The 230686-nt window shown below is 52.2% G+C and carries 191 protein-coding genes and 1 tRNA gene; 111 read left to right on the top strand and 81 right to left on the bottom strand.

Going from position 1 to position 230686, the window contains the following annotated elements:
* Positions 1-151: 151 nt before the first annotated feature.
* Complete coding sequence (locus H8K43_RS12985; RefSeq protein WP_222611038.1) at positions 152-565, bottom strand: type II restriction endonuclease; 414 nt, start codon at positions 563-565, stop codon at positions 152-154.
* Here H8K43_RS12985 and H8K43_RS18865 point away from each other — a divergent pair.
* Positions 564-833 carry a hypothetical protein gene (locus H8K43_RS18865; RefSeq protein WP_222611037.1) on the top strand — a complete coding sequence of 90 codons (270 nt, stop codon included), beginning with the start codon at positions 564-566 and terminating at the stop codon, positions 831-833. The two genes, H8K43_RS12985 and H8K43_RS18865, sit on opposite strands and share 2 nt — an antisense overlap.
* A gap of 257 nt (positions 834-1090) precedes the next feature.
* Complete coding sequence (locus tag H8K43_RS12980) at positions 1091-1711, top strand: glutathione S-transferase (RefSeq protein WP_186904229.1); 621 nt, start codon at positions 1091-1093, stop codon at positions 1709-1711.
* Between the two features lie 233 nt (positions 1712-1944).
* Here H8K43_RS12980 and H8K43_RS12975 read toward each other — a convergent pair whose 3' ends face one another.
* Positions 1945-2145, bottom strand: coding sequence for a hypothetical protein (locus H8K43_RS12975; RefSeq protein ID WP_186904228.1), 201 nt, complete (start codon positions 2143-2145; stop codon positions 1945-1947).
* A gap of 334 nt (positions 2146-2479) precedes the next feature.
* Here H8K43_RS12975 and H8K43_RS12970 point away from each other — a divergent pair, with 334 nt between their 5' ends.
* From H8K43_RS12970 to H8K43_RS12950, 5 genes are all read left to right on the top strand, one after another.
* Positions 2480-3295, top strand: coding sequence for a tRNA-uridine aminocarboxypropyltransferase (locus H8K43_RS12970; protein ID WP_230403931.1), 816 nt, complete (start codon positions 2480-2482; stop codon positions 3293-3295).
* A gap of 159 nt (positions 3296-3454) precedes the next feature.
* Positions 3455-3703, top strand: coding sequence for a DUF3297 family protein (locus H8K43_RS12965; protein WP_162019641.1), 249 nt, complete (start codon positions 3455-3457; stop codon positions 3701-3703).
* Between the two features lie 155 nt (positions 3704-3858).
* Entirely contained in the window at positions 3859-4920 is a 1062-nt protein-coding gene (locus H8K43_RS12960; RefSeq protein ID WP_186904226.1) for a DUF481 domain-containing protein, read from the top strand.
* 36 nt (positions 4921-4956) lie between these two features.
* Positions 4957-5604: a hypothetical protein gene (locus H8K43_RS12955; RefSeq protein WP_186904225.1), complete on the top strand. Its 648-nt coding sequence runs from the start codon at positions 4957-4959 to the stop codon at positions 5602-5604.
* Between the two features lie 17 nt (positions 5605-5621).
* A complete protein-coding gene (locus tag H8K43_RS12950) occupies positions 5622-5879 on the top strand; it encodes a hypothetical protein (RefSeq protein WP_186904224.1) in 258 nt (85 codons plus the stop codon).
* Positions 5880-5904: 25 nt separating this feature from the next.
* Here the strand turns inward: H8K43_RS12950 and H8K43_RS12945 are convergent, their stop codons facing one another.
* From H8K43_RS12945 to H8K43_RS12925, 5 genes are all read right to left on the bottom strand, one after another.
* Positions 5905-6657, bottom strand: coding sequence for a substrate-binding periplasmic protein (locus tag H8K43_RS12945; protein ID WP_186904223.1), 753 nt, complete (start codon positions 6655-6657; stop codon positions 5905-5907).
* 127 nt (positions 6658-6784) lie between these two features.
* Positions 6785-7174: a hypothetical protein gene (locus H8K43_RS12940; protein ID WP_230403930.1), complete on the bottom strand. Its 390-nt coding sequence runs from the start codon at positions 7172-7174 to the stop codon at positions 6785-6787.
* Positions 7175-7467: 293 nt separating this feature from the next.
* The gene (locus tag H8K43_RS12935) at positions 7468-7827 is read right to left on the bottom strand and encodes a hypothetical protein (RefSeq protein ID WP_186904222.1); all 360 of its coding nucleotides are present in this window, start codon (positions 7825-7827) and stop codon (positions 7468-7470) included.
* 275 nt (positions 7828-8102) lie between these two features.
* Positions 8103-8468 (bottom strand): hypothetical protein, encoded by a 366-nt coding sequence (locus tag H8K43_RS12930; RefSeq protein ID WP_186904221.1) that lies wholly within the window; start codon positions 8466-8468, stop codon positions 8103-8105.
* A 232-nt stretch (positions 8469-8700) separates the two neighbouring features.
* Positions 8701-9021, bottom strand: coding sequence for a hypothetical protein (locus tag H8K43_RS12925; protein WP_186904220.1), 321 nt, complete (start codon positions 9019-9021; stop codon positions 8701-8703).
* Between the two features lie 191 nt (positions 9022-9212).
* On the opposite strand from H8K43_RS12925, the gene H8K43_RS12920 reads away from it, so the two are divergent.
* From H8K43_RS12920 to H8K43_RS12905, 4 genes are all read left to right on the top strand, one after another.
* Positions 9213-9605: an MAPEG family protein gene (locus tag H8K43_RS12920; RefSeq protein WP_186904219.1), complete on the top strand. Its 393-nt coding sequence runs from the start codon at positions 9213-9215 to the stop codon at positions 9603-9605.
* A gap of 385 nt (positions 9606-9990) precedes the next feature.
* Positions 9991-10485, top strand: coding sequence for a low molecular weight protein-tyrosine-phosphatase (locus H8K43_RS12915; protein WP_186904218.1), 495 nt, complete (start codon positions 9991-9993; stop codon positions 10483-10485).
* 226 nt (positions 10486-10711) lie between these two features.
* Entirely contained in the window at positions 10712-11929 is a 1218-nt protein-coding gene (locus tag H8K43_RS12910; protein WP_186904217.1) for an efflux RND transporter periplasmic adaptor subunit, read from the top strand.
* A 2-nt stretch (positions 11930-11931) separates the two neighbouring features.
* A complete protein-coding gene (locus H8K43_RS12905; protein ID WP_186904216.1) occupies positions 11932-15141 on the top strand; it encodes an efflux RND transporter permease subunit in 3210 nt (1069 codons plus the stop codon).
* Positions 15142-15298: 157 nt separating this feature from the next.
* Here H8K43_RS12905 and H8K43_RS12900 read toward each other — a convergent pair whose 3' ends face one another.
* Positions 15299-16951, bottom strand: coding sequence for a M28 family peptidase (locus H8K43_RS12900; protein WP_186904215.1), 1653 nt, complete (start codon positions 16949-16951; stop codon positions 15299-15301).
* 137 nt (positions 16952-17088) lie between these two features.
* On the opposite strand from H8K43_RS12900, the gene H8K43_RS12895 reads away from it, so the two are divergent.
* Positions 17089-17583, top strand: coding sequence for an arsinothricin resistance N-acetyltransferase ArsN1 family B (locus H8K43_RS12895; RefSeq protein WP_222611036.1), 495 nt, complete (start codon positions 17089-17091; stop codon positions 17581-17583).
* On the opposite strand, the gene H8K43_RS12890 is transcribed toward H8K43_RS12895, so the two are convergent.
* The 7 genes from H8K43_RS12890 to H8K43_RS12860 all read right to left on the bottom strand — a co-directional run bounded on the left by H8K43_RS12890 (position 17566) and on the right by H8K43_RS12860 (position 27035).
* Positions 17566-18429, bottom strand: a complete 864-nt coding sequence (locus H8K43_RS12890; protein WP_186904213.1) for a DMT family transporter — start codon at positions 18427-18429, stop codon at positions 17566-17568. The two genes, H8K43_RS12895 and H8K43_RS12890, sit on opposite strands and share 18 nt — an antisense overlap.
* A gap of 281 nt (positions 18430-18710) precedes the next feature.
* Positions 18711-19466: a LytR/AlgR family response regulator transcription factor gene (locus H8K43_RS12885; protein ID WP_186904212.1), complete on the bottom strand. Its 756-nt coding sequence runs from the start codon at positions 19464-19466 to the stop codon at positions 18711-18713.
* Between the two features lie 78 nt (positions 19467-19544).
* On the bottom strand, positions 19545-20876 hold the full coding sequence (locus H8K43_RS12880; protein ID WP_186904211.1) for a sensor histidine kinase: 1332 nt from the start codon (positions 20874-20876) through the stop codon (positions 19545-19547).
* 114 nt (positions 20877-20990) lie between these two features.
* Entirely contained in the window at positions 20991-21443 is a 453-nt protein-coding gene (locus tag H8K43_RS12875; RefSeq protein ID WP_186904210.1) for an ANTAR domain-containing response regulator, read from the bottom strand.
* A gap of 207 nt (positions 21444-21650) precedes the next feature.
* Positions 21651-24146 carry a S9 family peptidase gene (locus H8K43_RS12870; RefSeq protein ID WP_230403929.1) on the bottom strand — a complete coding sequence of 832 codons (2496 nt, stop codon included), beginning with the start codon at positions 24144-24146 and terminating at the stop codon, positions 21651-21653.
* A 135-nt stretch (positions 24147-24281) separates the two neighbouring features.
* Positions 24282-25709, bottom strand: a complete 1428-nt coding sequence (locus H8K43_RS12865) for a M16 family metallopeptidase (RefSeq protein ID WP_186904208.1) — start codon at positions 25707-25709, stop codon at positions 24282-24284.
* Positions 25710-25712: 3 nt separating this feature from the next.
* Positions 25713-27035 carry a M16 family metallopeptidase gene (locus H8K43_RS12860; protein ID WP_230403928.1) on the bottom strand — a complete coding sequence of 441 codons (1323 nt, stop codon included), beginning with the start codon at positions 27033-27035 and terminating at the stop codon, positions 25713-25715.
* 351 nt (positions 27036-27386) lie between these two features.
* Between H8K43_RS12860 and H8K43_RS12855 the strand changes: the two genes are divergently transcribed.
* Entirely contained in the window at positions 27387-29396 is a 2010-nt protein-coding gene (locus H8K43_RS12855) for a methyl-accepting chemotaxis protein (RefSeq protein WP_186904207.1), read from the top strand.
* Between the two features lie 348 nt (positions 29397-29744).
* Positions 29745-31277: a peptide MFS transporter gene (locus H8K43_RS12850; RefSeq protein ID WP_222611035.1), complete on the top strand. Its 1533-nt coding sequence runs from the start codon at positions 29745-29747 to the stop codon at positions 31275-31277.
* Between the two features lie 96 nt (positions 31278-31373).
* On the opposite strand, the gene H8K43_RS12845 is transcribed toward H8K43_RS12850, so the two are convergent.
* The 4 genes from H8K43_RS12845 to H8K43_RS12830 all read right to left on the bottom strand — a co-directional run bounded on the left by H8K43_RS12845 (position 31374) and on the right by H8K43_RS12830 (position 35586).
* On the bottom strand, positions 31374-32552 hold the full coding sequence (locus H8K43_RS12845) for an acetyl-CoA C-acetyltransferase (RefSeq protein ID WP_186904206.1): 1179 nt from the start codon (positions 32550-32552) through the stop codon (positions 31374-31376).
* Between the two features lie 221 nt (positions 32553-32773).
* Positions 32774-33334, bottom strand: a complete 561-nt coding sequence (locus tag H8K43_RS12840; protein ID WP_186904205.1) for a phasin family protein — start codon at positions 33332-33334, stop codon at positions 32774-32776.
* Between the two features lie 197 nt (positions 33335-33531).
* Positions 33532-34047, bottom strand: coding sequence for a methylated-DNA--[protein]-cysteine S-methyltransferase (locus H8K43_RS12835; protein WP_186904204.1), 516 nt, complete (start codon positions 34045-34047; stop codon positions 33532-33534).
* A 42-nt stretch (positions 34048-34089) separates the two neighbouring features.
* Positions 34090-35586: a DNA-3-methyladenine glycosylase 2 gene (locus H8K43_RS12830; RefSeq protein WP_186904203.1), complete on the bottom strand. Its 1497-nt coding sequence runs from the start codon at positions 35584-35586 to the stop codon at positions 34090-34092.
* A gap of 247 nt (positions 35587-35833) precedes the next feature.
* Between H8K43_RS12830 and H8K43_RS12825 the strand changes: the two genes are divergently transcribed.
* The 4 genes from H8K43_RS12825 to H8K43_RS12810 all read left to right on the top strand — a co-directional run bounded on the left by H8K43_RS12825 (position 35834) and on the right by H8K43_RS12810 (position 41772).
* Positions 35834-37723: a GAF domain-containing sensor histidine kinase gene (locus H8K43_RS12825; protein ID WP_186904202.1), complete on the top strand. Its 1890-nt coding sequence runs from the start codon at positions 35834-35836 to the stop codon at positions 37721-37723.
* 74 nt (positions 37724-37797) lie between these two features.
* The gene (locus H8K43_RS12820) at positions 37798-39012 is read left to right on the top strand and encodes an MFS transporter (RefSeq protein WP_186904201.1); all 1215 of its coding nucleotides are present in this window, start codon (positions 37798-37800) and stop codon (positions 39010-39012) included.
* Positions 39013-39179: 167 nt separating this feature from the next.
* Positions 39180-39428: a hypothetical protein gene (locus H8K43_RS12815; RefSeq protein ID WP_186904200.1), complete on the top strand. Its 249-nt coding sequence runs from the start codon at positions 39180-39182 to the stop codon at positions 39426-39428.
* A 190-nt stretch (positions 39429-39618) separates the two neighbouring features.
* Positions 39619-41772 (top strand): M3 family metallopeptidase, encoded by a 2154-nt coding sequence (locus tag H8K43_RS12810; RefSeq protein ID WP_186904199.1) that lies wholly within the window; start codon positions 39619-39621, stop codon positions 41770-41772.
* Between the two features lie 79 nt (positions 41773-41851).
* Here the strand turns inward: H8K43_RS12810 and H8K43_RS12805 are convergent, their stop codons facing one another.
* Positions 41852-42199, bottom strand: coding sequence for an energy transducer TonB (locus tag H8K43_RS12805; RefSeq protein WP_408058533.1), 348 nt, complete (start codon positions 42197-42199; stop codon positions 41852-41854).
* 82 nt (positions 42200-42281) lie between these two features.
* Positions 42282-44027, bottom strand: a complete 1746-nt coding sequence (locus H8K43_RS12800; protein ID WP_230403927.1) for a methyl-accepting chemotaxis protein — start codon at positions 44025-44027, stop codon at positions 42282-42284.
* A gap of 510 nt (positions 44028-44537) precedes the next feature.
* Between H8K43_RS12800 and xdhA the strand changes: the two genes are divergently transcribed.
* Genes xdhA through guaD form a run of 3 tightly spaced genes read left to right on the top strand, consistent with a single transcriptional unit; the run spans position 44538 to position 49653 of the window.
* Positions 44538-46034: a xanthine dehydrogenase small subunit gene (gene xdhA, locus H8K43_RS12795; protein ID WP_186904198.1), complete on the top strand. Its 1497-nt coding sequence runs from the start codon at positions 44538-44540 to the stop codon at positions 46032-46034.
* Complete coding sequence (xdhB, locus tag H8K43_RS12790; RefSeq protein ID WP_186904197.1) at positions 46031-48358, top strand: xanthine dehydrogenase molybdopterin binding subunit; 2328 nt, start codon at positions 46031-46033, stop codon at positions 48356-48358. Before xdhA ends, xdhB begins: the two co-directional genes overlap by 4 nt.
* The gene (gene guaD, locus H8K43_RS12785; RefSeq protein WP_186904196.1) at positions 48355-49653 is read left to right on the top strand and encodes a guanine deaminase; all 1299 of its coding nucleotides are present in this window, start codon (positions 48355-48357) and stop codon (positions 49651-49653) included. Before xdhB ends, guaD begins: the two co-directional genes overlap by 4 nt.
* Positions 49654-49813: 160 nt before the next feature.
* Here the strand turns inward: guaD and H8K43_RS12780 are convergent, their stop codons facing one another.
* The 3 genes from H8K43_RS12780 to H8K43_RS12770 form a co-directional block, all read right to left on the bottom strand.
* The gene (locus H8K43_RS12780; RefSeq protein WP_186904195.1) at positions 49814-52651 is read right to left on the bottom strand and encodes a TonB-dependent receptor domain-containing protein; all 2838 of its coding nucleotides are present in this window, start codon (positions 52649-52651) and stop codon (positions 49814-49816) included.
* A 535-nt stretch (positions 52652-53186) separates the two neighbouring features.
* A complete protein-coding gene (locus H8K43_RS12775) occupies positions 53187-56258 on the bottom strand; it encodes a TonB-dependent receptor (protein ID WP_222611034.1) in 3072 nt (1023 codons plus the stop codon).
* A gap of 818 nt (positions 56259-57076) precedes the next feature.
* Complete coding sequence (locus H8K43_RS12770) at positions 57077-57619, bottom strand: c-type cytochrome (protein WP_162019605.1); 543 nt, start codon at positions 57617-57619, stop codon at positions 57077-57079.
* Positions 57620-57845: 226 nt separating this feature from the next.
* On the opposite strand from H8K43_RS12770, the gene H8K43_RS12765 reads away from it, so the two are divergent.
* The 3 genes from H8K43_RS12765 to H8K43_RS12755 all read left to right on the top strand — a co-directional run bounded on the left by H8K43_RS12765 (position 57846) and on the right by H8K43_RS12755 (position 59654).
* Positions 57846-57922, top strand: a tRNA-Arg gene (locus tag H8K43_RS12765).
* Between the two features lie 104 nt (positions 57923-58026).
* On the top strand, positions 58027-58809 hold the full coding sequence (locus H8K43_RS12760; protein WP_186904194.1) for a substrate-binding periplasmic protein: 783 nt from the start codon (positions 58027-58029) through the stop codon (positions 58807-58809).
* A 29-nt stretch (positions 58810-58838) separates the two neighbouring features.
* A complete protein-coding gene (locus tag H8K43_RS12755) occupies positions 58839-59654 on the top strand; it encodes a substrate-binding periplasmic protein (RefSeq protein WP_186904193.1) in 816 nt (271 codons plus the stop codon).
* Here H8K43_RS12755 and dinB read toward each other — a convergent pair.
* Positions 59637-60692 carry a DNA polymerase IV gene (gene dinB / locus H8K43_RS12750; protein WP_186904192.1) on the bottom strand — a complete coding sequence of 352 codons (1056 nt, stop codon included), beginning with the start codon at positions 60690-60692 and terminating at the stop codon, positions 59637-59639. The genes H8K43_RS12755 and dinB overlap by 18 nt on opposite strands.
* 261 nt (positions 60693-60953) lie before the next feature.
* Between dinB and H8K43_RS12745 the strand changes: the two genes are divergently transcribed.
* Positions 60954-61421 carry a thioredoxin family protein gene (locus tag H8K43_RS12745; RefSeq protein ID WP_186904191.1) on the top strand — a complete coding sequence of 156 codons (468 nt, stop codon included), beginning with the start codon at positions 60954-60956 and terminating at the stop codon, positions 61419-61421.
* Positions 61422-61499: 78 nt separating this feature from the next.
* Positions 61500-63839, top strand: coding sequence for a PAS domain-containing sensor histidine kinase (locus tag H8K43_RS12740; protein ID WP_186904190.1), 2340 nt, complete (start codon positions 61500-61502; stop codon positions 63837-63839).
* Here the strand turns inward: H8K43_RS12740 and H8K43_RS12735 are convergent.
* The gene (locus tag H8K43_RS12735; RefSeq protein WP_186904189.1) at positions 63822-64844 is read right to left on the bottom strand and encodes a helix-turn-helix transcriptional regulator; all 1023 of its coding nucleotides are present in this window, start codon (positions 64842-64844) and stop codon (positions 63822-63824) included. The genes H8K43_RS12740 and H8K43_RS12735 overlap by 18 nt on opposite strands.
* 142 nt (positions 64845-64986) lie before the next feature.
* Between H8K43_RS12735 and H8K43_RS12730 the strand changes: the two genes are divergently transcribed.
* Positions 64987-66594 (top strand): GMC family oxidoreductase, encoded by a 1608-nt coding sequence (locus H8K43_RS12730; protein WP_186904188.1) that lies wholly within the window; start codon positions 64987-64989, stop codon positions 66592-66594.
* 78 nt (positions 66595-66672) lie between these two features.
* Here H8K43_RS12730 and H8K43_RS12725 read toward each other — a convergent pair whose 3' ends face one another.
* A complete protein-coding gene (locus H8K43_RS12725) occupies positions 66673-68196 on the bottom strand; it encodes an amidase (RefSeq protein WP_222611033.1) in 1524 nt (507 codons plus the stop codon).
* A gap of 266 nt (positions 68197-68462) precedes the next feature.
* On the opposite strand from H8K43_RS12725, the gene H8K43_RS12720 reads away from it, so the two are divergent.
* The 3 genes from H8K43_RS12720 to H8K43_RS12710 all read left to right on the top strand — a co-directional run bounded on the left by H8K43_RS12720 (position 68463) and on the right by H8K43_RS12710 (position 75026).
* A complete protein-coding gene (locus H8K43_RS12720) occupies positions 68463-69281 on the top strand; it encodes a D-hexose-6-phosphate mutarotase (protein ID WP_186904187.1) in 819 nt (272 codons plus the stop codon).
* Between the two features lie 101 nt (positions 69282-69382).
* Positions 69383-72145: a M16 family metallopeptidase gene (locus H8K43_RS12715; protein ID WP_186904186.1), complete on the top strand. Its 2763-nt coding sequence runs from the start codon at positions 69383-69385 to the stop codon at positions 72143-72145.
* A 175-nt stretch (positions 72146-72320) separates the two neighbouring features.
* On the top strand, positions 72321-75026 hold the full coding sequence (locus H8K43_RS12710) for a M16 family metallopeptidase (protein WP_186904185.1): 2706 nt from the start codon (positions 72321-72323) through the stop codon (positions 75024-75026).
* A 106-nt stretch (positions 75027-75132) separates the two neighbouring features.
* Here the strand turns inward: H8K43_RS12710 and H8K43_RS12705 are convergent, their stop codons facing one another.
* On the bottom strand, positions 75133-75927 hold the full coding sequence (locus H8K43_RS12705; RefSeq protein ID WP_186904184.1) for a substrate-binding periplasmic protein: 795 nt from the start codon (positions 75925-75927) through the stop codon (positions 75133-75135).
* A 134-nt stretch (positions 75928-76061) separates the two neighbouring features.
* Positions 76062-76697: a YcbK family protein gene (locus tag H8K43_RS12700; protein ID WP_186904183.1), complete on the bottom strand. Its 636-nt coding sequence runs from the start codon at positions 76695-76697 to the stop codon at positions 76062-76064.
* 202 nt (positions 76698-76899) lie between these two features.
* Between H8K43_RS12700 and H8K43_RS12695 the strand changes: the two genes are divergently transcribed.
* Together H8K43_RS12695 and H8K43_RS12690 are read left to right on the top strand one after the other, a co-directional pair.
* The gene (locus tag H8K43_RS12695; protein ID WP_186904182.1) at positions 76900-78099 is read left to right on the top strand and encodes a GIN domain-containing protein; all 1200 of its coding nucleotides are present in this window, start codon (positions 76900-76902) and stop codon (positions 78097-78099) included.
* Positions 78100-78298: 199 nt separating this feature from the next.
* Positions 78299-79105 (top strand): substrate-binding periplasmic protein, encoded by an 807-nt coding sequence (locus H8K43_RS12690; protein ID WP_186904181.1) that lies wholly within the window; start codon positions 78299-78301, stop codon positions 79103-79105.
* 48 nt (positions 79106-79153) lie between these two features.
* On the opposite strand, the gene H8K43_RS12685 is transcribed toward H8K43_RS12690, so the two are convergent.
* Positions 79154-79552 (bottom strand): hypothetical protein, encoded by a 399-nt coding sequence (locus H8K43_RS12685; protein ID WP_186904180.1) that lies wholly within the window; start codon positions 79550-79552, stop codon positions 79154-79156.
* Positions 79553-79871: 319 nt separating this feature from the next.
* Between H8K43_RS12685 and sodC the strand changes: the two genes are divergently transcribed.
* The 4 genes from sodC to H8K43_RS12665 all read left to right on the top strand — a co-directional run bounded on the left by sodC (position 79872) and on the right by H8K43_RS12665 (position 83198).
* The gene (gene sodC / locus H8K43_RS12680) at positions 79872-80390 is read left to right on the top strand and encodes a superoxide dismutase family protein (RefSeq protein WP_186904179.1); all 519 of its coding nucleotides are present in this window, start codon (positions 79872-79874) and stop codon (positions 80388-80390) included.
* A gap of 159 nt (positions 80391-80549) precedes the next feature.
* Entirely contained in the window at positions 80550-80930 is a 381-nt protein-coding gene (locus H8K43_RS12675; protein WP_186904178.1) for a hypothetical protein, read from the top strand.
* Positions 80931-81225: 295 nt separating this feature from the next.
* Complete coding sequence (locus tag H8K43_RS12670) at positions 81226-81474, top strand: hypothetical protein (RefSeq protein ID WP_186904177.1); 249 nt, start codon at positions 81226-81228, stop codon at positions 81472-81474.
* Positions 81475-82136: 662 nt separating this feature from the next.
* Positions 82137-83198 carry a hypothetical protein gene (locus tag H8K43_RS12665; protein ID WP_186904176.1) on the top strand — a complete coding sequence of 354 codons (1062 nt, stop codon included), beginning with the start codon at positions 82137-82139 and terminating at the stop codon, positions 83196-83198.
* A 193-nt stretch (positions 83199-83391) separates the two neighbouring features.
* Here the strand turns inward: H8K43_RS12665 and H8K43_RS12660 are convergent, their stop codons facing one another.
* Positions 83392-84315, bottom strand: coding sequence for a TraB/GumN family protein (locus tag H8K43_RS12660; RefSeq protein ID WP_186904175.1), 924 nt, complete (start codon positions 84313-84315; stop codon positions 83392-83394).
* 39 nt (positions 84316-84354) lie between these two features.
* Positions 84355-86397: a UvrD-helicase domain-containing protein gene (locus tag H8K43_RS12655; protein ID WP_186904174.1), complete on the bottom strand. Its 2043-nt coding sequence runs from the start codon at positions 86395-86397 to the stop codon at positions 84355-84357.
* Between the two features lie 146 nt (positions 86398-86543).
* On the opposite strand from H8K43_RS12655, the gene H8K43_RS12650 reads away from it, so the two are divergent.
* The 7 genes from H8K43_RS12650 (at position 86544) to H8K43_RS12620 (ending at position 95740) form a co-directional block, all read left to right on the top strand.
* The gene (locus H8K43_RS12650; RefSeq protein WP_222611032.1) at positions 86544-88019 is read left to right on the top strand and encodes a M20/M25/M40 family metallo-hydrolase; all 1476 of its coding nucleotides are present in this window, start codon (positions 86544-86546) and stop codon (positions 88017-88019) included.
* 136 nt (positions 88020-88155) lie between these two features.
* Positions 88156-88638, top strand: coding sequence for an SRPBCC family protein (locus H8K43_RS12645; protein WP_186904173.1), 483 nt, complete (start codon positions 88156-88158; stop codon positions 88636-88638).
* 236 nt (positions 88639-88874) lie between these two features.
* Positions 88875-89729 (top strand): hypothetical protein, encoded by an 855-nt coding sequence (locus tag H8K43_RS12640; RefSeq protein ID WP_186904172.1) that lies wholly within the window; start codon positions 88875-88877, stop codon positions 89727-89729.
* A gap of 163 nt (positions 89730-89892) precedes the next feature.
* Positions 89893-90582, top strand: a complete 690-nt coding sequence (gene aqpZ / locus H8K43_RS12635) for an aquaporin Z (protein ID WP_186904171.1) — start codon at positions 89893-89895, stop codon at positions 90580-90582.
* Between the two features lie 212 nt (positions 90583-90794).
* Positions 90795-91814 carry a transporter gene (locus tag H8K43_RS12630; RefSeq protein WP_186904170.1) on the top strand — a complete coding sequence of 340 codons (1020 nt, stop codon included), beginning with the start codon at positions 90795-90797 and terminating at the stop codon, positions 91812-91814.
* 219 nt (positions 91815-92033) lie between these two features.
* Positions 92034-93311, top strand: coding sequence for an HD-GYP domain-containing protein (locus tag H8K43_RS12625; RefSeq protein WP_186904169.1), 1278 nt, complete (start codon positions 92034-92036; stop codon positions 93309-93311).
* Positions 93308-95740: a sensor domain-containing protein gene (locus tag H8K43_RS12620; protein ID WP_186904168.1), complete on the top strand. Its 2433-nt coding sequence runs from the start codon at positions 93308-93310 to the stop codon at positions 95738-95740. The genes H8K43_RS12625 and H8K43_RS12620 overlap by 4 nt, the downstream gene beginning before the upstream one ends.
* Here the strand turns inward: H8K43_RS12620 and H8K43_RS12615 are convergent.
* Positions 95704-96459 (bottom strand): tetratricopeptide repeat protein, encoded by a 756-nt coding sequence (locus H8K43_RS12615; protein WP_186904167.1) that lies wholly within the window; start codon positions 96457-96459, stop codon positions 95704-95706. The two genes, H8K43_RS12620 and H8K43_RS12615, sit on opposite strands and share 37 nt — an antisense overlap.
* Before the next feature lie 175 nt (positions 96460-96634).
* On the opposite strand from H8K43_RS12615, the gene H8K43_RS12610 reads away from it, so the two are divergent.
* A complete protein-coding gene (locus H8K43_RS12610) occupies positions 96635-97543 on the top strand; it encodes a methylglyoxal synthase (protein ID WP_329604518.1) in 909 nt (302 codons plus the stop codon).
* Positions 97544-97548: 5 nt separating this feature from the next.
* Here H8K43_RS12610 and H8K43_RS12605 read toward each other — a convergent pair whose 3' ends face one another.
* The 3 genes from H8K43_RS12605 to H8K43_RS12595 all read right to left on the bottom strand — a co-directional run bounded on the left by H8K43_RS12605 (position 97549) and on the right by H8K43_RS12595 (position 100152).
* Positions 97549-98322 (bottom strand): coiled-coil domain-containing protein, encoded by a 774-nt coding sequence (locus H8K43_RS12605; protein WP_186904165.1) that lies wholly within the window; start codon positions 98320-98322, stop codon positions 97549-97551.
* 90 nt (positions 98323-98412) lie between these two features.
* On the bottom strand, positions 98413-99225 hold the full coding sequence (locus tag H8K43_RS12600; RefSeq protein ID WP_230403914.1) for a hypothetical protein: 813 nt from the start codon (positions 99223-99225) through the stop codon (positions 98413-98415).
* Positions 99226-99228: 3 nt separating this feature from the next.
* Positions 99229-100152, bottom strand: coding sequence for a hypothetical protein (locus H8K43_RS12595; RefSeq protein ID WP_186904164.1), 924 nt, complete (start codon positions 100150-100152; stop codon positions 99229-99231).
* Between the two features lie 117 nt (positions 100153-100269).
* On the opposite strand from H8K43_RS12595, the gene H8K43_RS12590 reads away from it, so the two are divergent.
* Genes H8K43_RS12590 through H8K43_RS12580 form a run of 3 tightly spaced genes read left to right on the top strand, consistent with a single transcriptional unit; the run spans position 100270 to position 101979 of the window.
* Entirely contained in the window at positions 100270-100770 is a 501-nt protein-coding gene (locus H8K43_RS12590) for a phage regulatory CII family protein (protein WP_186904163.1), read from the top strand.
* Between the two features lie 37 nt (positions 100771-100807).
* Positions 100808-101389, top strand: coding sequence for a chromate transporter (locus H8K43_RS12585; RefSeq protein WP_186904162.1), 582 nt, complete (start codon positions 100808-100810; stop codon positions 101387-101389).
* A complete protein-coding gene (locus tag H8K43_RS12580) occupies positions 101386-101979 on the top strand; it encodes a chromate transporter (protein WP_186904161.1) in 594 nt (197 codons plus the stop codon). The genes H8K43_RS12585 and H8K43_RS12580 overlap by 4 nt, the downstream gene beginning before the upstream one ends.
* A 45-nt stretch (positions 101980-102024) precedes the next feature.
* Here H8K43_RS12580 and H8K43_RS12575 read toward each other — a convergent pair whose 3' ends face one another.
* Both H8K43_RS12575 and H8K43_RS12570 read right to left on the bottom strand, forming a co-directional pair.
* Complete coding sequence (locus tag H8K43_RS12575; protein WP_186904160.1) at positions 102025-103425, bottom strand: DUF1501 domain-containing protein; 1401 nt, start codon at positions 103423-103425, stop codon at positions 102025-102027.
* Positions 103426-103536: 111 nt separating this feature from the next.
* Positions 103537-105303 (bottom strand): DUF1800 domain-containing protein, encoded by a 1767-nt coding sequence (locus H8K43_RS12570; protein ID WP_230403912.1) that lies wholly within the window; start codon positions 105301-105303, stop codon positions 103537-103539.
* A gap of 367 nt (positions 105304-105670) precedes the next feature.
* On the opposite strand from H8K43_RS12570, the gene H8K43_RS12565 reads away from it, so the two are divergent.
* Entirely contained in the window at positions 105671-106522 is an 852-nt protein-coding gene (locus H8K43_RS12565) for a hypothetical protein (protein WP_186904159.1), read from the top strand.
* Here the strand turns inward: H8K43_RS12565 and H8K43_RS12560 are convergent.
* Positions 106452-106817 (bottom strand): hypothetical protein, encoded by a 366-nt coding sequence (locus H8K43_RS12560; RefSeq protein WP_186904158.1) that lies wholly within the window; start codon positions 106815-106817, stop codon positions 106452-106454. The genes H8K43_RS12565 and H8K43_RS12560 overlap by 71 nt on opposite strands.
* Before the next feature lie 254 nt (positions 106818-107071).
* Between H8K43_RS12560 and H8K43_RS12555 the strand changes: the two genes are divergently transcribed.
* Positions 107072-108523, top strand: a complete 1452-nt coding sequence (locus tag H8K43_RS12555; RefSeq protein WP_186904157.1) for an aminotransferase-like domain-containing protein — start codon at positions 107072-107074, stop codon at positions 108521-108523.
* Between the two features lie 205 nt (positions 108524-108728).
* On the top strand, positions 108729-110051 hold the full coding sequence (locus tag H8K43_RS12550; protein WP_186904156.1) for a dicarboxylate/amino acid:cation symporter: 1323 nt from the start codon (positions 108729-108731) through the stop codon (positions 110049-110051).
* Positions 110052-110135: 84 nt separating this feature from the next.
* Here the strand turns inward: H8K43_RS12550 and H8K43_RS12545 are convergent, their stop codons facing one another.
* Both H8K43_RS12545 and H8K43_RS12540 read right to left on the bottom strand, forming a co-directional pair.
* Positions 110136-110756, bottom strand: a complete 621-nt coding sequence (locus tag H8K43_RS12545; protein ID WP_186904155.1) for a hypothetical protein — start codon at positions 110754-110756, stop codon at positions 110136-110138.
* Positions 110757-110881: 125 nt separating this feature from the next.
* Positions 110882-112126, bottom strand: coding sequence for a TCR/Tet family MFS transporter (locus tag H8K43_RS12540; protein ID WP_186904154.1), 1245 nt, complete (start codon positions 112124-112126; stop codon positions 110882-110884).
* A gap of 238 nt (positions 112127-112364) precedes the next feature.
* Here H8K43_RS12540 and paeA point away from each other — a divergent pair, with 238 nt between their 5' ends.
* The 3 genes from paeA to H8K43_RS12525 all read left to right on the top strand — a co-directional run bounded on the left by paeA (position 112365) and on the right by H8K43_RS12525 (position 117398).
* Positions 112365-113678, top strand: coding sequence for a polyamine export protein PaeA (gene paeA, locus H8K43_RS12535; protein ID WP_186904153.1), 1314 nt, complete (start codon positions 112365-112367; stop codon positions 113676-113678).
* Between the two features lie 58 nt (positions 113679-113736).
* On the top strand, positions 113737-115011 hold the full coding sequence (locus H8K43_RS12530; RefSeq protein ID WP_186904152.1) for an Hsp70 family protein: 1275 nt from the start codon (positions 113737-113739) through the stop codon (positions 115009-115011).
* 155 nt (positions 115012-115166) lie between these two features.
* A complete protein-coding gene (locus tag H8K43_RS12525) occupies positions 115167-117398 on the top strand; it encodes a GGDEF/EAL domain-containing response regulator (protein WP_186904151.1) in 2232 nt (743 codons plus the stop codon).
* An 86-nt stretch (positions 117399-117484) separates the two neighbouring features.
* Here H8K43_RS12525 and H8K43_RS12520 read toward each other — a convergent pair whose 3' ends face one another.
* Positions 117485-118036: a Spy/CpxP family protein refolding chaperone gene (locus H8K43_RS12520; RefSeq protein WP_186904150.1), complete on the bottom strand. Its 552-nt coding sequence runs from the start codon at positions 118034-118036 to the stop codon at positions 117485-117487.
* A gap of 298 nt (positions 118037-118334) precedes the next feature.
* Between H8K43_RS12520 and H8K43_RS12515 the strand changes: the two genes are divergently transcribed.
* Together H8K43_RS12515 and H8K43_RS12510 are read left to right on the top strand one after the other, a co-directional pair.
* Positions 118335-119057: a response regulator gene (locus H8K43_RS12515; protein ID WP_186904149.1), complete on the top strand. Its 723-nt coding sequence runs from the start codon at positions 118335-118337 to the stop codon at positions 119055-119057.
* Positions 119054-120397 carry an ATP-binding protein gene (locus tag H8K43_RS12510; protein ID WP_230403910.1) on the top strand — a complete coding sequence of 448 codons (1344 nt, stop codon included), beginning with the start codon at positions 119054-119056 and terminating at the stop codon, positions 120395-120397. Before H8K43_RS12515 ends, H8K43_RS12510 begins: the two co-directional genes overlap by 4 nt.
* Here the strand turns inward: H8K43_RS12510 and ygiD are convergent.
* The gene (ygiD, locus tag H8K43_RS12505) at positions 120378-121181 is read right to left on the bottom strand and encodes a 4,5-DOPA-extradiol-dioxygenase (RefSeq protein ID WP_186904148.1); all 804 of its coding nucleotides are present in this window, start codon (positions 121179-121181) and stop codon (positions 120378-120380) included. The genes H8K43_RS12510 and ygiD overlap by 20 nt on opposite strands.
* Positions 121182-121326: 145 nt before the next feature.
* Between ygiD and H8K43_RS12500 the strand changes: the two genes are divergently transcribed.
* Positions 121327-121791, top strand: a complete 465-nt coding sequence (locus tag H8K43_RS12500) for a DUF2721 domain-containing protein (protein WP_186904323.1) — start codon at positions 121327-121329, stop codon at positions 121789-121791.
* A 180-nt stretch (positions 121792-121971) separates the two neighbouring features.
* On the opposite strand, the gene H8K43_RS12495 is transcribed toward H8K43_RS12500, so the two are convergent.
* Both H8K43_RS12495 and H8K43_RS12490 read right to left on the bottom strand, forming a co-directional pair.
* A complete protein-coding gene (locus H8K43_RS12495; protein WP_186904147.1) occupies positions 121972-123372 on the bottom strand; it encodes a hypothetical protein in 1401 nt (466 codons plus the stop codon).
* A 245-nt stretch (positions 123373-123617) separates the two neighbouring features.
* Positions 123618-124043, bottom strand: a complete 426-nt coding sequence (locus H8K43_RS12490; protein WP_186904146.1) for a PaaI family thioesterase — start codon at positions 124041-124043, stop codon at positions 123618-123620.
* Between the two features lie 131 nt (positions 124044-124174).
* Between H8K43_RS12490 and H8K43_RS12485 the strand changes: the two genes are divergently transcribed.
* The 4 genes from H8K43_RS12485 (at position 124175) to H8K43_RS12470 (ending at position 129089) form a co-directional block, all read left to right on the top strand.
* Entirely contained in the window at positions 124175-125185 is a 1011-nt protein-coding gene (locus tag H8K43_RS12485; RefSeq protein ID WP_186904145.1) for a GlxA family transcriptional regulator, read from the top strand.
* 165 nt (positions 125186-125350) lie between these two features.
* Positions 125351-127030, top strand: coding sequence for a methyl-accepting chemotaxis protein (locus H8K43_RS12480; RefSeq protein WP_186904144.1), 1680 nt, complete (start codon positions 125351-125353; stop codon positions 127028-127030).
* A 116-nt stretch (positions 127031-127146) separates the two neighbouring features.
* Positions 127147-127995 carry an HDOD domain-containing protein gene (locus tag H8K43_RS12475; RefSeq protein ID WP_186904143.1) on the top strand — a complete coding sequence of 283 codons (849 nt, stop codon included), beginning with the start codon at positions 127147-127149 and terminating at the stop codon, positions 127993-127995.
* 128 nt (positions 127996-128123) lie between these two features.
* Complete coding sequence (locus tag H8K43_RS12470) at positions 128124-129089, top strand: MBL fold metallo-hydrolase (RefSeq protein ID WP_186904142.1); 966 nt, start codon at positions 128124-128126, stop codon at positions 129087-129089.
* A 17-nt stretch (positions 129090-129106) separates the two neighbouring features.
* Here the strand turns inward: H8K43_RS12470 and H8K43_RS19195 are convergent, their stop codons facing one another.
* Positions 129107-129460 carry a SlyX family protein gene (locus tag H8K43_RS19195; RefSeq protein ID WP_329604517.1) on the bottom strand — a complete coding sequence of 118 codons (354 nt, stop codon included), beginning with the start codon at positions 129458-129460 and terminating at the stop codon, positions 129107-129109.
* Here H8K43_RS19195 and H8K43_RS12460 point away from each other — a divergent pair.
* Both H8K43_RS12460 and H8K43_RS12455 read left to right on the top strand, forming a co-directional pair.
* Positions 129459-130970, top strand: a complete 1512-nt coding sequence (locus tag H8K43_RS12460) for a glycoside hydrolase family 18 protein (protein WP_186904141.1) — start codon at positions 129459-129461, stop codon at positions 130968-130970. The two genes, H8K43_RS19195 and H8K43_RS12460, sit on opposite strands and share 2 nt — an antisense overlap.
* 110 nt (positions 130971-131080) lie before the next feature.
* The gene (locus H8K43_RS12455; RefSeq protein ID WP_186904140.1) at positions 131081-132115 is read left to right on the top strand and encodes an HDOD domain-containing protein; all 1035 of its coding nucleotides are present in this window, start codon (positions 131081-131083) and stop codon (positions 132113-132115) included.
* Between the two features lie 242 nt (positions 132116-132357).
* Here H8K43_RS12455 and H8K43_RS12450 read toward each other — a convergent pair whose 3' ends face one another.
* Entirely contained in the window at positions 132358-132660 is a 303-nt protein-coding gene (locus tag H8K43_RS12450) for a hypothetical protein (protein WP_186904139.1), read from the bottom strand.
* Positions 132661-132994: 334 nt separating this feature from the next.
* On the opposite strand from H8K43_RS12450, the gene H8K43_RS12445 reads away from it, so the two are divergent.
* The 3 genes from H8K43_RS12445 (at position 132995) to H8K43_RS12435 (ending at position 137420) form a co-directional block, all read left to right on the top strand.
* On the top strand, positions 132995-133498 hold the full coding sequence (locus tag H8K43_RS12445) for a chemotaxis protein CheW (protein ID WP_186904321.1): 504 nt from the start codon (positions 132995-132997) through the stop codon (positions 133496-133498).
* 34 nt (positions 133499-133532) lie between these two features.
* The gene (locus H8K43_RS12440; RefSeq protein ID WP_186904138.1) at positions 133533-135230 is read left to right on the top strand and encodes a methyl-accepting chemotaxis protein; all 1698 of its coding nucleotides are present in this window, start codon (positions 133533-133535) and stop codon (positions 135228-135230) included.
* 666 nt (positions 135231-135896) lie between these two features.
* Entirely contained in the window at positions 135897-137420 is a 1524-nt protein-coding gene (locus H8K43_RS12435) for a B12-binding domain-containing radical SAM protein (protein ID WP_186904137.1), read from the top strand.
* A 620-nt stretch (positions 137421-138040) separates the two neighbouring features.
* Here the strand turns inward: H8K43_RS12435 and H8K43_RS12430 are convergent.
* The 3 genes from H8K43_RS12430 to H8K43_RS12420 all read right to left on the bottom strand — a co-directional run bounded on the left by H8K43_RS12430 (position 138041) and on the right by H8K43_RS12420 (position 141079).
* Positions 138041-138853, bottom strand: coding sequence for a substrate-binding periplasmic protein (locus H8K43_RS12430; protein ID WP_186904136.1), 813 nt, complete (start codon positions 138851-138853; stop codon positions 138041-138043).
* A gap of 109 nt (positions 138854-138962) precedes the next feature.
* The gene (locus H8K43_RS12425) at positions 138963-140405 is read right to left on the bottom strand and encodes a sensor histidine kinase (RefSeq protein ID WP_186904135.1); all 1443 of its coding nucleotides are present in this window, start codon (positions 140403-140405) and stop codon (positions 138963-138965) included.
* On the bottom strand, positions 140405-141079 hold the full coding sequence (locus H8K43_RS12420; protein ID WP_186904134.1) for a response regulator: 675 nt from the start codon (positions 141077-141079) through the stop codon (positions 140405-140407). Before H8K43_RS12420 ends, H8K43_RS12425 begins: the two co-directional genes overlap by 1 nt.
* Before the next feature lie 421 nt (positions 141080-141500).
* Between H8K43_RS12420 and H8K43_RS12415 the strand changes: the two genes are divergently transcribed.
* The 5 genes from H8K43_RS12415 to H8K43_RS12395 all read left to right on the top strand — a co-directional run bounded on the left by H8K43_RS12415 (position 141501) and on the right by H8K43_RS12395 (position 149827).
* Positions 141501-142472 (top strand): tripartite tricarboxylate transporter substrate binding protein, encoded by a 972-nt coding sequence (locus H8K43_RS12415; protein WP_408058528.1) that lies wholly within the window; start codon positions 141501-141503, stop codon positions 142470-142472.
* Positions 142473-142585: 113 nt separating this feature from the next.
* Positions 142586-143677, top strand: coding sequence for an ABC transporter substrate-binding protein (locus H8K43_RS12410; RefSeq protein WP_186904133.1), 1092 nt, complete (start codon positions 142586-142588; stop codon positions 143675-143677).
* Between the two features lie 103 nt (positions 143678-143780).
* A complete protein-coding gene (locus H8K43_RS12405) occupies positions 143781-145559 on the top strand; it encodes an ABC transporter permease (protein ID WP_186904132.1) in 1779 nt (592 codons plus the stop codon).
* Between the two features lie 66 nt (positions 145560-145625).
* Positions 145626-146690, top strand: coding sequence for an ABC transporter ATP-binding protein (locus H8K43_RS12400; RefSeq protein ID WP_186904131.1), 1065 nt, complete (start codon positions 145626-145628; stop codon positions 146688-146690).
* Between the two features lie 152 nt (positions 146691-146842).
* Positions 146843-149827: a bifunctional diguanylate cyclase/phosphodiesterase gene (locus H8K43_RS12395; RefSeq protein WP_186904130.1), complete on the top strand. Its 2985-nt coding sequence runs from the start codon at positions 146843-146845 to the stop codon at positions 149825-149827.
* Positions 149828-149860: 33 nt separating this feature from the next.
* Here H8K43_RS12395 and H8K43_RS12390 read toward each other — a convergent pair whose 3' ends face one another.
* From H8K43_RS12390 to H8K43_RS12370, 5 genes are all read right to left on the bottom strand, one after another.
* On the bottom strand, positions 149861-150730 hold the full coding sequence (locus tag H8K43_RS12390; protein WP_186904129.1) for a Dyp-type peroxidase: 870 nt from the start codon (positions 150728-150730) through the stop codon (positions 149861-149863).
* A gap of 269 nt (positions 150731-150999) precedes the next feature.
* Positions 151000-153024 carry a sensor domain-containing diguanylate cyclase gene (locus H8K43_RS12385; protein ID WP_186904128.1) on the bottom strand — a complete coding sequence of 675 codons (2025 nt, stop codon included), beginning with the start codon at positions 153022-153024 and terminating at the stop codon, positions 151000-151002.
* Between the two features lie 454 nt (positions 153025-153478).
* The gene (locus H8K43_RS12380) at positions 153479-154333 is read right to left on the bottom strand and encodes a substrate-binding periplasmic protein (RefSeq protein WP_222611030.1); all 855 of its coding nucleotides are present in this window, start codon (positions 154331-154333) and stop codon (positions 153479-153481) included.
* Positions 154334-154688: 355 nt separating this feature from the next.
* Positions 154689-155192 (bottom strand): hypothetical protein, encoded by a 504-nt coding sequence (locus tag H8K43_RS12375; RefSeq protein ID WP_186904127.1) that lies wholly within the window; start codon positions 155190-155192, stop codon positions 154689-154691.
* 57 nt (positions 155193-155249) lie between these two features.
* The gene (locus H8K43_RS12370) at positions 155250-155735 is read right to left on the bottom strand and encodes an asparaginase domain-containing protein (protein WP_186904126.1); all 486 of its coding nucleotides are present in this window, start codon (positions 155733-155735) and stop codon (positions 155250-155252) included.
* Between the two features lie 101 nt (positions 155736-155836).
* Between H8K43_RS12370 and H8K43_RS12365 the strand changes: the two genes are divergently transcribed.
* Positions 155837-156610: an L-asparaginase gene (locus H8K43_RS12365; protein WP_230403901.1), complete on the top strand. Its 774-nt coding sequence runs from the start codon at positions 155837-155839 to the stop codon at positions 156608-156610.
* Positions 156611-156629: 19 nt separating this feature from the next.
* Here the strand turns inward: H8K43_RS12365 and H8K43_RS12360 are convergent, their stop codons facing one another.
* The 4 genes from H8K43_RS12360 to putA form a co-directional block, all read right to left on the bottom strand.
* Positions 156630-157157, bottom strand: coding sequence for a TlpA family protein disulfide reductase (locus H8K43_RS12360; protein ID WP_186904125.1), 528 nt, complete (start codon positions 157155-157157; stop codon positions 156630-156632).
* 63 nt (positions 157158-157220) lie between these two features.
* Positions 157221-158099 carry a patatin-like phospholipase family protein gene (locus H8K43_RS12355; RefSeq protein WP_186904124.1) on the bottom strand — a complete coding sequence of 293 codons (879 nt, stop codon included), beginning with the start codon at positions 158097-158099 and terminating at the stop codon, positions 157221-157223.
* 10 nt (positions 158100-158109) lie between these two features.
* Positions 158110-158694 carry an OmpA family protein gene (locus H8K43_RS12350; RefSeq protein ID WP_186904123.1) on the bottom strand — a complete coding sequence of 195 codons (585 nt, stop codon included), beginning with the start codon at positions 158692-158694 and terminating at the stop codon, positions 158110-158112.
* A 218-nt stretch (positions 158695-158912) separates the two neighbouring features.
* Positions 158913-162569, bottom strand: coding sequence for a trifunctional transcriptional regulator/proline dehydrogenase/L-glutamate gamma-semialdehyde dehydrogenase (gene putA, locus H8K43_RS12345; RefSeq protein ID WP_186904122.1), 3657 nt, complete (start codon positions 162567-162569; stop codon positions 158913-158915).
* A 142-nt stretch (positions 162570-162711) separates the two neighbouring features.
* On the opposite strand from putA, the gene H8K43_RS12340 reads away from it, so the two are divergent.
* Positions 162712-163170 carry an Lrp/AsnC ligand binding domain-containing protein gene (locus tag H8K43_RS12340; RefSeq protein ID WP_162019528.1) on the top strand — a complete coding sequence of 153 codons (459 nt, stop codon included), beginning with the start codon at positions 162712-162714 and terminating at the stop codon, positions 163168-163170.
* 11 nt (positions 163171-163181) lie between these two features.
* Positions 163182-165128, top strand: coding sequence for a sensor histidine kinase (locus H8K43_RS12335; protein ID WP_186904121.1), 1947 nt, complete (start codon positions 163182-163184; stop codon positions 165126-165128).
* Positions 165129-165158: 30 nt separating this feature from the next.
* Here H8K43_RS12335 and H8K43_RS12330 read toward each other — a convergent pair whose 3' ends face one another.
* Complete coding sequence (locus H8K43_RS12330; RefSeq protein WP_186904318.1) at positions 165159-166670, bottom strand: response regulator; 1512 nt, start codon at positions 166668-166670, stop codon at positions 165159-165161.
* A 297-nt stretch (positions 166671-166967) separates the two neighbouring features.
* Here H8K43_RS12330 and H8K43_RS12325 point away from each other — a divergent pair, with 297 nt between their 5' ends.
* Positions 166968-167354 carry a carboxymuconolactone decarboxylase family protein gene (locus H8K43_RS12325; protein WP_186904120.1) on the top strand — a complete coding sequence of 129 codons (387 nt, stop codon included), beginning with the start codon at positions 166968-166970 and terminating at the stop codon, positions 167352-167354.
* Positions 167355-167385: 31 nt separating this feature from the next.
* On the opposite strand, the gene H8K43_RS12320 is transcribed toward H8K43_RS12325, so the two are convergent.
* On the bottom strand, positions 167386-168078 hold the full coding sequence (locus H8K43_RS12320; RefSeq protein ID WP_186904119.1) for a riboflavin synthase subunit alpha: 693 nt from the start codon (positions 168076-168078) through the stop codon (positions 167386-167388).
* Between the two features lie 301 nt (positions 168079-168379).
* A complete protein-coding gene (locus tag H8K43_RS12315; RefSeq protein ID WP_186904118.1) occupies positions 168380-169351 on the bottom strand; it encodes a LysR family transcriptional regulator in 972 nt (323 codons plus the stop codon).
* A gap of 142 nt (positions 169352-169493) precedes the next feature.
* On the opposite strand from H8K43_RS12315, the gene H8K43_RS12310 reads away from it, so the two are divergent.
* Both H8K43_RS12310 and H8K43_RS12305 read left to right on the top strand, forming a co-directional pair.
* A complete protein-coding gene (locus H8K43_RS12310) occupies positions 169494-169811 on the top strand; it encodes a hypothetical protein (protein ID WP_186904117.1) in 318 nt (105 codons plus the stop codon).
* A gap of 24 nt (positions 169812-169835) precedes the next feature.
* The gene (locus tag H8K43_RS12305) at positions 169836-170165 is read left to right on the top strand and encodes a DUF2798 domain-containing protein (RefSeq protein ID WP_186904116.1); all 330 of its coding nucleotides are present in this window, start codon (positions 169836-169838) and stop codon (positions 170163-170165) included.
* Between the two features lie 178 nt (positions 170166-170343).
* On the opposite strand, the gene H8K43_RS12300 is transcribed toward H8K43_RS12305, so the two are convergent.
* On the bottom strand, positions 170344-172194 hold the full coding sequence (locus H8K43_RS12300; RefSeq protein ID WP_186904115.1) for a phosphoenolpyruvate carboxykinase (GTP): 1851 nt from the start codon (positions 172192-172194) through the stop codon (positions 170344-170346).
* Between the two features lie 470 nt (positions 172195-172664).
* Between H8K43_RS12300 and H8K43_RS12295 the strand changes: the two genes are divergently transcribed.
* Both H8K43_RS12295 and H8K43_RS12290 read left to right on the top strand, forming a co-directional pair.
* Positions 172665-173627: a D-2-hydroxyacid dehydrogenase family protein gene (locus H8K43_RS12295; protein ID WP_186904114.1), complete on the top strand. Its 963-nt coding sequence runs from the start codon at positions 172665-172667 to the stop codon at positions 173625-173627.
* A gap of 160 nt (positions 173628-173787) precedes the next feature.
* Positions 173788-176736: a VIT domain-containing protein gene (locus H8K43_RS12290; RefSeq protein WP_186904113.1), complete on the top strand. Its 2949-nt coding sequence runs from the start codon at positions 173788-173790 to the stop codon at positions 176734-176736.
* A 60-nt stretch (positions 176737-176796) separates the two neighbouring features.
* Here H8K43_RS12290 and H8K43_RS12285 read toward each other — a convergent pair whose 3' ends face one another.
* The 7 genes from H8K43_RS12285 to H8K43_RS12255 all read right to left on the bottom strand — a co-directional run bounded on the left by H8K43_RS12285 (position 176797) and on the right by H8K43_RS12255 (position 183887).
* Complete coding sequence (locus H8K43_RS12285; protein WP_186904112.1) at positions 176797-177219, bottom strand: hypothetical protein; 423 nt, start codon at positions 177217-177219, stop codon at positions 176797-176799.
* Positions 177220-177282: 63 nt separating this feature from the next.
* Positions 177283-178368: a zinc ribbon domain-containing protein gene (locus H8K43_RS12280; protein WP_186904111.1), complete on the bottom strand. Its 1086-nt coding sequence runs from the start codon at positions 178366-178368 to the stop codon at positions 177283-177285.
* Positions 178369-178796: 428 nt separating this feature from the next.
* Positions 178797-179309, bottom strand: a complete 513-nt coding sequence (locus H8K43_RS12275; RefSeq protein ID WP_186904110.1) for a DUF2059 domain-containing protein — start codon at positions 179307-179309, stop codon at positions 178797-178799.
* Between the two features lie 1116 nt (positions 179310-180425).
* Positions 180426-181559: a hypothetical protein gene (locus H8K43_RS12270; RefSeq protein ID WP_186904109.1), complete on the bottom strand. Its 1134-nt coding sequence runs from the start codon at positions 181557-181559 to the stop codon at positions 180426-180428.
* Positions 181560-181575: 16 nt separating this feature from the next.
* Positions 181576-182790: a BtaA family protein gene (locus H8K43_RS12265; protein ID WP_186904108.1), complete on the bottom strand. Its 1215-nt coding sequence runs from the start codon at positions 182788-182790 to the stop codon at positions 181576-181578.
* A 101-nt stretch (positions 182791-182891) separates the two neighbouring features.
* The gene (locus H8K43_RS12260) at positions 182892-183263 is read right to left on the bottom strand and encodes a hypothetical protein (protein ID WP_186904107.1); all 372 of its coding nucleotides are present in this window, start codon (positions 183261-183263) and stop codon (positions 182892-182894) included.
* A gap of 93 nt (positions 183264-183356) precedes the next feature.
* Positions 183357-183887 carry an SRPBCC family protein gene (locus tag H8K43_RS12255; protein WP_186904106.1) on the bottom strand — a complete coding sequence of 177 codons (531 nt, stop codon included), beginning with the start codon at positions 183885-183887 and terminating at the stop codon, positions 183357-183359.
* Between the two features lie 437 nt (positions 183888-184324).
* Here H8K43_RS12255 and H8K43_RS12250 point away from each other — a divergent pair, with 437 nt between their 5' ends.
* Together H8K43_RS12250 and H8K43_RS12245 are read left to right on the top strand one after the other, a co-directional pair.
* Positions 184325-184588 (top strand): hypothetical protein, encoded by a 264-nt coding sequence (locus H8K43_RS12250; RefSeq protein WP_186904105.1) that lies wholly within the window; start codon positions 184325-184327, stop codon positions 184586-184588.
* A 295-nt stretch (positions 184589-184883) separates the two neighbouring features.
* On the top strand, positions 184884-186245 hold the full coding sequence (locus H8K43_RS12245; protein ID WP_186904104.1) for an NHL repeat-containing protein: 1362 nt from the start codon (positions 184884-184886) through the stop codon (positions 186243-186245).
* A 74-nt stretch (positions 186246-186319) separates the two neighbouring features.
* On the opposite strand, the gene H8K43_RS12240 is transcribed toward H8K43_RS12245, so the two are convergent.
* The 4 genes from H8K43_RS12240 to H8K43_RS12225 form a co-directional block, all read right to left on the bottom strand.
* Positions 186320-186766 carry an FKBP-type peptidyl-prolyl cis-trans isomerase gene (locus tag H8K43_RS12240; RefSeq protein WP_186904103.1) on the bottom strand — a complete coding sequence of 149 codons (447 nt, stop codon included), beginning with the start codon at positions 186764-186766 and terminating at the stop codon, positions 186320-186322.
* A 49-nt stretch (positions 186767-186815) separates the two neighbouring features.
* Entirely contained in the window at positions 186816-187079 is a 264-nt protein-coding gene (locus H8K43_RS12235) for a hypothetical protein (RefSeq protein WP_162019510.1), read from the bottom strand.
* On the bottom strand, positions 187079-187819 hold the full coding sequence (locus H8K43_RS12230) for a substrate-binding periplasmic protein (protein WP_186904102.1): 741 nt from the start codon (positions 187817-187819) through the stop codon (positions 187079-187081). The genes H8K43_RS12235 and H8K43_RS12230 overlap by 1 nt, the downstream gene beginning before the upstream one ends.
* Positions 187820-188022: 203 nt before the next feature.
* Positions 188023-188916 (bottom strand): LysR family transcriptional regulator, encoded by an 894-nt coding sequence (locus tag H8K43_RS12225; protein WP_186904101.1) that lies wholly within the window; start codon positions 188914-188916, stop codon positions 188023-188025.
* A 230-nt stretch (positions 188917-189146) separates the two neighbouring features.
* Between H8K43_RS12225 and H8K43_RS12220 the strand changes: the two genes are divergently transcribed.
* The 9 genes from H8K43_RS12220 (at position 189147) to H8K43_RS12180 (ending at position 198960) form a co-directional block, all read left to right on the top strand.
* On the top strand, positions 189147-190643 hold the full coding sequence (locus H8K43_RS12220) for a CoA-acylating methylmalonate-semialdehyde dehydrogenase (protein ID WP_186904100.1): 1497 nt from the start codon (positions 189147-189149) through the stop codon (positions 190641-190643).
* Between the two features lie 142 nt (positions 190644-190785).
* Positions 190786-191829 (top strand): NAD(P)H-dependent flavin oxidoreductase, encoded by a 1044-nt coding sequence (locus H8K43_RS12215; RefSeq protein ID WP_186904099.1) that lies wholly within the window; start codon positions 190786-190788, stop codon positions 191827-191829.
* A gap of 13 nt (positions 191830-191842) precedes the next feature.
* The gene (locus tag H8K43_RS12210; protein WP_186904098.1) at positions 191843-193477 is read left to right on the top strand and encodes a GMC family oxidoreductase; all 1635 of its coding nucleotides are present in this window, start codon (positions 191843-191845) and stop codon (positions 193475-193477) included.
* Positions 193478-193837: 360 nt separating this feature from the next.
* The gene (locus H8K43_RS12205; protein ID WP_186904097.1) at positions 193838-194611 is read left to right on the top strand and encodes an ABC transporter ATP-binding protein; all 774 of its coding nucleotides are present in this window, start codon (positions 193838-193840) and stop codon (positions 194609-194611) included.
* Positions 194608-195327 (top strand): ABC transporter ATP-binding protein, encoded by a 720-nt coding sequence (locus H8K43_RS12200; RefSeq protein WP_186904096.1) that lies wholly within the window; start codon positions 194608-194610, stop codon positions 195325-195327. The genes H8K43_RS12205 and H8K43_RS12200 overlap by 4 nt, the downstream gene beginning before the upstream one ends.
* A gap of 89 nt (positions 195328-195416) precedes the next feature.
* Positions 195417-196628: an ABC transporter substrate-binding protein gene (locus H8K43_RS12195; protein WP_186904095.1), complete on the top strand. Its 1212-nt coding sequence runs from the start codon at positions 195417-195419 to the stop codon at positions 196626-196628.
* A 114-nt stretch (positions 196629-196742) separates the two neighbouring features.
* Positions 196743-197624, top strand: coding sequence for a branched-chain amino acid ABC transporter permease (locus tag H8K43_RS12190; protein ID WP_162019502.1), 882 nt, complete (start codon positions 196743-196745; stop codon positions 197622-197624).
* An 86-nt stretch (positions 197625-197710) separates the two neighbouring features.
* Positions 197711-198685 carry a branched-chain amino acid ABC transporter permease gene (locus H8K43_RS12185; protein ID WP_186904094.1) on the top strand — a complete coding sequence of 325 codons (975 nt, stop codon included), beginning with the start codon at positions 197711-197713 and terminating at the stop codon, positions 198683-198685.
* Positions 198686-198735: 50 nt separating this feature from the next.
* A complete protein-coding gene (locus H8K43_RS12180; protein ID WP_186904093.1) occupies positions 198736-198960 on the top strand; it encodes a DUF4287 domain-containing protein in 225 nt (74 codons plus the stop codon).
* A 257-nt stretch (positions 198961-199217) separates the two neighbouring features.
* Here H8K43_RS12180 and H8K43_RS12175 read toward each other — a convergent pair whose 3' ends face one another.
* Complete coding sequence (locus H8K43_RS12175) at positions 199218-200375, bottom strand: iron-containing alcohol dehydrogenase (RefSeq protein ID WP_186904092.1); 1158 nt, start codon at positions 200373-200375, stop codon at positions 199218-199220.
* A 145-nt stretch (positions 200376-200520) separates the two neighbouring features.
* On the opposite strand from H8K43_RS12175, the gene H8K43_RS12170 reads away from it, so the two are divergent.
* The 21 genes from H8K43_RS12170 (at position 200521) to H8K43_RS12070 (ending at position 220471) form a co-directional block, all read left to right on the top strand.
* A complete protein-coding gene (locus H8K43_RS12170) occupies positions 200521-201282 on the top strand; it encodes a sulfite exporter TauE/SafE family protein (RefSeq protein WP_186904091.1) in 762 nt (253 codons plus the stop codon).
* Between the two features lie 233 nt (positions 201283-201515).
* The gene (gene mnmG, locus H8K43_RS12165; protein ID WP_162019497.1) at positions 201516-203483 is read left to right on the top strand and encodes a tRNA uridine-5-carboxymethylaminomethyl(34) synthesis enzyme MnmG; all 1968 of its coding nucleotides are present in this window, start codon (positions 201516-201518) and stop codon (positions 203481-203483) included.
* On the top strand, positions 203483-204136 hold the full coding sequence (rsmG, locus tag H8K43_RS12160) for a 16S rRNA (guanine(527)-N(7))-methyltransferase RsmG (RefSeq protein WP_186904090.1): 654 nt from the start codon (positions 203483-203485) through the stop codon (positions 204134-204136). The genes mnmG and rsmG overlap by 1 nt, the downstream gene beginning before the upstream one ends.
* A gap of 60 nt (positions 204137-204196) precedes the next feature.
* A complete protein-coding gene (locus tag H8K43_RS12155) occupies positions 204197-204973 on the top strand; it encodes a ParA family protein (RefSeq protein WP_186904089.1) in 777 nt (258 codons plus the stop codon).
* Positions 204974-204976: 3 nt separating this feature from the next.
* Positions 204977-205867 carry a ParB/RepB/Spo0J family partition protein gene (locus tag H8K43_RS12150; protein ID WP_186904088.1) on the top strand — a complete coding sequence of 297 codons (891 nt, stop codon included), beginning with the start codon at positions 204977-204979 and terminating at the stop codon, positions 205865-205867.
* 186 nt (positions 205868-206053) lie between these two features.
* Entirely contained in the window at positions 206054-206299 is a 246-nt protein-coding gene (locus H8K43_RS12145) for a hypothetical protein (RefSeq protein ID WP_186904087.1), read from the top strand.
* A 242-nt stretch (positions 206300-206541) separates the two neighbouring features.
* Positions 206542-207204, top strand: a complete 663-nt coding sequence (locus H8K43_RS19265) for an ATP synthase subunit I (protein WP_408058526.1) — start codon at positions 206542-206544, stop codon at positions 207202-207204.
* Positions 207201-208022: a F0F1 ATP synthase subunit A gene (gene atpB / locus H8K43_RS12135; RefSeq protein WP_186904086.1), complete on the top strand. Its 822-nt coding sequence runs from the start codon at positions 207201-207203 to the stop codon at positions 208020-208022. The genes H8K43_RS19265 and atpB overlap by 4 nt, the downstream gene beginning before the upstream one ends.
* Before the next feature lie 113 nt (positions 208023-208135).
* On the top strand, positions 208136-208375 hold the full coding sequence (gene atpE, locus H8K43_RS12130) for a F0F1 ATP synthase subunit C (protein WP_162019491.1): 240 nt from the start codon (positions 208136-208138) through the stop codon (positions 208373-208375).
* 66 nt (positions 208376-208441) lie between these two features.
* Positions 208442-208912, top strand: coding sequence for a F0F1 ATP synthase subunit B (locus tag H8K43_RS12125; protein WP_186904085.1), 471 nt, complete (start codon positions 208442-208444; stop codon positions 208910-208912).
* Positions 208913-208914: 2 nt separating this feature from the next.
* Positions 208915-209448 carry a F0F1 ATP synthase subunit delta gene (locus tag H8K43_RS12120; RefSeq protein WP_162019489.1) on the top strand — a complete coding sequence of 178 codons (534 nt, stop codon included), beginning with the start codon at positions 208915-208917 and terminating at the stop codon, positions 209446-209448.
* A 26-nt stretch (positions 209449-209474) separates the two neighbouring features.
* Complete coding sequence (gene atpA / locus H8K43_RS12115; RefSeq protein ID WP_162019488.1) at positions 209475-211016, top strand: F0F1 ATP synthase subunit alpha; 1542 nt, start codon at positions 209475-209477, stop codon at positions 211014-211016.
* 29 nt (positions 211017-211045) lie between these two features.
* The gene (gene atpG, locus H8K43_RS12110) at positions 211046-211915 is read left to right on the top strand and encodes a F0F1 ATP synthase subunit gamma (protein WP_162019487.1); all 870 of its coding nucleotides are present in this window, start codon (positions 211046-211048) and stop codon (positions 211913-211915) included.
* Between the two features lie 30 nt (positions 211916-211945).
* Positions 211946-213349 carry a F0F1 ATP synthase subunit beta gene (gene atpD, locus H8K43_RS12105; RefSeq protein ID WP_162019486.1) on the top strand — a complete coding sequence of 468 codons (1404 nt, stop codon included), beginning with the start codon at positions 211946-211948 and terminating at the stop codon, positions 213347-213349.
* Between the two features lie 71 nt (positions 213350-213420).
* Positions 213421-213843 carry a F0F1 ATP synthase subunit epsilon gene (locus H8K43_RS12100; protein WP_186904084.1) on the top strand — a complete coding sequence of 141 codons (423 nt, stop codon included), beginning with the start codon at positions 213421-213423 and terminating at the stop codon, positions 213841-213843.
* An 82-nt stretch (positions 213844-213925) separates the two neighbouring features.
* Complete coding sequence (locus tag H8K43_RS12095) at positions 213926-214360, top strand: CoA-binding protein (RefSeq protein ID WP_186904083.1); 435 nt, start codon at positions 213926-213928, stop codon at positions 214358-214360.
* Positions 214361-214384: 24 nt separating this feature from the next.
* Positions 214385-215209 carry a PPK2 family polyphosphate kinase gene (locus tag H8K43_RS12090; protein ID WP_186904082.1) on the top strand — a complete coding sequence of 275 codons (825 nt, stop codon included), beginning with the start codon at positions 214385-214387 and terminating at the stop codon, positions 215207-215209.
* Positions 215210-215212: 3 nt separating this feature from the next.
* Positions 215213-215968, top strand: a complete 756-nt coding sequence (locus tag H8K43_RS12085) for an SGNH/GDSL hydrolase family protein (protein WP_230403899.1) — start codon at positions 215213-215215, stop codon at positions 215966-215968.
* A 301-nt stretch (positions 215969-216269) separates the two neighbouring features.
* The gene (gene hemE / locus H8K43_RS12080) at positions 216270-217358 is read left to right on the top strand and encodes a uroporphyrinogen decarboxylase (RefSeq protein ID WP_186904081.1); all 1089 of its coding nucleotides are present in this window, start codon (positions 216270-216272) and stop codon (positions 217356-217358) included.
* A 464-nt stretch (positions 217359-217822) separates the two neighbouring features.
* Positions 217823-219874: a primosomal protein N' gene (locus tag H8K43_RS12075; RefSeq protein WP_186904080.1), complete on the top strand. Its 2052-nt coding sequence runs from the start codon at positions 217823-217825 to the stop codon at positions 219872-219874.
* 249 nt (positions 219875-220123) lie between these two features.
* Entirely contained in the window at positions 220124-220471 is a 348-nt protein-coding gene (locus H8K43_RS12070) for a YkvA family protein (protein WP_186904079.1), read from the top strand.
* A gap of 53 nt (positions 220472-220524) precedes the next feature.
* Here H8K43_RS12070 and H8K43_RS12065 read toward each other — a convergent pair whose 3' ends face one another.
* From H8K43_RS12065 to H8K43_RS12040, 6 genes are all read right to left on the bottom strand, one after another.
* On the bottom strand, positions 220525-221199 hold the full coding sequence (locus H8K43_RS12065) for a Bax inhibitor-1/YccA family protein (protein WP_186904078.1): 675 nt from the start codon (positions 221197-221199) through the stop codon (positions 220525-220527).
* A gap of 142 nt (positions 221200-221341) precedes the next feature.
* Positions 221342-221839: a GNAT family N-acetyltransferase gene (locus tag H8K43_RS12060; protein WP_186904077.1), complete on the bottom strand. Its 498-nt coding sequence runs from the start codon at positions 221837-221839 to the stop codon at positions 221342-221344.
* Between the two features lie 3 nt (positions 221840-221842).
* Positions 221843-222139: a DUF6916 family protein gene (locus H8K43_RS12055; RefSeq protein WP_186904076.1), complete on the bottom strand. Its 297-nt coding sequence runs from the start codon at positions 222137-222139 to the stop codon at positions 221843-221845.
* Positions 222140-222189: 50 nt separating this feature from the next.
* Positions 222190-222699, bottom strand: coding sequence for a phage tail protein (locus tag H8K43_RS12050; protein ID WP_186904075.1), 510 nt, complete (start codon positions 222697-222699; stop codon positions 222190-222192).
* Positions 222700-222717: 18 nt separating this feature from the next.
* The gene (locus H8K43_RS12045) at positions 222718-223254 is read right to left on the bottom strand and encodes a phage tail protein (protein ID WP_186904074.1); all 537 of its coding nucleotides are present in this window, start codon (positions 223252-223254) and stop codon (positions 222718-222720) included.
* Positions 223255-223264: 10 nt separating this feature from the next.
* A complete protein-coding gene (locus tag H8K43_RS12040; protein ID WP_222611029.1) occupies positions 223265-223801 on the bottom strand; it encodes a phage tail protein in 537 nt (178 codons plus the stop codon).
* 460 nt (positions 223802-224261) lie between these two features.
* Here H8K43_RS12040 and H8K43_RS12035 point away from each other — a divergent pair.
* A partial coding sequence (locus H8K43_RS12035; protein ID WP_186904072.1) for a fibronectin type III domain-containing protein occupies positions 224262-230686 on the top strand: 6425 nt, incomplete at its 3' end.

The raw sequence follows: 230686 nt of genomic DNA, 5'->3' as shown, positions 1-230686 counted from the left end.
CTGGGGCCGCTTGGGAAGCCTTGCATTGGCCTGCAAGAATAATACCTCTAAGGGCTAATTAAACCTGCAAGGACAAGCTGCTTGGCGACCATCTGGCAGGATTGATCGCCAAACGCGGTACGGAAACTGTCAACTTAGATATACGGCACCGTTAGCCGCCTCGCCAGATGCCCATCCTTTTTGATCGGAGCTCTGACTCGAAAAAAGATTTGAACGAGATCACATTGGGCTGGGACTTATATACTGTTGTATCGGACTTCTTTAGTGATTCCGGCACCACTAGAATGATGCCCTGCTGCGCCATATCTTTTATCGCATTTTCCGCGATGCTCTCGTCAACAGTTGCAAGAAAAAGGTCGCAGTTCCTCATTTCTCCATGAACCTGCTTCCACCGCTCGCGAAGCGTCGTTTTCGCACTAAGGACTAAGGCACCATCTCTGTCACGTAACGGATCCATGTATGCAGCGAAGGATGGCAGCACAAAATCTGGTCGTTTCTTTGCGTCGGAAACAACTTGCACTTCATGAGGGATACCGCCATCTGCAAGTAGCTTTGTCGATGGCATGCTGGAAGCACTACAACAGCAATTGCGCCACACAACGGCAGAGAATGCGACGATGTTGAAGATGATTGCTGCAGATCGCGCCGATTTCATGTTCCTTTCCGAAGAAGAAGCCATACATCTTTTGAAAGAAACTGAGGAATATGCAAAAGATGTCCATATCATTCAACTCTCAGACATCCCCTTAGGCGAAAAGCGCTACCTAATGTGCAATAAACTCGTCGCTGATGAGACCATAGAGCGTTTAAATATGGCGATGAGTGTTAAGTAAAGCAACGGGTGAGGCTGAATTAGCTGAATTGGCTGAATTGACCGAAGTAGCTGTCATGTCGTGTTACAGCCATTGGCGGCCAGCCACAGCAAAGCGTCGTCTGCTGCCCGGGAGCTGCGTCTTTCCAATGCGTGGCGGGTGCAACCCGTGTTTTTGGCGCGTGCTATGATGGCCGCGCGCTTAGCCGCATGACACTTTTTTCAGACGCTGCCGGTCGATACTGACCGTCGATGTTTAGCAATCATTCAGGAGACAACATGCCTCAACTTAAACTGACCTATTTCGATTTTCATGGTGGCCGTGGCGAGCCGGTACGACTCGCATTAGCGCTGGGCGAAGTGGCGTTTGAAGATCACCGTTTCAGCTATCCGGAATTTGCCGATGTACGCAAAGCGACGCCGTTCGGGCAGGTACCGGTGCTGGAGGTGGATGGTGTACAGATCACGCAATGTGATGCGATGCTGCGTTACGCGGGCAAGCTGGCTGGCCTTTATCCGCAAGACGCTTTGCAGGCTTTGTACTGCGACGAGGTGAGCTTTGTGGTGGAAGAAGCTGGCATCAAGATAGGCCCGACTTTCCGCATGACGGGTGAAGAGCAAAAGGCGGCGCGTCTGGCCTTGGTCAACGGTTCTATTCCGGTTTATCTGCGCTGGCTGGAGCAGCGTTTACTGGCACAAGGCGGCGAATACTTTGCCGATGGCCGCCTGACAGTGGCGGATCTGAAGGTGTTTGTGGATATCCGTGGTTTGAATTCCGGTCGTCTGGATCATGTGCCGACCGATCTGGTGGCGCAAGTCGCACCGGCGCTGAATGCACACAATCAGCGCATCGCCGCTCTGCCTGCGGTGCAGGCATATTACGCGAAGTTTGCGAAATAAAGCGGATGTGATGGACCGAAGCCGGAGGCTCAATCATCGATTTGAATCAATGAGTTGAATCAGCCAGACTGAGTGTTGATGCGGCCTGCAGGCTGAAATGCTGCCAGCAGCCGCGCAGGGATTCAGACTTTGGTTTCGGACTTTGATTTCGGACTTTGCTTCCTGAGTTTGAAGTCAGTGCAAAAAAACAGCCGGTGTTATGACCGGCTGTTTTTTTTGGCTGCGCTGTTTGCTTAGCGGCTGGTGTTTTGCTTGCAAGTGAAACTGCTGGTGCTGACTTTATCGACATTGCCCTGACCGCAGGTGGCTGTCGCTTGCGCTGCCATGACAGAGATTTGCTTGCTGGCTTCGACGTTTTGTTCGCTGACGGAGATACAGGCGCTTAAGCTGGCAGTGATGGCAACCAGGCTCAGGATGTGCAGAATTTTTTTCATGGTCTCGCTCTCAGTTGGATTAAAGTTTTGATATTACACGGGGTAGACTGACTTTGGCTGTCTTTTACTTCCTTATTTTATTGCCTTGTTTTGCTGCCTTGTTTTGCTGCCTTAGTGCTTTGCCAGCCGGATATGACAGTCAGTGTCTGTACCTAACGTGCAACAGACGACAATGGCTGACCGGAATGCACAGGCAGCGACAAAGATGCGGCAGCTGCGCCCGGTGGTGGCAGGCAGCGCGCCGCAGCGGTTTGCAAACTGGCGCAGACAATGCCAAGATACGCGCCCTGTAGACTGTTTCCGGCGGCTCTGGCTGCCCTGAATGACCACCATCATGACGAATCCTGCACTGCCACCTCATGCTGTTTCCCGCTTACGCACTGCCCGGCTGGCACGCAGCACGCGGCCGTTTCTGGCGCGCGGCGGGCCGCATGGCGAGCGCTGTGGCGGCTGCCGCCTGATCCTCAGCCATTGTATGTGTGCGTGGCGCACGGTGCTGCCTACCCGTGCCGGATTTTGTTTGCTGATGGCGGAGCACGAGACTTTAAAACCCAGTAATACCGGCTGGCTGATCGCTGATCTGGTGCCCGATACGCTGGCCTTTGGCTGGGCGCGCACCGAAGTTGACCCTGCCTTACTGGCCTTGCTGGCTGATCCGCAATGGCAGCCGTATGTGGTTTTTCCGGGCGAATTTGTCGCGCCCGAGCGCGTGATCACGCAATTGCTGCCTGCTGAGCAAACGGCGGCTGACGATGTGAATAGGACTGGCACTGGCATTGCCGGCAAGCGCCCGCTGTTCATCCTGCTCGATGCAACCTGGTCGGAAGCGCGCAAAATCTTTAAGAAAAGCCCGTATCTGCTGCCTTTTCCGGTGCTGAGTCTGGAGCCGGAACAGGTATCGCGCTACCAGTTGCGCCGTTCGCGCCGCGACGATCATCTGTGTACTTCAGAAGTCGCCGCGCTGTGTCTGGCACTGGCCGGTGAAACCCTGGCGGCGCAAACGCTGGAAGCCTATCTGGACGTGTTTACCGAACACTATCTGTGCGCCAAACAGCAGTGGAAACTGGACCTGGACGACGAACCACACCAGCGCCTGCGCAGCCTGCGCGCCGAGGCCGGCGCCAGTCACAACGTACTTAACCAGGACTGACGCAAAATTGTCCCAACAAGGCATGGCGACGCAGGCAGTACGCAGTGTACAAGGTTCACTACCTGGAGCCATAACGCCGCTGGGGCGGTTTTGCGTAAGTCCTATTAACGAATAATCAGGCATTGAACGCAGCGCGCATCTGATAGATAATTCTGCCCTATGACTACGACTACACAACTCCCCCCATTACCGGATCGTTTATCCATCAATCCGCGCAGCCCCTTTTACAATGCTGACGTGTTTCAGCACGACATAGGGATCAAAATCAACGGCAAAGAACGCAACGACGTCGAAGAGTATTGCATCAGCGAAGGCTGGATCAGCGTACAGGCTGGCAAAACCCGCGACCGCAAAGGCAATCCTATGCTGATCAAAGTGAAGGGTGTGGTTGAAGCGTTTTACCGCTAATCCCAACACCGCAATACGGATTTTTTTAAGCATCACAACGGGCGCTGGTCGCCCGTTGTGCTTTTGTGCGCGCCACGAAAATCTGTAGCAGACCATAGTCATTTTCATCACTTCCAGCCACAATACGGCTTGCCCTAACTTCTGTCGCTGCACCGATGCACACTACCACCCGTTTTTTTCAATTACTGCCTTTGCCTAAGCTGCTGGCACCATTGGGGCTGGGCAGCATGCTGCTGTGCTATGCCGCGCCCGGCCTGGCGCAGACTGCTGCAGATGCCAGCCAGCCACGCACAGAAATCTGGCTCAAGAATGGCGACAAACTGACTGGCCGTCTGTTGAAAATCGGGGTCGATAAGCTGATATTGAAAACGGATTATGCGGGCGAGATTGAAATCGACGCGGAAGCGGTGATGACGATGTCGAGCAAAGAAAGCCTGCCGCTGACACTGCCACATGGTGATACCCTGCGCACGACCATCGCGCCGCGCTCACAAAGCGGCATGGTGGAAGTGGCGCAGCAACTGGTACCGCTGCGTGAAGTGTCCTTCGATCAGGAGGCGCTGGAAAAAGCAGTCTCCAGTTTTGAGGGGAATATCGAGACTTCGGTGGAACTGGGCCGCAATTCGAACCGAACGCAAAGACTGGAGCTGGAAACCGAGGGTATCTGGAATATCCGCCCATGGCGGCATGAATATCATGTGGAACTGAACCGTTTGCGGGCTGATCGCCAGGAAAAAGAAAATGACAGCAAGGGCAGTTATGCGCTCGATTATTATCTGACACCAAAATGGTATGTACGCAATAATGCTTACTACCAGAACGACAAGGTCGCCGATAACAGCAGCTATTACTATTATGGTGTGGGTTTTGGTCGCCATATTTGGGAATCTGAAGTCAGCAACCTGGAAAGTCTGCTGAGTTTCAACCGTTTGAATTTTTCGACCAGCGCCTCAGAATTTCATGTAAATGCCTGGTTGTGGACAGTCAAATTTAAACGCAAATTCCCCAACCGCAATATCGAAATTTTTGCCAAGACCGAAAATATTTTCCCCGTAGGTTTTCCGGTCGATCTGCTGTCAGATTCTGAACTGGGCTTACGTTATCAGCTCAATCGCCGCATCTATTTATCGACGAAATACGGGATCAAGGCAAACCGTGCTGCGTCGCTCTGGTTTAAGAATCACCAGCTCAGATTCAGCATAGGAGCAAACTGGTGATGTGCACGGCAGCTCAGTTCAGTACAGGAGATTAATATGCGGCAAAGTCAGCAAAGCGCTTCCTGGCTTAAACGGCAGCGCTTGTATAAAACGTCTGCTCTGGCTGTGGTGATTGTGGCCATGCTGGTCGCGACTACGTTTCCAGCCAGCGCAGCGCAGGATGGCACCTTCAGTGTCGCACTAAGTCGCCAGGACAGACTGCAGATAGAACAACTGGCTTGCGGCGCTCAGTATGGTCTGGCATTGGCAGATGCGGACGGGCGCGCCTTTGATGCGCGCAGCCCGGCACAGTTCGCCGAAGTACGCTGTCGTCCGCACAAGCAACTTAGTGGCCAGCCACTATATTATGTCGCCCAATGCGCCCGGGATGGCCAACGCTGGCAATGCAGTCCGGCTGAAATGGAAACCGTGGTGCGCTTGGCGCAACGCGATGTGGTAATACGGCCAGGCAGCGTCGACCCGCAAAAGGCAGTGGATACGCTGCGTAAAGTGGCGGGCTATGGGTATTTTCAGGGTATGTCGGTGGATAAGGCACTGCAATCTGTCTGCAACATGGGAATGGGCGACCGGCCCGAGCTGATCGAACTGTCATGCCAACGCTGGTCGGTGACGGTCTCTTACTGGTGCCCGAAACCATCTGCCAATCATCCCTGTCCGCGCGTCATCTACATGTATGAACGTTGAATTTTGAAGGAAAGCCGATGGACACAAGCCAGATAGATAAGCAACGCATTACCCGCATCCGTACAGCCATACTCCATTATGTAACAACACATGCGGACGCTTGCGATTCGACAGAAGGCATATACAGCTGGTGGATAGACTGGCAGGGCGAAGTGGAGAGTATGCTCCTGACCCGGCAAGCGCTGGAACAATTGGAAGCAGAGGGTGTTATGCAGCGTCTGAAAGCAGGCGGGCGGGACTTATGGCGTTTGAGCAGGAACGATACCAGAGGCTGATCCCAGCTGAAATCATTACGCTGATTTATTCCAGCCCGTATTGCCGTACTATACGCGCCAGTTCACCGGATCGCATCAGACGGTTAAACACGGTATCAAGCTGAATGAGCACGTCCTTACTCAGCATTTTTCCAGCGGCGATGTAAGCGGGGCTGGGGTCAAACACGGTCGGCAACAAGCGGACTTTAGGATGGTCTTTGGGGTTAAAGCTGCTGGATTTGAAAAATATATCGCGATGGTAGAAAAACCGCGCGCGCCCGGCTTCGAGTTTGATCAGATTCTGCTCCGCCGAAGGCGTTCCGCTATCAAGCTGTACACCTAACTGCTGCAAACGTTCAATCTCGCCATGTCCCTGCATAATCAATACGACGCCCTGATTGCCCAGCTTTTTCACGTCGTCCCAACTGCTGACCTGCACATCGTCATCACTGCGCACTGCCAGCCGATAGCCACTGGTATAAAAACCAGTTTTCAGAAACTGCATACCGCCCGCTTCACGTGCCGGCGTCTTACGTGCGCCACATATCAGATCGCGCCGGCCAGCCTGCAGTTCATATTCAATCCGACGCAAAGGCATGGGCTCTTCATCGATCACAAAGCGCAGCTGGGGATCAAGCGTCTCCATCGCTTTATAAATATCGACACAAATCCCACGCCAGCCCTGCTCCGTCTTAATCATAAATGGCGCAGCACCATCCCATACTGCGACGCGCAGATCTAAGGCATGGGAGGACATAGAAAAAATCAGACCAACTAAGCTGAGCAGGACTCTTTTCATAGATCAGATTGACGTCAAGGATGGTTACACCGGAAGTGTCACATTTAACCACAACTTGCTCTGCTAATTTCGGTCTGCCCATAAAAAAACGGCGCACCGGGCGCCGTTTTTTTATTGCGGAGTCTGCTTATTTCGCAGAGGCAGCCTTCGCAGCTTCTGCTTTCACTTCAGGTTTAACTTCAGTTTTAACGTCTGTTTTTGCATCTGTCTTAGCGTGTTCTTTTTTAACGTGCTCTTTTTTCATATGTTCAGTCTTGGCATGCTCGGTTTTTGCATGTTCAGCTTTTGGTGCTGCTTCGGTCACTGGTTTGGTTTCTGCAGCAACGGAAGCACTGGCCTTGATGTCAGCAACTGGCGCTTTTACTTTGCTGGCAGGTGCAGCTACCGATGCAGCGGCTGCAGCAGAAGCTGGTGCACTGGCTTTCGCGGAGGCGGAAGCAGGCGCTGCCGGTGTCTGGGCGAACGCTGTACCCATTGCGAAAGTTGTAGCGATCAGAGCGGCGATTAACTTAGTCATGATGAGTCCTTGTTCAAAAATTGTCAGGTTAATTTGTTTTGCGTAGTGTTGCTACGTAAGCTAAAAACGTGATCAGCACAGTATGCGTTGACAGGATTTTTGAAAATATTTTTATTTTTTTGAATTCATAGTGTTAATTCATTTTTCGGAAATGATGTTTCCTAATTATTTTATTTTTTAAAAATAAATCGTCGATTTTTTTACCCTGCAAAGCAAAAAAGCACAGAAATAATCTGTGCTTTTTTGCTTTTCCTGGCTAGTTAAGCGCTACCTAGCTACTGCGCTGAGGCGCCTTATTTCATGGTTGAAGCTGGTTTTGCATCAGTGCCTGCAGCTTCGGTTTTCGCTTTCTTTGCATGCTTACGATGTTTGGTTTTCTTCTCTTCAGCTGGCTTGCTTTCAGCGGCAGGCGCTGCGGCCGGTTTCGCTTCTGTCTTTACTTCTGCTTTCGGTGCCGCTGCGGCCGCAGGTGTCACGGCAGCTTTCACCGTACTTGCTGCCGCAGCTGTCTGAGTATTTGCAGCACCTGCTGCATTGGTTGCGGTATTTGCGACTGCAGTTTTTGCGGCTTCAACTGATTTTGCAGGCGTCTGGGCAAACGCAGTACCCATTGCGAAACTGGAAGCGATGATAGCGGCGATAAATTTGTTCATGGTCTGCTCCTAAGCGTGTTATCCGGTGTTGCGTTGATTTGTTTTGCGTAGTGTTGCTACGTAAGCTAATAACGTGGAAAAGTAACGATGCGTTGACAATAATTTAGGAAATATTTTTATTTTCCCGTTTTTCCGTTTTTTAATCCATTTAACGGAAACTGTATTTCCAATTAATTTCCGACTTATCGGATTTTTAAAAACAAAAAAAGCACAGAAATAATCTGTGCTTTTTTTCTAGCTAGTTAAACGGTACCTGGCCGCTCTGCTGCAACGCCTTATTTCATGGCAGAAGCTGGTTTTGCTTCAGCGCCTGCAGCTTCAGTTTTCGCTTTCTTAGCATGTTTACGATGCTTAGCTTTTTTCTCAACCGCTGGCTTGGCTTCAGCTACTGGTGCAGCAGCGGCTGCCGGTTTCGCTTCAGTTTTCATTTCTACTTTAGGTGCAGGCGCAGGTGCTGGTGTGACTGCAGCCTTCACTGTACTGGCTGCAGCTGCTGCCTGAGCGCTCGCAACATTTGTCGCATTCGTCGCGGTCGTGGCGACTGCTGCTTTAGCTGCCTCTACTGGTTTTGCAGGTGTCTGTGCAAATGCAGTACCCATTGCGAAACTGGAAGCGATGATAGCGGCGATAAATTTGTTCATGATCTGTTCCTATGAGTGTTGTACAGCGTTGAGTTGTTTGTCAGCGTAGTGTGTCTACGTAAGCTAATAACGCAGCCTGTTTGCAGTCTGTTGACACAAAATTTGTGTACGAATGTAAAAAAACAAAAATAATTTTTTCTTCTCTCAATTTTTTTAATTCGACGAAAAAATAGAAAATAAAAATAAAAAACGGCGTCATAAAGACGCCGTTTTTTATCGTATCAATGATTCCTTATTTTTTTAAATCTTCTTTCACTTCTTCCGCTTTTTTTGGCTTTACCGGATCAACTTTTTTGACCGGATCAGCTTCAATTTTATTGGTCTTGACTGCTGATGCGGCTGATGCAGAGGCACTGGATTTTTCCGACTTCACTGCTTTAGTTGGCACTGCAGCGGACGGGCTTGTAACCGAAGCCGGGGCAGCTGCGACGCTCGCTGCCGGTGCGCTGGATTTGACCGATGCCGCAGCAGCGGCTGGTTTCTGAGCAAACGCTGTACCGGCTGTTAACGCAGTAGCGATCAGAGCGAGTGTCAACTTATTGAGCATATTCATAGTGCGTCCTTGTTCAGAATTCAGTGTTGGGTTTCGTAGCCCTCGCTACGTGCTGATACAACGGCACTTAGTGAAGTATGGTTGACAGCCATGTACTTCAATAATTTTTTTGCTCAGCTGCGTCTGTGCGCTGCATGGTTTGCGAAGTGCGATGATCGCTATATGATTGAGGCTTCAATTAAGGAGAAATCATGACACTTGCGAACTGGTGCATACTGGCTGCCTGTCTGTTACCGATAGCCACTATTGGTCTGGCAAAGGGCGCTTCTGCACGCACAGATCAACGCGAACTGCGTTACAACAACCGCCATCCGCGCGCCTGGACCGAACGCCTGCAAGGCTGGCAGCAACGAGCGAATGCGGCCCAACAAAATGGCTGGGAAGCGCTGCCACTGTTTATCGCCGCCGTGGTATTAGCTCAGCAGGCACATGCGGACCAGGCACAGATAGATATGCTCGCGGGCGGTTTCATCTTATGCCGCATACTGTATATCGCGGCCTATCTTGCCAATCAGGCGACTTTGCGTTCACTGATCTGGTTTGCAGCCAGCGCATGCAGTGTGGCGATCTTGCTGCAGTCTTAAGCAGCCATTTCAAGCAGTCCCCGCTATACGGTGGGGCTGTCCCCAGATGAAGGCCGTCCGCTCAATTTCGCTCAGCGCAGACTGAGTGCACTATTCAGCTATCCGTCTCGAGACCGCTTACCTGGTCAGCTTACTTCTCAGGTCATTTTGCGTAAGCCCTACATTTTAGGACTTACGCAAAACCGCCCCAGCGGCGTCATGGCTCCTTGTCGTACACTGCGTACTGCCTGCGTCGCCATGCCTTGTTGGGACAATTTTGCGTAAGCCCTATATTTATATATTGTTGACAATTTATCTCGTCTTAATCGAAAGAATTTCCCAGCTTCAAGCGTAAAATTACCCCACGCCATTAAATTGCCACTCTGAAAGTTGCCTGGATTTAATAATGAATCAAGCACCTGTCCGCGCCATCTTGTTTATCTGCATGGGAAATATCTGCCGCTCCCCGACGGCAGAAGCCGTATTCCGTGCCAAAGCGGAGCAAGCTGGCATGGCGCCTCAGTTGCATATCGATTCCGCTGGCACCCATGCGTATCATTCAGGCGAAGCACCGGACCCGCGCGCGCGCGATTACGCGATGAAGCGGGGTTTTGATTTATCGCGGCAACGTGCGCGTCAGGTCAAAGCCGAAGATTTTGAAAAATTTGACCTGCTACTTGCAATGGATCAGCACAATATGTCCTTATTGCAAGCCGCTTGCCCGGCGCGTTACCAGCATAAGCTGGAATTGCTGATGAAATTTGCCGAGCATGTCGCAGCCCAGGAAGTTCCAGACCCCTATTACGGCGGCGCTCAGGGTTTTGAAACTGTACTCGACTATATCGACGATGCCTGCGCCGGACTGCTGGCTTATGTCATGAAATCCCGGCAGCCTGCCTGAGCCTGGGTCAGCTCCCGCCATGATTTAACACTCTCCACGTAGCCAGGTAACAAACCCTGCAAGCTGCCTGCATCAACTCAAACGCCCCTCGCTGCAACTCATTCCTTATTTCTTGCATTTCATCCTATTGAAACTGCAACTTAAACCTTTTCGTCTTGTCTTAGCGCTACCCTTTCGGAATACTGCAGCATCCCGGTTTTCCCGATTCCCCTACCTGCGAGCGATCATGTTACGTCAAACCCTTCTAGTTATTGCCATCGCCTCTGCGCTGGCAGCCTGTAGCAGCCAAAAAGAAAACGAAAAAGGCTCTGCCTCTGCATCGGCCTCAACGACAGCAAGCGCAGCAAGTGCCTCGTCCTCCGCCAGTGCTAAGAATGAAAAACCGGCTCCCAAGCTGACCATCGCGCCGGAAGATGTATTGAAAGTCGAAAGCAATGCGCTCGCCTCAGGGCCAGTCATCACTGGCTCTATCCAGCCTGAACGCAAAGCAGACTTACGCGCCGAAGTGCAGGCCATCGTACTGCAGGTATTGAAAGAAAACGGCGACATCGTCAAGCGTGGCGACGTGCTGGTTAAACTGGATGAAACCTCTATCCGTGACAATCTGAATTCAGCCGAAGACTCGGCCCGCAGTGCCTCGCTGGCACTCGATCAGTCAGAGCGCGCTTTGCAGCGGCTGAAAACTTTGCGCGCTTCCGGCATGACCTCATTGCAGGCATTGGATGATGCAGAAGTACGTGTGAATGCGGCACGCAGCGAATTATCCGCAGCCAAGGCCAGAGCAGCCAGCGCACGTCAGCAATTGCAGCGCACCGTGGTACGCGCGCCGTTCGATGGCGTCGTCAGCGAACGTAAAGTCTCCGCAGGCGATACCGCGACACCGGGTAAGGAATTAGTCAAAGTCATCGACCCGACCAGTATGCGTTTTGCCGGCAAAGTGTCGACCGATAAAATCGCTCAGGTGCAGACCGGACAGACAGTCAGCTTCCGCATCAATGGCTATCAGCAGGAATTCCGCGGCAAAGTCACGCGCCTGGATCCCGCCGCCAATGACGTGACACGTCAGGTTGAGGTGCTGGTCGCATTCGCTGACAAAAACCAGCCTAAGGTATCCGGGCTGTATGCAGAAGGCAATATCGAAGCCACCACCATCAATGCGCTGACGCTGCCGGAATCTGCGGTGGTGAAAGCGGGTGATACGGCTTATGCCTGGCGCGTCTCCGGTAAAAATCTGAGCAAGGTGAATCTGGCCATGGGCAAACGCGACCAGCGTACCGGCAATATCGAAATCCGCAATGGCTTAGCTGTCGGCGATGTCGTCATGCGTAACCCGAGCTCAGCACTCAAAGACGGACAGGCAGTCGAGCTGGCGGCAGCAACGCCTGCAGGTAACACAGGCACTACTGCAGCCACAGCGAACACAACTGCAGCCGGGAGCCACTGATCATGTTTTTATCTGACTTCAGTATTAAACGCCCCATCGCGACTATCGTGATGATCATTGCGCTGATGGCTTTGGGCTTGCTGGCCTTGAGCAAGCTGCGCGTCAATCAGAATCCCGATGTGGAAGTGCCAGGTCTGTCGGTGGTGATGCCTTATCCGGGCGCCTCACCGGACACGGTAGAGCGTGAAATCGTCAATCGTCTGGAAAAGTCGATGATGAGTATTTCCGGCGTCAAGGAAGTGTATTCCAGCTCAAATGAAGGTATGGCCCGTTTTGACATCATGTTTGAATTCAAAAAGAACATGATCGAAGCCACCGATGAAGTCCGCAATGTGATTTCCAATGTGCGCTTCAAAATGCCGACCGAAATGCGTGAGCCCATCATCCAGCGCTGGGACCCGTCGGCGCAACCGATAGTGAATATCGCGCTTTCGTCCACCAGGCTCAGCCATGCCGAGATTTCACGCCTGGCGGAAGACAGCCTGGCAGATAAACTGCGTGGCTTGCCCGGCGTGTCGACCGTCACTGTAAGCGGCTCCTTGAAACGCGAACTGTCGGTCTTGCTGCGCGCAGAAAAACTGCGTGAATACAATGTCTCAGTCGGTGAAGTGGTCAACGCACTGCGCATGCAAAACACCAATGCGCCAGTCGGTAAAATCCGTGGCAAACTGGATGAAGAAAGCATACGTCTGGTCGGCCGTATTGAAACACCGGAAGAGTTTCAGCAAGTTGTCATTAAACGCAATGGTGAGCAGGTAGTACGCCTGGCGCAGGTGGCCACGATAGAAGATAACTTCGCTGATCTGAACAGCCTGAGCATACGCAGCGGCAAACCGAATGTCGGTATCCAGGTCAGTAAATCACGTGAAGCCAGTACAGTCAGCGTTGCGAAAGCGGTGCGTGAATTTCTGGAAAAAACTAATAAGGAATACGAAACCACGCATCCGGGCACCAAGCTCGACATCACGCGTGACGGCGGCAAAGATGCGCAACGCAGCCTGAATAATGTGATCGAATCGCTGGTTCTGGGTGCAGGGCTGACTATCTTTGTCGTGTATGCCTTTCTGAATTCCTGGCGCTCTACCCTGATCACAGCATTGAGTCTGCCAACCTCGGTGATTGCTGCGTTTATCGCGGTCTGGCTGTGCGGTTTTACGCTGAACTTCATGACGCTGCTGGGTCTGTCACTGGCGATTGGTGTCTTGATTGATGATGCGATTGTGGTGCGGGAAAACATCGTGCGCCATATGCAAATGGGATCAGACCGCAGAACCGCCGCCTTGCAGGGTACGGCAGAAATCGGCCTGGCAGTGGCAGCGACTACCTTCTCTATCATCGCGGTGTTTATTCCGGTCGCTTTCATGCCGGGTATGCCTGGCGAATGGTTCCGCCCGTTTGCGCTGACTGTGACATGCTCGGTGCTGGTCAGTCTGGGGATATCCTTTACGCTGGACCCGATGTTGTCCGCCTACTGGGGTGATCCGGCCGACCATCATACTGCGCCGAAAAAAGGCTTAAGCAAGCTGCTGGCCCGCTTCAATGACTGGTTTGACCATCAATCCGACCGCTATGGTCATGTGATTGCCTGGGCGCTGCATCATCGTCGTTCTATGGCAGCCATTGCCGTATTGAGCCTGGTGGCGGCGATGGCATTGCAGGCAAAATTCGGTGGCACCAGCTTTTTACCGGCGACCGATTCCGGCAATCTGATGATCTCGGTGCGCACGCCAGCCTCGTCTTCGCTGGAATATGCGAAGCTGAAAATGGAAAGAGCCGCAGCCATCGCGCGCAGCTTACCTGAGACCAAAGACACCAACAGCAACATCACACCGGCAGGTGGCCGGATTTATGTAGACATAGGCAAAAGTACCGAACGCAAACGCAGCGCTAAGGAAATCGCCACCGAATTACGTGAGAAAATCCGCACGCTGGTCGGTGCTGAATATACGGTGCAGGATGATCTGAACAATGGCGCGCAAAAGCCGGTACAAATGGAATTTACCGGCCCGGATTCACGCAAGCTGTTGGAAATCACCAGTCTGTATATGGAAAAACTGCGCGATGTGCCAGGTGCGGTCGATATCGGTTTGTCTGAGCAAGATCCGAAGAAAGAACTGAAAATTGAACTCAACCGTGGCCTGGCAAATTCTATGGGCATTTCGTCCAATGATGCCGCCCAGACCTTGCGCGTCGCCTTTGCCGGTATCGAAGTCGGTGACTGGGTCGATCCGACCGGAGAAACACGTGACGTCGCGGTACGTTTGCATCCGGATGACCGCGTCAGTAAAGAAAATATCGAACGTCTGCCTATCGCGGTAGCAGGCAGCAGCCAGATGGTACCGCTCGATCAGATCGCCACCATCACCATGGGTAAGGGACCTTCCAGCATAGAACATGCGAATGGCAAACGCACTATCACGGTATCAGCCAATGCGCAGGGCCGCTCGAATGGTGAAGTGATTGCCGACGCCAAGAAACTGGCTGAGTCCATGAACTTCCCGGCTGGCTATGGCTTGTCGGTCGGTGGTGCCGGTCAGGATCAGGAAGAAGTGTTCGGTGCCATGGGTATCGCGGTCTTGTCCGGCATCGGCCTGATGTACCTGATCCTGGTGATGCAGTTCGGCTCTTTCAGTGCACCTTTGGGTGTCATGTTATCGCTGCCACTGTCGCTGATCGGCGTGGTGCTGGCCTTGCTGATCACGCGTAGCACCATCAATCTGATGAGTCTGATCGGCGTCATTATGCTCATGGGTCTGGTCGCTAAAAACGCGATTCTGTTGCTGGATGCCGCACGCAAATTTGAATCCGAAGGCATGGAACGTGAAGCAGCGCTGATGCAAGCCGGACGGGTACGTCTGCGTCCTATTCTGATGACGACCTTTGCGCTGATCGCTGGCATGCTGCCAGTGGCGCTGGGCTTAGGTGAGGGTGGTGAATTCTACCGCCCGCTGGCGATTGCGATTATCGGCGGCACCATCACGTCCACCTTGCTCACTCTGTTAGTCGTTCCTACCTTCTACGACAGTATAGAAATTGCGAAAGATGGCATGAGCCGGAAAATCCGTCAGCGTAGCGAACGCTTCCATTCCTCAGTAGCGATCGCCATGACCATGGTGGAAGCAGTGCTGACTTTGTTTGGTGTGCGCATGATTTGGCGCGGTTTGCTAAAATTGACGCAACTTTTTAGAAGCAAGGCGGTCAAATCGGCCTGATATGAATTAGTCAGCAGAAGGTCAATCACTTCTGCTGACTTAAGCTGTTGTTGTAGGTACCTGTTCACCTCATGCTGGGGTCTATTCCTAAGTATCCTCCAGCATTTTTATAAGCTGCGGACCAGAAGTCCGCAGCTTTTTTTTTGCTTATTCCGCTTCAGGGAGCAGGCTCGATTTGACGTGGCTGGGCAAATGGGTCACCGGCTTTCCAGGCTGGCATTTTGGCGCTGTTCGCGATTTCATAACCCAGTTGCAGGGTGAATTGCGCCTGTTGCACCATGCCCGACAAATCCCAGGCCGGATCATATTTATCCGTGCTCTGGTGATAGCGCTTGCCATAGGCGCGGGCCTTCTCAGAAGATTCTTGCGGATGGTGGATAAAGTCACGGCCACGACTGACTGAAAACGCAGGAACACCGGCTTTTGCAAAGCTGAAATGATCGCTGCGGAAATAGCCACCGGCAGTATCCGGCGCTTCCGGACTGGCCTGTAACTGCATATCGCGCGCAACCTTGAGTGCATGCTGTTGCAGTTCACTGCGTTCACTGCCAGCCAGCCCCATGTCACGTGTGACACCGACAAAATTCATCACATCGATATTCAAGGCAGCTGCGGTTTTACGCAAAGGCCATAATGGCTGTGCCGCATAAGCAGAGCTGCCGAGCAAGCCCTGTTCTTCCGCTGCGACCCATAAGAACATCTGGCTGCGCCGCGCCGGTTGCGCCACCGCCGCTTTGGCCATCGCCAGCAAACCCGCGGTGCCTGAGCCATTGTCAATTGCGCCGTTATAGATCACATCGCCGTTTCCGTCTTGCTTAGTTTCCTGCTTACCGAGGTGATCCCAGTGTGCACTGTAAATCACCACTTCCTGCTTCAGGCGTGGATCGGTGCCGGGCACAATACCGGCGACATTGTATTGTTCCAGCTGACGCAAAGCAGAACGCGCTTCGCCTTTCAGTTTGGCGGCGGGCAGACGCACTGGCCGGAAATCCGTTTTTTCGGCAGCCTCACGCAACTTATCAAGATTCAGTCCGGCACCGGTAAATAACTGCTGGGCCAGCGCATCGGTAATCCAGGCTTGCAGTCCGACGCCAGTATCAGCGCCCTGCAACTGAAAATGTTCGGCACTGCCACCATTTTTGACCACCGACCAGCCATAACTGGCACTGGCATCGGTATGGATCAGGAGCACACCTGCCGCACCATGTCGTCTGGCCTCCTCAAACTTGTAATTCCAGCGACCGTAATAGGTGAGTGCAGCTCCACCAAAGCGCTTAGGCTCAGCTTCGGTAGGACGCGGCTCATTGACCAGCATCACCAGAATTTTGCCGCGACAATCGACACCTTTGTAATCATCCCATTGCTCTTCGGGTGCGCTGATACCGTAGCCGACAAACAGCAATTCATGATCAAAGCTTTGCTGGGTCTGGGCATTACCCGTCCACCAGACCCAGTCATCGGCAAATTGCATAGGCAGGCTTTTTCCAGCCAGTTCCAGATGGACTGTGCTTTTCGCAGGCAGCGCTTTGACGCCGCTGATGCGTACCGGCTGGCGGTAAGACGTTCCATTCGCAGGCAATAAGCCCAGCGCCTGTGCCTGTGCTTCCAGATACGCGACGGTCAGATCACCGCCACGCTGGCCCGTGCCCCGGCCTTCAAACAGGTCAGACGATAACAAGGCCAGATGGGCGCGCAGAGGGGCTTCCTGCACTTGTGGCAGCTGCTGCGCCTGCGCAGCAAGACTGAACAGTGACAGACAAAACAGGCTGCCGTATCTGGCAGCCTGCAGGGTGGTGATGAGTTTGGACATGGATGAAGGTCAGCGACTGTTTGATGGTTGAGCCACTTGGATGGACAGACTTACAATTGGTTCCATTCTGCCCATTACTGCTCAGCTGGCCTGATCCTTGCAGGGTCTGAGCAGGTCAACCCTGAATGGAGTATGCAATGCTACGTCCCGCTCTGGCTGCTGATGCGGCCGCAATCTGTGCAATCTATAACCCGTATGTACTGGAAAGCTGCATCAGTTTTGAAGAAACTGCAGTCAGCCATGAACAAATGGCACTGCGCATACAGACGGTGCTGGATGCCGGACTGCCCTGGCTGGTGTGGGAACAACAAGGCAAACTCAGCGCCTATGCTTATGCCACGCCCTGGCGCACCAGGCCAGCTTACCGTCATTCAGTCGAAATATCCGTCTATGCGGCACGCGAGTCAGCAGGTCAAGGTCTGGGCTCGGCCTTATATCAGGCCTTATTCGCCCAGTTGCAGCAGTTGGGCATACACAATGTGATCGCAGGGATCGCTTTACCCAATCCGGCCAGCATCGCATTGCATGAAAAAATGGGCATGCACCAGGTTGCCCGTTTTTCTGAAGTCGGTCAGAAATTCGGGCAATGGCATGATGTAGGCTACTGGGAAAAACTACTTACGCGGTCCTGATACCACCAGCCAGGTCGCCAGCACCACGCCAGCGCAACCTGCGGCCATGCTCCAGGTCAGGTGCTCACCCAGGAAAATCGCACCCCATAACAGTGCAAACAAGGGAATCAGAAAGGTGACGGTGAGTGCCTTAGTCGGGCCGATATCCTGTATCAGGCGGAAGTAGAGCAGATAGGCAACCGCACTGCACAGCAGCGCCAAGGCCACTGCCAGCGCCATCACGGTCGTGGTGATCTCGCCCTGCACTGGTACCAGTGGCAGAAAAGGCAGCAGCACGAAAGCCGCACCCAGTTGGGAAGCGGTCGCCATCAGCAAGGGATTCACATTCACCGATAATTTTTTGGTGTAGACGCCAGCCAGTGCATAACACACCGTCGAGCCTGAACAGGCCAGCAGCGCCAGCATCAGCTCTGTGCTCCAGACTACCGGTCCCAGTTTCACCAGCAAGGCCACACCCAGCACACCGACCAGCAAGCCAGCCAGCTTACGCAAGGTGAAGGCTTCGCTCAGGAATAATGCGCCCATCACTGCGCCCCATAAGGGTGTGGTGGCATTCATGATGGCGGAGTATCCGGCCGGCATATGCTGGGCCGCATACGCATACATGGCAAACGGCAACGCAGAATTGATCGCACCCAGCACCAGAAACGATTTCCAGTTCTGACGCCAGTTCTGCGGCTTCCCTGTCAGCAGCATCCAGCCACTCAGCGCCAGTCCTGCGATTGCGACCCGTAATTCCGCGGTCCAAAGTGCACCCAGTACCGGTGCAATCACACGCATAAACAGAAAAGAGGCCCCCCAGATGGCGGCCAGGGTCAAAAGTCGGATCAGGTCACTGCTACGCATGCAAACTCCTCAGAATTCAGGCCGGGCGCCTGACAAAGCGTAGCAGCTTAACAAATCTGGCCGGTTTATGCTGGCTAAATCCGGACTGGATATTGGCCATACACCACAACTCAGCGGGGAAGTTTTTACCTGGACTGACGCTAAGCCGTCCCGGCAAGGCGTGGCGCCGCAGACAGTACTTTAGGGCCTGTTAGCATTTAAATTGCGTGTGCAATTTAAAGGTTAACAGGCCCTGGCAAGGCGCCAACAACGCAGCCGGGGCGGTTTTTCGTCAGTCCGGACTACATGGGTTTGAAACGCCAGGCATACGCCTGACTCACCTTCAACTTCTCCGCACTGCCATGTAGCTCCACGGAATAGCGTCCCATTTCATCTCTGTGGGCGCGTGCAATTGCATCAGCGCGGACCACTGTGCCGCGATGGATTTGCCAGAACACGTCTGGATCTAAGCCTTCCATCAATTCTTTGAGCGGCTTGCGCACATGCGCCTCATCCTGCTGACTCACCACGCGGGTGTATTTTTCATCGGAAGTAAAAAACAGAATTTTATCGACCGCGAACATTTTTATGGTATCGCCCACACTGGCACTGATCCAGCGTATGCGCTCGGGCTGGTTGCCGCGGATGCGCTTATCCAGTTCTGACATCAGCTGGGTCAGATCAGGTGCTGGCTGGGCTGCTTTCATGCGTTCTTTGAGCCGGGTGATGGCCTCGTTCAGACGCTGTGCAGCGATAGGTTTGAGCAGATAATCAATCGCACCCGCTGCAAACGCATCGAGCGCATATTGATCATAGGCGGTGGTGAACACTGCGTGGCATTGACCTTTGGTCGCATGCGCGACATCCAGTCCGGTCATGCCTGGCATGCGGATGTCGAGAAATGCGATATCAGGATGATGGGTATGAATCGCTTCCAGTGCATCGGCACCATGCTCACACTCGGCCACGATGCTGAGCTCGGGCCAGTGTTCCTGCAGCATGCGTCTGAGGTCTTTACGGGGTAAGTCTTCGTCGTCGGCGATAATAGCTGTGATCATGTTGTCTCTAGTCTTTAGTATTTTTATGCAGAATCAATTCAGGAAAATTCAGAAAAACATACCTCCATCGTGTCGTGCTTATGGCTCATAAGGCAGCGTGATCACTGCCAGTACACCGCCCTCAGCACGTGCTTTCAGTTCCAGGCTGGCAGCAGCGCCATACATGGAATGCAGGCGTTGATGGATATTGGTCAGACCAATGCCGGAGCCGGAACTGCTGCCGCCAAAACCGACCCCGTCATCGGCCACCCGTATCTGCAAAAAGGATTGCTCATGTTGTTCGATACGACCTGCAGTGATGGCAATATGGGCCGGGCCGATCTTAGGCTCGACGCCGTGTTTGATCGCGTTTTCTACCAAAGAAATCAGCAATAGCGGCGGCAGCGCAGCGTCCTCCACTTCAGAATACACACTGAAACTCAGGCGCGGGATGCGGGCTTGCATCAGGCTCAGATAAGCGCGGGCTGCATCAAATTGTTTTTTCAAGCGTCCCTGTACCGAGGCGCCATCATCGCGCATTTGTGGGATAGTAGCGCGCAAATAATCGACCAGGTGATCAACGATGCTGACGGCGCGCGCCGGTTCGGTGTTGATGGCGGAACGCACACCGGCCAGGGTGTTGAACAGAAAATGCGGTTCGACCTGTGCCACCAGTACCGACAGGCGTAATTCGGCTTCGCGCCTGGCTTCCTGCGCACGCTGCAATTCACGCTGCTGTTGAACTTCTTTCAAACGTTTCTTCTGGCGGAAGTAAAGCCACAGATCAAAGCCACCAGCCAAATACAACAAGCCGATGACTACAAAGCCATAGGCCAGGCCTTCTATGACTTGTTCGCTGACTTTATCGATTTCAGGACCAACCTTATCTTCTGCAATGTCAGACTGGGAGGCACTGCTGGCCTGAGGCTCACTATGCACGGTTGCCGTACCCGCTGCTTTTTTAGCTTTGTCGTCCATCGCTTTTTTGCTTACATGATGCGGGTCGCCATACACAGCCAGCTTGACGCTGTATTTACTACCGTACAAAGCCCCCCAACTGATCAAGGCACCGGTCAGCAGCGCCAGCACAATCAAGACCGACTCTTTGCGCGAAGTAAAATGACGCTGCCGTATCAGCACAGCGAGGCCTGGTCCCAGCAAATGCAGCATCGTAAAAGTCAGCGTGGCCGGGATTGCTTTGGCGACGATATCCGCCAGGCTGACGCCAGACAAATACGCAATGACGCAACTGAACAGAGCAATAATCCCGACCGGTACCGACCAGGCCAGACTGCGGTAATAAAACCAGGTGCGCGAAAACACCGGATAGTTACGTGCCCGGTTAAGCCAGGTATCGGTTCTGACCGCGACCTCTGCGGGTAAAGGGGAATCCGCCTCAACAGGGCGCTTGAGATGGGCTTGGCTAGACATGGGGACTCCGGCTACGGCATATAAGAACGAGGCTCAGTGTACAAGCTGGCCAGAGTGCCGCGTCAGCCTGCGACGAAATACAGACCAGCCGGATGAAATTCCGGTTTGCGGGGATTAAACCGCATCCGGTGCAGAGGAATTATCCAATGCTGCGGTGTCCTGCGTATCGGCGGGTGGCTGCGCTGCCGCTCTTTGCTGTTTGGCGATACGCAAAATGATATTGCGGATAGAAGTCAGTACCGCCACCGAGTTAAATGGTTTGACGATGAAGCCATGTACCCCGCGTTGTTGTGCGGCCTGCAGAATAGTCGCATCAATTTTGGCCGAGACCAGGAATAACAGCGCCTTAGGCAAGTCGCGGCGCAACTGGTCGATGATCGCCAGCCCTTCTTCATTGGTTTCACCGATATCGATACAAACGATTTGCGGTTTCAGACGGATCACGCGTGCCAGACTGGCAGGTGCCAGATTGGCGTCGCCCACCACTTCATGCCCGCCATTATTGAGTACGGAAGTCAGTAAATTACGGGCAACCGCATTGGCATCTAAAATGACGGCTTTGAGCATAGCGTGGCCTTATTGGTGAAATCGGTGTCAGGATGAGGCGGGCTGCAGCACACCTAAGTGGTGCAAAAGTAATGCAAGCCAGTAGGCATCTTAATGCAAAACTTTACATGGGTGCAAAAAAACAAGGGGAGGCCTGAGCCTCCCCGTTGACTTGTTAATGAGGTGCTGAGCTGCGTGGATGAAGTATCTGTCCGGCTCAGTTGTATCTCAGTCTTTGCCGCCAGCTTCGCCTTTGGCATTTTTCACATACATGTCCAGCCAGCGATCCTGCTCCCACAGCATATGCAGTATCGACTCGCGCGCGCGGTAGCTGTGACTTTCATTGGGCAGCATCACCAGCCGCGAGGCGATACCCAAGCCCTGTAAGGCCTGGAACATACGCTCACTCTGCATAGGGAAGGTGCCGCTATTATTGTCCTGCTCGCCATGAATGAACAGGATAGGGTCCTTGACCTGGTTCGCAAAATTAAATGGCGACATCTCCAGATAGGTTTTCTTCGCAGTCCAGAAATTCCTGTCTTCCGACTGGAAACCAAATGGCGTCAGCGTGCGGTTGTACGCACCGGAACGCGCAATCCCGGCGCGGAACAAGCGGGTATGCGCGAGCAGATTGGCAGTCATGAAAGCGCCATAACTGTGGCCGCCAATCGCGATGCGGTTGCGGTCAGTCACGCCCAGCTTAACCACTTCATCGATGACCGCTTCGGCATTCATCTTCAGCTGCTCCAGATAACTGTCATTCGGCTCTTTTTTTCCTTCACCGATAATCGGCATGCCGGGACCATCGACCACCACATAACCACGGGCCAGCATCACATGCGGGCCGTTATAGGAAATCCGGTTGAAACGATGCGGCGAACCGGTGACCTGACTCGCTGCTTCTGCGGTTTTGAATTCACGCGGATAGGCCCAGATCAGGGTGGGACGCGGTCCATCGCGTTTAGGCTCATAACCCGGTGGCAGATACAGATTGGCCGTCAGTTCCACACCATCTTCGCGTTCATAACGAATCTGCTGCTTTTTCACGCCCTTGAGTTGCGGGTAAGGATGGGCGAAGCTGGTCAGCGCGCGGCGCGGCACATGATCACCCAGGTCATCGGCATAATAGTTGGGCCGCTCTTCATTCGACTCGCGGCTCAGGATGATCTGACTGCCCTTGTCATTGAGTATGCCGACCACTTCTTCGTAAAACGGCGGATGTGAACGGAATAAACGCGTGGTCTGGCGGCTGACCAGATCCAGCCGGTCCAGGAAAGGGCGGTCGCCTTCCGTACTGGCACCGGTACCGGTCAGGAATATGGACCTGCCATCGGCCGTGATGCGCAATACCTGACGCCCCATCTCATTGGTCGTCATCACAGGATTACCCGGATTGGCATACTGATCTTCGGTCTTGCGGCTGAACACCAGCTCAGGTTTGCTGTCCGCGACACCGGGACGGATGCGCCAGGTACGGGTATCTCGCGTCTTGCTCCAGTTTTCTGTGACCAGCGCCAGATTGTCATTGCCCCACTGAACGCTGGAAAAACGCCAGCCCAGTTCCATCAGCTTTTGTGGCGGATGATCAAATGGTGCGGCTTGCTGCATGAAGACATCATGTACCTTGGTATGGGATTCAGGGTCGCCACCACCTTGTGCTTCCAGCCAGGTCAGGCTGGCCGGTTTATCGGTGCGCCAGGAAAAATCACGTGGCCCGGCCTGCACCGCATCATTACCGGAAGGGATGCGCTCACGCATAGGCCGCTCGGCCACGGTACGCACCTTGCGTCCCTCGTCATCCCACAATTCGATCAGCTGACCAAATCTGTCCATAGGTAACATGGTGGAATACGGGCGGCGCAACTGCGTGGTCAGAATCAGGCTGCCATCGGGTGAGACATTGGCCTTAGACAGCGTCATGACCGGACCGATGCGCCTGACTTCGCCTTTAATGCTGACAAAACCGAGCTGGGTCTGTAACTGCCAGTCCAGCATGTCTGAATCCGCTGGCGTTTTCAACATGTCGGGATAAGTGCGGTTCTGTGCCCCTTTACCGGCGCGGCTTTCCACCATATTTGGGCCCGCAGGCACGATGGATGGCGGGGGTAGCGGCTTTTGATTTTGCGGTACTAATCTGACAAACAATTCATCTGAACCCGTCCAGGAAAAACCGGCACTGGTAACAGCATTGAGCTTATCCGCCATCAGACGCCGTGCCTGCGCTCTGCGCACATCGAGCAGCCACAATTCCACGCCATCATCGACCCAGCGGCTGAAAGCGACCCATTGTTCATCCGGTGACCACAGGGTTTCTGCGATGCGTACTTTGGCTGGCAGGCCACTGACTTCGCGGCTTTTACCGGTGGCGACATCGAGCAGGCTTAAACTGGTGCCAAAATCAAAATGGCTGGCAGCACGGGTGCGCGGATTGATGCGCAGGCCAGCCAGCTTGAGCTCAGGCTGCGCCACATCGGCGATGCCAGGCAGACCCGGCAAATGCACCATCAAGGCAGTTTTGCGCTGCGGTCCCAGCTTGAACAGCGGCCCGCGTGGCGCATCCACAATCGCCTGTAATTCCGGGGCCGGTAAGTGGTAGCCATTCTCGTTCTGACTGGTGCGCGCAGCGCCATTGGCATTGGCGGCTTGTACCATTGACGCTGGCTGCGTCAGGCAGAGCAGCAAAGCCAGTGCGCTCATCACGGGGCGCAGTGGCGCTGAATTCATGTTTTTCAAATGCATAAGCTCACAAAAAGACGGTTCACATCCGGTCTGACAGATGAAACAAAACCGCCCTGCAAGTCAATAACAGAGCGGTTTTGTCAGGCCGGAGCCCGGTGAAACCGGGCTGAGTGCTGAGAATTACCTGGCGGCTGGCTTAAATCCATCCGCTTTGATGTCCAGTTCAGTCACCTCACCATATTGCGCGGCGACAGGACGAATTGCCTCGGCTTTGCCGATTAACAGCATTTGCAGTTTATCGCGTGGAAAATGTTTGTCCACCAATTGTTTCGCTTTTTCCGGCGTCAATCCATCGACATCGCGCATAAAGTGATCAATCTGACTACGATTAATCTGTGACACATACATATCGCTCAAAAAACCCGCCAGTTGCTGATTGGTTTCATAGCGCGGCGGGAACTGGCCTTTGACATAGGCTTTGGCCGATTCCAGCGTGGCCGCATCGATGCCCTTATCCCACAAACGCTGATACGTTTTGTGGGCCAGTGCCAGCGCTGCCTCGGTTTTGGCCGTCGCCGTGAAGCTGGAAACACCGAATACACCGGCCTGCGCCAAGGTCTGGAAGCTGCTGTTCGCACCATAGGTCAGGCCGGAATTGACGCGCAATTCATCATTCAGCCAAGACGTGAAACGCCCGCCCAGGATGGTGTTGATGACTTGCAGCGGCACATAATCCGCATCATTTCTCGCGATACCGGCACCGCCAAACATGAAGGTGGTTTCGGCTGCATCGGCTTTATTCACCAGCCAGACGCGTGACTTATCGGCGCTGACTTTGCCAGTGTCCACACGGGCTGGCATGGGTCCGGCTGATTTCCAGTTACCAAACAGTTTTTCCAGCTGGGCGCGCATGACGCTGGGTTTGAAGTCACCGACCACGACCAGTGCGGCATTATCCGGACGGAAGTAACGCTGATGAAAACCCTGTACATCTTTGGTTTCCAGCGCACTCACGCTGCTGACGGTACCGGAGACCGGATTGGCATAGGCACCCTGGCCAAACAACATGCTGTAGAAATAGGGCTGCACAACATTACGCGGACTTTCCTTGGCCTGCTTCAGACCATCCACGGTACGGGCGCGCAGTTTGCCAAATTCGTCCGCGTCAAACAGCGGGTTTTGCAAGGCGTCTGCCATGATGGGCAGCAAGGTCTGGATATCGTCTTTCGAAAAATCTGCATACAGCACCGTGCCATCGGCAGACGTACCGCTGGATAAACGCGCACCACGGAAATCGAAACTCTGATCGATCTGTTGTTTGCTGTAAGCGCGCGAACCCAGCAGCAAAGCGTCACCAGTCAGGTTAGCCAGACCAGCGGCTGGACCGTCCACAGTGGCACCAGCCCGCACTACGGCGCGCACCGCGACCAGCGGCACTTCATGCCTTTCCATCATATAGATGCTTAAGCCATTCGATAAACGGACTGTTTCAAAAGCCGGTAACTGAAATTCTGCGGCCTGCGCGGAAGCCGCCAGGGTGGTGACGGTGGCCGCGACTAAGGCGCTTTGTTGTATCAGACGGAATGCTTGGTTTATGGCTTGATTCATGGCTTACTCCTCGCTGGCGGCCAGCACACCAACGGTGCGTTGAGATTTTTTAAAATAAGTGGCAGCGACTCTTTGTATATCCGCTGCGCGCAGGCGACGATAGGCCTCAGGCGCATCGAACAGTTTTTTATAGTCACCGAAATACACTTCATAGTCACCGATCTGGGCCGCTTTGCCGTTGATGGTTTCCTGCGCACGGTAAAAATTCAGCAGCTTCTGGTTTTTCACCTTCTGCACTTCTTCTTCGCTCACGCCTTCACGTATCAGTTTGTCGATTTCTGCCAGCAGGGCGGCTTCTACTTTGGCGGCTGGCACCTGATTGGCGGCGACCGCAAAGAAGTTAAACAAACCAGGATCAAAAGCCTTACCGTAATCGGCACCGACCTGAGTCGCGAGCCGCTTATCGACCAGCGCCTGATACAAACGTGAGGTTTTGCCCTCGGTCAGTATGCTGTTCAGCACTTGCAAGGCGTAGTAATCGGGATTATTGGCAGGCGGTACTTTGTACGACACCATCAGATTCGGCGTGGTCGCGGATTCCTTGCGTACAAACACCCGGCGCTCGCCTTTTTGCTCAGGCTCCACGGTGCGTACCACCGGTGGCAAGGCGCGTTGCGGTGCTTTGGCAAAATACTGTTCGGCCAGACGTTTGACTTCATCGGCCTTGACTGCACCGACGATCACGGCAACCGCATTATTCGGTGAGTAATAGGTTTTGAAGTAGTTTTCCAGATCGGTCTGGGTCCAGGCCTTGATATCGGATTCATGGCCTATGGTCGGTATCGCATAGGGATGCGCATGGAAAGCCGTCGCATATACCGCGCCCCAGAGCGAACGCAGATTCGAGTTTTCCAGACCGGTGCTGCGTTCCGACAGCACCACGCCGCGCTCGCTTTCTACCATTTTCGGATCGATGGACAAATTCGCGATACGGTCGCTTTCCAAATCAAAAATCACTGGCAACGCGGTCGCCGGAAACCAGTCCTGGTACACCGTCAGATCGTTATTGGTATACGCATTGTTAGCACCGCCCGCAGCTTCCATGGTGCGGTCGAATTGCTTAGGGCCGAATTTTTTCGAGCCATTGAACATCATGTGTTCAAAAAAGTGGGATAAACCGGTAATGCCGGGCACCTCATTGCGAGAACCGACTTTCCAGTAGGTGTACATATTCGCATTCGGTATCGTATGGCTTTCCAGTACCAGGAATTTCATGCCATTCGGTAAAGTAAAGCTTTTCACCTGATCTGCTGTCAGCGCCTGACTATGGCTGACCAGGCCGCATAGCAGACTGGCCGCCAGGGCGAGGTTTTTCCACTTCATCATATGTCTCCAAAATTTTAAAAAAAACTCAGCCTGTGCATTGTCAGGACCGGTAAGGGTGGAGTTGTGCAATTTTTTAGCATTACTTTTGCACAGTTTTTGCAAGGTCTGAGTATGTGGCCCAGGGCCTGTTAGAGCACGTACAGGGAAAAGGGTTCCGTTTGGATAAGAATTTGTGCCTGCTACACCACACTGAGTTTTAAATTTCCTTAAATAAATTGTTACCAATCAGCAAAAATTGCCTTTAAGCTCCCCATTCCCCGCTTATCTCTGGCAAGCTGCCAACATTCAAATATAAAAAACACGCAGGTGCCACTACACGCACCCAGATCGGGCAACCAGGACTTGTAGAGTATGAAAAAACAAAACTTATTTTCAGCCAGTTCACTCGGCTTACGCGCAAGAATGCTACTGGCCGTGCTGGCCATGGTCATTATCGGCTTTACCGTCACCATCAGCCTGCTTAGCTATCAGGCCAGCCAGATGCAATCGCAGGCTTCTGCTGCATATGCACGCCAGCTCGCGATTTCGAATGCCAATCTGGTGGCAGAAAAAATCAATGTGGCGCTGTACGCAGCCAGAAACCTGGCAGCCGGACTCAGCAGCATGAAAGCGGCGGGCAATCCCAGCCGCGAGGCGGCCGATCAGTTGCTCAAGAGTGTATTAGCGGCCAATCCTGAATTTACCGGCGTCGGCACGATCTGGGAGCCGAATGCGTTTGATGGCAAGGATGCTGAATTCGCCGGCAAGCCCGGCCATGACCAGACTGGCCGTTATCTGCCTTACTGGAACCGTGGCAGCGGCAGCATACAGGTGGAAGCCCTGACCGATTACGAGAAAGAAGGCGCGGGTGACTACTATCTGCTGGCCAAAAAATCCGGCACCGAAGTGCTGCTCGAACCCTATATGTATAAGATCGCCGGTAAAGATGTGTTCATGACGACCGTGACGGTCCCTGTAATGAGCAATGGCAAACTGGCCGGTGCCGTGACCGTGGATTTGCCGGTCGCGGGCTTCCAGGACAGCATCAGTAAAATCCGTCCTTATGAAACCGGACAAGCCAGCCTGCTGTCGAATAAGGCGGTGTACATAGGCGATGCCAATCCTGCGCTGCTTGGTAAGACTATGGACAGCAAAGTTGCTCCGTCCGGGCTGATCGCTGCCGTGCAGGCAGGTAAATCCTGGGAAGACACGCTGTATGATGCGGCGCTGGACACCAGCATGACACGCATTTTCGTGCCGGTCCGTATCGGTGCCAGCAACACGCCGTGGTCATTTGCGATCAGCGTGCCGGAAGATAAAATCCTGGCCGAAGTCAGAAAGCTGCGCAATCTGTCCATCCTGATTGGCCTGATCAGCGTGGCCGTGGTGTCGGCGATGTTGCTGTATGTGGTGAATAAGCTCATCATCCGCCCGCTCGGTGGCGAGCCGGACACTGCAGTTGAAATTGCACGCCGGGTGGCCGAAGGGGATCTGACTACCCAGGTCAGCTTACAACGCGGCGATCAGCACAGCATGCTGTACGCGCTGCATCAGATGCAAGAGCAATTGCGCGGCATCGTGACCGAGATCCGGGTCAGCAGCGAATTTGTGTCGGATGCCTCGGGTGAAATCGCCAAAGGCAATCTGGATTTGTCCCAACGCACAGAAAGCCAGGCCGCATCGCTGGCAGAGACGGCCAGCAGCGTCGAGCACATGCACGAAACCGTACAAAACAATGCCGCTCATGCAGAACGCGCCCGCCAGCTCAGTGTGGAAGCAGCGGGTACCGCGCAACGCGGCAGTGCCGAGGTCGACAAAGTGGTCATCAGCATGAACGACATCGCGGCCGAATCCAAAAAAATGGCGGACATCATCACCACCATCGAGGCTATTGCATTCCAGACCAATATTCTGGCACTGAATGCAGCGGTAGAAGCAGCCCGCGCCGGTGAACAGGGCCGTGGCTTTGCCGTGGTGGCGACCGAGGTCAGAAACCTAGCACAGCGCAGCGCGCAGGCTTCACGCGAAATCAAGACCCTGATTGAAAACTCCATGACCAAGGTGGATCACGGCACCGAGGCGGTCGACCAGGCCGGAGCCACCATGCGCACCATGCTGACGGCGGTAGAGGGGCTGACTTCCATCATGCGTGAAATCTCCACCGCCTCGTCTGAGCAAAGTGCTGGCATTGCGCGCATTAACGGCGAAATAAATCTGATGGACCAGTCTACCCAGCAAAATGCGGCGTTAGTGGAAGAATCCGCAGCAGCCGCAGATTCGCTCAAGGACGAAGCGCATAAGTTATGGCAAGCGCTGACGGTGTTCAAAACCGAGGCAGGCCACACAAAAACTGTGCATCCGGCGCAAAAAATTCTGCGTTAAGGGCGGTTTTCGCATCCACGCCACAAACTTTGCAGCACACTTGCAACAGCCAGAAAACAGCCTGAAATGTCAACAGAGATTTCAGGCTGTTTTTTTAATCACCAATCTATAAAACAAATATATCGATAGTAAATACTTACATTGCATCCATGCAAGCTTGCTTGCAAACTTGTTTCAGGCCGGGTTGGCACTGTTTTTGCTGCGTTGCAACATATGTCTTTCTTTATGAGTTTTTCATCGTGGTAAGCTACGCGCCGAATTGACTCAATTCACATCATTCTGATATCAGTAATGAAAAAAATTTTGCTGATGAACTTGTCTAACAAAAAACCAAAACCGGAGAGCAGTTTGAACACAATTCAAAACCCTGGGGCGCACACCATCTTAGGGCACCCCGACAGCTTATTTGTCCTGTTTTTCACAGAGATGTGGGAACGTTTCTCTTACTACGGCATGCGTGCGCTGCTGGTGCTGTTTCTGGTCACGGAAACCGCAAAAGGCGGCTGGGGCTGGACCCGCGCAGATGCGACCGCGCTATACGGCTGGTACACCGGTCTGGTCTACCTGACACCGATACTGGGTGGCTATATCGCCGATAAATTCCTCGGCAGCCGTCGTGCCGTAGTACTGGGTGGTTTTATCATCGCGGCAGGTCATGCTTCGCTGTTATTTGATACGCCGACTATGTTCTATCTGGGCTTATCGCTGGTGGTGGCTGGTACCGGTTTGTTTAAACCGAATATTTCCGCGATTGTTGGTCAGCTCTATAACAAGGACAATGAAAGCGGCCGTGATGGTGGTTATACCCTGTTTTACATGGGTGTGAATGCCGGTGCATTCTTTGGTATTTCCCTGTGCGGTTATATCGGTGAAAAAATCTCCTGGTCATACGGCTTCGGTCTGGCTGGCGCCTTCATGATATTGGGTGCGATACAGTTCTATCTGGGTCAGGGCATCTTTGGCGATATCGGTCTGTCTAAAGCACAGAAAGCTGAAAAAGAAGTCGTGCCTCAGGAAGAGCCGCCTACCCATGTGGTGGTTGACCGCATCAAAGCGATCTGCGTGTTCTCTTTCTTCACGATTTTCTTCTGGTTTGCGTTTGAGCAGGCTGGTGGTTCCATGACGATTTTTGCGGCTGACTATACCGACCGTGAACTGGTTGGCACCAGTGGCATGATCTTCAAGATCGTCAACAGTCTGATGACGGTGATCCCAACCGCGATCCTGAGCTGGTTGCTGATCAAATTATTCGCTGGCACGGCAAAACGCTATCTGTGGTCTAACATCCTGCTGGTAATCTGTATCAGCGCGATCTGGGCACTGGTGATCTGGATGCTGGGCCGTGAGTTCTCTATGGATAAATCGAATATCCCTGCCACCTGGTTCGGTGTGTTGAACTCTTTCTTCCTGGTGATACTGGCACCGATGTTCACTAAGATGTGGGAAAAACACTGGAATCCTAGCGGTCCGATTAAATTCGGTACTGGCCTGATTTTGCTGGGCCTGGGCTTTGCTGCTTTGTCCTATGGTGCATCCAGCATTCCGGTTGGCGCGAAGACCGCGTCGGTCAGCATGATTTTCCTGATCGCTGCTTACTTCTTCCATACTATGGGTGAATTATGCATTTCGCCGGTTGGCCTGTCCTACATCAGTAAGCTGGCACCACAACGTCTGCTGGGTCTGATGTTCGGTATCTGGTTCCTCAACACTGCGATCGCGAATAAGATAGCCGGCTCTACTGGTAGCTACATCGATGAAATCTCGAATACCTATTCGATGTCGACCTTCTTCCTGATCTTCACGATCATCCCGATTGCTGCAGGTATCGTGCTGATGCTGCTGAATAAATGGATGGCGAAGAAAATGCACGGCATTCATTAATACACAGGCTGATGGCCAGGCCGGCCATCAGCCCTGGTGAAAAAAAACCGCTGTAACATACAGCGGTTTTTTTATGTACAGACAGATGACAGCGTATCAGTCACGCTCGATCGCGAGTGCCACACCCATACCACCACCGATACACAGGCTGGCCAGACCCTTCTTGGCATCACGGCGTATCATTTCGTGGATCAGGCTGACCAGGATACGGCAACCGGAAGCGCCGATAGGATGGCCGATCGCGATTGCGCCGCCGTTCACATTGATCTTGCTGGTGTCCCAGCCCATTTCCTTATTCACACCAATCGCCTGCGCCGCAAAGGCTTCATTGATTTCCATCAGGTCGACTTCTTCATGCGTCCAGCCAGCTTTTTGCAGACACAGTTTGGCCGCTGGTACCGGGCCCATGCCCATGATAGTCGGATCAATACCGGCGGATGAATAGGCTTTGATACGTGCCAGTACCGGCAAGCCCAGTTCTGCAGCTTTGCTGGCCGACATCATGATCACTGCAGCCGCACCATCATTCAGACCCGATGCATTACCGGCTGTGACACTGCCGTTTTTATCGAAGGCTGGACGCAGTGCCGATAAAGATTCGATTGTGGTACCGTGTTTGATGAATTCATCGGTATCGAACACCACCGTGCCTTTTTTGCTCACGATTTCAACCGGGATGATTTCGTCGACGAATTTGCCCGCCTTTTGCGCGGCTTCTGCCTTGTTTTGTGAAGCCAGCGCGAACTGATCCTGTTCTTCGCGGCTGATTTCATATTTCTTCGCCACGTTTTCTGCAGTCACACCCATGTGGTACTGATTGTAGACATCCCACAAACCATCAACGATCATGGTATCGACCAGCTTGGCATCACCCATACGGAAACCATCGCGCGAACCGGCCAGCACATGCGGCGAAGCACTCATGTTTTCCTGGCCGCCAGCGATGATGATGTCGGCATCACCAGCTTTAATCGCCTGCGCCGCCAGGTGAGTGGCTTTCAGACCACTGCCACAAACTTTGTTGATCGTCATGGCTGGCACCGCATCCGGCAAACCCGCTTTGATCACGGCCTGACGTGCTGCATTCTGACCTACGCCTGCCGTCAGTACCTGGCCTAGTAAAACTTCATTGACCAGCGCGCCGTTCAGACCAGTTTTCGCCAGCAAGCCTTTGATCACGATAGCACCAAGTTCGGCAGCAGGAATTTTTGCCAGCGTACCGCCAAACTTACCAACAGCGGTACGGCCAGCAGCCACAATAACGACGTCTTGCATAAAGATCTCCTATCAATGGGAAGAAAGAAATGATGTAAGGATCACACCTGGTCAGGCTCAGAATGCGGCTTGAGTACCTGATTTTTTGCATTGCAAAAAGAACTATTTGCTAGCTTACACCTATCAGCGGATATTTGTCACAGCGGCGTGTGCATTCGACAGGCGTAAAAAAAGCTCCCGGGGGAGACGGGAGCTTTTTGAAACAAACCAGCAAAGAATAATTACTTCTTCTTAGCGGTTGCTTTTTCTGCAGCTTGTGTAAATTGCTGCGTTGCTTTGTTCAGATTTTCTTCCAAAGTCTGTACAGCATGCTTGGTTGTTTTAGTCAACTGCTCGTAGCCTGCATTGATGTTACCGACCACAGATTTCAGGGCTGTCACAGCTTGCTCGGAGCCAGCTGGTGCATTCTTAGTCACTTCATCGATCAGTGTGATCACTTTAGTGTTAGTTTCAGCGATGTGCGCTTCCACTGCCTTAGTGAATTCTTGCTGAGTTGCTGTAGTGATGCTGGCCAGGTGACGACCGTAAGCCAGTGCTTTTTCTGCGGATGGCTGTACTTGCGCGCTGCTCAGTGTGAAAAATTCTTGTGGATCTTTGGCAGAGATCAGTTGTTTTGCTGTCGCTGTGCCTTCTTCCAGGCTGGCTTTCGCTGCATTGACGTTCAATGCGACTAATTGCTCCAGACCTTCGAAAGCTTTTTTGTTCAATGCAGTCAAAGACGCGAATTGCGCTTCGAGGTTAGCTTTAGTTGCAGCGATGAATTGTTCAGGTGTAGTTGTCATGGTTTTCTCCAGGAAAGGATATCAAAATTGGCAGCGCCGTCCATGAAAATCAAATTGAATGGTGCACCGCAACAACTGCAATTCTACACCTGCTGTTTCACAGGTCAAGCATTTTTTGTGCATCGCACCAAAATGAGTTAAATGATATTATTTTCCACAATAACAACATCTAATTTTCATGCGGGTTTCCAGCCATTTCAGGCTTGAAAACCACCAAAAACACTGGGTTTAAGCTGTCGCATATTTGCCTCAAAATTCAGCAAATACTGCTTATTTTTTAAGCCACCGGCATATCCGGTCAAGGCGCCATTGCCAGCGATCACGCGATGGCAGGGCAGGATGATGGACAAGGGATTTTTGCCATTCGCCGCCCCTACCGCGCGCACCGCAGCGGGATTCCCCAATTGCTGCGCCAGCTGGCCATAACTCAGGGTCTGACCATACGGAATCCGGGCTAACTGACGCCAGACTGCCTGTTGAAATACGGTACCTGCACTCAAATCCAAAGGCAGATCGAAGTGCTGACGCTGGCCTGAAAAATATCCAGCGAGCTGCTCTGCCGCTGCCAGCAATAGCGGATGCTCAGGCGCTGCTTGCCATCCTGCGATGCCTTTGAAGTGCCGGTGCTCAGGAAAATACACGCCACTCAGGCCTTGCGCGCTGGCCGCCAGTAACAGCGTGCCGGTTGGGCTGTCGGTGTACAAATAGTGCATGCGCTGTGACTCCGTTCTGTATTGGAAAAATAGGGACAAATGCTAAGTCTGCGACAAGGAATGCCACAGTAACAGCGCTCCATAAGCACGCCAGGGTGACCAGGCTGCGGCTTGCTGCAGCAATTGCGCTTCGGTGTAACGCCCATCCGGCTGACCGGCGAGGCGGGCAGCGGCTTTTTGCAAGCCCAGATCCCCGGCCGGAAACGCATCCGGAAAACGCATGGCACGCATCGCGATATAGTGCGCAGTCCAGGCACCGATGCCGGGTAAAGCGGTGATCGCAGCGACGAATCCAGCCAGACTGTCTGCTGGTTTTTTGTGCAGCCCTTGCGCCAGCGCAAAGCCTGCGATTTCTTGCAAAGTCGCGGCGCGTTTAGCGGGCATACCCAGGCTGGCCAGCTCGGAAACACTGGCTTGCAGCACGCGCTGCGGGGTAGGGAAATGATGCGTCACCGCGCTGAATGGCGTGTCTGCCGGCTCTCCCAAAGCGCGTACCAACCGACCGGAAATAGTGGTGGCTCCAGCCACGCTGACTTGTTGCCCCAATACGGCCCTTAGGGCCAGTTCAAACGCATCAAAACAACCCGGCACCCGTAATCCCGGAACGGCCTGTAATACCGGTTTCAGCGCAAGATCAGCCTCAAGATGGGCCTGAATACTGAGTGGACTCGCATCGAGATCAAATTGTTCGCGAACGCGGCTGATCAGGGTCAGCAATACCGGACTCAGCGCCGGTGCAATTTCCAGCTGCAGCTGCGCTTTGTGCGGCTGGCAGCTGACTTTCAGCCACCCGCTATGGCCATCCAGCCTGATGCTGCGCACATAGACTTGCTGATCACCTACAGTCTGCACCGCTTCCAGCCCGGGCATGGCGCGGCCCGCCAGATAACGTATCATGGCCGGCCAGGCATAGGGTGGACGGTAAGCCAGCCTGAGCGTAATCGCGGCCTGTGGCGGTAAATGGCTGCGCCGGATCGCGCCGGGTGCGAGTTGATAGCGTTCCGAGAATAAGGCATTGAAGCGTCTGACACTGCCAAAGCCTGCCGCATAGGCGATTTCTGCCATAGGCAGCTGGGTCTCCTGTAACAGCTTTTTGGCAAACAGCAGACGCTGGGTCTGGGCCAGCTCGACCGGCGTTACGCCAAACTGCTGTAATAACAAACGGCGGATCTGGCGCGAGGACAAACCCACCTCTGCCGCAAATGCGTCCAGCGTCTGATCATTGAGCGCGCCATCGGCAATTTTTTGCCAGATCGCATACGCCAGATTCTGCTGTATCGCATACGGGGCCAGTTCAGGCCGACAGCGCAGGCAAGGTCGGAAACCAGCGGCCTCGGCCGCAGCGGCGCTGTGATAAAACTGGCAGGAGCTGGCCTTGGGTGGTTTCACACTGCAGATGGGGCGACAGTAAATCCCGGTACTGGTGACACCGGTAAAAAACACGCCGTCAAAACGGCTGTCCTTAGCCAATACCGCCTGGTAGCACTGCCCCTGATCAATGCTGCTCAGGCCAGGGAATTCATGTTGTACAGTGTTCATGGTTTTCTTATCTGTGAATTAACAGCTCAGTATGCAGAGCACGAGCAACGGGCAGGCACAGATCTCTGCTTAGAATGCGACAATTTGCGCTTTCTGCACTAAGATGAGTATCCAGAGCTGCTCAGTAATCAGGATCAGGCTTGCCCTCTTCAGTCACTTCTGCTGAGCGTTGATATTGCATTTATACGCGCCATGGCGGCTTTGTACTCGCCATTTTCGGACAAGTAAATACGAATGGGTTAACAGGATGAGCAGTCTCATGCAAAGTCTGGGCCGCATCATGCAAAGCGAAGCCGGACTCTCCAGCGCCATGCAACAATTGCTGGCGATGGCAACTGACTTGCTAGACACCGGCTATTGCGCAGCATGGATACAAGACAATGCGAGTGGCCATTTTATATGCCGCGCCCGACAACATGCTGAGGCAGAACGATGCCCCGTTATCGAAGCAGCTGACTTTCCTGAACTCACTCATCTGCTGTCACTAGCAAACGGCACGCTGCAATTAGACCAGGCGGACAACGCGCGTCTTACTTCGGAATGGAGCGCGATTTGCGCTGACTTAGCCACCCCCATGCTGCTGGTGGTGCCACTGACTGCGCATGGAAATCGCATAGGTGCCGCCTTGTTTGCGCGTGCGGAAGGATGCGATTGGGATAGCGCTGAACAGCAACTGGCAAGTCAACTGTGCGGTCTGATGCAACAAAAAATCGTCGAAGATGATTTTCAAAAATTGCAGCGGGAATTGAATCAGCATGTGATGCACCGCACTTATGAATTGCGACTGCAAACTGAAGAGCTGCGCCAGGCCCAGCAATTGGTGCAAAAGCTCAGTGAAATCGGACGTGAGATTACCTCCAGCCTCGATCACAACACCATTATGAGCGTGGTCTACCAACATCTGCATTCCCTGATCGGCGCTGAGGTATTTGCGATCGGCATTTATCATGCAGATAAACAGCTCATCGAATTTCCAGGAAATATACTGCGCGGCGAAGCTATGCGCGCTTATTTCCGTGATGTGAATGATCCTGATTTGCTGGCGTCTTACTGCGTACGGGAACGTAAAGAAATTTTCATCAATAATATTTTTGAAGAGTATCCAGCCTATATAGGCGCCGCCGGGCTGGAACGTCTGACCGATAAAAAGTCTTACGCTGAGGGACAACCTTTATTCGTGCCAGCCTCGCATATCTATGTGCCACTGATTTTAAAAGGAAAGATCAGCGGCGTCATTGCGATACAGAGCACCCAGACCCATGCATTTCAACCCATCCATCTGGATATGGCGAAAACCCTGAGCGCCTATACCGCGATTGCCATCGACAATGCCGACACCTACCAGCAACTGGCCCAGGCCCAGAAAATCCTGGTGTCTCAGGATAAGCTGGCGGCACTGGGTTCACTGGTGGCCGGGGTCGCCCATGAACTCAATACGCCTATCGGCAACAGCATGCTGACGGCCAGTACCTTGCAGGAAGAAACCCAGCGCTTTCAAGTGCAGTTAGAGTCCAGCCATCTGAAGCGTTCAGATCTTCAGCATTTCACGCAAGGACTCAGCGAGGCCTGCGAATTATTGATGCGCAATCTGCACAATGCGAGTGAACTGGTCACCAGTTTTAAGCAAGTCAGCGCCGATCAGACCAGCCAGCAAAGACGACAATTCCATCTGGCGCAGACCGCACAGGAAGTCGCCCGTACTCTGCAAAATTCGATACTCAAACAAGGCCATCATCTGACGCTGGAAATACCCAAAGACATCGTGCTGGACAGCTATCCCGGTCCTTTGGGTCAGATATTGACCAATCTGATCAACAATGCGATGTTGCATGGATTTAGCGGTCGCAGCGCCGGGCAAATGACTATCTGCGCCAGGATGCTCAGTCTCAGTCAGGTTGAACTGCTGTTCACCGACGATGGTGCGGGTATTCCAGCCGCAGATCTGCGCCGCATCTTTGATCCTTTTTTCACCACCAAACTTGGGCAAGGCGGCAGCGGGCTGGGACTCAGTATCGTACACAATCTGGTCACCACCATCATGGGCGGCAGCATAGAAGTCAGCAGTACGCCTGGACATGGGACCCGTTTCTGCCTGCGTCTGCCCTTGCAGGCGCCGACGCCGGTTCCGTCACGGTAAAGCTGCCAGTCCACCGCCAGCCTGACTTTACGTTAGACTCCGGACTTTCTAAGCGCATTTTCAGAAAGCAGCGTATGGCTCAGCAACAGGCTCCCGATCTCAAAACTATCCTCATCGCTTCCGGCGTCGTACTGACCCTGGCGATGGGTATCCGCCATGGCTTTGGTTTCTGGCTACAACCGATTTCGCAGGCGCATGGCTGGACCCGCGAGACCTATTCCATGGCACTGGCGGTACAAAACCTGCTGTGGGGCGCTTTTGGGCCACTGGCGGGCATCGCGATTGACAAGTTTGGCACGCATCGGGTCGTGATTTTCGGCGCACTCTGTTATGCGGCCGGGCTACTCTGGATGGCGACCATAGATCAGGCCTGGCTGTTTATTGCAGGCTCCGGCGTCTTGCTTGGCTTAGCGCTGGCCTGTACCGCATTCGGTGCGGTCAGTGGCATCATAGGACGTACCGCACCGCTGGAAAAACGTTCCTGGGCCTTCGGCATCTCTTCCGCGGCCAGCTCCTTCGGTCAGTTCGCCATGATGCCGGTCGAGCAGCAGCTGATCCACCACACCAGCTGGCAAAGCGCCTTTTTTATCCTGTCTGCTGTATTGCTGTTGCTGATGATTCCTATGGCCTGGCGTTTACGCGATCCGGCGCCAGTAGCCAGTGAAGGGCCGCAACAAAGCATACGGCAAGCGATACGCGAAGCGCTGTATTACCGCCCTTTCCAGTTGTTGGTGGCGGGCTATTTTGTGTGCGGTTTTCAAGTCGTCTTTATCGGTGTGCATATGCCGGCCTATCTGAAGGACCGTGGCATCATGGACCCGAATGTAGCGGTATCGGCACTGGCATTAATCGGCTTATTTAATATTTTCGGCTCTTACTATGCGGGCAAACTGGGTGGCTTATTTCCTAAGCGCTATTTGCTGTCCTCGATTTATCTGAGCCGCAGCATCGTGATTGCCTTGTTTTTACTGGCGCCGCTGTCGACCTATTCTGTGTATATCTTTGCCGCCGCCATGGGTTTCTTGTGGCTGTCCACCGTGCCGCTGACGAATGGCGTAGTCGCCAGTATTTTCGGCGTCAAATATTTGTCTATGCTGTCCGGCTTTGTCTTTTTTTCGCATCAGGTCGGCAGCTTCCTGGGGGTCTGGCTGGGTGGCTATCTGTACACACTGAACGGCAATTACAACATCGTCTGGGGGATCGCGCTGATGCTGGGCATCTTTGCTGCGCTGGTCAACCTGCCTATCAATGAAGCTGCACTCAAACGCGAAAGTCTGGCCCATGCCTGAATGGTCCAAAATTCGCCGTCTGCTGTTGCTCCTGCTGCTAGCACTGGTGCTGGGACTATGTCTGCTCGGCTACTGGCAAACCTCCTTTGTTTTCGAGCTGGCGAACCGCTTTGTGCTATGCTGAATTGCTATCCTATTCACTTTAAATAAGCTTTACAGCTGAGGCGATGAAAACAAAAGATAACAACTACTGGTTTCCGGCGAAGACCTACGGCTGGGGCTGGAGCATCCCCAACAGCTGGCACGGCTGGGCGGTACTGGCGTTCTACCTGCTTGCAATACTGCTCAATACCATTCTGGTGCAACCGGTCTATGGCCAGCTGGTATCGCTGCTTGGCATCGCCGCAGCCAGCCTGGTACTGATCGCGGTTTGCTGGCTGAAAGGTGAGCCACCGCGCTGGCGCTGGGGCCGCTAAGCACACACTGCGTCACCGTTCACCGCTGCCCGTAGACGTGGCAGCAGGTTTGATCTGAACTACCTCTTCCGGTTTCCCGCGCTGACCGCGCAAACATCACAGCCAGTATCCACCAACGCGGAATTTTTTTCCGTAGCTGCGGTCTGATGCTATGCTCTGATCCCTTATTCTTTTTTCCTCATATCCAGTCATGAACAAAACCCTGCTCATGCTGTTGTGCTCTGCGCTGACTATCCAGACCAGCTATGCAGATGAAACAGCGCCTACCCAGACCGCCAGCAACAAACCAGCATCGATAGCCCGTGCCGCGTACAATCCTTTGTTAGCCGCCAGTACCCTGGCATATGAATTACCGGCATTTAATAAAATCCGCAATGAACACTTTGCACCGGCCTTTGCCAGCGCTATCCGTGCACACGAAAAAGAAATCGCGGCGATTGCGAACAACCGCGCCAAACCCAGCTTTGAAAACACCATCGTGGCACTGGAGCGCTCAGGCCAAACCCTGAACCGCGTCAGCACGATCTTCTTCAATCTGACCGCAACCCATACCAATCCGGTGCTGGAAGCCTTATCCAGCGAGATGGCGCCGAAATTATCTGCGCATCAGGATTTGATTTCGCTGAATGACAAGCTGTTTGCACGTATCGAGCAAATCGTTAAAGTACGTGATCAATTGAAACTCGATGCCGAATCCTCACGCTTGCTGGACCGTTACTACACCGATTTTGTACGTGCCGGCGCGAAACTGGATGCAACTCAAAAAGAAAAGCTGAAAGCCCTGAATGCACAACTGGCGACGCTGGGTAATCAATTCAGCCAGAACGTCTTAAAGGAAACCAATTCCTCGGCGCTGGTACTGGAACATAAAGAAGATCTGGCCGGTTTATCGGATGCGGAAATCCAGATCGCTGCTGCCGCCGCCAAAGCCAAGGGCATGGATGGTAAATTCCTGATTCCTTTGATGAACACCACTGGACAACCAGCAATTGCCAGCCTGGAAAAACGCGAAATCCGTCAACGCCTGCATGAAGCCTCAGTCAATCGCGGCAGCCATGGCGGTGAGAGTGACAATCGCAAGATCGCCATCGAACTGGCACGTCTGCGTGCAGAACGCGCGCAATTGCTGGGCTATACGCACTATGCTGATTATGGACTGGAAGACGAAACCGCCAAGACCAGCACAGCAGTCAACAAGATGCTGAGCGGCCTGGCACCGGCAGCTGTGGCGAATGCCAAGGCAGAAGCCGCAGAATTACAGAAGCTGATCGATGCCAAGCAAGGTGGCTTTCAACTCGCAGCCTGGGACTGGGCCTATTACACCGAACAATTGCGTAAAGAAAAATACGCATTTGATGACGGTCAGTTACGTCCTTATTTTGAGCTGAATCAGGTATTGGAAAAAGGCGTATTCTTTGCGGCGACCAAGCTGTATGGCATTACTTTCAAAGAACGCAAAGACTTACCGGTCTACCATCCTAGCGTACGCGTTTATGAAATTTTTGATGCCGATGGTAAGCCGATGGCGCTGTTCCTTGCCGATATGTATGCGCGTGACAGTAAACGCGGCGGTGCCTGGATGAATTCCTATGTCGAACAATCGCATTTGTTCGGCAAGAAGCCAGTGATCGCAAATCATCTGAATATTCCTCAGCCGCCAGCGGGCGAACCAACACTGCTGACTGTGGATGAAGTTAAGACCGCCTTCCATGAATTCGGCCACGCGCTGCATGGCTTGTTCTCTAACGTAAAGTATCCACGCTTCTCCGGTACCAATGTGCCGCGCGACTTTGTGGAATATCCATCCCAGGTCAATGAAATGTGGGCGACCTGGCCTGAAGTGCTGAAAAATTATGCAAAACACTACCAGACTGGCGCGCCGATTCCTCAGACTTTGCTGGACAAAGTCGCGGCCAGTAAAAAATTCAATCAGGGTTACACCACAACGGAGTACATCGCCGCTTCTTTACTGGATCAACGCTGGCATCAGCTGACGCCGGCGCAAATCCCTGCTGATGCAATCGCGTTTGAGCAGGCTGCCTTAAAAGACATGGGTGTCGATTTTGCACCGGTACCACCGCGTTACCGCACCACGTATTTCTCGCATATTTTCGGTGGTGGCTATTCGGCTGGCTACTACGCCTATCTGTGGAGTGAAGTGCTGGATGCGGACACGGTGGAATGGTTCCACGAACAGGGTGGTCTGAACCGTAAAAACGGCGACTGGTTCCGTCAGCAATTGCTGTCACGCGGTGGCAGTATTGATCCTATGGAGTCTTTCCGTCAGTTCCGCGGACGTGATCCCAAGATAGAACCGCTGCTGTTACGCCGTGGTTTGAAATAAGACATAACCGGGGCAGAAGTTTGCCCCGTCAATAAAAAAGAGCGCCGAGGCGCTCTTTTTTATTGAACTACTTAATCACTTATTCCAGCTTCCAGACGAAATCCACCTTAGCCCAGGCCTGATCCGCTTTACCATCCTTAGTACCAGGTTTGAATTTGCACTGAGCCAATGCCGTCAGCGCTGCTTTATCCAGGCTCTTAGAGCCGCTGGATTTTTCGACTTTGGAATCGACCACTTTACCATCTGTACCAACCAGAAAACCCATGGTAACCGTGCCGGTTTCCTCGTTGATCAGAGCAGCCTTAGGATATTTTGGTGGCTCGCAGGATTTGCTGTCCATCACAGGTGCAGTGTCTGCAGCCATCGCATGGGATGCTGCCACCAGCAACATGGCAGGAAAGAGGGAGGAGCGCAGAGATTTCATCATATCGTTTCTTTTCATTTCTGGTAAAAATAAACAGGAATTGTTGTGACTGTCCCGCCAACAGCGCCAGCGGGCGCTAACTCAGTTAAAACTCTTCCCAATCATCATCAGCAGCTGCTTTCTTAGATACAGGTTTCGCCGCCGGCAGCGACCGCACAGTAGCTGGCTTTGCCTTAGGTTTCACGCTGACTGGCTCTACACGACGGGCTTGCGGTGTATGAACCGGCGCCGCTGCTGTCTGATAGGACGAATAGCCTTCATTAGCATCCAGTTTAAATACACTGACCACTTTCGCCAGTTCTGCCGCCTGATCCTGCAGACTCTGGGCCGCCGCCGCCGCTTGTTCTACCAACGCAGCATTTTGCTGGGTCACGCCGTCCATCTCGATGATGGCATGATTGACCTGCTCAATACCCACGCTTTGTTCCTGACTTGCCGCCGTAATTTCGGCAATGATGTCGGTCACATGTTTAACACTGCTGACCACCTGATCGATCGTCACACCGGCTTGTCCTACCAGTTTAGTACCGACTTCAACTTTCTCAACCGAGGTATCGATCAGGGTTTTGATTTCCTTGGCCGCTGCCGCACTGCGTTGTGCCAGGTTACGGACCTCGGCAGCAACTACCGCAAAGCCACGACCCTGTTCACCCGCACGTGCCGCTTCTACCGCTGCATTCAAGGCCAGAATATTGGTCTGGAACGCAATACCATCAATCACACTGATGATGTCGACGATTTTCTTGGACGACTCATTAATGGAGCCCATGGTGTCAACCACTTGTGCCACCACGACACCACCCTGACGCGCAACTTCCGAAGCAGAAGCTGCAAGCTGATTTGCCTCACGAGCATTGTCTGCATTCTGTTTCACTGTCGAGGTCAGTTCACGCATAGAAGACGTAGTTTTTTCCAGCGAACTGGCTTGCTGCTCAGTACGGGAAGACAGATCCAGATTACCGGTTGCGATTTCGCTGGATGCTGTGGCGATAGTATCTGTACCTGAACGTACCTGAGCCACGATATGCACCAGACTGTCACGCATTTTTTTCATTTCAACCACCAGGCTGTCGTCATCACCCTGGCTGATGTCTATCGGCGCTGTCAGTTCACCGGCTGCAATCTGACCAGCGATCTGCGCTGCATAATCAGGCTCACCGCCAAGTTGTTTGAGCAGGCTGCGGCTGATGAAAATGGCAGCCGCAATACCACCTACCGTGGCAAGTGCACCCAATAACAGCATCCAGCGCGTTGCAGAACTAAATGCGGACTTGGCTTCATCTGCCACTTCATTATTGATCTTATCTTCCAATGTGACCAATTCATCGAGGGAATCTAACCAGGCTTGCTGTACCGGACGTACTTTTTTGATCAGCGTAATGGTTGCAACTTCAGGATTATTTGCCAGGCCTAATTCCTGTGCCTTGGCAGGTAAGGAAGCAGCCGCTGCTTCTTTTTCTTTTAATTTGTCGAGCAGTGTTTTTTTCTCTGGGGTAGAGCTGCCTTCGGTTTCTATCAGCTTGAACAGCTTGTCATTGGCATCTGCGTATTTCTTAGTCTGTTCAGCGATTTTTGACAGATCTTTTTCCATATCTGCAGCATCGTTTAACAGCGTCAGATTCCGCAAAGACACCATGCGATCATACACAATCGCACGCATATCTAAGGCCAGACGGGTTTCTACATTGCTGACATTGACGATTTTTTCCAGTCGGCCCTGAATTCTGGACATCTGGGTAATGCCGACGATAGTAACGGCAATAAGGAAAGCTAATACCAGAGCGAAACCTAACCCCAGACGCTTGCTAACGGTCATATTTGAAAAATTCATGTACGTAACTGGTATGAAAAAGTTAAAACAAGAACAAAATCCCGCCATGAAAACTGAAATACTGCACAGCAGGACCAGGAAGCAAAACCACTGATTTTTTTCGTTCACACTGGCTTAGACCACTGCAAACTTCCGACAAAAAAACACTATTCAGGGAATATGTAACAAATATACTTTAATTTTGCCATGTGGCAATCGCTTTTTTGGAGTTTTATCAAAGTAAATCAGCGCTTTTTATGCAGCACTGACAATAGAAAATCTGATTTCATACTCGCCTGGCGATTGCACTATTTTTGTGCAAATGATTTATATGCTGCCATCTGCAAAAAGCCTGAATTTTCTTTGCTTTAGGTACAGCTTAGATGGCAAATTACCTGCAAGCATTTGGCTTCTGATAACGCGCATCATCTAATTGATATGAATCCAGGTTGATGAAAATGCTAACCTGTACTTCATATAAAAAGTCTGACACTAAGCAGCACTTTCACAACAATTTTCCATGGAGACAGCATGTCTGCGCCGATTCGTTATCTGTTTCAACAACAAGTCCGTGAAGTGACGCAGGTGTCACCAACCCGCACTCTGTTACAGCACCTGCGCGAAGATCTGCATTGCACAGGAACAAAAGAAGGATGCGCGGAAGGCGATTGTGGTGCCTGTACCGTTGTAGTAGGGGAGTTACTTGATGGCAAGGTTGAAATGAAGTCTGTTAACGCTTGTTTGCAATTCCTGCCAGCGATTGATGGCAAAGCGGTGTTCACCGTTGAAGATGTTCAGCAAGCGCAGCAACTGCACCCGGTACAGCAGGCACTGGTCGAATGTCACGCTTCTCAATGCGGATTTTGCACGCCAGGCTTTGTGATGTCCTTATGGGATTTGTATCTGCAACGTGAGGAAAGTCATACGCCACTGAACCGCAACACCATCAACATCGCGCTGTCTGGCAATTTGTGCCGCTGCACCGGCTACCGGCCCATCATAGCTGCTGCCCACCGCATGGAGCAGCTGCCGCGCGTCAAATTCAATAGTCAGGCGCTGGCACAACAACTGGGTTTGCTAAAGCGAGAAGATAGTCTGCGCGTAGAACATGCGGATCAGCGTTTTGATGCACCTCAGACCTTACAAGAATTATTGGAATTAAGAGCAGCACATCCTGGTGCCGTGTTGCTTGCTGGCGGTACGGATATTGGCCTTTGGGTGACCAAACAATTCCGCGCTTTACCGCATCTGATCTCGCTCGGAAAAGTCCGGGAGTTACAATCCATCAGTGAGCAAAGCGAAATACTGGAAATCGGTGCCGCTGTGACGCTGGATCGGGCTTATCAACACCTTTGCAAGTATTACCCCAATGAACTTGGCGAATTGGCGCAGCGCTTTGCTTCACTGCCGATACGGCATGCGGGTACGCTGGGCGGCAATGTGGCCAATGGCTCGCCGATAGGAGACTCTATGCCTTGGCTGATTGCATTGGGTGCGCAAATCGTTTTGAGCAGCCTGTCCGGTCAGCGGCACCTGGCACTGGAAGACTTTTATCTGGCATATCAGAAAAAAGACCTGCGTGCCGATGAGATCGTCAGTGCGATCCGGATACCTTTGCCTGAGTTGCCGCCACAATCGCCAAGACTGTTCCGTACCTATAAACTGGCTAAACGCTATGACCAGGACATCTCTGCGGTATGTGCCGCATTTTCCACACGCTTAGTGGACAACAAACTACAGCAAGTCCGCATCGCCTACGGTGGCATGGCTGCCACACCTAAGCGCGCGACGCAGGCTGAACTGGCGCTGGAAGGACAGCCCTGGGATGAAGCCCATTTGCAGGCTGCAATAACGGCGCTGGCGAACGACTATCAACCCTTATCAGATATGCGTGCGAGTGCTGAATACCGTTTGCTGACCGCACAGAATCTGCTGAAACGCTTTTGGCTGGAAACCCGCGCCGGACTGGCGTCACCGGCTACTCCTACGAATGTTTTTGCGGTCGCTGACCAGACGGAGCAAGTATGAAATCCAGCGCGCTCAATTGGACTGAAGTTGGCATCTCTCATCCACATGAATCGGCTCATCTGCATGTATGCGGGCAGGCCAGCTATACCGACGATATACCGGAATTGCACGGTACCCTGCATGCTGCACTGGGCTTGTCACCGTATGCGCATGCCAGACTGCTGGAACTGAATCTGGAGGCAGTACGTGCGGCACCGGGTGTGGTGGCGGTATTCACCGCCAGCGATTTTCCGGGAGATAACCAGTGTGGCCCTATCCTCAAAGACGACCCTATACTGGCACAGGATGTAGTCGAATATCTGGGACAACCGGTGTTTGTGGTGGTCGCCAACAGCCATCAGCAGGCGCGCAGCGCAGCGCGCTTAGCCCAATTCAAAGTAGAAGCTTTGCCTGCAGTCCTCGATCCGCGTGCAGCACACGCAGCTGGCAGCTATGTGTTGCCACCTATGGCATTGCAACGCGGCGATGCGGAACAGGCTTTGCTGCAAGCTAAGCATCGCTTACAAGGTCAGTGGCAGGTCGGCGGTCAGGAACAGTTTTACCTTGAAGGCCAAATTGCCTACGCCATTCCTAAAGAAGCGCAGGGCATGCATGTGTATTGCTCTACCCAGCATCCAAGTGAAATGCAACATGTCGTCGCGCATGCACTGCATATTCCTTCACACAGTGTGCAGGTGGAATGCCGTCGCATGGGTGGCGGCTTCGGCGGCAAAGAATCCCAGTCTGCCTTGTGGGCAGGCGCAGCAGCACTAAGTGCCTGGCTGCTGCAACGTCCGGTCAAGCTGCGTGCCGACCGTGATGATGACATGATGGTGACCGGTAAGCGACACGAGTTCCACTACGACTATGAAGCTGGTTTCGACGACAACGGACGTTTAACGGGAATCCGTGTTGCCATGATTTCGCGTGCTGGCTTTTCAGCTGATTTGTCAGGTCCGGTAGCCACCCGTGCGGTCTGCCATCTGGATAATGCTTATTATTTATCCGATGTCGATATCCGCGCCATGTGCGCAAAAACCAATACCCAGTCAAATACTGCTTTCCGTGGTTTTGGCGGACCACAAGGCGCTATCCTGATTGAATACATCATGGATGATATCGCGCGCTATCTGTGTAAAGATGCGCTGGAAGTCAGACGCCAGAATTTCTACGACCGTCCTGACAGTGGCGAGCGCAATATCACGCATTACGGTCAAACCGTGGCTGACAATGTGATCCACGAATTAGTCGCAGAGTTAGAACTTAGCAGTGAATACCAACAGCGCCGCCGTGCGATTGCCGCCTACAATGCCAGCAGTCCTGTCTTGAAAAAAGGACTCGCGCTGACACCGCATAAGTTCGGTATCGCATTTAATGTCACGCATCTGAATCAGGCCGGGGCGCTGGTTCACGTGTATCTGGATGGTTCAGTATTGGTGAATCATGGTGGTACCGAGATGGGACAAGGGGTTAACACTAAGGTCGCGCAAGTGGTAGCCCATGAGCTGGGTATTCCGCTGGCACAGGTGCGCGTGAGTGCTACCGACACCTCTAAAATCGCTAACACCTCAGCTACCGCAGCCTCTACCGGCGCGGATCTGAACGGTAAGGCGGCGCAACATGCAGCCAGCCAGATACGTGATCGGCTGGCCGCATTTGCCGCTGGCTTATCTGGCCTCAATGCGGAACACGCAAGTTTTGCCGCAGGCCAGGTGAGCATAGGTTCATGGAATATGGCTTTCAGCGAGCTGGTACAAAAAGCCTATCTGGCGCGGGTGCAGCTATGGTCTGACGGCTTTTATGCGACGCCGGGCTTACACTGGGATGGCAAGGCCATGAAAGGCAGCCCTTTCCAGTATTTCGCCTATGGCGCAGCGGTGTCCGAAGTGCTGGTCGACACCCTGAGCGGTGAGTGGAAGCTGTTACGTGCCGATGCCTTATATGATGCAGGTAACTCACTGAATCCGGCGCTGGATATAGGTCAGGTAGAAGGCGCCTTCATACAGGGCATGGGTTGGCTGACCAGCGAAGAACTGGTGTGGAATGCGCAAGGTAAGCTGACCACACATGCACCATCGACCTATAAAATTCCGGCCATCTCGGATTGCCCTGAAGATTTCCGCGTAAAATTATTCAATCAAGCTAACCGTGCTGACAGCATCCATCGCTCCAAAGCCGTCGGTGAACCGCCCTTGTTACTGGCGTTTTCCGTGTTCTTTGCGCTGCGCGATGCGATCGCCAGCCTGAATCCGGATACAAAAATCAGCGTAGCGCTGACCGCACCCGCCACACCGGAAGCGATACTGCGCGCGGTGCAATCCATCAACTCACAGAAAACATCATGACAGCCACACTCGCCCTGCGCGCCAGTATCCTGCACTTCAGCGCCGATCCCCAGTACCACCCGGATGCCTTGCAATGGCATACCGATGGCCTGCTGCTGATCAGTGAAGGACGGGTGGTCGTTGCGGGTGATTACACCCAGTTGCAAGCACAGATACCGGCCGGTGTTGAAGTTCAGCATCTGCCTGGCCGCATTATCATGCCTGGCTTTATCGACAGCCATGTGCATTATCCGCAAACGGATATGATTGCCTCACCGGCACCGGGCTTACTACCGTGGCTGGAACAATATACCTTTCCAACCGAACGACAATTTCAGGATGGTGAACATGCCAGTGAAGTAGCACGATTTTTCCTGGATCAGCTCAGCGCCTGCGGCACCACGACCGCCATGGTGTACAGCACCGTGCATAAGGAATCGGTAGACGCATTCTTTACCGAAAGCGCTGCGCGTAATATGCGCATGGTGACTGGTAAAGTCCTGATGGACAGACATTGCCCGGAATTTTTACGCGATACCGCAGAAAGCGGCGCACGGGATACGGAAACGCTAATACAACGCTGGCATGGCAAGGGCCGCCAGCTGTATGCGATCACACCGCGTTTTGCACCTACCTCTACCACCCAGCAACTCGGATTAGCCGGGGAGTTAGCCCAACAATACCGCGACACTTTCATCCAGACCCATGTCGCTGAAAACAAAGATGAATGTGCCTGGGCCAGATCGCTATTTCCCAATGCGCGCAGCTACCTGGATATCTACGATCAGTTCGGCCTGATGCGTGAACGCGCCATGTATGCACACTGTATCTGGCTCGATGATACCGACCGTGCGCGTATGGCAGAAACCGGTTCAGCCATCTCTTTATGCCCGACTTCGAATCTGTTCCTGGGTAGCGGCTTATTTGATTTTGATGCGGCCAATGCCGCCAAAGTCCAGCTGTCGGTCGCGACCGACGTTGGCGGCGGCACTTCGTTTTCTATGCTGCAAACGATGAATGAGTTATACAAAGTCGCGCGCATGGGCGGACGCTATCTGCCAGCCAGCCAAATGTTTTATCTGGCTACTTTAGGTGGTGCAAAAGCCATGCAACTGGATCATCTGATCGGTAATTTTGCAGCTGGCAAAGAGGCTGATTTCATCGTGCTGAATCCGCAAGCGACTCCATTGCTGGCACGCCGCAGCGCGCATCTGAACTCGCTCGAAGAACAATTATTTGTACTTGCCATGCTGGGAGATGACCGCGTTGTGGAGCGGACTTATATTGCGGGGGAACTGGCATCAGCAGTGCCTTAACTTGTCGGTGCCGTTTTCATTCCAGTTTGCCAAAGAAAAACCCCGGTTAATAGCCGGGGTTTTTCTTTGTTTACACAATATTGGGGTAAGAATTTCCCACCCCAATATTGCTGCCACCGATACGTTTATCCCGGCACTGTCAAACGACAGTGCCGACGCATCAGAAGCGGTAATTACCAGTTACATAGATCTGACGACCCAATGGGCTGGCATAACGTCCATCAAAGCCTATCTGGTTACCACCACCAGCAGTACGTACTGAGAATGGCGGATCTACGTTAAACAGGTTTTTGATACCGACAGTTACTGCCAGTGCCTTGTTAACCTGAGCACGTGTTTGCCAGTCAAACGTCATGTACGAGCTGACGTCACGTTTCATATCAACATAGTCACCGAGTGTACCATCTGCATTCACAGCTTTCACTGTACCGTCGTCAGTAGTCACTACTTGATCGTGGTAGCCAGAACGATAGTTCATCGCAACTGTGTGGGTGAACATATCAGACTGTTTCAGACTTGCAGCAACACGGGTAATCACGCGGAATACCACATTGTTTCTGGAGTCAAAACGACCAACTGAATTCTCTACTTCGGTGCCTGGCACCTGGAAGTCAGCATTCAGCATATAAGTACCTGTCCAGTTAATGGTCAGAGCGCCCAGTGGTGTTGCTGTCTTGAAGGAGTTATCCCAGTCGATACCGCGATAATTCGCATCAGCCAGATTGTAGTAAGGCAGCAAAGTGGCCAGTTTATTTTGGCCCTGACCCGCGTCAAATACAGTAGAGAACAAGTTGTTGTACTTAGCAGGATTCGCAAACGGGTATGTTTCTGGCAGTTTATCAATCTGGTTTTTGATCTGTACATTCCACAGATCCAAACCAACGGACAAGGAAGCAGTTGGCTCCAGACGGAAACCCAGTGTCCATTGTTTAGACTCTTCCGGCTTCAGACCATTGTCGCCTTTCAAAGCGTTACCACCAGCCAGCAAGTCATACTGGGTGTTACCTTTACAGTCAGCAGCACGTGGATCAGGTGCTTTTACCGGGCAGTTGTATTTACCGGAAGTCACACCAAAGTCTGACACTGGCTTAGTGATTTGCTCCATATCAGCAACTTTGAAACCAGTGCCATAGGAACCACGCAACAGTATTTTGTCAGTTGGACGAAGAACAGCGGAGAGTTTGTAGGTTGCCTTGGCATTTTCATTACCTTGAGTTTCAGCACCGATTAATTTGCTGTTCAGGTCAAATACTTTGCCATTTTTTACTGCATCATAGCTGTCATAACGAACCGCTGCAGTGACATCCAGATTTTTAAAAACCGGAACCAGCAACTCTGCGAAAGTACCCCAGTTCTTACGGGATGCATCTACTGGCAAGGCACCTGGTGCACTGCCGAATGGTGTATCTGTGAAGTTAGGTTGCTGTGGATTAGGTCCTTGAGCAATCGCACTTGGATCAAATGCATAGCTTTGTTTGGACAAATCAGCACCAACACCCAGTTGTGCCATACCGCCTGGTGCATTAAAAATTTCACCGGAACCACGTACGCTCAGCACATCCAGCTTGACTGTCGTTTTATCCTGATTTTCATGCAGAATTGCTGGAGCCAGTGCCGCCTGGGCAGAACCAGCAGGTGCAAACGGATCAAAGCCACCGGCGTTTTTGATCGCCAGGTACTTATTGCGACTCATAAAACCGCCAGCATATTCGGTTGACTGCTTGTTTTCAGAGTGTACATACGACACTGTGTAGTCATAGCCTTTAAGCACGCCATTGACACCCATGGCGATATGCTTGGCATCAGTTTTATACTCATTGGCACGACCGCCGGCATCAACCAGACGCAAATTCATCTGTGCTTTTGCTACGTCTGCCGGATTGACACCCAAGGTCGCCAGGTAAGGTGCCACATTTTTTAAATAGGCCGGGTCAGTTAAAGACAAACCGATAACCTGAGCTGGTGGAGCGAAGCGGCCAGTCAATGAGAAGCGTGATGCGACAGCCTCGGCGAAGAAGCTTGTATCATCATTGATCTTGTAATTTAAGGAACCAAACAGACTGTCACGTTTGGACTCAGGCAACAACATCACCGTCGCAGCGTAGTCAAACCAGCAGGATTTATCAGTCGCAGTACCGATATACGATGTATTCGGCGCACATTTACCATCACGCAAATAGTTAGGTGAGAAAGTCAGGGTAGTCTGATCTTTTTTCGACAAGGTCACTGACGCAGGCGAGGTGTTCACAGCCAGTTGATACAGGGAATAACGCTTGCCGCCTTCGGTGAACTGCTGCAGGCCGGATTTTGCAAATTCACGCTGACTGGCGTTCAATTCTTTTTGCTCATCGTGCGCATACGAAACCAGGACATTAAAACGGTCCGATTCCAAATTACCAAAACCTTTGGAAATCGAGAAGTTGCTGCTGGAGCCACCATTTTGTTGTGGCTTATTGAAAGTCGCTTCGATGATTGCATCAGTCTGATTTTTCTTCAGAATAAAGTTAACCACGCCGGCGATCGCATCGGAGCCATACAGCGCGGAAGCACCGTCTGTCAAAACTTCAACGCGTTCAACAGCAGTAATTGGGATGCTGGACAAATTCACAGCACTGCCAGAACCATAAGAAGCGATGCGACGACCATTCAGCAGAACGAGTGTGTAACCTGCACCAATACTGTGAATAGATGCATTTTGTACACCGCCACCGCCACCGTTAACTGACTCGGAAGATGCGGTAAAACCTTGCATAGCAGGCAGACCCTGAACCAGGTCTTCCACGTTTTTTGCACCGGTTTTTTGAATTTCAGCATTGCTCAGTGTTTGCACCGGCAACGCACCTTCTTTGGCTATACGTTTAATCGACGAACCAGTGATTTCAACACGCTGAACAGCATCGTCAGCGTACGCAGCCTGAGCCATCAGACCTGCGCCCATCACCAGACCACTTGCACATATCACCCTGACTGCACGGGATATTTTTTTCTCAACTAACATGGGATTCCTCCATTAAGACACTTACAAGGTTTAGCTCACCACTCAGAAAGACTGGCGATCAAATGTTCTTTTATTATGTTTCTGAGTATTGCCATGGACTGACAACACTAAATTAAATTCCTATTGGCAACATTTATATATTGCTATGGGAAGTAAATCAGAGTCGCAATAAGAACATCTTGCATTAGTGGGTGTCAATGCTGCATTAGGAGAATTTTCGCAAAAAAACAACGCTCTGGCTCATACTGAATGAGCGGATATCTTTAACTTTTAGCTATATATCTGGGGTGTAATTGTATTTATTTTTAATAAATACTTGACCAATATTAGATACGCCAAATTTTGTTAATGAAGAGTACCAGAATTCAATACTATCTAAATTAGTCCCTTGCATACAAGTTTATCCATCCAAATCAATTTTCATCTAAATTTTAAATATTTTTTTCAAAAAAAAACCCACCATGCTAAGCATGGTGGGTTCAAAAACATCATTATTTTTATTTGGCCTGTAGCTATTTCTACAGATTAATAAAAATTAAAACTTGTGGTTGTACTCAACTGACAGTTTAACGCTACGTGGTGCAGTGTAACTAATTACACGGCCATAAGTAGGGTTGACATCATTGCCAGAATTATAAGTTTCTTCAATGGTTTGTATGGTTTGTTTATTGAGGAAGTTGAAAACATCGACCTTAAACGCCAAACCTTTGATCTGCTGTGGTTTGTAAGCCAGGTTCATATCCAGGCGTATATCCCATGGCAAGTTACCGTTTGTACCACGCGGTGCTGGTTTACCATTGCAGTAGAAATAGACGGAACCATAGTCATAGTTTGGATCAATTGTAGGATGATTACCAAAGCAGTTTTTCGGACGGCCAGATGCTGCAAGGAAGTTTGCACCAACGGTCCACTCAGGCGTCAGATCATAGAAACCATATGCCTTCAAAGAGTGGGTACGATCATTCGGTAACAATCCGTTCGCGTATTGCATCAGCTCAGGTGTATCCCAGGTAGACGTTGCGGCCACATCTGTCTGCGCATTATCAGATTTGGTCTGACCTTCGGTATTACCCTTACTACGAGACCATGTATATGCAACCTTACCGTACCAACCGTTGCGGTATGGGTGTTCAACAAACAAGTCCAGTGCTGTATAGGTGCGGGCAGCCTTTTCAAAACCTAATTCATCAGCTCTTAAGTGAACTTTAGTATAGTTTTTGCCTGTTCCGGAGAAATCAACCATAAAGTCATTGTCTTCACCAGGATTAAAGGACGCACAACCAAATCCACCCCAGTTATCTGTGTTGACTTTGTTACGTGTCGCCCAGGCATCGAATGGTCGTTGATCGCACAAGTCATCAATCGTAGCGCGCAGTATACGGTAAGTTGCCTTCGCACCGAAATTCAAGCTTGGGGAATAAGCACGCTCAAAACCCAGAGTAATTTCATCCTGATAAGTAGGCTTCATATTTAATGCGGATACCACATTAACGTCTTTTGCCTGGCCATATTCATTGTTGGATGAGAATGCATCTGTCAATGGCGTTAAGCCGGTTGGTGCACCGTTTTTATCAACGCCTGTGTATGTAAATGCCTGGCGAGTATATGTAGAACGGCTGGCCCCACGAACTGCCAGATGTGTTGGGATTTGCAAATGATAACGTCCTAAGCTACCAAATACCTTCATAGAAGCATCACCGTTGACATCCCACGCAGCAGCAAGGCGCGGAGCAATCTGATTCTTCATTTCAAGGAAGGTTTGATTATCACCATTTTTATTATTGAATTGCTCATTACGCAAACCAGCGGTAATCAACAAATCCTTAGTAATTTGATAGCGATCTTCAATATACTGTGCAGACTGATCGGAATACGCATTTGTCGCTGTGTTGAAAATTTGCTGGCGTACATAGTAGCCGTTGACACCGAAGCCACCACCGGACGCAACTGCAACTTTCTTACCTGGCAAACTGATTGGTGTATTTGGTGTACTTGTTTTAAAGTAACGCCACAAGGTACCACCAGCCGTGATATCACCCGCATTGGTTGAAGATAATTTGTTATCGTCCAAACCAGCACGCAAGGTGTGTTGTCCCAGTTTGTACTCAACGTCGAAACGGAATGATTTGACTGTATCCTCAGCACCTTTTGCCAGAATAGTCCCATCGAGCGCCTGATTATTCGTACACGCCAGTCCAAGATTACATGGGCTGGCAGAAGGGCTGGCATATTGAATCTGAGGAACGGTATTTTTCAGATCGTAAACATCATAGCCATCAAAGGTGTTTGCATGTTTCGCCTTGCTCTGACCGTACATTGCAGTCACAGTCAGATCATTGGTGATATTGCCGGTATATTTGAATATCTGAACATTTGCGCCGCCAGGTGTCACATTTGGTACGTTTGTATAATGTTCAGAAGAATTCAGTGTGCTGCCAATTGCACGGGTTTTATAGTCATAGCCATAGAGTTTCTGATCGCTCTTAGACTCATCACCGAGCAAAGTCAGCTCTAAGCGGTGATCATCTGTCAGATTCCAGTCAAATTTAGCCAGATAGCGCTGTGTCGTGTCTGCCATGTCACCCCAGCCCCATTTACCAGTCGCAGCAGGATCTGCAGCAGTTGTACGGGTGACTAATCCACGGTCTGTTTTTATTTGCTCAGCGGCAACAAACATAAACAATTTGTCTTGGATGATAGGACCACCAACATAAGCACCAAGGGTTTTCTCTGTGGAAGTATTATCTTCACGACGAATATACAAGATTCCATCAGTACCGCTATTGACCGCTGCACCTGTCTTTTCGTAATAAATATCTAAGGGCTTAGAACGGAGTGCGTTAGGAGTAATACTTGTACTTACGCCTGCTTCCCAGTTATTGGTACCACTTTTAGTCGTAATATTGACGACACCGCCAATTGAACGGCCAAACTCTGCACCAAAACCACCGGTCAATACTTGTGCCTGACCAATTGCACCAAATGGCAGCTCAGAAGCGCCTAACTGGGTCAAAGGATTCGTTACTGGGAAGCCATTGACGTAGTAGGCGTTCTCAGACGCACCACCACCACCAAAGCTGGCGCCACCCGCATAACGGGAATCCGCACGTGTTGTGTTTGGAGCCAATTGAATAATCGCATCAACATTTGTCGCGACTGGCAGCTTAGCCAGTTCTTTCGCTGTAAATGTTGCGCCATTCGTAGAGCTCGATACATCAATACGGGTACGGCGTGCAGACACTTCGACGGACTGAACTTCAGCGAAAACCGCTTCTGTACCCTGTCCTGCCAATGCGTCAAGCTGAACGCTACGGACTTTTGCAGTCCCATTCATCAGATCAGCACTGTATTTACCTGCTGGCAATGCGGTTGCCTGAAAACGTCCAGTTGCATCAACATTCGCTGTACGGGTTAAACCAGTCTCCAGATTACGCAAAACTACTGAGGTAGCGGATCCAGCCTTGACCACACCGTAGATTGTTGCTGTTGCATTCGACTGCGCCATAACGTCTGGCGTATAGGCGAATGAGACGACACCAACACCAAAAGCCAGTGTCAGAGCGCGCGCTACCAGTGTTTTTTTCAACACAAGATTTTTCTTTGACATATGAGTTCCTAAGTATCCAATTCAACAAAATGCAACATCGAAACAATTTTGAAACTGGTTCTATGCAGCTTGTTTAGTTGCGTGTTCTGCATGCCCCGATTAATTTTTGTAGTCATTGCTACGGTTCGTGGTCATACAGAGGCATGCAGCTGTTCAACACCTCACAATACTTCTGACAAATCTGTTTTTCACCCTGGGGGTTTGATTTTTGTATTCACATGCAAATCAGGTTTTCGTAGAAAACTCATCGATGTAAATTAATTTGCCAAAAAATATTATGTGCCATAGAACCATTTTGTCTGAGTGAGTGTCAATTGCTCCTTGGACAGCTTTCCCTTAAAAACAACATTGAAAAGAACAGCATATGTTCATAGCAAAAAAGTATGAGCTTTTTTTGTGCGTCGCAATATTTAATTTCCCCAAAGCTATGTTTTTTGAGAAAACTGTACTTAATTCTATAAAAAACCAGAAAATTCAAAATAATGTTTTCCCTAACTTCGGATAGTCACTAAAAATCAAGGGACTTATTTCTACATAGGTTTTTTGTTTTCACCAATTCCGTGCAGACTTCGCACCTCAATGTCAAAAATCTCACTTTTTCTGGGCAAGAAAAAATTTTTATTGGCTTAAAGAAAATTTGGCGTGTTGACAAAATTTTGTCTCATTTCCGCACTTGATTTCGACTAGGGAGAAGATCTTAGTAGCTCGCGCTATTTCCAGGTATTGAACACAGATTACATGCGACAGTTACAAGCGGTCGCAAAAAAAAACCTCCGCAAGCGGAGGTTTTTTGTTTCGCTGAATCAGCAATTAATCGCTCATTTAGCACTCGCCTCAGCCGATGCGGCAGCAGCTTTGACTTCTGGCTCTTTAAACTTGGCACCACCCGCATTGGCAAGATGCACAACAGCGCGTGCGACTTCAACATCATCGAGGTCGGGATTACCGCCTTTTGCCGGCATGGCGCGCAGACCGCCTATAGCGTGCTCTATGACCTTGTCATATCCTTGTGCAATACGCGGGCCCCATGCGCCGGCATCGCCAAATTTTGGAGCACCTGCCGCGCCGCTATCGTGGCAGGCAGCACACACCATTTTGTAGACGGCTTCGCCAGATTGCAATTGCTTAGGACCACTCACATCTTTAAAGGTGTAGCCTTCATCAGCCACTGGATGAATCCGGGTAGCAATAGCTTCCGGACTTTGTGCATTCGAGCCTGCGCCGGTTTGTTTGTCACTCGATACAAATTTTACCAACAGGACAATCACAATAATCGGCACCAGGAATCCGGCCAGCACAGCAAGGATCAGTTGTTTAGGTGTTTTAATCGCTGATTCGTGTTCGTCGTGCGCGTCGCTCATGATTTCCTCGTTGCAAAATGGGTGTAGGGAAGCTTGCCAGCAAGACCAGACCGGCAGCCTGAAAGCGAACGATTATAGAGCCAAAGATTAGGGTTGGGAACGCACACCATCTGAGCAGAAACAAGAAACGTGTCAATTTTATGTGCTAATCGACAATTTATTCCTTGCGGTCCTTGGACTGTGGGTAAATTAGGGTAAAATACCGCGCTTGCAGTAAATTATCCCCGCGCCAGTAGCTCAGTTGGATAGAGTACAGCCCTCCGAAGGCTGGGGTCGCACGTTCGATTCGTGTCTGGCGCGCCATCATTCCTCCCGCCTGGCAGTCCCTAATCAATGCGTCCGCTCTGAATTGCACGGGCAGTGTTGTAATACCTTGCAATTGTTTGTAAAGCTGTCACGCCAGTTTCATGTCCAGCATTTACAATCAGCCCATGGGTATTTTTTTCACTACATCGCTGATATCTCGTTTCTTGCTTATTGCGCTGCTTGGCGTGTCTTGTCATGCACAAACTGCTGAATTGACTATCGTCACCGAGCATCTGCCCCCGCTAAGTTATGAAGAGCATGGAGTTGTCACGGGTTACAGCACGGAAATCGTCAATGCAATTCTGCGTAACGCCAATCTGCAAGCCCCGATACAGGTTTTGCCCTGGGCCCGCGCCTATCAACTTGCTCAGACCCAGGCAAATACGCTGATATTTTCCATGACCCGTACAAAAGAGAGAGAACAAGAGTTTGTATGGATAGGTCCGGTCAGTCCGCGACAAATACATTTGTATAAATTAAAAAGTCGCAAAGACATTCAGATCCGGAATCCTGACGATATGCGGACCTATAAGTTAGGCCTGGTCAGAGAAATGGCATCCAGCAAAGAGCTGATCAAGAATTATGCGATTGAGGACAAGCATATCGATTACGCCCCAACAGTCGACTCAAATATGAAAAAGCTGTTGCTCGGCCGGGTCGATCTGATCGTCTCTCAGGACTGGAGCGCAGCCTATCTGATGAAAAGCTTAGGCCGACATCCGGATGAACTGGAGAGTGTGCTGTTACTGGACAATAAGCACCAGTATTACCTCGCCATGCAAAAGGACTCTGATCCGGTATTAGTGCAAAGAATCAGACAGTCATTTGAAAAAGTGCAACAATCTGGCCTGATGGAAAGACTCAGAATCAAATACATGCGCTAAACTGCCCTGCATTCTCTTGCGAGGCAGAAATGTTTACACGAATCATCCCTCCTCTTCTAAGTCTGTATTGTGCTGCGTTACTTAGCAGCCCACCAGCCTGTGCGCAGCAGGATGCATTGCGCCTGACCTCGCTGGAATGGTCGCCGTATGTGACGAAAACACTGCCTGGCGATGGCATGACCGCCAGTATCGTCAGAACAGCCGCACAAACTGCGGGATTGCGCACAGAAATCAGCTATTTCCCCTGGAGCCGCGCTGTACAGGATGGACTCAATAGTGAGCAATTCGATGGCTATTTTCCGGCTTTCTATCTCAAAGAAAGAGAAAAAGACTGCTACTTTTCAGGCAGTCTGGGTAATAGCATTATAGGATTTGCCAGTCTGAGCGACACACATTTCGACTGGGAAAATTTAAAAGATCTGAAGAAATATAAAATCGGTACCGTCCATGAATATGCCAACGGCGAAGTATTCGACGCTATGGTCAGACAGAAACAACTATTGGTTGATAGCGCACCATCTGATATCAGCAACCTGCGTAAGTTACTGGCAAAACGGGTAGATGTGATCGTGATTGATAAGTGGGTCTATAAGAGTCTGCTGATCAGTGATCACAGCCTTGGGCCAGAAAAGCAAAATATCGTGTTTCACCCTAAGGAACTGACCCAGTTTTCTATGCATATCTGTTTTCAGCGCAATGCCAAAGGACAGGCAAAGCAGAAGGCTTTTAATGCCGGGCTGGAAAAACTTCAGGTCAAAAAGATGGAAACTCAATATTTTCAGCAGCTACAGCTATCGGCCAGTGAATCGGTATGGGAAATCAGTAAGTCACAAGCAAAGTTCTAACTGTACTGATTCGTGTGACTGTTGCTCATGTAAACGCACACCGACACCCAGCAAACGTACAGGCAACTGGCGGCGTTGAAAACCGGTCTGTAGCAGTTGCCGGAACAAGTCGGCATCCAACTCGCGGGCCACACACTCTACCGTGGTGATGCGGAAATCAGAGAAGCGCAATTTGACGTAGAGTTTGTGAATGTGCGGCAAAGCATTGCATGCACTGGCGCGCCGCTGCAAATCACCGAGCAAAGCGGGTAACTCAGCAAGACAAGCTTCCGCACTGGGTAAATCCTGCACATAGGTTTCTTCCACACTCACGGACTTGCGTTCGCTGCTGACGATAACCTCTCTTTCGTCCACGCCACGTGCCAGAAAATACAGGCTACGACCCAATTTGCCGAAATGCTGCAACAAATCAGGCAAAGACCAGCTCAGTAAATCAGCGCAAGTCTGTATGCCTAGCTGGTGCAACCTGGCAGACGTCACCTTGCCAACCCCGAATAAGCGTGCTACAGGCAAAGCTGCCACAAAATCCGGCACCTGATGCGGCAAAATCACGAACAAACCATCGGGTTTATTCCAGTCGCTGGCAATTTTGGCCAGGAACTTATTTGGGGCCACGCCTGCCGACGCGATGATGCCGACTTCGCTTGCGACCCGGGCCCGGATCGCCATCGCTATCCTTGTTGCGCTGCCCTGATGATGAGAGGAAGCACTCACATCCAGATAGGCTTCATCCAATGAAAGTGGTTCAACCAGATCGGTATAGTCACGGTAAATGGCAAGTATCTGGCGTGATGCAATCCGGTATTTTTCCATTGCAGGCGGCAGGATCACCAGCTCAGGACAGCGTCGTACTGCCTGCGACATGGGCATGGCTGAGCGCACACCGTAACGCCTTGCCTCGTAATTACAAGTCGCCACCACACCACGCTGATCGGGACGCCCGCCCACAGCAAGCGGCTTTCCGCGCAAGGAACTGTCATCACGCATTTCGATGGCAGCGTAAAAGCAATCACAATCGCAATGAATAATTTTCTTCAACACAACACCAACTGTTTGATCGTGGAGATAAGCAAGCTGTCTATTGTAGCTGCCAAGCACAATTAAACTGTATATATATCCAGCATTATTTTGTAAAAATAAGCTTTTTTCGCAGAAAATGTTTATCGCCCATGCAACTATTTCTATTTTGCGGCATAGTTTTACATCTCAGTTTGAAATACCACATTCCTGCTGCCCAGGAACGCGCTATTCTTCTGCTGTCATTTAGCTGGTACCGCCAGCATTACAGGAATCCAATTTATGAAAAAAATCCTCACACTCATTTCTGCGCTGATACTTGGTATGTCACTGCACAGCGCTCAGGCAACTGGCAATGCTCCTTATGATGAGACTGCTGATGCACCAGCTGCAGTAGGCGCCGCACTGAAGCAGGCGCAAGCCAGTAAAAAAAATGTGCTTGTTATTTTTGGTGCAAACTGGTGTAAAGACTGTCTGGAACTGGACAAGTCCATGCATGGCCAAAGCGCAGATCTGATTGCTAAGAAATTCGTGGTAGTCAAAGTGAATGTGGGTCAGTTCGACAAAAATAAGGAACTGATAGAAACCTATGGCAATCCGACCAAAAAAGGCATTCCGGCAGCCGTCGTATTAAAGCCAGACAACACCGTATTGTTTGCCTCTAAAGGTGGTGAATTATCAAATGCACGCCGTATGAGTGAACAAGGCGTGTATGATTTCTTCAATCAAATCGTTACGCAGCACCAGTAATTCAGCCTGAACAGGCGAGTCTCACAGCGTCAGGATCCGCCTGACGCTGCTTCCAGATGACGTTTCGCGAGCGTAGGTATGACCGGTAGCCAACCCATCATCAATGCAACGCCAGCCGAACCAGATGCCGTCAGCACGGCACATCTGCAGCGCAGTCATACTTTACTCAACAATTTCTCGCGCTGTCTGCCTGGTATGTTTTTCCAGTTTCAGCGCTGCTCAGAAAGTCGCTTCTTTTTTCCTTATGTCAGCGCCTCGGTCGAGACCCTGTTCGGCGTCAACGCTAAGCAGCTCAGCGTTGATGGTGCCATCCTGTTTTCCAAAGTACATCCAGACGATTTGCCTGCCTTGATACTGGGCATACGTGAGTCAGCAGCCAGGCTGACGGTATGGAAACATGAGTATCGTATTACCACGCCGGAAGGCAGGGAATGCTGGGTGGTGGGTGATGCCACCCCGGAACGCCTGCCAGATGGCAGCGTACTCTGGCATGGCTTTGTCAGCGATCAGACTGAGCGTAAGCAAACCGAGCAAAAACTGCAGGCGGCGGAGCAGCAGCGTAGGCTGGTCATGAAATCTTCAAATCAGGGTTTGTACGATATCAATCTGCAAACCGGCCTGGGCAGCTTTAGTCCTGAATATCTGCAAATGTTGGGCTACACCAATGAAGACTTCCCCGATCCTGACAGTTTTTGGGAATATTTCTGGACCGAAGGCATCCATCCCGACGATGTCGCCGGGCTCAAGCAAGCTTATCAGCGCCATTTTTCGCAGCAGGCTGAAGGCGATTACCATGCTGAATTCCGGCAAAAAAACAAGGCAGGACAATGGCGCTGGATGATGTCTGTCGGCGCCGTTGTTGAATGGGATAGCAATCATCGTGCGGTGCGCATCGTGGGCACACATATCGACATCACGGACCGCAAGCAGACCGAAGAGCAAATCAAACTGAATCAGGATTTGCTCAACGCCAGCAAAAATCGCTACAAAGAGTTAGCGCGTGAGCTGGAAATTCTGATTGCGAACGCGCCGGTTGGCATCATGTTTGTCAGCAATGATCTGATCGTCAGAGCCAATCATGTGTTAGCTGCGCTGTGCCGCTTCCCGAATGCACAAGCGATGATAGGCGCACTGACCAGTTTTTTATTCCTGACTCCTGAAGATTATCTGGCCTTCAAAGAAACCGTGAAAGCGCCTTTACTCGCGGATGAACCGGTAGAGCTGGAATGGAAGATGCGGCGCATGGATGGAAAGCCATTTATCGCCCGGCTGGCCGGGCGTGCTCTGCCAACTGAAAATTACCAGAAAGGCGCGGTCTGGATGATAGAAGACATCACCGGACAGCGCGAGACCCTGAATGCCTTGCGTGACAGTGAGAGCCGTCTGAAACGTTTGATGAATTCCAGTCTGATCGGCATCGTACAGGGCAATCAAAGCCGTTACCTGATCGACGTGAATCACGTTTTTTGCCAGCTATGTGGTTATCAGCGGGATCATTTACTGGGTGAGCCTTATATTTGGAAACAATTACTGTCTGAAAGTGACCAGTATTTGTGTAAACTGGCTTACAACGAATTGAGTGAAACTGGCACCACAGCGCCATTTGAGATCATGCTCAGACATGCAGACGGCCATACTGTACCGGTATTAGTCGGGATTAATCATCTGGAAAACTCCAAGCGCGAGTGGGTCGGTTTTGCAATGGACATCAGCGACCGTCTACGCATCAATCAACTTAAAACCGAATTTATTTCTGTGGTCAGCCATGAGCTGCGCACGCCACTGACTTCTATCCGTGGCTCGCTGAGTCTGCTGGAATCCGGCGTAGCAGGTGAACTCAGCGATCCGGCGCGGCAACTGGTGAGAATCGCACACAACAATAGCAAGCGCCTCATCAAGCTGGTCAATGACATCCTCGACATGGACAAACTCAGCAATGGGAAAATGCCGATCAAATCTGAGCCTGTCGATTTAATGGCCTTGCTGCACAGCGCAATTGAGTCAAATGCGGCCTATACCAGCTCGCTGCAGGTGGGTCTGATTCTTGAGCAGGAAGTACTGTGTGCCACCAGTCTGGGCGACTACGACAGGCTAATGCAAGTGATGGCGAATCTGATTTCGAATGCAGCGAAGTTCTCGCCCGAAGGCGAGAGCGTGGTGGTCAGAATCTCCAGACAAGAACGGGATTACCATATTGCTGTCAGTGACCGTGGCCCCGGTATCCCAACCGAATTTCAGGCACATTTGTTTGAGCCTTTCACACAGGCAGATGGCACCAATACCCGTCAACAGGGCGGTACCGGTCTGGGATTAGCCATTACCAAAGCGCTGGTGGAAGGCATGGGTGGTCAAATTCATTTCAGCAGCCAGGCTGGCAGCGGTACTACATTCTGGTTTAATTTACCGGTGTTTCCCTGAACGATAGGCGGCCGGGCTCAGACCGGTATGCCTTTGAAATGCGCGGCGCAGGCTGCGACTGTCTGAATAATCAAGCTGGGCCGCAATGTCTTCCAGATCCATGCCTTGCTGCAGCAGGCTCTTGGCACGCGTAATACGCTGCCTGTCGCTTTGTGCGGAATACGAAATACCCTCTCTGGCCAGCAAGCGGTGCAAGCTGCGCGGACTCAGTTGCAAAGCCTGCGCCGCCTGCGCAATACCATGATTCGCACAGGGCAGCGCCAGTAATTTTTGCAGCAGGCTTTGTTGTCCCAGCACACCCAGCGCCTGTAATTCCTGCTCACAGGCTGAACGGGCCAGTGCAACCTGCAACGGGTCAGACCTGAATAATTCCTGTTGTAACTGGTGCACGTCAAAAATCACCTGATTACTGTCTGCACCAAAGCGCACAGGGCACTGAAAAAATGCCTCATACACGGAGCGGTTGCCATCGTCACTAAGGCGGAATTCTGCACTGTTTAATTCAAACGGCCGCGGACACAGCTGACGTGCGGCATTGACTGCAGTGGCCAGATGATCGATGGCCAGCACGTCTTCCAGTTCCGCATCCTCGAATAAGGCGCAGGCGACTAAGGCAATATCTTCGGAGCGCTGCTCCAGAGTCAGATGCACCATTGCGCCAGCGATCAGCTGGAAATCGAGACCAAATTGCAAGGCATCAGCCAGACTGTCTTGTGCCGCCATGCCTGCCGCCAGATAACTCAGTTGCGGCAAGGCTTTGCGCGCCCCCGACAAGACACCGAGCTGATTGCCCAACTGATGCTTAGCGAGCAGCAAAGCTTCGCGCGCCTGCACATAGCTGAGTCTGGGTTGGACCTGACTTCCTGACTGCGATTCCAGCGCCAGCAAAGGTGCTGACCACTGCCATTGCTGTTCCCGTGCCAGGCTCAGCACGCCGCTGAGCGGATGCAGCGGAAACACAGCATCATTCACAGAGAGCAGTGGTGGCGCAACAACAGATGGCATAGAAATACGGTGCGGATGAGGGGTTGGCAGGATTTGTCCTTACCGGAAACGAACGTGCGTTCTACTATGCCACAACGTACACCGCTTGCCAGTTTTCGGCAACGCCGGGCGGCGAAAAAACAAAAAAACGACAGGAGACCGTATGCAAACTGAAACTGATTACATCGTAGTCGGCGGCGGATCGGGCGGCTGCGCCGTGGCCGGACGGCTGAGCGAAGACCCGCAGCTGCAAGTAACCGTGCTGGAAGCGGGTGGCGCCGGTGACAGCTGGGTCGTCAATACCCCGGCCGGGGTGGTGGCGATGCTGCCGACGCGGCTCAATAACTGGGCCTTCGAAACCGTGCCACAACCTGGCCTGAATGGCAGACGTGGCTATCAGCCGCGCGGCAAGATGCTGGGTGGCTCATCCGGGCTCAATGCCATGGTCTATATCCGTGGTCATCAGCAGGATTACGATCATTGGGCGTCACTTGGTAATACCGGCTGGTCATATCAGGATGTACTGCCGTATTTTATGCATTCAGAATGCAATGAAACCCATGGTCTGCCGCTGCATGGTCAGTCCGGTCCCTTGCGGGTCAGCGAATTACGCAGTGATAATCCGTTTCAGCAGCATTTTCTGCAGGCGGGACAACAGGCTGGTTTCCGTCTGAATCCCGACTTCAACGGCAGCGAACAGGAAGGGGTAGGCATTTATCAGGTCACTCAGGGTGATGGGGAGCGCTGGACCGCGGCACGTGCCTATCTGCGTCCACATCAGGACAAACGCGCGAATCTGCAGGTAGAAACTGGCTGTCAGGTGACCCGCATCCTGTTCGAGGGTAAGCGTGCCTGTGCTATTGAATATCTGCAGGGCGGGATCCGCAAAACCCTGCGCGCCAGACGCGAAATCCTGCTGGCGGCCGGTGCTTTCCAGACCCCGCAATTGCTGATGCTGTCCGGCATCGGCGATGCAGCGCAGTTACAAGCGATGGGCATTCCCGTGCTTCAGCACTTACCAGGGGTAGGCCAGAATCTGCAGGATCATCCGGACTTTGTGTTCAAATACCGCGCCAAGAGCCTGGATCTGCTTGGCATTTCTGCGGCTGGCACGCTGCGCATGGGCAAAGAACTGCTGCGCTATCAGCGTGAGCGGCGCGGCATCCTGTCCTCCAATGGCGCCGAGGGCGGCGCCTTCCTTAAAACCGAGCCCACACTCAGCATGCCGGACATCCAATTGCATTTTGTGATCGCCATGCTGGACGACCATGCACGTAAGCTACATCTGGGACATGGCTATTCCTGCCATATGTGCCTGCTCAGGCCTAAGAGTATCGGCGATGTCAGGCTCGCGAGTCCGGACCCGCTGGCGGCACCGCTGATTAATCCGCGTTTCCTGGAACATCCTGAGGACATGGACAACATGGTCAAAGGCTTTCGCCTGACCCGGCGCATCATGGATGCACCGGCTCTGGCCAGCCTGCGCGACAGCGACTTCCAGACTGCCGGGGTGCACAGCGATGATGAAATTCGCGCCGTCATACGCCAAACCGCCGATACCGTGTATCACCCGGTCGGCACCTGCAAGATGGGCGTCGATGCGATGGCGGTGGTGAATCCGCAATTGCAAGTCATCGGTTTGCAAGGCTTGCGGGTGGTGGACGCATCCATCATGCCGACTCTGATCGGTGGCAATACCAATGCGCCAGCGATGATGATAGGGGAAAAAGCCGCTGCGATGATACGCGATGGTTTGAAAAACATAGCCTGATTCTGAGCGGCAGCACCAGCGCTCAGCACACCGGGCGCGGCCATCTTGCGCCCGGTGCTGCTGGTCAGCGTTTTGAGCTCAGCGCGCTAACTGCGGCGCAGGCAAGGCAGGACGTGCTTTTTCAAATGCATAGCCTAACTGCAGCAATCTGGCTTCGCCCCAGGCATGCCCGAAAAACGAGAGGCCGACTGGCAAGCCACGTACCAGCCCCATTGGTACCGTCAGATGCGGATAACCCGCAACCGCTGCCGGTGTACTGGCACTGCCCTCAATCACATCACCCGCTTTGTAATCGATAGGCCAGGCGGTGCCAGTCGTCGGTGCGATCAGTGCATCCAGACCATGCCGTCTCATGGTCGCATCGATACCTTGTATTCCTGCCTTTTGCCGGACACGCGCAGCCGCCGCCAGGTAAACCGGGTCTTGCAAACCGCTGGTAGCCTGGGCTTGTTCCATCAAATCCTGAGCAAAATAAGGCATCACCCGTTCGGCCTGCGCCTGATTGAACGCGATCACATCCGCCATCTGCCTGTGCTTCACCGTGGCCGGGGTCGCTGCCAGATAGTGATTCAGATCCGCTTTAAAGTCATACAGCAATACGGTGAGCTCATCTTTATCGAGCTCTTCCAGCCCCGGCAAGTCAACTTCCACCACGGTCGCGCCTGCGGCTTTTAAGATAGCCAGTGAACGTTGAAATAAGGCTTTGGTTTCGGCATCGTAGCCGTCGGCCAGTTGCCTGACCAGGCCCAGCCTGCGCCCCTGCAGCCCATTGCGGCTCAGGCCTTTGGCATAATCCTTACTGCGCCGTTTATCGGCTTCCAGCGTGGCCGGATCGGCCGGATCGCTGCCCGCCATCACATTCAGCAACAGCGCCGCATCTTTGACACTGAGTGTCATCGGCCCCGCCGTGTCCTGGGTATGACTGATAGGCACAATACCGGTGCGGCTGACCAGCCCGACGGTAGGCTTCAAACCGACCAGGCCATTCACAGAAGCGGGGCAGACGATGGAACCATCGGTCTCGGTACCGATCGCAGCCGGTATCATGCGTGCCGCCACCGCTGCGCCTGAACCTGAGCTGGAACCACAAGGGCTGCGACTCAGGTCATACGGATTACGCACCTGCGCACCGGCGCTGCTCCAGCCGCTGGTGGATTTGGACGAACGCAGATTGGCCCATTCGCTCAGGTTCGTTTTACCGACGATCACCGCACCGGCAGCGCGTAATCTGGCTACCAGCGGTGCATCTTTCTGCACCAGATTTTCAGCCAGTGCGATTGAGCCGGCTGTGGTGATCATGCCTTGCGCATCGATATTGTCTTTCAACAGCAAAGGCAGGCCGGTCAGTGCACCTTTGTATTTTTTTTGCTGATCGATACGTGCTGCAACTTGCTTAGCCTGCGGATCCAGCGCTTGCACCGCGCCGGTCGCCGGATTGCGCGCTGCAATCTGCTGCTCGTAATACTGCAGCAGTTCGGTCGCACTCAGCTTGCCACTGCGCAGCGCACTTTGCTGCTGCTCCAGGGTGGCCGGTATCTCAGCAAAACTGCTGTGGGTCGCCAGCAAAGTGGCCAACATCAGGCTTAGTCGGGAAAGTCTCATCGTTTCAACTCTTTCTTTACCAGGTTGCGGAATGATGCAGAGCGATGCCTGCAATACTGAAGAAGGCGGATAGCGCCGCCAGCAAAGCCAGGCTGATATGCAGATGTTTTAAGCACAGGATGTTGAATCCTCAGCTCCAAACACCATCACTTGCTGGCGATACTACCCGAAATTGTTGTGTGGACCGTAATCGTTCATGCAGGATGTGGTAAAGCTGACATAGAATATAAAATTATTATTAATTCTCTTTGCTGAAATCTTCACGTATGGAATTCATTCATCTCCGCGCAGCCGATGGTGCAACGGCGAAAATCAGTCCCCTCGGTGCCCATGTCTGTTCGTGGATACCGGCACAAGGCAGCGAGCAGCTATTCCTGAGTCAGAAAACGGAATTCAAAGAAGGCGTGGCGATCCGCGGTGGCATTCCTGTGATCTTTCCCCAGTTTGCCAGTCTGGGCAGTCTGCCCAAACATGGCTTTGCGCGTACCGCACTGTGGCAGGCGGATACGCCATTTCTGCAAGAAGATGGTGCCGCAGTGGTGGAATTCCACCTGAAGGAAAACATCGCCCGTCTGACAATCTGGCCTTATGTATTTCAAGCCACTCTGCGGGTGCAGGTACTGGCCCGGCAATTGCAGGTGACACTGACTGTGCACAATAGCGGTGACACAGCTTTTCACTTTACCTCGGCACTGCATACCTATCTGGCTGTCAGTGATGTGAGTCAGGCGCGCCTGCTTGGTTTGCAGAATTGCAGCTATCGTGACAGCGTGTTGGCTCAGGATAATTGCTTAGAGCAGGATGCGTATGTGCAGATCAATGGCGAAACCGACCGTATTTACCGTGATGTGCCAGAATTACTGCACCTGGAACAGCCCCATCAGCGGCTGGAAATCCGGCAGCAGGGATTTAGCGATGCCGTCGTATGGAACCCGGGACCCGATGCCGCGGTCAAACTGCCGGACTTTGAATTCGGAGGCGAACAAAAAATGGTATGCGTCGAAGCGGCTGCCATCAGCCAGCCTATACACCTTGCACCCGGCGCGCATTGGAGCGGCAGCCAGCTGTTGCAATGCGAATACTGACCGGATGAAAACACATCTGCGGTGCTGAAAGCACGGCGGAACCCACCATGATCCACAGCGAAATCCGCTGCGGGCGTTATCCTGAAATGATAGGAAAAATTATGTCAAATACCGCGACAACTCTGTCACTCAAACCCGTATTGCGTTCATTGGTACTGGGTGGCGCTTTGCTGTTCACTGCGCCGTTATTGCTGGCTGATAGCCTGCCTAAGGGCGTCAGTCAGGTCACCAGCGTAGAGGGCATCACAGAATACCGTTTACCGAATGGTTTGCGCGTGTTGCTGATGCCGGATGCCAGCAAACCTACTGTCACCGTCAATATGACTTACCTGGTTGGTTCACGCCATGAAAACTATGGTGAAACCGGTATGGCGCATTTGCTCGAACATCTGTTATTCAAAGGCACGCCGGGCAATCCTAAAATCCCCGAAGAGTTCAATAAGCGCGGCATGCGCATGAATGGCACCACCTCACTCGACCGCACCAATTACTACGAGTTATTCCAGGCCAATGACGACAATCTGAAATGGGCGCTGGACATGGAAGCCGACCGTATGGTCAATTCCTTCATTGCGAAAAAAGACCTCGATACTGAAATGACAGTCGTGCGCAATGAATATGAACGCGGTGAAAACTCTCCGGGCAGCGTACTGATGAAGCGCATGCAAAGCGTGGCCTATGACTGGCACAACTATGGCAACTCCACCATCGGCAACCGCAGCGATATAGAAAACGTCAAAATTGAAAACCTGCAGGCTTTTTATCGTCAGTACTACCAGCCAGATAACGCAGTCTTGCTGGTCGCAGGTAAATTCGACACCGCAAAAGTCTTGCAATGGATAGATGGCGCCTTCAGCAAAATCCCTAAACCTAAACGCAGCCTACCACAACTGTGGACCGTAGAGCCAACCCAGGATGGCGAACGCAATGTGATCGTACGCCGCAAAGGCGATGTGCAGTTTGTCATGATAGGCTACAAAGTACCGTCCGGCCTGCATCCTGACCGCGATGCGCTGAGCTTTGCCGGTAGCGTGCTGACCAGCGCACCGCATGGCCGTTTGCATAAGCAACTGGTGGAAACCGGCAAAGTGGTGCAGGTATTTTCGAATGCAGTCGGTCAGGTTGATCCTGGTTTGTCCATCATCGGCGCAGTAGTGAAAAAGGGCGAATCGGTGGATGCCGCGCGCGATGCCTTGTTAGCTGCAATAGAAGACTTCAAAAAGACGCCACCCACCAAGGAAGAAATCGACCGCATCAAACGCGATACGCATAATTTTTTCGAGAAGATGCTGAACAATCACGAGTCCATCGGTATCAGCATGTCAGAATATATTGCGATGGGTGACTGGCGTTACTTATTCAAAGACCGCGATGAGGTCGATGCCATCACACCGGAACAGGTGAATGAAGTCGCCAAACGCTACCTGGTGCGTGACAACCGTACAGTCGGTATGTTCATTCCGGAAGATACGCCACAACGCGCTGATATCCCGGCTGCGCCCAGCATGGCGGAGGTGATGAAAGACTTCAAACCCAAAGCCTCGGTGCTGAGTGGTGAAGCCTTCGATCCGGCACCGGCGAATATCGATAAGCGCACAGAAATCACCCAGATCGGTAATCTGCAAGTCGCTTTACTGCCTAAGAAAAACCGTGGTGAAGCCGTCAATGTCTCGCTGAATCTGCACTGGGGTGATGAAAAGAGCCTGTTCGGTAAGAGCACCGTCTCCAGTCTGGCTGGCAGCCTGCTGATGACCGGCACCAGCAAATACAGCCGCGCCCAGCTGGCAGATGAAATGTCTAAGTTGAAAATGAGCGGCGGCCTGTACTCCTTCCAGACCACGAAAGAACATCTGCCAGCCGCATTAGAACTGGTCTCGCACGTGTTACGAGAAGCGAATTTCCCAGAAAGTGAATTTATCCAGTTGCGGGACCGCGCCATCGTCGGACTGGAAGCCTCACGCAATGAACCCGGTTCTATCGTGAACCGCGAATTAAGCCAGCATTTCAACAGTTATCCGAAAGGTGACTTCCGTGCCGCGAAAACACTGGATGAAAGTCTGGCTGACATCCGCGCCGTCAAACTGGCAGATATCAAAGCCTATCACGCAGACTTTTACGGTGCATCTAAAGGCGAGATCGCAATTGTCGGTGACATGGATGTAGCGGCAGCCAAAGCCGCAATTGCCAAAGCCTTCAATGGCTGGAACAGCAAAGCGCCCTACACCCGCATGGTCAGCAAGCGGAATGATCCGGCTGTCGTTCGCAAAACCTTCCATACACCGGATAAAGAAAACGGGGTTTACTCGAGCGCCATGACGATAGCTATGCGCGAAGATGACGCCGATTATCCAGCCCTGCGCGTAGCGAACTACATCTTCGGAGGCGCCGGTATGAATTCACGCATCATGGAGCGCATCCGTCAGAAAGATGGTCTGTCCTATGGTGGTGGTTCCAGCTTATCGGTCGGTGAAATCGACCCGGTTGGCAGTTTCGCGATCTCTGCTACAGCAGCGCCACAGAATCTGGAGAAGCTGGAAATAGCGATACAAGAGGAACTGAAGCGTGCCCTGAAAGATGGTTTCACTGCCGAAGAACTGGCGAAAGCGAAATCCGGCATGCTGCAGCAACGCGCACAAGGCCGCACCACAGACGGCGCATTGACAGCAGGGTGGACCAATCACCTTGAACTCAAACGCAACTGGGCATGGTCGCAGGCGATGGATGACAAAATCAAAAATTTGACGCTGGAACAAGTCAATGCAGCCTTCCGTCAATACGTCAACCCAGCCCGCATGAGCACCTTTATCGCGGCTGATGAAGTAAAGGCAAAAGCTGCGCAGGCTGCTGCCGTACCAGCCAAGTGATGAAGTCAATTCGCTTGCCTGGTTTTACTTAGGTATGCGCAACTGTCAGGCACCAGCTGCAAGCGGTGCCTGATTTTTTATTGCCCGGATAAAGCTGCTAAAGCTGCTAAAGCTGCATGTTGGTACCGGCAACAGCCATCTTATCTTACTTGTGTTTTACCTCTGTCCTCAAACCATGATGCGCACACTCCTGATTGCACTGTTCACATGCTACACCCTGGCCGCGCCAGTCACACCAGCGCAGGCTGCCAGCAACCCGCCGCTGATCGCCAGCGCAGAAGGTATTTCCGAATACCGCCTGCCGAATGGCTTACGGGTATTGCTGATGCCGGACAGTAGTAAAAATACCGTCACGATCAATATGACTTATCTGGTCGGCTCCCGCCACGAGAACGCGGGGCAATCGGGTTATGCACATTTGCTCGAACATATGCTGTACAAAAGCAGCCAGCAATTCCCAAAAATCGCTGAGGAAATCAGCCGGCGCGGTGGCCGCTGGAATGGAACTACCACCGATGACCGTACCAATTTTTTTGAAATCATTCCTGCTTCAGAGACAGAGCTGGACTGGATGCTGGCAATGGAAGCCGACCGTATGCGCAATGTGCGCTTTAGCGCAGATGAACTGCGGCGCGAAGTCACGATAGTCAAAAACGAGCTGGAACTACGCGAAGGAAATCCGTATAACAGCCTGATGCATCAGGTGAAGTCGGTCGCATTTGACTGGCATGGCTATGGCCATATCGCGATCGGCGAACGCAGTGATCTGAATGCGGCGCGAACCGGTGAGCTGGAACAGTTTTACCAGCGTTACTACCGCCCGGACAATGCAGTCTTGCTGGTGGCAGGACAATTCCAACCTGAGCAGGTATTAAGCAGTGTTCAAAAATACTTTGGCAACATACCGAAACCGACGCAGTCACTGCCGCTGATCGCAACGGTAGAGCCGGGTTCGCTGGGCGAACGTAGCGTCATCGTGCGTAAGCCTGCGAATTTCAGCGCGGCAATCGAGGCTTACCATGTTCCTTCCGCGCTGCACCCGGATTTTGCGGCAATTAAATTTGCGGCGACCGTACTGTCGTCTGAACGCGAACAGCGCGATGCCGATCAATCGGTACACCGCTTATCGCACAGTATGTACAGCCTGAGTCCGGGTATGCGTGACAGTGGTCTGATTTATTTCATGACACGCCAACAATCAGCGAAGCAAATTGAAGATCAAAGCAAACTGATGCAAAAAGCCATAGATCAGTTTCCGCAACGCCTGATGAGTGAGCAGGATCTGCGTTTCTTCAAAGCGCAATTTGCCGCTACCTATACCCATACACTGGATGATCCGGAAGCGCTGGCGATACGTCTGTCCGAATATATTGCACTGGGTGACTGGCGCATGTTTTTTGTTGAGAAAGCCAGAATCGCTGCGCTGACAGCCGAACAGGTGCAGGCGGCTGCCAAAAAATATCTGAAAAAAAATAACCGCATTTCCGGCCTGCTGTACGCTGAGCCAAACCAGCCGGTGGAGATACCCGCAGCGCCAGATGTGAATGACATCCTGAAGCAATTCAAACATGTGGATGAATACGCACCGGTCAGCGGCTTTGATGCGTCTTACGATAATCTGATGGCGCAATCTCAGCGCATCAAGATAGGGAATATCGAGGTCGTGCTACTGCCCAAACCCAGCCGTGGGCAAGTCGTGACAGTAGATTTACGTCTGCACTGGGGCACGCTGCAATCCATGCATGAAAAAAAATGGCTGGAATATTTTACCGATCAGGCTTTGCTTAACGGCGCTGGTCAATACGGTAAAGAAAGCCTGGAAGCAGAACGTGCGCGTTTGCATATGCAAGGCAGCGTCAGGCATTTTTCCACCACCAGAAGCGATTTGCGCGAAGCACTGAGTCTGATGATGCTGAATCTGAAGCAACCCAGCTTTGGACAAGCCATGGACATCGTTTCCAGACATCGCGTCTCGCTGGATCTCGAACGGAAAACACCCCTACGCAAAATAGAAGACCGCTATGCCCAGCACTTCAACACTTACCCGACCAGTGATCCGCGCCGGCTGGAAACCAGCCAGCAGAGTATCTCTGAAATGAATGCGATCAGGATGTCTGACTTCTTTGAATTTCATAAAAATTTTTACGGCGCCAGCAGCGGTCATCTGGTGATCGTCGGCGATTTTGAACCGCAAGATGTGCTGGCCAGCCTGACGCCGGAATTCAGTGGATGGGAAAGTAAATCGCCTTATGCCGAAATTCATCAGCAAGCGCCGGAGCGCCCTGCGATGACAGCCAACATCGATACGCCGGGTGAGAGCAGTGCCTATTTTTATGGTCGCCGCTATCTGCCGGTCGGAAAAGCACATCCGGATTTCCCGGCACTGGTGGTGATCAACTATTTACTCGGGCAAGCCGGACTGGAATCCCGTCTGATGCAAAGACTGCGTCAGCAGGAGGGCTGGAGTTACAGCGTGCAGTCACAATTTTCTGCAGACCAGACTGATCCCTATGCACGCTGGGATATAGTCGCCAGCAGTGCACCGGAAAACTTGCTGAAACTGCGGCAGGCAGTCACTGAAGTGCTGCAGAATGTCCAGCAAAAAGGTTTTCTGGAAGCGGAGCTGAAAAAGGCGAAGCTGAATATCGCACGCGCTGATGCACAGCACCGGCAAAATAATCAGCAACTGGCTGATATGTGGAATGCAGCCCTGCATGAAGGCCAGGATCTGCGCATATTTCAGCGTTTGGAAGCGTCAATACAGGCACTGACACTGGAACACATCAACCAGATAGCAAAAAAATATGTGCAGCCTGAGAGCTGGAGCGTAGTGATGACGGCCGATGCGGCAAAAGCCGGCAACACGGCTGCCACCAAATAAGTGGCTGGCTTCTGGATTGAGTGCGTGACTGAATCAGTGACAGTCAGGCCTCAGCTTCGGTGCGGCACCGCGATTGCATCATTCCGGGACTGGTTAAGACAGCGTTCTATTTATATTTTTTCTCTATCGTCGCATTGCTGCCGTCGCGGTCCATTTCTTTCAGTATCTGATTGAAATGATCTACCTTTTCCTGCGCCATGCCAGGATGGCAGGCCAGATACATCTCGGTCTGATTAAACTGGAATAAGGGGACGATTTGCTGAAGCAGTCCCTGCTGTTTCAGAATAGATAGTCCCACCAACTCACCGGTAGCCCAGTAATCAAAGCGCCGGTACAGTAATTTACGCGGATTATCGGTGTCATAACTGGCCAGATCAACTTTGTAAGAGCGGGTGGCCAGATATTCAGCTACCGCATCATTGCGATAACCACCCAGCGTATAAGTACGCAGTTCTTCCAGCGTCTTTGGATGGCGGGTATCGTCAGCGCGCGCGAAAATCGTCCAGTTATTTTTGACCAGCGGGCCTACCCATTTAAACAAGGCTTCGCGTTCAGCGGTGCGGGTGGTAGAGAATACGCAAGTATCAGGATCACGCTGTCCCATCTGATAAGCACGCGACCAGGGCAATAAACGTAAACTGTATTTTTCTCCGGCACGTTGCATCAGTTGCCGCACTTTGTCCGTTGCAATTCCTGAAATATCCGTGCTGCCACTCTGCTGCATGTTGAAGGGCGGGTAATCCTCAGTCACCAGCGTGAGCTGCGTCATGGCCGGGACAGGGGACTGTGCCTGTGCCTGTGCCTGTGCCTGTGCCTGTGCCTGCGTCTGTGCTTGCACCTGAACCATCGTCATGACAGACATGGCCCATGTCGCGATCAGGCACAGACAGGGTTTGCGCACGTTTTCACCTTTCGATTAGTCAGCGTGTATGTACAAAGCTTACTAAATTTCAATTTAGAAACAAGTGCTGCGTAGAAAATATTAACAATGTTCACATTGTGACGGATAACAGCAACAAAATCCGCCGCGGCTGTTCAGCCTTTCCAGGTACGCTGCAAGCCGGTATCTGCATGTATCCAGCCACCATTGGCGCTGGCCCGGTAATAGAAACCGACACCGCCCTGACGGAAGCTTTTGACCAGACCGCCCAATACCTCTTCATGCAAATTGCCAATCCGGATATCGGCGGCCTTACCGTCCATATGTAAGGATTTACGTGCGGCCGGCACACCTTGTTCGATCAGGTGCTTATTCGATTCCGGGGTGCGGTAGCCGGACAGGATTTCCAGCGGCCGGGTCAGGCCAAACCGGGCGACATAAGCCTGGGTAGCCCACAGGGTTTCCAGCAGTTTCGGATCGATAGGTGCAGTTTTTTTTCCGTGAACATCACGCAGGATATGGCACAACTCCTGATAAGCGGAATCCAGCATTTCGCCATCTTTCCAGTACAGCAGACGACTGCGTTCGCCCGATGCAGGCCGGATAAAGTCTATCGTACGTGGTTTAACCCAGAAATCCAGGTCCAGGGTCTGAGCATCAAACAGATCTGGCGGAGGTTCCAGAGCACTGCTTTTTTCAATGGGGGCATCGGCAGCAAAGACACGGTTCACGGTCAGGCCGGCAGCTGTCAGGATCAGGCTTTGTTTGAGCAGTTGGCGTCTGGTCGGCATAGAAAATCAGGGTAGGAAAATGTGAGCACAGTATACACATTATGGCGCCAGATTTCAGAATACCCAAGCTGGGTCCGAATAAAGATGACCATACCATTTTGCCGCTGACACTGCGATTTACGCAATCTGTCGCAAAGCCACTGCGAAAATCTGGCGAACCCGACTACACTGGCGACTCATTGATCATTTCTCAATATCTATCATGCTCAAAACCCTGACCCTGAGTAGTCTGTTCGTTCTGGCGCTGAGCGCCTGCGAAGTCAAAGTGAATGGCGTTGACATCAAAGCGAATGGAAAAACCACCACGCAACGCGTAGAAGTCGCCGATTTCGACAGCGTAGAAAACGAGAGTTTTTTTGATGTTGTGATCACTCAGGGTCAGAAGAGCCCAGTCGAGATCACGGGCGATGAAAAACTGGTACCTGAAATTATCGCGGTCGTGGAAAATAAGCGTCTGATCATCCGCACCAAGAGCAAGTCTTACCGCATGAGCTGGACCAACCGGCCAGGAACCGTTTCAGTCAGTACCCCGGTATTGCTGAGTCTGCTGCAATCCGGTTCGGGCGACATCGAAGTACGTTCACTCAATAACGAGCAATTCACGCTGGAACACCATGGCTCGGGCGATGTGAAGGTGTCCGGTAAAACCGGCAAGCTGAAAATCACTTCAGCCGGCAGCGGCGATCTGCAGCTGGAAATGCTACGCGCCGGGGCGACTGAACTCGATCTGAATGGCTCGGGTTCGGTCAGTCTGGCAACCGTCGCGGGTGAATTCAATGCGCGCCATAGCAGCAGCGGCGATCTGCACGTCAGCGACTTGCAAAGCGTGCCGGTCAAGCTCAGCCATTCGGGTTCAGGCAACGTCGAATTACGTGGCCCAGTCAACGGGCTGCAACTGGAGCACTCCGGCTCCGGCGATGTCGAAATCTCTGGTTTACGCAGTAAAAATGCCGAGTTGCAATTACACGGCTCAGGCGAATTGCGTCTGCGTGGCGAAGTCGATGACTTAAAAATGGTACTCAAAGGCTCTGGTGACGTGGATATCGACCAGCTGAAAACCGGCAGTATGCATCTGATCAATCAAGGCCCGGCCAATATCCGTGTGGGTGGCGTGCAACAAACATTACAAGCAGAGCTCAGCGGCTCCGGCGACCTCGAAGCGGATTTTTCGTCTGACGCCCAGATCGATCTGACCATGCGCGGTGCCGGCAAAGTCAATCTGCAGGGCAAAGCCAAATCCCTGCGCGCACAAATCAGTGGCTCCGGTGACCTCGAGGCGGAAGCGTTGCTGCTGGAAACCGCACGTGTGCAAGTGACCGGTCCCAGCCAGGCTGTGGTCAACGTGAAGAAAGCCGGTGGCTCGCGTCAGGTCAAAATTGACAGAAGCGGCGTGCTGGACTGAGCAAAGCTTACAGCGACAAATGTGATGCCATACAGACACGCTTAGTGAGCGGTCTGGCATCGGTGATATGCAACATACTGTCAAAAGTAGAGTAAGAAATCTGAATTCACAGAAAAAAGTCAGCTAAGATGCAAAAAGCTGACTTTTTCCATACTGGTAGCCGGCCTGGTGTGGACAGTCAAACTCTTGCCTACTGTTGATGATGTCTATTTTCAGAAATATTCCGGCATTGCGCCGCCTCTTGTACTGGAGCCTGGTCTGCAGCCTTGCTCTGACATCCCAGATCAGCCGGGCCGGAAGTCCTGCGGAATTTCTGACTTTGCTGGTCAGCGAAGAAACCGACGCGTATGGCAAAGTTATTCCGCTTTCCGAGCAAAATATCCAGCTGTTTCGCAGTCTGAGTAAGGAAATGCAGGTACAGCTGATCGTGCAACGCTATCCCTGGAAACGCGCGCTGGAGAAAGCTTATCAGGGCGAAGGTATGATATTTGGAATTTCTCCGACGGCCGAAAGGCGTAGCAAACTGGACTTTTCCCAGGTGGTCTACACCGAGCGGGTATACCTGATCACTCGCTGTCAAAGTAACTTTCGCTACGAAAAACTGCCGGATTTAGAAAATAAGCGCATCGGTGTAGTACGCGGCACCAGCTATGGTGAAGCGGTGGACCAACAAATGGGCAAACTGTTTCAGGTCGAGCAGGATACCAGCCGTCTCTCAGGGCGTATGACGAAATTGCTACAAGGCCGGATGGATGGTTTTTTTCACTACAGTTACCTGAATCCTTCTCCATTGGAACTGACTATCAATCAGCAGTATTTCTCAGAAATTCAAGGTCAGGCCAGCCAGTCAGGCAAATTGTTCTGCGTCCAGCCCAAAGCCATCTCCAGTGTGGATATCCATTTTGCGATACGCAATGACATCAATCAGGGCCGCTTACACAAACTGGATGCAGCCCTGATCAAACTCAAACAAAGCGAAGCATTCCAGAAAATGTTCAGCCAGTGAGGCGTGTTCAGCCGAGGTTCAGCTGTGCTCAAGCTTAGTCAGTCCTGCTCAGGCCTGACGGCGGATGCCAAAATCATGCTGTAATACCAGACGGGTGCTTGCTATCAGACTATTCAAGCCCAGCACTAAAGGCAGCAGATGTTCCGCTGCAATCAGCCAGACCTGTCCGCGTGGCGGCTGCACGCCAGTGATCGCACTCAGTACCGGCACCGCCCAGGCCGCTTCAGGCAACACATCGAGCAGGATATCGCCATCGCTATTGGTATGCAAATACAGCTCACCACCATGCAGTAAAGTAAAACATACTCCCTGCCCCTGCGAATGCTGTTGCGCTGGTATCAGCTGCTGCAGCTCACGGTTATACAAATCCAGCCAGGCTTCCGCCTCATGGATATCTTCCAGCACGACCCAGGGCAGGTCAGGATAGCGCTTCACTTCCGTTTTCATTCCATCTACTTTGCAAGTATGACCGGCGCGCGGTCGTTGAGAGACTAAGCATACCCGGCGGACTCAGATGTGCCACCGGGACGCAGATTGTAATGGATGGCGGCATGCTTGGGGTAAGGCTGAACTGGCGCTGCTAACCGTGGCACCATCTCTTGGGCCAGGATCAGACAGGTTTCCCGTTGTTGCAGGTGTACACTGCACAGTTTCAACTACTTCACTATCATACATGCTGCCGCCAGATTTCATGATACTCAGGATAGTGTCCATGACGTCTGGCTTCCCCCAGATTTTTTTGTAGTGACATCAACGGAGACTCAACATGAAATTACAACTGTCGCTGATCGCCTTACTTTCAGTCGCTGCTGCCAGCGTCAACGCGAGTACGGATATCAGCCTGAATATCGTCGATGAAAAAGGAGCAGGTGCCGCCATAGGCAGTATCTCTGCGGTCGATACCAAATACGGACTGGTGCTGACACCTGCATTGCGTGGACTCGCACCTGGCCTGCATGGTTTTCATATCCATCAAAATCCTAACTGCGACACCAAAGAAAAAGACGGCAAGCTGGTTCCTGCACTCGGCGCCGGTGGCCATCTGGACCCGGCAGGCAGCAATAAGCATGGTGAGCCTTGGGGCGATGGGCATTTGGGCGATCTGCCACCACTATTCGTCGATGCCGCTGGCAATGCAACGCAGCCAGTGCTGGCGCCACGCCTGAAACTTGCCGATCTGGCCGGGCGCTCAATCATGGTACATGCCGGTGGTGACAACCATTCTGATCATCCGGCACCATTGGGCGGTGGCGGTGCACGCGTCGCTTGCGGCATCGTGAAGTAAGCCTGCACTAAGATTCAGCATGACGTGCGGGCCGCAGCCACGAATGGCAAGGGCCTGCACACCCGCTTTAACTCACCTGACTATGTCTGTGATGTACTTGCCAGCACAGTGCGGTAATGCTTCAGGCGTACTGACCACCTGCTATTACGGAGAACTTTTATGCCCAAATCCCAGAATACTGTGCAAATCCAGTGGCTCAGCGAGGTGGAAGAACATGATTATCCGGCTGCAGAGTCTTATCTCAGCATTATCTACGCAGAGGACAAAGTCAGTGAATTGGTTGCGAAACTGAGAGATGCCGCCATCGTCAAATTCAAAGCTAAAGATATTTTCAGAGCCTCACAATTATCTTTGCTCGGTATCAGTAATTCGCATGTAGAAAAAGACAGAAAAAAGATCAGAAAAGGCGACAGCCTGTCACCTTTACTGTTGGTCAGAGATGAAGTGAATGCCAAGGTCATCATCGCTGATGGCTATCACCGGCTTTGTGCTGTGTATGGATTTGATGAGGATGAACTCATCCACTGCAAAATTGTGTGAGGCCTTACCAACAGCATCCAATACGGAAACTTCGTTATTGTATTTAAAAATTTTTTGTGGCGATACGCTTAGCTGCGCATGCGGCCTTTTGCTATGAAACGCCAGGTAATTTTCCTGGTGCAGACAAGTTTCTTAATCACATCGCAGTGGCAAACTACAAGACTGACCATACAAATTCCCGTCAGTTCAGGAATGATGATGAGGTGAATGTAATTGCATCATTTGCATCATTATGTTAATGTTGCCAGCTTAATTCGTATCCGCCTTAGCCGGTTTTTCTGGAGTAACCATAGAGATGAAGTTTGCTATTTCCCTGTTGAGCTTTGGTGTATTGCTGGTCGCGTTGCCGGCATTGGGCAATATGTACAACAATCATGAATTCACCAATCTGGTCGCAGTGATTGCAGCCACCAATACCACAGTCAATCCGCCTGAACCATCCATCCTTTGGTACGCCATCTCAGCAGGCACAGGCGCCATCCTGATCACCGTCGGCATCCTCGTTGGCTACTTAAAAGAATTCCCCAAAAAAGCAAGCGCTTAAACATCAACAAACTGTGCGTTGTTCAGGACGCACAGAATCAGACAAGTGCATGAAGTAAGAGCCTGCATACAAACATTTGATCTATGCGGCAGTGGAAACGACAGGCGTTTTGTTGTGCTACAAGCATCATTATGCTAATGTCAGTTTTGTCTTGGTAAATCAAGTCAGGATTCTTGATGTCTTGCTGCCCGCACTGTCAGAGGTCTCTCAATTTTGTGGATGTACGCAGAAAAGTACTGCGGGCTGGAGTAGCTTGGTCTCCGCCTGTTCTGTCACAGCCACTATGCCCTTTCTGTGACGGTGCGGTCAGGCCGCGAAGGCGCTTACTAAGCCGAACCATCCTTTTCTTTGGCACACTTATTTCGCTTCCTAGCGGTATATTGCTGGCAGTTTCATTGCCAAAGTCGGTGACACTGACGCTTGGTTTCGAGCTTATTGCAGTGGCCGGTCCAGTAATCGCTACCTTAGCCACTTTATGGTGCGCTAAAGCGATTATTCACTATGAAAAGTCAGATTCCTGACATGGCAGCCGGTCTGAGCGCCATGATGTTGTTTGACCTGCGCACCAGCGCAGTTGAACGGCGAGTTCTCGAGTTCTCGAGTTCGCGATTTCGCCATGTCAACATTCTGCACCAGCCCAACTCTGAACATCACAGCCGCCTATGAACATCTCCGACTTCAGCTTTGATCATGGAATATTCGCGCTGATACTGATTACGCCGCTCTTTCTGAAGCACTGGATCAGTGTAAGAAAAGCAAAGCTCACTAAACAGGCGCAAGATCGACTTGTCGATTCTTTAGTACGTGAAGGCTTCAATAACTGGTATCGCGTCTACGTCGCAAGAGCGTCGCATTTCTCAAAATCGCATACCTTGATTGAATTCGAAGCCAGGGGCGTATTAGTCAACTTGCAGGATCAGGTTCGCCTGATCGCAGAATTCCCTTCGGGTGAATGCCTGGACAAAACCTATCCGAAAGAGAATCTGAGACTACGCTGGATAGGCAAGAAGTGGCCTGCCAGTTCGAGCTTAGCATGGATAGCGATTGGATCAGATGAAGACAAACTGATGCTTTCCGCAGATGCCGCTTCTAATGCCTTACAGTCGAGCGAGGCGACAGCGGATATGTGCCTGAGAATAGACACAGAATTTCGTTTACCCGACAACGCCAGATCAGAATTCGCATTAGAGAAAAACCCCGTCTCGCTGACTGTTGTTTTAGCGTTTTTCCTGCTGCTGACATTTGCACTTGTTGATGGAATAGCTCTTAACAAATACAAATTGCTGGCGACCGCCTCAATGCAATTTGGGTTCCCGATTTTAGGCTTACCGGCACTCATGCTTTGTGTATTTCCAGTTTACCGCTTGCTCGCAAGAGCCAAAGTTCCGGTGAAAGAATCTCTGACCTTATCGTTGCTGGTAAGCATAGCGCTCTGTCTGGCTTACGTTCCAGCCATCAAGAGAATAGATCAACTTCTTTCTGACACTGGCTTCCAATCGTTCGCATATCGGCTTGAGAAAAAAGCGTCACTGGAACCCCTGTCCTCTGGACCGCCGACGATTGATTACGCGGGCAGAAAAGAATACTGGGCCCAATTTGATGAAGGCTCGGTTCACCATTTTGACCTGGTGCATGGACCACTGGGGCTCTGGCAGTTAGACCACTCTGAGACAGACCAAAAAATGCGACAGTTCTATGAGGGACGAAGGAAAAATAAAAAGTGATTGGTATGTTAGCTTCTTATTTTCAATCTAAAACAAGTGAGAGCGATCACAACCGCCAACGCAAGGCGCGCGCATAATGCGGTGTACGCGCTAAAGGGTATCCTCACTGATTCCATGCCTGAGGATCTCAGCTTAGGCATCTATACCGACCACGATGAAAAAATCAGACTTTGCGGTAAATTCGAGTGGCGGTTTACTTAATCTGCCTCACCTGCACCCCACGTTGCCGCAGTAAATCGGTCAGGCTGTTTTTGCCGGACAGGTGGCCGGCGCCGACTACGATGAACAGGCGTTTTCCGTTGTCCATCATGCTCAGGATTTTTTCGACCATGGGCAGGTTTCTGTCGTCGAGCAAGGCCTTCATGGTTTTGCGTGAGCCTTCGTCTTTATTCGCGATGTCTTCCATGATGCTGGCCAGGGTCTCGGCGTCGCCGCGCTTCCAGGCATCGATCATGAACTGAGTATCGCGTAAGGCTTCGCCGTTTTTCATGGCGCTCAGGGTTTGTGCCAGCATGGCATCGCCTTCTTCATCGCTGAGTCCGCCGAGTACCTGCGCCTGAAATTCCATGCTCTCCAGTTCGACTACGGTTTTCTTGTCTTTTTTGGCGCGCTCGATGAAATGCAAATCCACGCCCAGACGCGGGTCATAGCCGAGTTGAGAAAACACACCCATCATCAGGCCAGTCGCAACGATGGCGGGCTTCAGTGGCTGGAACTGAGCCGAGGCGGCGCCTACGGTTTTACGCAAGTCTTCCCAAGTCGATTTTTGCAGATGGTTTTCCAGTTTGTCGCCACCGCTGTACATCAGCAAAGGCATAGCTTTCAGATTGGCCTGGGCATCACTGCTATCGACTTCCACGGCCAGGGTATCCGCTTGCTGATAGGCTTGCTGCACCGCTTCGGGAAAAGGATAAAAGCTTTTTTTAGCCAGATGTACCGAGCCAAACAGATAGGCGGTTTGCCCACCTTGAACGACTTCCCATAACACGCCCTTGGCCGGGCTTTCCGGTGTGCGGCTGGCGCCTTCAGCCAGCACACTGCCAGCGATCAGCAGGCTGCCACAGACGGCAGCCAGACCTTGTGATAAGCGACGCAGTAATGGAAGGGTTGGGATCATGGTTTTATCTGTTTGAGTGTATGGTTCAATTGCTGCTGCTTACAGCGGATTCGTATCCTTGGGCTGGCTGAGCAAGGCTTTGAGATTCGCCAGTCTTTCTTTAGGCGTGAGTATCTCGTCTTCTTTGGGTGGGGCATCGCCCTCATCCAGTTTCATTTCTTTGATAAAGCGTGAAGGATCACAATGTACCGGCGCACCGGCACGTTTGCGCTTTTTGCACCAGGTCACATGCAGACTGCGCTGGGCGCGTGTGATGCCGACATACATCAGCCTGCGCTCTTCTTCTATGCGCGCCGCCAGGGTTTCTATCGGTGCGTCGCTATCGCCTTTATGCGGCAGTATGCCTTCTTCCACACCGACCAGAAACACATGCGGATATTCCAGTCCCTTGGAGGCATGCAGGGTGGACATGCGCACCGCGTCCGGTTCTTCGTCTTTGCCTTCCATCATACTCATGAGCGCGACCATCTGGGTCAGGTCAAGCAGACTACGGTGATCGTCGGTGCCGTCTTTACCGCCACTGCCCTTGGTTTTCAGCCACTGGGTAAAGTCGAGTACGTTCTGCCACTTGTTTTGCGCGGCGCGGTCATCGAAGCTGTCGTACAGATAGGCTTCGTAATTAATTTCTTTCATCAGGTCATCCAGCAATTGCTCGGCATGGCCTTCGCGATGGGCATGGGCCTCGACCTGATTGATGAAGGTGCAGAATTCGCGCAGCGGACGCAACTGGCGATCGGTCAGTTTCGCTTCTATGCCACCTTTGAACACGGCATTAAACAGCGAGCACTGCCATTGTCCGGCAAACGCGCCCAGCACTTCCAGCGTGGCCTGACCGACGCCACGCTTAGGCGTCGTGATAGCGCGGATGAAGGCAGGATCATCGTCTTCATTCGCGATCAGACGCAGATAAGCAATGATGTCCTTAATTTCAGCGCGGTCGAAAAAACTCTGACCACCGGAGATGGTGTAAGGAATACGTTCGCGTCGCAAAGCCTGTTCAATCACACGCGCCTGATGGTTGCCACGATACAGAATCGCGTAATCAGAAAATTTGGCGCGCCGCTCGAAACGGTGCGCCGACAGCATGATCGCAACCTGCTCAGCTTCTTGTTCATCATCGGCCATGCCCAGCACTTTGATGGGATCGCCTAAGCCATGTTCTGACCACAGGGATTTTTCAAACAGTTTGGGATTATTGCCGATCACCGCATTGGCAGCCTGCAGAATGCGGGTGGTGGAACGGTAGTTTTGTTCCAGCTTGATGATTTCCAGATTCGGAAAATCGACTTGCAGGGTTTTCAGGTTTTCTATGGTGGCACCGCGCCAGGCGTAAATCGCCTGATCATCGTCCCCCACCGCAGTAAACATGGGCTTCTTACCTATGCCTGTCACCAGCAGTTTGACCAGTTCGTACTGGCAGGTATTGGTATCCTGGTATTCATCCACCAGCAAATAGCGCAGGCGGCGCTGCCATTTATCGCGCACCGCTTCATTGTGGCGGAACAGCTCGACTGGCAAGCGTATCAGGTCATCAAAATCCACTGCCTGATAGGCCGACAGGGTGGCGACATAGCTGGCGTAAATCCGCGCCGCCGTTGCTTCATCCTCGTCTTTGGCCTGCTGCAGCGCCAGCTCAGGCGTGATCAGCGCATTTTTCCAGAGCGACATGGCGGTCTGGATGCGGCGTATCAATTGCTTATCGGTGGTGATCGCCAAATCCTGTACCAGTGAAAAGCAGTCATCGCTGTCCATAATCGAAAAGCGGTCTTTCAAACCCAGCGCCTGCGCTTCCTGACGCAGGATTTTGACACCCAGCGAGTGAAAGGTGGATACCGTCAATTGCCGCGCCTGGCGTGGCTCTGCCAGCAGTTTGCCTATCCTTTCCTGCATTTCCAGCGCGGCCTTGTTGGTAAAGGTCAGCGCAGCGATGTGTTTTGGGTCGTAACCGTGTAATTCAATCAGGTTCACGATTTTTTGGGTAATCACGCGGGTCTTGCCGGAGCCGGCTCCGGCCAGCACCAGACATGGGCCGTCCATGTAGTTGACTGCATTGCGCTGGGGGGCATTTAATCCGTGTGACATAACTCGCTCTTCTGGTTGAGCGACGTATTCTAGCCCAGAGCGGGAACTCTTATCGAAATTCCGCTACTAAGCTGCGCAAGAGCGCTCAATCAGCCAGACAATACAAAAAACAGCCACGCAACTGGTGGCAACAAAGGGGGAATGACATGAATCAGCAATATCAGGCCGGCCGTCGCCGTGTGATCGCAGGTCTGCTCAGTATGCTGGGCGGTATCAGCGCCAGTCCGCTGCTAAGAGCGACGGAATCCACAGCCAATGCTGTTCCAGCCAGACTCAGCGAAGCAGAGATGCAAACTGCAGCATGGATACGCGAGCATGCACTCAGCGATAACCGCAGCTATGAAATTCTGGAGAGCCTGACTACCGAAGTTGGTGCACGCCTGGCTGGCAGCGAAGCCGATCTGCGTGCAGTGGCCTGGGCCGAAGCAAAAATGCGTGCGCTGGGCTTGGACAAAGTCTGGAAAGAGCCGGTGCAGTATCCGGTCTGGCAGCGGCTGTCGGAACAAGCCAGTGTCATCAGCCCCTACCCACACCGCTTACAGGTCACTGCACTGGGCCACAGCGTATCGACCCCGGCTGGCGGGGTGCAGGCCGACATCGTACACGTCGCCAGCCTGCAAGACTTAAAAAATACTGATGCTGCCAAGGTGCGCGGCAAGATCGTGTTCATCGACCACAAATTGAAGAAATCGACAGACTATGGCGAGGTTGCTGCGGGCCGTTCGCGCGGTGCGTCGGAAGCAGCGCGCAAAGGTGCGTTGGCTCTGGTGATACGCTCAGTCGGCACCGACAGCCACCGGCTGCCGCATACCGGCGTGATGCATTACGATGAAGATGCACCACGCATCGCGGCCGCCGCGATCTCGAATCCGGATGCCGATCTGTTAGTACGCATGCTGAAGCGTGGCGAGCCGGTGCGGCTGGATTTGCGCATACAGACTGCGATGGAGGGCAACTTCACTTCGTATAACGTGATCGGTGAATTGCGCGGCAGCGAACAGCCGGATGACTATGTGCTGATCGGTGGACACCTGGATTCCTGGGATCTGGGTACCGGCGCAGTCGATGATGGTGCAGGCTGCGCCATCACGCTGGGTGCGGCGGAGTTTTTACGCCGTCATCAGTTGCGTCCACGCCGCAGCATACGCGTGGTGCTATATGCCAATGAAGAGCAGGGCCTGATCGGCGGCCGCGCTTACCATGCCGCGCATCGCCATGAGATCAGCCGCATCCAGGCTGCCTCGGAAGCCGATTCGGGTCAGGGACCAGTCAAAACACTGCGTTCCGATGTCGTCCCTGCTGCACTGGTGGTGGTCGGCCAGATGCAGCAAGTACTGACTGGACTGGGCGTCAGCGCCGGTGGCAATCAGGCCCATCCGGGACCGGATATGGGCGTGCTGCGCGAAGCCGGTGCAGCCAGCTTCAGTCTGGATATGCAGGCTGATGATTACTTCGATGTGCATCATACGGCCGACGATACCTTCGATAAAATCGAACCTGTACGCATACGCCAGTCCTGCGCTGCGTTTGCGGTGTTTGCCTGGATGGCGGCGCAATCGCCAGTGGATTTCGGTTCCGGTGATGAGTTAATTCAGGGCCGAAAAAACCGCACTGCAGGCTGAACCAGGGTTTGCATCACAGTTTGCATAAGAATTTGTACAGTGCCCTGAAGCGATACGCTGTGCCTGGCTTCAGGCACAGCGCAAGGTACAGCAGCGCAAACTCCGGTAAACTATGCCCAACTTGAAAGGGCAACCCATGAAATTTGAACATCTGATCGAAATCAACGATCTGCTCAACCCCCTCGCTTACTTCATCACGCGCGAACAATTGTGGCGCGGACTGATATTGCGCGCCGAAGCGCCAAAAATGTTTGTTCCTTATCTGGATGAAGCGCTGATCGCAGAACGCACCGAAGTCAGCATGCAACGCACACTGAAATACGGTGCGCTGGAAGTGCGCGATACCGTGACTTTCGAGCATCAGCAACATGTGCATTACGCGGTACCGGCACAAGGTGAAATCACGCCTTCCACACTGCGTATGCAAATCGAAGAACCGCAAGAACAACGCCTGTTCCTGCGTTTTACCTATGACGACGGCATGCCGGAAGCGGAAGACCAGGAAAGCAGGATGTACAACAACTACCGTAAATCGGCTTATCAGGACGCAGATATTGATACCGTCAAAGTGATACGTGAACTGGCAGAGGCCGGCCGGCTCGATGCATTGCCTAGCTGAGTCATAAAATTCTTGCCGGACAAACACATAAACTGATATTTTTTTGTTATTATTGAAATTAACAGGATTGACACATTGAACACAGCAAGGCCTTAAAACGCAGCCTGCTGAGAAAATAGGTGTCTATCCTGATCAACAGAAAACAATCAGGGCTCATCCGTTCATCCCGAAAAGTGATTGCCAGCTTCTGCCTACGGTGATGCAGATACAGTCCTCAATTCCATCAGGAGACTGCAATGCGCAAGACAAACCCCACATCCTTACTGAAACAAAGCAGTGCCGCGGGCATGCTGCTGATACTGAGCGCCTGCGGTGGCGGTAGCGCTGGTGACGAAGTTGCAAATGACATCAGTACTGGGCTTCTCTGCGGATTATTTAATTGCAAAGATTCAGCGGATCTGGCCTTGCAGGATATTTCCACGCGCTTTGTCGTTACACAGAGCAATGGCGTGGTGCAGATTAGTGGACGCCTGGGACAAAGTGCCAATATCGTGACCGTGGTTCGCACCAGCGGCAATGACCAGCTCAGCGCCAGCGCCAATGGCCAGACGGTGCCGCTCAGTGCCGCTGATGAGCTGCGTTCCCGCTACAGCGCACAAATCCCGGATGCGAGTGTACAACCTGTCGTTACTGTGAATTTCATCAGGGGTGGTACCGCCTATCCGAATATGGTCACACTGCCAGCGGTATTCAGCATCGTGAATCCTGCTGGCCCTGTGACCCTGGCACGCAGTGCAGGCAAGCTGCGGGTACAGTTCAGCCGCAACATGCAAGGTAACACGTCTGTCCGCGTCGCCATGAAATGTACGCGCTACGATGGCAGCAGTTTCAACGAGCAATCTGATTTGTCGTTCAAACTGGAACCCGACGCCTATCGCATTGATACCCTGGATCTGGACCGCGTGCTGAATGCGCGCAGCGTAGCGGCCAATAACAATAATGCGAATACCGCATTGGTCAGTTCTTGTGATCTGGAGTTGATCTGGTCAAATTACACGACCGGTACTACCCACCCGAGTCTGAATAAATACAGCACTATCAGCGGAGAGCGAAGCGCCAGCCATCAGGTGTTTTATGATGCCAGGTTGTAATTCAATTCCCTAAGGCAATTTTTCGTTAAATAATTGTTAAATGTTATTTAATCATTTCATTTTTGACAAAAATTAACAGCCACTAACAGGATTGCTGCCCTAGCATGCAGGAACTGGTGAACGACTGAGTGTCACCAAGAACTTAATTGACAGGAGAATCGACATGAAACGATATGCAGCAGAATTTTTCGGCACTTTCTGGTTGGTGCTCGGTGGCTGTGGCAGCGCAGTGCTGGCAGCTGCTATTCCCGGCGTGGGCATAGGTTTGCACGGGGTCTCTTTGGCATTTGGTCTGACCGTGCTGACGATGGCGTTTGCAATCGGCCATATTTCAGGCTGCCATTTGAATCCCGCGGTATCTGTGGGTTTGTGGGTAGGCGGACGCTTCCCTGGCAAGCAATTGTTACCTTACATTGTTGCTCAGGTCGCCGGTGGCTTGCTGGCTGGTGGTGTGCTGTTGCTGATCGCCAGCGGCAAGCCTGGCTTTGATATCAGCGCTGGCTTTGCACTGAACGGCTATGCTGAACATTCGCCTGGTGGCTATTCGATGGTTGCTGCGCTGGTCACAGAAGTAGTGATGACTGCCATGTTCCTGCTGGTAATTATGGGTGCCACCGATGCGCGCGCACCGAAAGGTTTTGCACCTATCGCCATCGGCCTGTGTCTGACACTGATACATCTGATCAGCATTCCTGTGACGAATACCTCAGTCAATCCGGCACGCAGTACCGGCGTTGCCTTATTTGCAGGCGGCTGGGCAGTAGAACAATTGTGGCTGTTCTGGGTAGCACCCCTGGTGGGAGCCGTCATCGGTGCAGCTGTGTATAACTTCCTGGGCAGCTCCGAGGACTAATACGGAAACAAAAGCATCAATGAATGCTTAAGTACGTTTAAGCATGTTTAAAAAAACAGCAGCTGCAAAGCTGCTGTTTTTTTACGCCGGGAATAACTGATTGCTCTCGCAATTTGCGCGTGCTGCAGTACGCAGTATGCGTAACATGCACAATACGCATAATAAAGCCCTTACAATACTGACATAACGATCATTTCTGCTGGGAATTGGATATGGCTTTGGAACACCTCTCTTATGGCTCGGACGCGACCGGTTTAATTTGCGGCTATTTGTTCGGTGCCGATCAGGCGGGTAAAGCCATTTCCAGCGAAGAAGCGGCTCACTGGCTGCAACAACGCCAGCTGGCGGATGACGGCAGCTTTATCTGGCTGCATTTCAACCTCAGTAATGTGTCGACAGAAAAATGGCTGCATGAACACGCCGATGCGCCTGAAGAATTTTTTGAAACCCTGCATGAAGGCTCACGCTCAACCCGGATCGAGCATGCAGATCAGCATCTGATCGCCGTGGTGAATGATGTGGTGCATGATTTTTCCTACGAAGCCTCAGATATTGCCACGCTGTGGGTATGTCTGAATCAGGGCATGATGATCAGTACCCGCCGCACCTCACTCAAAGCCGTGGATCGATTGCGCCATGCGGTGAACCATGGTGAGCGTTTTCATTCGCCAACGGATTTACTGATCCATCTGCTGCGCGACCAGGCCGATGTACTGATCGGTATCGTCCGTACCGTGATTCGTAAAGTCGATGAAATCGAAGACCATTTACTGGCTGAGCGTCTGAATCATAAGCGAGCCAATCTGGGTGGGATACGCCGCGTATTAGTGCGCCTGCAAAGGCTGTTAGCGCCAGAACCCGCGGCCTTATTCCGTCTGCTGCAAAAACCGCCAGCCTGGGTTGCCGAAAGCGATATTCAGGAGTTACGGCAATCGACAGAAGAATTCGCCATGGTACTCAGCGACATGGCTTCTTTGCAGGAAAGAATTAAACTGCTGCAAGAAGAACTGGCGGCCAGTGTCAATGAACAAAATAACCGGTCACTGTTCGTATTGACTATCGTAACGGTGCTGGCTTTACCTATCAATATCATCGCCGGTCTGCTAGGCATGAATGTGGGCGGTATTCCACTGGCGCAACATGAATTTGGCTTCTGGATCGTAGTCGCGATCGTCATCAGCTTCACGCTGATCGCCGGATGGCTGGCATTCCGCAGCCGGCGTGAAGAATAAATCAAGCAGCAAAGTCATTTGTGCGTCTTCCTTAAGACACTCGTGCGCTTAAAACGCGCATAAGCTAAAAAAACAATAATATTCCTTGCTGAACACCAATTATGCATGGCAATGTACTAATTGCTGCCAAACTTTGATGTACCATAGGGCGCTCAGACTCTTTAGCATTTTCTCAATAGAAGAATGCCGCCTTACAACATGATGAGTACAGCGGGAACCATGACTGATATTCAGACCCAGTTTATTGATGTATCCCAGCTCAGAATCGGGATGTTTATCTACCTGGATATGGGGTGGATGGATCATCCATTTCCTGTGAGTAATTTTAAAATCAGTAATCAGGAACAAATCAATACTATACGTTCACTCGGCCTGGATCAGGTACGCTATGCGCCTGATAAAAGTTGTCTGCCAGCACCAGAACCAATTGCGGTTGCCAGTGACAGCGTAGCCCCGGTTGCTCAGGAATCCGAGCAAAGCCGGAGTGCCAGACTACGCCGCGAATTACTGGCCTGCCAGGCAGCCAGTTTGCAAGTCTGTGAAAAACAATTCAACCATGCTGCCCAGACCTTGCGGCAAGTGAACGACCAGGTACATGCGCAACCTGAGCTGGCCAAAGAATTGACGGAAAAATTAATTCAGGATTTCCTGGGTGAAGTGCTGAGTGAAGACGAAGCTGCGATTCGTTTACTGTCAGAAAAAGCCGGTGAAAAAACCTCACTGCACGCAATTAATGTGACTGTGATTTCCCTATTGCTGGGAAAAACCATGCAACTCAGCAAAGCCGACATGCTGCAGCTGGGCTTGGGGGCACTGCTGCACGATATCGGTAAAGTCAATTTACCTGACCGTCTGCGCTGGATGGACGAACATTTCAACCATGCGGAAAAACTGCTTTTCCATGAGCATGTGAGCCATAGCGTGGCACTGGCGCGTAAGATGGCGCTGACACCATCTGCCATGTTACTGATCGCCCAGCATCATGAGTTTATCGATGGCAGCGGTTACCCTAGCCGGGTGAGCGGCGATAAAATTTCGCCTTTGGCCCGCATCGTAGCACTGGTCAATCATTACGATAATCTGTGCAACCCATCCAATCCTGCACTTGCCGTTACCCCCCATGAAGCCCTGTCACAAATTTTCACTCAAGGTAAGGCACGCTTTGATGCGGCCACGCTGACGGCTTTTATCCGTATGATGGGTATCTATCCTCCAGGCTCGGTGGTACAACTGACCGATGACCGCTATGCCATGGTGGTATCGGTCAATTCCAGTCGTCCTATCAAGCCCAAAGTCATTATCCATGACAGCCGTGTGCCGCGCGAAGACGCACTTGTCATTAATCTGGAGCATGAAAAGCAGCTGGGCATACATCGCAGCCTGAAACCTGTGCAACTTCCGAAAGCTGCTTACGACTATCTGTCGCCACGCAAACGTCTTTGCTATTTCTTTGAGCGTGGGCTGGAGGCCGGCACAACGCTGGGAGAAAGCACATGAAGCCACATCAACTTCAGGCACTGATAGAGGGCATGCTGGAAGCAGTGATCCTGGTCGATCCGATAGCATTAAAAATCATCGCGGCCAATCGCCAGATACATCAGATATTGCAATTGCCTGAACACAGCTTACACGGCAACTCAGTGATCGATATTGCTGCCGCACCGGAAGATGTGTTTTTTTGGGAAGATGTGGCAGCTGGTTTATCCGACAGTATTTACTCGGAAACGCTGTTACGCAGGGCCGATAACAGCGTGGTACAGGTTGAGCGTCGGGTCAGTCTGGTCAAAATCGGCATGGATAGCTCCGTGTATGTGGTCGCTATCTGCGATCACTCTGATCAGCGCCAGGTCGAAACTGAACTGGAAAAACTGATCGCTGAATTGCGCGCCACGCTGGAATCAACAGCAGACGGCATACTGGTGACCGACATGGAAGGCGGTATCCGCAGCTACAATCATTTGTTTGCTGAACTATGGGGTTTGCCCGATAAACTGATGACGCAGCGCGATGATGCGGCGATCTATGCATGGATGGATAAATGCATGATCGATGCCGAGCATTACACTGAGCGTCTGGGTACGATTGCCCGTTCTCCGTTGATGGAGGCAACCGATGTGCTGGTACTGCGGTCCGGAAAAATCCTGGAGCGGGTAACCTTGCCACAGTATGCAAGAGGCAGACCAATAGGCAGGGTTTTTTCCTATCGTGACATTACTCAGAAACTGGAAGACGAAGCCCGTCTACAGCTGGCGGCCAAGGTGTTTGAATCCAGTACCGATGCCATCTTTATTACCGATGCCGATCAGCGCATCATCACCACCAACCCCAGTTTTGAACGTCTGAGCAGTTACCATGAAGATGAAATGCGCGGCAAAACGCCGCGTGAGTTTTTTGCGTCGGAAAGTAATGCAGATCTGATCGACCAGATCCTGCAAAAACTGGAACTGGCGGGATTCTGGGAAGGTGAATTATGGAATCGCCGCAAAAATGGTCATGCCTATCTGTGCATGATCACTCTGGTCAGGGTGCAGGATCAGTTTGGTAAAACTATCCATTACATCGGTTTTTTTAAAGACCGCACCGAAACCCATCTGGCGAAACAGCGTATCGAAGAACTCGCGTTTACGGATGCGCTGACCGGCTTGCCAAACCGCGTATTGCTGGCCGAGCGTATCAAACAATCGATCACGATTGCCAGCCGTAAAAACGGAACCTTCGCCTTACTATTTCTGGATCTTGATCACTTCAAGCAGATTAATGACTCACTCGGTCATCCTTTCGGTGACCGCGTTTTACTGGAAGTGACGGAACGCCTTAAGCATTGCATACGTCAGGTCGACACTGCTGCGCGCCTGGGTGGTGATGAATTCGTGCTATTGCTGCATGAAGCCAATGCTGAGGGTGCCGAAATCTGTGCGCGCCGCGTGCTGGAAGAACTGACCGTCCCGATACTGTTAGACGGCATGAGCTTCACCGTTACTTCAAGTATTGGCATTGCGCTGTTTCCGGGCGATGGCACCAATATGGCGGACCTGATTAAGAATGCCGACAGCGCGATGTATCACGTCAAAGAGCGTGGCCGCTCGGATTTTCGTTTTTATCAAAAGAAAATGAATATCGGCCTGCTGTCACGCATGAAACTCGATCATGCCATGCGCCAGGCTCTGGAGAAGCAGGAATTCCGCTTACATTACCAGCCACAAGTGCATTTAAAAACCGGGCAGATTTTTGGCGCAGAAGCACTGATACGCTGGCATGACGAAGAACTGGGTGAGATCAGCCCTGCACAATTTATTCCGATTGCGGAAGAGTCCGGAGCCATCGTACCTATCGGTCACTGGGTGATGCGCGAGGCTATTTCGCAGGCTGCGCAATGGCAACGTGCTGGCCATCGCATATGCATGGCGTTTAATGTCTCAGCACTGCAATTTCAACAGGCTAATTTTGTCAGCAGCGTGGCGCAGACGCTGAAAGAATATGAGGTAGCGCCAGAGTACATCGAGCTGGAGCTGACCGAATCCGTGCTGATACGTGATGCGGATGAAACCCTGCGCAAACTGGAGGCCTTGTCCCAGTTAGGTGTACGCTTGTCGATCGATGATTTCGGTACCGGCTATTCCAGTCTCAGCTATCTGAAACGCTTCCCTATCCACAAGCTAAAAATCGACCGCTCATTTGTGGATGATTTACCTGAAGATGACAGCGACGTCGCCATCGTCACAGCGATTGTGCATCTTGCGCACGCATTGCAAAAACAAGTGATCGCAGAGGGTGTGGAAACCGAACAGCAACGCTGTTTACTCGAACATTTGCTATGTGACGAATACCAGGGCTTTCTGTGTTCGCCCGCCGTCAGTGCCAGTGAATTTGAGCGTTTGTTTTTATCAGATCAGGGCTTGATCTGCCAGTTGCGGGTTTCTTCCTGAATATCGGCAATTTGCTCAGCGGTCAATGCACTGCTGACCAGATCGCGGCTATCTATAGACTTTAAGCCTATCTGCAAGCTGGCAGACAGCACATGCTGATAGCCGGTCAGCATACTTTTTTCCACGCCCTGGCCATACAGATACAACATGCCTAACTGAAAGCGAGCCGATGACATGCCACGATCTGCGGCTTGCCGGAACCAGTAAGCTGCTTTGACATCATTCCGTTGCACGCCCCGGCCATCGCGATACATCATCGCCAGGTGGTATTGCGCACTGCTGTTACCCTGGCCTGCTGCAGCCTCATACCAAGCCGCTGCCTGTTGGTAATTCTGCGCGACACCGTGTCCATTTTCATACAGAAAACCCATCACCATCTGGGCGGAAGAAAACTGCTGGCGTGCGGCCATGTTCAGAAATTCCAGCGCTTTACTTTCGTCGCGCTCGTTACCCTCACCGGTCAGATACAGCAAACCCAGATTCGTCTGCGCACCCGGATGTCCCTGCAAAGCCGCCCTGCTCAGCCAAAGTTTGGCATCCTCTATACTTTGAAAACCCAGGTCACCATTCAGGTACAACAAACCCAGCGTATTTTGCGCCTGCATATCACCCAGCAATGCCCAACGCTGAAGCAGACTTTCGTCGTCCTCAAACTCGTCATCACTCATCGCACTGGTACAGGCGAGCAATATCGAAAGGCACAATAAAAGATGGCGCATTTTTTTCATGCTGGCCTACCCCGTTTTGACATGGTGTGCAAAGTGTACGCATTTCCTTGAAGAATCATATATCTCTGTACTTGCTTTCAGTAACGAATTGTAGGCAGTTGCCACAAATGTTGCAATTCTCAAGCTACACTGCATGCTTCCTCTACAGACTGTTACGGAGTTCCGTGTGCAAGTTCTTCACTCTGCGGCTGCATTGCCCAAACGCCGGGTTGGCCTGATCGCTAACCGTTCCCATCAGGACGATCCACTATCAGCTCTGGTGCAATTGCTTTCTGGTTCTCAGGCAGCGATCGCCTTTCTGAACATAGAATTCGTGGTCGTTGGCCGCACGCTGGACGCGATCTGCAAACATGGTCTGGACGCGCTGTGTCCAGCTATAGAACGTTTTCCGTATGGTCGCGAAGGCGGGCTGATGAAGCTGGTGTCGCGTGTGGTGGATGAAGATCCGCTGCGTGCCGTAGATGCTGTTATCTATCTGATCGATCCCGTCGATCCTTCCTCAGTATTTCCGGAAGCTGTCGCACTAAAACGCCAGTGCGTGATCCATCAGAAGCCCTTTTTATCGACACTGGCCAGTGCCCAGGAATGGCTGGAACTGCAAGCCTGCTTGCTGGGTAAAGTGGCCGACCCGGCCTTAGATGCACGCTTTCAACTCGAGCAGGAAGGAATAGCGCTAATTGCGCATGATGCGCTCAAACCAGCGATGCTGACACTGGCGGAAAAACATTTTGCCGTACTGGACCGCTTTGCCTGCCGCTATGCGACCGGCACCACGGGCGGCTTACTGAATCAGACCGCCAGCCGGCTCAAAGCAACTGAGGCAGCCGCCTGGGTACATCCGTATCGTTCAGGCCCCTTAGGTGGCGATGCGCAGCTGGCAGAGCTGGTGTTGGAGCGCAAAATACGCCGCATCCTGTTTCTGGAAGATCCGCATGTCGCGCGTCAACACGAAGCGGATATTCAATTGTTGGAACGTGCAGCACGCACCGTCACTGACTTCGCCCTGGTGATCAGCGAAGCCAGTGAGGCAGATCGTTATTTACACGCGCTCAGCCTGCGTTCAGCCTCCGCGTAAAAGGCTTAAGCTGCGTCCGCTGGTTTGGCGCCAGATAAACGTTGCAGGCGCTGTAGCGCGGTTTCACCAGATGTATCCGCCTGCGCAACCGACTGGCGGATCGCATTGATTTCTGCCGCCTGATCCAGCGGTTTTTGTGCGATGTCAGCCACGATGCGCAGACCAGCGGCCTCATTACTGACTGACTGCGCGCGGCGGGTCAGGGCATTGAGTGCGGTGGAGTGCGTTTGCATACTGCTCAGGCTGGACAATTGTTCCTGTCTTTCCATACGCAATTGCTGTAAGTCTTTCTGTGCCTTGGCTGCAGCCAGTTCCTGCAGCGCTTTTTTGGCAGCCGCATCAAAATCAGCCAGTTGCTTAGACAATGCATCGACGATTTTTTGTAATTCGTCCATGTATTCACGGGCATCGGCTTCTTCCTGGATTTCGACAGGCAGACGCGCCTTATTCGCTTCCAGCTCGTCACAGAATAAAGTTACGGTGGCTTCTGAAATTTTACCCGCAGCCAGGCGTTCCGCCAGCGTCAGTGCGGCCTTTTCATCATTCGCGATCAATTCACGCAGACGCACCACGTCGCCATGCTCTTTATCAAAAGCAGAACGTGCCGAAGCAAGCTTCTGCGCGGTTTCACGCAGGGTGACGGCCAGACGGTCGCGGTCAGCTTCGGTTGCGGTTTCAGGATCGAAATTCGCGATGGCTTCGGAAACCCGGTCGCCCAGTGCACCAAAATGTTTGGAAATCAGACGTGCGGTTAAACCCCAGCCATTTAAATTGCTCATGTTACTTCCTTTCAGAGAGTGAGGGCTGTACGCACACTGCCATTATTGCGTCAGCCCTGAGGGTAAAAATTAACCTGTGTATGCAGGGTGCTACTGAATCGACAAACGCTCGGGTTCTATCGCAAGCGCTATCGTGAAATCAACATAAATCCCTCTTTGCTGACGGTCGCCATTCACAGAACGTATCATCTCTGTGGAGATCAGCAATTGCTCATGCACTTGCTGATCGGCTGGCAATACGCGGCCATAGGGCATGAACACGATATCCTGCTGCAAACCATGCTGCCCCTGCGCATCGTCGATACGGGTTTCTTTGCCGCGGTAAGGCGCGACGAAATCCAAACCGGCGTCACCGGCTTCACGTTCATAGCTGATGCTTTCCTGATCGGCGAATACGGTATCGAGATCGGCTGCACTCCAGCCCATATCCTGCAATTGCGCACGCCACAGGGTATAGCTACGGTCACCCAGGCCATAGCCAAGTTCGCCGGTATAGGCTTGCTGGTCTTCCGTGCTTTCCGGTATCAGGCGGGTCAGTCGGCTGCAATACCGCAGCTCGGTGATTTCCTGTTCATTGGCGCAATACAGCTCAATGAATTTTTCTATCCCTTCTTCGCTGGTGGACAAGTAGTAGCGATAGACATTGCCCTGCATCGCAAACTGTACGCGGCTGATCGCGACGATACGGTCTTCATCGGCATCAGGCAGACTGATCAGGGAACCCATGGCCTGGGCCCGGATCAGCGGCGTCTGCTGCAGATGGACGATGCTGCCTATGCGCGCAGCCAGCGGCAGACCGGCATCCTGACGATTCTGTTCTTCATGCTGCTGTCCGGCTGAATCCGGCTTGCCGGAAGACTGGAACATCTTACCCAGATATTGATAGGCGTCTCTCCATGCCATGACTTAACCCTTTCCTAAGCTGTAGTGAGCAGATTTAGCCTGCTTGTTTTCATTCATCTTGAGCCAGATACGACGCCCGGCCCAGGCGCAAATACCCAGCAACAGCAGGATCACCAATACACCACCGGCGCCCATGCCAGCATCCTCTCTTGGTTGCGGCGTTACAGCAGCAGGACGGGCGGATGGCTGCGCTGCAGGCGCTGAGGCGACCTCAGGCACGCTGATACTGTTATCAGTCTGCGCTGCAGGCGAAGCCGTGCCTGCATCCGGCAGCGGTTCAAAAATCTGTTGATTGCTACGGTTAGCTGCAGGCTGAGGATTCCCATTGGCGTGACCATGACTCATCACGCTGCCCAGTACCATGCCGGCGACCGCACCGGTCATCAGGCCGGAATTATTTCTTTGCATTCCGGGTGACTGCTGGGAGTAGACCGGTTGCTGCGCTTGCTGAGACTGCGCCGGTTGATTCTGTGGTGAACCATACGCATAGCCAGGCTGACGGGCGCTGTTACCAAAGGCATTGTTATTTGTGCCGGCATTGCCATACGCCGGGGCGGCAGAGTTGTTCTGATTATTGTTGTAGCGATAGTCGGGCGCATTGCTGGCCTGACGTGACGCTGCCTCACGCGCATCCATATTCTTCAATGCATTGCTACGCGCCTGGCTGGTATCCATATCGCGCTGCATGGCTGAGCGGGAATTGCTGGCAGGGGCGTTGGCTGTCTCTTTCTTCTGGCTGAAACTGCCAAAAGAAGAATTGGTCTGACGCGCAGGAGCCTTATTCACAGTTTGTTTTTGAGACGAAAAACCACCACGCATGCCAGAAGAAGAGCCGCCTGATCGTCCACTGGAGGATGCCGCTATGCTGGTCAGCGGCAGCAGTGCTGCCAACATGACGACCAAAATCTTTTGTCGGTATGAATTCATGGTCTTTCGTATGTGGAGAAGTTACTAACGAATCTGTACAATCCCGTATCACTGTCTGCAACGCATGATAGTGAGCATGATCAACAAGTTCATCGGTAATAAAATAAAGGATTCACCATGACCCGCAAATATTCGGACATGAACCAGCATGACGCGCTGTATAAAGTGGCTCGCGCTTATCCTGGTGGCTTAGAGGCCCTCGCTGCGCGCATGGGAATGTCGGTTAATGTGCTGCGCAATAAGCTCGCTCCGGGCATAGAATCACACTACCCGTCTTTCGAAGAGCTGTCGGTCATTATAGAACACTGCCATACCGCTGGTGTCAAAGAGTCACATCTTCCCTTGCACGCTCTATTGGGGCGCCATGGTCTGGCCGCCTTCGTTGTGCCTGAGCCCAGCGCAGTCAGCGATGATGACTTGTCGCAGACCGTGTGCCGCGTGATGAGCCGGGTTGGCGATGTGGCGGAAGCTGTCTCGACTGCCTTACTCGATGGCGTGATCACCGACTCAGAAGCCGATCTGATCGAGCGCGAATTTCAGGAAGCGCTGACGGTGCTGGGTGAATGGCGGGCACGTATCCGCGCCCACCGCGGTATTCGCAAGCAGACTGAAACCTAAGCTCTGCTAATATAGGGCAACACTTACAGGTACTCCCATGTCTGATCCAGCCCTCACTTCTGAAACACCGCGTCCTGCCTCGCTGGCAGACCTGTTCTTTTCTTTTACCTGGCTCGCGCTGCAAGGTTTTGGCGGCGTGCTGGCTGTGGTGCAGAGAGAAATCGTCGAACGTAAGCGCTGGCTGACGCCGGAAGAATTTGTGGAGGACTGGGCAGTCGCGCAGATTATGCCCGGTCCGAATGTGATGAACCTGTCGATGATGATAGGCAGCCGTTACTTCGGACTGCCTGGCGCGCTGGCCGCACTGGCCGGTATGCTGACTGTGCCGATGATCATTGTTTTAGGCCTCGCCATCGTCTATTCCCATTTTGCGCAAAACCCGCAAGTCGTCGGCGCATTACGTGGCATGAGTGCAGTAACTGCCGGTCTGATTATTGCAACCGGCCTGAAATTAAGTTCAGCTCTCAGACTGCACCCTATAGGCAGAGCGAAAGCCATCAGCATGGCAGCACTGTGCTTTGTCAGTGTGGCCTGGATACGCATTCCTCTGTTTTATGTGTTGCTGGTACTTGGCGGTACCTGCTGGTTCTGGGTCTATCACATCATGAAGAAGCCATGAGTAACGGCGCACCTATACTGATGTTGCAACTGGACTGGCAAGACTGGTTCAATCTGCTCGGTCACTATCTGATGTTGTCGCTGCTGTCGATAGGCGGCGCGGTATCGACCTTACCCGATATGCACCGCTATCTGGTGGATCAGCAGGGCTGGCTCAGCGACGCACAGTTTAACGCCTCGGTCGCGATTGCACAGGCGGCACCGGGACCGAATGTCTTGTTTGTAGCACTGATGGGCTGGCATGTGGGTCTGAATACCGGCAGCATGTGGGCCGGTTTGCTTGGTGTGCTGGTCACGATGAGCGGCATCCTGCTACCAAGCGCCACACTGACTTATGTGGCGGCTCGCTGGGGTCATGCCAATCGGGACTTGCTGGCGGTACGGAGTTTCAAACTCGGTATGGCACCGGTGGTAATCGGTTTACTGATAGCGACAGGCTGGATTATGGGCAGTGCCCACCATGATGTGCAGCATGACTGGCCGCTGTGGCTGATCACCGCGCTGTCCGCTGTGATCGTCTGGCGCACACGGCTGCATTTACTGTGGCTGCTGGCAGCCGGTGCGCTCTGTGGCTGGGCAGGCTGGGTCTGAAACCAGCCTGTTACTTCAAACTGAACGGACTGACGTCCGTCTGGTTTACACGAAGCCCAGATTGCGGCTGCTGACGTTGTAGTTGGCCAGATTAGGCAGCAACATCAGCAAATCACTGTCCGATACCCCCAGCCATTTACCCAGCGTGGCAGCATACTGATCGACCGAGGTCGTCGGTAATAAGCGGCCTTGTCCCACGTCGTCCGGTCCATTAGACGCAATCACCGGAGCGGTTCCGTAAAAACGCTGACCATTCACCGCCCCGCCCATCACGAAATGCATACTGCCCCAGCCGTGATCAGAACCATCATTATTGCCACTTAAAGTACGGCCAAAATCCGAAGCGGTAAAAGTCGTGACCTGGTTCTCTACACCCAGCTCAACGGTGGCGTTGTAAAACGCGGCCATCGCATCGGCCACCTGCGCCATCAGTGCCGGATGTTTATCAACCAAACCATCATGGGTATCGAAACCGCCTATAGAGACGAAAAACACCTGGCGCTTCGCACCCAGTGTGGATGCGGTCGAAATCATTTTACTCACCAGCTTCAACTGGTCACCCAGACTGTTTTTAGCCGGGAATACTGTTTTCAGTACCGGTGCCGATGCCAGTGCAGCACTCAGGCTGGCATTGGCATCAATCGCGCGGTTAGTTACCCGGTTGTATTCGTTTTCCAATAAATGCGGGCGACTTTGCGTGATCAGATTGCGCAAAGCAGTTGAGCACGCAGCAGAGCCAAACAGCGGTGACTGTAAAGCAGACAGGGGAACTGAGCCATTAGTCGATACCTGATACTGAACTGCCGTATTACCCGACAAGTACACCGCATTACCAGATACATTAACGCAAGTAAATGTGGAAACAGCATTACTGGATTGGAACAGATCACCCATGCGACCACCCCAGCCGGAACGTGCGCCTTCGGCGGATGAGGATTGCCACACCGATTGCTGGTCATTATGTGAAAACAGCTTAGGCGGTAACAATACGCTTTTATTGGTGTATTGCAGCTTAGTAGTTGGCTGTATCAGCGTACCCACATTCAGCACCACACCCAATTTTCCTGCATTAAACACCGGCAATAAAGGCGCCAGTCCCGGTGCCAGCGCATATTGATGGCTGAAGCCTGCACTGTCTTTCGGATCCGCCACGGGTTTCAGCGCCGTCGGGGTCAGCGCATCACGCGCAAATGCCAGTGTAGGACGCAATGCCTGATAAGCGTTATATCCACTGGTGTCGTAAGGAACTAAGGTATTACCATAGTCATTGCCGCCATACAGGAAGACACAGACGATGGCTTTGTAATCGCTCGCGGTAGCAGCCGATGCTTCAGACAAGGCAGCCAGATTCAATGCCCACGGCGTTGCCACACCAGCTACAGACAGGGCGGAAGCACGTTGCATAAATGAACGGCGCGAAGCATTCATCGTTGTCGGTTTCGTCATGATTTTTCCTAGTCAGGACTGATACAAAATGCGCGTGGCAGCGTCAGGCGAACAGGACATGTATTGCGATGACAGCCTGCCCGCCACCAGGGCGGTTTTGCATCAATCTGCTTATTTAATAACTATAAATTCCGGCGCTGCCAGCACCAGGGTTAACGCCGCATAAATCCGGTTGTTTTTCTGGGCATCGGTTTCACTCGCCATCCCACCGATAGCCGATACGATCGTACTAACAGTAGCATCACTCAGCTGACCGGCAGCCAGCACCAGATTAAGTTCTTTGACCAGGCCAGCGGGATCACTGACCAGTTTGAGCAGACTACTGTAATCGGCAACCAGGTCAGTATTGGTTTGCGATACCATACGCTGCATGAAATTCACATAACCAATCACCGTGGATTCATTGGTGATTTGCAGCTCAGGAGCAACCAGCGAGGCATTACCAACCGGACTATTGGGCGGCACATAACCTGGCCGGAAAAAATTAAATACCGACCCCGAACGCATAGGGCTTTGACCGAGGCGGCTGGCCGGATCACTGGTATTGCCTACATTCCAAAGGTCACTGACGGTACGCAGATTAAATGCTCTGGCCCAGGCCAGGAAACGGAAAATAGGCTCACGCACCTTGCCAAATTGCGCATTGCTGAGGTTATTAGCATTACGTGCTTCATCGTCCAGCAGTATCGCTTTCACCACCGCGGCCAGGTTGCCCTTCACATTTTTGCCATCGTTGTTGAAGATAGTCGCCACCCGCGTCACGTAGGCCGGCGATGGATTGCTGGTGACCAGGCGCTGAATTAATTGTTTGCTGATAAAAGGGGCGACATTAGGATGCGCAAAAATAGTGTCCAATGCCGCTTTCAGGCTTTGTACCCCATCCATTCCGGCCGCGATGGTACTGCCCAGGAATTTCTTCTCGCCAGTCTCATGTCTGGCCGCGACCTGCGTCATCGGGCGTTTGGCAAAATCCGGCGTATCGGTTTTGCTGGTACTCAGATCAAAATCCCAGCCGGTAAATACTTTGGCCAGACCGGAAATATCATCCAATGTATATGTTTCCTGCTGCGCACCGTTACTGCCGAGTTTAGGCGTGCCATCCAGATTCAGCTGCACCAGTCCTATGGTGAACAGCTGCATGATTTCACGTGCATAATTTTCGTCCGGCAGCGCGCCGGTTTTGGCATTGAATTTGGTATTGCCACGGAAAGTCAGATACTGTCCCATCGCCGGACTGGTAGACACCGCTTCCAGCAAAGTGCGGAAATTACCAAAGCTGTTCACTTCCAGCATATCGAGATAGGCGGCAGCTGAAAATGGCTGCCAGCCTGCGCCAACCAGTCCATCAATGCCCACCACGATAATTTCGGACAATGCCTGGGTGACGCGCTGACGCAGAGTGTCCGGTGCAGAAATCAGCTTGCCCCAGACCGCGCCGTCAAAACCGTTTTGGGTAAAAATATTGGTGGCGGCATCAAACCCCTTGGCTTTGAGCCAGTCCCAGCGGCTGGTGGAAGGCGCCAGCGCGATTTGCTCATCGATCCATGCGGCATAACCAACAGCCTGCACTCTGGCGATCTGGGTGCGTGTAATCCCCACTGCGGCCTGAGCCAGGAAGCGGGCGGCTTCAGCTTCAGTCAAAGCTTTAGGTGGAGTAACCGGCGGCGTGCTGCCACTACCGCCGCTGTCACTGCTGCCTGTCCCTCCACCGCCACCACAGGCACTCAGTGCCAGACTGGCAGCCGCTGTGGCAGCAATTACAGGTAAATTGGAGGTGCTGGCTATTTCAAGCTTTCCCTCTGCTGGCGATGCAACACGTATTTCGGGCATTGCTGATATATCGACCACTTCATCTGGCATGGCGCTACCTTTTTTCAATATGAGAATTCAGGCAAAATTATTCCAGCAAAGCATGGCACGGATATGACAAGAGGCCGTACGGCTGGCGGAACGATTTTGGGTACATCCTGATTAATGAGTGTATCTATCTTAGTAGAAAGAAAGAGGCTTTCCTATTGCCCATCGGTGCAATTCTGCACAAATCTGACATATTCAGTTTGAACTTATTCTGTTTTCATAGGGGAACACGAAGTTTGTCACCGAAACAAATGTCATGTTTTGTTACACTTTCTTCTGACAGGACGAAGAGCCGCATCTGTCAGGACCAGCATCTTTGTTACAGAAACAAGTAAAGTTTGTTGTATGCTTGCGAGCTCTATGATTCGTGCATGAAATCCGGCTATCCATGAAGTTCAGTATAGAAGCACCTGAAAATGAAATTGCAGAACCCGGCGAAGTGCATCTGCATATCCGCTTTCGTCCGGCCAGCATGACAGGTCTGCTGTTAGTGGTGCTGATGCACGCGGTGTTACTGTATTTTCTGCTGCACATGCAGTTGGAAAAAAAGAAAAAGCAGGGTGATAACGCTGCCTCCAATACACCGATGGTGCTGATCATGGATAAAGTGGTGCAGGCCAAACAGGCTGCGCCTAAGAAATCTGAGCCCAAAGCCAAGCCGCCGGTTACCATCCCCAAGACCAGACAGACACCGAATCTGCCCAGCCCTGTGCCACCGGTGGAAGCCCCGGCCCCGATTGCGCAAACCCCGCCACCCGTGGCGCAGGCGGCACCTGCTGAAGACATGATGTCTATGCTCAATGCGGTACGTGCCAAACGTCAGGCGCAGCAAGACAATACGCCGCAGGAAAGTTCCTCCTCCAGCAATGGTCGCGGCATGTCGCCACAGGAAGTGGCAGAAGCCAATGTGCGACGCAGTATGCAGCAGGCCGCTGGCCGCGATGGGACCAATGGCGTGTTCCAGATACTGAGTAAGAGCACGCGGGTCGGCACTTTCTCTTTCCGTGGCTGGCGTCCGAATTCCAGCAGCAGCTGGAAGCAGGTCATCGAAGTCGATGCGGGGCTAGGTGGTAACGTCGAGCTGGCCATGGTCAGACGCATGATAGAGCTGATACGCAGCCATTATCAGGGCGACTTCAGCTGGGAATCACGCCGACTGGGCAGAGTTATCACCCTGTCGGCCCGTCCTCAGGATAGCGCCGAGCTGGAAAACTTCCTGATGAAAGAGTTTTTCGGATAAAGCGCAATAATCCGGTATCGGCCAGCCTGTCCCTGACAAATTGCAGCAAAGAGTGTTCTGGCGGCGGCACACAAGTACAAGTCAATGCCGTTTGCGCCGCAATGAGCATCCAGCCAGACTGAGCCAACACCTGTGGCTGCCCCTGCTCCAGCATCAGGGTCTGCGGCAAGCCGCTGATTTCCGCGCTCAGATTGCGTAGCAGCGCACGGCCACTGTGCAGCCTGACGCAGCTCCCTTTTTCCAGATAGCCGTACCAGCACTGTGTGTTCTGCAATTCGATGTGCATTGTATTCATCCTTCCTGGCCTCTAGCCTGACTGAGCATGGTGAGAACAGCTTAAGCCTGAGCGACAAACCATAACAGGCACAGAGAAGCAGAAACTGTATCGCAGCAATTTGTGATTTTTCCTTCTGTTATTGTCGGAATCAGCGCAAACTGTATCTTTGCCTGCGCCAGACTAAGCCTGATGATGCCAGGGTCAGTACCGCATCGGGCAGACACGGCAATTTGCGACGTTTACCATTTATTTGCGCTTTTAAAGAATTCAGCATGTCCACACCCATCCTTTACCGCCAGCTGGCCGACCATTATCTGAGCGCGATCCAGGCCGGCACCCTGGCTTGTGGTGAACGCATGCCCTCAGTGCGTAAGCTGATGCAGCTGCATCACATCAGTCTGTCGACGGCATTGCAAATGTGCCGTTATCTGGAAGCGCAAGGCTGGCTGGAAGCGCGGCCACGCTCAGGCTATTTCGTACGGCAGCCGCGCCGCATGAACCTGGCGCCGGCAGCGGAACCCAGGCCGGTCAAGCGCATCGATCCGGCTCAGTTTGTCGGCATCCATGAACGGGTGTCAGCCATCATTGCGCAAGGTCAGCGTCAGGTGAAAGTGAATCTGGCACGCGCCACCGGTGCACCGGAGCTGTATCCGCATCAGCAATTACGTCAGCTGACCAACAGCATCCTGCGCCAGCATCCGTATCTGTTGACCAAGGCAATTTCACCGGGCGGCAACCGCGAACTGCGCGCTGCGCTGGCCAAACGTGCGCTGGACGTCGGCATCAGCACGCGTGCCGATGAAGTGGTGATCACGCATGGCTGTATCGAGGCACTGAATCTGGCACTGCGTGCCGTCGCGCATGCCGGTGATGTGATTGCGGTTGAATCGCCGACTTTTTACGGCCTGCTACAGGTGCTGGAAAGCCTGGGCATGAAAGCTTTAGAAATCCCGACCAGTCCGCATACCGGGATTTCTATCGAAGCGCTGGAATTGGCGATGCAGACTTATGACAATATCAAAGCAGTGGTAGTGGTGCCGCATTTGCAAAATCCGTTGGGCAGCATCATGCCGGATACGCATAAGCAAAGGCTGGTCAGCTTATGCGAGGCACAGCACATTCCGTTGATCGAAGATGACTCTTACAGCGCCTTATGTAATGCCGATAATATCCCGACTGCCTGCAAGCACTGGGATAAAAGCGGCAACGTCATTTACTGCGCTTCGCTGCATAAAATCATGGCACCCGGCCTGCGCATAGGCTGGATGCTGGCTGGACGCTGGCAAGCCAGGGTCGACATGTTCAAATACGCACAGACCCGCTATAACGAAGAGTTGTCACAAAAAGTAGCGGCAGCCTTTTTGCAATCGACGCATTATGACCGCCACTTGCGTAAATTGCGTGTGACACTCAGACAGCAGCGTGAAAAAATGGCCGAGGCCATCGCGCGCTATTTTCCGGAAGGTACCCGCTTCAGCATGCCCGATGGCGGCGTATCGATCTGGGTAGAAATGCCGGCCTACTGTTCGTCGCAGGCAGTATTCGACGCCGCACTGGAGCAAGGCATCCTGATTTCACCCGGCCTGCTGTACTCCAATTCCAACCGCTTTGATCATTTTCTGCGGATTAATTGCGGCACCCATTATTCCGAAGAGCTGGATGCCGCCATGCGCAGCCTGGGTGCAATCGTTGCGCATCAAAAACCGCGTAAAGCGGTCGCCTGAGCTCGTTTTTTACAAAGATACAAGGGAATTGCACCAATTCAGGGAGCAATTCTGAACTGCTAAGTAATACCCACAGCGCACAGTGTGGATACACACAATAGGCAAGCGACATCCAGTTTTCGATAATCGTGAAAAGACGGTGACCCGCATATCCGTCGTCCGCCGCCAGGCTGACAAAAAACGATTCCCAATCCGGAGACTAGTCATGCAATCGCAACCTATTTATAAATCCCTGTATTTTCAGGTGATCTCAGCCATCGTGATCGGTGTGTTGGTTGGTCACTATTATCCTGAAACCGGCGCTTCTTTAAAGCCGCTGGGTGACGCGTTCATCAAGCTGATCAAGATGATGATCGCGCCTATCATTTTCTGTACCGTGGTGGTGGGTATCGCCGGTATGGAAGACATGAAAAAAGTCGGCAAGACTGGCGGTATGGCATTGCTCTATTTTGAAGTTGTGAGTACCTTAGCCCTGATTGTGGGTCTGGTGGTCGTCAATTTATGGCAACCCGGCGCAGGCATGCATATCGACCCGCACAGCCTCAACACCAAGGAAATCGCGGCCTACACGGCACCTGGCAAGATGCAGACCACGGTGGAATTCCTGATGGCGCTGATCCCGACGACTTTTGTCGATGCGTTTGCCAAAGGCGAAATCCTGCAGGTACTGTTGATTTCCGTATTCTTTGGTTTCGCACTGCACCGTTTCGGTGGTCGTGGCACCCTGATTTTTGATTGCATAGAAAAGTTCTCGCATGTGCTGTTCGTGATCATCGGCTACATCATGAAAGTCGCTCCTATCGGTGCTTTCGGTGCGATGGCATTCACGATAGGTAAGTTCGGCATCGCCTCGCTGCTGTCGCTGGCGAGTCTGATGGCGAGCTTCTATGTGACCTGCCTGCTGTTTATTTTTGTGGTACTCGGCACCATCGCAGCCGTGCATGGCTTCAGCATCTGGAAATTCATCAAGTACATCAAAGAAGAATTGCTGATCGTACTCGGCACTTCTTCGTCTGAATCTGCACTGCCAGGCATCATCGCCAAGCTGGAGAAACTGGGCGTGAAAAAATCTGTCGTTGGTCTGGTGATCCCTACCGGTTATTCGTTTAACCTGGATGGCACTTCGATTTATCTGACCATGGCTGCGGTATTTATTGCACAGGCGACGGACACACCAATGTCACTGACCCAGCAGTTGACCTTGCTGGCAGTATTGCTGCTGACTTCTAAAGGCGCAGCAGGTATCACAGGCAGTGGCTTTATCGTACTGGCAGCGACTTTGTCGGCAGTTGGCGGCATACCGGTGGCAGGCCTGGCACTGATCCTTGGCATCGATCGCTTCATGTCGGAAGCCCGTGCACTGACCAATCTGATCGGTAACGGTGTCGCAACCATCGTGGTCGGCAAGTGGGGCAATGATGTGAATATGCAAACCTTAAACGCGGAACTGGATGCGCCATCTCCGGTCGCTGATACCGACTACGAAGCGATGCACGACCGTCATCCTCAGCAGATGAACGTGCATTAACAGGCCCTAGCTGTACCAACAAAAAAGCGGATCAGTTGATCCGCTTTTTTTATATTGGTGGCTAAACGCTGCCGCGCTCTCACCTCATAAGCTGCAATAACTGCTACGTGCCTGATACGGCCGGGTAGTGCGCCCGGTATCGGCATAGCCGTCAAACTGCCACAAACTATCCCTGCCAAGCAGAATGATGCGATCCGTGTGTATCTGTTGCGCGTCTTTGTCGAAAAAATCGAGCGAGACATGGAGTGCATTCGGACTCACAAACTGCCAGTCATAAGCACGACTGAACCCGCTACGCTGCATCTTCGTGTCACCACCCGGAAACGGTCCGGCACGAAACGGTGTCGCCGCGCCTTTGGCAGTAAACAAAGTTCTGTATGCCGAAGCCGCGTAATAACCGGAAACCGGTTCCGGCTTGATCGCGTAGCTATCCAGCAAAAACAGGGGTGCGAGTGTGCTTGCTACCCGGATCGCCTCATCCTGCGTCTGTATGCCGCTGGGGTCGATCAGCCATTTTCGTTTAGCACCATGCACCTGATTGATAAAACTCCAGTTGATCGCTTGCTGAGCAAACGCAGCGGAACACTCTGACTGGTAATGCAAACGGGAATAAGGACTGGAGCATGCAGTCAGCAAACCGGGCAATAAGAAACAGAGCAGCAAACTCCGCTGGCACAGCCGGGGGAAATCAGACTTGATGGGCATCTTGTTCACAAAGACAAAAACAGGCTGCTCATTCTGGCCAGCCTGCATATTTTTGTCAAAAGATTATTTGAATTCTACCCTTTTCTTCGCTCACACAGCACAGGCCTCAACAGCGAAATCACCTTTTACGCATTCGCTAAGGCGCGCTTACGGCGCAGATAGCGGCTTGCCAGCAACAAGGCCAGCAGTTGTACCGCTGCCGCCATGAAAAACGGTGCACCCAGTGTCCAGCTGTGTTTAGGCGCATGGCTGACATAGCCCAGCAGGTTATTGCCTGCCAGCGTAGCCGTGACACTCATCACGCTGGCCAGGGAGCTTAATGAACCCATCGCCATGCCTTGGGAACCGGCATCCACCGCCCTGGAAAAAATCGCCTGCAAGGCCGGACCGGCAGCAAACGCGAGCAAATTACACAGTATCAGCACATACATCATCCAGCCTTCGGTCGCCAGCCCGTACAGGGTCAACGCCACACAAGAAGACATCAAGCCGTACTGTACCGCTTTTTCATCGCCGACCCGCTTGATATAGGCACCCAGTAACACGCCCTGCATGAGCACAGCGGAGACGCCGACCATAAACAGCGACAACCCATTTTGCAGCGGCGTCCAGCCAAAGCGCAACTGAGTCGATAATACCCAGGTGGTTTGCAGCGTGAACTGGGCAAAATTGAACAACGCATAGACCCAGATCAGGCCACCGACATCACGCAGATGAGCGAGGCCCAGCAAGCCAGAAAAAGGATTGGCGGACTTGAATGTGAACGGCTTGCGCTGGGTCTGCGGCAGCGATTCCGGCAAAGCCAGGTAACCGTACAACACATTGCCCATCGATACCGCTGCGGCCAGGAAGAAAGGATAGTGCACGTCAATTTCGCCCAGCACCCCGCCGATGACCGGGCCACAGATAAAGCCCAGTCCGAACATGGCGCCGATTTTCCCTAGCGCCTTACTGCGGTTTTCCGGCGTGGAGACATCGGCGATATAGGCACTGGCCACCGACAAATTGCCCGCAGTGACGCCGCCCAGCGCACGGATCAGCAGCAACCAGCTCACATTGGCGGCCAGTGGCATCAGTAAAAAATTCAGGCCCAGTCCGAATACGCAGGTCAGCAATATCGGACGCCGCCCGTAGCGATCACTCAGGGCACCGATCAGCGGCGCAAAGAAAAACTGCATCAGGCCATACGCCGCCACGATCAGTCCATACCAGTAAGCCTGCTGATCCGCCGGCAAATGAAATGTGGCCACCAGCGCTGGCAACACCGGGATGATCAGACCTATCCCCAGAATATCCAGAAATACAGTCAGCAATACAAAACGGACATTCGGTGCCAGGGCCCCGCTATCCTGTGCAGTAGGTGAAGTCATGCAGAAAGCTTTCAGAAAATACCCGTGCCAGGCGGGCGAAAAAAAGGAAAAATAAGGCAATATAAGGTAAGAAAAAGCAAATTTAGCGCAAATTGGGGGTGCTCAGGCAGCTCAGGCCAGTAGCCAGCATGCTGGCAACGACGCTGTTGCGTCGGTCATAATGACAACACGATAGTATATGATGCAATGGCTGATGCAACAGCTGATGCTATAGCAGCATAGTTTATAAGGAGTCAGAATGGCATTATTCGATCATTTTCTGGTGATTGCCCTGTTGGTGGTGATCAGTGCGTTTTTTTCCATGTCCGAGATCTCGCTGGCTGCCGCCCGCAAGGGAAAATTACAGGTGCTGGAAGCGGAAGGTGAACAACGCGCCAGTAAGGTCTTACAGTTACAACAGGAGCCCGGCCATTTCTTTACCGTGGTTCAAATCGGTTTAAATGGCGTCGCAATACTGGGTGGTATTCTGGGTGAACAGGCGCTGACGCCTTATCTTGAAACGATATTTCATTCGGTGTTTGGCAATGATAGCTGGGTCAATACCGCCAGTTTTCTGACTTCCTTCTTATTCGTGACCTCGGTATTTATTCTGTTTGCCGACCTGATTCCGAAAAAACTCGCGATGATTGCGCCTGAGCGGGTCGCAGTCCTGATCGTGACACCGATGATGCTGTCAGTCCGCTTATTCAAGCCACTGGTCTGGGTCTTCAATGGCTTGTCCAATCTGATTTTTAATATCCTGAATTTGCCGACCGAGCGTGATGAACAAATCACGCCGGATGAAATCTATGCCATGGTGGACGCGGGTGCGGAAGCCGGGGTGCTGCAAGCGCGTGAGCACCATATGATAGGCAATGTATTCGAACTGGAAAGCCGCACCGTGCCTTCGGCCATGTCACAACGCGACAGTATTGTGTTTTTTACGCTACAGGACAGCGATGTGGTGATACGCCAGAAAATCGCAGAACATCCGCATACCAAATTTCTGGTGTGTGACGGTCATATCGACAATGTGGTCGGTTATGTGGAATCCAAAGACATACTGAAACGCGTGCTGACCAATCAACCCTTCACTAAGGTACAGGAATTATCGCTGCGCACCGCGCTGGCGGTGCCGGATTCGCTGACCTTGTCTGAGATGCTGGAGCAATTCAAAGGCACGCGCGAAGATTTTGCTGTGATCCTCAATGAATATGCGCTGGTGGTGGGAGTGATCACGCTCAATGATGTGCTGAGTACCCTGATGGGCAACCTGGTTCATCCTTTCCTGGAAGATCAGATTGTCCAGCGCGACAGTCACTCCTGGCTCATTGATGGCGCCACCACCATCGAGGATGTATGCCGTGCACTGGATATCGACAGCTTGCCGGAACAGGGCAGCTATGAGACTATTGCGGGCTTCATGATGACGATGCTGAAAAAAATTCCGAAACGGACTGATTTCGTGATGGTAGGCGCGTACAAATTTGAAGTGGTTGATATCGACCATTACCGGATTGATCAATTGCTGGTGGTGCGTACCAATGCACCGCCAGTCACCCCCGAATCTTAATTTTCCACGCCGCCAGGCTTTTCCCTGACGGCGTTTTCGTTTTTTCAGGATGTTTTTCATGTCGCAAGCTTGTGGTGTAGATTTTGGTACCTCGAATTCAACGGTAGGCTGGCTGCAAGCCAGTCAGGCCGCAATGCTGACGCTGGAAGAAGATAAAGTCACCTTGCCTTCGGTGGTGTTTTTCGATGCCGAAGAAGATCAGATTCAATATGGTCGCGCTGCGCTGGCCAGCTATCTGGCCGGTACCGAAGGCCGGCTGATGCGCTCAATGAAAAGCCTGCTCGGCACCTCCCTGATGGATGGTCAGACTGAAGTACAGGGGAAGTCGGTAGCCTTCCGCAATCTGCTGGGCCAGTTCATCGCTGAATTAAAACAGCGTGCCGAGCGCAGCGCTGGCCAAAGCTTCAGCCAGGTGGTACTGGGTCGTCCGGTACACTTTATCGACGATAATCCGGCAGCTGACCAGCTGGCACAGGATACGCTGGAGCAGATCGCGCGCGCGGCCGGCTTTAAAGACATCCACTTTCAGTTCGAGCCGATTGCGGCCGCATTTGATTATGAATCGCGCATAGACCGCGAGCAGCTGGTCCTGATTGCCGATATAGGCGGTGGTACCTCAGACTTTTCTCTGGTCCGGCTGTCGCCGCAACGCGCGCATCTGAGCGACCGGCGCGATGACATTCTGGCCAATGCCGGTGTCCATCTGGGTGGTACCGATTTCGATAAATATCTGAGCCTGGCGCATCTGATGCCACTGCTGGGTCTGGGCGGACGATTGGGTAATGCCAGTGATATCCCTTCCGGCTATTACTTCAATCTGGCGACCTGGCACACCATCAATCTGGTCTATACCCAAAAAATCTGGCGCGAATTGCAAGACGTCTACCGCGATATCCGCGAGCCAGCCACCAAAGCAGCGTTCGAACGCCTGCTCAATCTGGTCGACTACCGTGATGGCCACTGGCTGGCGATACAGGCGGAAAGCGCCAAGATCATGTTATCTGACCAGGACCAGATACGGCTGGAGCTGGACCGTTTGCGCAGCAAGCAGGCGGATCAGTCTTGTGTATTGGAGCTGGACCAGGCCAGCTTCCAGCAATCGGTACACAGTCTGGGCAGCCAGATTGCCGCGACTGTCGGTCAGGTCATCACGATGGCGGGCATACGTCCGGAGCAAGTCGATACCGTGTTTTTCACCGGGGGTTCCAGCGGTGTGCGCGGTTTACGCCAGCAAATCAGCGCCGTGGTGCCGCATGCGCGCAGCGTAGAAGGCGATTTGTTCGGCAGCATCGGTGCCGGATTAGCGCTGGATGCAGCACGAAGATTTGCATAAATGCCACATTACCTGAAGGTAGCTAGGTTATACTGAGCTGTAAAAGTGATATGAAGTAGCGGTAGTACGGATAGTGGCAGCAAGTGCAGTAAAGCAGAAATGATGTTGTACCATGCCCGCGGCCTGATCCTGTGGGCTTCCTGAATGGAGTCGACATGTCTGACCTGGATGATGATGCACTATTTATTGAAGAAGATAGCGGCGACCTGGTGCCGCCATCCCAAGCAGGGCGCAGCTGGAAAATCGCCATTGTGGACGACGATGACGATGTCCACAAAACGACCTGCTTTGCCTTACAACATGCACAGATACTGAACCGGCCTCTGGAATTCATTCACACTTACTCCAAAGACGAAACCCGCCGCGTTTTTTCCACCCAGTCCGATATTGCTGTCATCCTGCTCGATGTGGTGATGGAAACCGAACATGCGGGTCTGGAGCTGGTCAGCTATATCCGCGACGAACTCAAATGGCACGATACCCGTATCATCCTGCGTACCGGACAGCCAGGCTATGCGCCGGAAGAAGACGCGATCCGCGACTTTGACATCAATGACTACAAAACCAAAAGCGAGCTGACCCGCAAAAAATTGCTGACCTCGCTGACAGCTGCGATACGCTCCTATGAACAGATACGGACCATCGACACCAGCCGCAAGGGTTTGCACCAGATCATAGAATCGAGTGCCTCCTTCACCTTCGATCATGGCATACAAGCCTTTGCCGCCGGTGTCATCACCCAGATTGCGGCACTCTGTGGGGTACCGCCGGAAGGTGTGCTGTGCGCGCAGGGCGATGCCTGCGACGATAATCCCAGTCAGCAATTCAATGTCATCGCGTCAGCAGGTCAGTACAGCAAGCTCATGAATTGTGCGATTGATGATATCCGCAATCCTGAAATACGTGATGCACTTAAACATGTCCTGATACACAGAGAACCCTTATTCAGCGAAAGAAATATGACGCTGTATTTTGCCGGACGCGGCAACCGCCCGCTCGCAGCCTATATTGACTTGCCGTTTGCACTCAGCGAAATTAACCGTAATCTGCTGGAAGTCTTTTGCTCGAATCTGGGCGTCTGTCTGGATAATCTGACGCTGGTGAATCAGCTTAAAAATCATGCCTACCGCGATCAGTTACTGAGCCTGCCTAACCGCTTACGCTTTATTGGCCAGATCGACAGCAGCCGTCATGTACAGACGGCACCGCAAATGGTGGCATTGATCGACATCGATGATTTCGCTGAAATCAATGACGTACTCGGCCATCATTATGGCGACTTGTTATTACAGGCTGTGGCGGACCGACTCGGTAAAGCACTCGGTGAAGAAGTCTTTATTGCGCGGATTTCCGGCGATGTATTTGGTCTGCTTGGCAATGAAGATCAGCTGTTGCCTGAACAACTGAAGCAACTGTTCAGTACACCTTACCTGATCAATGAAACTGCGCATGCTGTGTCCTGCTCTATTGGCATGGTGGCGCTGGATGGCTATGAGGGTGATGGTGCCGAGGCGCTCAAGGATGCAAGCATCGCCTTAAAGCGCAGCAAAACCATGCAACGTGGCAGCTTTACGGTATTTACCCGCAAAATGGGCATAGAGATACGCGAACGTGCCACGCTGATGCAGAACCTGCACCGTGCATTTGACTCTGAACGGCTGTTCCTGATGTATCAGCCACAAATCGAGCTGGAAAGCGGCCGCTTCATCGGTATGGAAGCGTTGATACGCTGGCGCACCGATGAGGGTGAAATGATACCGCCGGTCGACTTTATTCCGCTCGCCGAATATTCCGGCCTGATCGTCAGTCTGGGCGCCTGGGTATTACGCACCGCCTGCTTTTACATGGTCAGACTGCAAAAAGCCGGCATCGCACCGGCACGCATCGCAGTCAATGTGTCAGTAGTGCAGTTCCGTCAGGAAGATTTCATCCTGAACGTGAAAAAGGCACTGGATGACAGCGGCCTGAATCCACATCATCTGGAACTGGAAATCACGGAATCTGTGACCGTCGACGGTACGGCTATCTTTGAACAGCATTTACATGCGCTCAAAGAAATGGGCATACAGATTGCGATTGATGATTTCGGTACCGGATTTTCCTCACTGAGTTATCTGGACAAGCTGCCAGTAGACCGGCTTAAAATCGATCGTGCTTTTGTGACCCAGATTGATACCCCGGGCGGCCCCAGGATAGCGGAACTGATTACTCAGCTGGGCCGGAAACTTGGTCTGGCGGTGATTGCTGAAGGAATAGAAACACAGCAACATTGGGACAAACTGAAAGCGATGGGCTGCCACGAAGGACAAGGTTTTTTCATCGGTCGCCCCATGCTGGAAGATGATCTGATCACCTGGGTGGCTCAACAGCAGGCCAGATCAGCATAGACCACTCCAATGTAATTTAGGTACTGCGCGGTTTGTGCCGTGTAAAAAAAACGGGCTGAACAGCCCGTTTTTTTTATTTTTTTTGCTTATGGACGCGACATGGGTGGTGGTCCGTCTTTACGCTGCATCTCTTTTGCCATGCGGTCTTGCATGTCTTTTTTGATGCGACGATGATTTTCATCAAACAGCTTTTGCTGTTCCGGTGTCAGGCTGCCATAAAAATTTTTCAAAGCGGCCAAACGGTTTTGCAAACTGGCCTGATGCTCTTTCATGCGCTCCAGCGAACGCTCCATGCGTTCCGGCGTACTGAGTTTATCCATCTCTTTGGGATCTTGCGGCAAGGTCATGCCCTTGGGTTCCATGCTCTGAACGAAGGTTTTCCAGGCAGGTTCCTGCGCCGGTGTGAGCTTCAGTAAATCTCTCAATTCAGCCTGACGCTTCGCCATTCTTTCCTTCATTTTTTCCTGCCATTTCGCCATATCCATCGCGTGATGGCCAGGAGCGCCTTCTTGCCCGTGTGCGCCATGCGGCGGAGGTGGCGGCGGCTGGGGTGGCACAGATTGTGCGCTGGCGGCGGCTGACAATACGATGCCGGAGGTGAGCAAAACGCTCTGAATTACGGTTTGTATGCTTTTCATGATCTCTCTCTGAGCAGACACCGAAAAACACTGGCTTAGGCTGGCTTTCTGGTGTGGGTTCCAATTATTCAGCAATTCCGGTTTATGACTGAATTGCATGGGACGCATATTGCCTGTTTTTTTTTAGGCCAGAGTTTCAATTTAGGCTGGCTTTGTATCCCCGTGTAACAGGTGGCAAAGGGTACACGGATACACGCAATGAGGCACTGTTTCACAGTATGTATTTCAACGCGTATGATAACAAGACGATACAAAACCGCCTACAATAGCAGCACACCAGCCCTGCATAATCATGCCTATGGATACCAGACAAAAAATTTTAATCGTCGATGACGATCACGACATCCGCAGCCTGTTAGCGGATTACCTGAACGATAACGGCTACCAGGCGACCATGGTCGCTGATGGTAAAGGTATGTGGGCAGCACTGGCCGAGCAACACTTTGAGCTGCTCGTGCTGGACCTGAATTTACCGGGTGATGATGGCCTGACCTTATGCCGTACCCTGCGCGGCAAATCCAATTTACCAGTGATAATGCTGACTGCACGTAGTGAGCCGCTGGACCGGATTATCGGGCTGGAAATGGGTGCGGATGATTATCTGCCTAAACCCTTTGAGCCACGTGAATTGCTGGCACGTATACGCAGTGTATTGCGGCGTGTTCACACCCAGCATCAGCCTGACGAGCAGGGGCCACGCAAATATATATTCGGTGAATGGACACTGGATACCACAGCGCGTCATTTGCTAAGCCCGGAAGGCACGGTGATTTCCTTATCGGGCGCCGAATTCAAGATGCTGAGCATTTTCCTCGAGCATCCCAACCGGGTCATGAACCGCGATCAGTTACTGAACATGACGCATGGCCGCGATGCCGATCCGTTTGACCGTTCTATTGATATTCAGATCAGCCGTCTGCGTCAAAAGCTGCGTGAAGATGCGCGCTCGCCACAAATCATCAAAACTGTCAGGAATGGCGGCTATGTGCTGGCGATGACGGTCAGCACGGAATATGCATGAATATCCTGGCGTCGATGTGGGGGCGGGTATTTGCCCTGCTCCTGCTAGGCGTGACAGTGACAGCTGGCCTGACCAGCTGGCTGGCGCTGGGCGAGCGTGAAAAAACCCTGAGCCAGTTCCGCGAAACCCATACGATCGACCGGGTCGAACAATTGGTCCGTGCGCTGGATGTGCTGCCTACCCAAAACCGCGCCCAGTTTCTGGCGACTGCACCACGGCTGGGTTTGCAGGTCACCAAGCTGACCAGCACCAGCAACACCGGCTTGCCGCGCACAGAATACGCACGCGCGGTCAGTGAAAGGCTGGGGAAGAACTTTGCAGTGTACTCGCTGGCCGAGGCCTCCGACGAATCCTGTCCCTACGATTTACGCGACAAACAAAAACGCCGCCTGCAATGTGAAGCGCTGGGCATCACACTCAATGACGGCACTACCCTGAAGCTGGTGGTGATGCCGCCGCGTACCCCGCCACCACCGGTACGGCAAGACTTTATTCAGTATCTGATTATCCTGATTATCAGTATCGGTGTTTTGGCTTATCTGATCGCGCGTATGACGATGCGCCCTTTACAGCAAATGGCGGCGGCTGCCAGTGCACTGGGGCGGGATATCAATCGCCCCGCGCTGGATGAGCAGGGCAGCAGCGAAATCCGGCAAGCGACGCAAGCGTTTAATGCGATGCAGGCACAGATACGACAACACATTGCGCAGCGCACCCATATGCTGGCCGCGATCACCCATGATTTGCAAACCCCGCTCACTCGCTTACGCTTGCGCTTGGAAAAAGTGCAGGATGCGGATTTAAAAGACCGCCTGATCGGTGATTTGTCAGCAATGCAGATGATGATACGCGAAGGTCTGGATCTGGCACGCAGTATGGATAGCCAGGAACAACGCAGTTTACTGGATCTGCACTCCTTGTTAGACAGTGTGTGCACCGATGCAGTGGATGCCGGACAGGATGTACGCTTCAGCGGCCAGCCCGGTTATATCGTGCAGGCCAGGCCGCAGGCTTTACGCCGTTGCCTGACCAATCTGATCGACAATGCAGTGAAATACGGTCATTTCGCTGAGGTCAGTCTGGAACACAGCCAGCTGCAGGACCAGCATACGGTACATGTGCTGATCCGTGATGGCGGTCCCGGCATACCGGAAGCATACCAACAGCAGGTGTTTGAACCGTTCTTCCGGCTGGAGACTTCACGCTCACGCGATTCCGGCGGTACCGGTCTGGGCATGACCATCGCCCAGAACATCGCGCAGCAACATCAGGGCACGCTGCAATTACGCAATCTGTCGCCCCAGGGGCTGGAAGTCCGGCTCAGTCTGCCTTTGCAGTAACAGCGATCAGCGACAACATGCTGATCGCGCCCATCGTAACGCCCTGATTGACGATCTCCAGCGCATCATCGTCAGCAATGGCACCGAGTATGCTGAGCAAAGGCAGGTAATGCTCGCTGGTCGGTATCGACCACAAGGCCGGATTGCCATGCTGTTCGTAATGGATCAATGCATCCCAGTCACGCCGCAATATTGCCTGCTCTACCGTGTTTTCGAATTGCTGCGCCCAGTCATAGCCGGCATCCTGCATCACCAGCCGGCGCAGGTTGTGTACCACATTACCGCTACCCATCAGCAGTATGCCCTGATCACGCAAAGCAGCCAGTTGTTTGCCGAGTGCGAAATGCCAGGCTGCAGGCTGTGTCATATCCAGACTCAGTTGCAGCACCGGGATTTGTGCGGCCGGATACATGGGCAGCAGCACCGACCAGGCACCATGATCCAGTCCCCATTCCTGATCCAGCGTTACCGCCGCTGGCCGGACAAAAGGGGCTAACTGTTCAGCGATCTGCTGCGCCAGCAAGGGGTCACCCGGTGCCGGATAGCGGGCCGCGAATAACTCAGCCGGGAAGCCACCAAAATCATGGATAGTACGCGGTTCTGCCATCGCAGTCAGCGCCAGCCCCTGGGTCATCCAGTGCGCAGAAATCATCAGGATGGCACGCGGTGCCGGAAAGCGCTGGCCTAAGGCTTGCCAGCTGGCGGTAAAACGATTGTGCTCGAGCGCATTCATCGGGCTGCCATGACCGATAAACATGACGGGCATACGGGATGGAACGGACATCCATTTCTCCTGAATTGCGTTAAGATGCAGCTCAAATTACAAACTGCGGTCTATGGCCTGTTAACATTTAAATTGCGAGATGTAATTTAAGTGTTAACAGGCCCTAGGCAGGCACTATACAAGAAAGAAAGGATAGGTGTTTATGATCAATCTGCAACTTGGTGATGTCAGCCATATTATTCAGCTGGCGATTGCGCCGGTGTTCCTGCTGACCGGTGTGGGCACCAAGCTGGGCGTGCTGACCAGCCGCCTGGCGCGCATCATCGACCGGGCCAGGGTAGTGGAAGAATTACTGCAAAAAAATCCTGACCATGCAGAAGATCTGGAAACCGAGCTCGAAGAGTTATACCAGCGCTCACATTTGATTAACCGCGCGATTACCCTGAGCACCACCACCGGCTTGCTGGTCTGTCTGGTGATTGCCTTGTTGTTCACCGGCGATGCGACCGGACTGGCGCTGGACAAGTGGATTGCAGCTTTATTCGTCGGTGGGATTTTTTCGCTGATCGGTAGTTTTATCTATTTCATGCGCGAGATTTTTGTCGCCACCAAAACACTGTCGCGCCAGCATCAGCGCGATAAAATCCGCCGTCTGTCGCGTCAGTCCTGATCGCTGCAGCTAAAAAAAGAGCGGGCAGCCTTTACGCTGCCCGCTCTTTTTTATCGAGTGCTTTTTACGACAAGGACTGACGCAAAATTGTCCCGGCAAGGCCTGGCGACGCAGGCAGTACGCAGTGCACGACAAGGAGCCATAACACAGCTGGGGCGGTTTTGCGTCAGTCCTGACTACTTAATTCGGCAACACCTGCACGATCAGATCCGCACTGGCTGTGCCAGGATTCGCCACTGTGACCGGGTAATAACCGGCTGAGACACGGAATTGCAATGTCGTCGGCGCGGTCACGGCCGGCGCAAAAAAGCCAGCGATCTGCGATCCGGAACCAGCCAGCGCCACTGCCGGGCCACTGATCTGGGTCCAGCCAAAATAAATCGGCACTGTTGAATTGGTATTAGACGGTGTTTCTGCTTTCAGCTGCACACTGGCGCCGCTGTTCACAGACTGCACCAGATTGTAGGAAGTCACACTGATGGCGGGCAGGGCACTCACAAAGAAAGCCACATCGCGTTGTTTGACCGGATCGGCCGAACTGCCATCGGCGGCAATCGGCGCGGTCGATACATTCAGCGTGAAGGTGTATGAAGTCGGGGCCGTCACTACGGCCGGAAACACCACACTGGCAACGCTGGAGCCCGCATTGTAAATGGTCAGCGGGGTAGCGCCAGCTGGTCCGGATTTGTACTGCCACAGGAAATACATGGCCTGGCCAGTCACTTCCTTACCATTGACATCGTACATGGTGGATTTACTGCCATCCAGGCTCGCGCTGGCACCCGGCTGTACATTACCGCCACTGGTGGAGATCGGAACCACGGTGGGTTTAACAACGGGATTAATCGTGATGCTCTGTGTGGCTGTGCCGGTACGCTGTTTGTCGTCGGTGACGCGGCATTGCAGTTTGATGATGGTGCTCTGAGTCACCAACGGCGCGACAAAGCTGGCCGCTGCCGTGGCAGGATTGGTCAGACTCAGCGTCAGTCCGGCTGCATCGCTGACCACCCATTGATAGGCATAGGCATTGCCGCTGCTGGCTGGGGTGCCACCGCTGCCGGTACAGCTCAGGCTGACTTTATCCCCTGAAGTAACAGTGGCATCAGCACCGACTTTGACGCTGGGATTATTAGTAATAGAAGCGGACTGTAAAACTTTGAGCGTGGTAAAGCTATTGCTCTGATTGCCCTTAGCATCAACCGCGAAAAAGCTAAGCTTATACGTCACATCTGAACTCAGTTTAGCCGGTGGCGTGAGGCTAAGCACGCAGTTGGTGCCACTGCTGTCTGTGGTCACTGTTTTACAATCAGCATTACTGACCCCCGTGACTGAGTCGGCACCCAGGGTCAGGGTTTCGATTTGCCAGTACAGCTTGCTGATGGCACCGGCGTTGCTGGCCGCTTTGCCGGTGAAAGTCAAAGGATCACCGACAGACACGGTGGCCGGCACCGGCACAGTCACGCTGACAGCGCTGTTATCCGCCGCAGCGGAACTACTGCTACTGCCACCACCACAGGCACACAGTGCCAGTGCGCTGAGAGTCGATAAGGCAATACTGGCGAGACGAAAGTTAGGGTTCACGCTGGCTCCGGGGAGGTTGCAAATCACGTTACAGGATATACGCAGACTGCGCCTGTGGCATGGGTAGCCCGCGTCGCTGCGTAAATCCTCATTGTAATAGAGCAAGCCCCCGGCTGGCGTTTTCAAACTATTAATTCGTCGTAAGTCTGCTGCAACTTTCGCCGTCACGACATACAGACTGGCCAGGTCTCCGCTTATTTACCTGGATTACGGTCGCTTCACATTTTAATCACGCAATTTAAATGTTAACTGGCCCTAGGATACAAAATCATCTGAGTACAGCGGAACAAGGCAATGACTTTTCCTTCGTAACTGACCTCGGCATCCCACAACTGGGTCGTGCGTCCCAGATGCGTGGCTTTGGCGCTGACCTGAATACGGCCGCTACGCGCTGTGCCCAGGTGATTCGATTTCAGTTCTATCGTAGTAAAGCTGGTCGCGCCTTCCGGCAAAGTCGCCATACAGCCATAGCCACAGGCGGTATCAGCCAGCGTCACCACGCTGCCAGCGTGCAAAAAGCCATTCGGCGCCATCAGATGCGGCACCACATCCAGCTCTGCGCTGACTGCGCCCGGGCTAACCGACAAAATCCGTATGCCCAGATGACCGGGCAGATAGGGCGCGCCGATTTGATTCAATTGTTCAGAGGACAGGGTGACTTGAGCGGACATGCTGATTCCTTGGGTGGTAGCAGGCGAAAATGCCTGAAGCGCATTGTAAACATTGTGTGTATCCGTTTGAAGTGTCAGTATTGACTTTTATCGCGCTCAAACCGCCACAAAATCACACAAAAAGGCAGCCTATGACGACACACATCGAATTCTGGGTCTATCCGCAATGCATGGGCTCTGCCGTCACCGGCATGGCAGACCTGTTACATATCGCCAATGCCATGGCTCAGGCTGGCCATACAACTCCGCGCGAGGCGCTGTTCAGCTGGTCGCTGCATTCAATGGATGGACAGGCCGTTCAAAGCTCTTCCGGCTTACGGCTAAACTGTGATGGCCGTATAGGCATTGGACCGCAGCCTGATCTGGTGTTGCTGCCGGGGCTGTTTGTCGGCAATGGCATGCGCGCTTTCCGCAGCGCGCGCCAACAACTGCAGCCACTGCATAGCTTGCTGCGTGAACGCCATGCCGAATCCTGTCTGATTGCGGCGCACTGCAGTGCCGCCTTTGTACTGGCGGATGCCGGTTTGCTAAATCAGCGTAAAGCGACCGTGCCTTGGTGGCTGGAACACCAGTTTCATCAGGAATTTCCGGATACCACGCTGCAGGTCGCTGACATGCTGGTCAGTGATGAGGGCCTGCTGACCACCGGTGCCGCCACCGCCTATCTGCAACTGGCGCATCATCTGATACTGCAGTTTGGCGGTGCAGAACTGGCGGCACAGCTGGCCAGCACTTTGCTGATCGATGCGCAACGTCAGTCGCAACTGCCCTATGTGCAGACGCAGCAGCATTATCCGGTCGACAATGTACCGGAAGACGCACTGATACAGCGCGCCCGCCTGTGGCTCACCCGACATCAGAGGCAGCCATTCAGCCTGGCGGCACTGGCGCAGCATCTGGCCGTCAGTGAAAGAACCGTGATCCGTCGTTTCTCGCAACTGCTCAATACCACGCCCGGCAAGTATGCACAGATGCTGAAGCTGGAAGTGGCACGCCGCCTGTTGCAACAAACCGATCTGAGTCTGGATGAAATCGCGCTGCGCATCGGTTATCAGGACAGCAGTGCATTCCGCCGTCTGTTCCGCCGCAGCTATGACTGCAGCCCATCGGCCTGGCGCCATCGCTGCGATACCAAAGTCTGAACACGCGCTCATGTTTGCAGCACGAAGCGTTAACCTTGCGCAACAATTGCGTTATTGCATCAAGCTTCTTATGGCATAGTATGGAAACATTACACCGGACCAAGATGCGCTGTGTGCATTGCTGGCTGGAGACGGGAATCGGGATCACCTTTACCAGGAGTCAGTATGAATTTACGTCATTTGCGCATCGGTACCCGGCTCGCTATCGGCTTCGGTGTCATTCTCGCCAGCCTGATCCTGATACTGGTGGTCGATAACGTCCTGAGTTCGCGCAACCGTCAGCAAATGTCGGTTGGGCTGGCGTCCTCCAAAGCCAAGACCAATCTGGCGGCAAGCATGAAAACGGCCTTACTGGAAGGTGGTATAGCGATCCGTAATATTGGTCTGCAAAGCGATCTGGGTGAGCTCGAAAAACAAAAAGTGCTGGTCAAAAATCAGCATACCCGCTTCCTGGAAGCACGCGACAAATTCCTGGCGCTCGGTGTCACCGCAGATGAAAAAAAACTACTGCAAGCCGTCACGGATCTCGATACCCAGGTCGATGCACCGACCAAAGAAGCCTTCAAAATGCTGCTCTCTTTCAATGGCGAAGAAGCGGTCAAAGTGATCGCTACCCAGATCGACCCGCTGCAGCAAAAGTCCCTGCTGGAAATCAATCGCCTGGTCGAAATTCAGGACCAGGCGGCGGACGCGCTGGGTCAGGCAGCTGAAGCCAGCGATAAACGGCTGACACTGATGCTGTTCATTTTCGGCGGCGTGATCGTCTTGCTGGGAGCGGCTTTTTCTTTGTTCATGACGCGCAGTATCACCACACCTTTACAGGAAGCAGTGCTGATCGCACAACAAGTCGCGGCCGGGGAATTGTCACATCATCAAATGGCGGAAGGCAGCGATGAAATCAGCGAATTGCTGAACGCCTTAAAAGATATGAATGACAATTTATTCCGTATCGTCAGCGAAGTGCGGCAAGGTACCGATGCCATTGCAACGGCCTCGGGTGAAATTTCTACCGGCAATGCCGATCTGTCATCACGTACCGAAACTCAGGCTGGCGCACTGGAAGAAACCGCCAGTTCCATGGAACAGATCACGGCCACCGTGCGTCACAACGCAGATAATGCAAAACAGGCAAACACTCTGGTGACTTCGGCTTCTCAATTTGCTATCAAGGGGGGTGCAGAGGTAGGGAAAGTCGTCGATACCATGAACTCCATCAAGGAAAGTTCGCGTAAAATAGTCGACATCATCAGTGTGATTGATGGAATTGCCTTCCAAACCAATATCCTCGCTTTAAATGCAGCCGTAGAAGCTGCGCGGGCCGGAGAACAGGGCAGAGGTTTTGCCGTTGTTGCTTCCGAAGTCCGCAATCTTGCACAACGCAGCGCAAGTGCAGCGAAAGAAATTAAAACCCTGATCGGAGACTCGGTCGAGAAAGTCGATGCCGGCGGTAAGCTGGTGGATGCGGCTGGACAAACCATGAATGAAATCGTCACGTCGGTACGCCATGTGGCAGACATCATGGCAGAAATCACGGCCGCAGGTCAGGAGCAAAGCGCGGGCATAGAGGAAGTCAATCGCGCCATCACACAAATGGATGAAATGACACAGCAAAATGCAGCCCTGGTTGAACAAGCCGCTGCTGCTGCCGAAAGTATGGAAGAACAAGCCGGCAACCTGGCGCGCGTGGTTTCAGCGTTTAAACTGGATCAATCTCATGGAGCACGGCCAGCCATGCAAGCTCCAGGGGTGCACCGCGTCAGCGCAGCGGGACCAGAAGCACAGTCAGGTCTGGTCTCCGGTGCGGCCGGTAAATTAGTGAAAGTATTAGGATTTCATAAGGATTAAGCCAACGCCACGCGCGTAGCCACCAGTAGACAGTCACTCAGCATAGGTGTGACAAACAAGCACGCACCTATGACTTAGCCACGCTGGAAACATCTGCCTGAGCCTGTTGAAAGAACATGAATAAGTCCCAAGCATTACATCATATCGTCGCCGAGACCCAACGCGGGGAACTGGTGTTCCCTACCCACGTACAAGCCAGTCTGCACATCCAGCAGGCACTCGACGATCCTGAGTGCGGTATAGAGGCAGCAGCACGCCTGATCATGAAAGAACCGCTGATGGCGGCCCGTGTAGTAGCGATCGCCAATTCCGTTGCCTACAGCCGCTTTGGCGGCGGCGTGACCAATATCCGTACTGCCGTCTCGATTTTGGGGTTCAGCACCTTACGCTCGGTTGTCGCGGCAGTCATCATGCGCCAGATCAGCCATCAGATTACCGAGCCCGTGATCCGGCACAAAATGGAAAGCCTGTGGCTGCACAGCGCGCATGTCGGCGCGCTGTCATATTGTCTGGCCAAACATGTCACCCTGTCCGATCCGGAAACGGCGATGTTTACCGGTATCGTGCATGAAGTAGGCGGTTTCTATCTGCTGTCTCGCGCTGAAGAGTTTCCGGCTTTGCTGGAAGATACACACTGCACGCCTGAACATGAACTCGATGAATCCCCTGAAATTTTCATAGGCCGCGCAGTACTGCATCAACTGATGGTGCCTAAACGCGTGCAATCTGCCATCGAAGTACTGTGGTATGGCGCACGTGCGCTGCCACCGGCCAGCCTGGGCGAAATTTTAATCGCAGCCAATGACCTGAGCCCGGTCCCATCACCGATAGATCCGCGCCTGCCAGAACAGATAGAGGCGGCGCGTAACAGCACAGACTGCTCGCTGAATCAGCATAGTCTGCGTGACATACTGCAGCAAACTAACACTGAAACCCAGTCATTGCTGCAATCGCTGCTGCACTGAGACGCCAAACCGGGTAACGCCGGCAGACTTTCTGCATCTTAGGCATAATTCCGAAGCCTGTTAACACCGCAAGCCCACCCATCCGGCAGGGCTGCGTTTTGAAAACCACGTTTTCGGAAGGATGAAGAATGTCAGTATCCCGTCAACTTAGTACCAGCTTATTTGCTATTCTGACCGCATTGGCACTGCCTGCAAGTCAAAGTTATGCCGCTGCACCGCAAGTCAAAACCGCCGCCCCCGGCTATTACCGCACCATGGTCGGTGAATTCGAAGTCACTGCCTTATCCGATGGCACAGTGGCTTTGCCGGTCGATAAATTGCTGACCAATACCAGCCCGGAAAAAGTCAGCAAGGCCTTACATAAGTCGCATCAGCACAGCCCACTGGAAACCTCGGTCAACGGCTATCTGATCAATACCGGCAGTAAGCTGATCCTGATCGACACCGGTGCCGGCAGTCTGTTTGGCCCTACCCTGGGTAAATTGCAGGCCAATCTGAAAGCCGCTGGCTACAGCCCGGAACAGGTCGATGAAATCTACATCACCCATATGCATCCGGATCATGTCGGCGGTCTGATGCAGGGTGAAAGCATGGTGTTTCCAAACGCGGTAGTGCGCGCGGATCAGCATGACGTGGACTTTTGGCTGAGCCAGGCCAATCTGGATAAAGCACCTCAGGACAGCAAAGGCTTTTTCCAGGGCGCGATGGCTTCCATCAATCCCTATATCAAGGCTGGCAAATTCAAGGCCTTTGAAGGCAATACCGAACTGCAGCCCGGCATCAAAGCCACGGCCACGCACGGCCACACTGCGGGTCATACCATCTACACCATCAGCAGCAAAGGCCAGAATCTGGTGTTGTGGGGCGATCTGATGCATGTGGCGGCGGTGCAGTTTGCTAACCCGGCCGTCACCATACAGTTTGACAGCGACAGCAAGGCCGCTGCGGCCCAACGCAAACTGGCCTATGCGCAGGCAGCCAAATCGGGTGACCTGATCGGCGCTGCGCATTTGTCTTTCCCTGGTCTGGGCTATGTACGCGCTGAGAACAAGGCGTATGCATTCACCCCGATCAACTATGCACCGGGAAATTAAGCCTTAACAGGCCCTAATCAGTAATGCGGTGGCCGTTCATCCAGGACCGGCTGCCGCTGCGCTGCCGTTACGGCCAGTTCGCGCAGGCGCTTGGCCATCGCTGTGCATAGGGCTTCCAGTTCATCGATCTTTTTTTGCTGACGATAGACCTGGGTATTGAGGGTATCGACCAGATCATCTTGCCGCGACAGGCGGATTTCCAGGTCGATTAAACGTTCTTCGGTACTCATACGGTTCTCTATGCTTTCTGTGTGGTGATCGGTGTGAAGATCTGCTTGATGATACAAGGCGCACAGTATGCCATACCAGTTCATGCTGACACGCGCTGCGTTTGCCAGACCGTCATAGTGCGCAGCAGCGCCGGAATGCATGCTGCTGCCTGAGCCGGAAAAACCTGTTGACCAGATGCGCCCCAACTTGCATCCTGAGCGTATGAATATCCTGTCTTTCCTACGCCGCCAGTCCTTACTGGTCACCCTGTTGAGCTGTGCTTTGTACAACGTTGATGATGCTGCAGCACAGCCGCTCAGCCCCGCAGCAAGCACGCAAGCTGGCAGCGGCTCGCCGGTGGTGATCGGCTATTTTTTACTCGAAAAAGAACAGCTCGCCGGTCAGCAAAACGGCAGCCTGCGCGCCAGCGATATCCAGCCCGATGTGGCTCGCCAGCTGACCCATATCAATTTTGCGTTTATGGATATCAATGCCAAAGGCGAATGCGATTTTGAAGCTGGTACCAATGCACGCCAGGCAGCGCGCGCACTGACCCAGTTGCAAGCGTTGAAGCGGCATCAGCCCGGCTTGCGCATCCTGTATTCACTCGGTGGCTGGACCCATACCAATGATGACAGCACTGACGTGGAACGCTACCGCCAGGCAGCCGCCACGCCGGACGCGCGCAGCAAGCTGATACGCTCTTGCGTCAGCCTGATGCAGCGTTACCGTTTCGATGGTGTGGATATTGATTGGGAATATCCACGCGCACAGGATGCCGCCGCGTTTACCGACTTATTACGTGAATTCCGGCAGGCGCTGAACCAGGCTGGTCGCCATCGTGCGCGCCCTTATCAGCTGACCATCGCTGCCGCCGGTGGTGCCTTCAATATGGCGCGTACCTATGCGGCCTGGCCGGCAATTGCGGCCAGTGTCGATTACATCAACCTCATGACTTACGATTTGAATGGCAGTTGGGAAAAACTCAGCAATCATCAGGCGCATTTGTTTGGCGAACCCGGTGAGGCGCTGTATGACAATCCCATAAGCGCACTGGCTGCACCCAGCCTGACTGCAGCGCAGCTGGAGCAGGACTTTCCGGCGCGTTTTGCACTGACGGTAGATGCCGCAGTTCAGCAATATCTGGTGGCCGGTGTACCAGCGCATAAGCTGGTACTGGGTTTTCCGTTTTACGGGCGCGCCTTGTTTCAGGTCGGTGCTGACAAGCAGGGCTTGCATCAGCGTTTTGTGACACCAGCTGGCGATCATTATCAAGGTGACGTCAGCTTGCTGACCGGTTGCCCAAGCTGCGTACAGCGCGGTGACCCACGTCTGCCTGCGTATGCCGATCTGCAAGCCATGCTGGCGGGTAGCTATGGGTATCAGCCACAGTATTCAGAGATCAGCCATGCCAGCTGGCTCTGGCATCCGCAACAGCATATTTTTGTGAGTGCTGACGATGCGCGCGCGGTACAGGCCAAGGTCGCCTACCTGCGCCATCAGGGTCTGGCCGGAGCCATGTTCTGGCATCTGGGGCAGGATGCGCAGCAAGCGACTCTGCTGAGCCAGCTACATAGCGCGCTCTATCAGCAAAGCTGTCAGTTACGCGTGCATCCTGCAGCGCTGGTATATCGGCCGCTTGCCAGTAATCCGCGTTGCGAAATTCGCTGAGCCTTCCAGGTATGACCGTCAGGAACAGACTTGCACGCTGAATGACAGTTTGTAAATTCACAGACTTATCAGCTAAGATGCATTATCCCCACTGCCAACCGGACAACTCAGTGAAAGCTTTGTTATTGCGATTATTTGGCTTACAAACTCAGGATGGCGCTGCTACCGCTGTGCTTGCCGCGCCAGCCCCGACCACTGCTGCTGCACCTGAACCCGCAGCGTCCAGCCCTGATCTGAGCCTGCAATGGCAATTACCGGCGCGTCAGCTGGCGCAATTCAACCAGTGGATGCTGGGTCCACATCTGGGCGCGCCCAGTCCCTACACTGAGCGTGCCGTACTGGCTGCACTGGACCGTGTGTTACACAGTGAATTATCTGGTTCTCAACTGATACCGCGCGTTCCCAGCGTACTGCCGCAACTCTTGAAGAGCCTGCGTGATGAAAACATCACGGCCGGTGATCTGGCGCAGCAAATTGCGAAAGATGTTGTACTGGTCGCAGAACTCATGGCAGAGGTGAATAGCTCTTGTTACCAGGGTTCGCAAAAAATAAACAGTCTGGATAAAGCAGTACAACTGCTGGGTTTAAATGGGCTGCGCATGCTGATCGCTCGCAATGCGTTCCGGCCTTTGATACAGGCACAAAGCGGCCATCTGACGAATGCACTGGCACCGCTGATTTGGGAATACACAGAAAAAACAGCACAAGCCTGCCGGCTGCTTGCATTACAACGCGGACTTGATGAATTCACCGCTTTCCTGGCCGGACTATTACGCCATGTCGGTTTGATTATCGCCTTACGCACCATAGACCAGACCGGCGTAACGCGGCAGTTACCGGCCTCTGCGCGTTTTCAACAAAATCTGATGGAACAAGCCTTGTTACTATCGGTGCATGTGGGCCGCCAATGGCATTTTCCTGACACCGTATTGGATGCTGTATTGCACGCCGATACAAATGAAAACCATGCACCGGATGACTATGCACTCAGTCATTGCTTGTGGCAAGCGCTGCAAATAACACAGCTCTATTTGCTGCAACGTGCAGAAGTCGTAGCGACTGCAGAGGTAGAAGCGATGTTCGAGCAAATGCCGCAATTACTTGCTTGCTGTACAGGCTTGCAATCAGCAATGGACATCGGCTGACATTTCTTGGCAATTTAAGATATCTGTGTTTCCTTATTTTTAAAGCGATTTATTTTTCTCTTCAAATAAAGTAATTGAAGCCAAGTTATTAAAGCAAAATACGCCGTTCTCCGCTGATTCAACACGACGAATTACTTTGTTTTAACAACTCAGCCCTAACTGATTCTGGCGATGGGATTGGTACTGTCTTGTAGAGCGTATAAGCGCATCATGTCATTAAATTTCTGCATGCGTATTTCTGCTCAGATCGCTTTACCATTCATACTCTTTTGTGCCAGTTTCTGGTTCACAGAAAACTGCTGATCATAAGCAAATTTTTCTTCCGCATTCATACGACGCGCTGCGACAATCACTTGTTGGACTTCAGCACTTTCAGTATCGAAAGCGATTTTCTCCTGCTCTGTCATGCGCTTGGCAACGATGCTGACAGTCTGGATTTCAGCTTGTGTGCTGCGGGTTTCAGCAGTAAATGCCTGGCTCACAGCAGCGACACCGGCACACAAAGCGATACTCAGAATCAGGCTGTTTTTGATCGTGGATTTCATTTTATTTCTCCTTCAGTGGTTGGTTGATGTGTGTACTGTAGAAGAAGCACTGTCAAGCTGCGAGCACATTGCGACGAAGTGTAAAAAGACGGGAGTGAAGCTGCAAAAATACGCGCTGAATGTTGCCCAGGGGCGCAGACAGCACAGCCTGGTCTGACTGTTTGGCCTGGCACAGCAGGCGTTTTCTGAATTTTGTGACATTACGCAAAATAAACATTACCAGATAGAAATTACTTGAATTCTGCACTAGTATTACCTGACCCAAGTATTTTTCCGGATGCTGCTTTTATACAGGAGATACACTGTGTTACAAGAGTATGCCAACAGTAGCCCGATGCTTGCAGCGACCTCGTCGCAGAATGGTGAGCACACCGCCAACCCATGTCTTGAGTTCCTTTCCTTCACCTTAGGAAATGAGGAGTACGGCATTGATATCCAAAGAGTGCAAGAGTTGCGCGGTTACGAAGCAGTGACGCGAATCGCAAATGCACCCGACTTCATGAAGGGCGTGATGAATCTGCGCGGCGTGATTGTGCCCATCATCGATATGCGCATGAAATTTTCACTGGGCTCACCCGTCTACGACCAGTTCACCGTCGTCATCATTATCACGATCCAGGGCCAAACTCTGGGCATGGCGGTCGACAGCGTGTCGGATGTCATTACCCTGACCCAGGATCAGATACGGCCAGCGCCGGAAATGGGTTCGTCGATTGATGCAGATTTCCTCATCGGTCTGGCACCGCTGGAAGACCGTATGTTGATACTGATGGATATAGAACGCTTTATGACCTCGACCGACATGGGACTCAACCTCTCTAGCCTCAATACGCACTAGCCGCCCAGCGGCATCTATGCATCAGGAGACAACAATGAGCATCGCCAAGCGCCTTTATCTGTTAATCGGTATTTTTTTCTTAGTTCTGATCTCAGTTTCCGGGCTAGGGATTATGCAGATCAATAAAGTTTACACAGTGACCAACTTCACCAATGTCAATACAGTACCCAGCCTGCTCGACATCGGTAATGCGTTTCGCTTTGCTGCACAGACCCGGGTTCAGATGTGGCAGCACATTACAGTCGATGATCCAGAGCGTAAAACTGCGTTGCAAAAGTCGATTAGTGAAGCACATCAAAAGGTCTTAGACGCATTTGCCAAGTACGAAAAAGAAGATTTAACCGATGAAAAAGACCGGGCTTTGTTGGAACAATCCAAAAAATCCTATGAAGAATTCGCCAATCTGCGCACAAAGGCATTAGCCTTATCTTCAGAAGGTAAACGCGATGAAGCCAGGGATTTCATCTTGGGTAATCAAGCCATTCCAGCCAAAATGGCTGATACGCTGGATGAACATAAAGCCTTTAATGCTGATTTGGGAAACAAGGCAGCACAAGAAGCGTCGGCTACAGTGAATTCAGCTACCTGGCTTTCAGCGCTGATCACCTTAGTTGGCGTAATTCTGGTACTGGTATTTGGCCTGTCATTGATACGTAAAACCGTCGCATCCCTGAGCTATGCTGTTCAGGTAGCGCAAACTGTTTCCAGTGGCGACCTGACCAGTCAGATCGAAGTACACAGCCAGGACGAGGCCGGTAAAGTCTTGCAGGCACTCAAAGAAATGAATACCAGTCTGCTCAATATCGTGTCGCAGGTACGTTCCAGCACCGATAATATCGCCTCTGCTTCAACTGAGATTGCAACGGGCAATATGGATCTGTCCTCGCGCACAGAACAGCAAGCCGGTTCGCTGGAAGAAACCGCGTCCTCAATGGAAGAACTGACCAGCACTGTGCGTCAGAATGCGGATAATGCGCGGCAAGCGAATCAACTCGCGGTCTCAGCTTCAGAAATCGCCATGAAGGGTGGCGATGTGGTGGCCCAGGTGGTCGATACCATGAATGGGATCAATGAGTCTGCCCGTAAGATTGTCGACATTATCGGTGTGATTGATGGCATCGCATTTCAGACCAATATCCTGGCGCTGAATGCTGCCGTAGAGGCAGCAAGAGCCGGTGAACAGGGCCGGGGCTTTGCAGTGGTCGCTGCGGAAGTGCGCAATCTGGCCCAGCGCAGTGCGAGTGCAGCTAAGGAAATCAAAGTCTTGATTGATGACTCGGTCGGCAAGGTTGAGCGCGGCACGCAACTAGTCGGTGAAGCCGGTGCCACTATCCAGGAAGTGGTCAGCAGTGTACGCCGTGTGACTGATGTGGTCACTGAAATCAGCGCTGCGAGTCAGGAGCAAACATCGGGCATAGATCAGATCAATATCGCGATCACCCAGATGGATGAAACCACGCAACAAAATGCAGCGCTGGTGGAGCAGGCTGCGGCAGCGGCGGCCTCACTGCAGGATCAGGCGGCCAGCCTGTCCGAAGTGGTCAGTGTGTTCAAGGTCAATGGCATGAGCGGCGTTGCGGACAAACCCAGGTCAGCGGCTGCGAGACCAGTCCGCCCCGCAGCCATGGCACCAGCCAAAGTGAAGCAGGCAGCCATCGGCCATAGCGCCACTGTCTCACGTGCATCCACGCCTTCCGGCAAATCCGACGACGGACAATGGGAAGAGTTCTGATGCCCGGTTAAGCGCTTCACATCTTCAGCTCAGGGCGTCCCGGCTTTAGTGGAGACGCCTTTTTTTCTAAAAATTGTGCAATGCAATAAATACTAATGAGAAATATGAAATCTTAATGACATTCATAAATAACATAACTTGATATCTGAATAAGTCATTGGATTCTTGCGATGCGGATGACTATCATGGCTACATCATTCAACCACACAAGGAAATATCATGATCAGCCTGATTATTTTGACCCAAATCATCGCTACTATCGCTATCCTGACAGCCGCATTAGCTGACTGATTGCAACACAGATGTAAGAATTTGTTGCAGCGCAATATATTGATGTAAACCGTAATACCCGCTTTATTATTCAGCTTGCCGCCTGCTGTTCGCGCTGGCTGATGCATTTTAGCTATATTGTTTTATCGCCTCACACTACGGGCTATTCGCCCACCAGGCAGTCCACGCCGGATAACTGCCGCTGTACCAGACTGATCCTGCCGCATACGCTCACGTTTCCGATGCGGCAGTGACATACCGATCCGGCATTCCCTTTTTTCTTAGTTTGCCTTGCTATGCTGAACCGATACAGCTGCGCTTTTCTGCCTGCATTTTCCTGAGCCGGGCACGCAACGCGTACAATAGCGCCTTATTTCCTGCTTCTTTGTTCTTTCCATGACTATTCTGCTCACAACGCTCAATGCCCGTTACGCCCATGCTTCATTAGGATTGCGTTACCTGCTTGCCAATATGGGAGAGTTGCAGGCGCAAACCCAGCTGCATGAATTTGTAATCGGTGCGCGCAGTACCGATGTGGTGGAAAAAATCCTGGGCTATCGCCAGGAAGGCGAAAAGCTGATCGTCGGTTTTGGCGTGTATATCTGGAACGTGGTGGAAATCACCCAAATCGTCGCGGTGTTAAAACGGGTCGCACCGGAAGTCGTGATTGTGTTAGGTGGGCCCGAGGTTTCGCATGAAACCGGCGACCAGGAAATCATACGGCTGGCCGACTATGTGATCACCGGCTGGGGCGATATCAGTTTTCCGGAATTGTGTGCACAAATCCTCAATGGTCCACAACCGCTGATGAAAGTGCATGCTGGCAAACAGCCACCGATGAATGAAATCAAGCTGCCCTATCAGTTATACACCGATCAGGATATCCGTCACCGTACCCTGTACGTTGAGGCATCGCGCGGCTGCCCGTTCAAATGCGAATTCTGTCTGTCGGCGCTCGACAAAACCGCCTGGCCATTTGATATCGATGCATTTCTGGCGGAAATGGAAAGTCTGTATCAGCGCGGTGCGCGCTTATTCAAATTCGTTGACCGCACCTTCAATCTGAATATCAAAACCAGCCTGAAAATCATGCAGTTCTTCCTCGATAAACTGGAAGCGGCGCCGCATGATCCTGTGTTTGCTCACTTCGAAGTGGTGCCTGACCATTTGCCGGATGCACTCAAAGAAGGCATACAGAAATTCCCGGACGGTACACTGCAATTTGAAATCGGTATCCAAAGCTTTAACCCGACGGTGCAAGCTCTGATCAGCCGTAAACAAAACAATGACAAAGCTGCCGACAATATACGCTGGCTGACCACCCAGTCGCATGCACATTTGCACGTCGATCTGATTGCCGGTCTGCCCGGTGAAACCATGGACAGTTTTGCGCAGGGCTTTAATCATCTGGTGTCGCTTAAACCGCATGAAATACAATTTGGCATTCTGAAACGCCTGCGCGGCACACCTATCATCCGCCACACCGAGGCCTACCAGCTGCGCTTTGATCCGCAACCACCTTACACCATCCTGGCGAACCAGGATGTGCCTTTTACCGATATGCAGCGACTGGTGCGCTTTGCGCGTTATTGGGATATGGTGGCCAATTCCGGACGCTTTGCCAACACGCTGCCGGTAATGCTGGCGGACGACCCGTTTGCGCGCTTCATGGCGTTTTCGGACTGGATATTTGCCAATACCGATGCCACCCACAGAATCGCACTCGACCGCCTGGCCGCCTTAGTTGGTCAATGGCTGCAGTTGCAAGGCATGTCAGCGGCCGACTGCAAAACCTTGCTGGCCAGCGACTACGCCGGCAGCGCCCAGCATCAGCAAGGCAGCAGCCATAAAGGCCAGCAAGCCAATCAGGAAAAAGGCAAAGCGACGCCGCAAAGACAGCGACAGCACATGGTGGCTTAAAGAAAAATATGGGGATCAGCGTATCCCCATATTTTTTATTGCCATGAAAAATTTTTTTGTAGAGTCGCTATGAAAAAAAGAATTTCATCAACACGGTTTGCTCTGTTTCAGACGCTCCACATATGGTCGCCATTCTTGATTCTGTTATTAGTTACACTGGCTATCCTGTTCGCATCCTACCTTTACCATAATTGGAATTTCCTGATATATACGGTGTTAGGTAGCGCGGGGCTGCCACTTATTTTGAGCGGCTATTTTCTTTCTCATGCATTTAATGGGATGCGAAGTACGCCATCCATCCCATGGATATTAAGTCTTCATTCTTTCTACTTAGAAATAGAAAATACGGCACATATTTCGACTATCGACTTACGACAAGTAAAGCGTTTCGTACTAGTTAGCGATGACGACTGGGATTTACCACGTGGGCTGGAAGACACCTGTTTGGTCTTATGGATGAATTGGGGTTTAATAATTAGCGTCCCAGGTTCTAGTCCTGATTTTCACCAACTAGTGATGAGTCTCCATCAATCATTTTCGATAGAAGTAAAAGATTTATGTGAGTAGCCCAGTATTACGCATTCAACGAATGAACTTGTTTGCCAATGATAATCAGTGATTCAATTTGCTTTACGGGGCGGGAAAATAGCGCGGTTCAGTTCGCCATTGCGGCGTGTAGTCTGGATCACGGTATTGATGCGGTGTATCCAGTCTTCATATTTGGGACTGGCCGCAAAGCATAATTCGTCGATCAGCAAGGGCTTGTCCAGTACCACGAAATCCTCGCCTGGCGATAAGCCTGAGGATTTTTCGGCGGCGATCATCTGATGTAAAAACTGACTGACTTCCTCGGCGCGCGTGTGAAAGTCGCCGAACAACATCACATCCATACGATGGTTGATCAGCTTACGCAAACGCGCCGTATGTGAACTCACATCTTCTTCCACTTTGAACAGCTTGTTACGCTGTGCTTCGAACTCATCGCCATAGCCGGAACCACGCACCACGCCGACGGTTTTGCCGCGTAAATCTTCTATGCCACGAAAAGGAAATACCGCATCGCTACGCACCACCAGCCAGACCTGGTTACTCAGAAAAGGCTCGGACAGAATCAGATTTGGATGACTGCGCCCGGCGCTGACACCAAAGGCGATGCCTTCGTGATTGCGGGTCTTTTCGTAAAGCCGTGTATACGGATAACGCTCAATGTCGAACTGCAGTGCCAGCCGCTGTTCAAACAGGTCGAGCAAACGCCGTATCTCTTCGCGTAAAGGCAGCATCTGGCCCGCTTCGTTGCGGTTCTCACGGATATACAAGGTGAGACGGGTTTGTGCCATCAGCGGCGCGGCGGCCAGACTTCCAGCCACGGCCAGACCGCAGCGTAACAGCTGGCGCCGTAACTGGTCTTCTGGAAGCAGGGAATAATCGCTCATCAATGTACTAAGAAAAATATTTCCAATAGACTGGTTAAGTGCCGATTAACTACCCGCCATACTTGCTGCAATCATCCGGTGGATACTTCGCCGAGTATGCGCCGCTAGCTTATACCAGGCAAGACAATTGCACCCGCACCAGCAAACCTGTTCCACCCGGTGTTGGGTTTGTGCTGTCTGCGCGCTGCTGCGCATCTTCCAGCGTAATCCTGCCCTGATGCAGCTGCACGACATCACTGACGATACTCATGCCCAGACCGGTACCGCCCGGGTGCGCGGCACTGCTGCTGAGGGCACGATAAAACGGCTGAAATACTTTTTCTTTATCCGCATCGGACAAGCCGGGACCATTATCCTGCACTTCCAGCAGCACACTACTGTCTCTGGGCAGCACACGGACCACAATCTGCCCGCCAGCCGGGGTATAGGTAATCGCATTGTCGATCAGATTGGTCAGCATCTCATGCAGCAGCAAGGCGTGACCGCGCAATCTGACTTCAGTATCGGCTTCCAGTGCCAGATCGATTTGCTTGCGCACCGCACTCAAGGCCAGTTCCAGACATACCTCGCGCGCCAGTTGCGTCAGACTCAGTTCTGTCATTTCCATTTCGGCGACCCCATGCCCGGTACGTGCCAGCGTCAACAGACGGTTGGCCAGATACACTGTGGTATCGGTAGTCTGGGCGATGCTTTGCACGATCTGGCGCATGGCAACCGGATCATCTTCACGCAAAGCCAGTTCGGCCTGGGTTTTCAATACGGTCAGCGGTGTGCGTAACTGATGGGAGGCATCGGCGATAAAGCGCTTCTGCCCCGAAATCAGCTGATCCAGCCGCGCCATATAGCCATTCATGGCCAGCACCAGCGGCCGTATCTCCTTGTGCACGATCAGCGGACTGAAATCCGACAAATCGGTCGGCTCCCGTTCCGCCAAGTGGTAGCTGAGCTGCAGCAAGGGATGCAAAACAAAACGCAGCGCCAGCCAGACCAAGAGCGCCACCGCAATCACCAGCAACGCCTGGCGCAGCAAGGTATCGAGCAGAATCTTGCGCGACATGCCACGTCTGGCATCCAGCGTTTCAGCCACTTCCACCAGCGCGATGCCACGCATCCTGTCGTCATACACAGGCTGATGCAAGGCCGCGATGCGTATAGGCTGGCCCTGATATTGGGCATGGAAAAAATGGACCAGCGCCGGATAAATATCGGAGCGCGCAACGTTTTTGGGTAAGCCCGGTAAATCTTCATAACCGGAGATGTATTCTCCATGGATGCCGGATACCCGGTAATACAGGCGTCCCAGCGTGTCGGTCTCGAAACTGTCTAAAGCCACATAGGGCACGTCGACCGTCACCTTACCGTCCACAATCGCGATACGCTCACCCAGTGCACGCGCTGACGACAGCAGCGAGCGGTCATAGGCCAGATCAGCCGCATCAAGCGCATTGTTATAAACCGAGAACGCGTTCAGTGCCACCAGGATGACCAGCGGTATCAGTAACCAGCGCAGGAACTGACCACGCAGACTGCCGAGCTGGTCCTGGTTCTGCATCAGCGCGATTCCAGTAAGTAGCCTATACCGCGCAGCGTAACGATGCCGACTTTGCCCTGACTGACGTTATCGAGCTTCTTGCGCAGACGGTGTATGTAAATTTCTATCGCATCCAGATTCGCATCGTCGTCCAGCGCGAACACCTGATCAAACAGTTTATCCTTGGGCACAGCCTGTCCGGGCCGCGTCATCAGCACTTCCAGCACCGCGTATTCACGCGGCGTCAGCGACATCGGTGCCTGCGCATAAAAGAACTGACGGATCACCGTGTCGAAACTCAGTTCACCACATTGCAGCACCACCGCCTCGTTACCCTGTGCGCGGCGCAATAAGGCTTTTACGCGCGCCTCCAGTTCAGCCAGCTCAAAAGGTTTGGGCAGATAATCATCCGCCCCCAGATTCAGCCCCTGCACTCTGTCCTGCAAGCCACCGCGTGCGGTCAGGATCAGCACCGGTGTCTTGCTGCCGCGCGCGCGCATGCGCTTAAGCACATCCAGCCCATCCATTCTGGGTAAACTTAAATCCAGTATCACCAGCGCATATTCCTGGGTATGCAACAAGGCATCGGCATCGGCGCCGTCATGAGCCACCTCTACCGTCAGACGCGCATCACGCAAGGCCTTGGCCAGCCAGTGCGACAATTCCTGATGATCTTCAACTAACAGAATACGCATAATATTTTTATCTGCAGGACCGCATAAAGCCCGCTCTGCCGCCAGCACCAGACAGATGGCTTGTGAGCGATCCTGTAATGATCTGCAGAGCCTGTCTCCCGGCTCCAATCCTCAGGCAGGCCAGATTCAGGCACCACCTTGCGCGAAGAATCGCATAAAACGCGTACAAAATCGACTATCGCTTGGTACTGAGACGGATTTTTTGCAGGAATGAAACAGCAGCTATACCTAAGACCGGGATATTGCGGGCTGTAAGCGAATTGAAAGCCAGCGCAGAGTAAACCTGCGCATACTCTGATGCATACTGCAGCGCATGTATCAAAAGCGCGTGACATCCACTATGCTGAAAGCGGACTGAAAGTAATCCGCCGCTATGATTTGTGCCATCAGCCGCCGTGTCTGGCTGAAATAAGGATAAACGATGAAATTGCCGCTGCGCCTCGCCCTGTTGTTATGCAGCCCGCTATGGATGGCGGGAACAGGCATGGCCGCGACCAATATACCTGAGGCCGACAGCCGCTGCGTGGTACCGGCCAAGCCTGGCGGTGGCATGGACCTGACCTGTAAACTGATACAAAAATCGCTCACACCAGGCAAGGTACAGCTCAGCTATCTGCCGGGCGGTGTCGGCGCGGTGGCCTGGACCTCGGTACTCAGTCAGCGTCTGACCACCAGCAATACACTGGTCGCGTTTTCCGGTGGCTCACTGCTGAATATCGCGGAAGGTAAATTCGGTAAGGCCGATACCTCACAAGTGCGCTGGGTAGCTGCGATTGGTACAGATTACGGCATGATCGCGGTACGCCGCGACTCCCCCTACAAAACCCTGCGTGAGCTGATGGAAGCCATGCGCAAGCGCCCAGCCAATTTTGCGATTGCAGCAGGCGGCACGGTAGGCAGCCAGGACTGGCTGAAAATGGCGCAGATAGGGCGGCTGGCTGGCATTGATCCGAAAGCCCTGAAACTGGTGGCCTTTGAAGGTGGGGGTGAGTCCTTTACCGCATTGATGGCGAATCATGTGCAAGTCGTTTCCGGCGATGTGTCGGAAGCCGCGCTGCATGCCAAAGATGGCGATATCCGCGTACTGGCCGTGTTGTCCGACGCACGTCTGCCCGGTGTGCTGGAAAACATCCCTACCGCCAGAGAGCAGGGCTTCGACGTCACCTGGCCGATTATCCGTGGTGTCTACATGGGGCCACAAACCAGTGATCGCGAATATCAGCAATGGGTACAGACCTTTGAACGGCTCATGAGCAGTAACGGTTTTGCTGAACAACGTAAAGCCGCTGGTCTCTATCCCTTTTCCATGACAGGAAAACAGCTCAGCGATTACATAGAACAGGCAGTAATCCGTTACCGCTCACAGGCGCATGAATTCGGCATGATACGTTAAATCCAATAGCAAACAGAACGCAGGAAACCAGCACAACAAAAATGGCAGTACAGGTAGTACAGATTACATCGGCAGCAAACGTTATACCAATAAAACATACAGGAGATAAGCACATGAAATCCACATCACTGGTACTGGGCACCGTCGCCGCTCTGGCATTCAGCACAGCCATGGCACAGGCGCCTGCAGGCTATCCGGCGGACTACAGCAAGATTGTTGATGCTGCTAAAAAAGAAGGCAAGCTGGTCATCTATAGTGCTACCGACACCAAGGCGGTTGAGCCTATGATCAAGGACTTCCGCAGCATGTATCCGGATGTGCAGGTCGAATACAACGATATGAATTCCACCGAAGTCTATAACCGCTATATTTCTGAAATGGCGGCCGGTGGTAACAGTGCTGATCTGATGTGGTCATCTGCGATGGACCTGCAGACTAAGCTGGTATCCGATGGCTACGGCATGCAATATGCATCCCCTGAGCTGAGCAATATCCCACAATGGGCGATCTGGAATAATGCGGCTTACGGCACCACCTTTGAACCTGCTGTTTTTGTCTATAACAAGCGTCTGGTCAGTGCCGATGAAGTACCGAAAACCCATGCCGAATTTGCCAAGCTGCTGACCACCAAAGCCGACAAATTCAAAAACAAAGTCACGACCTATGACATCGAAAAATCCGGCGTCGGTTTTATGTTTATCACCCAGGACAGCCGCGAAAATCAGGCATTCTGGGACCTGGCCAAAGCCTTCGGGAATGTGAGTGTACGTGTGCAGTCTTCAACTGGCACCATGCTGGAAAGAATCTCCTCGGGTGAGAATCTGCTCGGCTATAACATTCTGGGTTCCTATGCGCTGGTACGCGCTGCTAAAGATCCGTCTATCGGCGTACAGATTCCTAAGGATTACACGCTGGTCTTGTCACGTGTGATGTTCATCAGCAAAGCGGCCAAGCATCCGAATTCGGCCAAGCTGTGGCTGGATTACACACTGTCCAAACGCGGTCAGACCATGATCGCCAACGAAGCCAAACTGTATGCGATCCGCGCCGACGTGAAAGGCGAAACCACGTCTTCCGAACTGGCCAAGCTGATCGGTCCGGGTTTAAAACCGCTGCCGGTCAATCCTATGCTGCTGCAATATCTGGATCAGGCCAAACGCCTGGCCTTCCTCAAACAGTGGAAAGAAACTGCCGGTAAAAAATAAGCCGGTAAGTGGCGCGTTGGCTATACTGCGCTGGCGCGCCCAACTTACCCGCTGATATCAGCATATTTCTGCTGCCTTCCTGACTGACTTTTTTGGGCGAATTATGAGCACCCTGAGCCTTCCTGCGCCGCGCTGGTGGTCGCGTTTTAACTGGCCACGTGGTCTGGTGGTGACACTGACCATCCTGGCGATTTTCACACCACTTTCCCTGATCTTTTTCCAGAGCTTTCTGAATGCACCGTTTTTTGCGCCGGTCAAAGAACTGGGTCTGGATTCCTATCGCTTTATTCTGGATGATCCGGATTTTAAACAAGCCTTCATCAATGGCCTGATCCTGGCGACCGGACTGGCGGTCATCGCGGTACCACTGGGTGGCATGCTGGCCTTCCTGATGACGCGCACCGATCTGCCTGGCCGCCAGTGGATAGAACCGCTGCTGCTGATTCCTATTTTTGTGTCACCGATGGTGATGGCCTTTGGCTATGTGGTGGCGATGGGCCCGGTCGGCTTTTATACCGTCTGGCTGCGCCAGCTGACTGGCGTTGAACCCTGGAATATCTATTCCTTTTTCAGCATCGTGCTGATTGCTGGTCTGACCCATGTACCGCACGTCTATCTGTACTCTTCGTCAGCGCTGAAAAGCCTGGGTTCCGATGTGGAAGAGGCGGCGCGTGTCACTGGCGCCTCACCGTTCCGGGTCGCGCTGGATGTGTCACTGCCTATGATCATGCCAGCCTTGTCCTTTGCTGCAGTGCTGGTGTTTTTCTTAGGCTTTGAAGTATTCGGCCTGGTGCTGGTGTTAGGTGATCCTGAGGGCCATCTGGTGCTGGCCACTTACCTGTATAAGCTGACCAATAAACTCGGTACACCTTCCTACCATTTGATGGCTGCGGTGGCAGTTTGTCTGGTGGCAGTCACGATGCCGCTGGTCATGCTGCAGCGCTGGTTACTGAAGTCGGCCAATAAATATGTGTCGATCAAAGGTAAGGGTTCGCGTCAGAAGCCGCTGCCGCTGGGACCATGGAAATGGCTGGCGTTTGGCTTGCTGGCAGCCTGGCTGATTTTCACCGTCATCATTCCTTTGTCTGGCATCGTACTGCGTGCGTTTGTGTCGTACTGGGGTGAGGGCGTGGCACTGGCAGATGTACTCACGCTGCAGCATTTCCGTGACATTCTGGAACAACCCTCACTGATGCGCGGCATCCTCAATACCGTACTGATCGGGATTATCGGTGGTGCGCTGGCGGTGATTTGTTATGCCGGTGTGGCACTGGCCATGCATCGCAAACCGGACAGCATCACCCGTCTGCTGGATTACAGTGTGCTGGTGCCGCGTGCGGTACCGGGCTTACTGGCCGGTCTGGCCTTTCTGTGGGTATTCCTGTTCGTTCCAAGCTGGCTGGAAGGTGGGCTGAAGGGCATGGATAATGCGCTGGCAAGCTGGCTGATCGACAATCTGATTCCGCAATTGCGGGCGCTGCGCTCGACCATATTCTCAGTCTGGCTGGCGTATACCATCGTCTGGATGGCCTATGGCCTGCGTCTGATTTCCAGTGCCTTACTGCAGGTTGGACCTGAGCTGGAAGAAGCAGCGCGCGCCGTCGGTGCCCAACGCGGACAAGTCACGCGCGATGTCACTTTACCCTTAGTGAAATACGGTCTGCTCGGTGCCTGGCTGATGATCTTCCTGATTTTTGAACGTGAATATTCCACCGGTGTGTATCTGCTGTCGCCGGGTACGGAAGTCATTGGTGCCTTAATTGTTTCCCTGTGGGCGGGTGGCTCGGTTGATCTGGTCGCTGCGCTGTCCTTTATCAATATCACGCTGGTTGCCATTGGCCTGGGTCTGGCACTGCGTTTCGGTGTGAAGCTGAATCACTGATGCACGCCAATAACCATCCTGAGCTTGCTGCTATAGCCCGTATTGAACATTAATTGGAAAACTATCATGTCTGACTTAAGTGTAAAAAATCTCACGCTGGAATACGGTTCCGGTGCCACAGCCAACCCCATCCTGAAGGGGGTTTCTATGGACTTGCAACGCGGTGAAGTGGTTGCCTTGCTGGGGCCTTCCGGCTCAGGTAAGACCACATTACTGCGCGCTGTGGCGGGTCTGGAATCGCCGAAAACCGGCACTATCCATCTGGGTGAGCGCGCGATATTCGATGGTGCACAGGGGCTGGAAGTCCCGGCGGAACAAAGGAATCTGGGTCTGGTGTTTCAGTCTTATGCCTTGTGGCCGCATAAAACGGTATCGGAAAATGTCGCCTATGGTCTCAAGCTGCGCAAAATGAATAGCAGCGACATCGCGGTCAAAGTCAAAGAGGTATTGGGTCAGCTCGGTCTGGGACATCTGGGCGAACGCTTTCCTCATCAGTTATCCGGCGGTCAGCAGCAACGCGTGGCAATAGCGCGTGCGCTGGTGTACAACCCACCGGTTATCTTGCTGGATGAACCCCTGTCGAACCTGGACGCCAAACTGCGTGAAGAAGCACGTGCCTTCCTGCGCGAACTGATCGTACGCTTGCGTTTGTCGGCGCTGATGGTGACCCATGATCAGGGCGAAGCGATGGCAATCTCTGACCGCATCCTGCTGTTGAATAACGGCGTAATTGAACAACAAGGCACGCCGCAAAGCATGTATGAAACACCGGATACCTTGTTCACCGCAGAATTCATGGGCAGCAATAATAAATTGGCGGTCAAAGTCATCGAGCGGCATGGCGACTACGCGACGGTACAAGCCAATGGCCACACACTCAAGGCGACACTGCGCGGTAAACAGGTCGCAGCAGATGCGACGGCCATTATCCGTCTGGAAAAAGTCAAAATCAGCACCACAGCTTGCGACAATAGCATAGAGCATGAACTCAGCACCTGCATGTATCTGGGGGATAAATGGGAATGCCTGTTCGGTCATGCAGAACACGGAATCCGCGCTTTCTCATCGACTAAGCTGGAACCGGGTAAATACTGGTTGCAATTGCCGGCAGACAAGCTCTGGGTCTATTAAGGCCGGCCTCAGTGTCACGTCGGATGGCAGTGTCACCCGACGTGACAAAAAAACACACATAATGCCTTATATTTTTGCAATAAACAGTAAAATTTGGGAAGACGCTGCAGGGTTTGACGCATAATGATCAGGCTCAAACAGTCCTCACATTTATGTCTTCTGCATTGAATTTGCGTGGCATTTTTTCAGGTACATCGCGTGCACAGTGGCTACTGAGCGCGATGATGATAGGCTTGTATTTTTTGTCAGGCCAATTGGCCCTGACCATACCCAATCAAACACTGGCCCTCAGTCTGATCTGGCTGCCAAGCGGTATCGCCGTTTTTTCAATACAGCGTTTTGGCAGACCCATGATTTCCGCCTGTTTCCTGGGTGCAATGTTACTCAATCTGCAGTTCGGACAAGCTTTTTCCACTTCCGTCATCCTGAGCACCTGCAGTACTGTGGGCCCCGGCTTATGCTGCTGGATGCTGAGTCAGCAAAACTTTGATCCGCACTTTTCACGCCGTCGTGATGTGGCGGGTTTCACCGTCGCTATCCTGGCTGGCAATGGCCTGTCTTCCACACTAGGCATGCTATGGCTCAATATCAGCCTCGATCAGGCACCGCCGCTGATTTCCTGGCTGACCTGGTGGGCTGGCGACCTGGCTGGAACTTTACTGATAGCGCCCTTATTGTGGAATTTGTCACGGCGGAATTTTCAGCAACTGGGTGAACAATGGAAAGAAGTGAGCCTGTTTTTTGTGCTGTTCTGTACCACCAACTGGTTCATATTTTTATCCGAATATAACCGGCTCCCTTTGAAATTCGTGACCGCATTTCTGATGATATGGCCAGCGTTGAGGCTCAATATCTGCGTTGCCGCCATGGCGAACCTGATTGCAGCCCTGTTTGCGGCCTGGTCAGCTTCACAGAATCTTGCCCCCTTCGGCCATGACGGTGCTGGCAGTCTGTTCACGCTCTGGGGCTATATCTGCATTCTGTCACTGATTACACTCACCACCACTGCATTACAGGCGGAACACGCGCGGGCTGGCAAAGATGTGGCCGAAGCCTATGAACGCATGCATAAAATTGCGTCGCGTCTGCCAGGACTGATACTGCAATATCGCATACATCCCGATAACAGTACCAGCATTCCCTTTGCCAGCGCAGCAATCAGCTCACTGCTGGAGCTGGAACACGATGAAGTGAGATCAGATGCTGCACAGATTTTTCAGCGGGTAGATCCGTTTGACCGAGCGCAAGGAATACATAAATTCCAAAATGCCATGCAACAGATGGCACCTTGGCAAGATGAATTCCGATACTACCGGCGCGATGGCAGCGTGCGCTGGCTGTATATCGATAGCTTGCCGGAAAAAGAAGATGACACCGGCAGCATACTCTGGCATTGCTTTATTACTGATGTGACGGAACGCAAACAGGCAGAAAGTGAACTCAGGATTGCAGCTTGTACTTTCGAATCTCAGGAAGGCATTTTCGTTACTGATGCGAAATGGCGGATTTTGAAAATCAATCAGGCCTTTACCCGTATCTCCGGTTTTGAGACAACGGACCTGCAAGGTCAATTCCCACCCCGGCATGTGACTACAAGCCAAAACCTGGCTTTTTTCAAAAAAATCCAGACCACCCTCGATGAGCTGCATTTCTGGCATGGAGAATTATGGAATATCCGCAAGGATGGCTCGGTCTATCCTATGTTGATCACCTTAACCGCGATACTGGATGAACAGGGCAAGCTGACCAATTATATAGGCTCATTTACCGATATCAGCCGCAACAAAGGCTATGAAGCAGAAATCCGCAATCTCGCTTTCTATGACTCTCTGACGCAACTTCCTAATCGCCGGCTACTGATGGACAGACTGACGCATCTGATCTCAGTCAGCCAGCGCAATCAAAGCCACAGTGCCATCCTGTTCATCGATCTGGATAATTTCAAGACGCTCAACGACACCCGAGGCCACGATGCGGGAGACTTGCTGCTGGTCGAAACTTCGCGCCGGCTCAGCAGTTGTGTGCGTGAGAGTGATACTGTGGCCCGTCTGGGGGGAGATGAATTTGTGGTGGTGCTGGAAGAACTTAGTGAGCAGCGTGATGAAGCCATGCGCCAGACCGACAAAATTGCAGAAAAAATCCGCCAGATCCTGAGCGAACCCTATCAGATTGCGGACTTTGAACACCATGGCTCAAGCAGCATAGGCGTCTGCATGTTCAGCGGCAGTGATACCACCGTCAAGGATTTGTTCAAGCGCGCGGATACCGCCATGTATGAAGCAAAAACAGCCGGCCGTAATGCGGTCAGGTTCTTTGACCCTGCGATGCAGGCCATCCTGGTTGTACGCATGATGATGGAATCCAATTTACGGATAGCTTTGAGTCAGCAGCAGTTTGAATTACATTATCAATGTCAGGTCAATGCCGACAGAAAGCTGATCGGTGCGGAAGCCCTGCTACGCTGGCACCATCCCGATCGTGGCTATATTTCTCCAGCCGAATTCATCCCCTTAGCGGAAGAGACCGGCCTCATTATCGCAATCGGCAACTGGGTGCTGGAAACAGCCTGTGCCCAGCTCAAACGATGGGAACAGAATGCCGCTACCGCCCATCTGAGCCTGGCTGTGAATGTCAGCGCTAAACAATTCCAGCAGAGCGACTTTGTCGAGCAAGTGACGGATATGGTCAGACGTCATGCGATCAATCCTGCTCATCTTAAAATCGAACTCACAGAAAGCACCATCCTGGATAACGTTGACGCTACCACCGAAAAAATGTCGCAGCTCGGAAAATCCGGTATCCGCTTTTCTATGGACGATTTTGGTACCGGTTACTCTTCACTCGCGTATCTGCAAAGGCTGCCCTTAAACCAGCTTAAAATAGATCAATCCTTTGTACGTGATTTGAGTGAAGATGAAAATGATGCCACCATCGTTCGTACCATCATTTCACTTGGCGTCAATCTGGGTTTGCATGTGATTGCGGAAGGGGTGGAAACCGAAGCCCAACACAAGTTCCTGCTGGCGCATCACTGCCATGCCTTCCAGGGCTATCTTTTTTCCAAACCCTTGCCATTAGATGACTTTATGATGCTGGTCAGCCAGCAGGAACACAGATATACAGGCGCGTCGGCCTGAGCCGCATATCATTTCTGTACCGCGCCGTGGCAATTACTCACACCAGGCCAGTGACAGGCGGCCATCTTGCAGCGGCGGGCACCAAAAATAAGCCGTAGTCAAAGGCTGGCTGAAACGGAATAAGTCATCCGTCACACCATCTTCGGCACCACTCATACGTGTCAGTTGTACCTCAAATGGCGCAAACGAAGTCGCAAATGCGACAAAATACAAGCCACCACGCGCACCTTCTGACCAAGGCATAGAACGGCGCATGACAAAGGCTTCAGGCGTAAAGTCTTCCTGGGCGGTTCGCTTGACATGAGCAGACTCTGGCGCATCCTCCAGCTCTTCATTGTCGGAACGGCGGCGGCCTATCATCTGATCCTGCTCTGTCTCCGTATAGGCATGAAAGCGCGCAAACTGATGCTCCCATTGCTGGACCGCGACGTAACTTCCCCCGTCCGGCGCAATCGCCGCGCGCACAGCATCATCTTGTTGCGGGTTTTCAGTACCATCTTCATAGCCAGTCAGATCGCGGCCACTGCCATATTTAAACGCACTGACTTCCTGTTGTAACTGAAAAATGGGACCGAGGGCCTGTACCACACGCTGTTGCTGATGCAGCAGTTCACCACGATCACTTTCACGCAGCCACAACCATAGTGCAGCAGGGGTGGCCGGCAGAACGACTTTGCTGTTTGCGATACCGGTGAACTCGAGCAGGCCCGGAATCTCTACCCTGAGTGCCTGAGCCAGCGTCATACCGACGCCCACTACGATACGCTTACCATCAACCAGTGTCTGTAATTGCTTTAACGCGGCTTTGACCGCACTGGCATCCGTATCTTCCTGCAAATCAAAACTCAGGTAAGTGGCATGTGCCGGCAAAGCATCCAAAATCGCAGCTTGGTGAACAGACATACAGACTCCCTAAAAAAAGTAAACAATTGATCCGCACACTAACCCGCCGTGCTGGAATACGATTGCACAAAAGCATAAGCGATTCTGCTCATTTCTGCAGGACAAATGCAGAAAGCCGGAAATTGCGGCAGGACTGACGTCCATGTCCGGTTTAAGTTTGCAAGTGACCGCACGCGTCCCTGACTGGAGGGCACGCATTTTTATGCCGGGATTTTGTGGCTGATATCTGGTGCTCAATAACGGTTAGTTGATACGCAGTGATGACCAGGTTAATCGTGATTCATATCAGCGTTAATATCTGACGAAAAAAAATGTATCCGGTTACGCCCTGCGCGCTTAGCTGCATACATGGCGATATCGCTGTGGCGGATAATCTCTGCAACTGTTTTTCCATGATTAGGATAGAGTGCGATACCGACCGAACAGGATATCTTCAGCTGACCAGCTGTGCTCAGAGAAAAGGCCTGGTAGATACTTTCGCGCAAACGTTCACCCAGAATTTGCGCAGCTTGTTCATCCTGTAAATCCGGCATGATCACGACAAACTCATCACCTCCCAGACGAGCTGCAACGTCGTTCTGACGCACACAGGCCTGCAAACGCCCGGCAACTGCTTTCAATAACTCGTCACCGACTTCGTGCCCGTAGCGGTCGTTGACCGGTTTAAAATCATCGAGATCAATAAACACCAGGCCCAGTAAAGTATGCTCCTGTTCAGCTTTGAGCAACATACTCTCGATTTTTTCATCGAAATAGCGTCTGTTTGGCAATTCTGTGAGCTTGTCAAAGAAGGCCATCTTTTTAATCAGATTTTCACTTTTTTTACGTGAAGAAATATCACGGCTAATTCCGAGAAAACGGGTACTGCCATCTTTGCCAATCAGGATGGAACCCGAAATTTCTATCGGTATCATGTCACCGTTTTTATGTGGCATTTCCACTTCTATGACTGGCACCCGTATCGTGGTTTCCTGCCTGACCCCGGCTGAAATATGCTCGGCCAGCACTACATTCAGCGCAGCAAAAAATTCAACGAATTCAACGCGCTGATAAAAGTTGGCCTGCATTGCCTCTTCCACTTCCCAACCTTGGATAGTTTGTATCGATGGACTCACAAACAGGAATTTTTTTGTTGTCAGATCGAATAACCAGATTACATCGCGCGTGTTATCCAATATCGACTGATAAACTTCTTTTTCTTTTTGCAGCTGACTGATTAACTGACTACGTTCAGTAAGTAACTGATTACGTTCCTGATGCTGACGATTAGCGATCTGTATCGCTGAAAATAATTCGCCGATTTCATCCTGATAAGGGTAGACGACTTGTCTGGATTGAGGATGCCCGGAAACCGCTTCCGCTAACAAAGTTCTGGCCTGTTCAATCGGGTTAACTATCCTTCTTTGCAAGAAAAATAGTAAAAATAAGGAGACGCTGAATAAGGCGATAATGAACAATACGGTCCAGCATAAAGATAACAAAGTTTCCTTTTCTTTGTCCTTTGCTAAAGAGTTTGCCAGTTTTTGAAATTCATCACTAAATTGCTCAATAGCCTGCATCGCCTGCACATAGCCGGTGGTGAAAGATTTCGCGTTCACATGTTCCTGGTGCGACTGTATTTGCTTCACCAACTCGTGATATTGCTTCAGTCCAGCCTGAAAATATATCTGCTCCATCTGTTCAGTGGACTGGGTAATCTGTTCATATTGACCAAGGAGTTGAGTCAGACGTCTGGTCTGTTCACGAATCTGCTGGATACGTCCCTGGGTCTCATTAATGCGGGCCAGATTTGGAGTATCCAGATCCTTACCGGTAATGAGCGCAGGCATCAGCAAAGAACCCAGCTTGCCTGCGTTATCCCTTAGCTCAGCCGTCAAGGCCATTTGTATCGTCAACAACGCCGCTTCAGGCGCACTCTGTATCAGGTTCTCTGCTAACAGGTAAACCGCAGACTGTATCGGTGGCATCGCATTAAACATTTCTTCGATTAAGCCATTAATATGCTCAGGTTGCCCATTCTGAGGTTCGCGGAAAAAATCTATCCCCTTGCGCGCCACTTGCAACTGTCTGTGAGTCTTTCCTAAATAACCCAGTAAGCGTGGTTTGGTTGGGTGCGATGACAAGTTAATCTGATCATACAATTCCTGTATCAGCGTATCTGTTTTTTTTCTGCTTTGTTCCAGTAAAACCTGATCCGGTGATGCATGAAAAGGCGCTTGTGAAATCAGAAGATTGGATGGCCCACGCTCGGCGGAAATCGCTTCCATCGTCGCCAGTGCTTTGAGATAAATCATCAGCAACTCTTGCCGCTGCATAGACAACTGATATTGTCGATAACTACTGATCCCGATACTGAGTAAGGGAAGGATGGTTGCTAGTAAAATTCCAAATTTAAGGAGAAGAAAAAAGCGCGATAATTTTTCACTGATAATTAATTTCCAGCCGTCTCTCATCCTCTGTTCCCTGTACACTTACAAAAGAAAAATGTCCCTGCTTCCATAACAATTACGGAATATTTTTCAAAAAATTTACTGATTTAGGAATTTAATTAAGAATAGATCTCAGGTTTCAGGAAATCTTTGTTTGACCAGCCAAAATGGATTAATTCAGATATATTTGGAATTTATGTTTCCATTTTATGGTAAATCTGAAATAAGTGATATAGCCAGCTGGCATCCTGGACCTTGCTAAAGCTGCCAGAAAAGCAAGGCTGATCAGACGCAGTATTCAGCGCAGACTAAATTCCTTTTAATTTCCGGTCAAACCCAGTCTCAGGGTTTCGATCGGTGGCGTTTCACCAGGCAACCACTTCTGATGAATTTTCTGAAAACTACCATCTTTTTTCATCTGTCTTAAGCCTTCTTCCCAGATTTTAATCGTACTTAATGGGGTTTTTGGCGAAAATGCCAGATAGAGTTCAAGACTGTCCAGCACCATCACGCGCTCGACATCTTGTATCGTATAACCGATGTCTTTGAGGACACTGGGAACTACCACGTTACCGTCAGCCCATAAGTCAAACCGTCCCATCATGAGCATTTTTGCCACTACCTGCGGCGTTGCAGCCAGATCCAGTGTTTGAAATCCTTTTTTCATCGCAGCATCAGCAAAAATACTGCCACGGTAAGCACCGACCGCAACCTGGTACAAGTCATCACCCAGGCCTAATAGCCGTGCGGCATTCCCCTTACGGGTGTACAACACGGTACGGGATATGGCCAGCGGGCCTACCAGTGTCATAATTTTTTCACGCTCTTCGGAACGCCCTACTGTGAATAGCAAGACATTTGGATCTTCCAGCAAGGCCTTATAACCACGATTCCAGGGAACTAGTTGTATAGCCGCATTACTGCCAATTCTTTTTTGCAGCGCTTGCACCAGTTCCACCGCCATGCCATCGAGCTTGTCTCCACTCTTAAAACTGATTGGTGGCCAGTCCTCTGTGTAAATCGTCAGTTCAGCCGGATTAGCAGGCAGTGCCATCACCTGTGCAGCCCATAATGCGAGCACAAATGCAAGCAAGCCCTGCTGCCGTCCCCATCGTGCTGTATGCTGCAAAACAGACCTGAGCTGCAACGTGAGTAAGCGAAATGACTGTGCCATGTTCTGCTCCTGGTGAAGGAAAACAGCGAGATATATGGTTGAAAACAAGCTCAGCGATGCTGTACTACATCTTCATCCTTACTTTGAACATAGGTCAAGCAAAACAAAAAATCAAATCATACTTAATAGCAATATTTATACGTATGGACACAAAAATCAGTCTGTATTTAGCGTGAACCTGGCAGACAGAACTAAATCACCATCTGATGGAAGGTGACAGGCATGAACCCGTAACGTTACGGCTATGGCTGTACATCATTTGTTGTCTACGGCTGAACGTCAGAGTTTATCTGTCCCTCATTTGCCAGCGATGAAGTACGTAGTTTGCAGACACAGGCTAGGCTGCGCCTGCAGTTCACTCCGGCCAGAGTGACAATACCAGATGTTCAATGCTGTTGGGATCAGCCAGTTTTTTACGTGCGTCGTCCCAGCCAGGTGGATTCGGGACAGATTTTTTTGTATGTACTGGTGTATCAATGGCCATCTTGATGGCGAATACCAAAATACCTTTATTTATTTTGGGTGGTTGCAGATTTTTGACAACTTCATAAATCTGGTTATCGTAGTATTCATGCACGACAGGCTTCATATCCAGCCAGGTCGCGACTTCTTCATCGGAACGGATGGCAATCACCAGATAGCCTGAACTGGCTGGTAATTTGACGTTTTTGAGTGATTTGTAAATTTGTGTCTGCACTGCACGCGTATAGCGGCCCAGACTGTCTACATTCACCCCTTTTTCCTGTAATACCGATTCCGGCTGAAAAAAATAAAAGCTGTCAAAACGGGTGTCAGCAGCGCTCGCCAATGCCGATATGCTGAGCAGGGCGGACGCAATTAAGGTGTTGAGCAGTTTCATACTAGTCCTGAAATCGGAGGCAAAGCTGCGGTGCCAGCACGGCACCGCAAGCACCATTTATTTGTTCACAAACACGCCGGCGCTACGGTTTTTTTGTACATCATTCCATGGAAAGACTTTACCGTTCATCGCAACATGCACGCCAGGCGGTAGCAATTGCGCGGCAGCACAGGCAAAGCCCAGGTTGAAGAAGGCGTCAGAATTAGCGATTTCGTAAGGAATCATGGCGCCGGTGAACACAATGGTTTTTCCCAGATTTGCTGCGCCCAGCACTTCAGCGGTTTCGCGCATGGTATCGGTACCGTGAATAATCACGATCGCATTTTCAGTCGCGTTCTGACAGGCGGACAAAATAGTCTGGCGATGGCTGTCATCCATGTCGAGTGAATCCATCAGCATGCAGACTTCCAGCTCAACCGGCACGGTCAGGCGCGCGCGTTGTAGCACTTCAGGCAAATGGCTGGCAGAAAAGCTGAGTTTTCCAGCAATTTCATCATAGTGTTTATCGAAGGTGCCACCGGTGGCTAAGATGCGTAAGGTCATATTCTCGGTTCAGAGGAGTTGATGTAATGCAGCCATTGTAGCCTGCCAACGCATGCACCGAAAGCTGCTAAACTGCAACGCTTGTTAGGAAAGTCTGACTGATGAAAGTTATTGCACCAGGCACTGTTATTTTTCAACGCCATCGTGGTTTTGGCGTACTGACAGCCGTCAACTTGCTGACTGGCTGGGTCAGCGCTCGCTTTGGCGATGAGAAAAGAGTGATAGACCTGAATTTATCCAGCGATGAAGTACAGTTTGCGGATGGCGAGCCTATCCTGTTCCGGCGTGATCCACCGGAGCGTATGCCACATGCGCGTCTGATGGCCATGGTCAGGGAGTTACATCAGGCTGGTTATCAACGCCTTTATCTGTACAGCTGGCCAAAAGCTTCCGGCTTGCACTGGCGCTGGCACTTATTCACAGGCAGCCGCAACTGGATGCAACGCCCTTTACGCGAAGGTTGGTATGGTTCCGGTGCGGATTATATTTTTAATCCTGTCATGGGCTGGGGAGATGTACCCGGTGCCAGCACAGCCGAGCTGATCGCTGCACTGGCCCGCTTTGATCCGGCCGGACTGGCGCAGGCGCTGGGCAGGGATGAAGATCATACAGCCTGGTTCTCCAGCGTCTGTGATGCCTTATTACCGGGTTATGCCTATAGTCTGGGTGCAGATACACCGGCCGCCCCATTGCCTTATTTCTTGCCAGTGATACCGATGCGGGCGCGCCAGACAGAGCAGGTGTTTGAACTCAGTTATCCACCAGGCTGGGACAGTACCTGGAGTCCGGACAGTCTCGCCAGACGCCATCAAATGCGCGCTATCGTGCGGCACGATGTGATTCCCGGCAGCTGGAGCCTGCCGATAGAACTGTAGGCGATTGCTGCGAAACGCATCAATTGCCCAGCGTTTCCCATAAATTATCCCAGTCTTCGGCCTGAAACGAACCTTCGCGTTTCCAGACGATCTGTCCTTTGGCGTTAATCACAAAGTGAGTAGGCTGACTTTGTATCACACCAAAATTATCCTTGTGGCCCGGCGCATTACGCCAGTACACAGGAAAACGCTGATCGGCCGGAACCGCCAGTTTGACCAGCTGTTGATAGGTATCGAAATCCTGACGATTCTGATCCAGGCTAATCCCTAGCTGTACAAAATTCCGCTTTGCATTGCCAACATAAAATTCACGCATTAAGCGAAAATCGCGTGCACAGAGATTGCAGCCGGATGTGAAAAAACTGACCAGTACCGTTTTTCCTGCAAACTGAGTGCTGTCGATACGCTGACCCGAGCTCTCCTGTAGCTGGAACTGAGCAATTTGCAAATCTTTGGCGCTGGCCTGCGCGGACAGGAGCAGCATGACAGCAAGCGCTACACTGCGCAGGCTGTTGCTGATGATGTGGTGAAAGACGGTGATAGACATAGTAAGCCTCAGTAAATATCTGAACTTAGTCGTATCCTGCCACGTAAACCTGACAAACACCAATCAGTCTTTAGTGAGCGCCGCCTTAATTTGTGGTATTGCCTGTAAACCAGCCTGATAGCCCGCGGCGATCAATTCCCGTCTTAACTGAAAATCGGTACTGGAAAATTTTCTGAGGTCAGGATGAATGACGATATCTGCTTTTTCTGATTCCATCCGTATCAATGACTGCCCCATGATGTCAAATGACTGCATCAGCAATTCAAACATGCCGTGCAAGTTCACATTCTCAGCAGAGGCGCTGACATCGACTGCAATCACATAGTCAGCGCCCAGTTTTTTTGCCTCCACTACAGGTAAAGGACTGATCAGGCCACCATCGACAAATTCTTCAGATCCTAGCCGCGCCGGTATGAATACGCCCGGCATGCTGCAAGAAGCACGCACAGCAAAACCTGCATTCCCACTGCGGAATAAGTGCAGCTTGCCACTCACCAGATTGGTCGCTACCGCGTAAAATGGCGTCGCAAAGCTTTCTATCGGTTTATTTTGCAGATACTGATTGACCAGATTTTGCAAGGCATTACCGACCACCATGCCACGCCTGGAGCCAGCAGAAATATCGGCGATTTCAAAATCGCGGATTTTCATTGCGACCTCTTCCATTTGCGTCCCGCTAAAACCGGCAGCATAAAATGCCCCGATAATACTGCCTGCGCTGGTGCCAACCACCAGATCCGGTCGGATTTTATGTTTTTCCAGGGCCTGAATCACGCCAATATGCGCAAAGCCACGCGCAGATCCACCACCTAATGCCAGTCCCAGTTTCGGGGGACGTGCGGCCGCCTGAACTATACCGGCATTCTTTTGTGCCGCATGACTGAGCAAAGGTAAGCCCGCACCCATTGCCAGCATTAGTCGCCGTTTCATCTGTGGATTCATCGCTGCTTTCCTATTTTTCCGGTGCTTGCAACAGGCCTTGCTCTATCAAGCCTTTCAGGCGGCTGAACGCGGCTTCGAAGGTATTCGGTGCTTCGCCGCGCGTTATGTTTTCCAGTTTCTCGTCCAATACAATGAGTTCGGTACGGCGGTTAAACTTACGTCCGTCTTCTGTCGTGTTGGATGCCACCGGTTGCTGATAGGAATAGCCGACAGTAGTGATGCGCTGTTCCGGCACCTTTAAATCTAGCAAGACCTTTTTGACTGCAAGTGCACGCTGTTCAGACAGTTTCTGGTTATACGCCGCATTGCCCACATTATCGGTATGACCCTCAACCGACACCGTTTTTTCTGTTTTCGTGATCAGCAGATAAGCGATACGTTCCAGATAGGCTTGCGCCTGTCCACTGTGAATTTCTGCTTTACCGGTTTCAAATAAGACCGTGTCGGGCAACACAATTTGCACCCCACGTTCTAACTGAGCGACTGGTAACACAGCGGGCGGGGCGGGATTGCTCACTGGCGCTGGTGCAGTGGTACAGGCTGAGATAGCCAGAATAAGCGCTGCGGTCGTTAGCAGGCGGTGCGTGATTTTCATGCTGTCCTTCCTGATGATAAAAACGCGCTGATTATTCCACGACAATCATGGCTCTATGGCAATGTGTAACTATCGTTTTCAATCAATGACAACACTTCTGCCACTTCATTTTTCATCAGGCCCTAATAAAAAATCCCCGGCTGAAAACAGCCGGGGACAGGATAAGACAAACAGCAGACTTCAGCTTACGCGATTTTCCACTGGTATTCTGAGTGAGCTTAACTCGCCATCGCCATCAGACTTGCATTGCCGCCGGCTGCAGTCGTGTTGACGCACAGTGCGCGTTCTGCCACCAGACGCCACAGCGGAATTTCGCTATGCTCACCTGTTTCTATCACTGACACGATCGCTCCATCCAGTGTGGCAAAGCGGGTTTTGTAATCATGCAGCATGCCACCTTCTATCAGAGCAATCTGCGCAGCCGTTTGCTCTGCATCCTGAGTTTTTATCAATGCCTGCAGTTCAGCCGGGAAATGGGCTGGCAATAACTTAACTGAGGCAGCTGGCATGACAGGTGTATTGCCGGTTGCCAGCGTCGCAGCGATCTGGTTCAGCAAAGCCTCAGTGCTGGTCGCAGCACAGAAAATTTCACCGCGCGGTGCAAAGGACAGAGTATTGCGCTCACCAGTTGGTCCTGGCAATAACATCGTGACTTTGTAAGGACTGTGATGTGCGTATTGCTCACCCAGATCCGCGACCTTCAGACTCTGTGCTTTGGCCCACACCAGGAAAGCACTGAGGCTGGCCGGTACCTGACGCTCAAATACGGTATGACCGGCAATACCGGCCGGCGCCTGACGTTGCAGGCGCTTGAGGTAGAGCGGACCGCCTGCTTTCGGACCAGTACCGGATTTTCCTTCACCACCAAACGGTTGTACACCAACTACCGCACCGACAATATTACGGTTGATGTAGATGTTACCGACGTGTGCGCGCTCAACGATAAATTGTATGGTTTCATCGATGCGGGAATGTACGCCCAGCGTCAAACCAAAACCAGTGCCATTAATCTGATCGATCAGATTGCCAAGCTGATCGCGCTGGAAACGCAATACATGCAAAACTGGCCCGAATACTTCTTTTTTCAAATCGGACAAATCAGCAATTTCGAGTACAGTAGGTGCGACGAAAGTACCGTCCGCACAGGAATTTTTTAAATTCAGCGTATAGAAAGATTTCGCTTTATGACGCATCTGATCGATATGCATCTGCAGATTTTTCTGCGCTTCAGCATCTATCACCGGACCGATATCCGTTGCCAGTCTGTCGGTCTGACCAATGCGCAATTCCTGCATCGCGCCATGCAGCATTTCTATGGTTTTGTCAGCGATATCTTCCTGCAGACACAGTACCCGCAAAGCGGAACAACGCTGACCAGCACTGTCGAAAGCAGATGACAGGACATCGTTCACCACTTGTTCAGGCAAAGCACTGCTGTCGACGATCATGGCATTCTGACCGCCGGTTTCAGCAATAAGCGGAATATCGATACCTTCCGCAACGGCACGCTTAGCCAGGGTACGGTTGATAATCTGCGCGACTTCGGTGGAGCCGGTAAAAATCACACCACGGACGCGGTGATCCGCCACCAGCTCAGCACCAACCACTTCGCCAGTACCAGGCAGGAATTGCAAAGCAGCACGCGGTATACCTGCTTCGTGCATTAACTGCACTGCACGGTAAGCGATCAATGGTGTCTGTTCAGCCGGTTTTGCCAGCACGACGTTACCAGCCGCCAAAGCTGCACTGACCTCGCCGATGAAGATCGCTAACGGGAAATTCCAAGGGCTGATACATACTACCGGCCCCAGTGCATAGGCTTGTGGCTGAGACTCGGTCTGCGCCGCATAGTAACGCAGGAAATCCACTGCCTCACGCACTTCAGCCACCGCGTTCGGCAAGGACTTACCCGCCTCACGGATCGCGAGCGCCATGAAATCCAGGGTCTGTTGTTCCAGTAAATCCGCCGCGCGATGCAGCGCTGCTGCACGTACCGAGGGTGCCGTCGTTTGCCAGTCCAGCGCGTAGGCATGGGCGGCATGTAAGGCATGCTGTACATCACTACTATTTGCTTCAACCACAGAACCGACCTGATCCTTCAGATTAGCCGGATTGAGGACGGGCCGGCTGCTGCTGGCACTGCTGTCCACCGCCAGCAAAGGACCTGCGATCTGCGTCTGATGCACGCTTTGTTCAAAATGTGCACTGACTTCCTGCAATGTGTTCTCGTTGGAAAAATCCAGTCCGGCAGAATTTTTACGTTCTTTGCCAAACAGATCACGCGGCAAGGCGATACCTTTATGTGGCTGTCCGCCCAGTTCGCGCGAAATAGCAATCGGGTCCGCAATCAGCGTATCGATCGACACACTTTCATCGACGATCTGGTTCACGAAAGAAGAGTTCGCGCCGTTTTCCAATAAGCGGCGCACTAAATAGGCCAGCAAGGTCTGGTGTGAACCGACCGGTGCATAAATACGACAAGGTTTATCCAGATTATCTTTACCCACCACCTGATCGTACAGAGTTTCACCCATCCCATGCAGACACTGGAATTCGTAATCAGTCACACCTGCCTGTTGCGCCCAGGTGTATATCGTCGACAGGGTCAGTGCATTATGGGTAGCGAATTGTGGGTAAATCACATCGGTCGCTGCCAGCAGTTTTTGCGCACAAGTCAGGTAAGACAAATCGGTGTAAACCTTACGGGTGTAGACAGGATAGCCAGATAAGCCATCGACCTGGGCACGTTTGATTTCTGCATCCCAATAAGCGCCTTTCACCAGACGTATCATGAATTTACTGCCACTGCGGCGTGCCAGATCAACCAGATAATCAATCACAAACGGACAGCGTTTCTGGTAGCCCTGTACCACGAAACCTATACCTTCAAAACCTTTCAGATCCGGATCAAATGCCAGCGCTTCCATCAGGTCGAGTGACAATTCGAGACGATCTGTCTCTTCCGCATCGATGTTCAGGCCTATATTGTATTGTTTCGCCAGCAGCAGTAATTTCTTCAGCAATGGCAGCAACTCATCCAGCGTACGGGCGCGCTGAGCCCGTGAGTAGCGCGGATGCAGTGCCGATAATTTGACCGAAATACCTGGGCCATTTTTGATACCACGTCCGGCGGAAGCCTTACCAATCGCATGGATCGCCGTTTCATAAGCCTGATAATAATACGCCGCATCTTTGGCAGTCAGCGCTGCTTCACCCAGCATGTCGTAGGAATAACGGTAACCACGTTTCTCATTGTCCTGACTGTTCTTCAGTGCTTCTTCTATCGTTTGTCCAGTCACAAACTGATTGCCCAGCATACGCATCGCAAGGTCTACTCCTTTGCGTATCAGCGGCTCGCCTCCTTTTGCGATCAAACGGGTCAGCGCGGCACCGAGTCCGGTTTCACTATTGGTGCTGACCAGTTTGCCGGTAATCAGCAGACCCCAGGTCGCGGCATTCACGAACAAAGAAGGCGACTCACCCAGATGCTTAGCCCAATCACCCTTGCTGATCTTGTCTGCAATCAGACGATCGGCAGTCTGATGATCAGGAATCCGCAGTAAAGCCTCAGCCAGACACATCAGCGCAACACCTTCCTCAGAAGACAGAGAGAACTCATGCATCAAGGCATCCACGCCCGAGGCTCTGGTACGCTGGGTACGCACGGAACTAACCAGCTTGTGTGCCAGTTTCGCAACGTTTTGTTGTAAACTGGACTGTGGATTAATCTGTGATAACAGCCATTCAACAGCCTCAGTTTCATCACGACGATAAGCCGCGGTGATGGCTGTTCTGAGGGTACTCTGGCTAGGTAACAGTTCCGCTTGCAAGGCAGAAAACGGGGCAGATGAATCAGGCAAATGAGTGGCGATCATATAGGATGAATGAGAACGAATATGATTTCATTGTATAGATGCTCCCTGATTATTAATTCTGGAAATACTTGGATATATCAAAATTTTCTATTTCATGAGAAAATAATCCCGAATTTTATTAATCCGTTTTTTTTGACTTCTTATGCTAGACAAAATCAGTAAAAGAATTCTGGCCGAATTACAAAATGATGGCCGTATCAGTAATGTTGAATTGGCGACCCGCGTCAATCTGTCCCCGGCGGCTTGCCTTGAGCGTGTGCGTAAGCTGCAAGAGTCGGGTTATATCCTTGGTTACACGGCGCAATTAAATCCCCACTTGCTCGATGTTGCCTTACTGGTTTTTATCGAGGTGGTATTAGACCGCACCACACCGGATGTGTTTGATGCGTTCCGGCGCGGTGTACAGGCGATACCTGAAGTACTTGAATGTCATATGGTCGCCGGTGGCTTTGATTACCTGGTCAAAGCACGTGTTAAAGACATGAACGCCTACCGCGATTTCCTGGGCAAATCCTTATTACAACTGAGTGGCGTCCGTGAAACGCATACCTATGCGGTCATGGAAGAAGTCAAAAACACCAGTTGCCTGCCAATTAAATAGTCAGTCTGGCCATGAAGGCACGGCTGCAGCGACTGGAGGCGGTACAGCAGGTGGTGCTGGAAATCAGCCACTTGTCAGCCTCTTGTAACGAGCTGGTCGGCTTTCTGCGCAATGTGCATCAAGCTATAGGCCGCATCATGTATGCGGCCAATTTTTATGTCGCACTGTATGACGATAAAACACACAGCGTTCGCTATGTGTATGAAGTTGATGAAGTCGATGCGCCACTCGATCCCGATCAGACTTTTCCACTGCAAGACCCTTCTGAGTCACCGACCGCCTGGGTAATATTGCACCGCACATCTTTGTCTATGACCGCGGAGCAGGATGCCGCCCGCGATTGGGGCAGTGGCACGCGCTCCGAGCATTGGCTGGGCCATCCCTTAATGAGTCACCAGGGCCATGTGCTGGGTGCCATGGTTATACAAAGCTATAACGCCGACCACCTGTTTTCAGATGAGGATCAAGCCTTATTCGGTATGATTGCGGCTCATGTGTCAATCGCTTTGGAACGCCTGTTCAGCTTTGACAAACTTGAGCAGGCTGTGCGCGACCGGACCCAGTTGCTCAAAAAGGAAATCGAAATACGGCGTAAGGCTGAAAATCTGCAAAGAGCCTTGTATCAGATCGCGGAATTGTCGATCCTGGCATCGCACCAGGAACGAAGATTTTCTCGTTTGCATGAAATCATGAGTGAACTGATGCAGGCGCCGAATTTTATGGTCGCATTTTTTCATGCAGAGACTCAGGAATTCAGTATCGTTTATTTTGCAGACGAGATTGATAGCAATGCGACCGGTACCCGCTTCCCGTTAGGGAAAGGGATCACCTCGTATGTGGTGCAAAAACGCCAGGCGCTACTGATAAATCGGCCTGAACTCGAACAATTGATTTCTGAAGGCACGATAGAAGTGCTGGGTAATTTGGATTCATACAGCTGGATGGGCGCGCCTTTACTGGCAGATGAACAATTGTTTGGGGTGATGATCGTCCAGAGTTATCGTCCCGAACTGACTTATACCAATGCGGATCTGGAATTGCTGAGCTTCATCGCCAGCCATGTTGCCGCCGGTCTGTTACGTATGCAGGCAGCGGAAGACATACAAAGGGCCAAACATGAACTGGAGAATAAGAATTTCGAACTCAGCCAGACGCTGAAAGCGCTGACATCGGCACAGTCAGAATTGATCAATCAGGAAAAACTCGCTTCTTTAGGGCGTCTGGTTGCAGGCGTAGCCCATGAAATCAATACGCCGTTAGGCATTTGTGTCACAGCGACCAGCCATTTGGTGGAGGAGGTCGCAATACTGCGCAAACATTTCACTTCAGGACAATTGAGTCAGCAAGAGCTGGCCGAATTTCTTGACATCTGTGATCAGTCCTTACGCATACTCACCACCAACAGCCAGCGTGGAGCCACCCTGGTGCGCAGCTTCAAACAAGTGGCGGTAGATCAGTCACATGAAATGCTGCGTGAGTTTAATCTGCGCAGCTATCTCGAAGAGACCCTGCAAGCACTGCAACCTAAACTCAGGGGGAATACAGTCAGCGTTCAGCTAAGCTGTGCAGACGATATCCGCCTGCACAGCTTTCCGGGTGCTATTTCGCAAATTATCACGAACCTGTTTGTCAATTCCCTGGTGCATGGACTGGAACAGCGTGAAGATGGCCGCATCACTATTTGTGCGACACAAGACGGGGACACGCTGATACTGCTGTTTGAAGACAATGGTAAAGGTGTCGCCAGTGAGGAACTCAGACATTTGTTTGAACCGTTTTATACGACTAAGCGTGGTCAGGGTGGCAGCGGACTAGGCACACACATTGTGTATAACCTGGTCACTGTACGCTTGGGTGGGCAAATCCGTGCCAGCAGTGGTGCCGGAATGGGATTGCGCTATGAAATCTGTATTCCTTTACGCCATCAGTCATCCACTGACAAGACGCTCAACAGCTAAACTGGCGTTTATCGCACGGGCGAGCAAACCTTAGTCTGGAAATCTGCTGTTGATATCTAAGGCCTTATCCACATTTGCCACCAGAATCGACACATAATGCGGATCCAGGTGAGAGCCAGCAACGGATTCCAGATGAGCCAGTACTTCGGGCACAGGCCAGGCAGGCTTATATACCCGTTTCTGGATTAAGGCATCAAACACATCCGCCACCGCGACGATACGTGCATAAGGATGGATCTCTTCCTGCTGTAAGCCCTGAGGATATCCGCTGCCGTCGTAACGCTCATGATGCTGGTGCGCGATGATCGCTGAAGCTCGCAAAATAGGGCGCTGAGAGCCTTGCAGGATAGACATACCGACTTCAGGATGTTTCTTCATGGTTTCCCATTCATCCTTATCCAGTTTGCCAGGTTTAAGCAAAATCGCATCGGGTGTCGCAATTTTTCCTATGTCATGCATAGGGGCTGCCTGCTTCAGTATTGCAGCCTCGTCGGCATCCATGCCGGATTCCATCGCAATCAGGTAACAGATTTCGGCCATACGGCGCACATGGTTACCTGCCTCATGAGACCGTGATTCGACCACATCACCCAGGCGCATGATCAGTTCGCCCTGTGTATCGGTAATTTCCTGGTTGAGCAGGATATTATCGAAAGCGATTGCCACCCCGGATGAAAATACTTCCAGTAACTGCGTATCCATCTCTGTCACATCGTTTACCCCCTGCAACACCAGCAAGGAAGTTTTTCCACTATTGTTAGGAAAATACCCGACAAAGGTATCCCCATACAATCGGGATATTTTATTCACGCAGGTTTCATCCAGCTTCGCCACCATGGCTGGGCTGAACATTTCATGCTCCAGATCCAGCTCACCGATGCGGGCCAAAATTTCATAGCGGTCTTCACCATGGATAGCACTGGCGCCCTTTACCCTAAGCAATATACTTTTTTCGAGTCGCAGTAATGCCACGACTTGCTGTAGCAAACCATTGGCAAAATCAGTCAGATTACGTTGGCGAAAAATATGAGCAGAGGCTTCGATGACCCGTTCCAAGCCAGCGCGGTAACTGGCCTGATAACGGCGCGCCTCTTCTACCGTCATGATGTCGCGGTAAGCGCGTAAGGCTGCAAAAGTGGTGGTAAATAATTTTTTCCGGTCGAGTTCGGTTTTTTCCTTGTAATCATTAATATCATAATCAACGATGACACTCTCCTCGGGAGCCTGTCCGGGCTGACCAGTGCGTAATACGATACGCGTGATCTGATTTTGCAAATCCTTACGCATCCAGCGGGCGACTTCCAGGCCGGCATTTTCCGTTTCCATCACCACATCCAGAAAGACCAGTGCAATATCGGGTTCAGACTGCAAAATAGCTTTCGCTTGCTGACCACTGTAAGCATGCAAAAATTGTATAGCGCGTCCGTCCAGGCGAAAACGGTTCAATGTCAGCTTAGTTACATCATGAACGTCAGGTTCATCATCAACAAGTAAAACCCTCCAGGGAGGTAAGTCCGGTGTATCGGATTTAAGAAATGACATCATGCGCAATCCTGAGACTAGGTAGCTACCAGCGGTTATCCTGCTGAAAATGAGGAAAAATTGCACGCAGGTATGGGAGTTTCAATTCATTCTAGTACGTATAGTATCTTCAAGCTAAAGCTTTTTATTTCCCGGAGAACATTTTTAACAATAGCAACGCATTGAGGTGATGATGGTGTCCAAACGCTGTAACACCAATCTGCACGGGAATTCTGCGACGCTTTTTTAGAGATTATGGTCTCAGGAAATCATTTACACTTTCAGCATGATGCTCTGATTAAACCGCATGGAGATAAGATGGATCCGCAAACTCAAGATGGCTTAAGCATACGCCAGCAAGTGATGGGAAAAGAATTTGTCGAAAAAGCCAGCAAAGATCTGGACAACTTCACAGCACCGCTACAAGAATTTGTTAACAGAAACGCCTGGGGCACAGTCTGGTGTCGCGATGGATTGGAATTAAAAACACGTAGCCTGATCACGCTGGGCATGCTGACTGCGATGGGGCGCTCACATGAAATCAAGGGCCATGTACGGGGCGCACTGAACAATGGCGCGAGTTTGAAGGAAATTCAGGAAGTGTTGCTGCACGCGAGTGTGTATTGCGGCATGCCACTCGCGATCGATGCATTCCGCTCCGCACATGAGATATTAAAAGAGGCCGGACTGACGGAGCCGGTCTGACACGACCGGCACACGCCATCGGCACACCATATCAGCGTAATGTGGAACGCAGTGCTTCCGCAGACAATCCCTGCTGCGCCAGCACTGCCTCTAACGCTGGCAGCAATGGGCCCAGCGTCTCGCCCAACATGTTACGCACCGTATCAACGATGACCTGAGTAGTGCGCTCAATTTCTATATTTAACGCGGCACCCGGCGCTTTTTCAGCAAATACCGTCATGCGTAAGGTTTCAGGGATCAGCCAGACTTCGAACCAGCTCTCATCGCGATTCACTTCAGCAATGGTCAGACTGGCGCCATTGATCGCGATATAGCCTTTGGCAAAAATATAGCGTAGCCACTGAGGCGGAACGGCGATCCGTATCACGTAGTTATTTTCTAACTCACGGATGGCCGCGATGTGAGCAGTGAAATCGACATGACCGGATAATGGATGACCACCGATTTCAGCACCGTCTTTGGCTGCACGTTCTACATTCACATGCGCGCCCTGTGGATAAGATCCAAGGGTGGTGATATTCAGGCTTTGCTGCATCACATCAAAATCGGCCGCATCTGCATGCAGTTCCGTCACAGTCAGGCATACACCATCGACAGCAACACTGGCACCAATTTGCAGATTGCTGTCAAAACCTGCGGGAAAGGCGATGCGCAAAGTCCGCAAGCCCGGTTTATCTTCAATCGTGGCAATCTGGGCCACGCCCTGAACTATCCCTGTAAACATATGTTTTGTCCGTCTGTATCAGCAAGACTGAGATTGTAAAGCGAAACAGCAATCAGAACTTAGCGCTGCTATGGCTTAGAGCTCAGGATGTGAACAAACAGGATTTTTTATGCGATTTCGCGCTTGCCAGACTGTGGATAAGTGCGTGCATAAACCATGGAAAACATCTGTATAAACCCGGTATAACTTATGTATAAGCCATGTATAAACACTGAATATCTTGTTGATATGCTGTTTATATATTGTGTAAAAGATCAGGACAATAAGGCTAAATATAATTATTTGTTAGTACTCACCATCGCTATTCATGGCTTACATCCTGCTCTAATTCCGGAACCAAATTAGAATGGGTCATATTAATCAAATTATCCCGTAGCCATTTATGCGCCGGATTGCGGCCATCGCGTTCATGCCACAACATATCCACATGGACTTCCGGCGTCTCAAACGGCAACTCTTTCCAGATCAGCGCATCGGTCATCCCAGTTGCTGAAATTAAATGGCGCGGTAATACCGTCAGCAAGTCGGAATGGGCGACCACCCGGCCAGCAGTAAAAAACTGATTAATCGTCAATAAGATGCGGCGCTCTCTGCCATAACGGGTCAGCACTTCATCCACCAGACCATGTGCGCGGCCAGAAAAACTGACCAACAAATGATTGGCGGAACAATAATCGTCGATAGTTAGCTTAGATCCGGCCAGAGGATGGTCTTTGCGCATCACACACACATAATGGCCGCTATACAGGCGTTCATGCCGGATGGCGCTGTTACCGGCGGCCTGGCCCCCCGTCAGCTGAGCGACTACCCCAGGAAAAAAGCCCACGGCAATGTCTATATCGCCACGTAACAACATGGGCCGCGGCTCACGGGTGGTCAACGGCACCATGCGGACATTGATTCCCGGCGCTTCAGTCTGTATGGCACCGACCAAGGTCGGCATCCAGAGTGCAGCAGTCGCATCAGCCATCGCCATACGAAAGGTCACGGCGGCCTGCGACACATCAAAACTACCCGGCGCGATCGCTGCTTCCAGCGTCGATAATGCCTGGCGTATGGTTGGCCACAAGGCTTCTGCACGCGGCGTTGGTTTAACACCATAAGCAGTTCGTATCAAGAGTTCGTCGTTGAGGGAATGACGCAAGCGCTTCAATGCATTCGAGACCGCAGGTTGCGTCATGGCAAGTTTATCTGCCGCTCTTGTGAGATTTTGCTCGATCATAACCGCATCGAACACACGCAATAAATTCAGATCCAGAGTCAAAAAGTTCATGCTGGAATGTCTCCTGTTTTTTTATGGTGTTGAGAGCAACTATTCACAAACAATATAGTAATTATTGGAAATCGGAATTGGAAGTTTATGTTGCATTGCAATATTATGCCTGCATTGTAATCGTCTAATCCGGTTTTCTATCATGATGTTTCTAAATATTGCATTTCCAGCCAGCAGTGCCTTGCCAGTCGCACAATTTGCGATCAGCGGTCTGGCTGCAGCTGCCCGCCCTTTGCTGGGTTTGGGTATTTTGACCACGATGTTGCTCGTTTTTCGTCCTATATTGTCTGGTTTGCTGCGCGCAGTCTGGCTCAGTATTTTTCCTAAATTATCGCGTGAAGAACGTACCGCGCGCCGTACTTTGCGTACAGCGATGACACTGAACCGTATTGCGCGTGACGCGGATGCCTGTTCACCAGCCATGGCGGCTGAGTTGCGGGCGATGGCTGGCCGCGCATAAATCCAATTTTGTAGTAGTTTTGCAATGCAGCAAATTTCCACGCTCAATAAGGTCACTACGTCCTTATATGCCGAGACAATTAGATCTCAGCCAACCCGGCAAGTCCGTACTGTTGCCGGGTCTCGCAGCCTGGCCTCGATGTTACCCAGCCTGCTCAGTACCGGTTTTGTCACTTTTTTTGTGACTGGCATTCTGCAGCTGTGTTGGAATACCCAGCAGCCTGAACTGATGCGGCATTGGATGGAAGCCTGGCTGACCAGCTGGCCGATTGCGTTTCCATTGACTTATCTGAGCCTGCCGTTGATACGCACGCTTATACGCAAGCTAAGCATGTCACGTCACCAGGACTACTGAGCACCATCATTCCTTAGCGACCCCGAACTAAATCGCTGATCGCACCACGTATCCCCCCGCTGTGTCATAAGCCGCCTGATTGCAGGCGGCTTTTTGTTGCGCATCCCAATAAAAAAACGCGATACTCAGATCGCGTTTTTTATCAGTCCGGCTGGCGTCGGACTACATTGCAGTCTGATCAGGCAGACAGACGTTGTTTGAGGGAAGCGCGGGTGGCTTCCAGTTCAGCTGGCAAGTGATATGCCAGTTTTTCAAACAATTCTGTGTGCAGATTCAGTTCCGCTTCCCAGGCTGCTGTATCGATCGATGTAATGGTATCGAACTGCTCTTGCGAGAAGTCCAGGCCATCCCAGGTCAGATCGCTATAGCTAGGGCTGGTACCGAAGATATTGTCCTGACCGCCGGCCTGACCTTCAATACGCTCCAGCATCCATTTCAGTACGCGCATATTGTCGCCAAAACCAGGCCAGACAAACTTGCCATTCGCATCAGTACGGAACCAGTTGACGCAGAAAATAGCTGGTTGCTTTGCACCCAGTTGTTCAATTTTCTGACCCATATTCAGCCAGTGCTGGAAGTAGTCACTCATGTTGTAACCCATGAACGGCAACATCGCAAACGGATCACGACGCACCACGCCTTGCTGACCAGCGGCCGCAGCAGTGGTTTCCGAACCCATGGTCGCTGCCATGTAGACACCTTCTACCCAGTTACGTGCCTCAGTAACGAGCGGAACGGTGGTAGAACGACGGCCGCCGAAAATAAAGGCAGAAATCGGTACACCAGCCGGATCATCCCAGGCTGCGTCAATCACAGGATTCTGAGTTGCTGCAACAGTGAAGCGCGCATTCGGATGTGCGGCTTTACGGCCGGTTTCTTTAGCGATTTCAGGCGTCCAGTCCTTACCTTGCCAGTCGATCAGATGCGCTGGCGCTTCTTTGCTCATGCCTTCCCACCATACATCACCATCATCGGTGTAACCGACATTCGTGAAAATCGTGTTGGCAGTCAGAGATGCCATGCAATTCGAGTTAGTCGCGGTATTCGTACCCGGCGCCACACCGAAATACCCGGCTTCCGGGTTGATCGCATACAAGCGGCCATCAGCACCTGGTTTGATCCATGCAATATCGTCACCGATAGTGGTAACTTTCCAGCCTTTGATCGCCGGAATCAGCATTGCAAAATTGGTTTTACCGCAGGCAGACGGGAAGGCTGCTGCGACATAGTGTTTTTTACCTTCAGGAGATTCCACGCCCAGAATCAGCATGTGTTCTGCCAGCCAGCCCTGATCACGGCCCATGGTGGAAGCGATACGCAGCGCAAAGCATTTTTTACCCAGCAGCGCATTGCCACCGTAACCGGAACCAAAGGACCAGATTTCGCGGGTTTCCGGGTAATGCACGATGTATTTGGTATCGTTGCAAGGCCAGGCCACATCCTGCTCGCCCGCTGCCAGTGGCTTGCCGACTGTGTGTACGCAAGGAACGAAATCACCCTCGCTACCCAGTACGTCGTACACCGCTTTGCCCATACGGGTCATGATGCGCATATTGACTGCAACATAAGGGGAATCAGACAATTCAACACCGATATGTGCAATCGGGGAACCCAGCGGGCCCATAGAGAAAGGCACGACGTACATGGTACGGCCTTTCATGCAGCCATCGAACAGCGGATTCAGGGTGGCGCGCATCTCAGCCGGGTCCATCCAGTTATTGGTCGGACCTGCGTCTTCTTTTTTGGCGGAGCAAATGTAGGTACGGTCTTCTACACGCGCAACGTCAGTCGGATCGGAACAAGCCAGATAGCTGTTCGGACGTTTTTCCTGACTGAGTTTTTTCATGGTACCGGCAGCAACCATCTGTGCACACAGACGATCGTATTCTTCCTGGGATCCATCGCACCAGTAAATATTATCTGGCTTAGTCAGTGCTGCAATTTCAGCAATCCAGCTAATCAGTTTCTGATGTTTTACATGTGCAGGTGCGTTGATTTCAGCAACGCCCTTCATGATGGGTTGATTCATACTACCTCCAATGCCATTTCAATAAAAAAACCGGTGTAGCGGCACGGCAGGATCGTCGTTGACATTTGTAGCCCGCGAGCACAGTGGATCAGGTCCCAGCTCAAGCGAAGCAAACACCATAGCGGCGGTTCTGTCGGATAATAGGTGGTCCGGCGGATAGTCCGGACCCCAGCTAGCGCCAACTGTTAAGCGGGCGTCAGAATCAAAAAGCTACTTAGCCGGCTATTGTACACCCGCCTACGCTTTGGGGCGAATTTTGCGTCAAAATTATTATCATAGTAACACTAAATATGAAAGTAAGGACTGACGCAAAATTGTTCCGGCAAGGCATGGCGACGCAGGCAGTACACAGTGTACGACAAGGAGCCATAACGCCGCTGGGGCAGTTTTGTGTCAGTCCGAAACTCTTTCATCGGTCTCTGATCCTATGTTGATTCTGTGCTTACCTTCTATACAAACAGGAGTCCCAAATGAAAATCGCGATACTTGATGACTATCAGGATGCGGTACGTCAACTGCCTTGTTTTTCTTTACTCAATGGGCATGAAGTGAAAGTTTTTCACAATAGCGCAGTGGGAATTGGACAATTAGCGATACGACTGGCGCCATTTGAAGCACTGGTGCTGATACGGGAGCGTACCCATTTGAGCCGTGCCTTGCTGCAAAAGTTGCCGAATCTGCGCATCATTTCTCAGACGGGCAAAGTCTCAGGCAATATCGACCTGGAGGCCGCAGAAGAACTGGGGATACGCGTTGTGGAGGGCATCGGTGATCCGACCGCACCGGCCGAGCTGACCTGGGCCATGATCATGATGGCATCACGCCGGCTGTATTCTTATGCGTCGCTGTTACAACAAGGCTGCTGGCAAACCTCTTCTTTACGTGCTGAACACAATGGCCTGGGACGCGTACTCAAAAAACGGACGCTGGGCATCTGGGGCTATGGAAAAATCGGGCAACGTATCGCGTCTTACGCACAAGCTTTCGGTATGCAGGTTATGGTCTGGGGCAGAGAAGCAAGTCGCGACAAGGCACGCGCTGATGGCTTTCAGGCTGCGGACAGCCGGGAACAGTTTTTTCGTGACTGTGATGTGATCAGTTTGCATTTACGCCTGAATGAAGCAACACGTGGCATTGTCACTCTGGATGATTTACAGCAAATGAAGGCCGACGCGCTGTTCGTTAACACCAGCCGGGCCGAATTAGTACAGACCGATGCGCTGAGTCTGGCCTTAGACAGTGGCCGCCCTGGCTTCGCTGCGATCGACGTATTTGAAAGTGAACCCATCACGCCGCATCATCCTTTGCTGCACAGAGATAATGTGCTTGCCACGCCGCATCTTGGTTACGTGGAACAGGATAGTTATGAATTGTATTTCCGGACAGCATTTGAAAATCTGCTTTCTGCTATCCCAGCTCAGGATCAGCTTTGATTTCTTCAAATAGAAAATAATTCTTCCTCCTTACTTGGGCGGACAGACTTTGCCTGAATGCGGACGGGTCTGCACTGTTTGGAAAATATCTCACGCGCTTTGTCAGCGCGGCAGCTGAATTTACCGTTACAGTAAGGTACTTTCATAAAGGATAATAATCATGACCCAGCCGACCATCCGCCTGAGCATGCTGTTACTGGCAGGCTTATTTTCCTCACAGCTAGCCGCCCAGACCAATACACTGCCACCTGATACAAACCGCATCCTGCCAGTTCCTCCGGTCTTGCGAATACCTGAAGCAAAAATTCCTGTCAGACTGGAGCAGGTCAGTCTGAAAACGCAAATCAGCGGCAGTCAGGCACGCAGTGTCATCGAACTGAGTTTCTACAACCCAAATGAAAGAGCGCTGGAAGGACAGTTAGAGTTCCCACTTGCTCATGGTCAATCTGTCAGTGGCTTTGCATTGGATTTCGATGGCAAATTGCGGCAGGCTGTCGTGGTGGAAAAAGACCGGGGTCAACAAGTATTTGAAGATATCAGCCGTACCCGGGTAGATCCTGCCTTACTGGAGGTCACTCGCGGAAATCAATACCGCTTACGTATCTATCCTTTACCGGCAAAAGGCAAGCGTACCGTACAGCTGCAAATAGACCAGACTCTGATAGCGAATCAAACCGGTCAGTATCTATTCCGGGCCCCTTTACAGTTCGGTATGCTGGCTGGAAAACTGGATGCGCACATACAGATAGAAGGAATTGGTGCGCGCCAAATTCAGTTACGCAGCATGCAAAACGATGTACATAAACTGGATGAAAACAGCCAAAGCGTGATCAGCTGGCAGGCAAAGGATGTGCATCCGCAAAACGGATTGCTGGAATTGCTGATCCCGGCAAAGAACGAAGCTGTAAGCAGCTATACAAGCTTTCAAAACCAGCAGTATTTCTACGCTGAAGTCCCGGTGGCGCCATTGAATAGCCCGCGTCCCGCTCCTAAAAAAATTCTTATCCTGTGGGATGCCTCCGGCTCCGGGGCCCAGCGCCAGCATGAAAAAGAATTCGCATTGCTGGATCAGTATTTGCGTCAGTTGGGTGATGTCGATGTGGAATTGAAATTACTGCGTGACCAGGCGGAAAGCGCACTACAGTTCCAGGTGCGCGGTGGTCAGTGGGATGGTCTGCGTTCCGCCCTACAACAAGTAGTGTATGACGGCGCCAGCAATGCCGCCGCATATACCATAAAGGATGGTAGTCAGCTCGCTTTGTTATTCAGCGACGGTATCATGAACTGGGGCAAAGACAGTCTGCGCCAGGTACTGGGCTCAGCCCGCATTCCCGTGTATAGCATTGTGGCCAGTCAAACCTGCGATTTGCCTGCATTACGCGGCATTGCAGAAAGCAGCGGAGCGCAAGTGCTGGACTTACAGCAAGTCACAACGCCGCAAGCCGCACTCGCCTTAAACACGCAGGCTTTACGCTTGCATAACATAGTCAGCAATGCGGCCACACAGATCGTCACCGCATCGGTCTATCCTGAGCAGGGACGCTGGCGTATTGCCGGTATCCTGTCCTCGCCACAAGCAGACTTACGATTAGAGTGGCAGCAGCCTGATGGCAAACGACGCAGCAGCGTCGTCAAGCTGGACTCGGCAGCCAATGCGGCCAACGCCGGTATCGCGGCACGGCGTTGGGGTGAACTGCAATTGGCACAACTGATGCAGGATAGCGCGACCCAGCGTGCTGCAATACGCCGGCTGGGTCAGCAATTCAATATCCCTACCGCAGAAACCTCACTCATCGTGCTTGATACCGTGGCCGACTATGTGCGTTACGAAATCACTCCACCGGATGAATTACGCGCCAGTTACGACAAATTGCTGGCTCAAAAAACCTCTGCGCAACTCAAGGATCAAGCCGACCAGCTGGACCTGATCAGAACCAGATTTGAAAAGAAAATAGCATGGTGGGAAAAAGATTTTCCTAAGGATAAGCCTGTATTGCCTAAACCGCTTCCCATCGCTGCCACCGGCCTGGCACCCGCTGCCGCTGAGCGCGGTATTGCGATGCCACGCGTACTGGCAGCACCGGCACCGGTAGCCATGAGTTTTACCCCGCCACCGGAAGTCAGCGTAGTCGCGGCGAAATCACTCGCCCCGACTACGGCCGGGTCCGGCACGGAAGCAGCGATACAACTGAAAAAATGGGAACCTGATGCGGCCTATTACCGTCGTTTGCAGGCGGCACCCGTGGCCGATATGTATCGCATCTATCTGGATGAAAAACCCAGCTATCAAAATAGCAGTGCATTTTTTCTGGATGCGGCGGATCTGTTCATGGAACGTGGTCAAACTGATCTGAGTCTGCGTGTGCTGTCTAATCTGGCTGAAATGCAGCTGGAAAACCGTCAGGTGCTACGTTTGCTGGCTTACCGGCTCGTACAGGCGAAACGGCCAGAACTGGCGGTTCCTGTCTTGCAAACCGTATTACGCTTAAGCCCAAACGAGCCGCAATCCTACCGCGATTTAGGACTGGCTCTGGCAGCGGCTGGCCAGCCTCAGGCTGCGATCGATCAGTTGTGGCAAGTCGTGAGCCGGCCATGGCATGAACGCTTTGCAGATATAGAACTGATTGCATTGGCCGAACTCAATGCCATTCTGGCTCAGTCAGGCCAGCAAACGCTGGATACCTCGCGCCTGGATAAACGTTTGTTGCGTAATCTTCCGCTGGATATACGTGCGGTCCTGAGCTGGGATGCTGACAATACCGATATCGATTTGTGGGTGACCGACCCGAACGGGGAAAAAACCTATTACGGCCATCCACTCAGTTATCAGGGTGGCAGTTTGTCGCGTGATTTCACCGGCGGCTATGGTCCAGAAGAATTCTCACTGAAGATCGCCAAACCCGGTACTTACCGCGTGGAGACTCAGTTCTTTGGACATAATCAGCAACTGATCGCTGGTGCGATTACCCTGATGCTGCGTTTGTCGACAAAGTTCGGTCTGCCCGGTCAGCAAGATCAATACATCACCGTCAGGCTGGACAAGCAAAAAGATAAAGTTCTCATCGGTGAATTTGTCGTTCCGGAGCGAACCTCATCTACTAATCCTTGAAAAATTTCACTGAAAATCTCATCGCAAAACAAAACGCCAGCATTTAAGCTGGCGTTTTTTTCAGGATTTGAAACTAAGGATGACCGATTGCGGCCAAAAGCTCGCTCCATTAAATATTTTGTCTTCTGTTTTCTGTACTGCAAAATGTAAAGACCTGGCCGATTTGACTTTGCCGTAATGACTGAGGTCTTCTTCAGCCCAGATTCCCTGCACTGTCTGTGCTGAATAATGCAATTCCAGCTGCGCATGATCACATTTCCAGGTTCCACGATAAATATGCGTTTCACGTAGCTGGTGTGCTCCGGCTAACCAGCGTTCCTGAGTCAGCACGAACTGTGCATTTTTGTTTAACTCCAGAGAAACGGATAATTCGGACTCGGTAATCTGTTGATATTTACCCGGTACAAAATCACAGGCAGAGGCCTGCAAAGGGTACAAGATGTTCACTGCAAAGCCCAATATCAAGAGCAGTGGCTGTTTCATTCGATTTCCTTTCTGGGTTTAGCACAACAGTACCTACTGCAGCATAGTCAATAATTCCTGAAATCATGCCTGATTTTTACTTTCCTGCGTAACAGTTGCGGCTCTGGGATGGGCAGCAGCAGCCGATCCACATGCAGGACAATAGGGGAAAAACGCATTATGTCGCAAACCGCATTGACTACAGACTTCATGCGTTTTCAGGCCACAATGCATGCAATAGTTCAAGACTGCTCCTTCTATGCCCGGCATGCCTCGTTCACAACCCGGGCATTGTCCTTTGGCCATAGACTCCAGCGCCTTTTCGTAGCGGATCTCCTGCTTGCGTTCTTCCTGTGGCGCAGTCTGTTCCTGATGCTTTCTTTCCAGGTACTGCTGCAGCGCGTGCATTAAGGCTTTTCCGCCGAGAAAGGTCAGTAAAGCGCCAACCCCATAGCGGATATAGCCGCCAAAGCTGGGCAGATAGGGAACCAGCTCAAAAAAGAAGGCGAATAAGGCAAAAAAGATAAAGCCCCAGGCGAAGGGCCAGTGCTGACTATTGCGATGGCGGCGAAATAACCAGATAGCAGCAATCAATAAAGGCGCGACAAACAATAAGCGTATTGCGAATGCTTTTAAGGAGGAGTGATACAGCGCCTGCTCATAAGCCTGATTGGCCTGATTATTGAGCGCGTTGAGCTGTTGCTGTAAGGGTTGCAAACGATCACGTTGTGCTTCGATTTTCTTTTGCCATTGTTGTAGTTCGGAGGAAATAGCAGTTTGCTTTTTGAGTTGTTCATCCAGTTTTCTGACCCGGCTGATCACCTCGGGATTATTTTCCGCCTGCTCAGTGCTGCCGCGTGCAGCACGCCAGTTATCAAAACTTTGCTTATCCTTACTGTACTCATCCTGACTACGGAGTAAGCGCTCCTGACTTAATTCAGCATATTTTTGCAATTCGGCAATACTTTGTTCCAAGGGCAATATTTGCTGTTGTACTTGCTGCGCGCTGCGCTGATCTAAAAAATCACTTTGCTGCGGACCTGTGGATAACAAGGGCAGATCAGCGATCAGACTGGCACCGACTTTGATGAGAAAAAAGGCAAATAAGAATGCGACTACCCATTGACCAAGCCGGAATAAACGTTCCGGTGCACGTAATTGTTGATACATAGACGCTCCAATGCAGAATTTTCAGAGATATCACGACAGATAAACCTTATCTGCTGCGATTTTCATTTCATTTTTCAGGAATGAAGTGCATCTATTTTGCGCTGACGATATGCCAGCCAGCATTTTTTTTACAAATTGAGCAGGTTTTGCACTACCAGGTATCAGCGTAGCGCACTGGTCAATGTGGATATTGAGTCAGTTATACACACGAAAACCTGAGCAACTGCCTTCAATTTCCGAGTCTAAAGAAGTTTATTTTTTGTATTTTTTACGTAAGTAACAATCAGGAATCTTGCTTCCTACCGCCATCCCCGTAGATAAGTTTAGGCTTACCCACAACAGACAACTCAGTACACGCTTATTGAAAACGATTAATGAAGTGTAAGCCTTTGTCCCAATTTCTTTCGTTCTCACAAAATCGAGAACACTTATTTTTTCTTCTTATCAATTTTTTCGAATTCTTCTTTCAAATCTTGTCTGGCTAATTTGATTTTATCCATCATCGGAAGGAGCGTTACCTGTATTTGTTGATTCGTTTTCAGCATAATTTGTGGCATTTTTGTTAAAGATGCCTGTCCAACCGGAGAACGGTAAAATTGTATCAAACCATCAATTTCTTCCTGGCTCAGGCTGTCCTGGTAAATTCCGATAAACATGGATTCGAGTTTGTCCCAATTCATCGCTTCGTTACGAATACTCAATACTTTTGCTTTAAATTTTTCTACTGCTTTTTGTTTTTGCAGGTCGGCAGATTTTCCTGAATCTGCTTCACGGTTGAAGTTATCCAGTACGGTGTCTAGTTGCTTTTCTATCTGTTGAAAAGTTTCTTTACCTTTGGACACCTCCAAAAATTCTTTCACCGATTGCTCAGTCGGTTTTTCTGCGCAGGCAAAACCACTCACCAGCAAAAAGCTTAACGCACTAGCTGTCCAGATTTTCATAACCCGCCTTTGAATTCGAATAAGTGTCGGATTCTAAAGGATTTTTTTGAAAAAGGGGAAAGCTGGAATTTGGCGTGTGGATAGCTTTAATATGAATAACTTTAAATAAAAATAGTGATAGTTGTTAACAGCCTGTCTTGTCTGTGGATAACTAAGTAAACATCCACAGAATCAAAACTTTAGCGCATTGATAAACAAGTGCAGAAAGTCTGTATAGAAAGCGGACAAATTCTGTAAAAAAAGTCGCTCTTCAAATGAAAACCACTATTCGCACATTCTATGCAGTGGATATAAGTAGACTTATCCACAAAAAATATTTTCAAAAAGTCGTTTTTAGCCACATTTCTAGCTAGCAAATGGACATTTATGCAGTCTGTAGCGGAAAAAAAGTGACTTTTCCACTTGCTAGCCGCTATCGCAGTGCTTCCTTTTTAGCCTGCAATCATCAATCTTTGAGAAAAACGGGTTTGCAATAAAAGCTGTGCAATTTTTATTTAAAAAAATCATTCAAGAATTCATTAAAAACGCTGACATGGATTTTAATTTTTCTTCATCAACAACTTCCATGCTTGAGTTGCTTGAACAACTTTAGTCAGAAACGCGCTTTTACCTTATTTGGATATTTTCAAATTTGCTTGGATTAGCGACACGGTTTATCCCTCAGGGTTTTTCATTCAGGCCGCGTTTTTGGTTTGCGGCGTATAAATAGAGTCTTTAATTTATATATATATAGTAATAGTTGTTAACGCAGCTGATAAATGTGGATAAGTCTGTTTTTACCCACATAGTCAAGCACTTAGCGACTGTATATGTGGACTGATAAAGCTTGTATAGGAAAAGGACAGATTTGGGATAAAAAAATTTTTTTTCAGCAGAGTTTTGGTTTTCCCCAAACTGTATTGGGGATATAAGCGCAGTTATGCACAGAGAATTGCGCTGAAAAAGTGTGCATTTTTGCTGGTTTCTATTTCAATTTTTACTCTGGTGACATCCGGCAGCACTGCCAGGACCTGGCATGAGCCCCAGCATTTGGTGATGGTTTTCTTTGGTTTTTGTATCAGCCTGACAAACCGCAGGACTGAACATTTGAAAGATCCTGCGGTTTGAAAAGGGGGATTAGCCAGGTTTTTGTTTATCGGCATAAGACAGAATGCCAGGGGCGCAGCGTTGTAATAAACGGCTGAACAGGTTCAGACTGAGCTTATTTAGTACCGGCAAATGCTGGCTGTAGACTGCAGTATATTCAAGCGCTGGCTGTCCGCCACGGGCTAGTTTGAACTGGGCTGCACCTGAACTGTAATGCAGCTTCATTTGCTTATCTTTGGCTAATTTCAGTAATAAAGCCATTAAACGACGGTAAATTCCTAATTCTTTAGGTAACTGGGTGTCATAACCTATGAGTGGAGTCGTCATCCATCCGCTCTCCGGTTGCGCATACACCCCCAGAATTCCTACCCATTTGCCTTGCCAGCGTAGTGCATAGCAATCCAGAAATTGCGTTTCCAGGCAAAATTCAAAGAAATCATCACTGAAATCCGGATTCAGACAGGAATGTTTTTCGATAAACAACTGACGGAATAGCCGTCTCAAAGCTGGAATATCTTCACGTTGTAAGGCGCTGGCGGCGACCAGTTCGACTTCCTGATCAGCGAGCAAGCGGGCATCTTTACGCACGTGATTGTGTTGCCATACCGCCGGATCGGCCGGATCACATAAATAGACCTGGCGCGCTGGGATCATTTGCCAGCCTTGTTGCCTGAGTTGCTCAAACAGCTCGGGATGTACTGCCGGGCATAAATTTCGCAATACGATAGGGCGATCCGGATAATGTTGTTGCGCCTGCCATAAAACTTCGGGCATAGAGGTTTGCAACCATGGCGGATACAGGTTGGTGGAGATCAGATGATTTGCCAGGATAGCAGCCTGATCCAGCCTGGCGGCGCGCATCAGTAAGGATATCGGGCCTAGAATTAAGCAAGAGGCGGCCTGATACAGCGCCAGCTGGCCTGCTGTTAAATGGCGCTTAGCTTCCTGATGGGGGTAGCGTAACCAGGCGGAGCGCAGGCTGCTGACATAGCTTTCCTGCCACTGACTTTTAGTCAGATGGCTCACCGGAACCGGATGTCCGTCTATATCCAGCTGTTCTATGGTGCAATGGCTGTTTTCCACCCAATGACTGGCGCCGCGTGAACGTGCGGTCATCAGCCATAGGGTGTCAGCCACCATGCGTGGTGGTAAATGGGTAGTCAAGGTGATCTGTACTGATTCAGATTTTTGTATAAAGGTGCATGCCGCCGTAAATTGCGGAGCGGTCAGTCGCATACAGTGCGCGGTTGTGTGCAGGATCGGTATGCCATTGCGCCAGTATGTCGGCAGGTAATTGGCGTTCCAGCGGCGAGGTCGAACCACCGGTACGGAAAATTACTTTGGCGCCTGGAGCCGCTGTGCGGCTGACTTCCTGCCACAAAGCACTCAGTTGCTGTTGGTCCATCCAGTCCTGTGCGTCCAGAAACACATAGGCATGCATGGAAGCGCGTGGTTGCTGGCGCAGGAAATCTGTCAGTGTGGTGTGATGCGGATGCAAACGGTCGATATTGCGACGCAGTGCATCAAAATGGCTGCGCTGCAGATACATCGGTAATCCGGCTTGCTGTGTCGTATCGTAGCGGCGGCCAAAGGCTTGCTGTGCGAAACAGTTTTCCTGCAGCGGAAAGTCGCAAGCCAGATGGCGCATTCTTTCCTTGAACAGTGCATGCAGACCCTGACTGGCATCGCGCTTCAATTCTTCAAACTGCGAAGGTGGAATACCCAGGCTGTACAGGGCGACCGGTTGCCGTGCTATCCATTGGAACAGACGGGTTTCAAATACCGGTGCGATATGACGTTCAAATAATACAGACTGTTCCTGCAGAGTTTTCGCTTCCAGCATTTTGCGCAAATCACCACCCATCATACGCACAAAGAAATGCGCAAAGCCGATGAATTCACCAAGTAAGCCATGTTGATAGGCTTGTTGGGTAAAGTAGTGGTAGCGTGGTTTGCCGCTCAGGGAACGGCTTTCCCAGAATTCGCTGGCGTCTTCGTGTAAATGGTGGCGGATATGACGTTGATAGCGTTTGATGTTATCACTGTGGTTAGCAGCGCCCAGGAACTGCAGGACTGCATCATAGTCAGGCAAATGTTTGATGGCTTTTTGTTTGATGTCCAGCATCGCCAGATGCGCAGCATTCAGATCGACTGCATGCACCGCTGCCGGTTCCGCTGACAAATAAGCCAGTGCATTACAGCCACCGGAAGAAATAGTGAGGATATTGGCGCCAGGCGCCAGTTGCAGTGCAGCAAGGTCGGCTTGTGGGTCTTCCCAGATCTGGGCGTAGACCAGGCGACTGAACCAATGTGCAAACAGCCGGTCAGCCAGACCTTTGCTGCCGGCAGTGGTGGAATTGAAAACGGCGCTGTCGATCAAGGCTTTGCTGGACATACTGGTCTCCCTCTGTCTTGTTGGTGAAAAACACTTTAGGAGGCAGAGGTGACAGCTTAGTGACAGCTAAATGACAATTTGGTGAAGTTTTAAGATCAGCTTCAGGTATCTGCGTGGCGAGTACTCAGACGGCGACGACGACGTTGTATGAACAGATATAACTGGTAAGCGAAATAGGAGGAAGCCAGTACCGGCATCGATGCCACCAATATCCACAGGATGCCCGACAAAGGAACCGGGCCACCCCAGACATCTTTTGCCGTCACAGGACGCGATGGTTTGGCAGGTTCCGGTTCAGGCATTTGCGGGGTATCGATGGCGACCGCAGAGCCCGGCTTAGGCAAATCTTCAGGTGCTACCACAAACACGCTGGTGGAGGTGGCGGGGGTTGCCGGAGCAGAGGCCGGCTGTGCTGCGCTGGCTGTGGATAACAGCAGAGGAAAAGCCAATAGCAGGGCGAACTTCAATTTCATGTGGGGGTCGCAAACAGGGTTAATCAAATGGGACATCCGTGTGGAAAAGTTGTGCCGTTCATAACAGGACAGCGAAGCGCGCGGCGCGCTATATCACTTTTGTTCCACGTGTTTTTTCAGGTTTGCCAAACCAGCCGCGAAATCCGGACCCAGCATTCTATCCATAAACGGGGTAAATAGCTTCATCAGTAACTGTCCCTGATTATTGCCTTGCATTTCCCAGGTCAGCTTGCTTCCTCCTGTTTGTGCTTCGAGTAACAGTGACCCGGTAGAAGGCGGGCCCATGCCCTCGAATTGCAGCTCATAACGCAGCAGCCGTGCGGGCTGCGCTTCGGTAAAGCGCATACTGCCGTTGCCCTGAGTCCGGCTTTGCCACTGCCATACCGCCCCGGTGCCGCTGGCCGGACCAGAATACTGGATTTGCATGGCAGGATCGCGCTGATTCCAGACTGACCAGTCTTTCCAGGCTTTAGGCGCTGCCAGATAGGGATAAATCTGTTCCGGTGTGGCTTGAATTTGTATGCTGCGTGTGACGGTATAGCGGTCTGGCTGCATCCAGGCAAACGTCAGCGCCAGCAAAATGAGGACCAAAATACTGAGGAACAAACCACGGATAATACGCATCGCCGTCTCCTTGTCTGAGTGGGTAATAGTCTCACTACCCCATGTGGATAAGTTTGTGCATTACTTTGCTGCTGCTGATGATACGCCTGCTTGGTCAGCGCCAGATTCGCAGGGGGCAAAGCCACGATCGCTCAGGACAGAAACCCAGCATACAACTATCTTACGCCTTGCAGGTTTTTTTCCCAGTCATTCATACTTTACGCAGTCAGCTTACTGCCCATGGTTTTGTAAAGGCAAATTTGATGCGATGCTTTTGCGCAACCATTTTTTCATTTTATGAAATAATTTTTGTAACAAAAACAGCAACTGTTTAAATTTATGTTATTTTATTAACATACTAAATATGCTGGACTGATGTACAGGCACTCAGGCGATTTGTTACTAAATCTGGTAACAACTTGGCATCAGTACACAAAATAATGAAACAGGAGGCATTCGTGTCTGGACTGATACTTTTTGGACTATCGCTGCTGGTACTGTTGTTTTTCGCCTGGGCCCATGTGCGGCGTTCGCGTCGCTTAATGAATTATGCATTCGCGGCGATGGTAGCCACCAGTCTGGTTGGTTGGTATACCTATATTTTTCCCGAAGGTCTGCAACCCATATTTTTTATCGGCACCTTGCTGACGGTGAGTGCAATCTCATTCTTTTTTTATGTGGTCTATACCTACGATACTGTGTTGGATAAAGTTGCAGAATAGTTGACCGCACTTTTTTGCGTTGAATGCCGGACATAGATGTCGCAACAAGCTCCTCCATATCTGATCCCACCCGGTTCACTGTTTCTTGCTGCGCTTAAAGGGCGGGTATCCGTATACGGAATCCTTGTTTTTGCGTTGAAACAGGGTATTCCGCTAATCTTGAAAATCATATAATTATCAGGTTTTGAACGCAAAGCTTGCAGAACCGGGTCGCCTGTTGATCGCTATTCTTAGCAATGGCGCCAAACTCAAGTAACTTATCAGCCTGTATTCAGGAAAAAATAAAAGGGAAAAAATGTTTAAAAAATTCAATGGCGCGACCATGCTGACGATTGCGGCTTTACTCAGTGCTTGCGGCGGTGGTGGCGGAGGCACTGATGGCAGCAGCGGCAATAGTGGTGGCGCGGCGACTGCAAGTTTTTCTATTGGTGGTACGGTGTCTGGACTGGCAGCCGGAAAACAAGTGGTGTTACAAAACAATGCAGGAGACAGCCTGACTGTGAGCGCGAATGCAGCGTTCACTTTTGCTGGTAAGTTAAATCAAAACGCAAGTTATGCAGTCACGGTCGCAACCCAACCTGTTGCGCAAACCTGTACGGTTTCCAATGGAACCGGTAGCAATATCGTGGCGAATATCAGTAATGTGGCGGTCAATTGCGTGACTGATATCGCGGGTGTCGTTACTACACTGGCCGGTAACGGCGTTGGCGGCACTCTGGATGGCATAGGTGTGGCAGCGGGTTTTGATAATCCGGTTGGAATTGCGACTGATGGCAGCAATGTGTATGTATCCGATATGTTCAGTGGCACGATACGTAAAGTCGTGATTTCCACTGGTGCGGTCAGCACGCTGGCAGGTACACCAGGCAGCTTCGGTGGCTCAGGCACTAATGATGGTATCGGTGCAGCAGCCCGGTTTAGCTACCCTAGGGGTCTCTATACCGATGGCACGAATTTGTATGTAACGAGTGACACAACAGTACGCAAGATAGTGGTTGCAACGGGTGCCGTGACGACCCTGGCAGGTAAGGCGGGTACTCCTGGTAATACCGATGGTAACGGTAGCGCGGCGCTATTTAATAATCCCTGGGGTATTACCGGTGACGGTGTGAACCTGTACGTGACAGATTTGGGAAGCCATACGATACGTAAGATCGTGATTGCGACCGGTGAAGTGACGACACTGGTTGGTAGAGCGGGTTTATCAGGTAGCAATGATGGCTATGGTGTGGCTGCATTGTTCAATAAACCCTGGGGCATCACGACAGATAAGTCCAGCTTGTATGTGACAGACTCTGCAAATCAGACTATCCGTAAAATCGCGCTGGCGACAACTGAGGTGACGACGTTGGCGGGCAAGCCTGGCATGGTTGGTAATAGCAATGGCACAGGTGCTGCGGCCAGCTTCAAATCACCAATAGGAATTGCGACGGATGGCACGAATTTGTTTGTGTCCGACTCAGACAATCATACCCTGCGCAAGATCGTGATCGCGACTGGTGCAGTGAGCACCCTGGCGGGTACTGCGGGCAGTTTAGGCAGTGCGGATGGCAGCGGTGCAGCGGCACGTTTCTATTATCCTTTCGGTGTCGCAACGGATGGCAGCAGCCTGTACGTCGCAGACCGTGGCTATCACCTGATACGCAAGATACGCTAAATTGGTGCGAACCTGATTTGGATGTAAAAACGCCCCGTTCAAATGAGCGGGGCGTCGTTTTTTCTCGCCAGGATTTACCGCACATCCAGCAATTCAATATCAAAAATCAGTGTCGAATGAGGCGGTATCATAGCGCCAGCACCGCGTGCGCCATAGGCCATTTCTGAGGGCACGATCAGGGTACGTTTACCACCTACCTTCATGCCAACCACGCCCTGATCCCAGCCTTTGATGACTTTACCGGTTCCGACCGGGAAACTGAACACGCCACGTCCTACCGAGCTGTCAAACTGGGGGCCGCGTTCTCTGGGCGCGAAGGAGTCATAAATCCAGCCGGTGTAGTGCACCACCGCGATATTGCCTGACTGCAGTTCTTTACCGCTGCCGGTTTTCACATCCAGTTTTTGTAAACCGTTGTTGATAATGCTGCTTTCTTCTGCGCTGGTGCTGGTTTGTGCCTGCGCCGGTAAGGCGCTGATGGCCAACAGACTAAGTAAAGCGGCTAACAATCTGGATCGCATGGGTTTTCCTTATAGTGAACAATAACAATGAGACAGGAATAATAAAGGTTCAGGATTTCGCCTGGCGGATTTTTTCTTCGAACGCGAGATCCAGCTTACTGGCTTTTTTGGCGGGTGCTTTCATGATCGCATTGACGCAGGCGACGAAGGCATCCATTTCCAGCGCTTCGCTGGCAGTGACGGTTTTACCATCGGCATCTTTGCGGGTCAGAAAAAAACGGCCGTCGGCCATGCTGACCATGGAGTACGTTGCGTCCTGACTGCGTTCTTTCAGCCTTTGTACGGCGTGACTTGCTTTAGTACTACGTGCCATTAGCGGATTCCATATTTACGCAGGATTTTATCGGTGGTGCCGTCATTATCGAGTTCTTTGTTGAGCTTGTTAAACAATTCTATGCGTTGTTTATCCATAGACAAATGGCACAGCATATTGAGCTCGATATGCTTATACCGTGCAGACTTGACGATATCACCAGCATAGCCTTGTTGCTGGGCGATATACATACCATGCAATTCCGAGACTATCCAATAATCGATACGGTTGTTGAGCAGCAAGCGCGGATTGTCTTCGTCCTGACCCGCAAACAATATGTTATACCCCTGCTCGGCCAGTTGCAGTCCGGTTGCTGCATTTTTGTAGGAACCTATCGCATACGGTTTCGCATCTTCAAAACGCTTCAGCACACGGCTGTCATTTTTCCTGCCGTACAAGACCCAGTGATCGGTGGTCAGTGGACCTACCCATTGGAAATACTTTTCCCTTTCCGGCGTGCGGCGGAATGCAAACAGACAGGCATTTTCTTCATTTTGCGCCGCATACAGACCACGTGCCAGCGAGGTGCTGGTCAGACTGGGATTTTCACCCGCGCGCCTCATGATTTCCTGTACTTTTTCCGTCACATAGCCACGGATTTCGCCGGTTTTAGCATCTGTATGGGTGAAAGGTGCGAATTCCTGGATGTAGAGCCGTATGCTGGGTGTCTGCGCATCAGCAGACTGGACAGACAGTGCACAAAGTAAGGGAAGTGCAGCAAGTACCGGAAATTTCAACACGTTAGACTTTCTTGTTTTACTGCGACGTTCGCGCCTGTGCGGCCACGCCGGACTGTTGCATGTTGTCTGTCTGCGCCTGGGAATGGCGCCTGACAGTTGGCAGTCTGCTATTGTAGTGGAAAAAAAATCCTTAGAACAAGCTTATGTTTGAGGAACATCGCTCTTTTTGCTGCCATGTGCGGTTTTCCTGATGTTAAGCATGCTTAGCTCTCTAACTGCCAGCATTGTCCGATCAGCGTAAAGCTGGCCGCGATCATCGCTTCATGTTGCCGTTTTGCGCTGCAGACGAAGCTGAGTTCGCTGTTGACGCTGACGGCATCCGCGATCACCAGGCCATGCGCATGGGCTTCGCGGATCGCGATCGAATCGCGGATCAGGCTCAGACCGACGCCGGATTTCACCAGATCCAGCATGGAGGGTTCCTGATCGACCAGCGCGACCTGACGCGGTTGTTGTCCACAGGCCGCAAATATCGGTGTCAGTAAGCGGTGGTGCGCCGATTCCGGTGGCGTCCAGATCCACGGTAACTGCGCTAACTGTTCCCAGGATTTACCATGCACCCGGCTTTGCCAGCCGCTGGGCGCGACCACGCGGTAGGTGAACGGGGTCAGGCTGATACTGTGTAAGGGATTTTTCGCATCCTGCGGCACCTGGCCCAGATAAAAGCCCACATCCAGATCGCCTTGCCGCACTTGTTGCAATACCGAGCCCGACATGCCCTGACGCAGTTTGGTGGACAGTTGTGGATAAGTCTCCATCAAGCGCTTCAGAAACAAGCCCAGTCGGGTAAATTCCGGATCAAGAATTGTGCCTATCGCCAGCTCGCCCGAGATGGTGGAATGCAGGGAGGCAAACGCCTGCCGGAATTCTGCAGTCGCAGCCAGTACCCGTTCCGCATAAGGCAGCAGTTTCGCGCCATCATTGGTCAATACCATCCCGCCCGCACTGCGGCTGAATAATTGCAGGCTCAGATTTTCTTGCAGTGCTTTCAGTTGCAGACTGACTGCAGGTTGGGTCAGGTGCAGACGTTCAGCTGCACGGGTCAGATTGCCTTCGCGCGCGACCATCACAAAAGCGCGTAGCTGGGTGAAATCCATGATCGTTACCTGGCTGGAGTAAGTGGTGAAAAAGCAATTATAAGAAAGTCTTATATTGTGCTTGATAATAACTCATTAGATTTCCACACGCGATATGTTTAGGCTACGCGGTAATCGTTTCAGAACCGGGGTAACGCAGAGTACGGCAAGCGACAGCGTCATTGGATGCCAGTGCCAGCGTTCACACCTAATTCATGCAATCACAATCATTAACTCAGGATAACTAAGAGATGAGCAGCGTCATTCAACATTTTATGGATGGACAGATCTTGGAGTCCGCCAGTGGTCGTCGTCAGGATGTGACTAATCCCGCTACCGGTCAGGTGGTGGCGCAGGTCGCTTTGGCCAGCGTGGATGAAGTGCAGCGTGCAGTAGCCGCCGCCAGTGCTGCCGCACCGGGCTGGGCAGAGACCGCGCCGCTGAAGCGCGCACGTGTGATGTTTAAGTTTAAGGAACTGCTGGAACAGCATCACCAGACCATCGCCGCCATGATCACGCGCGAGCATGGCAAGGTCTTGTCGGATGCGATGGGGGAAGTCACGCGTGGTATAGAAATTGTGGAATTCGCCTGCGGTATTCCGGCTTTGCTCAAGACCCGGTTTTCCGACAATATCGGTGGCGGCATCGACAATTACAACCTGCGCCAGCCGCTGGGTGTCACGGCGGGGATTACGCCATTTAATTTTCCATTCATGGTGCCGATGTGGATGGCGCCACTCGCGATTGCGACTGGAAATCCTTTCATACTCAAGCCTTCTGAACGCGATCCTTCCTGTTCACTGTTCATCGCTGAATTATTCCGTCAGGCTGGTTTGCCGGATGGTGTTTTTAACGTGGTACAGGGCGATAAGCTGGCGGTTGATGCGTTGTTGCAGCATCCTGATGTCGCGGCGATTTCCTTCGTCGGCTCGACCCCGATTGCAGAATATATTTTCACGGAAGGCACACGCCTGGGTAAGCGCGTACAGGCGCTCGGCGGTGCAAAAAATCACTTAGTGGTGATGCCGGATGCGAATCTGGAGCAGGCGGTTGATGCGCTGATGGGCGCAGCCTATGGCTCTGCTGGCGAGCGCTGCATGGCGATTTCAGTCGCAGTTGCTGTCGGTGATATTGCCGATGCGCTGGTCGAGGCTTTGGTACCACGGGTACAGGCATTGAAAATCAAAAATGGCATGGAAGCCGATGCAGAAATGGGTCCGGTGGTCAGTGCAGCTCACAAGGAAAAAATCATAGGCTATATCGATGAGGGCGTGGCGGCAGGCGCTGCATTACTGGTGGATGGCCGTCAGTACAACGTGCCGGGTCATGAAGGCGGCTACTTCCTTGGTGGCAGCTTATTCGATCATGTGCAGGAAGGCATGCGCATACACCGTGAAGAAATTTTTGGTCCGGTTTTGTGCGTGATGCGGGTGCCTGATTTCGCCAGTGCAGTGGCTTTGATTAATCGCCATGAATTTGGAAACGGAGTTTCTTTATTTACCGCTGATGGCAATACAGCACGCGAATTTTCTCGCCGCATTCAGGTCGGCATGGTCGGTATTAATGTGCCGATTCCTGTGCCTATGGCCTGGCATTCTTTTGGTGGCTGGAAGCGTTCTCTGTTTGGTGACATGCATGCGTATGGCGAAGAGGGAATACGCTTTTATACACGCTATAAATCCATCATGCAGCGCTGGCCGGAAAGCATAGGCAAAGGTGCAGAGTTCACGATGCCGGTTGCGAAATAAGGCACATAAGGGAGATGTTTCGGTTTGCTCACAGGTCAGGATTTTAAATGCGGTAAAAGATGAAATTGCGCATACAATTCATTGCGTTGTGTCATCTTTTTCTCAGTCCAGTCCAAACCGAAAAAAATAATCAGGAGACCTTATGCCTTCCATGCAGCAGCTTTTTCCTTTACCGATTATTCAGGCGCCGATGGCGGGTGGCGCTACCACCCCAGAGCTGGTGGCAGCCGTATCTCAGGCCGGTGGCCTGGGTTCGCTGGCCGCGCCTTTGCTGGCGCCGCTGGCGATTATTGAGCAAGCTGAGCATATCCGTCGTCTGACCGATAAGCCGTTTGCCATCAATCTGTTTGTGCAACCGCGTCCGCAAATTGATTTCGCAGCGCTGGAAGCGGCCAAGGTCTTGTTGCAGCCAGTCTGTGCTGAACTGGGGATGGAAAATCTGCCGACACCCACCCGCTGGTGTGAGGATTTCGACGCCCAGCTCGATGCGCTGATTACGGCGCGTCCTGCGGTTGCCAGTTTTACCTTTGATGTCTTGCATGGCGCGCAGCTGCAGCGCTTGCAAGCTGCCGGTATCCGCGTGATCGGTACCGCCACCAATGTGGCGGAAGCCATCGTCTGGCAAGCCATGGGCGCGGATGCGATTTGTTTGCAAGGCACGGAAGCGGGGGGCCATCGCGGTACCTTTATCGGTGCGCAGCAAGATGCGCGGCTGGGCGTGATGGAGTTGCTGGCTGCCTGTCGTCCGCTGATACAAACGCCTTTAATCGTGGCGGGCGGCATCATGGACGGTGCCGGCATTGCCGCTGCGCTGGCGGCGGGGGCGCAATGGGTACAGATGGGCACGGCTTTTTTGTGTTGCCATGAATCCGGTGTGTCTGCGTTGTACAAAGAGATGCTGCTCAAAGCCAAAGGCGACAGTACACGTCAGACCCGTGCCTTTTCAGGACGGCTGGCACGCGGACTGGATAACCGTTTCATGCAGATCATGGCCAATGTCGCCGATCAGGTGCCAGCCTATCCGATCCAGAATGCCCTGACCGGTGCGATCCGCAGTGCGGCCGCCCAGCAGCAACAGCCGGACATGATGTCGCTCTGGTGTGGGCAGGGCGTGTCGCGCAGCCGCGCCATGCATGTGGCGGAACTGATGCAGGTGTTAATGAACGAAGTGCAGGCAGCATCATGAAAGGATAAGAGCGATGCAGACAGCAGGACACTATGATTACATTGTGATAGGCGCCGGTACGGCCGGTTGTGCGCTGGCTAATCGCTTATCTGAAAATCCTGAGCACCAGGTCTTGCTGATTGAGGCCGGTGGCCGAGACGATTATCTGTGGATACATATCCCGGTCGGCTATCTGTATTGCATCAATAATCCACGCACTGACTGGATGTATCAGACTGCGGCGGAAGCCGGGCTGCATGGCCGCCGTCTGATTTATCCGCGCGGTAAAGTGCTGGGCGGCTGTTCATCGATTAACGGCATGATTTACATGCGTGGTCAGGCCCGTGATTACGACGAATGGGCACAACTCAGCGGCGATGCGAGCTGGCGTTGGGATCAGGTGCTGCCCTTGTTTAAGAAGAGTGAAGATCACCATGCCGGGGTCAGCACATTTCATGGCAGCGGCGGTGAATGGCGGGTAGAACAACAACGCTTGTCCTGGGAAATTCTGGATGCATTTCGCGATGCGGCCGAGCAAAGCGGAATACCAAAAACCGAGGACTTCAATCGCGGCAATAACGAAGGTAGTGCTTATTTCGAAGTGAATCAAAAACGTGGCATACGCTGGAACAGTGCCAAGGCGTTTTTGAAGCCCGCTGCCCGTCGCCCTAACCTGACTATCATGACGGGTTGCCAGGTGCGCAAGCTGCAGCTGCAGCCACAAACAAAGCAGGATCAGGCATGGCGCTGCACTGGCGTAGAATTTGTCGGCGGCGGTCAGGAATGGAGCGCGACTGCACAGCGTGAAACTGTGCTGGCCGCCGGTGCTATCGGCAGCCCGGCGATTCTGCAGTTATCGGGGATAGGTGAAGCCAGCATGTTGCAACAAGCCGGGGTCGCTGTGCAGCATGTGTTGCCCGGTGTCGGTCACAATTTACAAGACCATTTACAGCTACGTTCGGTGTATCGCATTCAGGGTGCGAAGTCGCTCAATACCATGGCAGCCAATTGGTGGGGCAAGGCGCGTATAGGTCTGGAATATCTGTTGCGTCAGACCGGACCTATGTCGATGGCGCCGTCGCAGCTGGGCGTTTTTGCGCGCTCAGATGCTGGCTTGCTCACACCCGATCTGCAATACCATGTGCAGCCTTTATCGCTGGATAAATTTGGCGATCCGCTGCATGATTTTCCAGCCTTCACTGCCAGCGTTTGCCACCTGCGCCCACAATCGCGCGGCTCGGTACGCATACTGAGTCCAGACTTCAGCGCGGCACCGGATATTCGTCCTAATTACCTGAGCACGGACTATGACCGACAGGTAGCTGCGGCAGCGCTCAGACTGACCCGCAAGATCGTTGCTGCGCCTGCCTTGCAGAAGTATTTGCCGCTGGAAGTCAAGCCTGGTGCGGACCTTTGTTCTGACGAAGAACTGATGCACGCGGCCGGGCAAATAGGCACTACTATTTTTCATCCGGCAGGCACTTGCAAAATGGGACAGGCCAGCGATGTCAGCGCGGTGGTCGACAGTCAGTTGCGCGTATTTGGTGTGAGTGGATTGCGCATTGCCGATGCATCGGTGATGCCGACTATTACTTCAGGAAATACCAATTCACCGACGCTGATGATCGCTGAAAAAGCAGCGCAGTTTATGGTTCAGAATGCGGCTTAAGAAAAAGACGAAAAAAATGAAACAGTAAAACTACGTACAGTAGTTTTACTGTATTGTTGTATGCCGCTTATGCTGCGTACTATCGGGTAGCCTTTTAGTCTGGCCGCTTAAAAAAACAGAGATGCCCAGCATCCGCAAACTCAGTATTTTTAGCTTTATCAGCGTGATCCGCATCGGATGCGATGCATAAAAAAATGCCGCTGCACGTACAGCGGTTTTGTCAGCACAGAGCAGGTTTGCTTGTCGTCAGACAGCGCAGATCAGAACAGTGCAGGATGGACAGGAGACAGGGTGGCTGCACAGCAGTTCTGTGTTGCGACGACCGTCTCTGCCGTTCTGACAGACAGACAAGGAGACGAGATGACCGATGTCATCCTGGAGACAAAGCGCCTGACCAAAGAGTTCAAAGGCTTCACTGCCGTGAACCAGGTCGACTTGCAGGTAGCGCGTGGACATATCCATGCACTGATCGGCCCTAACGGTGCCGGTAAGACCACCTGTTTTAATTTACTCACCAAATTCCTGATCCCGACTTCGGGCCAGATCCTGTTTAACGGCCGCGATATCACGGCGGCGCAACCGGCCCAGATTGCGCGTCAGGGCATCATCCGTTCCTTCCAGATTTCTGCCGTGTTTCCACATATGAGTGTGCTGGAAAATGTGCGTATCGGCTTACAGCGCACGCTGGGCAATTCCTTTCATTTCTGGCAGAGCGACCGCCAGCTGGCGCGCCTCAATGAGCGTGCGATGGAGTTGCTGGCACAGGTCGATCTGACGCAGTTTGCCGATACCATGACGGTGGATTTACCGTATGGTCGCAAGCGAGCACTGGAGATCGCCACTACGCTGGCGATGGAGCCGGAATTGATGCTGCTGGATGAGCCTACCCAGGGCATGGGGCATGAAGATGTGCACCGTGTGACTGAGCTGATACGCCGCGTGGCGCAGGGCCGCACTATCCTGATGGTGGAGCACAATATGAGCGTTGTGTCCGGCATTTGCGACCGGATTTCTGTCTTGCAGCGCGGCGCGATACTGGCCGAAGGCGATTATGCCACCGTGTCCAGCGATGCGCGCGTGATGGAAGCCTATATGGGCAGCAGCAGTGCTGAACTGGAAGGGGCCCACGCATGAGCCAGCAGCCAGTTTGCGCACTGAAAATCCAGGACTTGCAAGCCTGGTATGGCGAATCTCATATCCTGCACAAAGTGAATCTGGAAGTACATGCCGGTGAGGTCGTCACTATCCTGGGACGCAATGGCGCCGGACGTACCACCACCATGCGCGCCATCATGGGTCTGACCGGACGTCGTCAGGGTTCGGTACAGATTTATGGCAAGGAAGCGATCGCTTTGCCGACTTACAAAATCGCGCATCTCGGGGTCGGTTATTGCCCCGAAGAGCGCGGTATTTTTTCCTCCTTATCCACAGAAGAAAATCTGTTGTTGCCGCCACAGGTGGCAAGTGACAGTCAGGGCATGTCCGTGGATGAAATCTACGCCATGTTCCCGAATCTGGCGGAACGTAAAAACAGTCAGGGCACGCGTTTATCCGGTGGCGAACAGCAGATGCTGGCGGTCGCGCGCATTCTGCGCACTGGCGCACGCTTATTGCTGCTGGATGAGATTTCTGAAGGCCTGGCACCGGTGATCGTGCAAGCACTGGCGCGCATGATACTGATGCTTAAGGCACGCGGCTACACCATCGTCATGGTGGAGCAGAATTTCCGTTTTGCTGCACCATTGGCAGACCGGTTTTATGTGATGGAGCATGGCCAGGTAGTCGAGCATTTCGCGGCGGCGCAATTGCAGGAAAAAATGGCTGTGCTCAATGAGTTATTAGGTGTCTGAGTTTGAATGAATTGCTTGTAGCTGAACCGTAGCGGTATCCCTGGCCGGTCGTTCACAGACCGGTTTGATAACAACGATAGGAGTGAGACATGAAAGCAAAAATCAGTATCGTCAGTCTGGCTGTAGCAGCTGCCTGCAGCGCCTTTTCCGGCGCTGCCAGCGCCCAGGTTTCGGGCGATGTGGTCAAGATAGGTTTTATCACTGACTTGTCCGGCGTGTATTCCGACATCGACGGCAAAGGTGGCTCAGAAGCGATACGGATGGCAATTGCCGATTTTGGCGGCAGTGTGCTGGGGAAAAAAATCGAGTTAGTCACAGCCGATCATCAGAATAAAGCCGATATTGCTGGCAGCAAGGCACGCGAATGGTTAGACCGTGACGGCGTCGATATGCTGTTAGGCGGCACCAATTCCGGAACCGCACTGGCGATGGCCAAAGTCGCGGCTGAAAAAAAACGTCCTTTCATTTCTGTCGGTGCCGGTACTGCTGCATTGACCAATGAAGAGTGCACACCGTACACCGTGCACTATGCTTACGATACCGTCTCGCTGGCCAAAGGGACTGGCGCTGCAGTCGTGAAACAAGGTGGTAAGAGCTGGTATTTCCTGACCGCTGATTATGCGTTTGGTGCTGCGCTGGAAGGCGATACTACCAAGGTTGTGAAAGCCAGCGGTGGCACGGTTGCGGGCGCAGTGCGCCATCCTTTATCGGCCTCGGATTTCTCGTCCTTCCTGCTGCAGGCCCAGGCCTCTAAAGCACAGATACTGGGTCTGGCGAATGCAGGTGGTGACACCATCAATGCGATTAAAGCGGCTAATGAATTCGGCGTGACCAAAACCATGAAGCTGGCCGGTTTGCTGATGTTCATTAACGATATTCATTCGCTGGGTCTGAATGCGACCAATGGCATGTATCTGACGGATAGCTGGTACTGGAATCAAACGCCGGAAGCGCGCACCTGGGCGCGCCGTTATTTCGAAAAAATGAAGAAGATGCCATCCAGTCTGCAAGCCGCAGATTACTCCGCCACCATGCAGTATCTGAATGCGGTCAAAGCTGCCGGCACGGATGATCCGGAAAAAGTCATGGCTAAGCTGCGCAGCATGAAGTTCAATGACTTCTACATCAAAGATGGTTATCTGCGTGCCGATGGCAGCGTGATCAAGGACATGTTCCTGATGCAGGTGAAAGCCCAGTCCGAATCGAAAGAGCCTTGGGATTACTACAAAGTGGTACAGACCATACCGGGTGAACAGGCTTTCACCACCAAGGCTGAATCCAAGTGCGCACTGTGGAAATAAACCAGTCTTAAGCTGAGTGCTGTGGTAAGTGGGCCTGTCATCCTGAGGTGGCAGGCCCGTACTGATCTGTCGGATCTGAACCTTCCCGCGTACGGGAATTTTTCTGAGCATGCTATGGAAATTTTGGGCATACCGCTGCAAGCGATGATGAGCCAGCTGTTGTTAGGGCTGGTGAATGGCTCGTTTTATGCGATGTTATCGCTGGGACTGGCTGTCATTTTCGGTTTGCTGAATGTGATTAATTTTGCGCATGGCGCCATGTATATGATGGGCGCATTTCTGGCCTGGATGGGGCTGGAATATCTGGGATTGAATTACTGGATGATGCTGATCCTGGCGCCGCTGGTGGTGGGTGTGATCGGCATTGTGATCGAGCGCAGCATGTTGCGCTGGCTGTACCGGCTCGATCACTTGTATGGCTTGTTGCTGACTTTCGGTGTGACGCTGATGCTGGAAGGGATATTCCGCTCCGTGTATGGCGTGTCCGGTCAGCCGTATGCGGTGCCCGAGGCCTTGTCCGGCGCGACGAATCTGGGTTTCATGATTTTGCCTAACTATCGTGCCTGGGTGGTTGTCGCCTCGCTGCTGGTATGTTTCCTGACCTGGTTTGTGATTGAAAAAACCCGGCTTGGCGCTTATTTGCGCGCCGGTACAGAAAATCCCAAGCTGGTTGAAGCCTTTGGTATCAATGTGCCGCTGATGGTCACGCTGACCTATGGCTTTGGCGTCGCGCTGGCCGCGTTTGCCGGTGTGCTGGCGGCACCGGTAATCCAGGTTTCGCCGCTGATGGGTTCCAATCTGATCATCACCGTGTTTGCGGTGGTTGTGATCGGTGGCATGGGATCGATACTGGGCTCTATCCTGACCGGTCTGGGATTGGGCGTGATAGAGGGACTGACGCGGGTGTTTTATCCGGAATTGTCGGCCACCGTGGTGTTTATTGTGATGGCGATCGTACTCATGCTGCGGCCAGCCGGTTTGTTCGGAAAAGAATGAAGCTGCTGACTGCATACCTGATTGATAGACGACAGCGAAGACAGTGACGACAGTAACAATAGCCTGAAGAAAATGAGCGTGACTTTATGAATAAAAAAATTGCTTACGGCCTGGCTGTTCTGGCTTTGCTAATCATCCCGTTTTTCGCGTATCCGGTGTTCCTGATGAAGTTACTGTGCTTCGGCTTGTTTGCCTGCGCGTTTAACTTGCTGATCGGTTTTACCGGCCTGAATTCATTCGGGCACGCAGCATTTTTCGGCGGTGCCGGTTATGTGGCCGGCTGGGCCTTGCGCGATGCCGGCTTACCGACCGAGCTGGGCTTGTTGCTGGGTGTGGCCTTTGCTGTGCTGACAGGCTGGCTGATGGGTTTGCTGGCGATACGGCGCCAGGGGATATATTTCACGATGATCACGCTGGCTTTGGCGCAGATGTTGTACTTCGTGTTTTTACAAGCGAAGTTCACCGGTGGTGAAGATGGTTTGCAAGGTGTGCCACGCGGTAAATTGCTGGGTCTGATTGATCTGAGTTCTGATCTGCATTTGTACTATCTGGTACTGGCGATTTGTGTCGCTGGCTTTGCACTGATCGTGCGCATTATTCACTCTCCGTTTGGCACTGTACTCAAAGCAGTCAAAGAGAACGAGGCACGCGCGGTGTCACTCGGTTACGACGTGGATAAGTACAAGCTGCTGGCCTTCGTGCTGTCGGCTGCGCTGGCTGGTCTGGCGGGCGCGACCAAGACGCTGGTACTGGGCTTTGAAACCCTGACCGATGTGCACTGGACCATGTCGGGTCTGGTGGTGTTGATGACGCTGGTCGGTGGTATGGGCACACTGGTTGGCCCTGTGGTCGGTGCGATATTGATCATCGCGCTGGAAAATAAACTCGGTGATCTCGGCAATGCGCTGGCGGATCTGACCCAGATCGACTGGTTCCGTGGCCTCGGCGATTCAGTCACCATCGTGACCGGTCTGATCTTCATTATCTGTGTGCTTTTATTCCGGCGCGGTATCGTGGGTGAGCTGGCCGCTTTGCTACGCACTTCGGTCAGAAAATCCTGAGCTTCAGTTTCAGCTTCAGTCTCAGTCTCAGACTCATTGAGGAGTGGTCTATGAATGCAGCAGATAAGGCAGAGAAGGTGCAGGGACCTGCATCCTATTTCCCTTCTATCGAAAAGAAGTATGGCCAGCCGATTGCTCACTGGATCGCGCTGGTTGAAGCCAGAATTCCGCTCAGGCATATGGAGCTGGTACAAGTGCTGAAAACCGAATACCAGATGGGGCATGGGCACGCAAACGCGATTGTGGCTCATGTGCTGGCCCAGAAGAAATCCTGACACAGTCAGGCCCGCATATGTATTCCATGTCAGGGCTGTTATGCGGGCTTTTGAGCGTTTTTCTCAGCAAAGCCTCACTTGGTGAGGCAATCTAAGCCAAAGTGCCTCTGCGGCTGTTTTAGGCTGTTTAACATTGCTATGGCGAATGTGCTGCTGCTTTGCCCGCAGCAGACCTCATTGCCAGTGTTTTTGCTTAGTTCTGCCTGTGGATAAGCTGGCCCTCATCCACAGGCGCTGCGTTCTGACCGTGGGCCGAACTACAAAACCGCCGCATAAATCTCATATGCATCCTGCCAGCTGACTTCCCGCGGATTATTGCCGAGCAGGCGGGTCTGTTGCATCGCGTCGCTGGCCAGTTGCTCCAGGTCTGTTTCACGGATGCCGACCTGACGCAGCCGGGTCGGGATGCCGGTGCGCAGTGCCAGATCTGCGAGTGCATTGATCATGGCATTGGCGCGCGCTTCGGCACTGCCTGTCGCATCGGGGGCCAGGATCTCAGCCAGCTCGGCATATTGTTCCGCGGCGGCGGGCAGATTGAAGCGCAAGACCGTGGGCAAGACCAGAGAATTCGATAAACCATGCGGCACGTGGAAGCGGCCGCCAATCGGGTAGGCCAGCGCATGAACCGCGGCACAAGGCGCATTGGCAAAGGCCTGCCCGGCCATCATAGCGCCCAGCAGCATGGCTTGGCGCGCTGCCAGATCAGTGCCATGACTGCAGGCACGGTCTATGTGATTAAACAGCAGTTTCAGTGCCTGGCGCGCCAGCATATCCGATACTGGGTTCTTTTTATGACGCGTGGTATAGGCTTCAATTGCATGCACCATGGCATCGATGCCGGTGGCGGCGGTGGTGGCGACCGGTAATCCAGTTGTCAGACTAGCATCAAGTATCGCAAGGTCAGCAAATAACTGGGGCGCGACTACACCCATCTTGGTGGTCTCACCGGTGGTCACGATAGAGATATTAGTGACTTCAGAGCCGGTACCGGCGGTGGTCGGAATTTGTACCAAGGGCAGGCGCTTGCCACGGATTTGATTGATGCCGTACATGGTGCTGAGTGCCTGATCATTGCCGCATAAAACGGCAATCAGCTTGGCCACATCCATTGCACTGCCGCCACCCATGCCTATGACCAGATCGCTGCCAAATTCGCGTGCTTGTTGTGCTGCAAGCAATACCACCGCTTCCGGTGGATCAGGCACCACACCTGCGTACAACTGATACAGCAGTCCGAGTTGATCTAGGTTGTCCAAGCCAGCTTGTAAGATACCGCTGCTGACTAAGCCAGCATCGCTCACGATGAACAGGCGTCGGCAAGCTGGAAATTCTTGCTGTATGAACTCACCTAGCCGGGCCAGCGCACCGGTTTCGTTAATGATCAGGGGAACGGTCTGAAAACGGAAATTCTGCATAGCGACTCCTGTTACGGTCAAATTAGTCAGCTCTGTGTCACATGAACAGCAGATTGCTTGTTAGACTCGGCAGTCTTGCAATTTGCCTGTATGTTTGCCAGCTTGCCAGAGACTGGCGGCTTTTCGATGAAGGTTAATAAATTTCATGTTTGATTGGATGCTCTTAAGTGCGGCGGCATTTTTTGCCGGGTTTGTCGATGCGATAGTCGGCGGTGGTGGTTTGGTTCAGGTACCGGCTTTATTTTCCATGATGCCGGGCACAGCACCGGCGACTTTGCTGGGAACCAATAAGTTAGCCAGCATTTGGGGCACAGCGGTTGCTGCACGCAACTATATGCAAAAAGTCAGTGTGCGCTGGGGCATGCTGGTACCGGCTGCACTGACTGCTTTTGCCTTTTCTTTTTTCGGTGCCTATCTGGTCACCCATATCCCGCCTACCCAGTTGCGTAAGGCTCTGCCTTTTATTTTGGCAGCGGTCGCGGTCTATACCTTTATGAAGAAAGAATTCGGCACTCAGGATAAGCCCTTGTTTTCGGGCAGCAAGGAAGTCTGGCTGGCGATGCTGGTAGCTGCTGGCATTGGTTTTTATGATGGCTTTTTTGGCCCCGGTACAGGCAGCTTTTTTATGTTCCTGTTTGTACGTTTTTTTGGCTACGATTTTCTGCGCGCATCGGTGGTGGCCAAGGTACTCAATGTTGCGTGTAATGCGGCAGCCTTATCCTGGTTTGGATTCAGCGGGCATGTGTTGTGGTTACTCGGTGGTTTGATGGCGGTATGCCAGATAGTCGGGTCGGTATTAGGTAGCCAGATGGCGATACGGCATGGTGCCGGATTTGTCAGAAAGGTGTTTTTGGTGGTGGTCGTGGCGTTGATATGCAAGACGACTTATGACGGATTTTTACGTTGATTGGTATGTTTCACGTGAAACATGGCATCGCTGTTTCGAACTTGCTTGATTCGATTGTGATGTAAAACACAAAATTCCAAAGCCCATTTTTTGAGTTTGTACTTGAGGTAAGCCTGATGTTTCACGTGAAACATCAGGCTTATTTTTTTATCCGGGATGCAGAAGGTGAGGGCGCTGCGCGAAAACAAACTATAATCCTGACTCTCCGTGTCCTTGTTTGTCAGAAGCTAGCCATGTTTTATCCTAAAGAATTCGATGTGATTGTTGTCGGTGGTGGTCACGCCGGCACTGAAGCTGCCCTCGCCGCCGCGCGTATGGGGCAGTCCACGCTGTTATTGACCCACAACATCGAGACCCTGGGTCAGATGTCCTGCAATCCTTCCATCGGTGGGATAGGCAAGGGTCATCTGGTCAAAGAGGTTGATGCCATGGGTGGTGCAATGGCGATTGCAACCGATGAGGCTGGCATACAGTTCCGCATCCTGAACTCCTCTAAGGGGCCAGCGGTGCGCGCAACCCGTGCTCAGGCAGACCGGATTTTATACAAACAAGCGATACGCAGCCGTCTTGAGAATCAGCCGAATCTGTGGTTGTTCCAGCAGGCAGTGGATGACTTGCTGGTGGAAGGCAATCGCGTGGTTGGTGCGGTGACCCAGGTCGGTATACGCTTCCGTGCCCGCGCCGTGGTGCTGACCGCAGGGACTTTTCTCGATGGCAAGATCCATGTGGGGCTGAATAATTACGCCGCTGGCCGTGCCGGTGACCCGCCTGCGGTGTCGCTGTCAGCCCGTCTGAAAGAGCTGGCTTTGCCGCAAGGGCGTCTGAAAACTGGCACGCCGCCACGCATCGATGGCCGCAGTATCGACTTCTCAGTGATGCAGGAACAGCCTGGTGATCTGGATCCGGTACCGGTATTTTCTTACATGGGAACAACCGCCATGCATCCTAAGCAGGTGCCATGCTGGATCACCCATACCAATGAACAAACCCACGACATCATCCGTGCCGGACTCGACCGAAGCCCTATGTACACCGGCGTGATCGAGGGCGTCGGTCCGCGTTACTGCCCGTCTATCGAAGACAAGATACACCGCTTCGCCAGCAAGGAATCGCATCAGATTTTCCTGGAGCCGGAAGGCCTGACCACCAATGAGTTCTACCCTAACGGTATCTCGACCAGCCTGCCTTTCGACGTGCAGCTGGACCTCGTGCGTTCTATGCGCGGCATGGAAAATGCCTACATCCTGCGTCCGGGTTATGCGATTGAATACGATTACTTTGATCCACGTGGCTTGAAGTCTTCGCTGGAAACCCGTCAAATTGAGGGCTTGTTCTTTGCAGGTCAGATCAATGGCACTACCGGTTATGAAGAGGCTGCAGCGCAAGGTATGCTGGCTGGCCTGAATGCCGCTTTGCAAACTCAGGGAAGGGAAGCTTGGGTGCCGCGCCGTGACGAAGCCTATCTGGGCGTATTGGTAGACGATCTGATCACCAAGGGTGTGCAGGAGCCGTATCGCATGTTCACCAGCCGTGCTGAATTCCGCCTCAGTCTGCGTGAAGATAATGCCGATATGCGCCTGACCGAGATCGGGCGTCAGCTAGGTTGCGTCAGCGACGCACAGTGGCAGGCATTTGAGAACAAGCGCGAACAGGTTGCACGTGAAATGGAAAGACTGCGTACCACCTGGGTCAATCCGCGTATTCTGGCTGCTGCAGAAGCAGAGCGCGTGCTGGGTAAAGCGCTGGAGCGTGAATACTCGCTGGCCGATTTATTGCGTCGTCCGCAAGTCAATTATGAAAGTTTGATGAGCTTGCGCGGCGTCGAGCAGCAAGACCTGGCTGGCCCGGCAATTGCTGATCCGGCGGTACGCGAACAGGTGGAAATCCAGGTCAAGTATGCGGGTTATATCGACCGCCAGGCGAAAGAAGTCGAGCGTCATGCCCACTATGAAAACCTGAAAATGCCTAAGGCGTTTGACTACATGGAGGTCAGCGGGCTGTCGATAGAAGTACGGCAGAAGCTGAATAAGCATCAGCCTGAAACGCTGGGCCAGTGCGGCCGGATTTCCGGCGTGACACCCGCCGCGATTTCGCTGTTACTGGTGCATCTGAAGAAAAAAGGATTTAAAGAGTTTATGGCAGCAGTCCCCGCAGCGGAACATGCTCAGGAAAGCGTCCAAACGGCCGCAGGAGACGCGTAATGGCAATCTTGGATACCAAGGCACTCAAGGTCAGTTTAAGCGCTGGCGTGCAGGAAATGGGGCTGGCACTGAATGAGGCCCAGATCGATCAGATGCTGGCTTATCTGGCCCTGCTGTCGAAGTGGAATGCGGTGTACAACCTGACTGCAATCCGTGATCCGCAGGAAATGGTGAAGCAGCATTTGCTGGATTCGCTGTCAGCCGCACCTGCATTTGTGGATGCGCGCAATGTGCTGGACGTAGGTGCCGGTGGTGGTTTGCCAGGCATGATGCTGGCGATTGCTTATCCTCAGACACGTATCTCCATGATAGACACGGTCAGCAAAAAAACCGCCTTCCTGAGCCAGGCCAAAGCCGAACTTGGACTCAGCAATGTCACCGTCTTTACCGGCCGGGTAGAGCAGCTGGAAGTCACAGAAAAATTTGATGTAATCACTTCCCGCGCCTTTTCTGAGCTCTGTAATTTCATCAACTGGTCAGGTCATTTACTGGCTGAAGGCGGGCAATTTATCGCCATGAAAGGTGTCGCACCTGCCCAGGAAATCGAACGTCTGCCAGCTGGCTGGGCCGTCACAGGCGTGCAGCCGCTGCAGGTACCGGGATTAAATGCAGAGCGTCATCTGGTTTTTGTACGGCGTGCTGAACCGGTTTAAAACGGCGCAGACAACAATTTCACGTAAATCACTCACACAAATAAAGCACGGAAATCCTCTATGGCAAAAATCTTTTGTGTCGCGAATCAAAAAGGTGGCGTGGGTAAAACTACTACTACCGTCAATCTGGCTGCGGGTCTGGCAAAACTGGATCAGCGCGTGCTGCTGGTCGATCTCGACCCTCAGGGCAATGCGACCATGGGGGCTGGAATTAACAAGGCAAAACTGACTGCTTCGGTGTATGAAGTATTGTTAGGAATGTCCGACATCGCGACCGCGCGCCAGCGTTCAGAGTCCGGCAAATTCGACGTCTTGCCAGCTAACCGCGAACTCGCCGGTGCTGAAGTGGAAATGGTCGAGCTGGAAAACCGTGACAAGCGCCTGCGCGATGCGATTGCTCAGGTCAGCGCCGAATACGACTTCGTGCTGATCGATTGCCCGCCTGCGCTGTCCATGTTGACCCTGAATGGCCTGTGTGCCGCACACGGTGTGATCATCCCTATGCAGTGCGAATACTATGCACTGGAAGGCCTGTCTGACCTCGCCAACACCATCAAAAAAGTCTCTGCCAATCTCAATCCCGACCTCAAAATCGTGGGCTTGTTAAGAGTCATGTTTGACCCGCGCATGACCCTGTCGCAGCAAGTATCTGACCAGCTGGAACAACACTTTGGTGACAAGGTCTTCAAGACCGTTATTCCACGCAATGTCCGTCTGGCCGAGGCACCTTCGTATGGCATGCCCGGCGTGGTATTTGACCCTTCCTCCAAAGGGGCGCAAGCCTATATCGCGTTTGGCGCGGAGATGGTCGAGAGAATTAAGCAATTAGAAAAGTAAGCCATGAATGCAATGAAAAAACCTAAAGGACTGGGCCGTGGCCTGGAAGCATTATTAGGCGGTGCCAGCGATTTCGCAGAAGCCGTGCCGAACGTCGCAGATGCGCCCAGCAGCCTGCCCGTGAGCCAGATGCAGGCCGGTAAATACCAGCCACGTACCCGTATGGATGAAGGTGCACTGGCAGAATTAGCCGCGTCGATCAAGGCGCAGGGCCTGATGCAGCCTATCCTGGTGCGCCCGGTAGGCCAGCAAAATGGCGTGACACGCTATGAAATTATTGCCGGTGAACGCCGCTTCCGCGCCTCGCAAATGGCCGGTCTGGACGAGGTGCCGGTACTGGTGAAAGACGTCGATGATCAGGCTGCTGCAGCCATGGCATTGATCGAAAACATACAGCGCGAAGACCTCAATCCACTGGAAGAAGCCCAGGGTATACACCGTCTGATCACCGATTTTTCTTTCACTCACGAGCAGGCTGCCCATGCGGTTGGCCGCTCACGCAGTGCAGTCACCAATCTGTTACGCCTGATGAACCTGGCTAAACCGGTGCAGACTATGCTGATGGCGGGTGATATCGACATGGGCCATGCTCGGACTTTGCTGGTGACCGACGCAGCCACTCAGATACAGTTAGCCAACCAGATCGTCGCGAAACGTATGTCCGTACGTGAAGCAGAAAAACTGGTCGCGAAAACCACGGCTGAACATGCGGGCGCACGTCCACGTGAAAAAGCCGAGAAGTCGCGTGATATCACACGTCTGGAAGAAGAATTGTCCGATTTGCTGGCGACCCAGGTGACCTTAAAAATGGGGAGTAAAGGTAAGGGCCAAATGATCATCGATTTTGCTGACCTTGATTCGCTTGATGGTGTGATCTTAAAAATCCGTAATTAAGCAGGCTTCCTGCTGCGGCGTTCTTTTCTACAGAACACTGCATGTTCATCAAAAGCCGCTGACCCTGAGGTTGGCGGTTTTTTTTTACCCGGCGAAGTTGAGCACAACTTCGCCGCGGCCATTGTGCGAACCCCATGTTTCACGTGTAACGTTTTTTGCTGCAGCGATTTTCTCTGTTTGCACAGCATGCGTTTTTTCAGCCGCCCGATTTGCTGGCTATTCCTGTTCCTGCCACCCGATTTATCAAAAGTGATTTTTCCAGGTCTTGTTGATATCTTTGGATTTGTTCACTGCCTGAAGCCGTTGCCAGATGCATTGCTGTGTTTAGCGTTCCACGTGAAACGCGAATTATCTGACATGCCTGGTGACACCATCACTTTACTGATTCAAACTCAGGATATTGCAAATATTATATTTATGTTAACAATGTAATTTTGTTATTTTTTTGGCCCGTTTAAGTTTCGAATGTATTTTTTTTTGATTTAGTCCAGAGGCTGCATGTTTAACGTGAAACATGGCGTATCTCAGCTGAGCTCCAGTTGCGGCAAAAATCATTAAAAATGCCTCCATTCATCATGTCAGCAAAACTCTTATGAAAATTACAGACAACTTCTTATTTGTGAGTTTTTGCTAGTAAATGGAGCAATTTTGTTGGCTATAAGAAATGAAAACCGTTGATCACATGCGACAAAACCGTGCAGTTTTTAGGGGAAATAGGCGCTCATCCACAGCTATGCAGCATCCGCAAATACGTCTGGCAGATCGCTGGAAAGCCGCATGTTTATTGGGTTTTACGTAGCAAACGCGTGTTGGGGAAGGGAGTTGTAAGCTGGCTATGCCCGCTTTTAGGGCGCAGAATCAAACGTTTGACGCTGCTAAGCACATACACGTATAATTCCGTGGTTTTGATTGACGAGAATTTAGCCTGCCAGAGAAAATTTTGTAACGGCTGGGCCGATATCAACAATCAATGGTCAATATGTGAGGAAAGCATGGCACGTATCGTTCTGTTGCAACTCGCAACAGCTTTCATCGTGGCTTTGCTGGCCGGAATTTCCGGCAAGGTTACTCTGGTATTGTCCGCGCTGGCTGGCGGATTATGCTGTGCACTGCCGAATGCTTTTTTTGCTTTACGCCTGTTCATCGGCACGAAAAAACCCGGCGGCGCTAACCCGGCAACTTTCTTTGTCGGTGAATTTATAAAGATTTTTTTGACACTTGCGCTGATGGGCGCATTTGTATATTGGTACCGCGATGTTAACTGGCCGGCATTTTTGATCGCCTTCATTGTGGTACTGAAAAGTTATTTCATTTTACTATTTAGACAAAGACCATGAGCGCAACTGAGCACGCCCCGACAGCGTCAGAATATATTGTCCATCACTTAGGACATTTTTCGACCAAGCATCAAGCAAGTATTGTTGATTTCTCGATTTTCAATATGGACACCATATTCTGGTCCATATTCTGTGGCGTGGTCGGCAGCCTGGTTTTGTGGCTGGCAGCACGAAAAGCGACTTCCGGCGTACCGGGCCGCTTCCAGGCAGCAGTAGAAATCCTGGTTGAAATGGTGGAAGAACAATCCAAAGGCATCGTTCACGGTGACCGCAGCTTCATCGCTCCGCTGGCACTGACCGTATTTGTCTGGGTCGCGCTGATGAACTCTCTGGATTTCCTGCCTGTGGATATGTTCTCCGCTTTGTTCGCATTCTTCGGCGTAGAACACATTTTCCCGCATCACCGCGTGGTGCCGACTGCCGATCTGAACGGCACTATCGGTATTTCTTTCGGTGTGCTCTTGCTGATGCTGTATTACAGCGTTAAGATCAAAGGTTTGGGTGGTTTCCTGCACGAACTGGTGTCCGCACCTTTCGGTATCAAGATGGCGCCGTTTAACCTGATCCTGCAAGTGATCGAATTCGCAGCAAAAACGGTATCTCTGGGCATGCGACTGTTTGGTAACATGTTTGCCGGCGAATTGTTATTCCTGTTGATCGCTCTGCTGGGCGCGATGGCAACACCATTTGGTGTGATTGGTCATACTATCGCTGGTTCGATCTGGGCCATCTTCCATATTCTGATCGTGTTCCTGCAAGCGTTTATTTTCATGATGCTGACTCTGGTGTATATCGGCCAGGCACATGACGCTCACTAAGTAAGACAGGTTGGAATACGTAGTAAGAGCAGGTTTAGTTTTAAGTTTGGTTTTAGGTTCTTCGTTTTTTGTTTTTTAATCTTAGTTTCATTTTTTAATTTTAAGGAAATATCATGACTGATTTGTCTTTTGTTGCTTTGGCTTGCGGTTTGATCATCGGCTTGGGCGCGATCGGTGCTTGTATCGGTATCGCTATCATGGGTGGTAAATACCTGGAAGCATCTGCTCGTCAACCAGAATTGATGAACACATTGCAAACTAAGATGTTCCTGTTGGCTGGTCTGATCGACGCTGCGTTCCTGATCGGTGTTGGTATCGCTATGTTGTTCGCGTTCGCAAACCCATTCAAATAATCAGTTTTTCCTTCTACTGCCGGAAGCATTTGCTTTCGGCTTGATCCATTTAGATAAGGAATTACCGTGAACTTAAACGCAACATTGTTTGTTCAGTGTGGGGTTTTCTTCATCTTGGCCTTGTTCACCATGAAGTTTGTGTGGCCGCCACTGATGAACGCGCTCGATGAGCGTGCGAAGAAAATCGCAGACGGACTGGCAGCTGCCGACCGTGGCCGTGCAGAAATGCAAGCTGCTGAAAAGCGCGTACAAGCTGAATTGGCAAGTGCTCGTGATGAAGGTCAGAAACAGATCATCAACGCAGAGAAACGTGCTGCGCAGATCGTTGAAGACGCTAAAAACACAGCCGCCGCTGAAGCTGCACGCATTCTTGCTGCTGCACAAGCTGACGCAGAAAATCAAGTGACCAAAGCACGCGAAGAATTGCGCGACCAGGTTGCCACTCTGGCAGTCAAAGGTGCTGAGCAAATCCTGAAACGTGAAGTCAATGCATCCGCTCACGCAGATCTGTTGAATCAACTGAAAACCGAGCTGTAATCATGGCCGAACTCGCAACGATCGCTCGTCCTTACGCTGAAGCGCTGTTCCGTGTTGCCCAAACCGGTAACCTGTCCGCCTGGTCGGACCTGGTTTCCGAAATGGCACAAGCTGGCGCGCATCCCGATGTACAAGCTCTTGCACACAACCCTAAAGTCTCGGCTTCGCAAAAAGCTGAGATTTTTCTGTCTGCGCTCAAATCCCCAGTGACAGCTGAAGCGAAAAATTTTATCGCGACACTCGCTGACTATGATCGTCTGACTCTGCTGCCAGAAATCGCTTTCCAATTTCAAGCATTGAAAAACGCCCACGAAGGTGCGGCAGATGCTGAAGTGACCAGCGCTTTTGATATGTCTGAAGCACAGTTAGCTGACTTAGCTGCAACATTGGAAAAGAAATTTGGCCGCAAACTGCACCCTAGCGTCAAAGTCGATCCGGCTCTGATCGGTGGTGTACGTATCGTGGTTGGTGACCAGGTGCTGGATACGTCGGTTCGCGCGAAGCTGCAGAAAATGCACGCCGCCCTGACCGCGTAAGAACGTAACAAATATTAGGAGTTAGTATGCAACTCAACCCATCTGAAATCAGCGAGCTGATCAAGAGCCGGATTCAAGGCCTTGGCGATTCCGCTGAGATTCGTAATCAAGGTACGGTTATCTCCGTTACCGACGGTATCTGCCGCATCCACGGTCTGTCTGACGCGATGCAAGGTGAGATGCTGGAATTCCCAGGCAATACTTTCGGTCTGGCGTTGAACCTGGAACGTGATTCCGTTGGTGCCGTTATTCTCGGTGACTACGAACACATCTCCGAAGGCGACACAGTCAAATGTACCGGTCGTATTCTGGAAGTACCTATCGGTCCTGAACTGCGCGGCCGCGTTGTTAACGCGCTGGGTCAGCCTATCGATGGTAAAGGTCCTATCAATGCAAAACTGACTGCGCCTATCGAAAAGATTGCGCCAGGCGTTATTGCACGTCAATCCGTTTCCCAGCCACTGCAAACTGGTCTGAAGTCTATCGACTCCATGGTACCGGTTGGTCGTGGTCAGCGTGAATTGATCATTGGCGATCGTCAAACTGGTAAAACAGCCGTTGCGATCGACTCCATCATCAATCAAAAAGGCCAGGGCGTGACATGTATCTATGTCGCGATCGGTCAAAAAGCTTCTTCCGTTAAAAACGTAGTGCGCGCTCTCGAAGCCCACGGCGCAATGGAATACACCATCGTTGTTGCAGCGACTGCGTCTGAATCCGCAGCGATGCAATACGTTTCCGCTTACTCCGGTTGCGCGATGGGTGAATACTTCCGTGACCGCGGTGAAGATGCACTGATCGTGTATGACGATCTGTCCAAACAAGCGGTTGCTTACCGTCAGGTTTCCCTGCTGCTGCGCCGCCCACCAGGCCGTGAAGCTTACCCAGGTGACGTGTTCTATTTGCACTCCCGTCTGTTGGAACGTGCTGCACGCGTGAACCCTGACTACGTTGAAGCATTCACCAATGGTGAAGTTAAAGGTAAAACAGGTTCCCTGACTGCATTGCCAATTATCGAAACTCAGGCTGGTGACGTTTCCGCTTTCGTTCCGACTAACGTGATTTCGATTACTGACGGTCAGATCTTCCTGGAAACTTCCCTGTTCAACGCCGGTATCCGTCCAGCGATTAACGCTGGTATCTCGGTTTCCCGTGTTGGTGGTGCAGCCCAGACTAAGGTTATCAAAAACCTGTCCGGCGGTATCCGTACCGACTTGGCGCAGTATCGTGAACTGGCAGCGTTTGCGCAGTTTGCTTCCGATCTGGACGAAGCAACCCGTAAGCAGCTGGACCGTGGTGCACGTGTAACTGAATTGCTGAAACAAGCTCAGTACGCACCGCTGTCGATTTCCCTGATGGCCGTGACTCTGTTCGCAGTCAACAAGGGTTACCTGGATGACGTACCTGTGAAGAGCGTTCTGGCATTTGAAGCTGGCGTACACAACTTCATGAAAACCAGCCACGCTGCATTGTTGCAGAAGATCGAAGAAACCAAGCAACTGGACAAAGATGGCGAAGCTGCCATGGCTGCCGCAATTGCTGATTTCAAAAAATCCGGCGCCTATTAATTTACTGTAGCTAGAAGGAGTCAATACTCATGGCTGCAGGCAAAGAGATACGTGGCAAGATTAAAAGCGTAGAAAATACGAAGAAAATCACTAAGGCGATGGAAATGGTCGCCGCATCCAAAATGCGTAAAGCGCAGGACCGGATGCGTGCAGCCCGCCCTTACAGTGAAAAGATTCGTAATATCGCTGCTAACTTGTCACAGGCCAACCCAGAGTACACGCATCCTTTCATGGTTCAACAGGATCAGGCCAAGAAAGTTGGTCTGATCGTTGTAACAACAGATAAAGGTTTGTGCGGTGGCTTGAATACCAACGTTTTACGTCTGGTCACCAACAAATTGCGTGAACTCGAAGGTAAGGGTTCAAAAGTAGAAGCAGTTGCAATTGGTAATAAAGGTCTCGGCTTCCTGAATCGTATCGGTGCTCCGGTCGTTTCCCACGCTATCCAGCTGGGCGACACTCCGCACCTCGATAAGTTGATTGGCCCGGTAAAAGTGTTACTGGACGCCTATCAGGAAGGCAAACTCGACGCGGTTTACCTGAGTTATACCAAGTTTATCAACACGATGAAGCAAGAACCGGTGTTTGAGCAGTTACTGCCTCTGACAACCGACAAAATGGTCGCAGATAAGTCTTCCCATTCCTGGGATTACATCTACGAACCAGATGCGAATACCGTGATTGATGAATTGCTGATCCGTTATGTAGAAGCACTGATTTATCAGGCAGTGGCTGAAAACATGGCGTCTGAACAATCGGCACGTATGGTGGCGATGAAGTCGGCAAGTGATAACGCAGGTAATGTAATCGGCGAACTGAAACTGGTTTATAACAAAACCCGTCAGGCTGCGATTACCAAAGAGCTCTCCGAGATCGTCGCCGGTGCGGCAGCGGTCTAAACGAAATTTAAAATTATTGAAGGAACGAACATGGCTAATGGCAAAATCGTTCAGTGTATCGGCGCTGTGGTGGACGTTGAATTCCCACGTGACGCGATGCCTAAGATTTATGACGCCTTGAAAATGGAAGGCTCCGAGCTGACGCTGGAAGTTCAGCAGCAATTGGGTGACGGTATCGTCCGTACCATTGCTCTGGGTACTTCTGACGGTCTGCGTCGTGGCATGACTATCACTAACACAGGCAAACCTATCATGGTACCAACCGGCAAAGCAACGCTGGGTCGTATTATGGACGTGTTGGGTAACCCTATCGATGAATGCGGTCCGGTCAGCCACGAGCAGACAGCATCGATACACCGTAAAGCACCTGCTTACGACGAACTGTCTCCATCCCAGGAATTGCTGGAAACCGGTATCAAAGTTATTGATCTGGTTTGCCCATTCGCTAAAGGTGGTAAGGTCGGTCTGTTCGGTGGTGCGGGTGTGGGTAAAACCGTTAACATGATGGAACTGATTAACAACATCGCTAAAGCACACAGCGGCTTGTCCGTGTTTGCCGGTGTTGGTGAGCGTACTCGTGAAGGTAATGACTTCTATCACGAAATGGCTGACGCAAAAGTGGTTGATCTGGAAAACCCGGAAAACTCCAAAGTTGCGATGGTGTACGGTCAGATGAATGAACCGCCAGGTAACCGTCTGCGCGTTGCGTTGACAGGTCTGACTATCGCTGAAGGCTTCCGCGACGAAGGTAAAGACGTTCTGTTCTTTGTGGATAACATCTACCGTTACACACTGGCCGGTACTGAAGTATCCGCGCTGCTGGGTCGTATGCCTTCCGCGGTGGGTTATCAGCCTACGCTGGCGGAAGAAATGGGCCGTCTGCAAGAACGTATTACATCCACAAAAACCGGTTCGATTACTTCGATCCAGGCCGTGTATGTTCCAGCGGATGACTTGACCGATCCATCCCCAGCGACAACCTTCGCTCACTTGGATTCCACCGTTGTTCTGTCCCGTGACATCGCTTCCCTGGGTATTTACCCAGCGGTTGATCCACTGGATTCCACATCCCGTCAGCTGGATCCACAAGTTGTGGGTCAAGAGCACTACGAAACAGCACGCGCTGTTCAGGGTACGCTGCAACGCTACAAAGAATTGCGTGACATTATCGCGATTCTGGGTATGGACGAACTGGCACCTGAAGACAAACTGATCGTTGCACGCGCACGTAAAATGCAACGTTTCCTGTCTCAGCCTTTCCACGTTGCTGAAGTATTTACTGGCGCACCAGGCAAATACGTTTCACTGAAAGACACGATCAAGGGCTTCAAAATGATCGCTTCCGGTGAACTCGATCACCTGCCAGAACAAGCGTTCTACATGGTAGGTACTATCGACGAAGCAATCGAAAAAGCGAAAAAACTGGCTGCTTAATTTTTAAGCGCTAGCGCTGCGGTGTGAAGCACCGCAGCACAGCTTTTTCAAGCGTACACAAAGGGTCCGACATGGCACACACTATTCACGTTGACGTGGTTTCTGCAGAAGAGTCTATCTTTTCTGGTGAAGCCGAATTCGTCGCGTTGCCAGGTGAGGCTGGTGAATTGGGTATTTATCCAAAACATACTCCGCTGATTACCCGTATCAAACCGGGTGCGGTGCGCATCAAGGTTGCTGGTCAGGCTGAAGACGAATTCGTCTTCGTTGCTGGCGGTATCCTCGAAGTGCAACCGGACGGCGTGACTGTTCTGGCTGATACCGCGATTCGCGGGCACGATCTGGACGAAGCGAAAGCAAGTGAAGCCAAGAAACTGGCTGAGCAGGCTTTGGTTAATCGTGATTCCAAAATCGACTATGCGCAAGCACAGGCGGAACTGGCATCGGCGATCGCCCAATTGGCAGCGATTCAAAAATTGCGTCAGAAACGTTAATTCGTCCGCAGCAGTCCTGGCGACGAAAGTACTACAGTAAAAAGGCAGCTCAGGCTGCCTTTTTATTTTTCCGGGAGCACAGATGCCTACCGATACGACCAGCAGTGATGCAATTACAGCTTGCTTAGCGCACAGCCGTACGATTGCTGTGCCTGGCTTTTCCGCCAATCCTGAGCGCCCCAGCCATCAGGTGGCTGCGTATATGCAGCAACATGGCTATCGCATCGTGCCGGTGAATCCCGGTTTGGCCGGACAAACTTTGCTCGGTGAACTGGTGTATCCCGATTTGCTCACGGCAGGGCAGGCACATACGATAGATATCGTCGATTGCTTCCGGCAGGCCAGCTATATGCCAGAACTCGCGCAGCAAGCGATACAGATAGCTGCGCGCTGCCTGTGGATGCAATCCGGCATCATTCATCCTCAGGCGGCAGCCACCGCACGCGCAGCAGGTTTGCTGGTGGTGATGGATTTGTGTCTGAAAATTGAACACCGCAAGCGTTTTTCCCAGCTTTAACCCACCTGATCAGGAGATCTGTGCATGAGCATTGCCGAATTATTCCATTTGCCTGAAGCTTTCAAACTCAAAGACAGTGACGCCAACCGCAAGTTAATCGGTGCCGCCGCCGCTGGCCAGCCCGATGCCAAGGCGGTGGATAAGTTACAGACCCTGCGTATCGGTGAGAAAATCTCTGATCTGCAAGAAATCTTTGTCGCAGCGCATGCACCGAAACTCCTGATTATCCTGCAAGGCATGGATACCTCTGGCAAAGACGGTACCGTCAAAGCCGTATTCGGGCAGGTCAACCCGCTCGGCGCGCGCACCGTCGCGTTTAAAGCGCCGAGTAATGCCGAGAAAGACCATGATTATCTGTGGCGCGTGCATCAGGAAGTCCCGGCCAAGGGCGAAATGGTGATCTTTAACCGCAGCCATTATGAAGAAGTGCTGATCGCACGCGTGCATGAATGGATTACTCCGGCAGAATGTGAACAGCGTTACGCCCATATCCGCGATTTTGAACGCATGCTGAGCGAGACCGGCACCATCATCCTGAAGTTCTTTCTGCATATCTCGAAAGACGAACAGAAGTCGCGTCTGCAGGAAAGGCTGGCGGACCCGGCCAAGCACTGGAAATTTGACCCTCAGGATCTGGCCGAACGTGCGCATTGGGATGCGTATCAGGATGCCTACGAGCGCGCACTCAAAGCGACCGATACGCCTTATGCGCCCTGGTATGTGATTCCATCTGACTCTAAGACCCAGCGTAATCTGGTGATCGCCAGCATCGTGCAGGAAAGACTGGAAAGTCTGCAATTGAGCTTCCCACCAGGCAATCCCGAATTCAGCAAACTGAAGGTAGTGTAAATCTTGGCATTGCGCGACTATGCACCAGAATTGCTGGCCGGCGTTCTATTCCCCTTGCTATGGTGGCAGGGCAGGCGTACCCGCCGTATCACGCCGCGTCTGCCGATAGCTGCAGGCCAGCCGTTTGGACTGGCCGGGCAGCGCGATGCCAGCCGCAGTTTGCGGGTCTTAGGCATCGGTGAATCGCCGATGGCAGGCGTAGGTGTCGCTCATTACGAAGACAGCCTGTGTGCCCGTTTTGCGGCATTGCTCGCGCAGCAACAAGCCTGTCAGGTGCATTGGCAGGTGCTGGCTGAAAATGGCGCCAGGCTGGCGGCGGCTTCCGGCTGGTTGCAGCAGCTATCAGCGTCACAGACGGAAACGGTGGACATCATTTTGCTAAGCTTCGGGGTGAATGACAGCACCGCATTTGCAACGGTGGCAAGGTATCGGCGTCAGATGGCGGCTTTACTGCAGCAAATACAGACGCGCTGGCCAGCAGCACAGATCCTGATCTCCGGTGTGCCTAAGCTGGCAGAATTTCCGGCGCTGCCTACGCCTTTACGCCAGGTACTCGGCTATAAGGCGGCAAGCCTGGATAGGGCCGTGGCTGATCTTGTTGCTGGCACGTCACAACTTTGTCACGTTGCCATGCCTGTCATGCGCGATAAGCGCTGTATGGCGTCAGATGGCTATCATCCATCTGCGATGGGGGCGGCTTTGTGGGCGGAGCAATTACTCACAATTTATGTAGGGAAACACAAAAATTTGCCTGCATGAATGTTACTTATGCACAGTCTGTCAAGCACAAATTTTAAGCAATTTAAATTTGCAAAATTAGTTAACACAAATAAAGTCAATGAAATCATATAGTTATGCGAATTATTTGTTAACTGTGGTGATAAAATCGAAGTAAACCTCAAATAAGTAAAAGCTGTCCACAAAGTTATCCACAGCTACTGTCTTATCCGTTTCTGTCTGACGCGCCAGTCTTGCGCGAGATCAGATGCTGATCACGGCAGCTTAAGCGATAATGCTGCCTGTTCTGATCATAAAAGAAACTGCCTCTTAGAAAGCTGACATGTCCACATCCTTTGCCCCTTTAAAAAATGACACTTTCCTCAAAGCCTTGTTGCGTCAGGAAACCGAGTACACGCCGCTGTGGCTGATGCGTCAGGCGGGTCGCTATTTGCCTGAATACCGCGCGACCCGTAAAGGGGCTGGTTCGTTCATGGGGCTGGCAAAAAATCCGGATTTCGCGACCGAAGTCACCTTACAGCCGATAGATCGTTATCCACTGGATGCCGCCATCCTGTTTTCTGACATCCTGACCGTCCCGGATGCGATGGGCCTGGGTCTGTATTTTGAAGAAGGCGAAGGACCGAAGTTTGAACGTCGTCTGGCTGATGAAAAAGATGTGCTGGCCTTGCGCGTGCCTGAAGCGGGCAGCCTGCAGTATGTGTTTGATGCGGTGACTCAGATTCGCCATGCACTCAATGGCCGGGTACCGCTGATCGGTTTTTCCGGTAGCCCGTGGACCCTGGCTTGCTATATGGTTGAGGGGCAGGGCTCGCGTGAATTCCATACCGTGAAGAAAATGATGTATCAGCGTCCTGACCTGATGCACCATATCCTGAAAACCAATGCTGATGCGGTCGCCAGCTATCTGAATGCACAGATTGATGCCGGTGCCCAGGCCGTGATGATCTTCGATAGCTGGGGTGGTGCGCTGGCGGATGCGGAATACCATGCGTTTTCGCTCAAATACATGCAGGACATCATTCAGCAATTACAAAAAGAGAAAAACGGTCAGCGCATTCCTGCCATCGTGTTCACCAAAGGTGGTGGTTTATGGCTGGAACAGATCGCTGCTATCGGCGCGGATGCGGTCGGCCTGGACTGGACCGTGAACCTGGGTCAGGCGCGTGCGCGGGTCGGCCATCAGGTCGCCTTGCAAGGCAATCTGGACCCTGCCGTGTTGTTTGCAGAGCCGGAACAAATCAAGGCCCAGGTGATCGCCACGCTGGACGCTTACGGCAAGCCAGCCGCAGGTCAGGGTCATGTGTTTAATCTGGGCCATGGTATTTCCCAGTTCACACCACCGGAAGCGGTCAGCGTACTGGTCGAGACGGTCCACAGTTACAGCCGCAGCCAGCGTCAGGCGGGTTGATGTGCCCATGCCAGCGCCGCACCGTAACGGGGCGCTGGCTGTCTTGCATATACAGTGTTAAAGCGCTCAGCAACAGCGTTGTGCCCGACAAGCGCCTTCATGCGTCATGTTGCGTTGCAAAACGTATATTTCATGCGCTTTTCAGGTCAGAATGGGCTGGAAATGCAGATCAGACGCGCTCATCTGTTTGCAATTTTTCATTTCACCTTACTTACTTATGCACAAAATCTGGGCACAGTAAAAAAAGCCCGAAATATTTTTGTTTTAATTTGCAAAAATTTGTAAGTCATTGATTTTAAACAGGTAAAATATTGACTTGCTGAGCGCCGACTGGCTGGAAACCCGCGCCGTTACTGGTCTCAGGCTTTGTCAATAGGGCTTTCTCCACAAAGTTGTCCACAGAAATTGTGGATATCTCAAAAACTGCTTATGAAACCAATACTTAGCGTGGCCGGACCACGGGAATGAGCTTGTTGGCACCAGTCTTTTTGCGGGTTGCGATCGATACACCGCTTGACAGTTTCTTTGATTATCGTTTTTCCTTGCGTGATGAGGCGGGCGCCTTGTTGCCGGTTCCAGTCGTCGGCAGTCTGGTGCTGATTCCGTTTGGCAGCCAGCAAATCACCGGTATCGTGCTGCAGATACTGCAGGAAACCACGGTGCCAGCCGAAAAAATCCGCGATGTGCTGGCCGTGCGGCCGCAGTTGCCGCCGCTGGGTGAGGAGTGGCTGGCCTTAGCCCGTTTTGCCGCAGAGTATTACCAACGCCCGCTGGGTGAGGTAGTGTTACCCTCGCTGCCCAAGAATCTGAAAGCGATCAAAACCGTCGCCCTGGATCGCGCACTTAAAAAGCTCAGCAAACTGACTGCCGCCCCAGCTTCAGCACCAGTCGCGCAGCAGGAAGCCAGCCTGAATGCAGAACAGGCTGCGGCAGTGGCGGCTGTGACCGAGGGCCAGGGCTTTGTGCCCCGCTTATTGTTTGGCGTCACCGGCAGTGGCAAAACCGAAGTCTATCTGCAGGCCGCCGCACGTATCCTGGCGCAGTCGGCCACCGCCCAGGTCTTGATTCTGGTTCCGGAAATCAATCTGACCCCCCAGTTTGAAACCCATATCCGCCATCGTTTTCCGGGCCTGATGCTGGCCACGCTGCATAGCGGTCTGGCTGAGGGTGAGCGCCTGCTACACTGGTTATCCGCACACACTGGTGCTGCGCGGATTATCCTGGGAACCCGGCTGGCGATTTTTGCCTCGCTGCCAGATCTGCAGTTGCTGATCGTCGATGAAGAGCATGACCCCTCGTATAAACAGCAGGAAGGCTTACGCTACTCGGCGCGCGACCTCGCTGTCTGGCGTGCACGTCAGCGCCAGATACCGGTATTGCTGGGCTCGGCCACCCCTTCGCTGGAAAGCTGGCATGCGGTTCAGCATGGGCGTTATCAGTTGTCGGAGCTCAGTCAGCGTGCGGTACAGGATGCTGTCTTGCCCATCGTTAAAATCATCAATCTGGAAAAAGAAAAACCCAGCGAGGGCCTGAGCCAGCGTCTGATCGCCGCCATCCGGCTCAGGCTGGAGAAGGGCGAGCAATCCTTGCTGTTCCTGAACCGGCGCGGCTATGCGCCGGTGTTGTCCTGCGATGCCTGTGGCTGGATCAGCCAGTGCACGCGCTGCACCGCCAATCTGGTCATGCACAAAGGCGATCATCGCTTGCGTTGCCACCATTGCGGTCTGGAGCAGCGCATACCGCGTGCTTGTCCGACTTGCGGCAATATCGATCTGCAACCACTGGGACGCGGTACCCAAAGGCTGGAAGAAACCCTGGCCGCCATGTTCCCCGAGGCACGGGTATTCCGCATCGATGCCGACTCTACCCGCCTCAAAGGCAGTGCCGCCGCCGCGTTTGAACGGGTACATGAAGGTGAAGTCGATATTCTGATCGGCACCCAGATGGTCGCCAAAGGCCATGATTTCCAGCGCCTGACGCTGGTAGCGGCACTGAATCCGGATGCGGCCCTGTTTTCTCAGGATTACCGTGCCAGCGAACGCTTGTTTGCACAATTGATGCAGGTCGCAGGCCGCGCCGGACGCCGCGCTCAGGCCGAAGGTGGTAATGCGTCTGAAGTCTATGTCCAGACCCGTTATCCTGATCATCCGCTGTATCACGCGCTGATGGCGCACAATTACCGCCATTTCGCGGCCGATATGCTGGCCGAGCGCGAACAGGCGCAATTGCCGCCGTATATGTACCAGGCGCTGCTGAGGGCGGAAGCGCGTGAATTACAAACTGCGCTGGACTTTCTGCAACAGGCGGCCGCCTGTATGCCGCATCCCATGATCACCATCAATGATCCTATTCCTATGACCATGACACGCGTGGCGAATCGTGACCGCGCCCAGTTATTGATCGAATCCGCCTCGCGCCCGGCATTACAGGCATTTGCCCGGCTCTGGATTACGGAGTTACGCAGCTGGAAGAGCCGCGTCAAATGGAGTCTGGAAATTGATCCTGTTGATATATGATAGGCTTATCCACTGATAGGACTGACGCAAAACCGCCCCAGCTGTGTTATGGCTCCAAGTTGCACACCTTGTACTAAGCGTACTGCCTGCGTCGCCAAGGTGTAGCCAGGGTTTCAGGCAACATGTTGCCTGCTGGCGAAACGGACATCGCTTACCAGCGATGTTTTCCACAGCACCAAAGGGTTTTTAGCCTTGCCGGGACAATTTTGCGTCAGTCCTAAACTATAGTTTGAATAAGCGAGGTGCACGATGAAAGCTGCTGAATCCTATAGCGACGCCGGTTTCTGGGCCAAGCTACGCGCTTTTGCCAGCAAGGCAGGACGTGAGGTAGTGGAAAAAGCGCTGTGCCTGTACTACGCCGCGCAAAGGCCGGATACCCCGGTGTGGGCCAAAACCGCGATTTTCGGTGCGCTGGCTTATTTTATTTCACCACTGGACGCAATTCCTGATGTCTTGCCCGGCGTTGGTTATACCGACGATCTGGGGGTACTGGCTGCAGCGCTGGTCACCGTTGGTTATTACATCAATGACGAAGTGAAGCAGCGCGCCGGGGAGCAATTACGTAAATGGTTTGGCGGTCCGGACAGCCTGACATAAAAAAGCCACTGTCAGCGACTGACAGCGGCTTGTTTGGTGCGAATAAAACCGTCTTAACGGCGCAGGAACAGGCGCAGTACGTACCAGAACATCATTGCCACCGACGCGAACAATTCCAGTGCCGCACCGACATAGCGGTCTTCCGGATAATGATGAATGATGTTGGATGCGTCATACAGAATCGCGCCACCTGCCAGACCGATCATCGCGATACTGAAGAACATACCCAGTTCAAAACCGAAAATCGCGCCGCACAGGATAGTCACCAGTGCCAGCAGACCACCCCATTTCAATATGCTGCCCAGGAAAGAAAAATCTTTACGGGACACATAAGCGATACCGACCAGACCCAGCGTGGCCAATACCGTGATCAGACCTGCATTCGAAATCGCACCTGGTGCAACCTGATTGGCGATGGTCAGCAGCGGCACGAAAATAATCGCTTCCGCCACAATAAACACGCCCAGCGCTGCATATTGTGCCGCCAGACTTTCTACCTGATGCGCTGCGCGTGAGGCCAGCCAGCTGATCAGAATAAATGCACCCATGATGGCGATCCAGGGCAGTGCACGCATGGCCTGGTTAATCGCTACCGACAGGCCTGAGCTGAAAATCAGAACTTCCACCGCCGTAAAGGCCAGGATAGCACCGCCCAGATGATTAAATACTTTCGCGATAAAGCGCTCACGCGAGCCGCCGAAAGAATGTTCGCTGCCAGCTAATTGCATAGGGACTCCAATAAGTTTTTTAAGTGAGTTATCTGATACGGAAAGGACGCAAAATGTACCTCGCCGCTGAATGCCTTCTTGTCATACGTTTGGCACAGCGTATGTCATCAGGTTTTTGCGGCGGAGGCTTGTGTGTATCTTATTACAAATATTCAGTGATGTCTGCCGCCCGTTCCAGTTGCAGATACACTTCTTTGTCCTTGATGGCACGGAAGCCTAGTCTTTGATACAAGCTCAGCGCGGGATTGAATTTTTCCACATGAATCTGCACTGGCAGATGGCGGGTATTTGCCAGCGCAATCACAGAAGCCAGCAGACTGCCGCCCAGACCTTGCGAACGATAGTCGCTCATGAGTGAGATATCCACAATGGACACCGCATCGGACCGGTATTGCAGGTATAGCCGTCCAATGTCCTGACCCTGGTAACAGACGATATAAAAATCGCTATTGTTGTATTGCGCGTAAGCCTGGGATTGTGCAGCGAACTGACTCTGTAGAAAAGCTTTTTTCTGGTCTGTGCTCCAGTCAGTCTGCGCCAGTTCAGGTTCGCGTACCGAGCCATACAGTGCCAATAAAAAGGACTGATCAGCATCGCTGACGGAACGCAGCTGTAAATCGGGATTCAACAGTGGTATCACGGGTTAGCCCACTTTCAGGGTGAAACTGGCCTGATAACAGATGCCCTGATCCTTGCGTGCGATCGGAACTAAAAAAATGTTTAACTCACCCAGCACAGGATGTTGTAGGGGGTAGGTATCTTGAACTAACTGATATTCTCCGTCACAAAAAAACATCAGGGAAAAAGAATAATAGCCTTGCCCTGAACGACCATGATCATCGACACTCTGCAGTAGCAGCCGGAGCTGCTGCTGATTATCAAAATAAATATCGAAGTAGCTGCCTATATGGGGGCGGAAAAGTTCAGTGGAGAAAGTCATTTTTTTAAGAAGAAAAAAGCTGGTCTGTCCAGATCAGCAAGTTTGCCATGTCATGGTCGCAGTGGGTAAACGCCATACAAGCAGATACAGAAATTCAGTACCAGTAAAGGCTGACGGTTTTCGTGGGGATCAGTACCTCCCTCAAACGGTGAAACCAGTGTAGTCGGCAGGGTCAGTTTATCGGCACTGGCCACCGTGTAGACATTGGTCGGTTTGGTGAACTGACCTGGTAAATTACCTGCTGCTTTGGTTTCTGAAGCCCTGCCATTCACGCCCGTCAGGGTATGGGTGTGTGGTGGAACCTGCATGGAACTTAGTGCTACGGTTTCACTGCCCGATGGTTTGTTGACAAAATCACCCTGCAGGCCGCGTATCGCTAGGCCGCTCAAATTCGGCAAATTAAACGTAGTTTTACCATCCCCACCATATTGCGTACGCAATACGGTGTACAAAGCTTGATTTTGCATGATGGAGATAGTGTTTCCAAAGCAATACGCCCAGTCCTGAGGTGCAAAAGAGAAGCCGAATGCCCGGATCTCGCCAAGAAATGGATCAGCCATAATAAAAAGCCTTTAGAGTTAATTTGGCGTTGGGTAAACACCATTCAAAGAAATGATGTAAGTCAGTGCAAGGCTAGGCATGGTATTGTTGTGAGCCTGCGAACCACCCCAGCTGGTAGACATCATGCCGCTGGCAAAGGTATTTTCAGCCGATGTTGTATCGGGCTTAAAGTAAAACAGCGCATTGGTTTTAGTATTGCCCAAGGTGCTGTCCTTGCCTGGTGTGATGTCAGTCGCAGGGTTGGCAGATCCGAAAATGGTATGCGTATGTACCGGCATCTGAGCCTCGGTGAGAGTCACCGTGTCAGCACCCACGGTCTGTCCCAGCACACGTGCAGTGAGTCCGGGTCCGGTTCCCATGCCTATAGGCAGTCTGGACCGGAGGTCAGGTATCTGAAAATCGGTCACACCGTCTCCGCCAAAAGTCGTGCCGATCAGGCTAAATAAGGCTTGATTGCCACTAATACTTAACTTGCTTCCATCACAAATCGCCCAATCGATAGGCGCATAATTTCCAGCAAAAATACGAATTTCACCCAAAAATGAATCAGCCATATTGTGCTCCTTATTCTCTTGGTGGGAAAAATCCCTCGATAGCAATGATGTAATTTAATACCAGGGATTGCTGCATATTATCGTGTGCTTTGCCATCACCCTGGGGTTTGCACATCGTTGCTGCCATCGGAATGAGATTCTCGGCTTTGGCATAGATAGGCGTCACCTCCGTATTGTTTCGAGCGCCTGTCTCCGCTGCCAGTATGTTGGTACCTGAACCTAGGATCATTTGGGTTCCGGCTGCATTACTCACATTCAGTACATGACTGTGCGATGGCACCTGCTTTGCAGTCAATGTCACGCTCTCGCTACCCAGCTTGGCGCCAAGCAGATACTGAGGGTTAGTATTACTCCTGTGCACCGGCGTCCTTCCACGCAGATCAGGCAAGGCAAAATTAACGTTGGCTTCACCGCCGTATGTCATTCCCAGTAATGCATATAAAGCTAAATTTTGGTTGATTGGCAACAGTGAGCCATCACATAAAGCCCAACCTTTGGGGACAAATTTGAATGGACAGAGTTTGATTTCTCCGATAAATGGCTCCACATCGACCCCCAAATGTAAAAAATATTTAAATTTGCAATTTCTGAATGAGATCATTCAAAAAAAAACGGGTGGCGTCAATCGCAGATTGCTAAACGTTCAAATAAACAACATTTCCCAAAAAAATAAAATTCGACATGTCAGCGTGATGTGCGGGATTCACAGTGTTTTCCTGTATTTTGCATAGACGATAAGTGTTTAACATGTAAATAAGAAATATTTTTGCCTGGCTAAGCGCAGAAGCATTGCCAAACCAAGGGATAATATGCATTGTCAAAAATTGTGAAATCGCATTTTCCAATGGACAATTAAAAGTTACTTAAAGGCATAACTTTTGGCCAGTACCAATTCTTGTCCCAGGTCTCCCCTTATTTTGGTCATAGAGAGATACCCGATTATGAGTCAGCTCCTGCGCAGATCCGTCCACTTATTCAAGTCATTTTCACATTGTTTGTGTTTATGCATGATGGTGATTTTATTTAATCTGATGGCGGTGAACGATGCCGCGGCGGCTTGTAGCATTACATTCAATATCGCTAACGATCCGGGGGTGGTTCAGTCAGGATCGGGTGCTGCGACAACCTATAAACGTCCGTTCGACAATAACGAGTATTCAAATTGCGATCCGCTTGATAGCACCTATGCTAATAACAGGCGGGGGATTTCTACGGTGAGTGGCACGTACGATCCCTACCAAACTCTTATCAGCAACGGATCGAGTTTATATCTGAATCAGGAAGACCTAAATGTCGATATCCTGGAATTCACCATTGGGAATGTGACCACCAATCAAACGTTTACTTACTATAAGTATGTGGGTGGCAACTGGACCGGTGCTTTTACGGTGACAGTGATCGTGTCTGCACCGAAATCTAACCAGACCATTACCTTTAATAACCCCGGTGCCAAGACTTTCGGTACAACGCCGACGCTGAGCGCGAGCGCCAGTTCGACTTTGCCGGTCACTTTCAGCAGCGCCACTACTGGCGTGTGTACCGTCAGCGGCAGCACTTTGACTTTCGTGACAGCGGGTACCTGTACCATCAATGCGAATCAGGCTGGCGACGGCAGTTACAATGCCGCGACGCAGGTACAGCAAAGCTTTACTGTCAACGCCGTCGTACCGGGTGCGCCTGCTGCACCAACCGCGACCGCGGGGAATGGTACTGCCAGCGTGAGCTTCAGTGCACCTGCTTCGAATGGCGGTTCAGCGATCACCGGCTATACCGTAACCGTAGTTGAGACTGGAGCGACCTTCAATGGTGCCAGCAGTCCTATCAATGTGACGGGACTGACTAACGGTACGGCCTATACCTTTACCGTCAAAGCGACCAATAGCGCAGGTACCGGGACGGCGTCTGCCGCATCAACGGCCGTCACACCGAAGGCAGTACAGACTATTACTTTCAATAATCCAGGCAGCCAGAATTTTGGTACGACACCAACACTGAGCGCCACAGCCAGCTCGTTTTTACCGGTTAGTTTCAGCAGCGCCACCACTGGCGTGTGTACTGTCAGCGGCAGCACATTGACTTTCGTGACAGCAGGTACCTGTACGATCAATGCGAATCAGGCAGGTAATAGCGTCTTCGCAGCCGCAACTCAGGTACAGCAAAGCTTTACTGTCAACGCCGTCGTACCGGGTGCACCGGCTGCGCCAACGGCAACAGCGGGTAATACCACAGCCAGCGTGAGCTTTACGGCCCCGGCCTCGAATGGTGGTGCGGCGATCACTGGCTATACCGTGACGGTGGTTGAAACTGGCGCGACCTTCAGCGGCGCAGCAAGTCCGATCAGCGTGACTGGTCTGACTAACGGTACGGCGTATACCTTTACCGTCAAAGCGACTAACAGCGCAGGTACAGGTACAGCATCGACCGCATCGACAGCGGTGACTCCGAAAGCGACACAGAGCATTACTTTTAATAGTCCAGGCAGCCAGAACTTTGGTAGCACGCCAACGCTGACTGCAACCGCCAGCTCGACTTTGCCGGTGACTTTTTCCAGCGCTACCACCGGCGTGTGTACTGTCAGTGGCAGCACGCTGACTTTCGTGACAACAGGGGTTTGTAGCATCAATGCCAATCAGGCCGGTGACGCCACTTACGGCGCTGCGGCGCAGGTACAACAGAGCTTTGCGGTTGCGGCTGTCGTACCAGGCGTACCGACAGCTGCCAGTGCGACGGCAGGCAATACCTCCGCGACGGTCAGCTTCACCGCCCCGGCCTTCACTGGTGGCGCAGCCATCACTGGCTATACCGTGACAGTGAGTCCGGGCGGCACGACCTTCAGCGGCGCAGCAAGTCCAATCAGCGTGACCGGTCTGACTAACGGTACGGCGTATACCTTTACCGTCAAAGCGACCAATAGCGCAGGTAGTGGCACGGCATCCAGTGCAACGACCGCAGTCACACCCAACACCGTACCGGGTGCACCGAGCGGCGTGAGCGCAACAGCGGGTGATGCATCGGCAGCAGTCAGCTTTAGCGCACCGGCCTCCAATGGTGGTGCAGCGATCACCGGCTATACCGTCACAGCCAGCCCTGGCGGCGCAACAGCAACCGGCACGTCCAGCCCGATCAATGTGACGGGTCTGAATAACGGTACCGCGTATACATTTACTGTAACCGCGAATAATGCAGCAGGAACTGGCACGGCATCGACCGCCTCAACAGCGGTGACACCAAAAACGGTACCGGGCGCACCAAGCGGCGTGAGCGCAACAGCAGGTAATACCACAGCCAGCGTGAGCTTTACGGCACCGGCCTCGAATGGTGGTGCAGCGATTACCGGCTATACCGTGACAGTGAGTCCGGGCGGCGCGACCTTCAGTGGTGCAGCAAGTCCAATCAGCGTGACCGGTCTGACTAACGGTACGGCGTATACCTTTACCGTGACAGCGACTAATAGCGCAGGTACTGGTACAGCATCCAGTGCATCGACAGCGGTGACCCCGAAAGCGACACAGAGCATTACTTTTAATAGTCCAGGCAGCCAGAACTTTGGTACCTCGCCAACGCTGACTGCAACCGCCAGCTCGACTTTGCCGGTGACTTTTACCAGCGCCACCACCGGCGTGTGTACTGTCAGTGGCAGCACGCTTACTTTCGTGACAACAGGGGTTTGTAGCATCAATGCCAATCAGGCAGGTGACGCCACTTACGGCGCTGCGGCGCAGGTACAACAGAGCTTTGCGGTTGCGGCTGTCGCACCAGGCGTACCGACAGCTGCCAGTGCGACGGCAGGCAATACCTCCGCGACGGTCAGCTTCACCGCCCCGGCCTTCACTGGTGGCGCAGCCATCACTGGCTATACCGTGACAGTGAGTCCGGGCGGCACGACCTTCAGCGGCGCAGCAAGTCCAATCAGCGTGACCGGTCTGACTAACGGTACGGCGTATACCTTTACCGTCAAAGCGACCAATAGCGCAGGTAGTGGCACGGCATCCAGTGCAACGACTGCGGTCACACCACAATCCGTACAGACCATTAGCTTTAATAATCCCGGCAGCCAGAACTTTGGCACGACGCCGACCTTGACGGCGAGCGCCAGCTCTGGTCTGAGTGTCGCCTTCAGCAGCGCTACGCCTGCCGTGTGTACAGTCAGCGGCAGTACACTGAGCCTGGTTGCCACCGGCAACTGTACGATTAACGCCAATCAGGCGGGTAATGGCAGTTACAACGCTGCGGCGCAGGTACAGCAAACTTTTGCGATTACTGCCGTGGTCCCGGGTGCACCGACCAGTGTCAGTGCCACAGCAGGTAATACTACAGCCAGCGTGAGCTTTAGCGCACCGGCATCGAATGGCGGTGCGGCGATCACCGGCTATACCGTGACGGTGGTTGAAACTGGAACGACCTTCAGTGGCGCAGCAAGTCCTATCAGCGTGACTGGTCTGACTAACGGTACGGCGTATACCTTTACCGTCAAAGCGACGAACAGCGCAGGTACCGGTACAGCATCGACCGCATCGACAGCGGTGACTCCGAAAGCTACACAAACGATCACCTTTAATAACCCGGGCAGCCAGAACCTTGGTACGACCGCGACACTGAGCGCGACAGCGAGTTCCGGTCTGAGCGTGGCCTTCACCAGTGCAACGACAGGCGTGTGTACTATCTCCGGCAATACCTTAACTGTCCTGACGACAGGCAACTGTACGATCAATGCAAATCAGGCAGGTGACGCCGCGACCAGTGCGGCGCCGCAGGTGACGCAAAGTTTCACGGTAGCCTCAACCGTTCCTGGCATCCCTGCTAATGTGGTAGCGACAGCAGATGCCAACGGGGGGGTGACAATCAGCGTGACAGATCCGGCTTCTAATGGTGGTTCGCCAATCGATTATTACTTTGTTGGTGTTTATCCGACTGTACAAAATTCCGGACCTGCAGTTGGTCCTACGGTTATTAACAGAACAGGCACGGTATCCTCCGCCTTCCGTAGCAGTTATCCGAAGGGTGTGCAGTACTCGGTCATTGTTAGGGCACACAATGCGAACGGTGACGGAGCGTTTTCCGCGCCAATCACATTTATTGTTCAGACTGCACCGGATGCACCGACCAGCGTGACAGCAACGCCGGGTAGCGGATCGGCAAGCGTTGCGTTTTCTGCGCCGGCTTCGGATGGTGGTGCAGCCATTACTGGTTATACCGTGACAGCCAGTCCGGGTGGTGCGACAGCCAGTGGTACATCTAGCCCGATTAATGTTACGGGCTTAACTAACGGTACTGCTTATACATTCACTGTTAAAGCGACAAACAGCAAGGGTACCAGTGTCAGTTCAGGTGCATCGACAGCAGTGACGCCGAAACAGGCACAAACCATCACGTTTGCGAATCCGGGCAGCCAGAACTTTGGTACGACCGCGACCCTGAGCGCGACAGCGAGTTCCAGTCTGAGCGTGGTCTTCACTAGTGCAACGACAGGCGTGTGTACTATCTCCGGCAGTACCTTAACATTCCTGACGACAGGCAACTGTACGATCAATGCAAATCAGGCAGGTGACGGCACGTACAGTGCAGCGACTCAGGTACAGCAAACCTTCGCGGTTGCTGCCGTGGTCCCGGGTGCACCGACCAGTGTCAGTGCCACAGCCGGCAACGGATCTGCCAGCGTCAGCTTCACAGCCCCGGCAGCCAATGGTGGTGCATCAATCACAGGCTACACCGTTACCGTGGTAGAGACTGGCGCGACGTTCACCGGTACAGCGAGTCCAATTAGCGTCACCGGTCTGACTAACGGTACCGCATACACCTTTACGGTTAAAGCAAGCAATAGCGCAGGTAGCAGCAGTGCATCGGCTGCATCCGGTGCGATCACACCTAAAGCGAGCCAGACGATCAGCTTCACTGCGCCAGCCAATGGCGTCGTGGGCGGTGTGGTGAATATGGCGGCAACGGCCAGTTCCGGTTTGCCAGTCAGCTTTAGCTCTGTGACTTTGCCGGTTTGTACCGTGACCGGCTCCAGCGTCAATCTGATCGCAGCGGGTACATGTACGATTACTGCAGATCAGAGTGGTAATACAAGCTACACAGCTGCAAGCCAGGTTAGCCGTTCGTTCTCAGTAGGTGCAACACCAGTCCCCGTCTTGAGCTTCACTCAGGCTGGTCCGTTGCAAATCACTTTAGGCAATAGCCTGAACAATGCCGTGACATCGACTTTGAGCGGCGGCAGCTACGGCGCGATCAGCTATAGCAGCAGCAATGCGGCTGTAGCGACGGTTGACGCAACTGGCAAAGTAACACCGGTAGCCGCAGGCAGCGTGGTGATCACTGCAACCCAAGCGGCAGTGACCGGCATTAATGCGCAGGCTACTCAGACTTACAGCCTGACCGTGAATGCCTTGCCAGTTCCAGTGCTGAGCTTCACTCAGGCCGGTCCGTTGCAAATCACTTTAGGCAATAGCCTGAACAATGCGGTGACATCGACTTTGAGCGGTGGCAGCTACGGCGCGATCAGCTATAGCAGCAGCAATGCGGCTGTAGCGACGGTTGATGCAACAGGCAAAGTGACACCGGTAGCCGCAGGCAGCGTGGTGATCACTGCAACGCAAGCCGCAGTAACTGGCATCAATGCGCAGGCTACTCAGACTTACAGCCTGACCGTGAATGCCTTGCCAGTTCCAGTGCTGAGCTTCACACAAGCAGGTCCGTTGCAAATCACTTTAGGCAATAGCCTGAACAATGCCGTGACATCGACTTTGAGCGGCGGCAGCTACGGCGCGATCAGCTATAGCAGCAGCAATGCGGCTGTAGCGACGGTTGACGCAACAGGTAAAGTGACACCAGTTGCCGCAGGCAGCGTGGTGATCACCGCGACGCAAGCTGCAGTGACCGGCATCAATGCGCAGGCTACTCAGACTTACAGCCTGACCGTGAATGCCTTGCCAGTTCCAGTGCTGAGCTTCACACAAGCAGGTCCGTTGCAAATCACTTTAGGCAATAGCCTGAACAATGCCGTGACATCGACTTTGAGCGGTGGCAGCTACGGCGCGATCAGCTATAGCAGCAGCAATGCGGCTGTAGCGACGGTTGATGCAACAGGCAAAGTAACACCGGTAGCCGCAGGCAGCGTGGTGATCACTGCAACGCAAGCCGCAGTAACTGGCATCAATGCGCAGGCTACTCAGACTTACAGCCTGACCGTGAATGCCTTGCCAGTTCCAGTGCTGAGCTTCACACAAGCAGGTCCGCTGCAAATCACTTTAGGCAATAGCCTGAACAATGCCGTGACATCGACCCTGAGCGGTGGCAGCTACGGTGCGATCAGCTATAGCAGCAGCAATGCGGCTGTAGCGACGGTTGATGCAACAGGCAAAGTAACACCGGTAGCCGCAGGCAGCGTGGTGATCACTGCAACGCAAGCCGCAGTAACTGGCATCAATGCGCA

Source organism: Cognatundibacterium curvum (assembly GCF_014284235.1).
Taxonomy (GTDB): domain Bacteria; phylum Pseudomonadota; class Gammaproteobacteria; order Burkholderiales; family Burkholderiaceae_D; genus Undibacterium; species Undibacterium curvum.
Note: the sequence above shows the minus strand (reverse complement) of the source record. Positions and strands in the feature narration are given on the sequence as shown.

Excerpts from the sequence above, each read along its gene's own strand:
- atpG (WP_162019487.1), top strand. The coding sequence starts at position 211,046 with ATGGCTGCAGGCAAAGAGATACGTGGCAAGATTAAAAGCGTAGAAAAT.
- H8K43_RS12295 (WP_186904114.1), top strand. The coding sequence starts at position 172,665 with ATGAAAATCGCGATACTTGATGACTATCAGGATGCGGTACGTCAACTG.
- H8K43_RS12205 (WP_186904097.1), top strand. The coding sequence starts at position 193,838 with ATGACCGATGTCATCCTGGAGACAAAGCGCCTGACCAAAGAGTTCAAA.
- H8K43_RS12760 (WP_186904194.1), top strand. The coding sequence starts at position 58,027 with ATGTCCAGCATTTACAATCAGCCCATGGGTATTTTTTTCACTACATCG.
- H8K43_RS12665 (WP_186904176.1), top strand. The coding sequence starts at position 82,137 with ATGAACATCTCCGACTTCAGCTTTGATCATGGAATATTCGCGCTGATA.
- H8K43_RS12460 (WP_186904141.1), top strand. The coding sequence starts at position 129,459 with ATGCTGCTGCCTGAGCCGGAAAAACCTGTTGACCAGATGCGCCCCAAC.
- xdhB (WP_186904197.1), top strand. The coding sequence starts at position 46,031 with ATGAAATCCAGCGCGCTCAATTGGACTGAAGTTGGCATCTCTCATCCA.
- H8K43_RS12155 (WP_186904089.1), top strand. The coding sequence starts at position 204,197 with ATGGCAAAAATCTTTTGTGTCGCGAATCAAAAAGGTGGCGTGGGTAAA.
- H8K43_RS12175 (WP_186904092.1), bottom strand. The coding sequence starts at position 200,375 with ATGCAGAATTTCCGTTTTCAGACCGTTCCCCTGATCATTAACGAAACC.
- H8K43_RS12950 (WP_186904224.1), top strand. The coding sequence starts at position 5,622 with ATGGACACAAGCCAGATAGATAAGCAACGCATTACCCGCATCCGTACA.
- H8K43_RS12145 (WP_186904087.1), top strand. The coding sequence starts at position 206,054 with ATGCGTTTTTTCAGCCGCCCGATTTGCTGGCTATTCCTGTTCCTGCCA.
- H8K43_RS12880 (WP_186904211.1), bottom strand. The coding sequence starts at position 20,876 with ATGTCTAGCCAAGCCCATCTCAAGCGCCCTGTTGAGGCGGATTCCCCT.
- H8K43_RS12930 (WP_186904221.1), bottom strand. The coding sequence starts at position 8,468 with ATGAACAAATTTATCGCCGCTATCATCGCTTCCAGTTTCGCAATGGGT.
- H8K43_RS12275 (WP_186904110.1), bottom strand. The coding sequence starts at position 179,309 with ATGAAAATCTGGACAGCTAGTGCGTTAAGCTTTTTGCTGGTGAGTGGT.
- H8K43_RS12560 (WP_186904158.1), bottom strand. The coding sequence starts at position 106,817 with ATGAATACAATGCACATCGAATTGCAGAACACACAGTGCTGGTACGGC.
- H8K43_RS12440 (WP_186904138.1), top strand. The coding sequence starts at position 133,533 with ATGAGCATCGCCAAGCGCCTTTATCTGTTAATCGGTATTTTTTTCTTA.
- H8K43_RS12200 (WP_186904096.1), top strand. The coding sequence starts at position 194,608 with ATGAGCCAGCAGCCAGTTTGCGCACTGAAAATCCAGGACTTGCAAGCC.
- H8K43_RS19195 (WP_329604517.1), bottom strand. The coding sequence starts at position 129,460 with ATGCATTCCGGCGCTGCTGCGCACTATGACGGTCTGGCAAACGCAGCG.
- H8K43_RS12620 (WP_186904168.1), top strand. The coding sequence starts at position 93,308 with ATGAAGCCACATCAACTTCAGGCACTGATAGAGGGCATGCTGGAAGCA.
- atpA (WP_162019488.1), top strand. The coding sequence starts at position 209,475 with ATGCAACTCAACCCATCTGAAATCAGCGAGCTGATCAAGAGCCGGATT.
- H8K43_RS12300 (WP_186904115.1), bottom strand. The coding sequence starts at position 172,194 with ATGAATCAACCCATCATGAAGGGCGTTGCTGAAATCAACGCACCTGCA.
- H8K43_RS12910 (WP_186904217.1), top strand. The coding sequence starts at position 10,712 with ATGTTACGTCAAACCCTTCTAGTTATTGCCATCGCCTCTGCGCTGGCA.
- H8K43_RS12935 (WP_186904222.1), bottom strand. The coding sequence starts at position 7,827 with ATGAACAAATTTATCGCCGCTATCATCGCTTCCAGTTTCGCAATGGGT.
- H8K43_RS12310 (WP_186904117.1), top strand. The coding sequence starts at position 169,494 with ATGATGTTTCTAAATATTGCATTTCCAGCCAGCAGTGCCTTGCCAGTC.
- H8K43_RS12090 (WP_186904082.1), top strand. The coding sequence starts at position 214,385 with ATGAGCATTGCCGAATTATTCCATTTGCCTGAAGCTTTCAAACTCAAA.
- H8K43_RS12335 (WP_186904121.1), top strand. The coding sequence starts at position 163,182 with ATGAAGGCACGGCTGCAGCGACTGGAGGCGGTACAGCAGGTGGTGCTG.
- H8K43_RS12510 (WP_230403910.1), top strand. The coding sequence starts at position 119,054 with ATGAATATCCTGGCGTCGATGTGGGGGCGGGTATTTGCCCTGCTCCTG.
- hemE (WP_186904081.1), top strand. The coding sequence starts at position 216,270 with ATGTCCACATCCTTTGCCCCTTTAAAAAATGACACTTTCCTCAAAGCC.
- H8K43_RS12325 (WP_186904120.1), top strand. The coding sequence starts at position 166,968 with ATGGATCCGCAAACTCAAGATGGCTTAAGCATACGCCAGCAAGTGATG.
- H8K43_RS12075 (WP_186904080.1), top strand. The coding sequence starts at position 217,823 with ATGAGCTTGTTGGCACCAGTCTTTTTGCGGGTTGCGATCGATACACCG.
- H8K43_RS12210 (WP_186904098.1), top strand. The coding sequence starts at position 191,843 with ATGCAGACAGCAGGACACTATGATTACATTGTGATAGGCGCCGGTACG.
- H8K43_RS12915 (WP_186904218.1), top strand. The coding sequence starts at position 9,991 with ATGAATCAAGCACCTGTCCGCGCCATCTTGTTTATCTGCATGGGAAAT.
- H8K43_RS12470 (WP_186904142.1), top strand. The coding sequence starts at position 128,124 with ATGTCAGTATCCCGTCAACTTAGTACCAGCTTATTTGCTATTCTGACC.
- H8K43_RS12860 (WP_230403928.1), bottom strand. The coding sequence starts at position 27,035 with ATGATGAAGTGGAAAAACCTCGCCCTGGCGGCCAGTCTGCTATGCGGC.
- H8K43_RS12775 (WP_222611034.1), bottom strand. The coding sequence starts at position 56,258 with ATGTCAAAGAAAAATCTTGTGTTGAAAAAAACACTGGTAGCGCGCGCT.
- H8K43_RS12055 (WP_186904076.1), bottom strand. The coding sequence starts at position 222,139 with ATGACTTTCTCCACTGAACTTTTCCGCCCCCATATAGGCAGCTACTTC.
- H8K43_RS12920 (WP_186904219.1), top strand. The coding sequence starts at position 9,213 with ATGACACTTGCGAACTGGTGCATACTGGCTGCCTGTCTGTTACCGATA.
- H8K43_RS12120 (WP_162019489.1), top strand. The coding sequence starts at position 208,915 with ATGGCCGAACTCGCAACGATCGCTCGTCCTTACGCTGAAGCGCTGTTC.
- H8K43_RS12605 (WP_186904165.1), bottom strand. The coding sequence starts at position 98,322 with ATGAGCAATTTAAATGGCTGGGGTTTAACCGCACGTCTGATTTCCAAA.
- H8K43_RS12375 (WP_186904127.1), bottom strand. The coding sequence starts at position 155,192 with ATGAAACTGCTCAACACCTTAATTGCGTCCGCCCTGCTCAGCATATCG.
- H8K43_RS12890 (WP_186904213.1), bottom strand. The coding sequence starts at position 18,429 with ATGCGTAGCAGTGACCTGATCCGACTTTTGACCCTGGCCGCCATCTGG.
- H8K43_RS12725 (WP_222611033.1), bottom strand. The coding sequence starts at position 68,196 with ATGAGACTTTCCCGACTAAGCCTGATGTTGGCCACTTTGCTGGCGACC.
- xdhA (WP_186904198.1), top strand. The coding sequence starts at position 44,538 with ATGTCTGCGCCGATTCGTTATCTGTTTCAACAACAAGTCCGTGAAGTG.
- rsmG (WP_186904090.1), top strand. The coding sequence starts at position 203,483 with ATGGCAATCTTGGATACCAAGGCACTCAAGGTCAGTTTAAGCGCTGGC.
- H8K43_RS12410 (WP_186904133.1), top strand. The coding sequence starts at position 142,586 with ATGAAATCCACATCACTGGTACTGGGCACCGTCGCCGCTCTGGCATTC.
- H8K43_RS12670 (WP_186904177.1), top strand. The coding sequence starts at position 81,226 with ATGAAGTTTGCTATTTCCCTGTTGAGCTTTGGTGTATTGCTGGTCGCG.
- H8K43_RS12490 (WP_186904146.1), bottom strand. The coding sequence starts at position 124,043 with ATGTCCGCTCAAGTCACCCTGTCCTCTGAACAATTGAATCAAATCGGC.
- H8K43_RS12845 (WP_186904206.1), bottom strand. The coding sequence starts at position 32,552 with ATGCAAGACGTCGTTATTGTGGCTGCTGGCCGTACCGCTGTTGGTAAG.
- H8K43_RS12770 (WP_162019605.1), bottom strand. The coding sequence starts at position 57,619 with ATGAGCGACGCGCACGACGAACACGAATCAGCGATTAAAACACCTAAA.
- H8K43_RS12520 (WP_186904150.1), bottom strand. The coding sequence starts at position 118,036 with ATGAAAAGCATACAAACCGTAATTCAGAGCGTTTTGCTCACCTCCGGC.
- paeA (WP_186904153.1), top strand. The coding sequence starts at position 112,365 with ATGGCATTATTCGATCATTTTCTGGTGATTGCCCTGTTGGTGGTGATC.
- H8K43_RS12685 (WP_186904180.1), bottom strand. The coding sequence starts at position 79,552 with ATGAAAACGGAAGTGAAGCGCTATCCTGACCTGCCCTGGGTCGTGCTG.
- H8K43_RS12875 (WP_186904210.1), bottom strand. The coding sequence starts at position 21,443 with ATGCTCAAAGCCGTCATTTTAGATGCCAATGCGGTTGCCCGTAATTTA.
- H8K43_RS12820 (WP_186904201.1), top strand. The coding sequence starts at position 37,798 with ATGGCTCAGCAACAGGCTCCCGATCTCAAAACTATCCTCATCGCTTCC.
- H8K43_RS12590 (WP_186904163.1), top strand. The coding sequence starts at position 100,270 with ATGACCCGCAAATATTCGGACATGAACCAGCATGACGCGCTGTATAAA.
- H8K43_RS12970 (WP_230403931.1), top strand. The coding sequence starts at position 2,480 with ATGACGAATCCTGCACTGCCACCTCATGCTGTTTCCCGCTTACGCACT.
- atpD (WP_162019486.1), top strand. The coding sequence starts at position 211,946 with ATGGCTAATGGCAAAATCGTTCAGTGTATCGGCGCTGTGGTGGACGTT.
- H8K43_RS12700 (WP_186904183.1), bottom strand. The coding sequence starts at position 76,697 with ATGCCGACCAGACGCCAACTGCTCAAACAAAGCCTGATCCTGACAGCT.
- H8K43_RS12955 (WP_186904225.1), top strand. The coding sequence starts at position 4,957 with ATGCGGCAAAGTCAGCAAAGCGCTTCCTGGCTTAAACGGCAGCGCTTG.
- H8K43_RS12965 (WP_162019641.1), top strand. The coding sequence starts at position 3,455 with ATGACTACGACTACACAACTCCCCCCATTACCGGATCGTTTATCCATC.
- H8K43_RS12265 (WP_186904108.1), bottom strand. The coding sequence starts at position 182,790 with ATGTCCAGCAAAGCCTTGATCGACAGCGCCGTTTTCAATTCCACCACT.
- H8K43_RS12315 (WP_186904118.1), bottom strand. The coding sequence starts at position 169,351 with ATGAACTTTTTGACTCTGGATCTGAATTTATTGCGTGTGTTCGATGCG.
- H8K43_RS12975 (WP_186904228.1), bottom strand. The coding sequence starts at position 2,145 with ATGAAAAAAATTCTGCACATCCTGAGCCTGGTTGCCATCACTGCCAGC.
- H8K43_RS12830 (WP_186904203.1), bottom strand. The coding sequence starts at position 35,586 with ATGAACACTGTACAACATGAATTCCCTGGCCTGAGCAGCATTGATCAG.
- H8K43_RS12565 (WP_186904159.1), top strand. The coding sequence starts at position 105,671 with ATGAAGTTCAGTATAGAAGCACCTGAAAATGAAATTGCAGAACCCGGC.
- H8K43_RS12720 (WP_186904187.1), top strand. The coding sequence starts at position 68,463 with ATGGAATTCATTCATCTCCGCGCAGCCGATGGTGCAACGGCGAAAATC.
- H8K43_RS12400 (WP_186904131.1), top strand. The coding sequence starts at position 145,626 with ATGTCTGACTTAAGTGTAAAAAATCTCACGCTGGAATACGGTTCCGGT.
- H8K43_RS12340 (WP_162019528.1), top strand. The coding sequence starts at position 162,712 with ATGCTAGACAAAATCAGTAAAAGAATTCTGGCCGAATTACAAAATGAT.
- H8K43_RS12690 (WP_186904181.1), top strand. The coding sequence starts at position 78,299 with ATGATGTCTATTTTCAGAAATATTCCGGCATTGCGCCGCCTCTTGTAC.
- H8K43_RS12840 (WP_186904205.1), bottom strand. The coding sequence starts at position 33,334 with ATGACAACTACACCTGAACAATTCATCGCTGCAACTAAAGCTAACCTC.
- H8K43_RS12445 (WP_186904321.1), top strand. The coding sequence starts at position 132,995 with ATGCTTGCAGCGACCTCGTCGCAGAATGGTGAGCACACCGCCAACCCA.
- H8K43_RS12350 (WP_186904123.1), bottom strand. The coding sequence starts at position 158,694 with ATGAAAATCACGCACCGCCTGCTAACGACCGCAGCGCTTATTCTGGCT.
- H8K43_RS12575 (WP_186904160.1), bottom strand. The coding sequence starts at position 103,425 with ATGACGAAACCGACAACGATGAATGCTTCGCGCCGTTCATTTATGCAA.
- H8K43_RS12645 (WP_186904173.1), top strand. The coding sequence starts at position 88,156 with ATGAAATTTGAACATCTGATCGAAATCAACGATCTGCTCAACCCCCTC.
- sodC (WP_186904179.1), top strand. The coding sequence starts at position 79,872 with ATGAAATTACAACTGTCGCTGATCGCCTTACTTTCAGTCGCTGCTGCC.
- H8K43_RS12235 (WP_162019510.1), bottom strand. The coding sequence starts at position 187,079 with ATGGCACGTAGTACTAAAGCAAGTCACGCCGTACAAAGGCTGAAAGAA.
- H8K43_RS12695 (WP_186904182.1), top strand. The coding sequence starts at position 76,900 with ATGCTCAAAACCCTGACCCTGAGTAGTCTGTTCGTTCTGGCGCTGAGC.
- H8K43_RS12945 (WP_186904223.1), bottom strand. The coding sequence starts at position 6,657 with ATGAAAAGAGTCCTGCTCAGCTTAGTTGGTCTGATTTTTTCTATGTCC.
- H8K43_RS12740 (WP_186904190.1), top strand. The coding sequence starts at position 61,500 with ATGACCGGTAGCCAACCCATCATCAATGCAACGCCAGCCGAACCAGAT.
- H8K43_RS12045 (WP_186904074.1), bottom strand. The coding sequence starts at position 223,254 with ATGGCTGATTCATTTTTGGGTGAAATTCGTATTTTTGCTGGAAATTAT.
- H8K43_RS12715 (WP_186904186.1), top strand. The coding sequence starts at position 69,383 with ATGTCAAATACCGCGACAACTCTGTCACTCAAACCCGTATTGCGTTCA.
- H8K43_RS12710 (WP_186904185.1), top strand. The coding sequence starts at position 72,321 with ATGATGCGCACACTCCTGATTGCACTGTTCACATGCTACACCCTGGCC.
- H8K43_RS12640 (WP_186904172.1), top strand. The coding sequence starts at position 88,875 with ATGCGCAAGACAAACCCCACATCCTTACTGAAACAAAGCAGTGCCGCG.
- H8K43_RS12675 (WP_186904178.1), top strand. The coding sequence starts at position 80,550 with ATGCCCAAATCCCAGAATACTGTGCAAATCCAGTGGCTCAGCGAGGTG.
- H8K43_RS12855 (WP_186904207.1), top strand. The coding sequence starts at position 27,387 with ATGAAAAAACAAAACTTATTTTCAGCCAGTTCACTCGGCTTACGCGCA.
- H8K43_RS12805 (WP_408058533.1), bottom strand. The coding sequence starts at position 42,199 with ATGATGAAATCTCTGCGCTCCTCCCTCTTTCCTGCCATGTTGCTGGTG.
- H8K43_RS12215 (WP_186904099.1), top strand. The coding sequence starts at position 190,786 with ATGCCTTCCATGCAGCAGCTTTTTCCTTTACCGATTATTCAGGCGCCG.
- H8K43_RS12485 (WP_186904145.1), top strand. The coding sequence starts at position 124,175 with ATGACGACACACATCGAATTCTGGGTCTATCCGCAATGCATGGGCTCT.
- H8K43_RS12545 (WP_186904155.1), bottom strand. The coding sequence starts at position 110,756 with ATGCCCATCAAGTCTGATTTCCCCCGGCTGTGCCAGCGGAGTTTGCTG.
- H8K43_RS12755 (WP_186904193.1), top strand. The coding sequence starts at position 58,839 with ATGTTTACACGAATCATCCCTCCTCTTCTAAGTCTGTATTGTGCTGCG.
- H8K43_RS12900 (WP_186904215.1), bottom strand. The coding sequence starts at position 16,951 with ATGTCCAAACTCATCACCACCCTGCAGGCTGCCAGATACGGCAGCCTG.
- H8K43_RS12450 (WP_186904139.1), bottom strand. The coding sequence starts at position 132,660 with ATGAAATCCACGATCAAAAACAGCCTGATTCTGAGTATCGCTTTGTGT.
- H8K43_RS12245 (WP_186904104.1), top strand. The coding sequence starts at position 184,884 with ATGTTTAAAAAATTCAATGGCGCGACCATGCTGACGATTGCGGCTTTA.
- H8K43_RS12615 (WP_186904167.1), bottom strand. The coding sequence starts at position 96,459 with ATGCGCCATCTTTTATTGTGCCTTTCGATATTGCTCGCCTGTACCAGT.
- H8K43_RS12100 (WP_186904084.1), top strand. The coding sequence starts at position 213,421 with ATGGCACACACTATTCACGTTGACGTGGTTTCTGCAGAAGAGTCTATC.
- atpB (WP_186904086.1), top strand. The coding sequence starts at position 207,201 with ATGAGCGCAACTGAGCACGCCCCGACAGCGTCAGAATATATTGTCCAT.
- H8K43_RS12365 (WP_230403901.1), top strand. The coding sequence starts at position 155,837 with ATGAAAGTTATTGCACCAGGCACTGTTATTTTTCAACGCCATCGTGGT.
- H8K43_RS12095 (WP_186904083.1), top strand. The coding sequence starts at position 213,926 with ATGCCTACCGATACGACCAGCAGTGATGCAATTACAGCTTGCTTAGCG.
- H8K43_RS12650 (WP_222611032.1), top strand. The coding sequence starts at position 86,544 with ATGAATCAGCAATATCAGGCCGGCCGTCGCCGTGTGATCGCAGGTCTG.
- H8K43_RS12865 (WP_186904208.1), bottom strand. The coding sequence starts at position 25,709 with ATGAATCAAGCCATAAACCAAGCATTCCGTCTGATACAACAAAGCGCC.
- H8K43_RS12600 (WP_230403914.1), bottom strand. The coding sequence starts at position 99,225 with ATGGCATGGAGAGACGCCTATCAATATCTGGGTAAGATGTTCCAGTCT.
- H8K43_RS12280 (WP_186904111.1), bottom strand. The coding sequence starts at position 178,368 with ATGTATCAACAATTACGTGCACCGGAACGTTTATTCCGGCTTGGTCAA.
- H8K43_RS12255 (WP_186904106.1), bottom strand. The coding sequence starts at position 183,887 with ATGCGTATTATCCGTGGTTTGTTCCTCAGTATTTTGGTCCTCATTTTG.
- mnmG (WP_162019497.1), top strand. The coding sequence starts at position 201,516 with ATGTTTTATCCTAAAGAATTCGATGTGATTGTTGTCGGTGGTGGTCAC.
- aqpZ (WP_186904171.1), top strand. The coding sequence starts at position 89,893 with ATGAAACGATATGCAGCAGAATTTTTCGGCACTTTCTGGTTGGTGCTC.
- H8K43_RS12745 (WP_186904191.1), top strand. The coding sequence starts at position 60,954 with ATGAAAAAAATCCTCACACTCATTTCTGCGCTGATACTTGGTATGTCA.
- H8K43_RS12540 (WP_186904154.1), bottom strand. The coding sequence starts at position 112,126 with ATGACTTCACCTACTGCACAGGATAGCGGGGCCCTGGCACCGAATGTC.
- H8K43_RS12380 (WP_222611030.1), bottom strand. The coding sequence starts at position 154,333 with ATGGCACAGTCATTTCGCTTACTCACGTTGCAGCTCAGGTCTGTTTTG.
- H8K43_RS12585 (WP_186904162.1), top strand. The coding sequence starts at position 100,808 with ATGTCTGATCCAGCCCTCACTTCTGAAACACCGCGTCCTGCCTCGCTG.
- H8K43_RS12220 (WP_186904100.1), top strand. The coding sequence starts at position 189,147 with ATGAGCAGCGTCATTCAACATTTTATGGATGGACAGATCTTGGAGTCC.
- H8K43_RS12960 (WP_186904226.1), top strand. The coding sequence starts at position 3,859 with ATGCACACTACCACCCGTTTTTTTCAATTACTGCCTTTGCCTAAGCTG.
- H8K43_RS12735 (WP_186904189.1), bottom strand. The coding sequence starts at position 64,844 with ATGCCATCTGTTGTTGCGCCACCACTGCTCTCTGTGAATGATGCTGTG.
- H8K43_RS12530 (WP_186904152.1), top strand. The coding sequence starts at position 113,737 with ATGTCGCAAGCTTGTGGTGTAGATTTTGGTACCTCGAATTCAACGGTA.
- H8K43_RS12480 (WP_186904144.1), top strand. The coding sequence starts at position 125,351 with ATGAATTTACGTCATTTGCGCATCGGTACCCGGCTCGCTATCGGCTTC.
- H8K43_RS12660 (WP_186904175.1), bottom strand. The coding sequence starts at position 84,315 with ATGATCCCAACCCTTCCATTACTGCGTCGCTTATCACAAGGTCTGGCT.
- H8K43_RS12195 (WP_186904095.1), top strand. The coding sequence starts at position 195,417 with ATGAAAGCAAAAATCAGTATCGTCAGTCTGGCTGTAGCAGCTGCCTGC.
- guaD (WP_186904196.1), top strand. The coding sequence starts at position 48,355 with ATGACAGCCACACTCGCCCTGCGCGCCAGTATCCTGCACTTCAGCGCC.
- H8K43_RS12360 (WP_186904125.1), bottom strand. The coding sequence starts at position 157,157 with ATGTCTATCACCGTCTTTCACCACATCATCAGCAACAGCCTGCGCAGT.
- H8K43_RS12290 (WP_186904113.1), top strand. The coding sequence starts at position 173,788 with ATGACCCAGCCGACCATCCGCCTGAGCATGCTGTTACTGGCAGGCTTA.
- H8K43_RS12320 (WP_186904119.1), bottom strand. The coding sequence starts at position 168,078 with ATGTTTACAGGGATAGTTCAGGGCGTGGCCCAGATTGCCACGATTGAA.
- H8K43_RS12580 (WP_186904161.1), top strand. The coding sequence starts at position 101,386 with ATGAGTAACGGCGCACCTATACTGATGTTGCAACTGGACTGGCAAGAC.
- H8K43_RS12595 (WP_186904164.1), bottom strand. The coding sequence starts at position 100,152 with ATGAATTCATACCGACAAAAGATTTTGGTCGTCATGTTGGCAGCACTG.
- H8K43_RS12385 (WP_186904128.1), bottom strand. The coding sequence starts at position 153,024 with ATGATTTATCTCAAAGCACTGGCGACGATGGAAGCGATTTCCGCCGAG.
- H8K43_RS12435 (WP_186904137.1), top strand. The coding sequence starts at position 135,897 with ATGACTATTCTGCTCACAACGCTCAATGCCCGTTACGCCCATGCTTCA.
- H8K43_RS12655 (WP_186904174.1), bottom strand. The coding sequence starts at position 86,397 with ATGTCACACGGATTAAATGCCCCCCAGCGCAATGCAGTCAACTACATG.
- H8K43_RS12240 (WP_186904103.1), bottom strand. The coding sequence starts at position 186,766 with ATGCGATCCAGATTGTTAGCCGCTTTACTTAGTCTGTTGGCCATCAGC.
- H8K43_RS12405 (WP_186904132.1), top strand. The coding sequence starts at position 143,781 with ATGAGCACCCTGAGCCTTCCTGCGCCGCGCTGGTGGTCGCGTTTTAAC.
- ygiD (WP_186904148.1), bottom strand. The coding sequence starts at position 121,181 with ATGTCCGTTCCATCCCGTATGCCCGTCATGTTTATCGGTCATGGCAGC.
- H8K43_RS12475 (WP_186904143.1), top strand. The coding sequence starts at position 127,147 with ATGAATAAGTCCCAAGCATTACATCATATCGTCGCCGAGACCCAACGC.
- H8K43_RS12370 (WP_186904126.1), bottom strand. The coding sequence starts at position 155,735 with ATGACCTTACGCATCTTAGCCACCGGTGGCACCTTCGATAAACACTAT.
- H8K43_RS12985 (WP_222611038.1), bottom strand. The coding sequence starts at position 565 with ATGCCATCGACAAAGCTACTTGCAGATGGCGGTATCCCTCATGAAGTG.
- H8K43_RS12800 (WP_230403927.1), bottom strand. The coding sequence starts at position 44,027 with ATGAATTTTTCAAATATGACCGTTAGCAAGCGTCTGGGGTTAGGTTTC.
- H8K43_RS12180 (WP_186904093.1), top strand. The coding sequence starts at position 198,736 with ATGAATGCAGCAGATAAGGCAGAGAAGGTGCAGGGACCTGCATCCTAT.
- H8K43_RS12835 (WP_186904204.1), bottom strand. The coding sequence starts at position 34,047 with ATGCACTATTTGTACACCGACAGCCCAACCGGCACGCTGTTACTGGCG.
- H8K43_RS12330 (WP_186904318.1), bottom strand. The coding sequence starts at position 166,670 with ATGTCATTTCTTAAATCCGATACACCGGACTTACCTCCCTGGAGGGTT.
- H8K43_RS12260 (WP_186904107.1), bottom strand. The coding sequence starts at position 183,263 with ATGAAATTGAAGTTCGCCCTGCTATTGGCTTTTCCTCTGCTGTTATCC.
- H8K43_RS12780 (WP_186904195.1), bottom strand. The coding sequence starts at position 52,651 with ATGTTAGTTGAGAAAAAAATATCCCGTGCAGTCAGGGTGATATGTGCA.
- H8K43_RS12150 (WP_186904088.1), top strand. The coding sequence starts at position 204,977 with ATGAATGCAATGAAAAAACCTAAAGGACTGGGCCGTGGCCTGGAAGCA.
- H8K43_RS12190 (WP_162019502.1), top strand. The coding sequence starts at position 196,743 with ATGGAAATTTTGGGCATACCGCTGCAAGCGATGATGAGCCAGCTGTTG.
- H8K43_RS12425 (WP_186904135.1), bottom strand. The coding sequence starts at position 140,405 with ATGCAGAACCAGGACCAGCTCGGCAGTCTGCGTGGTCAGTTCCTGCGC.
- H8K43_RS12430 (WP_186904136.1), bottom strand. The coding sequence starts at position 138,853 with ATGAGCGATTATTCCCTGCTTCCAGAAGACCAGTTACGGCGCCAGCTG.
- H8K43_RS12630 (WP_186904170.1), top strand. The coding sequence starts at position 90,795 with ATGGCTTTGGAACACCTCTCTTATGGCTCGGACGCGACCGGTTTAATT.
- H8K43_RS12285 (WP_186904112.1), bottom strand. The coding sequence starts at position 177,219 with ATGAAACAGCCACTGCTCTTGATATTGGGCTTTGCAGTGAACATCTTG.
- H8K43_RS12515 (WP_186904149.1), top strand. The coding sequence starts at position 118,335 with ATGGATACCAGACAAAAAATTTTAATCGTCGATGACGATCACGACATC.
- H8K43_RS12895 (WP_222611036.1), top strand. The coding sequence starts at position 17,089 with ATGCTACGTCCCGCTCTGGCTGCTGATGCGGCCGCAATCTGTGCAATC.
- H8K43_RS12810 (WP_186904199.1), top strand. The coding sequence starts at position 39,619 with ATGAACAAAACCCTGCTCATGCTGTTGTGCTCTGCGCTGACTATCCAG.
- H8K43_RS12185 (WP_186904094.1), top strand. The coding sequence starts at position 197,711 with ATGAATAAAAAAATTGCTTACGGCCTGGCTGTTCTGGCTTTGCTAATC.
- H8K43_RS12730 (WP_186904188.1), top strand. The coding sequence starts at position 64,987 with ATGCAAACTGAAACTGATTACATCGTAGTCGGCGGCGGATCGGGCGGC.
- H8K43_RS12420 (WP_186904134.1), bottom strand. The coding sequence starts at position 141,079 with ATGCGTATTCTGTTAGTTGAAGATCATCAGGAATTGTCGCACTGGCTG.
- H8K43_RS12050 (WP_186904075.1), bottom strand. The coding sequence starts at position 222,699 with ATGGCTGATCCATTTCTTGGCGAGATCCGGGCATTCGGCTTCTCTTTT.
- H8K43_RS12625 (WP_186904169.1), top strand. The coding sequence starts at position 92,034 with ATGACTGATATTCAGACCCAGTTTATTGATGTATCCCAGCTCAGAATC.
- H8K43_RS12555 (WP_186904157.1), top strand. The coding sequence starts at position 107,072 with ATGTCCACACCCATCCTTTACCGCCAGCTGGCCGACCATTATCTGAGC.
- H8K43_RS12825 (WP_186904202.1), top strand. The coding sequence starts at position 35,834 with ATGAGCAGTCTCATGCAAAGTCTGGGCCGCATCATGCAAAGCGAAGCC.
- H8K43_RS12390 (WP_186904129.1), bottom strand. The coding sequence starts at position 150,730 with ATGTCTGTTCACCAAGCTGCGATTTTGGATGCTTTGCCGGCACATGCC.
- H8K43_RS12905 (WP_186904216.1), top strand. The coding sequence starts at position 11,932 with ATGTTTTTATCTGACTTCAGTATTAAACGCCCCATCGCGACTATCGTG.
- H8K43_RS18865 (WP_222611037.1), top strand. The coding sequence starts at position 564 with ATGCTGGAAGCACTACAACAGCAATTGCGCCACACAACGGCAGAGAAT.
- putA (WP_186904122.1), bottom strand. The coding sequence starts at position 162,569 with ATGATCGCCACTCATTTGCCTGATTCATCTGCCCCGTTTTCTGCCTTG.
- H8K43_RS12525 (WP_186904151.1), top strand. The coding sequence starts at position 115,167 with ATGTCTGACCTGGATGATGATGCACTATTTATTGAAGAAGATAGCGGC.
- H8K43_RS12925 (WP_186904220.1), bottom strand. The coding sequence starts at position 9,021 with ATGAATATGCTCAATAAGTTGACACTCGCTCTGATCGCTACTGCGTTA.
- H8K43_RS12225 (WP_186904101.1), bottom strand. The coding sequence starts at position 188,916 with ATGGATTTCACCCAGCTACGCGCTTTTGTGATGGTCGCGCGCGAAGGC.
- H8K43_RS12940 (WP_230403930.1), bottom strand. The coding sequence starts at position 7,174 with ATGACTAAGTTAATCGCCGCTCTGATCGCTACAACTTTCGCAATGGGT.
- H8K43_RS12305 (WP_186904116.1), top strand. The coding sequence starts at position 169,836 with ATGCAGCAAATTTCCACGCTCAATAAGGTCACTACGTCCTTATATGCC.
- H8K43_RS12170 (WP_186904091.1), top strand. The coding sequence starts at position 200,521 with ATGTTTGATTGGATGCTCTTAAGTGCGGCGGCATTTTTTGCCGGGTTT.
- atpE (WP_162019491.1), top strand. The coding sequence starts at position 208,136 with ATGACTGATTTGTCTTTTGTTGCTTTGGCTTGCGGTTTGATCATCGGC.
- H8K43_RS12815 (WP_186904200.1), top strand. The coding sequence starts at position 39,180 with ATGAAAACAAAAGATAACAACTACTGGTTTCCGGCGAAGACCTACGGC.
- H8K43_RS12885 (WP_186904212.1), bottom strand. The coding sequence starts at position 19,466 with ATGATCACAGCTATTATCGCCGACGACGAAGACTTACCCCGTAAAGAC.
- H8K43_RS12070 (WP_186904079.1), top strand. The coding sequence starts at position 220,124 with ATGAAAGCTGCTGAATCCTATAGCGACGCCGGTTTCTGGGCCAAGCTA.
- H8K43_RS12395 (WP_186904130.1), top strand. The coding sequence starts at position 146,843 with ATGTCTTCTGCATTGAATTTGCGTGGCATTTTTTCAGGTACATCGCGT.
- H8K43_RS12870 (WP_230403929.1), bottom strand. The coding sequence starts at position 24,146 with ATGAATTCAGCGCCACTGCGCCCCGTGATGAGCGCACTGGCTTTGCTG.
- H8K43_RS12550 (WP_186904156.1), top strand. The coding sequence starts at position 108,729 with ATGCAATCGCAACCTATTTATAAATCCCTGTATTTTCAGGTGATCTCA.
- H8K43_RS12980 (WP_186904229.1), top strand. The coding sequence starts at position 1,091 with ATGCCTCAACTTAAACTGACCTATTTCGATTTTCATGGTGGCCGTGGC.
- H8K43_RS12415 (WP_408058528.1), top strand. The coding sequence starts at position 141,501 with ATGAAATTGCCGCTGCGCCTCGCCCTGTTGTTATGCAGCCCGCTATGG.
- H8K43_RS12065 (WP_186904078.1), bottom strand. The coding sequence starts at position 221,199 with ATGCAATTAGCTGGCAGCGAACATTCTTTCGGCGGCTCGCGTGAGCGC.
- H8K43_RS12355 (WP_186904124.1), bottom strand. The coding sequence starts at position 158,099 with ATGAATCCACAGATGAAACGGCGACTAATGCTGGCAATGGGTGCGGGC.